This is a genomic window from Chryseobacterium shigense, from assembly GCF_014207845.1.
GTDB classification, from domain to species: domain Bacteria; phylum Bacteroidota; class Bacteroidia; order Flavobacteriales; family Weeksellaceae; genus Chryseobacterium; species Chryseobacterium shigense_A.
In genome coordinates, this window is the sequence record NZ_JACHLC010000002.1 from 230685 (window position 1) to 461370 (window position 230686).

The 230686-nt window shown below is 37.2% G+C and carries 203 protein-coding genes, 7 tRNA genes and 1 pseudogene (1 of these 211 running past the window's edge); 108 read left to right on the top strand and 103 right to left on the bottom strand.

Annotated elements, in window-relative coordinates:
• Positions 1–135: 135 nt before the first annotated feature.
• Positions 136–1848 carry a helix-turn-helix domain-containing protein gene (locus HNP36_RS10880; protein ID WP_184162969.1) on the bottom strand — a complete coding sequence of 571 codons (1713 nt, stop codon included), beginning with the start codon at positions 1846–1848 and terminating at the stop codon, positions 136–138.
• A 518-nt stretch (positions 1849–2366) separates the two neighbouring features.
• Here HNP36_RS10880 and HNP36_RS10885 point away from each other — a divergent pair.
• Positions 2367–8087, top strand: a complete 5721-nt coding sequence (locus tag HNP36_RS10885; protein ID WP_184162972.1) for a T9SS type A sorting domain-containing protein — start codon at positions 2367–2369, stop codon at positions 8085–8087.
• 303 nt (positions 8088–8390) lie between these two features.
• Positions 8391–8467 (top strand) — tRNA-Asn (locus HNP36_RS10890).
• Between the two features lie 137 nt (positions 8468–8604).
• On the opposite strand, the gene HNP36_RS10895 is transcribed toward HNP36_RS10890, so the two are convergent.
• Positions 8605–9174, bottom strand: coding sequence for a tyrosine-type recombinase/integrase (locus tag HNP36_RS10895; protein WP_184162975.1), 570 nt, complete (start codon positions 9172–9174; stop codon positions 8605–8607).
• 542 nt (positions 9175–9716) lie between these two features.
• On the opposite strand from HNP36_RS10895, the gene HNP36_RS10900 reads away from it, so the two are divergent.
• The 6 genes from HNP36_RS10900 (at position 9717) to HNP36_RS10925 (ending at position 25115) form a co-directional block, all read left to right on the top strand.
• The gene (locus HNP36_RS10900) at positions 9717–11099 is read left to right on the top strand and encodes a T9SS type A sorting domain-containing protein (protein ID WP_184162978.1); all 1383 of its coding nucleotides are present in this window, start codon (positions 9717–9719) and stop codon (positions 11097–11099) included.
• 10 nt (positions 11100–11109) lie between these two features.
• Entirely contained in the window at positions 11110–21423 is a 10314-nt protein-coding gene (locus tag HNP36_RS10905; RefSeq protein WP_184162981.1) for a T6SS effector amidase Tae4 family protein, read from the top strand.
• Entirely contained in the window at positions 21420–22025 is a 606-nt protein-coding gene (locus HNP36_RS10910; protein ID WP_184162984.1) for a hypothetical protein, read from the top strand. Before HNP36_RS10905 ends, HNP36_RS10910 begins: the two co-directional genes overlap by 4 nt.
• A gap of 262 nt (positions 22026–22287) precedes the next feature.
• The gene (locus tag HNP36_RS19305; protein WP_184162987.1) at positions 22288–22599 is read left to right on the top strand and encodes an outer membrane beta-barrel protein; all 312 of its coding nucleotides are present in this window, start codon (positions 22288–22290) and stop codon (positions 22597–22599) included.
• Between the two features lie 2 nt (positions 22600–22601).
• Positions 22602–22994: a porin family protein gene (locus HNP36_RS19310; protein WP_317168973.1), complete on the top strand. Its 393-nt coding sequence runs from the start codon at positions 22602–22604 to the stop codon at positions 22992–22994.
• Positions 22995–23675: 681 nt separating this feature from the next.
• On the top strand, positions 23676–25115 hold the full coding sequence (locus HNP36_RS10925) for a tetratricopeptide repeat protein (protein ID WP_184162993.1): 1440 nt from the start codon (positions 23676–23678) through the stop codon (positions 25113–25115).
• A gap of 143 nt (positions 25116–25258) precedes the next feature.
• Here HNP36_RS10925 and HNP36_RS10930 read toward each other — a convergent pair whose 3' ends face one another.
• From HNP36_RS10930 to HNP36_RS10945, 4 genes are all read right to left on the bottom strand, one after another.
• Positions 25259–25585, bottom strand: coding sequence for a helix-turn-helix domain-containing protein (locus tag HNP36_RS10930; RefSeq protein WP_184162996.1), 327 nt, complete (start codon positions 25583–25585; stop codon positions 25259–25261).
• A gap of 59 nt (positions 25586–25644) precedes the next feature.
• Positions 25645–26067 (bottom strand): transposase, encoded by a 423-nt coding sequence (locus HNP36_RS10935; RefSeq protein WP_184162999.1) that lies wholly within the window; start codon positions 26065–26067, stop codon positions 25645–25647.
• 961 nt (positions 26068–27028) lie between these two features.
• Positions 27029–27556 (bottom strand): hypothetical protein, encoded by a 528-nt coding sequence (locus HNP36_RS10940; protein WP_184163002.1) that lies wholly within the window; start codon positions 27554–27556, stop codon positions 27029–27031.
• Positions 27557–27847: 291 nt separating this feature from the next.
• The gene (locus tag HNP36_RS10945) at positions 27848–29233 is read right to left on the bottom strand and encodes a hypothetical protein (RefSeq protein WP_184163005.1); all 1386 of its coding nucleotides are present in this window, start codon (positions 29231–29233) and stop codon (positions 27848–27850) included.
• A gap of 1012 nt (positions 29234–30245) precedes the next feature.
• Between HNP36_RS10945 and HNP36_RS10950 the strand changes: the two genes are divergently transcribed.
• Positions 30246–32774 (top strand): DUF5686 family protein, encoded by a 2529-nt coding sequence (locus HNP36_RS10950; protein WP_228456348.1) that lies wholly within the window; start codon positions 30246–30248, stop codon positions 32772–32774.
• A 418-nt stretch (positions 32775–33192) separates the two neighbouring features.
• Here HNP36_RS10950 and rpmA read toward each other — a convergent pair whose 3' ends face one another.
• Both rpmA and rplU read right to left on the bottom strand, forming a co-directional pair.
• Complete coding sequence (gene rpmA, locus HNP36_RS10955; RefSeq protein ID WP_027383144.1) at positions 33193–33450, bottom strand: 50S ribosomal protein L27; 258 nt, start codon at positions 33448–33450, stop codon at positions 33193–33195.
• A gap of 12 nt (positions 33451–33462) precedes the next feature.
• Positions 33463–34041 (bottom strand): 50S ribosomal protein L21, encoded by a 579-nt coding sequence (gene rplU / locus HNP36_RS10960; RefSeq protein WP_184163009.1) that lies wholly within the window; start codon positions 34039–34041, stop codon positions 33463–33465.
• A 193-nt stretch (positions 34042–34234) separates the two neighbouring features.
• On the opposite strand from rplU, the gene HNP36_RS10965 reads away from it, so the two are divergent.
• The 8 genes from HNP36_RS10965 to HNP36_RS11000 all read left to right on the top strand — a co-directional run bounded on the left by HNP36_RS10965 (position 34235) and on the right by HNP36_RS11000 (position 44154).
• Positions 34235–35122 carry a metalloprotease gene (locus HNP36_RS10965; RefSeq protein WP_184163012.1) on the top strand — a complete coding sequence of 296 codons (888 nt, stop codon included), beginning with the start codon at positions 34235–34237 and terminating at the stop codon, positions 35120–35122.
• Positions 35123–35234: 112 nt separating this feature from the next.
• A complete protein-coding gene (locus HNP36_RS10970) occupies positions 35235–36323 on the top strand; it encodes an acyltransferase family protein (RefSeq protein WP_184163015.1) in 1089 nt (362 codons plus the stop codon).
• Positions 36324–36398: 75 nt separating this feature from the next.
• Positions 36399–36977, top strand: a complete 579-nt coding sequence (locus HNP36_RS10975; protein ID WP_184163018.1) for a tRNA-(ms[2]io[6]A)-hydroxylase — start codon at positions 36399–36401, stop codon at positions 36975–36977.
• Positions 36978–36999: 22 nt separating this feature from the next.
• Complete coding sequence (locus tag HNP36_RS10980) at positions 37000–37617, top strand: DUF502 domain-containing protein (RefSeq protein ID WP_184163021.1); 618 nt, start codon at positions 37000–37002, stop codon at positions 37615–37617.
• A 93-nt stretch (positions 37618–37710) separates the two neighbouring features.
• Entirely contained in the window at positions 37711–39087 is a 1377-nt protein-coding gene (locus tag HNP36_RS10985; RefSeq protein WP_184163024.1) for a tryptophanase, read from the top strand.
• Between the two features lie 233 nt (positions 39088–39320).
• Positions 39321–40400 carry an FAD-dependent oxidoreductase gene (locus HNP36_RS10990; RefSeq protein ID WP_184163027.1) on the top strand — a complete coding sequence of 360 codons (1080 nt, stop codon included), beginning with the start codon at positions 39321–39323 and terminating at the stop codon, positions 40398–40400.
• Positions 40401–40405: 5 nt separating this feature from the next.
• Complete coding sequence (locus HNP36_RS10995; protein WP_184163031.1) at positions 40406–41563, top strand: pyridoxal phosphate-dependent aminotransferase; 1158 nt, start codon at positions 40406–40408, stop codon at positions 41561–41563.
• A gap of 161 nt (positions 41564–41724) precedes the next feature.
• On the top strand, positions 41725–44154 hold the full coding sequence (locus HNP36_RS11000) for a TonB-dependent receptor plug domain-containing protein (protein ID WP_184163034.1): 2430 nt from the start codon (positions 41725–41727) through the stop codon (positions 44152–44154).
• A gap of 139 nt (positions 44155–44293) precedes the next feature.
• On the opposite strand, the gene HNP36_RS11005 is transcribed toward HNP36_RS11000, so the two are convergent.
• Positions 44294–45511 (bottom strand): PQQ-dependent sugar dehydrogenase, encoded by a 1218-nt coding sequence (locus tag HNP36_RS11005; RefSeq protein ID WP_184163038.1) that lies wholly within the window; start codon positions 45509–45511, stop codon positions 44294–44296.
• 228 nt (positions 45512–45739) lie between these two features.
• Here HNP36_RS11005 and uvrB point away from each other — a divergent pair, with 228 nt between their 5' ends.
• Positions 45740–47731 (top strand): excinuclease ABC subunit UvrB, encoded by a 1992-nt coding sequence (gene uvrB, locus HNP36_RS11010; RefSeq protein ID WP_184163041.1) that lies wholly within the window; start codon positions 45740–45742, stop codon positions 47729–47731.
• A gap of 80 nt (positions 47732–47811) precedes the next feature.
• On the opposite strand, the gene HNP36_RS11015 is transcribed toward uvrB, so the two are convergent.
• The 4 genes from HNP36_RS11015 to HNP36_RS11030 form a co-directional block, all read right to left on the bottom strand.
• Entirely contained in the window at positions 47812–48030 is a 219-nt protein-coding gene (locus HNP36_RS11015; RefSeq protein ID WP_184165177.1) for a DUF3820 family protein, read from the bottom strand.
• A gap of 11 nt (positions 48031–48041) precedes the next feature.
• Positions 48042–49130, bottom strand: a complete 1089-nt coding sequence (locus HNP36_RS11020; protein ID WP_184163044.1) for an AI-2E family transporter — start codon at positions 49128–49130, stop codon at positions 48042–48044.
• A 21-nt stretch (positions 49131–49151) separates the two neighbouring features.
• Positions 49152–49889: a beta-carotene 15,15'-monooxygenase gene (locus HNP36_RS11025; RefSeq protein ID WP_184163047.1), complete on the bottom strand. Its 738-nt coding sequence runs from the start codon at positions 49887–49889 to the stop codon at positions 49152–49154.
• A gap of 64 nt (positions 49890–49953) precedes the next feature.
• Positions 49954–50682, bottom strand: coding sequence for a hypothetical protein (locus HNP36_RS11030; RefSeq protein ID WP_184163050.1), 729 nt, complete (start codon positions 50680–50682; stop codon positions 49954–49956).
• A gap of 47 nt (positions 50683–50729) precedes the next feature.
• On the opposite strand from HNP36_RS11030, the gene HNP36_RS11035 reads away from it, so the two are divergent.
• Complete coding sequence (locus tag HNP36_RS11035) at positions 50730–51707, top strand: aminodeoxychorismate synthase component I (RefSeq protein WP_184163053.1); 978 nt, start codon at positions 50730–50732, stop codon at positions 51705–51707.
• Positions 51691–52317 (top strand): aminotransferase class IV, encoded by a 627-nt coding sequence (locus HNP36_RS11040; RefSeq protein WP_184163055.1) that lies wholly within the window; start codon positions 51691–51693, stop codon positions 52315–52317. Before HNP36_RS11035 ends, HNP36_RS11040 begins: the two co-directional genes overlap by 17 nt.
• Here HNP36_RS11040 and menD read toward each other — a convergent pair.
• Entirely contained in the window at positions 52314–53987 is a 1674-nt protein-coding gene (gene menD / locus HNP36_RS11045; protein ID WP_184163058.1) for a 2-succinyl-5-enolpyruvyl-6-hydroxy-3-cyclohexene-1-carboxylic-acid synthase, read from the bottom strand. The two genes, HNP36_RS11040 and menD, sit on opposite strands and share 4 nt — an antisense overlap.
• A gap of 83 nt (positions 53988–54070) precedes the next feature.
• On the opposite strand from menD, the gene HNP36_RS11050 reads away from it, so the two are divergent.
• On the top strand, positions 54071–55021 hold the full coding sequence (locus HNP36_RS11050; protein WP_184163062.1) for an isopenicillin N synthase family dioxygenase: 951 nt from the start codon (positions 54071–54073) through the stop codon (positions 55019–55021).
• A gap of 188 nt (positions 55022–55209) precedes the next feature.
• Positions 55210–55371 carry a bacteriocin-like protein gene (locus HNP36_RS11055; RefSeq protein WP_184163065.1) on the top strand — a complete coding sequence of 54 codons (162 nt, stop codon included), beginning with the start codon at positions 55210–55212 and terminating at the stop codon, positions 55369–55371.
• Positions 55372–55529: 158 nt separating this feature from the next.
• Here the strand turns inward: HNP36_RS11055 and HNP36_RS11060 are convergent, their stop codons facing one another.
• Positions 55530–56576, bottom strand: coding sequence for a PA0069 family radical SAM protein (locus HNP36_RS11060; RefSeq protein WP_184163068.1), 1047 nt, complete (start codon positions 56574–56576; stop codon positions 55530–55532).
• 120 nt (positions 56577–56696) lie between these two features.
• Positions 56697–56891: a hypothetical protein gene (locus tag HNP36_RS11065; protein WP_184163071.1), complete on the bottom strand. Its 195-nt coding sequence runs from the start codon at positions 56889–56891 to the stop codon at positions 56697–56699.
• Positions 56892–57064: 173 nt separating this feature from the next.
• Between HNP36_RS11065 and HNP36_RS11070 the strand changes: the two genes are divergently transcribed.
• Positions 57065–57415, top strand: coding sequence for a hypothetical protein (locus tag HNP36_RS11070; protein WP_184163074.1), 351 nt, complete (start codon positions 57065–57067; stop codon positions 57413–57415).
• 39 nt (positions 57416–57454) lie between these two features.
• On the opposite strand, the gene HNP36_RS11075 is transcribed toward HNP36_RS11070, so the two are convergent.
• Both HNP36_RS11075 and HNP36_RS11080 read right to left on the bottom strand, forming a co-directional pair.
• Positions 57455–60103 (bottom strand): hypothetical protein, encoded by a 2649-nt coding sequence (locus HNP36_RS11075; RefSeq protein WP_184163077.1) that lies wholly within the window; start codon positions 60101–60103, stop codon positions 57455–57457.
• A 36-nt stretch (positions 60104–60139) separates the two neighbouring features.
• Positions 60140–60937, bottom strand: coding sequence for a DUF2797 domain-containing protein (locus tag HNP36_RS11080; RefSeq protein ID WP_184163080.1), 798 nt, complete (start codon positions 60935–60937; stop codon positions 60140–60142).
• Between the two features lie 118 nt (positions 60938–61055).
• Between HNP36_RS11080 and HNP36_RS11085 the strand changes: the two genes are divergently transcribed.
• The 12 genes from HNP36_RS11085 (at position 61056) to HNP36_RS11140 (ending at position 75873) form a co-directional block, all read left to right on the top strand.
• Positions 61056–61856, top strand: a complete 801-nt coding sequence (locus tag HNP36_RS11085; RefSeq protein ID WP_184163084.1) for a T9SS type A sorting domain-containing protein — start codon at positions 61056–61058, stop codon at positions 61854–61856.
• A 72-nt stretch (positions 61857–61928) separates the two neighbouring features.
• Positions 61929–62951 (top strand): GDP-mannose 4,6-dehydratase, encoded by a 1023-nt coding sequence (locus HNP36_RS11090; RefSeq protein WP_184163087.1) that lies wholly within the window; start codon positions 61929–61931, stop codon positions 62949–62951.
• A 143-nt stretch (positions 62952–63094) separates the two neighbouring features.
• Positions 63095–63316, top strand: coding sequence for a DUF2795 domain-containing protein (locus HNP36_RS11095; protein ID WP_002662059.1), 222 nt, complete (start codon positions 63095–63097; stop codon positions 63314–63316).
• A 128-nt stretch (positions 63317–63444) separates the two neighbouring features.
• A complete protein-coding gene (gene secA / locus HNP36_RS11100) occupies positions 63445–66519 on the top strand; it encodes a preprotein translocase subunit SecA (RefSeq protein WP_184163090.1) in 3075 nt (1024 codons plus the stop codon).
• Between the two features lie 155 nt (positions 66520–66674).
• Positions 66675–68840 carry a TonB-dependent siderophore receptor gene (locus HNP36_RS11105; protein ID WP_184163093.1) on the top strand — a complete coding sequence of 722 codons (2166 nt, stop codon included), beginning with the start codon at positions 66675–66677 and terminating at the stop codon, positions 68838–68840.
• Positions 68841–68881: 41 nt separating this feature from the next.
• Positions 68882–70084, top strand: coding sequence for a PepSY-associated TM helix domain-containing protein (locus HNP36_RS11110; RefSeq protein WP_184163096.1), 1203 nt, complete (start codon positions 68882–68884; stop codon positions 70082–70084).
• Positions 70084–72201 (top strand): TonB-dependent receptor, encoded by a 2118-nt coding sequence (locus HNP36_RS11115; RefSeq protein WP_184163097.1) that lies wholly within the window; start codon positions 70084–70086, stop codon positions 72199–72201. The genes HNP36_RS11110 and HNP36_RS11115 overlap by 1 nt, the downstream gene beginning before the upstream one ends.
• Before the next feature lie 51 nt (positions 72202–72252).
• The gene (locus HNP36_RS11120; protein ID WP_184163100.1) at positions 72253–73464 is read left to right on the top strand and encodes a PepSY-associated TM helix domain-containing protein; all 1212 of its coding nucleotides are present in this window, start codon (positions 72253–72255) and stop codon (positions 73462–73464) included.
• Between the two features lie 77 nt (positions 73465–73541).
• On the top strand, positions 73542–74510 hold the full coding sequence (locus HNP36_RS11125; RefSeq protein ID WP_184163103.1) for an ROK family protein: 969 nt from the start codon (positions 73542–73544) through the stop codon (positions 74508–74510).
• A gap of 408 nt (positions 74511–74918) precedes the next feature.
• Positions 74919–75473, top strand: coding sequence for a peptide-methionine (S)-S-oxide reductase MsrA (gene msrA / locus HNP36_RS11130; protein WP_184163106.1), 555 nt, complete (start codon positions 74919–74921; stop codon positions 75471–75473).
• Between the two features lie 45 nt (positions 75474–75518).
• The gene (locus HNP36_RS11135; protein ID WP_184163109.1) at positions 75519–75680 is read left to right on the top strand and encodes a hypothetical protein; all 162 of its coding nucleotides are present in this window, start codon (positions 75519–75521) and stop codon (positions 75678–75680) included.
• 16 nt (positions 75681–75696) lie between these two features.
• Entirely contained in the window at positions 75697–75873 is a 177-nt protein-coding gene (locus HNP36_RS11140; protein WP_184163111.1) for a hypothetical protein, read from the top strand.
• A gap of 49 nt (positions 75874–75922) precedes the next feature.
• On the opposite strand, the gene HNP36_RS11145 is transcribed toward HNP36_RS11140, so the two are convergent.
• Entirely contained in the window at positions 75923–76747 is an 825-nt protein-coding gene (locus HNP36_RS11145) for a hypothetical protein (protein ID WP_184163114.1), read from the bottom strand.
• 381 nt (positions 76748–77128) lie between these two features.
• On the opposite strand from HNP36_RS11145, the gene HNP36_RS11150 reads away from it, so the two are divergent.
• The 6 genes from HNP36_RS11150 to HNP36_RS11175 all read left to right on the top strand — a co-directional run bounded on the left by HNP36_RS11150 (position 77129) and on the right by HNP36_RS11175 (position 80659).
• On the top strand, positions 77129–77314 hold the full coding sequence (locus HNP36_RS11150) for a hypothetical protein (RefSeq protein ID WP_184163117.1): 186 nt from the start codon (positions 77129–77131) through the stop codon (positions 77312–77314).
• Positions 77315–77544: 230 nt separating this feature from the next.
• A complete protein-coding gene (locus tag HNP36_RS11155) occupies positions 77545–79017 on the top strand; it encodes a tetratricopeptide repeat-containing sensor histidine kinase (RefSeq protein WP_184163120.1) in 1473 nt (490 codons plus the stop codon).
• Positions 79018–79030: 13 nt separating this feature from the next.
• Positions 79031–79696 (top strand): response regulator, encoded by a 666-nt coding sequence (locus tag HNP36_RS11160; RefSeq protein ID WP_184163122.1) that lies wholly within the window; start codon positions 79031–79033, stop codon positions 79694–79696.
• Between the two features lie 127 nt (positions 79697–79823).
• On the top strand, positions 79824–79994 hold the full coding sequence (locus HNP36_RS11165; RefSeq protein WP_184163125.1) for a hypothetical protein: 171 nt from the start codon (positions 79824–79826) through the stop codon (positions 79992–79994).
• 66 nt (positions 79995–80060) lie between these two features.
• On the top strand, positions 80061–80372 hold the full coding sequence (locus HNP36_RS11170; protein WP_184163128.1) for a hypothetical protein: 312 nt from the start codon (positions 80061–80063) through the stop codon (positions 80370–80372).
• 86 nt (positions 80373–80458) lie between these two features.
• Entirely contained in the window at positions 80459–80659 is a 201-nt protein-coding gene (locus HNP36_RS11175) for a hypothetical protein (RefSeq protein WP_184163130.1), read from the top strand.
• A gap of 41 nt (positions 80660–80700) precedes the next feature.
• On the opposite strand, the gene HNP36_RS11180 is transcribed toward HNP36_RS11175, so the two are convergent.
• The 3 genes from HNP36_RS11180 to HNP36_RS11190 form a co-directional block, all read right to left on the bottom strand.
• Complete coding sequence (locus HNP36_RS11180) at positions 80701–81150, bottom strand: GNAT family N-acetyltransferase (RefSeq protein ID WP_184163133.1); 450 nt, start codon at positions 81148–81150, stop codon at positions 80701–80703.
• Positions 81143–81766, bottom strand: coding sequence for a ribosome biogenesis GTP-binding protein YihA/YsxC (gene yihA / locus HNP36_RS11185; protein WP_184163136.1), 624 nt, complete (start codon positions 81764–81766; stop codon positions 81143–81145). The genes HNP36_RS11180 and yihA overlap by 8 nt, the downstream gene beginning before the upstream one ends.
• Positions 81767–81828: 62 nt before the next feature.
• A complete protein-coding gene (locus HNP36_RS11190) occupies positions 81829–82590 on the bottom strand; it encodes an alpha/beta fold hydrolase (protein WP_184163139.1) in 762 nt (253 codons plus the stop codon).
• A 272-nt stretch (positions 82591–82862) separates the two neighbouring features.
• Between HNP36_RS11190 and mraZ the strand changes: the two genes are divergently transcribed.
• The 17 genes from mraZ (at position 82863) to HNP36_RS11275 (ending at position 102778) form a co-directional block, all read left to right on the top strand.
• The gene (mraZ, locus tag HNP36_RS11195) at positions 82863–83321 is read left to right on the top strand and encodes a division/cell wall cluster transcriptional repressor MraZ (protein WP_184163142.1); all 459 of its coding nucleotides are present in this window, start codon (positions 82863–82865) and stop codon (positions 83319–83321) included.
• Between the two features lie 40 nt (positions 83322–83361).
• Positions 83362–84255, top strand: a complete 894-nt coding sequence (rsmH, locus tag HNP36_RS11200) for a 16S rRNA (cytosine(1402)-N(4))-methyltransferase RsmH (RefSeq protein WP_184163145.1) — start codon at positions 83362–83364, stop codon at positions 84253–84255.
• Between the two features lie 91 nt (positions 84256–84346).
• Positions 84347–84712 carry an FtsL-like putative cell division protein gene (locus HNP36_RS11205; RefSeq protein ID WP_184163148.1) on the top strand — a complete coding sequence of 122 codons (366 nt, stop codon included), beginning with the start codon at positions 84347–84349 and terminating at the stop codon, positions 84710–84712.
• Positions 84696–86687: a penicillin-binding transpeptidase domain-containing protein gene (locus HNP36_RS11210; RefSeq protein ID WP_184163151.1), complete on the top strand. Its 1992-nt coding sequence runs from the start codon at positions 84696–84698 to the stop codon at positions 86685–86687. The genes HNP36_RS11205 and HNP36_RS11210 overlap by 17 nt, the downstream gene beginning before the upstream one ends.
• 56 nt (positions 86688–86743) lie before the next feature.
• On the top strand, positions 86744–88204 hold the full coding sequence (locus HNP36_RS11215) for a UDP-N-acetylmuramoyl-L-alanyl-D-glutamate--2,6-diaminopimelate ligase (RefSeq protein ID WP_184163154.1): 1461 nt from the start codon (positions 86744–86746) through the stop codon (positions 88202–88204).
• Between the two features lie 21 nt (positions 88205–88225).
• Positions 88226–89467, top strand: a complete 1242-nt coding sequence (gene mraY / locus HNP36_RS11220) for a phospho-N-acetylmuramoyl-pentapeptide-transferase (protein ID WP_184163157.1) — start codon at positions 88226–88228, stop codon at positions 89465–89467.
• A 75-nt stretch (positions 89468–89542) separates the two neighbouring features.
• Positions 89543–90874, top strand: coding sequence for a UDP-N-acetylmuramoyl-L-alanine--D-glutamate ligase (gene murD / locus HNP36_RS11225; protein WP_184163161.1), 1332 nt, complete (start codon positions 89543–89545; stop codon positions 90872–90874).
• Between the two features lie 80 nt (positions 90875–90954).
• Positions 90955–92193, top strand: coding sequence for an FtsW/RodA/SpoVE family cell cycle protein (locus HNP36_RS11230; protein WP_184163163.1), 1239 nt, complete (start codon positions 90955–90957; stop codon positions 92191–92193).
• Between the two features lie 30 nt (positions 92194–92223).
• A complete protein-coding gene (murG, locus tag HNP36_RS11235) occupies positions 92224–93330 on the top strand; it encodes an undecaprenyldiphospho-muramoylpentapeptide beta-N-acetylglucosaminyltransferase (protein WP_184163166.1) in 1107 nt (368 codons plus the stop codon).
• A 33-nt stretch (positions 93331–93363) separates the two neighbouring features.
• Positions 93364–94719, top strand: a complete 1356-nt coding sequence (gene murC, locus HNP36_RS11240; RefSeq protein ID WP_184163169.1) for a UDP-N-acetylmuramate--L-alanine ligase — start codon at positions 93364–93366, stop codon at positions 94717–94719.
• A gap of 86 nt (positions 94720–94805) precedes the next feature.
• Positions 94806–95183: a GxxExxY protein gene (locus tag HNP36_RS11245; protein WP_184163171.1), complete on the top strand. Its 378-nt coding sequence runs from the start codon at positions 94806–94808 to the stop codon at positions 95181–95183.
• Positions 95184–95263: 80 nt separating this feature from the next.
• Positions 95264–96223, top strand: coding sequence for a cell division protein FtsQ/DivIB (locus tag HNP36_RS11250; protein ID WP_184163174.1), 960 nt, complete (start codon positions 95264–95266; stop codon positions 96221–96223).
• Positions 96224–96321: 98 nt separating this feature from the next.
• A complete protein-coding gene (gene ftsA / locus HNP36_RS11255; protein WP_184163177.1) occupies positions 96322–97704 on the top strand; it encodes a cell division protein FtsA in 1383 nt (460 codons plus the stop codon).
• 119 nt (positions 97705–97823) lie between these two features.
• Positions 97824–99749, top strand: coding sequence for a cell division protein FtsZ (gene ftsZ, locus HNP36_RS11260; protein WP_184163180.1), 1926 nt, complete (start codon positions 97824–97826; stop codon positions 99747–99749).
• Between the two features lie 90 nt (positions 99750–99839).
• Positions 99840–100286 carry a GatB/YqeY domain-containing protein gene (locus HNP36_RS11265; protein WP_184163182.1) on the top strand — a complete coding sequence of 149 codons (447 nt, stop codon included), beginning with the start codon at positions 99840–99842 and terminating at the stop codon, positions 100284–100286.
• 461 nt (positions 100287–100747) lie between these two features.
• Positions 100748–101158: a BrxA/BrxB family bacilliredoxin gene (locus tag HNP36_RS11270; RefSeq protein ID WP_040992866.1), complete on the top strand. Its 411-nt coding sequence runs from the start codon at positions 100748–100750 to the stop codon at positions 101156–101158.
• 105 nt (positions 101159–101263) lie between these two features.
• The gene (locus HNP36_RS11275) at positions 101264–102778 is read left to right on the top strand and encodes a GH3 auxin-responsive promoter family protein (protein WP_184163185.1); all 1515 of its coding nucleotides are present in this window, start codon (positions 101264–101266) and stop codon (positions 102776–102778) included.
• A 202-nt stretch (positions 102779–102980) separates the two neighbouring features.
• Here the strand turns inward: HNP36_RS11275 and HNP36_RS11280 are convergent, their stop codons facing one another.
• From HNP36_RS11280 to HNP36_RS11335, 12 genes are all read right to left on the bottom strand, one after another.
• Positions 102981–103394 (bottom strand): hypothetical protein, encoded by a 414-nt coding sequence (locus HNP36_RS11280; RefSeq protein WP_184163221.1) that lies wholly within the window; start codon positions 103392–103394, stop codon positions 102981–102983.
• Between the two features lie 31 nt (positions 103395–103425).
• Positions 103426–103788: a hypothetical protein gene (locus tag HNP36_RS11285; RefSeq protein ID WP_184163224.1), complete on the bottom strand. Its 363-nt coding sequence runs from the start codon at positions 103786–103788 to the stop codon at positions 103426–103428.
• 4 nt (positions 103789–103792) lie between these two features.
• Complete coding sequence (locus tag HNP36_RS11290) at positions 103793–104767, bottom strand: endonuclease/exonuclease/phosphatase family protein (RefSeq protein WP_184163227.1); 975 nt, start codon at positions 104765–104767, stop codon at positions 103793–103795.
• 79 nt (positions 104768–104846) lie between these two features.
• Positions 104847–105836: an endonuclease/exonuclease/phosphatase family protein gene (locus HNP36_RS11295; protein ID WP_184163230.1), complete on the bottom strand. Its 990-nt coding sequence runs from the start codon at positions 105834–105836 to the stop codon at positions 104847–104849.
• A 7-nt stretch (positions 105837–105843) separates the two neighbouring features.
• Complete coding sequence (locus HNP36_RS11300) at positions 105844–106572, bottom strand: rhomboid family intramembrane serine protease (protein WP_184163233.1); 729 nt, start codon at positions 106570–106572, stop codon at positions 105844–105846.
• A gap of 3 nt (positions 106573–106575) precedes the next feature.
• Positions 106576–108366, bottom strand: coding sequence for a DNA mismatch repair endonuclease MutL (gene mutL, locus HNP36_RS11305; protein WP_184163236.1), 1791 nt, complete (start codon positions 108364–108366; stop codon positions 106576–106578).
• A 479-nt stretch (positions 108367–108845) separates the two neighbouring features.
• Positions 108846–109673 (bottom strand): YoaK family protein, encoded by an 828-nt coding sequence (locus HNP36_RS11310; RefSeq protein WP_184163239.1) that lies wholly within the window; start codon positions 109671–109673, stop codon positions 108846–108848.
• 33 nt (positions 109674–109706) lie between these two features.
• Positions 109707–110201 (bottom strand): hypothetical protein, encoded by a 495-nt coding sequence (locus HNP36_RS11315; protein WP_184163242.1) that lies wholly within the window; start codon positions 110199–110201, stop codon positions 109707–109709.
• A gap of 220 nt (positions 110202–110421) precedes the next feature.
• Positions 110422–111825, bottom strand: coding sequence for a sensor histidine kinase (locus HNP36_RS11320; RefSeq protein ID WP_184163245.1), 1404 nt, complete (start codon positions 111823–111825; stop codon positions 110422–110424).
• A gap of 3 nt (positions 111826–111828) precedes the next feature.
• The gene (locus tag HNP36_RS11325) at positions 111829–112536 is read right to left on the bottom strand and encodes a response regulator transcription factor (protein WP_184163248.1); all 708 of its coding nucleotides are present in this window, start codon (positions 112534–112536) and stop codon (positions 111829–111831) included.
• Positions 112537–112732: 196 nt separating this feature from the next.
• On the bottom strand, positions 112733–114121 hold the full coding sequence (locus tag HNP36_RS11330) for a CotH kinase family protein (RefSeq protein ID WP_184163251.1): 1389 nt from the start codon (positions 114119–114121) through the stop codon (positions 112733–112735).
• Positions 114122–114471: 350 nt separating this feature from the next.
• Positions 114472–115722, bottom strand: a complete 1251-nt coding sequence (locus HNP36_RS11335; protein WP_184163254.1) for a histidine-type phosphatase — start codon at positions 115720–115722, stop codon at positions 114472–114474.
• A 511-nt stretch (positions 115723–116233) separates the two neighbouring features.
• Between HNP36_RS11335 and HNP36_RS11340 the strand changes: the two genes are divergently transcribed.
• The 5 genes from HNP36_RS11340 to HNP36_RS11360 all read left to right on the top strand — a co-directional run bounded on the left by HNP36_RS11340 (position 116234) and on the right by HNP36_RS11360 (position 123715).
• Positions 116234–116722 carry an RNA polymerase sigma factor gene (locus HNP36_RS11340; RefSeq protein WP_184163257.1) on the top strand — a complete coding sequence of 163 codons (489 nt, stop codon included), beginning with the start codon at positions 116234–116236 and terminating at the stop codon, positions 116720–116722.
• Positions 116723–116758: 36 nt separating this feature from the next.
• Complete coding sequence (locus HNP36_RS11345) at positions 116759–118117, top strand: histidine-type phosphatase (protein ID WP_184163260.1); 1359 nt, start codon at positions 116759–116761, stop codon at positions 118115–118117.
• 95 nt (positions 118118–118212) lie between these two features.
• The gene (locus HNP36_RS11350; RefSeq protein WP_184163263.1) at positions 118213–119031 is read left to right on the top strand and encodes a FecR family protein; all 819 of its coding nucleotides are present in this window, start codon (positions 118213–118215) and stop codon (positions 119029–119031) included.
• 81 nt (positions 119032–119112) lie between these two features.
• A complete protein-coding gene (locus HNP36_RS11355; RefSeq protein WP_184163266.1) occupies positions 119113–122094 on the top strand; it encodes a SusC/RagA family TonB-linked outer membrane protein in 2982 nt (993 codons plus the stop codon).
• A gap of 7 nt (positions 122095–122101) precedes the next feature.
• Positions 122102–123715, top strand: coding sequence for a RagB/SusD family nutrient uptake outer membrane protein (locus HNP36_RS11360; protein WP_184163270.1), 1614 nt, complete (start codon positions 122102–122104; stop codon positions 123713–123715).
• A 173-nt stretch (positions 123716–123888) separates the two neighbouring features.
• On the opposite strand, the gene HNP36_RS11365 is transcribed toward HNP36_RS11360, so the two are convergent.
• From HNP36_RS11365 to HNP36_RS11395, 7 genes are all read right to left on the bottom strand, one after another.
• Positions 123889–124362: a GNAT family N-acetyltransferase gene (locus HNP36_RS11365; protein ID WP_228456350.1), complete on the bottom strand. Its 474-nt coding sequence runs from the start codon at positions 124360–124362 to the stop codon at positions 123889–123891.
• 23 nt (positions 124363–124385) lie between these two features.
• Entirely contained in the window at positions 124386–125801 is a 1416-nt protein-coding gene (locus HNP36_RS11370) for a PLP-dependent aminotransferase family protein (RefSeq protein ID WP_184163276.1), read from the bottom strand.
• 40 nt (positions 125802–125841) lie between these two features.
• On the bottom strand, positions 125842–126210 hold the full coding sequence (locus tag HNP36_RS11375; protein ID WP_184163279.1) for a hypothetical protein: 369 nt from the start codon (positions 126208–126210) through the stop codon (positions 125842–125844).
• A 212-nt stretch (positions 126211–126422) separates the two neighbouring features.
• Positions 126423–126504 (bottom strand) — tRNA-Leu (locus HNP36_RS11380).
• A 173-nt stretch (positions 126505–126677) separates the two neighbouring features.
• Positions 126678–126761 (bottom strand) — tRNA-Leu (locus HNP36_RS11385).
• Positions 126762–126767: 6 nt separating this feature from the next.
• Positions 126768–126843, bottom strand: a tRNA-Gly gene (locus HNP36_RS11390).
• A 4-nt stretch (positions 126844–126847) separates the two neighbouring features.
• Positions 126848–126929 (bottom strand) — tRNA-Leu (locus tag HNP36_RS11395).
• Positions 126930–127104: 175 nt separating this feature from the next.
• Here HNP36_RS11395 and HNP36_RS11400 point away from each other — a divergent pair.
• The 3 genes from HNP36_RS11400 to HNP36_RS11410 are packed head-to-tail and all read left to right on the top strand — an operon-like array spanning position 127105 to position 129073.
• Positions 127105–127482 (top strand): DUF3127 domain-containing protein, encoded by a 378-nt coding sequence (locus HNP36_RS11400; RefSeq protein ID WP_184163281.1) that lies wholly within the window; start codon positions 127105–127107, stop codon positions 127480–127482.
• A gap of 60 nt (positions 127483–127542) precedes the next feature.
• Positions 127543–128196 carry a leucyl/phenylalanyl-tRNA--protein transferase gene (aat, locus tag HNP36_RS11405; protein ID WP_184163284.1) on the top strand — a complete coding sequence of 218 codons (654 nt, stop codon included), beginning with the start codon at positions 127543–127545 and terminating at the stop codon, positions 128194–128196.
• Positions 128183–129073, top strand: coding sequence for a DMT family transporter (locus tag HNP36_RS11410; RefSeq protein WP_184163287.1), 891 nt, complete (start codon positions 128183–128185; stop codon positions 129071–129073). Before aat ends, HNP36_RS11410 begins: the two co-directional genes overlap by 14 nt.
• A 174-nt stretch (positions 129074–129247) precedes the next feature.
• On the opposite strand, the gene HNP36_RS11415 is transcribed toward HNP36_RS11410, so the two are convergent.
• The 6 genes from HNP36_RS11415 to HNP36_RS11440 all read right to left on the bottom strand — a co-directional run bounded on the left by HNP36_RS11415 (position 129248) and on the right by HNP36_RS11440 (position 136944).
• A complete protein-coding gene (locus HNP36_RS11415) occupies positions 129248–130630 on the bottom strand; it encodes a tetratricopeptide repeat protein (protein ID WP_184163290.1) in 1383 nt (460 codons plus the stop codon).
• 284 nt (positions 130631–130914) lie between these two features.
• Positions 130915–132297, bottom strand: coding sequence for a phosphoglucosamine mutase (gene glmM / locus HNP36_RS11420; RefSeq protein ID WP_184163292.1), 1383 nt, complete (start codon positions 132295–132297; stop codon positions 130915–130917).
• A gap of 62 nt (positions 132298–132359) precedes the next feature.
• Entirely contained in the window at positions 132360–133388 is a 1029-nt protein-coding gene (locus tag HNP36_RS11425) for a DUF4421 family protein (RefSeq protein WP_184163295.1), read from the bottom strand.
• Between the two features lie 219 nt (positions 133389–133607).
• Positions 133608–135641, bottom strand: coding sequence for a ferrous iron transport protein B (gene feoB / locus HNP36_RS11430; RefSeq protein ID WP_184163298.1), 2034 nt, complete (start codon positions 135639–135641; stop codon positions 133608–133610).
• Positions 135641–135895, bottom strand: a complete 255-nt coding sequence (locus tag HNP36_RS11435; protein WP_184163301.1) for a ferrous iron transport protein A — start codon at positions 135893–135895, stop codon at positions 135641–135643. Before HNP36_RS11435 ends, feoB begins: the two co-directional genes overlap by 1 nt.
• 131 nt (positions 135896–136026) lie before the next feature.
• Positions 136027–136944: a GLPGLI family protein gene (locus tag HNP36_RS11440; protein ID WP_184163304.1), complete on the bottom strand. Its 918-nt coding sequence runs from the start codon at positions 136942–136944 to the stop codon at positions 136027–136029.
• 237 nt (positions 136945–137181) lie between these two features.
• On the opposite strand from HNP36_RS11440, the gene HNP36_RS11445 reads away from it, so the two are divergent.
• On the top strand, positions 137182–137679 hold the full coding sequence (locus HNP36_RS11445) for a DinB family protein (RefSeq protein ID WP_184163306.1): 498 nt from the start codon (positions 137182–137184) through the stop codon (positions 137677–137679).
• 50 nt (positions 137680–137729) lie between these two features.
• Here the strand turns inward: HNP36_RS11445 and HNP36_RS11450 are convergent, their stop codons facing one another.
• Positions 137730–140408 carry a carboxypeptidase-like regulatory domain-containing protein gene (locus HNP36_RS11450; RefSeq protein ID WP_184163309.1) on the bottom strand — a complete coding sequence of 893 codons (2679 nt, stop codon included), beginning with the start codon at positions 140406–140408 and terminating at the stop codon, positions 137730–137732.
• A 496-nt stretch (positions 140409–140904) separates the two neighbouring features.
• Here HNP36_RS11450 and HNP36_RS11455 point away from each other — a divergent pair, with 496 nt between their 5' ends.
• Positions 140905–141789, top strand: coding sequence for a cupin-like domain-containing protein (locus HNP36_RS11455; protein WP_184163312.1), 885 nt, complete (start codon positions 140905–140907; stop codon positions 141787–141789).
• Between the two features lie 35 nt (positions 141790–141824).
• Here the strand turns inward: HNP36_RS11455 and HNP36_RS11460 are convergent, their stop codons facing one another.
• The 16 genes from HNP36_RS11460 to HNP36_RS11535 all read right to left on the bottom strand — a co-directional run bounded on the left by HNP36_RS11460 (position 141825) and on the right by HNP36_RS11535 (position 154126).
• On the bottom strand, positions 141825–142205 hold the full coding sequence (locus HNP36_RS11460) for a hypothetical protein (RefSeq protein WP_184163315.1): 381 nt from the start codon (positions 142203–142205) through the stop codon (positions 141825–141827).
• A gap of 19 nt (positions 142206–142224) precedes the next feature.
• The gene (locus HNP36_RS11465; protein ID WP_184163318.1) at positions 142225–142506 is read right to left on the bottom strand and encodes a hypothetical protein; all 282 of its coding nucleotides are present in this window, start codon (positions 142504–142506) and stop codon (positions 142225–142227) included.
• Between the two features lie 142 nt (positions 142507–142648).
• On the bottom strand, positions 142649–144373 hold the full coding sequence (locus tag HNP36_RS11470) for a hypothetical protein (RefSeq protein WP_184163321.1): 1725 nt from the start codon (positions 144371–144373) through the stop codon (positions 142649–142651).
• 121 nt (positions 144374–144494) lie between these two features.
• Entirely contained in the window at positions 144495–145226 is a 732-nt protein-coding gene (locus HNP36_RS11475; RefSeq protein ID WP_184163324.1) for a metallophosphoesterase, read from the bottom strand.
• Between the two features lie 3 nt (positions 145227–145229).
• Entirely contained in the window at positions 145230–145772 is a 543-nt protein-coding gene (locus HNP36_RS11480) for an RNA 2'-phosphotransferase (RefSeq protein ID WP_184163327.1), read from the bottom strand.
• Between the two features lie 11 nt (positions 145773–145783).
• A complete protein-coding gene (locus HNP36_RS11485) occupies positions 145784–146749 on the bottom strand; it encodes an ADP-ribosylglycohydrolase family protein (protein WP_184163330.1) in 966 nt (321 codons plus the stop codon).
• Positions 146749–147435: an SIR2 family NAD-dependent protein deacylase gene (locus HNP36_RS11490; protein WP_184163334.1), complete on the bottom strand. Its 687-nt coding sequence runs from the start codon at positions 147433–147435 to the stop codon at positions 146749–146751. Before HNP36_RS11490 ends, HNP36_RS11485 begins: the two co-directional genes overlap by 1 nt.
• Before the next feature lie 12 nt (positions 147436–147447).
• Positions 147448–148428, bottom strand: a complete 981-nt coding sequence (locus HNP36_RS11495; RefSeq protein ID WP_184163337.1) for a DUF2971 domain-containing protein — start codon at positions 148426–148428, stop codon at positions 147448–147450.
• 29 nt (positions 148429–148457) lie between these two features.
• A complete protein-coding gene (locus tag HNP36_RS11500) occupies positions 148458–149273 on the bottom strand; it encodes a TIGR02452 family protein (protein ID WP_184163340.1) in 816 nt (271 codons plus the stop codon).
• Positions 149263–149682 carry an ADP-ribosylation/crystallin J1 gene (locus HNP36_RS11505; RefSeq protein WP_184163344.1) on the bottom strand — a complete coding sequence of 140 codons (420 nt, stop codon included), beginning with the start codon at positions 149680–149682 and terminating at the stop codon, positions 149263–149265. Before HNP36_RS11505 ends, HNP36_RS11500 begins: the two co-directional genes overlap by 11 nt.
• Positions 149683–149708: 26 nt before the next feature.
• The gene (locus HNP36_RS11510; protein ID WP_184163347.1) at positions 149709–150800 is read right to left on the bottom strand and encodes an adenylosuccinate synthetase; all 1092 of its coding nucleotides are present in this window, start codon (positions 150798–150800) and stop codon (positions 149709–149711) included.
• Between the two features lie 3 nt (positions 150801–150803).
• Positions 150804–151658: a hypothetical protein gene (locus HNP36_RS11515; RefSeq protein WP_184163350.1), complete on the bottom strand. Its 855-nt coding sequence runs from the start codon at positions 151656–151658 to the stop codon at positions 150804–150806.
• Positions 151659–151660: 2 nt separating this feature from the next.
• Entirely contained in the window at positions 151661–151996 is a 336-nt protein-coding gene (locus HNP36_RS11520) for a hypothetical protein (protein WP_184163353.1), read from the bottom strand.
• A 74-nt stretch (positions 151997–152070) separates the two neighbouring features.
• Positions 152071–152619 carry a prolyl hydroxylase family protein gene (locus HNP36_RS11525; RefSeq protein WP_184163356.1) on the bottom strand — a complete coding sequence of 183 codons (549 nt, stop codon included), beginning with the start codon at positions 152617–152619 and terminating at the stop codon, positions 152071–152073.
• 31 nt (positions 152620–152650) lie between these two features.
• Positions 152651–153193 (bottom strand): NADAR family protein, encoded by a 543-nt coding sequence (locus HNP36_RS11530; RefSeq protein WP_184163359.1) that lies wholly within the window; start codon positions 153191–153193, stop codon positions 152651–152653.
• A 255-nt stretch (positions 153194–153448) separates the two neighbouring features.
• The gene (locus HNP36_RS11535) at positions 153449–154126 is read right to left on the bottom strand and encodes an NUDIX hydrolase (RefSeq protein WP_184165180.1); all 678 of its coding nucleotides are present in this window, start codon (positions 154124–154126) and stop codon (positions 153449–153451) included.
• A gap of 141 nt (positions 154127–154267) precedes the next feature.
• Between HNP36_RS11535 and HNP36_RS11540 the strand changes: the two genes are divergently transcribed.
• Both HNP36_RS11540 and HNP36_RS11545 read left to right on the top strand, forming a co-directional pair.
• Positions 154268–154903: a DUF1579 domain-containing protein gene (locus HNP36_RS11540; RefSeq protein ID WP_184163362.1), complete on the top strand. Its 636-nt coding sequence runs from the start codon at positions 154268–154270 to the stop codon at positions 154901–154903.
• A gap of 97 nt (positions 154904–155000) precedes the next feature.
• On the top strand, positions 155001–155210 hold the full coding sequence (locus HNP36_RS11545; RefSeq protein WP_184163365.1) for a hypothetical protein: 210 nt from the start codon (positions 155001–155003) through the stop codon (positions 155208–155210).
• 38 nt (positions 155211–155248) lie between these two features.
• Here HNP36_RS11545 and lepA read toward each other — a convergent pair whose 3' ends face one another.
• From lepA to HNP36_RS11570, 5 genes are all read right to left on the bottom strand, one after another.
• Positions 155249–157045, bottom strand: a complete 1797-nt coding sequence (lepA, locus tag HNP36_RS11550; protein WP_184163368.1) for a translation elongation factor 4 — start codon at positions 157043–157045, stop codon at positions 155249–155251.
• A gap of 72 nt (positions 157046–157117) precedes the next feature.
• Positions 157118–158125, bottom strand: a complete 1008-nt coding sequence (locus HNP36_RS11555; protein ID WP_184163371.1) for a hypothetical protein — start codon at positions 158123–158125, stop codon at positions 157118–157120.
• A 97-nt stretch (positions 158126–158222) separates the two neighbouring features.
• Entirely contained in the window at positions 158223–158735 is a 513-nt protein-coding gene (locus HNP36_RS11560) for a hypothetical protein (RefSeq protein ID WP_184163374.1), read from the bottom strand.
• Positions 158736–158742: 7 nt separating this feature from the next.
• A complete protein-coding gene (locus HNP36_RS11565) occupies positions 158743–159276 on the bottom strand; it encodes a hypothetical protein (RefSeq protein WP_184163377.1) in 534 nt (177 codons plus the stop codon).
• An 18-nt stretch (positions 159277–159294) separates the two neighbouring features.
• Positions 159295–159846 carry an RNA polymerase sigma factor gene (locus HNP36_RS11570; RefSeq protein ID WP_184163379.1) on the bottom strand — a complete coding sequence of 184 codons (552 nt, stop codon included), beginning with the start codon at positions 159844–159846 and terminating at the stop codon, positions 159295–159297.
• Between the two features lie 189 nt (positions 159847–160035).
• On the opposite strand from HNP36_RS11570, the gene HNP36_RS11575 reads away from it, so the two are divergent.
• From HNP36_RS11575 to HNP36_RS11590, 4 genes are all read left to right on the top strand, one after another.
• Positions 160036–160785, top strand: coding sequence for a Rossmann-like and DUF2520 domain-containing protein (locus HNP36_RS11575; RefSeq protein ID WP_184163382.1), 750 nt, complete (start codon positions 160036–160038; stop codon positions 160783–160785).
• Entirely contained in the window at positions 160775–161293 is a 519-nt protein-coding gene (locus HNP36_RS11580; RefSeq protein WP_184163385.1) for a KdsC family phosphatase, read from the top strand. Before HNP36_RS11575 ends, HNP36_RS11580 begins: the two co-directional genes overlap by 11 nt.
• An 8-nt stretch (positions 161294–161301) precedes the next feature.
• On the top strand, positions 161302–161856 hold the full coding sequence (locus HNP36_RS11585; RefSeq protein WP_184163388.1) for a Maf family protein: 555 nt from the start codon (positions 161302–161304) through the stop codon (positions 161854–161856).
• 85 nt (positions 161857–161941) lie between these two features.
• The gene (locus HNP36_RS11590) at positions 161942–164515 is read left to right on the top strand and encodes a tetratricopeptide repeat protein (RefSeq protein ID WP_184163391.1); all 2574 of its coding nucleotides are present in this window, start codon (positions 161942–161944) and stop codon (positions 164513–164515) included.
• Positions 164516–164531: 16 nt separating this feature from the next.
• Here the strand turns inward: HNP36_RS11590 and tsaB are convergent, their stop codons facing one another.
• From tsaB to rpiB, 10 genes and pseudogenes are all read right to left on the bottom strand, one after another.
• Complete coding sequence (gene tsaB, locus HNP36_RS11595) at positions 164532–165212, bottom strand: tRNA (adenosine(37)-N6)-threonylcarbamoyltransferase complex dimerization subunit type 1 TsaB (RefSeq protein WP_184163393.1); 681 nt, start codon at positions 165210–165212, stop codon at positions 164532–164534.
• Positions 165213–165274: 62 nt separating this feature from the next.
• Positions 165275–165715, bottom strand: a complete 441-nt coding sequence (locus tag HNP36_RS11600; protein ID WP_184163397.1) for a nuclear transport factor 2 family protein — start codon at positions 165713–165715, stop codon at positions 165275–165277.
• A 1-nt stretch (position 165716) separates the two neighbouring features.
• Positions 165717–166466: an SDR family NAD(P)-dependent oxidoreductase gene (locus HNP36_RS11605; RefSeq protein ID WP_184163401.1), complete on the bottom strand. Its 750-nt coding sequence runs from the start codon at positions 166464–166466 to the stop codon at positions 165717–165719.
• Between the two features lie 86 nt (positions 166467–166552).
• Positions 166553–166924, bottom strand: a complete 372-nt coding sequence (locus tag HNP36_RS11610) for a YraN family protein (protein WP_184163405.1) — start codon at positions 166922–166924, stop codon at positions 166553–166555.
• 13 nt (positions 166925–166937) lie between these two features.
• Positions 166938–167288, bottom strand: coding sequence for a hypothetical protein (locus tag HNP36_RS11615; protein ID WP_184163408.1), 351 nt, complete (start codon positions 167286–167288; stop codon positions 166938–166940).
• 21 nt (positions 167289–167309) lie between these two features.
• Positions 167310–168239, bottom strand: coding sequence for an LD-carboxypeptidase (locus HNP36_RS11620; protein ID WP_184163411.1), 930 nt, complete (start codon positions 168237–168239; stop codon positions 167310–167312).
• On the bottom strand, positions 168236–168922 hold the full coding sequence (locus tag HNP36_RS11625; protein WP_184163414.1) for a LysE family translocator: 687 nt from the start codon (positions 168920–168922) through the stop codon (positions 168236–168238). Before HNP36_RS11625 ends, HNP36_RS11620 begins: the two co-directional genes overlap by 4 nt.
• Before the next feature lie 62 nt (positions 168923–168984).
• A complete protein-coding gene (gene rnr, locus HNP36_RS11630; protein WP_184163417.1) occupies positions 168985–171141 on the bottom strand; it encodes a ribonuclease R in 2157 nt (718 codons plus the stop codon).
• Between the two features lie 634 nt (positions 171142–171775).
• Positions 171776–172045 (bottom strand): annotated as a pseudogene (locus HNP36_RS11635) (thrombospondin type 3 repeat-containing protein); the annotation flags it as partial.
• A gap of 376 nt (positions 172046–172421) precedes the next feature.
• Positions 172422–172856: a ribose 5-phosphate isomerase B gene (rpiB, locus tag HNP36_RS11640; protein WP_184163420.1), complete on the bottom strand. Its 435-nt coding sequence runs from the start codon at positions 172854–172856 to the stop codon at positions 172422–172424.
• A gap of 555 nt (positions 172857–173411) precedes the next feature.
• Between rpiB and HNP36_RS11645 the strand changes: the two genes are divergently transcribed.
• Entirely contained in the window at positions 173412–174602 is a 1191-nt protein-coding gene (locus HNP36_RS11645; RefSeq protein ID WP_184163423.1) for a phosphoglycerate kinase, read from the top strand.
• A 553-nt stretch (positions 174603–175155) separates the two neighbouring features.
• Here the strand turns inward: HNP36_RS11645 and HNP36_RS11650 are convergent.
• The 6 genes from HNP36_RS11650 to HNP36_RS11675 all read right to left on the bottom strand — a co-directional run bounded on the left by HNP36_RS11650 (position 175156) and on the right by HNP36_RS11675 (position 183836).
• Entirely contained in the window at positions 175156–175977 is an 822-nt protein-coding gene (locus HNP36_RS11650; RefSeq protein ID WP_184163426.1) for a class I SAM-dependent methyltransferase, read from the bottom strand.
• A 113-nt stretch (positions 175978–176090) separates the two neighbouring features.
• On the bottom strand, positions 176091–177953 hold the full coding sequence (gene mnmG / locus HNP36_RS11655; protein WP_184163429.1) for a tRNA uridine-5-carboxymethylaminomethyl(34) synthesis enzyme MnmG: 1863 nt from the start codon (positions 177951–177953) through the stop codon (positions 176091–176093).
• Between the two features lie 150 nt (positions 177954–178103).
• Positions 178104–178523, bottom strand: coding sequence for an rRNA maturation RNase YbeY (gene ybeY / locus HNP36_RS11660; protein ID WP_184163432.1), 420 nt, complete (start codon positions 178521–178523; stop codon positions 178104–178106).
• Positions 178524–178527: 4 nt separating this feature from the next.
• A complete protein-coding gene (locus HNP36_RS11665; RefSeq protein WP_184163435.1) occupies positions 178528–180684 on the bottom strand; it encodes a patatin-like phospholipase family protein in 2157 nt (718 codons plus the stop codon).
• A 2-nt stretch (positions 180685–180686) separates the two neighbouring features.
• On the bottom strand, positions 180687–183134 hold the full coding sequence (locus tag HNP36_RS11670) for a bifunctional UDP-N-acetylmuramoyl-tripeptide:D-alanyl-D-alanine ligase/alanine racemase (protein WP_184163438.1): 2448 nt from the start codon (positions 183132–183134) through the stop codon (positions 180687–180689).
• Positions 183135–183245: 111 nt separating this feature from the next.
• Positions 183246–183836 (bottom strand): thymidine kinase, encoded by a 591-nt coding sequence (locus HNP36_RS11675; RefSeq protein ID WP_184163441.1) that lies wholly within the window; start codon positions 183834–183836, stop codon positions 183246–183248.
• Between the two features lie 124 nt (positions 183837–183960).
• Between HNP36_RS11675 and HNP36_RS11680 the strand changes: the two genes are divergently transcribed.
• From HNP36_RS11680 to fabG, 3 genes are all read left to right on the top strand, one after another.
• Positions 183961–185397, top strand: a complete 1437-nt coding sequence (locus HNP36_RS11680) for a hypothetical protein (RefSeq protein ID WP_228456352.1) — start codon at positions 183961–183963, stop codon at positions 185395–185397.
• Between the two features lie 2 nt (positions 185398–185399).
• Positions 185400–186074, top strand: a complete 675-nt coding sequence (rsmI, locus tag HNP36_RS11685) for a 16S rRNA (cytidine(1402)-2'-O)-methyltransferase (protein ID WP_184163447.1) — start codon at positions 185400–185402, stop codon at positions 186072–186074.
• 357 nt (positions 186075–186431) lie between these two features.
• Positions 186432–187175 carry a 3-oxoacyl-[acyl-carrier-protein] reductase gene (gene fabG / locus HNP36_RS11690; protein WP_184165193.1) on the top strand — a complete coding sequence of 248 codons (744 nt, stop codon included), beginning with the start codon at positions 186432–186434 and terminating at the stop codon, positions 187173–187175.
• Positions 187176–187301: 126 nt separating this feature from the next.
• On the opposite strand, the gene HNP36_RS11695 is transcribed toward fabG, so the two are convergent.
• The 3 genes from HNP36_RS11695 to surE all read right to left on the bottom strand — a co-directional run bounded on the left by HNP36_RS11695 (position 187302) and on the right by surE (position 189973).
• Entirely contained in the window at positions 187302–188342 is a 1041-nt protein-coding gene (locus tag HNP36_RS11695; protein WP_184163450.1) for a GMP reductase, read from the bottom strand.
• Between the two features lie 195 nt (positions 188343–188537).
• Complete coding sequence (locus HNP36_RS11700; RefSeq protein WP_184163454.1) at positions 188538–189203, bottom strand: GNAT family N-acetyltransferase; 666 nt, start codon at positions 189201–189203, stop codon at positions 188538–188540.
• On the bottom strand, positions 189203–189973 hold the full coding sequence (gene surE / locus HNP36_RS11705) for a 5'/3'-nucleotidase SurE (protein ID WP_184163458.1): 771 nt from the start codon (positions 189971–189973) through the stop codon (positions 189203–189205). Before surE ends, HNP36_RS11700 begins: the two co-directional genes overlap by 1 nt.
• Positions 189974–190309: 336 nt before the next feature.
• On the opposite strand from surE, the gene HNP36_RS11710 reads away from it, so the two are divergent.
• A complete protein-coding gene (locus tag HNP36_RS11710) occupies positions 190310–191134 on the top strand; it encodes a hypothetical protein (RefSeq protein ID WP_184163461.1) in 825 nt (274 codons plus the stop codon).
• 446 nt (positions 191135–191580) lie between these two features.
• Positions 191581–193710, top strand: a complete 2130-nt coding sequence (locus HNP36_RS11715; protein WP_184163464.1) for a carboxy terminal-processing peptidase — start codon at positions 191581–191583, stop codon at positions 193708–193710.
• Between the two features lie 52 nt (positions 193711–193762).
• Here the strand turns inward: HNP36_RS11715 and HNP36_RS11720 are convergent, their stop codons facing one another.
• On the bottom strand, positions 193763–194266 hold the full coding sequence (locus tag HNP36_RS11720; protein WP_184163467.1) for a superoxide dismutase family protein: 504 nt from the start codon (positions 194264–194266) through the stop codon (positions 193763–193765).
• Between the two features lie 222 nt (positions 194267–194488).
• Between HNP36_RS11720 and HNP36_RS11725 the strand changes: the two genes are divergently transcribed.
• The 10 genes from HNP36_RS11725 to HNP36_RS11770 all read left to right on the top strand — a co-directional run bounded on the left by HNP36_RS11725 (position 194489) and on the right by HNP36_RS11770 (position 203716).
• Positions 194489–196732, top strand: coding sequence for a TonB-dependent receptor (locus HNP36_RS11725; RefSeq protein WP_184163470.1), 2244 nt, complete (start codon positions 194489–194491; stop codon positions 196730–196732).
• A gap of 82 nt (positions 196733–196814) precedes the next feature.
• Positions 196815–197465, top strand: a complete 651-nt coding sequence (locus HNP36_RS11730) for a hypothetical protein (RefSeq protein ID WP_184163473.1) — start codon at positions 196815–196817, stop codon at positions 197463–197465.
• Positions 197466–197603: 138 nt separating this feature from the next.
• On the top strand, positions 197604–198932 hold the full coding sequence (locus HNP36_RS11735; RefSeq protein ID WP_184163476.1) for a 2TM domain-containing protein: 1329 nt from the start codon (positions 197604–197606) through the stop codon (positions 198930–198932).
• Positions 198919–199239 carry a 2TM domain-containing protein gene (locus tag HNP36_RS11740; protein WP_184163479.1) on the top strand — a complete coding sequence of 107 codons (321 nt, stop codon included), beginning with the start codon at positions 198919–198921 and terminating at the stop codon, positions 199237–199239. Before HNP36_RS11735 ends, HNP36_RS11740 begins: the two co-directional genes overlap by 14 nt.
• 120 nt (positions 199240–199359) lie before the next feature.
• On the top strand, positions 199360–199929 hold the full coding sequence (locus tag HNP36_RS11745; protein WP_184163482.1) for a methyltransferase family protein: 570 nt from the start codon (positions 199360–199362) through the stop codon (positions 199927–199929).
• A gap of 97 nt (positions 199930–200026) precedes the next feature.
• On the top strand, positions 200027–201646 hold the full coding sequence (locus HNP36_RS11750) for a hypothetical protein (protein WP_184163485.1): 1620 nt from the start codon (positions 200027–200029) through the stop codon (positions 201644–201646).
• Between the two features lie 16 nt (positions 201647–201662).
• Positions 201663–202166, top strand: a complete 504-nt coding sequence (locus HNP36_RS11755; RefSeq protein ID WP_184163488.1) for a hypothetical protein — start codon at positions 201663–201665, stop codon at positions 202164–202166.
• Between the two features lie 162 nt (positions 202167–202328).
• Entirely contained in the window at positions 202329–202625 is a 297-nt protein-coding gene (locus HNP36_RS11760) for a 2TM domain-containing protein (RefSeq protein ID WP_184163492.1), read from the top strand.
• A gap of 20 nt (positions 202626–202645) precedes the next feature.
• On the top strand, positions 202646–202921 hold the full coding sequence (locus HNP36_RS11765; RefSeq protein ID WP_184163495.1) for a 2TM domain-containing protein: 276 nt from the start codon (positions 202646–202648) through the stop codon (positions 202919–202921).
• A gap of 51 nt (positions 202922–202972) precedes the next feature.
• Complete coding sequence (locus HNP36_RS11770) at positions 202973–203716, top strand: LytR/AlgR family response regulator transcription factor (protein ID WP_184163498.1); 744 nt, start codon at positions 202973–202975, stop codon at positions 203714–203716.
• An 83-nt stretch (positions 203717–203799) separates the two neighbouring features.
• Here the strand turns inward: HNP36_RS11770 and HNP36_RS11775 are convergent, their stop codons facing one another.
• Positions 203800–204696, bottom strand: a complete 897-nt coding sequence (locus HNP36_RS11775; RefSeq protein ID WP_184163501.1) for a hypothetical protein — start codon at positions 204694–204696, stop codon at positions 203800–203802.
• Between the two features lie 96 nt (positions 204697–204792).
• Between HNP36_RS11775 and HNP36_RS11780 the strand changes: the two genes are divergently transcribed.
• The 7 genes from HNP36_RS11780 to HNP36_RS11810 are packed head-to-tail and all read left to right on the top strand — an operon-like array spanning position 204793 to position 210042.
• A complete protein-coding gene (locus HNP36_RS11780; protein WP_184163506.1) occupies positions 204793–205287 on the top strand; it encodes an STM3941 family protein in 495 nt (164 codons plus the stop codon).
• Positions 205288–205315: 28 nt separating this feature from the next.
• The gene (locus tag HNP36_RS11785; protein WP_184163509.1) at positions 205316–207166 is read left to right on the top strand and encodes an SPFH domain-containing protein; all 1851 of its coding nucleotides are present in this window, start codon (positions 205316–205318) and stop codon (positions 207164–207166) included.
• A 39-nt stretch (positions 207167–207205) separates the two neighbouring features.
• Positions 207206–207640 (top strand): hypothetical protein, encoded by a 435-nt coding sequence (locus HNP36_RS11790; RefSeq protein WP_184163512.1) that lies wholly within the window; start codon positions 207206–207208, stop codon positions 207638–207640.
• 30 nt (positions 207641–207670) lie between these two features.
• The gene (locus HNP36_RS11795) at positions 207671–208135 is read left to right on the top strand and encodes a hypothetical protein (RefSeq protein WP_184163515.1); all 465 of its coding nucleotides are present in this window, start codon (positions 207671–207673) and stop codon (positions 208133–208135) included.
• 11 nt (positions 208136–208146) lie between these two features.
• A complete protein-coding gene (locus HNP36_RS11800; protein WP_184163518.1) occupies positions 208147–208902 on the top strand; it encodes a glycine-rich domain-containing protein in 756 nt (251 codons plus the stop codon).
• Between the two features lie 11 nt (positions 208903–208913).
• The gene (locus tag HNP36_RS11805) at positions 208914–209270 is read left to right on the top strand and encodes a hypothetical protein (protein WP_184163522.1); all 357 of its coding nucleotides are present in this window, start codon (positions 208914–208916) and stop codon (positions 209268–209270) included.
• Complete coding sequence (locus HNP36_RS11810) at positions 209263–210042, top strand: hypothetical protein (RefSeq protein WP_184163525.1); 780 nt, start codon at positions 209263–209265, stop codon at positions 210040–210042. Before HNP36_RS11805 ends, HNP36_RS11810 begins: the two co-directional genes overlap by 8 nt.
• Positions 210043–210048: 6 nt before the next feature.
• On the opposite strand, the gene mnmA is transcribed toward HNP36_RS11810, so the two are convergent.
• The gene (gene mnmA / locus HNP36_RS11815; protein WP_184163528.1) at positions 210049–211236 is read right to left on the bottom strand and encodes a tRNA 2-thiouridine(34) synthase MnmA; all 1188 of its coding nucleotides are present in this window, start codon (positions 211234–211236) and stop codon (positions 210049–210051) included.
• A gap of 116 nt (positions 211237–211352) precedes the next feature.
• Here mnmA and HNP36_RS11820 point away from each other — a divergent pair, with 116 nt between their 5' ends.
• Positions 211353–211880, top strand: coding sequence for a hypothetical protein (locus tag HNP36_RS11820; RefSeq protein WP_184163531.1), 528 nt, complete (start codon positions 211353–211355; stop codon positions 211878–211880).
• Between the two features lie 332 nt (positions 211881–212212).
• Here HNP36_RS11820 and HNP36_RS11825 read toward each other — a convergent pair whose 3' ends face one another.
• Positions 212213–214747, bottom strand: a complete 2535-nt coding sequence (locus HNP36_RS11825) for an ATP-dependent Clp protease ATP-binding subunit (RefSeq protein ID WP_184165196.1) — start codon at positions 214745–214747, stop codon at positions 212213–212215.
• A 151-nt stretch (positions 214748–214898) separates the two neighbouring features.
• On the opposite strand from HNP36_RS11825, the gene HNP36_RS11830 reads away from it, so the two are divergent.
• Genes HNP36_RS11830 through HNP36_RS11845 form a run of 4 tightly spaced genes read left to right on the top strand, consistent with a single transcriptional unit; the run spans position 214899 to position 217659 of the window.
• Positions 214899–215123 (top strand): uroporphyrinogen decarboxylase, encoded by a 225-nt coding sequence (locus HNP36_RS11830; RefSeq protein ID WP_184163534.1) that lies wholly within the window; start codon positions 214899–214901, stop codon positions 215121–215123.
• A complete protein-coding gene (locus HNP36_RS11835; protein ID WP_184163537.1) occupies positions 215123–216217 on the top strand; it encodes a glycosyltransferase in 1095 nt (364 codons plus the stop codon). Before HNP36_RS11830 ends, HNP36_RS11835 begins: the two co-directional genes overlap by 1 nt.
• Positions 216218–216265: 48 nt before the next feature.
• The gene (locus HNP36_RS11840) at positions 216266–216685 is read left to right on the top strand and encodes a SufE family protein (RefSeq protein WP_040993040.1); all 420 of its coding nucleotides are present in this window, start codon (positions 216266–216268) and stop codon (positions 216683–216685) included.
• Positions 216686–216687: 2 nt separating this feature from the next.
• On the top strand, positions 216688–217659 hold the full coding sequence (locus HNP36_RS11845; protein WP_317168969.1) for a glycosyltransferase family 9 protein: 972 nt from the start codon (positions 216688–216690) through the stop codon (positions 217657–217659).
• Here HNP36_RS11845 and HNP36_RS11850 read toward each other — a convergent pair.
• From HNP36_RS11850 to HNP36_RS11865, 4 genes are all read right to left on the bottom strand, one after another.
• The gene (locus tag HNP36_RS11850) at positions 217649–218770 is read right to left on the bottom strand and encodes a hypothetical protein (protein WP_184163539.1); all 1122 of its coding nucleotides are present in this window, start codon (positions 218768–218770) and stop codon (positions 217649–217651) included. The two genes, HNP36_RS11845 and HNP36_RS11850, sit on opposite strands and share 11 nt — an antisense overlap.
• A 92-nt stretch (positions 218771–218862) precedes the next feature.
• Positions 218863–218937 (bottom strand) — tRNA-Val (locus HNP36_RS11855).
• Between the two features lie 33 nt (positions 218938–218970).
• Positions 218971–219045, bottom strand: a tRNA-Val gene (locus tag HNP36_RS11860).
• A 42-nt stretch (positions 219046–219087) separates the two neighbouring features.
• Complete coding sequence (locus HNP36_RS11865) at positions 219088–220332, bottom strand: bifunctional folylpolyglutamate synthase/dihydrofolate synthase (protein WP_184163540.1); 1245 nt, start codon at positions 220330–220332, stop codon at positions 219088–219090.
• A 98-nt stretch (positions 220333–220430) separates the two neighbouring features.
• On the opposite strand from HNP36_RS11865, the gene HNP36_RS11870 reads away from it, so the two are divergent.
• From HNP36_RS11870 to HNP36_RS11890, 5 genes are read left to right on the top strand one after another with little or no spacing between them, the layout of a single operon-like run.
• Positions 220431–221765, top strand: coding sequence for a TolC family protein (locus tag HNP36_RS11870; RefSeq protein ID WP_184163543.1), 1335 nt, complete (start codon positions 220431–220433; stop codon positions 221763–221765).
• Position 221766: 1 nt separating this feature from the next.
• Entirely contained in the window at positions 221767–222366 is a 600-nt protein-coding gene (locus HNP36_RS11875; RefSeq protein ID WP_184163546.1) for a SprT-like domain-containing protein, read from the top strand.
• Positions 222360–223442, top strand: coding sequence for a mannose-1-phosphate guanylyltransferase (locus HNP36_RS11880; protein ID WP_228456354.1), 1083 nt, complete (start codon positions 222360–222362; stop codon positions 223440–223442). The genes HNP36_RS11875 and HNP36_RS11880 overlap by 7 nt, the downstream gene beginning before the upstream one ends.
• A gap of 33 nt (positions 223443–223475) precedes the next feature.
• Positions 223476–224138, top strand: a complete 663-nt coding sequence (locus tag HNP36_RS11885) for a hypothetical protein (RefSeq protein WP_184163549.1) — start codon at positions 223476–223478, stop codon at positions 224136–224138.
• Positions 224107–224643 carry a GNAT family N-acetyltransferase gene (locus HNP36_RS11890; protein WP_184163552.1) on the top strand — a complete coding sequence of 179 codons (537 nt, stop codon included), beginning with the start codon at positions 224107–224109 and terminating at the stop codon, positions 224641–224643. The genes HNP36_RS11885 and HNP36_RS11890 overlap by 32 nt, the downstream gene beginning before the upstream one ends.
• Before the next feature lie 73 nt (positions 224644–224716).
• Here HNP36_RS11890 and HNP36_RS11895 read toward each other — a convergent pair whose 3' ends face one another.
• Both HNP36_RS11895 and bcp read right to left on the bottom strand, forming a co-directional pair.
• On the bottom strand, positions 224717–226636 hold the full coding sequence (locus HNP36_RS11895; protein WP_184163555.1) for a T9SS type A sorting domain-containing protein: 1920 nt from the start codon (positions 226634–226636) through the stop codon (positions 224717–224719).
• Positions 226637–226824: 188 nt separating this feature from the next.
• Positions 226825–227274, bottom strand: coding sequence for a thioredoxin-dependent thiol peroxidase (gene bcp / locus HNP36_RS11900; protein ID WP_184163558.1), 450 nt, complete (start codon positions 227272–227274; stop codon positions 226825–226827).
• Positions 227275–227307: 33 nt separating this feature from the next.
• On the opposite strand from bcp, the gene HNP36_RS11905 reads away from it, so the two are divergent.
• On the top strand, positions 227308–227928 hold the full coding sequence (locus HNP36_RS11905) for an endonuclease III domain-containing protein (RefSeq protein WP_184163563.1): 621 nt from the start codon (positions 227308–227310) through the stop codon (positions 227926–227928).
• 3 nt (positions 227929–227931) lie between these two features.
• Here the strand turns inward: HNP36_RS11905 and HNP36_RS11910 are convergent, their stop codons facing one another.
• The 5 genes from HNP36_RS11910 to HNP36_RS11930 form a co-directional block, all read right to left on the bottom strand.
• Entirely contained in the window at positions 227932–228294 is a 363-nt protein-coding gene (locus HNP36_RS11910; protein WP_184163566.1) for a hypothetical protein, read from the bottom strand.
• A gap of 3 nt (positions 228295–228297) precedes the next feature.
• A complete protein-coding gene (locus tag HNP36_RS11915) occupies positions 228298–228744 on the bottom strand; it encodes a DinB family protein (protein ID WP_184163569.1) in 447 nt (148 codons plus the stop codon).
• Between the two features lie 12 nt (positions 228745–228756).
• Positions 228757–229494, bottom strand: coding sequence for a hypothetical protein (locus tag HNP36_RS11920; RefSeq protein ID WP_184163572.1), 738 nt, complete (start codon positions 229492–229494; stop codon positions 228757–228759).
• Positions 229495–229610: 116 nt separating this feature from the next.
• Entirely contained in the window at positions 229611–230000 is a 390-nt protein-coding gene (locus tag HNP36_RS11925; protein WP_184163575.1) for a DUF1398 domain-containing protein, read from the bottom strand.
• A 69-nt stretch (positions 230001–230069) separates the two neighbouring features.
• On the bottom strand, positions 230070–230686 hold the 3' portion of the coding sequence (locus tag HNP36_RS11930) for a helix-turn-helix domain-containing protein (protein WP_184163578.1). It continues 148 nt past the right edge of the window; 617 of the gene's 765 nt are visible here — the last part of the coding sequence; its start codon lies beyond the right edge, outside the window — the gene reads right to left on this strand; it ends in the stop codon at positions 230070–230072.

The following is a 230686-nucleotide window of genomic DNA, read 5'->3' on the forward strand; positions in this document are numbered from 1 at the left end:
GGCGACTTTTTTCTTTTGAATGATATTTCAAATTTTTCATTATTAATATTTTTCTGAATTCCATTATGTTCCAGGCAGGTCTTGATTTAGGTGATCTTTTCGAGTTTCCGGAAAATAATGATTCCTTTGAAAATATTATCCCTCAAAGGAATTTTTTTCCAGCTGTCTGATATAATCGGAAGGAGTCATTCCCGTTCTTTCCTTAAATGCCTTAGTAAATGTTGTAGAGCTTTTATACCCTATCTCTTCAGATATTGTCTGGATGGTATACTTGCGGAGCTGCGGGTTCATTTCCAGCTCGTTCAGAATATAATTAATACGGAGGTTATTTACATATTCAGAAAACGACACCTCTTTATGCTGATTGATGATCTGGGACAGGTAGGCCGTGTTCGTATTCAGCTGTTTGGCTATATTTACGAGTTTAAAATTATTGGATAAAAATCTTTTTTTTGATTCCAGAGATTCCAGTTTTACAAGAATATTACTAATAAGCTCATCTTCTATTACCGGTACAGCGACAGATTTTTTGCCGGCTACCGGCAAGATATCCATATTTTTATCATTCTCCCGAATACCTAAAACACCCTTCTTTTTTCTGTTATAGCTATAGACAACATAGAAAATGATTCCCATGAACAACAAACATGCAATTATCAAGAAATTCTTTTTATTATTTCTTGTGAGCATTTCTTCAGAAATATTTTTTATTTCCTGCTGTTCATAGATTCCAAGGAAAACATTACCCGAATTTTTCTGGATGTTTTCTTTTTCTATTTCGGACAAACTTAGTTTTGCGTATTTATAAGCTTCTTTGCTGTTTCCAAGATTTTCATAATTGATGCTTAATAAATGATATACCTTCAGTTTTGTTTCATATGTACATTTTGCATCTTTTATAACATTGTCAAGCTTTTTCAGGTATTGAAAAGCGGAATCATTTTTTTTAAGAAATGTATACACCTCAGCTTTTCCCAGCCATACTGCTTCTCTTGAAAAATTTTTCTGCATCAGAACCGGATCTTTTTCACATTCATTAAAGAGAGACAGTGAGAGGGCATACTGCTTTTTCAGCAATGTTGTATTGGCCTTTCTGCATGTATGCAAAGCTCTGGAATATGCCGAAAAAGCCGGAGAATCTTTCATTAACTGATAAGCTTTTTCATAATTGTACTGGGCCGAATCCAGAAATTTTGTTTCCCCTGTATCTTTATACCATTTGATGAATGCATCACTTTTTGTATTATATGTTGTTGCAATTTCCTTTACCTTTAAAAACTTTGCATACAGGATATTGTCCGTATCATTGCGGATGTCATTCAGACGGGTATTCAGTAAATCAATTCCCTTTTTGTAGTTTCTCAGCTCTATGTATGCGACTGCAAAAAAGATTTCCTGCTTCTTTTTATAGACAGGGCTCATTCCTTTCGACAGATCATTCAGATACTTTAATCCCTGTGTAATATTTCCTTTCCTTTTTTCAACATAAAACAATCTGGTTATTGCAATATGCCTGAGAGCTTCATAATAGGAAAAATCCAAATTCTTCTTATTCTCCTGTATCAGCTCCAGGGAATGAAGAACAGACCTTTCCGCTTCTGCAAATTCTCCTTTCTGATACAATACAGATGCAGAATCAAGTTTAATTAATAAATCGTATTTTAAATTATACTTTGAAATCCTTTTGAAGTTTATATTTTCATTGCCTAATCTAAAATCTACAAGGTCCCATTGGTCTTTTTTTATTAAGCTGTCTATCTCCTGTGAAGCCTTCAGATCAGGGTTCTTTTGGGAATATACTTTTAAGGATACGAAAAAAAATACAATCAGTATATTTTTTAAAATCATGTGTGTTTATGTTTCCCAAATCTACTTAATAATCAAAAATGTTTGAAATAAAATCTGCACTTTTTATTTCAAAAAATGCTTTCATGAGGAAAACCAGTAAATACCTTCCAATAAATAAAATAACATTTTAAATATCAATAGATTACATTTTAACTGATTTCTGAAAATGAATTGAAAATTTATAAATCTGATGAACGTTTTATTTTATAATGACTGGGGTTTAAATAAGTTTGAGGTTAAAATTTAAAAAAACTAAGATGAAAAAAAACTCTTTTATCCTCAACATACCTTGAATTCACGGATTCACACAAAGTCTATTACCCAAGTTCTGTCTTGGTGTAAGTGTTTTCCCATTGAAATACAATGATTCCTTTGTTCTCGGTAAATACTCGGAAATCATTCATCCTTTTCAGTTAATACAGGAGATTCCTCATATCATACATTGAACCATTACAATTAAAAACACAGGAGTTAACGAAAATCCTTTAACAGAGTAGTATCAACTAACAAACTTCAAAATGAAAATTAAATTATTTTTGTTGTCATTATTGTTATTGTCCGGCTTTCTCCAGTCTCAAACAGTAACAATTGATTTAAGTACCGGAAAAAACAGTGACGGTACTTTAATGAATGCTCCACCACCGGACGTGACCGGCGGAACTTCTGAAGCAGATCCTGACTGGTCTGTAACTCGTCCCGGCGAAATAGCTCAGGTAGGGACCAAGACCAGGCATACTTACACAGGATGGTCATTTCCTGCTTTAGGAATAACAGCAAACGCCCTGCAAAGCCGTTGGATTACAGATAAAGATGGCTGGGCTAACGTTGGTGACGGTTACTACAATTATTACAGTAAAAGTTTTACCGTACCTAATGGATCAACTGATATAACGCTTAATATCAGATCATTAAGCTTTGTAAGAAACTGGACCTATCTTGTAAGAACGGATGTAGTCCCCAACACCGAAGAGTTAATTACCCAAACAACATGGATGAGTGACGGAGCCAAAGGCTGGCTGAACTCCAGAAGTCCGGAGGTCATCAATAAATCTATTACTCCCGGAACTTACATCATAAAAGTAAAATTATACACTAATAATGGTGGGGTAACAAACGCCTTAAATGTACATGGTTTAGTAAGCTATACACCACAAACATGTACAGCCCCTGCTCCATCGGTAAGCACCCCAGTTGTCTACTGTCAAAATGCTGCTGCATCTCAACTTTCAGCTACAGGAACAGGATTATTATGGTACACCGAAGCTACAGGAGGAACGGGAAGCTCTACTGCTCCAACGCCTTCAACAAACAATGCAGGCACTACTTCTTATTATGTCAGCCAAACCCTTAATGGATGTGAAGGGCCAAGAGAGAAAATAGATGTAACAGTAAATGCTGTCCCTGGCTCTCCGGGTGTAAATACTCCTGTTGTTTATTGCCAAAATACTACATCATCACCACTTTCTGCAACAGGAACAGGGTTATTGTGGTATACTGCAGCTACAGGAGGAACAGGAAATACAACCGCCCCCGTTCCTACTACAGGCAGTGCAGGTACAACTTCCTATTATGTAAGCCAAACTGTAAACGGCTGCGAAAGTACCCGTTCTTTAATTGATGTAATTGTAAATACACCTCCGGGCTTACCTGGTGTAACCTCTCCGGTTATTTACTGCCAGAATGATACCGCGTCTCCTCTGTCTGCAACAGGAACAGGATTATTATGGTATGCTACGGCTACAGGAGGAACAGGAAATACGGTTGCTCCAACACCAGATACTACCATAGCAGGAAGCACAGACTATTGGGTAAGCCAAACTGCAAATGGCTGTGAAGGTTCAAGGGCAAAAATAACCGTTACCGTTAATGCAGGCCCTGATGCTCCTACAGTTGGCGTTATTACTCAACCTTCATGCTCTGTATCCACAGGGTCAGTGGTATTAAGCGGACTACCCGCAGGAAACTGGACCATCACGGCCAATCCCGGAGGTGCTACTCTGACAGGAAACACATCAACAGCAACCTTCACTAATCTGGCTCCGGGAACCAGCTATTACTTTAATGTTAAAACCGGTACAGGATGTAACTCTGCATTGTCAGATGAAGTAGTAATCAGTTCTGTATCCGGCATTACCGGAAATGATAAGGTATGTAAAGGAAGCACTATCACACTGTCAGTTCCTTCCAACATACTGGGCGCAGGTACAAATCCGTGGAGTTTAAGTTCTGCTGTAAGCGGGGTAACTCTTACTAAAGACGCAACCAACCCCAATGTGGCGACTTTGGCAGCAAATACTTCCGTAACCGCTACTTCCGTAACGGTTAAGTTTACAACAAGTACAGGCTGTATACTCACAAAAACAGTCAGTATAGGAACCGTTGTAACTCCTACATTCAGTATATCTTCTTCTATCTGTTTTGGTCAGAATTATACACTTCCTGCCACTGCAAACAATACCGTTACAGTTAATGGAACAGCAACGCCTATCACAGGAACGTGGTCTCCGGCAATAGTAGATAATACGGTAAAAGGGATATATACTTTTACCCCTAATCAGCTTCCGGGATATTGCATTAATTCTACTTCTGTTACCATTAATATCAGCAACAGTTTAGAAAAATACAGTGGAGATGCTTATCAAACAGTAAATGCAGGTACAGCCATCCATAATATTTTTTACAGAATTATTGGCGGAACAACAGCTACTGTAACAGGTTTGCCAACTGGCGTTACTTCTACGGTTGTAACAGGAGGAGCCGGTCTTAAGGAAGTCCGAATTTCAGGAACCCCAACAACACCGGGAACATATAACTTTACCGTTACCGTACCAAATGCTTCCTGCCCGGCAACAGCAACAGGTAAAATTATTGTAAATCCTACAGGAACTGTGGACTGGACTCTCGCTCCTAACAGCTACATTTTTACAGGTAAAGATGATAACGACACTACAAAAGATGTGGATGGTATAAAAATTCCGGTAAAAAAAGCATTCTCTGTCTGGAAGGATGATCGCGACCCTGTTCTTTCATTCAATACACCAGTTCCTGCGGGAAGTCAGTTATCCGCTTATGTGTACTGGGAAGATGTTTCCGGGATCATAAAAAGCGATAGCTCTTATAAATTAATTTTAGACGGAAGCGGAGAAGATGCTAAAATTCTGGTTCCTGTAAATAAAACCAGAGGCGAAGGAAATGCCGTAATAGCATTGCATGCAGGAACCAATGGCAATAGTAGTGACCCGATATACTGGACATGGCATGTCTGGGTAACCGATGATCCACGTACCAATGGTTCAACCTATAATCAGGGATATGAAAAAGATAAGAAGGGGGTAAATGCATTTGCCAACTGGAAATGGATGGACAGAAACCTTGGTGCTACCAATGCCCAGTTTTTAGGAAACGACTGGAATAAATCTGCCGGTCTAATGTACCAATGGGGAAGAAAGGACGCAATTCCTCCAATGATCTATAAGGATGGTACTAAGTACGAAATACATGGAGAAATAGGAAAAGGAAGAAAATTCAATCCTTTTGCTCCGGTTGCATCCGATGACAAATTTGAGTTTGGCTGGAAGCTAAGACCTAATAATGCAGGCACTTTAAATGACCACAGCGAAGTGGTTAAGAATTTAAAATATGCTGCCACTCACCCGTTACAATTAATCACCTATACTAATTTCCTTGGCGAAACATGGTTCTCGGATCAGGAATACAGGGTAACAGGATTAATGGACGGCGCTTATTACAGTAACAGGATTTCGTGGGATCTGTGGTCTGACAACAGAGGAGGAATGTTCTCTCAATCAGGATCAAGCGATGCAGAAACTGATACTGACAGTAAGACTTATGAATTAAAATCTTCTTACGACCCTTGCCCTTGCGGATGGAGAATTCCGTCTCATTACGGAGGAAGTTTAGGCGGCGCAACGGGAAATAACAACACCAGCCCATGGGGAAGAGGTGGCGGAGGAAATGATGATGTATATAATAACTGGAAAACAGCATCCGTTTTAAACAATCTGGGTATTCCGAATTCAAATGGTTTTTACTTGGATACATATACCACTGATGGAGACCCTATAGTTAATGAAGGAAAATCTTTATCATATATCAGTTTAAAAACTACCAATTCAATGTTGCCTAACATTAAGGTTTATCCGTCCTTAGGTTTTGATTTTAGCGGACAGACAGATAGAAAGCTAGATTATTTCCCATTAACAGGAGGTTATGTATATTTCGGGCCACAAGAAAAAGTAGATTACTACCGTGCATCAGAAGGAGTTTCGTATGTTAACTGGCTGGCTACTGCCGGGTTTGCAACATCTACATATTCTCCGTGGAACGGAGTTCGCGGTATGGGTATTGTTGCAGATTATAAAACCACTCCGGACAAATTAAACCTCAGCTACAGTATTGCTCAGACTGCAAGGGTTAAAGGAGCGGGAACTGTAAGATGTATCAAAGATCCTAATGATATTTATATGCCTTCAGTATTCAAAACAGAGTATATATACCCTTCTGTAAGTCCTCAATATACTTTGGAAAACCTGAAAACCTGGGCTAAGGAGCCTAACAGTTATGTTATTTTGCCTGCCGCTACATCTAAAACATTCAGCATTAAGAAGGCTGTAGCAATGCACAAGCTTTATTTAACAGACAATGAAGCTTTCCCTGCAAATGTCAGCGTAAGTGTATATTGGACTACTAAAAAAAATAATGTAGATCCTATCAATGCTACTTATTCACCTGGCTCTAATTCTGAGGATGGCAGTATCACGATAGACCGTACAGCAGGGCAATATGGTAATGCTGTGGTAGCGCTTCACAATGGTCTTACCCAGTCTTCTCCGGTTATATGGAGCTGGCATATCTGGTTACCGGAAACAGAGCCTGTAGGTATTCAGGAGTATTTAACTGAAATTCCTTATGACATCACGGCAAACGGTGCTACAAGCGGGGTTTCACCTAGCGGACATGTTATTAACAATTCGTACAGTCTTGTATTGCCTCCTTTAAAGACTGTTTTTATGGACAGAAACCTGGGAGCCTTAATAGCTTTCCCAACAACTACAACACCTATAGACAGTGATGAGTATAAAAAAACAATGGGACTTCACTATCAGTTTGGTAGAAAAGATCCGTTACCAAGCTTTTTAGATGGAAATATATACAGAAACAGCCAGCTGATAGGGGCTGCTCAATATAACAGCACAGCAGGAGGATACATATCGAACTATTCTCAATATGCCAGTAATATTACCCCTGCAGACAAACGCGAAGCTGCTGTAAGAAAAGTATTGAAATATTCCTCTGAAAACCCTCTTACTTATCTGAACCAGGATATTACAAAAACCGGCACATTGGGAGGTGCTCCATATGAAAAGCCTAAAGACTGGATCAGTGAAGACCAAGGTATCGCTTTTGAGCGTTGGGGACACGCAGGTGAGAAATCTCCTTTCGACCCATGCCCTGAAGGATGGAGGGTTCCTGATACTTCCTACTCATTTGCAAGCAGCTATACCGGAGACGGAGTGAAAGGTAATTCTCCGTGGTATCTGGGCGGTAAAGCAGTTACAGATCCCGCTCCTAACAGTGTAAGCAAGATAGGGATAGGACAGACATATAGAGCATCCGCTGCAAACAATTATAAAGGAGTTCTGGTAAATTCTACTTCAGGAAATAATGCTGGATGGGTATTTAACGGAAACAACAATGGTAAACCTTATAATATAGGAAATTATCCTATTGCGGGAATCAGAAACGGAAGTTCTGTTACTACAAATGAAATTGGAGTATGGTCTGCATCTATGGACGACAATATGTTTGGAAATGCCCTTGGCCTGAATATAAAATCAGGATTAATGACCACAGGTATAGGAATGAACCCTTACGCCGCTATGTCCTGCCGTTGTGCAAAAGATGAACCAAGATATCTTGGAATTCCTGTAACCAATAATTCAGGAGCACAGGCGAAAACAGTACTGGCGTCTAAAGAAGTACAGGAAAAAGTAAAAGCAGAAAAGCTTGTTCTTTATCCGATTCCTGTAAGCAATACATTAAACATCAGTGCAACTGACAGCAAGGATTATTATTATGAAATTTATAATATGTCCGGCCAGCTGGTGAAGAAAGGCAAGTTTGAAAACAGGCAGACAGATGTTTCTTCTTTAGTTTCAGGAGCTTATCTGGTAAGAATCAATGATTCTGATACTATTGTTAAAATAATTAAAAAATAAAATAACTAAGCATTTTAACAAATAATATACACCATACTTTTATCCGGACCCCGGATGAAATATGAAATTTTAACCACGCTTTCGGGCGTGGTTTTTATTATTGCCAATAAGCTGGGAATTTTTTAGAATTTCACCCGTAATTTCCGGCATTTATCTGAAGATGATTGGAGCTAATGAAAAAGGTATAAAATATTTCTTACTGAAATTCAATATTTTTAATCAAAAATCAGCGTTAATTAGGGATAAAATTTGCCTGATATGAATATTCCTTTTATATTTGCAACACCTTAAACAAAGGAAAATTCCTCCTTAGCTCAGTTGGTTAGAGCATCTGACTGTTAATCAGAGGGTCGCTGGTTCGAGCCCAGCAGGAGGAGCCAGAAAACGAAACACTTACAACAATGTAAGTGTTTTTTTTATTCCTCTTGCAAGAACATTGCAAGGACTTTTTCAAAAACGACCTTTATTTTGTATGATGAAAAGTCACTTTTGGTTATCACTTTTATTTTTTAGTAATTTAAATCAAATGACTGTTGATTTCAAAAACAGTATCCAAATCCATTGAATCTAATGCTGAGTGGTTGGTATTGGAATGGGACAATATTTCAGATATTTTATCAATAGACACACCACTTCTTTTTAGAACTGAGGCATAAGAATCTCTTGCAGTCTTGAGTTTCAAAGGAACGGAAAGTTCTAATTTTTCTGATAATTCTGATAGTGAATAATTGATCTGTTTCCGAAGTTTCCGATTGTAATAATCAAAATTCTGTTCTGAATATCCTTCTTTTAGAATATCCAAAACAAACTTACTTTTTCTATCTCCCACTTTTTGCAACAACAACTCCAGTTTCCTATCAATTGGAACAACAACATCCTTTTTCAAATTTTTTTGTGTTTTTTCGGTTTTTTTCCTGAAAAACACAAAACATCTCCCATTTTGTTGTTCCCATCTTAATCTCAGCAAATCGACAAAATTAATTCCATTACAACGATATAGAAGTTCCCAAATATCTCTTGCAAATTCTTCTTCTGAACTTGCAAAATTTTTTAAATTTACAATTCTTTCTATTTCTTTATTTGACAACACATATTTTTTGGGAATATATTCTGTAATCTTATATCCTTCTATTGAAAAAGGATAAACATATTATTTTGGTACTATTTTCTTTTTATTGCAAAAGTAATTGATGACAGTTCTCAGATCTCGTAAATTAGAATTAATGGATGATATAGATGTACCCTTTCTGAGTCTCTCTTTCTCATTGGTTTAGGATTTGAAATTAAAACCACAAAATATTTTGTAAACGAATCTTTATCACCTTTCCAAGATAAAATTCAGCAAGTTCTTTTACAAGAATATCCCCAATACATCCTTTAGATTGATGTTAAATTCCTATCCTACACTATGTAAAATGCGATAAATAATCAATTTTTAACTTTTTTTATAAAATTTAATATTTTTTTAAGATTTATTGTTTTTTTTCATAAGTTTGTGAGTACCAAATAAAAACTTAAATCCAAAAAAACTCATAATATGAAGAACTTATTCCTCGAAATTCCATAGTTTTCTAAATTTTCGTGACTTCAAGTATCACTGAACCTTACTTAAAACTATACTATTTTCACATGATTTTCAAAAACACATACTGCAAGATTGCAGCAGGTATTGCTGTTTTCTGCTCTGCTCAATTCTATTCACAATTAGTTGGCTCAGATCCTCAGATCTGGGAAAAAGCAAACACCTCAATTAGAGAAGCTTCCAATGTAAAAGATGACCATTTACTTAATTTCCATGACGGAATAAAAAACCGTTTTCTCAAAAAGTATATAAGACATAGTCGTGATAAAAGCCATACGCTAAGTCTTGTCCATACTTCCAGAGAAGAAGAAAAAATATGGGAGAACGATTCTAAAAAGATTATTCTCAATAATAATGTTTTTGAGAAAGGAGATCAAACAAAGATCAAGCTTCGGAAAAAACCGAGTATTTTCACTTATGCAGGTGTGGGCGATTTAAAATCCGGTAAGCCGGACAGCATCAAAATTAAATTTGATGATCAGAATCTTTATGAGATGATATTCATTTCTAAGAAAGCAACAAAGACGGATATCAGTAAAATTCACAGTTATCTTTCCATCAAATACGGAATATCTCTTACCAAAGGAAAATATATTTCTTCTGACGGGACACTGATTTGGGATCCTGAAAAACACAAAGATTTTAAATACAGACCAACAGGGTTAGGTAGGGATGACGGCAATGAATTGTATCAGAAACAGTCTTCCAATCAGGAAGATCAATTTTTGACTATTGGGAAAGGAAATATTTTTAAAATGAATATTGAGAACCCAACCTTGTTCGATCAAAATAATTTCGTGATATGGTCGGATGACAATAAGGAAATGGGGTTCAGAAATGAAGAAAACTTAAGAGTTCTTGAAAGAAACTGGGAAATCAACTTTATAGGTTCTACTATTCCAAAGAAAGATTATCAGGTTCGTATTGATAAAAATAAAATGAATCCTGATTCGCTTCCTTTAGTATATTGGATGTTACTAAAAGACTCAGCAGGAGAAATTATAAAAATTCAGGGCGTAGAAAATGAAAACTTTATTTTTTTCAATAAAGTTGATTTTATAAATAATAAGAGCAATGACCTCTTTGAACGATTTACATTTGCAACGGGACCTATACCAAAAACCCGAGAGGATGAGACAAGTCAATCCCAATCCAATTCTCTAAACAATGAAGTAATTTCCTTGAACCTTGAAGATATTAAACTCTATCCAAACCCAGTTAAAAAAGGACAGGAGTTTACTGTAACTTTTCCTGCAATGGAAAGCCTGAGCATTTCTATTTATGATGGAGGCGGAAGATTGGTTAAGATGGAGAAGATTGATCATAAATCCAAATCATATCACGGAACACTTAATATTCAGAGTTCATACTTAGTGTCTTTAACACTCAATGGGAAAGTAATCAAAACCTTTAAATTAATCGTAGACTAAAAACCTGATCATGAAAATAAAATCTATAAAACTTCCTTTTACAAAGAAGTCAGCACTACTCGTGTGCTTCTTTGCATGTATGTTTATTTTTGCGTCTTTCACAAAAAAAGACATTCTCAAAATCAGGAAATGGAAGACAAGCTGGAATAAGGAAAAGAATCAAAAATCTGATAATTATTTGGATCAACCGATGTATTTCCCTTTATTGAATGGTTTATCCAATGGAAATTCTGCTTTAGTAACAAACCCGACAATTAATGATGGTTTAAATTTAAACCCGGAATTGGTTACTGATAAGAACTTTAATCTTAAGGAAAATGATGATAACAGCATAATTGACTTAGTAAATAATACAGGAGAAAACAGCAATTCTTTTTCAGCAATAGAAAAAGAGGGTACGATTGGAATTTTTTCTGATCGGGAAGAAGACCGTGCTAAAGATAATTTCTTTACGGTAAACCTTCCAAAGGTAAATGATGATTCCCGTGTATTTTTGATGTACGAACTATACGGGTTAGCTTCACATCAATCAGTATCACGATCAGTAAACCATCAGCCTTCCATGGGTGGTGAGATTATCATGTCGTCTGCGGTATGGAGTTTACAAAAAGAAGAACTGGGATCTTCAGTTCTAAAAGAAGGAGCAAATACAATCCTTTTCACCTCACCTTCTTCGGGAATAAAATATAAAGTCAGAAACTTAAAAATTGTTTTTGAAAAAAACAGAAAAGAAAACGATTTTAAAATCACCTCAATACTTTCCGGAGATTATCTTTATGTAAAAGGCATAAGTAAAGATAAAAATGTAAGAATTAATAATTCTGATACTGCGTGGAATAACGGAGAATTTGAAAAGATTATTAAATTATCTGCAGAAGAAAAAGCATCCGGTCATTTTTCAGTTTCACATAATGGCAATAATCAGCTTTTTAAATTACCTTCTGATGAAAAATCATTTAAAGTAATTGGAAACAACGTTTATAATTTCAAAACAATTGATATCATTAAAGATCAGGAAGCTGATATTAATTATGAGGATTTAAATCTAAAGGTTGAAAAAGATGCGACAGAATCAGCATCTACATCTATTGAAATCATAAAATTAAGAGAAAAAGACATCCCTTCAGTATCTGGTGGTCTTAAGAATATTACTTTGAACAATTCAGGGTACAGATTCTCTCTAAAATCAGGAAAACTTAATAAAAAAGTAAAAATTACGATTCCATATGATGATAAGAAGTTAGGTCTTTTCTCTCCAAAAAACATTAAAGTTTTTTCTTTTGACTATTCCATAAAACAGTGGAAGGTTGTTGGAGCGACCCATGTAGATGAGAAAAATAAAACCGTAACATTTGAAGGAGATAAGGACGGAGATTATATCAATGGTGTTATTTCCCTGCCGGAATCACCACAACTTAATTCTTTTACGCCTACAACAATCAGCGGATTAAAAGCGGCCAATCCTGTTAGCGCTCCTTTGATGCAGGCTCCAACGGCAACCCAGACGGGAGATGCCAATATCAATTATCCATTGATGTTACCGGCAGGCACCTCCGATATGCAGCCTTCATTATCTGTAACTTACAGTAGTGATAGTGGAAATGGCTGGATGGGAGAAGGCTGGAACATTGGAGGCTTATCTTCCATTTCTGTAGATACAAGATGGGGAACTCCTACTTTTACAGCGGGTCAGGAAACTGAACTCTATTCATTGGATGGCGAAATGCTGGTGTATCCTGATGGTTATTTGCCTCACAGACATAATAAAGTTAATGCCAATGGTACATTTGATACTTCTCGACAGCCGAGAAACGGATCTGGTGTCAAAACTTTTTATCTGAGAAAAAACCACGATTTCACTAAAATTGAGCGATACGGATCGGGTACAACGGATTACCGATGGGTTATAACCTCTACAAACGGTACAAAAGCATATTATGGAGGCGATCAGTCTACGTTTGTTCCTAATGCTGTCCTTAAAAATAATAATGGAAACATTATTCAGTGGGGAGTATGGAAAGTAGAAGATGTTCATGGAAATAATATGATTTACGAATACAAAAATCAATCCATCAATAGCTTTGCAGGAGATGATCAGAATCTTAATGCCGGCTGGGTATTCCATGTTGATAAAATTTTCTATTCCGGAAGGAATGGACAGAAAGGTCCTTATATTGTAACATTCTTCAATGATACTCCAAGACCTGATAAACAAATTAATGTTAAGGGTGTTCTCAAAAGAATTGAGCCTTACTTACTCACCAAAATAAATATTGATTTTAAGAACGGAAGCAATCAGCTCCAAAATATACGGTCTTATAATTTCACCTATACCTCAGGGATATTTCAAAAAAGTCTTCTGACCAAAATGAAAATGAAAGTACTTAATCCACGTACGGATGGTGCTGCTTTTGACTATAATTTTGAATACTATGATAATGGTACGGTCTTCGGAACCGCTACCAATATTGCAACGCCGGGTACTGATGCTTTTTCCGATGTGGTAAGTTCCATCACCTCTCCTTCCAAAATAAGTGCAGACAATAATTTTGAATGGGGATGGTCTTTAAGAACAGGAGGAGGTTTGGCATTATTCAGGCCTCAATTGGGAGGTGTAAAAAACTTTATGCTGTCTCTTTTTGGGGGAGCTTCTTATCCACGAATGAAAAGAGGGCAAGAGCTGGTAGACTTCAATGGTGACGGAATAGCAGATATTTTATACCGTAAGAGAAATGGAGACAATGGAATTAAGTTGATTCCTGGAAGTGTTGATAATAATGGACAGCTAGTATTCAATACCTCACAACAATCGGTAGGAAACCTGAACAGTAATTTTTCACATTCAAAGGGAACAACTTGGAATTTGGGTGGAAGCGTTGTATTTAATTGGTTCAAAATAGGATTTGATTTTTCATATATCAACTCCGAGAGTGAAAATGAAACACCTATTTATATGATGGATGCCAATTCTGACGGATTACCGGATGTTATCAAAGATGATAAAGTATGGTTTAACCGAAGAAACGGAAATATGCAGGAAATGGTGATCACCAGTGATTTAACTGAAAATATGGTTATAACGGATAATGATCCTCAACCTTACACTGAACCCGAAGATCCCGATGACATAGATCCTGTAAAGCCCAAAAATGATGTGGTGAAGGTTTGGATTGCTCCGAAAAACGGATTTATAGAAATTTCGGATCAAATAGGCATTGAGCCAGGTCAGGATAATCCTGCAAAAGCGGTCTATTCCATAGAGATTAAAAACCCGAATGATATTTCAAAAAATTGCCGATTATTTTTAACGGAACTTAACGGCACGGCAACCCAAAGTGTAGGAATCCGTCATTATAACGATTATTCCGGAACTCCACTTGGGGTCAACAGTTCTTCAAGGCTTTATGTAAAGTCAGGGGAGAAAGTATATTTCAGGCTGCACAAAAGGTCAGGTACCAATTTTATTGTGAATACCAATCCTTTGGTCATTTATACCGACCATACCGGAAGCCCGCTTCCTGATAAATTCGTTGAGGAACAGGATGGATATATGCCTAATCAAACCAATTATGACGACAAGTTCTTTTTGAATAACCTGACGAAGTCATTAAAAATTACGGAACCAGCTAATATACATATCACGATTCCTGAATTTACAATACCTGCGCTGTCTGACAGAGTAAAATATTCTATTGTCCTTATCAAGGAAGATACCAGTGTGGCACAGAATCAACAGACAAACGTCAACCTTATTTATGAAGAAGTTGTTGGTCCTTCTCCCGGACAGCCTGTAACGGTTTCACCAATAGATATTAACTATGCTGTTCCTGCTCTTAACGATCCTAGTGAATCATGGCATCTTAAGTTTTTAGTAGAAACAGACTCCCACATCAACAAAGAAATTGAGTGGAATAATATTCTGGTAGAAGGGTATCCAAATGCTTCCCACAGACATTATGCTGTGGCTCAGTATCCTTCTTACCATATCAGAGACTTTAAAAGTAAATTTGACATTTCGACACTGAATAATTTGCCTTCGGGTAATGATGATTATTCTATTTCTATCAATAAGAACTTTAGTTTCACGCCTTCTGTTCCTGGTAGATTTATGTACGTTATTAAGAAAAAGGGATTATTTCTTGATAAAAGAATTGTAGAAATATCCAACGGTACATTAAAAGAATATACCATAGATTATAATCTTATTAGTGGAAATGATCCGATTCTTTTCTATCATGGAGATCCTACAGCCGGTGTTATTGATGATGCGGAAAAACTCAATATTTTGATTTTCTGTGATACCAATAAAGACAGACTTGCATATGAAGCTCTTAAGTTACAGCTCAACAATAATATATTTAATATTTATAATCAGTCAGGCGGTTCTCTTTTGGATCATACCACTGAAACATCTATAAACACAGGTGAATACAACGGAGTAAGTGCCGTTTATCATAACTGGGGACAGTTCCTTTATAATGAAGCTCGAGATATTGTTCCAGCAGCAGGCAGTACAAATCAGCAGCCTCCATTGGTTCCCGGATGTGAGCCGCGTAAGGAAAACGACTGTATCATTATCCCATCAGGACCTAGTGGAAGCAATGCTCCGGCATATACTACCAATCCAAATACTCCGAAAGATCAATACGGTGCATTAATTAATGATGCAACTCTTGAAAACCCTTTCCAGTTTAATTTAAATTTTTCAGGCTGTGCAGGGATTACCAACTCCCAACAATATGGAGAATGTGTAGGAGATCAGCTTGCAAATGATTTTCAGAACAATTATGCCAACAATCAGGTATTTGGTGCCGCATCTCCTTTCACTCCGCTAAATCCTTATAAAACAGATAAAGTCAGAGAACATAAATGGATTAACCAGATGTTCCATGAGCAATATTCCAAAATAGGCAGTTTTAGAGATGATGAAACTCCAACTTCCCCTTTTGTAGATAGTGATACCGATGAAGATGATATTGAAGTGGCCAATAATCCTAATACAAGAATGTTTGCTATTTCCAAAAAACAGAAAAGCAAATCGAAAACAAAAAATGCAGGAATCGGGATTGGTCTTTCTTTCACGAACTCTACTTCCGAGCTGAGAAACATCGGCAACATTCAGACTCAGGACTTTTTTGATGTGAATGGTGATGGTTATCCGGACATGTTATATCGTACCCAATCTCAGCAAACCAGTATTCTGGGAGGTTTGAAGGGTGCACAGAGCGGTATTGAAGGAACAGACAAAGTGATCACAAGAACTGATGATTTCATGAATACCAAATCTATAGCATTTGGCCCTTCAGGAAGTAAATCAGTAGGAAGGCAAGCCAATAATAGCGATACAAACGCAACAGGAGATACTTCTGTTTCATGGTCTATGAGTGTAGGCACATCCAACTATCCGAACTCGTTCAATAAAACAACAGAATATTGGATGGATATCAATGGCGATGGTCTGGCTGATAAAATTGAAGGAAATTATTATAAACTCAACTTTGGAACCGGATTGGTGAATGGAAATATCGCAGGATCAACAGGAACTTTTGCAGGATTTGAAGGGCCGGTATCCAAACCCGTGTATTCTTCCTCTTTTGGAATCGGAGGAGGTATAAACTCTGTGATCGATGCCGTTCAGGGCGTTGAATTAGGCATCGCTATTTCCGGTGGTGTTGGTGGTGGATCATCTACGGCTACTTCAAAAAGATCATTCCTGGATGTGAATGGTGACGGCCTTGTAGATATTGTTCAGGTAGATGAAAATACCGGACAAACCAATGTAAAATACAACTTAGGGAACCGTTTTGCTAATCCGTTGAGTTTGAATGTCAGCATGGCTGAAGAAACAAAAACTCATAGCGGATATGCCAATTTAAATGGTGGATATTATATCAATATACCTTGTATCGTCATTTTTGGTATTCCTATTTTATACGTAAAACCTTTCGGTGCAGACCTTTCTGCCAATGTGGGATTATCTGTATCTGAAATCAATAAAGGTTTAAGAGATGTTAACGGTGATGGTCTTCCTGATCTGGTGGTTAATACCAATAACGGTTTAAGAATACATTATTCACAAATTGGTAAAACCAATAAGCTTAAAAAAGTTTCTTATGCTGAATCCTATGGTGGTGATGCTCCTAAAAATCTTGGTGCTGCATTTACCATTAATTATGGATTCTCTAAACCATCTTACAACGATCCTAAGGCAAAACTAGTGATGTCTGAGGTGGTTGTACCGAATCCTGATGCCTTTTCAGGAACATATACTTTGAGTACCAACGACAAAGATATGATTGCCAGATTTGAGTATGAAAATTCAAGATATGACAGAAGAGAGCGTGCGAAATATGGATTCGCAAAAGTGAAGACTTACGAAATGTCTAATAGCTCTACTATTTATCGTACTACCATACAAAATTATTATAATCAGAATTATTTTATCCGAGGTTTATTAAAATCTGAAGAAATGTATGGCGGAACAGGAACATCAAATCTTCTGTCTTCTACCGTAAACAGTTATAAACTGTATCAGTTTAATCAGACTGTTAGTGAATTGGTAGAATTGCCTGCTGCCCAGTTTGAAACGTATGACGTAGGAGGTACAGAAGGGAAAAAGATGGCACGTGTATTAATGTCTGGTACTACTAAAACCAATTATGAAAACGGAAACTCAATTTCTATCCAAAATCAGTTATTTTATAATAATAAAGGACTGCTTACCAAGTATCAGTATATAAGTCCGTCTGCAAGCTATAACAGTGTAATCTCTTATCATACGAATCTTTATAATAATATTCTGAATGTTCCGAGTATGATTACGGTTTATCCTGGTACAGGTGCTATGAATCCACTTCGTAAACGTGCTACAGAAATTACCAATTTCAACACCGGAGATATTTCCAAGTATAAAGTATGGCTTACTTCATCGGAAATAGCAGAAACAGATTTCACCTACGATATTTTTGGAAACATTAAAACCGTTACATCTCCTCCGAATGAATTTAATGAAAGATCAGAGTTAGAATATTTCTATGATCCGATGGGTAAATATGTAATCCAGGTACAAGATCTTATCTTTAATCTATCTTCTTATGCTACCTATGATCCTTTAAAAGACACTGTTTTACAAACTACAGATATTACAGGGAATAAAATGGATTTTGAACATGACGGGTATGGAAGACCACTTAGAATAGTGAGCCCTAACGACTGGCAGTCACAGGCAAATACCATCAATTATGATTACTTTAATACCCCGGTAACACTTAGTAATGGGAACAAATTATATCTGTTTACCGCAAGAACAGCGCATCTTGATCCTTATCATCCGGGGAACGATATTGAAACCATTTCTTTTGCTGATATTACGGGCCAGGTAATACAGGTGAAAAAAGATATTGAGATGGATAATGAAGAAAAAATGTCGGTTTCAGGAAGAGTAATCAATGACAATTTGGGAAGAGAAACAGTACAGTTCCATCCTGTTTTTGAAAATAAAGATGCTGCAATCAACAATAAGCTTACTCTCACTCTGTCTCAATACAATACTTCTGCAGGCTATGATTATAAAGACAGAAATGTATCTTCTACCGACGAGGTTGGAAATTCTGTGGATAACAAGTTCTTTATAGAAAATGGCAATTTTAAAACAGAAACAACCCAAATGCAGAACGCTTCGGAACAGCTGAGAACAGAAGTTTTTGCCAATGCCGAAGGAAAGACCGTGGAAACAAGAAACTTTTTGCCGGGACAGGTGTTAAATACCCGCTACTTATACAACTCAATAGGAGAAATCATGAATGTGATTGATCCAGAAGATTTGCAAACCAGCTTTAGCTATGATATGGGTGGCAGAAGAACTGCTCAGTGGCATCCTGACCGCGGTAAAACACTATACACCTATAGCAAAGTAGGGCAACTAACACATATTCTAACCAGCAATCTTAATGTTACTGGCAGTGAGCCAATTCATTATGTGTACTCCTATAACCGATTGACTAATATCAATTTGCCGGATATTCCATCCGGCCCAAATCCGGCCAATGTAGGCTACCTGTATGGTACTTCAGGAAACGGTGCCGGCAGAATCCTAAAAAAACTAGACGGTACTGGCGTAACCAATTATCAATATGGGAATATGGGAGAAGTGATCAATGAAAGCCGTTACATATATGGATTCTATATGCCTACTCTAAGCTTTAATACATCTTATGAGTATGATAACTGGAACAGAATCAGAACTATTGTATATCCTGATAATGAAATATTAAGATATCATTATGATCTGGGTGGAAATCTGAAATATCTTGCAAATGAAGATGGGTACGAATATGTAAAATCTATCCAATATGATCATTACGAACAGCGAACAAATATTGTTTTCGGTAACGACACTTCTTCTACTTTCACCTATGAGCCAGAGAAGAGAAGACTGCAAAACCACCTTTTAAAAGATGCGAACAGCAATGTCCTATTAAACGGAGATTATCGCTATGATTATGTGGACAACATAACAAGGATCCAAAATACAAGCCAAACGACCAATACAGGATTCGGAGGAAATTATGCAATGCGGTATGATTACGATGCACTTAACAGACTTATGAGTTCTTCAGGTAATGCAGAGCCTGACCGAAAAGACGGTTTGCCTCCTACACCGATTGCAGGAGCTATAACGTCTATGTATGAAACCACCTTACTCTATAACATGAGCAGTGGAATAGACACTAAGGTACAGCATCATGAGCAGGATGGGGTGGTAAATACGAATAATACTTATGAGAACAAGTATACTTATATTCCCAAAACCCACATGGTAGAAAAAATTACTGATGTTACTACCGGGAACGAAGAATATTTTAAGTATGATAGCAACGGAAATACAACCGGTCATAATACGATTCAAACAGGTCCTACAGATATCTACTGGGACGAACAGGACAGATTGAGAGCTATTCATACACCGGAAATAGGTTCATTCCAGTATTATGTATATGATGACAAAGGAGAGCGTACTATTAAAGCGAGTTTGAAAAATGATGCAGAACTTTATCAAAATGGAGAAATGGTAGATAATGGTTTGTTATTCGACAGCTATAAGGTCTATCCAAATCCTTATGCCGTATTTACTTCAGAAGGTATGTTTACCAAGCACTACTTTGCAGGATACCACCGTATTGCGAGTAGGATTGCAGACGTGGGCAATATTTTTGGCAAACAAGCAACACCTGTAAGAAGTAAAGAAGGTGATGATCCTAGCAAGCAACAAACGGCGGCCGATGATGGCTTTAAAAATTATCTTTCTAAAGCCGGCTTCAAAAGTTCGGAGATTGAAAAAGAATTTGCCAAAGCTCCGGCACCTACAGGAGGTATTTATTACCTGCACGGAGATCATTTAGGTACCGCAACGTATGTAACTAATGAGTATGCTGAACCTACACAGTTTTTCTTAAATTTACCGTTTGGAGAGACCATGGTAGAGCAGCAGGAACCAACAGCCTATGTCAACCCGTATAAGTTCAATGCAAAGGAATTAGATAGCGAAACCAGTCTTTATTACTATGGAGCCAGATATTACAATCCTAGGATAAGTATTTGGTATGGTGTCGATCCACTCGCTGTATACAATCCTGTAATGGAAACGGAATTCTATGGAGATGGACAACATAATGGAGGTGTATACTTTTGGGGAAATCTAAATCCTTATATTTATACCTATCAAAACCCGATACGATATATTGATCCAAATGGAAAGCAGGTGGAATGGGATTTACTATATAACAAGTGGCCTAAAACAGCAGATGATATGACTTGGAGAAATGGAGAAGTCTCCAATCTAGATGTATTTTCCTATGTATACGGTAAAAATTATGATAGAAATAGTGAGCAATTAAAACTGTCTGGTCAAAAACCAATCAATATGACTAATGCATGCGCAACACGAGGTTCTATAGCATATAATAAGATGGGGTTTGGAAAGTACTTAATATCGGACTTTAAAGGTTTGGAGGGCCAAATGAAAGGTTTGAGTATTACATCAACTGCGGGACAATTTAAAAAAGTGTTAGACAAAATTTATAAAGGGAACGAAAACAAAATTATAAAAGTAGAAAATCCAACTTCTGTGGAACAAGTCCAAAAGGCTTTTGGTGGTAAAAAGGGAACTTTTGTTATGATTGCAAAGAAGAACGCCGGCTTTACAGGACATGTTACAATATATAATGGGAAAAAAGTTATAGGTGGAAACGATCACATGTATTTGAGTGATGCCCAAACTGTTTACCTATATGTTGCAGATCAAAATAAGAAAAAAATTAAATGATGAAAAAAAGAGTTGCTGTTTTAGTTTTTTTGTTATGTAATATGGTAGTTTTTGCACAGACGACTAAGGAAAATACCCAATATCATAAATTACAAACATTTTTAAAAAAAGATAGTTTAGCATTTCAACAGTTTTTAATTGCTAAAAGGTGTTTTTGTAGAGAAAATTTCATGACCCTTGATCAACTTAGGTTAGAAAAAAAATCTAATAATTCTACTAAAGATTTAGATGAATTATTTCGATTGTTAAAAAAAAGGGGTTATCTATTTTTTGTAGCAATTGATGCTCAAAAATTAGCATCTTTTTTCAAGGATAAGTTGACTGATGAATATTCTTCAAGCAGAGGACGTATGAGTGATGATATTAATAGAGTTGACAATAAAAATATATTATGTGAAACGATTTCCTCACAAACTAAATATAATTACAGTCAATACGTTAGTTTCATTAATAATTTAGACAATTATATAATACCGATAAATAAAGGTACTTCCTTTCTTAAAGAGGAAAAATATTTGGATGAATTATACGAATATTATCCAGGCAAAAAAGAACAGTGGTATAATTTTAACGATGTTCATAAAGTAATGGAAGTTGAATAAAATAGATCTTATAGCTGTATACAAGCTGACGTTGCTATTTTTCAGACATGAACGTGAATTGATCATAAAAACTGATACATTAATTTGATTCTTAATTTTACCTTTGGGAAATTATGATAACAGAAAAAAGAGTTGCAAATTTTGTAGCTCTTTTTTTATTAAATATTCAACGTATTGGAGTCTAAGTCTCCCCAAAAACTGTACAAATTTCACCCACTAATTTATTAACATATAATAAAATTTTCGGGTTTAAATTTAAACTATGATCAAAAGAATCTCAATTTTAACAGTGGTTACATTAACCATGTTCTCAATCTCAAACTTGTCGGCACAGTCAAAACAATTGCAACAACACCAAAATTCAGCTGGAAGGATTAAGTCTCAAACTGAATTAGAAAAGAAGAATTCTAAAATTCGTTTTGGATTAAAGGCGGGAATCAATATTTCCAATATTTATGAAAATTCAACCGGATTTGAAAATAATTCAAAGTTGGGATTTATGATTGGTGGTCTGGTACAAATCCTGGTAAGTAAAAAATTATTTATTCAACCAGAATTACTTTATCAAACGTAACTATTCCTGAAGAAGAAACAAAATTAAAAATGAAAATGAGTTATTTAAACATTCCAATTATGTTTAAATACAATGTTTATAACAGACTTTTTGTTGAAGCGGGTCCTCAGATTGGGTTTTTGTTAAGTTCAAAAATTACAGCTGATTACCAAGATGAAGATGTTATCTTTGAAGATGGATTCACATTGGATGATAAAGAATTTAAAAATAATATAGATTTCAGTATTGGTGTTGGCGCATCTTATTACTTTACTAAAAACATTTTTGTGGGAGTTAGATACAATATTGGAGTTTCAAATGTTTACAAAAAGGGAACGGACATTATTGATGATGATGGCACGTACGGAACTTCAAGAAATGGTCTACTACTGGTGTCGGTTGGATATAAGTTTTAAAAATTGTTGCAAGATTTATTGCAAGGTTTTTTTAGTAAGTGGTCATAGAACTGATAAGATCATCAAAATAAAAATTTAACATATTTTTACAATTTATTGAAAATCAGTTTTTTAACATTTTTAAAACTCTGACTGTTAATCAGAGGGTCGCTGGTTCGAGCCCAGCAGGAGGAGCCAACAAATAATAAAAAAACCGTTCAATGATTGAACGGTTTTTTTTATTTGAAATAATTACACTTTTTATTTAAACAGTTATTGGATTCTTCCAAAATAGGTTTTTAAATTTTCTTATCCCCTGTGCTTCGGATTAACTTATTTTATCATCCTGATTTTAGGCCTAATGAAAATTGATTTGATAATTTCATGAAGCTACTCCTTAAGGAATTATACAGTCTGACCGGAATAATACTACAAAAGCAAAAAATAATTTGAAAAACAATAGATATAACACATACATAACACTTTATAACCATCTAATAATCAAAATTTCACAGTACATTTGTATTGTGTTTTAAACTGTAAAATTCATGGATGTTATATCTATGTTATATCTGCTTTAAAGCCAAATCATATTTTAATTTTTAATATTGCGCAAAATTTAATAGCCCTAGGTGTCATTTTTAACATCTTATAGATTAATAAAAATATGTAGTGAGTATGGTTAGAAAAAAATTCCTTTTTATGATGAAGATTATTTTTTTCATTCTGCCTATTTTGTTAACCGGGCAGCAAAAAATAACACCCCAGCATATTGATGCAGAATATAGCAAACTTGAGATTCTTTATGCTGAAGCCAAAACTGACCAAACTTTTAAAAAAAATATATTTTTACTGAATGAGTCCAAAAAAATCAATTATTCCAGAGGAATAGCAATGGGGTATTTATGGCTGTCTTTCTATTATTCAAACCTAAGGAATTATAAAAAAGGACTAGACTATTTGAAACTGGCAGAAGAAGAGGCAAAACATTCTAAAGATGACATTAAGCTACAAAGTGAGATTACAAAACAACTTGGAGGTAATTATTATAATGTCGGGCTCTATCAGGAAGCCATCAATGAATATAAAGAAAATATAAAGCTGGCAGATGATACTGATGACCACAATGCTAAAATATATATAAAATCTTTAGCTCTTTTTAAAATTGGTGTATCCTTTAAAAAAAGGAAACAGCCGGATTCATGCAAATGGTATCTGAAAAAGGGAATCAGTCTTTTACAAAAGGAAAAAAAACTTCCCCATATTTTAGAAATGAATAAAATATATTATTCTTTAATGCTGACAGAATATGATGTTGCTGAAAATAAAATTGATTTGGCAGAAAGAAATGTGAAAGCAGTGGAAGCCAGAGCAAAAAAAATATTGGCAAATAATAATTATCAACTGTATAAAGTAAAGGCCATGATCTATGCCGCAAAAAAAGAATATGATTCTGCCATTTCTAATTATCAAAAAGCAATTATCCTGGCCAAAAATAGCGGGAATAAGGAAAGGCTGAAGGTTTTGTATGGCGATATTTCCAAAACCTATGAGGAAGCTGGAGATAAAGAGTTTTCCAAACAATACCTTGAAAAATCCAACCACCTTAAAGACAGTCTTGACAATGCTAAACAACCCGCTATTGAAAACGCTGTAAAAGAGCTTATTGGGCGGAAAGAAACCAATGTAAAAACAAAAACCCGATTTCTGGTCTACATTATATGGGCAGGGATTTTAAGTGCAATTATTTCTGCATTCCTAATCATAAAAAGAATACGCAGGAAAAACAAAATTTTAAATGCAAAAGAGCAGGAAACACAGCTGCTCAATCAACAACTGAACCTGGCTTTTGAAGAAGTGATACAGTTAGCTAAAAGTAATAGTCCTGAATTTATTACAAGATTCCAGGAAGTATATCCGAATTTTTTCAAAAACTTACTGAAGGTAGAACCCCAGCTCGTCAACACTGAATTAAAATTTTGTGCTTTATTATTTCTCCATTTTTCTACCAAGGATATTGCTGCTTATACTTTTGTACAGCCACAGGCCATACAGATCAGAAAAAACAGGCTGAGAAAAAAATTAAGCATACCTTCGAATGAAGATATTTATACCTGGATGCAAAATATAAACCAGGCTTAAACCACATCAAACTATTTAAGGTATGTTGTGGTCTAAGCCTGATATTTATTACAGCAGAAGATTTTAACAGTTTCCCCGGCTTCTTCTGAAGGTAATTTCAAAGTGATTCTTTTTGATCATAACTTTCAGATTAAGCTATGAACTTACTTAAACATTTTTTTCCATTTTCCCACACTGTTACGGCTAAGCTTAAAATAATTGGCCAGCTGGGAATTATTCAGCTTGTTTTTCTTTTGATAATCCAATATTTCCAGGATATCCGATTCAGTGTAAGACCTGTGTTTTTGACTGGCTTTAACGGAATTTTCATTGTGTAACCCAAAAATCTTATTCTCCAATTGCAAAATGTCGATAAAAGTTAATTCTTTTTTCCCAAGCCAATCTTTATATCTATCTTTCTTGTCAGGAAATTTAATATTGATGATATCGGTATAGATCTGCCTGTAATTGGGTTTCTGTTGCTCGTGCATAATTATGTTATAAATAATAGATAATGATACGTTTGTTGAGTTTCTATTCAAGTATACGACTATATCGCATACTTACTGATCCATTTATACAATGTGGTTTTGGGAATTCCATATCTTTCTATCGCCTCGGGTTTAGTGATTTTTCCTGTGGCTATCTGCTCCAAAATGAAATCAATAATTTCTTTGGTGTAAATATTTTTCCTGAATTGAGGCAGTGTACTTTTCTCATTTTTTGAAACAGCAGTTTTTGCTGAAGATGGAGCAAATAGGATAAGATGCTGATTATAAACTCTAAAAAGGTCATATTTTAAAAGTTTTGACCATTTCAGCAGCAGATTGGCATCCAGGCTTTCAGATTCAATCATATTCTCAACATCCTGTTCTGAGCAGCCTAAAAAATTACAGATACGGGATCTCTCTATCCCGCTTTCCGTAATACATTGATGGATTAAGCTGCCAATATGTATTTCTTTAAAGTTCATTTAAATTTTTTGTTTTTAATACTGCCAGGCGAAAGCTTTGAATACTCAGCCTATTTACTTGGGGAAGCACTTTCTGTTCCGTTAACAATTCCTGCTATTGGATAAAAATTCAATAATCTTGTTTTGATAAAAAAGCTGTGCCCAGTTTTTTCACAATATCCTTTCGTGATTTTTAAGTACCCTTTACAGAGCTTCACTCCGTAAAGGGTACAGAAGGATTCATCATTTGTGTTAATAGAATCTCTTTATTTCGTTTCTTAGTATCTTCTACATAACCTCACACCATAGAATAATACCGGGTGCTAATCATTTGTGTTAATTAGAGTTTTTTTAGAGTTTTTTTAGATCTTCTAAGGATAGTTCTAGTAGCATTATCTGGCTGTCTTTGAAACCAAACATCGTATACTGTCTACTTTTGTTTCTTCCATCACCCGTTTCTATCATAATCCGCAGTGTATAACCCCATTTTTTTTTCTGGATGAGATAATCTTTTATGTAGCCTTTTGGCAATTCGACGGAAGGAGGGATCAATTCTTTTTCCCATGGGTGAAAAATCCGAATCGTCATAAATTCTTTGAAATATTCATACTGAAAACATCTTATCCGGAACAATATGAAACTCCCCAGACAAGTGAAAACCCCAGACAACCATAGCATAACCCATTCTTTTTGAACATTGAACGTAAAAAAAATGATAAAAAGAAAAAGTAGAAAACTACCAATAACAGCCGTTGTCAATGTCCATATATAGACATTTATTACTTTCTTATTATTCAGTATCATGATTGTTTTAAAAATTATAAACACTAAAAAAGAAAAGACAGAAAGTCATTGAATTTGAGTAGAATGGTTGAGGATTAATATAAATTCTCATCCCCATCTTGTCTTTTTATAATGTTTTTTCGATTGAAGTTTGGTCACACATTCGCATCTGGGCTATATCACCTTTCAAAAATTCTCACTAGTTTATGTAGCTTGAATTTAAACTCATTGACATCATAGCACAGGTCATTTCTGCTCCTGCTGTAGTACCGTTATTGTATGTTCTGGACATTCTCACCTCTATAGTATGGCTACCTTCCGTTAAAGCTTTAACAGTACTTAATGAAAACTGAGCCTGTGCTCCGTATGTTGGCTCTTGTGCTGTCAAAAATACATTTGTCGCAACACCATCAATATAAAGCTTTGCCGTATAATATCCGCCTCCACCACCTGGGGGATTTGAAATATAATCTATACCAAGCATAAAGTTTATAAATACAGCTCTTCCTCCAGCCGGAACGATCACTGTTTGGTTGGAATTTTTCACGGTTGTCCACCCAGTATCATTTACATCAAACTTATTTGAAGACTGTGCAGGACCGCTACCTCCAATGGATACTTCTTGTGTACTTACACTAGCAGTTGCAGCATTAGGAATTGTAATAACATTACCACTAGCGTCCACTCCTAATGTCTGTCCAGAGCTGGGTGCAGTTGATGAGTTCATGTTAGAAAATTTCAATCCGGAAACACCTGTAGTTCCAGATCTGATCTCTAATTTTGAAGATGGACTAGTCAGTCCAATCCCAACATTCCCGCCAGGAATTACTACAAAATCATTCAATTGCTCCGTGAGAGACGGTGTTCCAGAACTTGCGTTATCTTTTGAACTATCAACGTTAAATGCCCCTTGTGGGTTGGAAGTATTAATCCCGACTTGAGAATAGGCAAATAGAATTTGTGTCAAAGAAAATAAACTTAAAAATTTTTTTTTCATCGTTGTTTTTATGTTAAGTTTTTATAAGCTAAATTTTTCTACAAACAAAGTTACCGAAGATGCTACAGATGGTACAGATCCACTGGCTGCTATGTCTCCATTAACATTTGCTGTCACTCTATAAACATCTTTTGAGTTATGAAGAGTTATAATAGCATAGGCTATATCTCTGTTACTTGGGTTTATGTCTCTTGTTGCATTTCCAATCTCTCCTGTAAAACTATACCAAGTTCCTGCTACCGAGGCCTGTCTGCCCCATTCCTCTAAATTTGTACCTCCGTTTCCTCCTTTATGATACAATATTGTTACATGGTTGGATTGAGATACTTTATACTCTATATTGGCGGCACTGGAACTTGTACCGTTAAACCGGATACTTATATTCCCAATAGTTACCTCTGAATTTGCAGGAGTACTTGAATTAATAGGACTTGTCACACTTCTGGCATAATTAAGAGTTTGAGAACCAGGTTCGGTTATAGTGGGTACACCAGATATATAACCTAATACTCCATTTGTATCTGATACCAAAGTTCTGGTTGCTGTGAAAGTCTGGTTCTGGCTTGAAGACACACCTCCTACAGATGTTGTATTGATTGCATTAATTGCACCATTCAATGGCAATCCTTGCAGCCTTACATTACCATTGTTATGAAGTCTTTCAGTAGGTACTGAAGTATTAATTCCAAAATTACCTGTATTATGTGCAAAACGCGCCCATTCGGTAAAAGCTGTATCACTTATATATTTACCAAACGATATGTGCCCTTGGGTATTCGCACCTGATGTATAAATTCTCGTTCCTGGAGAGTTGCCTGTGCCTACCTGAGGACTTCCAACCTGGGTTAAACCATATTTTTGACCAGCAACAACAAAGGCTTTTCCCACTCCCCAATCAGAATCTTGTGAAAATTGTATATAGCCATTTACATTAAGCTTTGCGCGACTGTCTAATCCATCTATTCCTATTCTGCTGTCAATCGTATTTCCTACAAAATTGAGCGTTCTTCCATCCATATTTACTGTACGATTAGAGATGAGCGTACCATCGTTATTGTAAATATTGATACCAGTTGCTGAAACTCCTGTTTCTTTTAACTTCGTCCATACATTGGTCTCATCAAAATAATAATAACCTACGGCATCTATGTTTGTAGCAGTTCCCGTCTGTGTACCAGTGGTAACATCGTTTACATAGATCAGTGTAGAGTTAGTCACATTCACCATACTTTGTGCCCTTTGTCTGTCAACTCTTGGAACAAGAAGTCCATCTACATTGGCAGAAGTACCTGTTGCATTCTTTGCAGTAATATCCAATGTGGCCGCCGGCGAGGATGTATTAATTCCAATCTGCGAGAATGCAGCAATAGAGGCAAATAATGCCGGTAGAAATAATGTTTTTTTCATATTGTGTTATTTTTATTAAAATTGATTTGAAAATCCCGTGAGGTAATTGCTTAGGGAACCATACAATTTGATCCGACAATATTACAACAGCAAACAATACTCCTGCAAAATAGTGGATATAACACGTATATAACACTTTACAAAAAGCTAATAATCAAAACATTGCAAGTTGTTCGGGTCATTATTCCAGCATACTAAAATCCACAAATGTTATATCTTTGTTATATCTGTTTTAAAGCACAATCATATTCAGATAATCTAATATTGTGTAAAATTTAATAGTCCGGGATAATATTCTTTAGATCGATAAAATATTTATTCAGTACGGGTTAGATAAAATTCCTTTTATGATGGATATTATTTTTTTCATGCTGCCAGTTTTTTTACCGGAATAACAAAAAGCACTCTTTCAGCATAGCTTCAGCAATAAATTCAGGATCATGGTCTTTTTCCTTTATCATAACTACGCCCATAATTAACAGTTTTTCCACAAAACAATGAATATGTTAATAACAGCTGTTATTGAATAATTCAGTTAATGCATCAACTTTCTATTAAATATTTGTGGAAAAAGTATTACAAAATTGAATAATCAATTGAAAACAAAATAAATACAACTGTTAATAACCTGTGGAAAAAATATTAATAGCCTATTAGTACACTATGAGAAACATCTTTAAAAGCAGAATACAACACTGCATAACCTGTTAAAAACTTATGGAAAACCTATTAATAAAGCATTAAAAGTCATAAGTAAACTGTGGAAAAACTGTTAGTTATAAATAATCAATCATCTATTCTCCTTGGGTCTTTTTTATATAGATCCATTTTATTAACATTCCCTGCTTTACCTAAAAATCTATTATCACCAATCCACTAATTGCCATAATCTTTTACTGTTATTTTCATTACATTTGCAGTTTTGTGATTTTTTACGAAAAACGTAAAAAAATATGATCTTTTTTAAATAAACAGCACGCTTTTTGTTTGTGCTAATTGCTTGAAGAAACAAATGATGTTAAATAAAAACCCTAAATATTATAATCTCTTTTTTCTGTTCTTTATATCCTGCCTTACATATGCACAGAACACAGCGAACGGGAGAATTACAGATGCCAAAACCAATAAAGAAGTTTCCGGTGTAGATATCTTTATTAATGATAATACTGAACCTTTTTTGAAAACCACTTTGGGAAACTTCAGTGTTCAGTCCGACAGTATTATTTATAAACTAAAATTTTCGAAGAAGAATTATTCCACTGAAACCGTTACTGTTACTCCCGAAAACGCAGCCAATGTTTTCGTGCAGCTTTCACAGGAAAAAGTAAGCAGCATTGGCGAAATTGTTATCCACAACGAAAAACCCAAATACAAAAACAAAAAAGAAAATCCCGCCTATGCCATCATGCAGGAAGTGTGGAAAAGAAAACGGAACAACGGTTTAGAGAAATTCGACACCTATACCTATAAAGAATATGAGAAGATCCAGTTTGATGCCAACAACCTGGACAGTGCCTTTATGAGTAAAAAGATCTTTAATAAACTTGACTTTATTTTTGATTATGCAGACTCCACCGCCAGTGGAAAAATCGGTCTTCCTGTATTCCTGAATGAGTCTATCTATGAAAACTACGGGGAAAACAAACCGGGGAAAAAGACAAAAAGATTACTTGTTGCCCAAAAGACATCCGGGTTCCAGGATAACCAGGTAATTACCATTACAGCAAAAAACCTTTACAGGGATATCAATATTTACGATAACACATTAAATTACTTCGACATCGGATTTCCAAGCCCTGTAGGAACAAATGGTTTCAGTACATATGATTATAATTTAACAGATACCATTTCCATCCACGGCGAAAATGCTTATAAAATAAGATACCAGCCCAAAAGAAAAGATGTCTTGGCTTTCCAGGGCTATCTTTATATAGATACAGACAACTATGCTGTCTTAGGGGCTACTTTAAAATCTACACAGAAGATCAACGTTAATTTCATCAACAGCATTTCTACAGAACTGGAATATGATAATCCCGATGAAAACACCTTCCTACCTAAAAAATTCATTACAGAAATAGAACTTACTCCTTTTGCAAAAAAAAGGACCTCCAAAAGTATTATAGCCAAACGCTCGGTTGATTACTCGCAATACGAATTCAATAAACCTCTTGACGATAAAGTATTTACACGTAAACAGGAAGAATATGACGACAAATTTGTTGATAAAGATGATGCCTATTGGGTAAAAGCAAGACCCGATTCATTATCCAAATCCGAACAGGGCGTTTATGAAATGCTTGACAGACTTCAACAGACCCCAAAATTCAACCGTATCGTTAAAATTTACGAAACACTTGCTTCAGGATACTACAACGCTTTCAAAGGTATTGACATAGGCCCTATCTTCTCTATTTACGGTAAAAATGAAGTGGAAGGAGACAGAATAAGACTTGGAGCAAGAACTTATTTCGGGCAAAACGACCCGTGGAGAGTTCAGTTTTATACAGCGTATGGATTCAAGGATCAGCAGGTTAAATATGGAGCGGAAGCCCGTTACATGTTCAACAGGGTGAACAGATTCATGATCGGAGCCGGAACAAAAAGAGATATTGAGCAGCTGGGCGTACAGCTTACTACCGACGACGGAATTATGGCCCGTACCTTTGCTTCATCTACCCTTTTTGCAAGAGGTGAAAATGCTTCTTTAAGCTCCATCAACAAAACCAATATTTTCGCTTCTATCGAGCCGTGGAAAAATTTCCAGATAAGGGTAGACGGAACATTACAGAGTATAAAATCTGCCAATCCGGATAAATTCAGCTTAATGTATTACCAAAACGGCAATCTTAGAAAAACCCTGAACGACTCTCACGTTACCTTAAGTTTAATTGCAAGACCGGGAGCCAAATTCTCCCAGACAGGTGTTGACCGCTATGAACACGGAACATTGGCACCTACTATTATATTAAAGTATACCAGAGGAATTGAAGGTCTTTTTAACGGTGATTTCAATTACAACAGGCTTCAGTTTATGTTCTACAAGCCAATATTAATCGGAAGCTGGGGCAAGACCATCGTCAACTTTGAGGCAGGAAAAACATTTGACACTGTTCCGCTGGCTCTTCAGAACGTAGTTCCGGGAAACCAGTCGTACAGTCTTGCACAGAATACATTTGCACAGCTTAATTATTATGAATTTGTAGCAGACACCTATACAACACTACATCTCGAGCATCACTTCAACGGAAAAATACTTTCCTTCATCCCTTTAATCAAAAAACTGAAACTTAGGGAAATCGCCTTCATAAGAACTGCATACGGAACTTTAAGCGATGCTTCTAAAGCGATTAACGTGGAAGGATTCAAATATTCAGCGCCAAGCGAACAAATCTATTATGAATACGGATTCGGAATTGAGAACATCGGAATCGGAAACCTGAGAATATTCAGGGTAGATTTCAACTGGAGAGGAAATTATCTCGACAGGCCGGATATTTCAACATTCGGAATAAAAGCAGGATTCCAGGTAGGATTTTAAAACACAGGCTCTTTATCAAATGATAAGGAGCTTTTTTTAATCTAAAAATCCCCGGCTAATACCAGGGATCGTTTTCAATAACTTATCTATTTTTAACATCCGCACGGATCTGGGATCCATGACCATATCAGGACATTTAAATTCTGTTGTGCAGTCCATGAGCATCACTCATTCTCCACAAGCATTTGTTGAAGAAGGACATACAAAAGCACATTCATTGATACATTTTCAACCCTTTTTGCTTTAATTCATCACCGACTTCTATCTGCCGCTTACATGATATATAATCTGACAGTTGACAAATATATAAATATTTCACTACAACCAGAATATTAACGAAAATATTTTCCTCCCACATAACAAGCACAAAAAAACCTCAGCAATGCTGAGGTTTACATTTTATAAAACGCTAAATTAATTATGCGTTTGGCTCTACAGATACGAAAGATCTGTTGTTTGCTTTCTTTCTGAAAACTACTTTACCGTCTACTAGTGCAAACAAAGTATGGTCTTTACCAATACCCACATTTTCACCTGGGTGGTGTTGCGTACCTCTCTGTCTGATAATAATATTTCCGGCAATAGCATCTTGTCCTCCGAAAATCTTCACACCTAATCTTTTAGAGTGAGATTCTCTACCGTTCTTGGAACTACCGACTCCTTTCTTGTGTGCCATTTTATTACTGGATTATTTGTTAAGTGCTTTAAATTGATCGATGTTCTTGATGATAGCAGCATCTACTTCTTCATGAGTAAGAACATTCTTTTCTAATTCAACTTTAACTGCTTTACCTAAAGTAATTAAAGTCTCTCTGTTTTCTTTAGACTGAGACAAGTTGTTTTTCTTTAAGTGATAGTTCAGTTCATGATCTTCACCAAAGTTAACAGTTGCGTTGTCTGAAAGAACTTCAGCTTTCACAGTTTCTTTTTTAGCAGCAGCTTTCTTAGAACTTCCGTCAAAACCAGTGATACCAGTGATTTTAATTTGAGTTAAAGATTGTCTGTGACCATTTTTTACCTTGTAACCTTTTCTTCTTTTCTTTTTGAAAACGATTACTTTATCAGCTTTTACGTGGTCTAGGATCTCTGCATCTACAGTGATTCCGCTTACAGCTGGGGCGCCTACAGTGATTGAACCGTTTACAGTAAGAAGAATTTTATCAAAAGAAACTTTGTCTCCTTTTTCTCCTTTTAAACGGTTTACAAACAACTTCTGGTCTTGCTCAACTTTGTATTGAAGCCCTGCTATTTCTACAATTGCAAACATTGTTTATAAATTTTTAGTTATTTCGAGGTGCAAATATATGAATTAATTTCTAAATAGCTTACAATCAGTATCGTATTTTTTCAGTAAAAACACAATAAAAAATCATTTCACTATATTTTGAATAATTTTTAACATTAAAGTGCTCATAATTAAGAGATAATTTATATCTTCGCTATCACCAAAAAAATTTTATATGAAAAGAAACTTCAAATTCTGCTTATTGGCAGGAGCCATTGCCGCTTTTTCATTATCAGCGTGCCGTGATGACAAAATGGAAGAATCTGTTCTTCCTGAATCCCAGTCTGCAAACGCAAAGATCGAACAGCCGGGAGAGCTTGAAAAGACCTGTTCTTACGTAGATCAATACTGGAGCTCAACCTCAGTACTGAAAACCGGTCTTCAGAACACAGCAGACACCAATTTCATGAATACCCAGATGACCAAAATTGCAAGTCTTTGGGGAAGAAGCAATCCAACCCTGAGATTTGTAGATGACCCTTCCAATTTCAACTCTACTTACAACGCCATCTCCTACTCTACAGGAAAAATTTATTATGGCTATGCTATTTACGCTGATGCCAAAAATAAAGGAGGAGATATTGTAAATGCCATGATCCTTGCCCATGAATATGGCCACCAGTTACAGTACATTTTCGGGCTTCCTTCTGTAAGTGAATCTACAGCCAGACCAAATGAACTGGAAGCAGACGGCTTTGCCGGATATTACCTGAGAAGACCAAACGGATACAACAAGACCAATTTCTCAGAAATTGCCGCCGCTTATGAATTTGCACAAAGCATCGGAGATTACCAGACTACAAGCTCCAACCACCATGGAACACCTCCGCAGAGAAGATCCGCAGTACGTTTAGGATTCCTTCTTGGACAGTATGATCTTACAGCAGCCAACTTCGACTATAATTTCTTCTATTATTATCAGGGAGTATTAAACGGAACTTACAAAATGGGTAAAAATTCTGTTAATCCGGAGATTGATGCTTATATGAGCCAATATATGGATGAACTTAAAAAAATCCAGACCGGAGAAATTTCCGAAGAAGAATTTAAACAACTTCAGTAAACATTCATTTTAGCATATTTAACAAAGGAGGCAGGCAGCAATGTTCTGTCTCTTTTAGTTTATTTGATACATGTCCCAAAGTTTATTTACTTTTGAACCAGATCCTACGATAATGAACAGAGACCTTTACATTGATTTTGCCAAAGGAATGGCAACTCTTTCCATCATATTCATCCACACAGCATTTTGGTCAGGCCAGTTTTACATTCCGGCAGAAGTCAGGGTATTTTCTCTGGTATTTGATGTCGCCCTTTTTTATGCCCTAAGCGGAATCACCTCCGGATCCAATGTTGAAAAGACATTTTACAGGCTGTTAAAACTTCAGATCACCTATATGATCTTTGTAACATTCCTGTTCCTTCTTGATTATTTTTTCAAAGTTTTCGGATTAACGTTCTTCTCTGTGGAATGGCTTCAGAAATTTTATTCAACTTTCGGGTCAAAATATGCAGCCACAGGTGTTTCAGATATTCCACAATGGCAGAACCTGGGAAACTGGTATCTCCATCAATACACCAATGCAGACACTTTCCCTGTTGTAATGGGAAGCTTCTGGTACCTTAAAGTTTATTTCATCCTGGCTGTTTTCGGAGCCCTGATCCTGCGATTTTTCCCAAAGCACATCAACTGGTTCATAGGACTTTGCCTGGCTTTAACTTTAATATTCAATCTTTTTCCGGAATATTATCCGGGAGGACAGGTAGGTTATGTCGCTTTTTATCTTGCCGTTTTCCTAATTGCAAACAGAATGCGTGGTAAAAAAATACCTGCAAAAATTATTCCTGTACTTTACACAATAGTTGCAGCAGCTTTAATCTGGATGTTCTGGTATTACGGAAACGAGATCTTTTACAAAATCAATAAAAATAAATTCCCTCCAAAAATCCCTTATATCATTTGGTCCCTGTTTTCATTAACTACATTGTTTGTACTCTACAACAGGTTAAAAATCACAAAAGAAAATTTCGTTACCCACATTGGTAAGAACGCCATCTTTTTTTATTTTGCCCAGGGAATAAGCTCATCCCTTGTGTATTTCATTGTTGTTTCTTTACAGGAAAATATGCCGTGGTGGCTGCTTATGATCCTTATTTATATAATTAATATACTCTTAGCTTTCGCTATTGCAGCAGGATTAAAAAAAGTGGACGATCTTGGGTGGAAAATTTTGGAATTTTTAAGGAAAAAGACTGCTTCCTGATACTTTAGATACCAATTTGAAATAAAATAAGCTTTCTTATTGCAATTTATTTTAATTTTACAAAAAATTCAAAGCATGTTTAAGCTGAAACTTCCTACCGATCCAAGGTGGGCAAATATTGCTGAGGGAAACATTGAAGAAATTTTAACGGATCATGCATGGTGCGAGCAAAAAGCAGCAACAAATGCGATAGGTTTAATTACCATGCTTCCGGAATATCCTGAAATTGTTACAGAGCTTCTCGCCATTGCGCAGGAAGAGCTGGATCATTTTAACCAGGTTCATGAGATCATCAAAAAAAGAGGCTATGCTTTTGGCAGGCCAAGAAAGGATGATTACGTAAATGAACTGGCTAAATTTATTATCCAGGGAAGCAGGGAGGATCTAATTGTGGATAAAATGCTTTTCGCAGCCATGATTGAAGCCAGAAGTTGTGAAAGATTTAAAGTTCTTACCGAAAATATAAAAGATGAAGAACTTAAAGCATTCTACAAAGAGCTGATGATCTCCGAAGCCAACCATTACACCACATTTATAGGATTTGCAAGACAGCTTGGAGATCCCGAAAAAGTAAACAGCCGTTGGGATGCATGGCTGGAATACGAAGCAGGCATCATCAAATCATACGGAAATAAAGAAACCATTCACGGTTAAAATATAAAAGTAAAAATCCAAGTTGAAAAAACTAACCTTCGAAAATATTGCCAATTTTTTCCTGAAAAATTTCTTTCAGGGACTGGTTATTATTGGACCAATAGGGCTTACCATCTTTGTGATCTGGTATATTGTAAGCGCTATTGACAATATCATTCCTTCCGTTGCCAAAGAAATTCCCGGGCTGGTTTTTGTTTCAACCATACTTATCACTGCGGTTCTGGGATATCTTGGAAATAAATTTGTAGTGGGAAGATTCTTTTTTGATACGATGGACAGCCTTCTGGAAAGAACTCCGGGAGTAAAACATATTTATACCCCTACAAAAGACGTTATGTCCTCATTTGTGGGAGACAAAAAAAAATTCAACGATCCGGTCTGGGTAAAAACCAATGAAAATCCTGAGATATGGAGAATTGGTTTCCTGACCCAAAAAGAAATGTCGGACGTTGAGAAGCACAATTACGTTGCGGTATATCTGCCCCATTCCTATGCTATTTCAGGATGGGTAATTGTTACTGAAGAAAAAAACATCAAACCTGTAGTGGGAATGACTGCTGCTTCTGCCATGAAGTTTGCAGTAAGCGGTGGTGTCGCCGGCTTCCATTCGGATGACAATATATTTAAGGCTCCGGAATAAACCCTTCCGTTTCTTTAAATATACATTGATGGATTTGAAATTATTTTCAAACAAGATTTTCTTTACAAACAACCTGATAAAAAATTTTAACGCATGAAATTACCGTACGCGGAACCATTCCGTATCAAAATGGTGGAGGAAATCCGCCAGTCTACAAGAGAAGAAAGAGAACAGTGGCTTAAAGAAGCAAGTTATAATCTTTTTAACCTGAAATCATCACAGGTTTTCATTGACCTTCTTACCGACTCAGGTACAGGAGCCATGTCCGACAGGCAATGGGGCGCACTGATGACGGGAGATGAAAGCTATGCAGGTTCCCGTTCTTTTGAACAGCTACAGAATACCGTTGAAAAAATCACCGGATTTAAATATTTACTGCCTACACACCAGGGAAGAGCCGCAGAAAACGTTCTTTTCTCCGTTCTTGTTAAAGAAGGCAATGTAGTTCCCGGAAATTCACATTTCGATACTACCAAAGGCCACATCGAGTTCAGAAAAGCCCACGCAATTGACTGTACCATTGACGAAGCTTTTGACATTAATGACCTTCATCCTTTTAAAGGAAATATCGACCTGGAAAAATTAGAAGAGGTTTATAAAAGCCATCCTAAAGAGAATATCCCTTTTTGCCTGATCACCATTACCTGCAATTCTTCCGGAGGGCAGCCCGTTTCTCTGGAAAACATGCAAGCGGTAAAAGAACTTTCCGATAAATACGGAATTCCTGTTTTCTTTGATTCAGCCAGGTTTGCAGAAAATGCTTATTTCATCAAGAAAAGAGAACAGGGCCAGGAAAACAGAAGCATCAAGGAAATCTGTAAAGAAATTTTCTCTTACGGAGACGGAATGACGATGAGCTCCAAGAAAGACGGTCTGGTAAATATCGGAGGATTCATTGCTTTAAACAGCGAAGAAGTTTTCAGAAAAGCATCCAATTTTACCATTATCTACGAAGGATTTATTACTTACGGAGGAATGGCCGGAAGAGATATGGCCGCTTTGGCTGTAGGTTTAGATGAAGCTACTGAATTTGCCTACCTTGAAAGCAGAATTTCACAGGTTGAATATCTTGGAAACAAACTGATTGAATATGGTATTCCTGTTCAGAAACCAATTGGCGGGCATGCCGTTTTCATTGATTCCCTGAATTTCCTTCCAAAAGTGTCCAGAGCGGAATATCCGGCACAGACTTTAGGACTTGAGATCTACAAGGAAGCAGGCATCAGGACAGTAGAAATCGGGACATTACTGGCAGACAGAGATCCTGAAACCAGGGAAAACCGCTATCCTAAGCTGGAACTGGTACGTCTTGCCATTCCTAGAAGAACATATACCAATAATCATATGGATTATATTGCAGCAGCAATCAAAAACGTTTACGAAAGGCGTGATGAAATTTCCAAAGGATATAAAATTACCTGGGAACCTGACCTTTTAAGACACTTTACAGTACAGCTTGAAGAAGCATAAAAACAGAACCGGGATTTATTTCCCGGTTTTTTGATCTATCTGCTTTTGGGGAAAAAAATTAATTCCAGTTTTTTAAAAACCAACAAAGCATTATGCTTTTCATTTAATTTTAAATCATATTCAATTATTTTTTCCAATTAATGAGTGTTTTTAATTTACATTTGCACATGTCAAAACAATAGTTTACAGATTTGTAAACTAAAACACTAACTGAAAAAATCCATTATTCCGAAATGAACAAAATTGCTGTCGTGGGCGCCGGCATCTCCGGCTTAAGCATAGCGAATTATCTGGAAAAACACCAATTAGATTATCACATTTACGAAAGAAGAAAAAAAGATGATCTTACCGGTCATGGCTTTCTGCTTCCGAAAGAGGGAATAGAATATCTTTCGCAGATCGTTGAACCTTCCGTTCTTTTTAAGCAGGGTAATTTTTTAAAGAAATACATCCGGTATTCACATACAGGGAAAGTACTTGCTGAAAAGGATCTCCATGATGTTTTTGTTATTTCAAGAAGCTCTCTGATTGACATCCTCGCCCGGAATATTCCTGCAGAAAAGATCTCATATGAAGAAACAGTAACTCCGTGCAGCATTCAGAAAGGAAAACTGAAAAAGCAGGATGGGACTTATATAGATGCCAATCTAGCCATCGTTTCAGACGGTTCCAAAAGCCGCATCAGAAGGGTAATATTCAAAGGAGAAACCATGAAAAGCGTCCGGGAAAATGAAGTCGTCAACATCATCAGATGCAGAGATGTTGCAGCACGTTTGGAGGATAATTTTATGAAATATCATCATGAAGATGGTGGCCTGAGTTTCGGAATTCTTAAGCTTTCCGAAGATACGGTCCTGTGGTACTCTCAGTTCGACAACGAAAAATACAGGATCAATGAACAATGTTCTGCTGAAAGCCTGAAAAACTATATGTTTGAAATTTTTGACAACTGGGATCCGATGGTATCTTCTATTGTTAAAGGATCAAATTACGAAAATGTTCATCTGTGGAGAGTATATGAACTTGAAAAACTTAATCCTTTTTACAAAGACAATATTGTATTCATAGGAGACGCAGCCCATCCGCTCATTCCTTTTACAAGCCAGGGTGTAACTTCCGCACTAAAAGATTCGTTTACACTGACGAAATATTTAACTTCAGAAAAAAACACCTCTGAAGCTTTCAGAAAATACGAAGCTGAAAGAAAACCGGAAATAGAAATCCATATCAGGAACGGAAGAACCCTTCTGGATCAGTTTCTGAAACCTCTTGATCAGCAGACAGAAAATATTTTACCCATATCATACAAATAAAACCCATGTTTACCAACAACGATATTAACTTTGACGCTTTAAAGAGAAAAGCCTATAACGGACGATGGGCAGCCATAGAAGAAGGAATTATTCCACTCACAGCTGCTGATCCCGACTTCAGGACCGCCCCCGAAATCGAGCAGGGAATTATAGAATACATCAAAGACGGATATCTGAGCTATGGCCCGTTCTCCGGACTTCCCGAATTCAAAAAAAACGTTGCAGAACATTTCAACACAGAGAAACATGGCAGTTTTACCCCGGAAAATGTACTTGCCGTCAACAGTGCTGCCCAGGGAATGTTCCTTATTGCATCCTATGTTTTAAAACCCGGAGATGAAGCCGTTATTTTAGATCCGGTAGATTTTCTCTTTAAAAGATCCGTGGAAGCAGCAGGCGGAACTGTAAAATTATGCCCTGTAGATCACATAACAGGGGACATCAATTTTGAAAAACTGACAGAGCTCATCAATCCGAAAACAAAGTTGATCAGCATTTGCAACCCCCACAATCCGCTTGGAAAAGTATATTCTAAAGAAGTTTTGAAAAAATTCTCCGAAATAGCGTCTGCCCATGATCTTTGGATAATGAGTGACGAAATCTGGAGTGATATCGTTTACGACAACCGGGATTTTCACACCTATTCATCCGTTTCTGAGGAAGCAAAAAGAAAGAGTTTTACAGTTTATGGGTTTTCAAAATCATTTGGAATTGCAGGATTAAGGATTGGTGCTGTTTTATGTAATGACCAAGAAATCCTTGATGATTTTACAGAAAAATCCAATTTCAATTCTACGATAGAGGGCGTTTCCACACTTTCGCAGATTGCCGCCAGTGTAGCCCTGGAAAAAGCAAAACCCTGGTATAAAGAATTTTTGAGCCACCTGCAGCAGAACAGGGATCTCGCATTCAACATTCTTAGCCGTTCGGAAATCCTAAGCCCGAATTTGCCTGAAGCCACTTTCGTATTATTTCCGGAGATTAAAAACAATTTAACCAGCGATGAATTCACCCAACATGTACTGCACCACGGAAAAGTAGCCGTAGTTCCCGGTTCCGAAAGATGGTTTGGAAAGGGCGCTGAAGGTCATATCAGAATTTGCTTTTCCACTTCCCGGGAAATTCTGGAAGAGGGACTCGACCGAATAATCAGAAGCTTTTAACGTTAAAATTTTTCGCTATTTAAATGATATTGATTAATAATTTTCTTGATTTAATGAAAATTTAATTTGTTTTAAAAAATTCTTACACAATAGCATATTTTCATGTTGATTTGACAGTAAAATTCAATATTTTTGATACAATCACAACTTAAATACGAAATATGAGATTGAAGTACACAAGCGTTCTTTTTTTAGGGACCGTATCTATGCTGTATTCACAAAATACAAATGATACAATTTCCAAAGAATCAAAAATAGATGAGGTTTCCATCACCGGAAGCCGGAATAAGAAAAGGACGGTTATCAACACTCCGGTTCCTGTAGATGTAATTGATATCAAGCAGGTAAGCCAGTCAACCGGGCAAATAGAAGTAAACCAGCTTCTTCAGTTCAGCGCTCCTTCTTTTAACTCCAACAAACAATCCGGATCAGACGGGGCCGATGCAACAGACCCGGCAACACTTCGCGGACTTGGGCCGGATCAAACACTTCTCTTACTGAACGGAAAAAGATACCACCAGTCTTCACTGATCAATGTCTTCGGAACGAAAGGCAGAGGAAATACGGGATCGGATATGAATACCATTCCCATCGGGGCAATAAAAAGGATCGAGGTTCTCCGTGACGGAGCTTCCGCACAATACGGTTCTGATGCCATTGCCGGAGTGATCAATGTTATTCTTAATGACCGCAACCACGGTTTTGAAGGCAATGCTTTTTACGGAATGAATCTTTTTAAAAGCCCGGGAAATAATGATGTGGTTTCAGATCATAAAATAGACGGAACCACTTTTGATTTCAGTGGAAATTTAGGAACAAAAATAGGCAATAAAGGAGGCTTTGGTAACTTCACCGTAGAATTTATCAATAAGGACCGTACCATAAGAAACGCAAACCCGGAGAAATACACATCACCAAGAGAAAGGTTTGGAGATGCAAAGTCCCAGAATATTTATTTCTTCGGAAACATAGAATTACCTTTATCCGATGGACTGAAATTCTATTCCCGCCAGGGGTTTTCCTATCGTAAGACCAATGCTTACGCCTGGACAAGAACACCGGATGCAGACGGAAATATTCCTGAAATATATCCTAACGGGTTTAATCCTATAGAAGATACCAGCATTACGGATTTTACTTTTGACAACGGATTGAAATTTAAAGTTGCCGATTGGGATGTAGATTTCTACAATGCCTTCGGAAGCAATAGGTTTACTTATCAGATAGACAACACTATAAATGCGACACTGGGAGTAAATTCCCCTACAAGTTTCAATGCCGGCGGTCATGCTCTTTTACAAAATACAACAGGCTTTAATTCATCAAAGCAATTCAATGTTCTTAAAGGACTGAACGTTGCCTTCGGTTCTGAATTCAGGTATGAGCAGTTTGAGATCATTAAAGGAGAAGAAGCGTCTTATGCCATGTATGATATCAACGGAAATGTTGTAACGGCAAGCACTCCCGGAAGTTTACTGGTTATAAATCCGCTTTCAGGCGATGTGCGTCCTGGTGGTTCGCAGGGCTTTCCCGGATATTCACAGGAATTTAAGAAAAACAGGAACAATTTTGCCGCATATATTGATACTGAGCTTGATATTACCAAAAACTGGATGATCAGTGTGGCTGGAAGGTTTGAAAACTATAGTGATTTCGGAAGTACTTTGAACGGTAAATTTGCAACCCGTTATGCCATTACCCCTCAATTGGCATTCAGAGGCTCGGTTTCTACAGGATTCAGGGCTCCTTCTCTTGCACAGAAATTCTATAGTCTCCAGTTTACAAATTTTCAAGGAGGAAATCTGGTTACCATCCAACTTGCTGCTAATGATAGTGATTTAGCAAAACTTATAATTCCTCAATTAAAACAAGAGACATCTTTGAATGGTAGTGCCGGATTTACATTTAATACAGGGAAATTTACTGCAACAATAGACGGATACTACATTAAGGTAAAAGACAGAATTGTATTAACCGGAAACTTCACTCAGGATGATGATGCGATTGGTCAAATTCTAATTGATAACCATATTGATCAGGCTCAGTTTTTTTCTAATGCATTAGATACCAGAACTAAAGGTATTGATATTATTTTAAGTTATACTGAAAATCTTGGCTCCGGGAAACTTTCCGCCACGCTAGCAGGAAATTACAACGAAATGGAGATCACCAAAGTAAATACCTCAGAAAAGCTGAAAGGCAAAGAAGATACTTATCTGAGCGCAAGAGAAAGGGCATTTATTTTAGCTTCTGCTCCAAAAACAAAGGTCAACCTGAATTTAAACTATAAGATTAATAAGTTTAATGCCAATGTTCAGCTTGTAAGGTTCGACAAAGTAAAACTGATCGGTTATGGCGGAGCAGATGACTATCAGCTATATGGAGCAAAAGTAACCACAGATATTTCTTTCGGATATGAATTCTCCAAAAACTTCAACCTGACTATCGGAAGCAAAAACCTATTCAACCGCTACCCAACGCTTCAAACAGCACATGTAGACGGAAATACAGAATCAGGAGGAATCTTTGACCCTGTACAGATGGGTTTTGCAGGAAGACAGGCTTTTGCCAGACTTAATTTCAAGTTTTAAAATATTATTTTTTTATTAAGAAGGCTGTATCAAAGATGCTGTTAATTTTAACACAAAAATTACCTTTCGCCTATTCGAAAGAAACTAAAATGGAACCGAAAAGTTAATTTAACAAAGCATTCACACGGTGCAGTCTTTTTTATTTTTTAGAGATTTTATATAATTTTCCGCTGTCTGTTACGGCATACAGATTCCCATCCATCCCATTCAGGACGTCCCTGAAACGTTCTTTCTGATCAGCCAGAAGCCTTTCCTCTCCTACTACTTTATTATCCTTCAACACAATTCTGTTGATGTGCTCACCGCTCAGGCATCCGATAATAAGATTTCCTTTCCACTCCTCCATATTTCCGGTATAAAAGGTTATTCCGCTTGGAGAGATCACAGGATCCCAGTAATAAACCGGCTGCTCTGTTCCTTCTTTTTGGGTAATTCCGTCTCCGACCTTCGCTCCTGAATATTCAATTCCGTAGGTTACATCTCCCCAGCCATAATTTTTCCCCGGCTGTATCAGATTGATCTCATCACCCCCTCTGGGGCCCATTTCAACATCCCAGAGTGATTCGTTTGGATCAATAGCCATTCCCTGTGGATTTCTTACACCGTAAGCATAAATTTCAGGCTTATAACCCTGTTTTCCAATGAAAGGATTCCCCGGTGCAGGTTTACCGTCTTTGGTAATTTTCAGTATTTTGCCTAAATAATTATCAGTTTTCTGGGCATAAACCCTTGTCACTTTATCTGATCGTTCTCCCGTACTTACGAACAGGTTTCCATCTTTGTCAAATTCAAGCCGGCTTCCGTAATGCTTATCTCCGTCATACGAAGGTTCTGCACGGAAAATAACTTTAATTTCCGAAATATTTTTAAGATCTGCTGAAAGTTTTCCTTTCGCTACTGATGTCAGATTTCCTTTTCCAAACGGTTCTGAAAAGCTGAAATAAATAATATTATTCGTTTTAAAATCAGGGTCAAGAGCTACATCCAGCATTCCGCCCTGCCCTTTTGAATCTACTTTTGGAAAGCCTTCGATTTTAGAGACCTGCTTTCCATCTGTGGAAACAACATTCATATGACCATTTTTATCGGTAACAAGAAATTTTCCATCCGGCAGATTAATAATCCCCCAGGGCCGGCCCAGATCTTTGCTAAGGATTTCTACTTTATAAGCAGTTGCAGTTTTAACAGCCTTAATCCGGGTTTGACCTTTAAACGCAGGCTTATAGTCCGTATTCGGTTTTTCGGTTTCTACGCTTCCGTCGCTTCCTTTCTGCTGAGCATTCGCATTGTTCTTGTTGCATGAAGACAAAAACAGAAGAATACTGAATGCCGGTACATAAAATTGATTGAATTTCATAGTGTTGTGATTAGTGGTAAAAAGATAAATGGAAAAATAATGCCACAAAAATTTGAGGTATAAATTTTTATTCTGCATTTATAGAACTCGCACCGATTAGAATGAAAGATATTTCTATATGAAAAAAACCAAGTATAATTGATTAAAAAAGCGGTAAAAATATTCATACCAAATACTTGATAAAGGCTAAAAATTTCTTTCGTATTTTTGTTGTATACATCATCTCCTATGAAATTCAATCTTCAATCAGAATATAAACCTACCGGCGACCAGCCACAAGCTATTGAGAAACTTACCGAAGGCGTTGAGATCGGGGAAAAATACCAGACCCTTCTCGGGGTGACAGGTTCCGGGAAAACCTTTACCGTTGCTAATGTTGTACAGAACGTACAAAAGCCTACTCTGGTGCTTGCCCATAATAAAACCCTGGCGGCACAGCTATTCATGGAGTTTAAGGAGTTCTTTCCGGAAAATGCCGTTGAGTATTTTGTCAGCTATTACGACTACTACCAGCCGGAAGCGTATATTGCCACAACCGGAACCTATATAGAAAAAGACCTGAGCATTAATGAAGAAGTGGAAAAGCTCCGACTTTCCGCAACTGCCAGTCTGCTCTCCGGAAGAAGAGATGTACTGATTGTAGCTTCTGTTTCATGTATTTATGGTATCGGAAACCCTTCAGAATTTCACAAGTCCCTTATTACATTGGCTATAGGAGAAAAAGTAACACGAACCGCATTACTTCATTCTTTAGTTAATGCACTATATTCCAGAACATTGGGAGACTTCCAAAGAGGTACATTCAGGGTAAAAGGAGATGTTATTGATATTTTCCCCGCTTATGCTGACAATGCAGTGAGAATCCAGTTTTTTGGAGATGAAATTGAAAAGATACAAAGCTTTGACCCTGTAAGCGGAAATGTGGAAGCCAATTTTGACCAGATCCAGATTTATCCTGCCAATTTATTCGTGACCTCAAAGGAAACCTTAAACGGCGCTATCAGAAATATCCAGGATGATATGGTCAAGCAGGTAGATTTCTTCAATTCCATAGAAAAGCCCCTGGAAGCCAAAAGACTTCAGGAAAGAACTGAGCTGGATCTTGAAATGATTAAAGAACTGGGTTACTGTTCAGGGATTGAGAATTATTCAAGATACCTTGACGGAAGGCTTCCGGGCACAAGACCGTTCTGCCTGATCGATTATTTCCCGAAAGATTTCCTAATGGTGATTGATGAGAGCCACGTTACCGTTCCCCAGGTTCATGCCATGTACGGTGGTGACCGAAGCCGAAAAGAATCATTAGTAGAATACGGTTTCAGACTTCCGGCCGCCATGGACAACAGGCCCCTTAAATTTGAAGAGTTTGAAGCCATACAGAATCAGGTAATCTATGTTTCTGCAACACCTGCTGATTATGAGCTGGAGAAAACCGGTGGAGCTTATATTGAACAGATCATCCGTCCGACAGGTCTTCTTGACCCAATTATTGAAGTAAGACCAAGCTTGAACCAGATTGATGATTTAATGGAAGAAATCCAGAAAAGATCTGATGCAGACGAAAGAGTTCTGGTAACTACCCTGACTAAGAAAATGGCTGAGGAACTTACAAAGTATTTTACAAAGTTCGGAATCAGGACAAGATATATCCACTCAGACGTAGAAACCCTAGAACGTATCCAGATCATGCAGGATCTTCGTGTGGGCCTTTTTGATGTGCTCATTGGGGTCAATCTCCTAAGAGAAGGACTTGATCTTCCGGAAGTGTCTCTGGTAGCCATTCTGGATGCCGATAAAGAAGGAATGCTCAGAAGCCGAAGATCCATGATACAAACAGTAGGACGTGCCGCAAGAAATGTAAATGGAAAAGCCATTATGTATGCTGACAAGATCACAAAATCTATGCAGGCAGCCCTGGATGAAACAAAATACCGCCGCAATAAACAAATACAGCACAACGAATCGAACGGACTTGTACCTCAGGCTTTAAATAAAAAGATCTCGGAAAATCTTGTGGGAAGAAGCAAAGACTTCCCTGATCCAAAATATACCCAAAAGGAGATCCTTCAGAAAGCTGCAGAAACAAAAGCCAGCTATGGAGGTGAAGACATTGAGAAAATAATTGGCCAAAAACAGAAAGAAATGGAAGCAGCGGCCAAAAGCCTTGATTTCATAAAAGCTGCGAAACTCAGAGATGAGATTGCCGCCTTGAGAGAATAATTGATTGTAAAAACAGTTTCGGGCGGCATCTTCGATGCCGCCCGAAACTTATATTTTCAGTTGCTTGGAACTCCGGATTTTTATTTTACAGACGCCCTGATCGGGATCAGAAGGTCCATTAATCCATTCAGCTTAATCTCATAAACAGTTGAAAGCTGCATTCCCAGTTTACCTTTAGGCATCCCTTTTCTGTTAAACCATTCCAGATAGCTTATCGGAAGGTCTGCAAGTACTGTCCCTTCATATTTTCCGAACGGCATCTTTACGATACAGATCTCTTTTAATATTTCTGAATTTATCCCTTCCACTTTTATACAATTAGGTTAGTTGTCCCGCCTTCATCATTATTTTTATTGGATAATTGAAGTTCCGGTGGTGTATCTTCATCAGAAAATTCATTTCTATACACCTGGATCAGCAGCAGGGTAAATGAAATTAAGATCGGCCCGAAAATAAGTCCCATAAAACCAAATAAATTCATCCCCATAATAATTCCAAAAACAGTATTTAAAGGATGGATATTTTCCAGTTTCTTTAAAAGGGTAAAACGAAGCAAATTATCGGTAAGTCCTACAACAACAAGACAATAAATGGCAAGTCCCAGTCCCTGACCGGTATTTCCCTCTGCAATCATAAAGATACACACAGGAATATAAACAATAGCAGCACCTACGACCGGTATCATGGAAGCAGCAGCCGTTAAAGCAAAAAGAAGAACCGGACTTGGTGCTCCAAAAATGAAGTACCCTACAAGCCCTACAATTCCTTGCCCTAATGCCACAACAGGAATCCCGATGGCATTCGCCATAATCAGTTTTCGAAGCTTTTCGCCAATCAAAGAAATATTGGCTCTTTTTAAAGGAGCGGAAGAACTTAAAATTCGCTCAAACAATCTTGGGCTTGCCAGCATAAAATAAAGAATAAAATACATGGACATCACTACGGTAAGCGTATTAAATGTACCACTGAGCGCTGAAGTCGAAAATTTTCCGGCAGAGCTTTTTACTTTATCCATATTCTCTTTGCTGAGAATATCAAAATTTGTTTTTGAATAGATGTATGAATGAATCTTATCCAGAAATACATTGAATTTTGCCATATAAACCTGGGCGTTTCCAAGTTTATCAATCAGAAGATCTGCAATAAAATAAATCGGAAGAATAAGGATAATGAGACTTGCCAGCATCAGCACAAGCGATGAAAGCCAGGGTTTCCATTTTTTTTCTTCCTGCAGATAAAAATTATATCTTCTGCAGACAACATAAATAGTGATTGCCCCAAGTACAGATGGTATAAACAAAGACAGATTAAAACAGATCAATCCGGCCAGCACCAGAATGATGACCAGCAGAGCAACCTGTTTTATTGCAACATTGCTTATTTGTTTATCCTTATTCATTCTTTTTATTTCGTTGTTTACTTACTGTTTATATGCAATTTGTCTTGGTTTTCCTAAAAAAGCACAGTAAGCGGAATACATCACAACCATCATAAAAGGAGCCGTTAAAATAACTCCAATTCCGCAAAGGATAACCCCCGCAACAGAGATCAGTCCCCCAAGTACTGTTGTACCCAGAAACGTTCCGTAATTTTCTTTTGCAATATTGAAAGATTTGCCTAATGCTTCAGTAGCCGATGCATTTTCGAATAATAGGATGGGATATCCCAATAAAAGTAACGGATAAACAAAAATAATAGGAAAGAAGCACAGCATCATGGCCACACTTGAAATAATTCCTGAAAGAATACTGTAAATCAGAATATTCACAAAGTTCTGTTTGTAACCTATGAACAGATCAGCGAAATCGATCTGGCTTTTTGTGTTATATTTATTCACAATGTAGATTAAACCTACATATAATGGAGCGAGTAAAATACCCAAAAGACCGGATAGTGAAAGATAAAGCGAGAATCCCGGAGCATTCCAGTAGCTGAAATTTGAGTAATCTCCGCCTGCATCCCTCATTTCTTCCATCATAGATGCGGAATTGAATCCACTTACAGACTGGATTACAAAACCACCTATAAGGTAAATGATCATCGCTACGATCCCGTAAAGGAAAACACCTTTATACATTTCAAAAGCGTGGGAAATGATAGATCCTGTATCTCTGTTCGGAACGGACCCTTGTTGGTCAAATTCGTTAAATTCTGACATAGTTTAATATTTAATGATTTCACCAAAATTAACTTTTTTTGGCATAAAAACATATTAAACCTGCTTAAAATTTAACTTTTTCAAAGAAAATTGTTTTGTATAGAGAATAAATCATTGCATTCCAAAAAGGAAACGTAAATAAACCGCCTATAAAAAACAGCATAAAACCCATAAATTTAAAGAAAACCGCAACAATAACACATACCAGTATTTCCAAAAAATACTTTTTCAATGCCTGCAGGTTTAGTGAAACAGCTTCAAAAATCCTCTTATTGGTAAAAAACATAAGCGGAGCTACGAAAATGGTGGCAAATACCCAGACAACTGCCAGAATAATAGTCTGAAAGGTATAAAGATAAACAAATGACCAGAAAATATAATACCCGATATATTTGAAGAAATTAAACCCGTTATAGCCTACAAGAAGGTCTCCCATTTCTAATTTTTCATTCAGATCGATTTTCCTGTAAATCTGGTAAAACCCGATATTAAGTGGGTAAAGAAATATAGAAGTCCCTACAACAGCCCACGAAAAATACCGGAATCCCGGGTTGGCCTGTATTTTTAAAACCTGTGCAGAATATGCCTCCACACCATCTTTTGCATATTTTGCCGCTTCCGCATACTGATCCAGAATACCATACTTTCCGTCAAAGAAGAAAACTACTGTAAAAAAGATTCCAAAATAAAAGATTGAAAATATTAACTGAAAGAAAAGAGTCTTGTTCCAATAGAAAAAAGCCTGCTTCAATATAAAATCTATTCCCGGTTTCTGAGGATATTTGCCCTGCATTAAAAAAAATTTCTACAAAAGTAATCATCATTAATTATTTTTGCAGGATGTTTTCAGTGAATCATCAAAAATTTATGGAAATGGACGAACTTTCTCTTCAGAAGGTTCCGTATTTTTTCATGATCGACTTCCTTTCGGAAAATGTAGAAATATACAAAGAAAATGAAATTGAAAAATCAGGTTTATTAATTGATTTTCAATCGTTTTCGAATTCAGAACAAAAACACACCCTCAATAAAAAAATTGAATGGAAACCATTTCCGGAAACACTGGAAAGCTTTAAGAAAGGATTTGATAAAGTTCAGAAAAATATTCACCTCGGAAATTCTTACCTTACAAATTATACCAGAAAAACGGAAGTTCAGACGAATTTAAGCCTTGAGGAAATTTTTTTTCACTCAATTGCGAAGTACAAAGTATTTTATAAAGATTTTTTTGTATTTTTTTCTCCTGAAACTTTTGTAAAGATTATTAACAGCAAAATTTTAACTTACCCGATGAAAGGCACCATTGATGCCTCAGTGAAAAACGCCGCTGAAGTCTTGAAAAACGACAGAAAGGAGAAGGCTGAGCATTATACGGTGGTGGATCTTCTAAGGAACGATCTCAGTATGGTAGCAAATGATGTAAAGGTTGACCAGTTCCAGCATATAGACCTCATCCGGACACAGCAGAAAGACCTGTATGCCATGAGTTCTGAAATTTCAGGGATAGTAAAACCTGAATTTGCAGGAAAAATAGGCAGTCTGATGAAAAAACTGCTTCCCGCCGGATCAATCCTCGGGGCCCCAAAGCCTAAAACACTGGAAATAATCCTGGATGCAGAGGGATACGACAGAGGATATTATACCGGAGTGTGCGGCTGGTTTGACGGTGAAAACCTCGACAGCTGTGTGATGATCCGTTTTATTGAAAAAGAGGGCAACAAACTTTATTTCAAAAGCGGCGGTGGTATAACCCATATGAGCAGGTTAGAAGACGAATATCAGGAAATGAAAAATAAAATCTATGTCCCAATTCATTGAAAGCATAAAAATAGAAGACCAGGAGATATTTCTTTTGGAACTACATCAGAAACGCATTAACCAGACTTTTGCCCATTTCGGGAAAGAAGGCTCTATTGACGTGGCCAAAATTTTTAAAAACCTCGAGCATGATGAAGACGGCCTTTTCAAACTGAGGCTTTCCTATGACCTGGATAAAAGGGTACGGACCATGATGATTCCTTATGCCATCCCCGAAATACATAGCTTCCAGCTGGTTGAAAATAACAGCTTCGATTATTCTTTTAAATTCGAAGACCGTAAGGAGCTGGATAAAATGAAAATGAAATCAAAAGCTGAAGAGATTATCATTGTTAAAAATAATCATATCACAGATACCTCTTTTTCCAATATCCTTTTTCTGAAAGGTAAGGACTGGTTTACCCCTGCAACTTATCTCCTGAATGGAGTACAGAGACAGAACCTCCTGAAAAACAAAAAGATAAAAGAAACAGAAATCACCCTTCAGAACATTAAACAGTTTTCTCATTTCCAGCTGATTAATGCTATGAATGATTTTGATGATATGTTCATTTATCCTATTGACAGGATTACCAATTTACCCGGGAACGAGGAATATCTTGATCTTTAGCCTTTCATGAATTCAAAGTAAGCCTTCTGCACATCTGCGCTGTTCTTACCGTACGTATTCACTTCCAGTATTTTAGGCTGTAGATCCGGCTTGAAGAAATTTTCCAGCACACGGTCAAGCGTTGGTTCATCTTCCACTTTGATGTAGGAAAAGCCAAAATGTTTGGCCAGATGCTCGGCATGCTTGCGGTGTTTGGTGGCTATAAATTCATCTAAGGTATTCGGATTGGCGTTACCCGGTCCCGGAATGATTTTAAAGATATTACCTTCCCCGTTATTGAAAATAATGATTCTTACAAATGGTGGAATATATTGGTTCCAGAGGCCGTTAATATCATAGAAGAAGCTTAAATCCCCTGTAATAAGCAGGGTTGGATTCGTATTTTTAATAGCAAAGCCCATTGCGGTAGAGGTAGATCCGTCTATGCCGCTTGTTCCCCTGTTGCAGTACATTTTTCTTTTTCCAAAATCAAACAGCTGGGCATACCTGATAGCGGAAGAATTACTGAAATGGATATTGTAATTCTCCGGAATGGTTTGTGAAGCTTTATTAAAGAAATAAAAATCTGAAAATTCCACTTTATTCAGGAACTGTTCATGCCTGGCGTCCTTTTTATCTCTTAAAACATCCCACAAATTGAAATAAGGCCTCGGTTCAAGGTTGATGAATTTCAGAAGCTTTGAAAAGAAAACCTCAGGCTTTACCTCGATCTTTTCCGTAAGGGAAAAATACGTATCCGGCTGCCAGACTTCATCCAAATGCCAGTGCTGTTTCGGGCGCGCGCTTCTTAAGAACTGTTTCACTTTCTTGGAAACTACGTTCTGTCCTACCGTAATCAGGAGATCCGGAGCATAGGTTTTATAGTCCTGTTCGGTAAAATTGAAGATGTAACGGTCAATATGTCTGAAAAATTTCTCATGATACAGATTAGAGTTTGCTTCACTCAATACAACAACAGAATGGTTTTTCACCAGTTGTGTCAACTGGCTCTCCAGCTCCGGGCTGTAATCTTTAGTTCCCACTAAAATCATGATTCTTTGTGACGTATGCCAGTCTGCAACCAGATTGGAAGGGAGCTCATATTCTTTATGCCTGATCGTTTTTTCAACAGTCGGGAAGGACGGAAGTTCGGAAACCAGATCATATAATGGTTCTTCTAAAGGAATATTGATGTGTACCGGTCCCTGTTTCTCAAAACAAAGTTCAATTGCTTTTTTAATGATGTCAAAATTAACATCTTCTGCATTCTCTTTACTGTCTTCCAAAAGTTGGAAATCACCATAAGAATGCTGATGAAAAATATCCTTCTGCCTGATAGTCTGCCCGTCAAAAATATCTACATAGTCTGTAGGCCGGTCAGCGGTCAGGATCAAAAGCGGAACATTTTGGTAAAAAGCTTCGGTAACCGCCGGGTAATAGTTTGCCACAGCGGAACCGCTTGTACAGGTTACTGCCACAGGCTTTTTCTCACTTTTCGCCATTCCTATTCCCACAAAAGCTGCACTTCTTTCATCTACAATGCTGTAACAATTGAAGGCATCAATTTCAGAAAAATGAATCGCCAGGGGAGCATTTCTGGACCCCGGGGAGATAATAATATCTGAAATTCCGTACTGCTGAAGAAGGTGGGCAAGTATCTGAATACTTCTCTTGGAAGAATATTTTTTCATACAGCAAATTTAACTGATAAATAGTTATTTTAGAATCATTTCATTTAAAAAAATGTAATTTTGTAATTCGTAAATTTCTAAAAATGGATAAAATACCAAGTGTAGACCTGCGTGATTTCCTTTCGGACAACCCGGAACGCAAACAGAAATTTGTAAATGAAATCGGAAAAGCTTATGAAGAAATTGGTTTTGTTGCCTTAAAAGGCCATTTTCTTGATGACAAATTAGTAGATGAACTCTACGGAGAGGTTAAAAACTTTTTTGACCTGCCTGTAGAAACTAAGCAGAAGTATGAAATTCCAGGAATCGGTGGCCAGAGAGGTTACGTAGGATTCGGTAAAGAAACTGCAAAAGGTTTCAAAAAAGGTGATTTGAAAGAATTTTGGCATTTCGGGCAGTATGTACCTGATGATTCAAAATACAAATCCGAATATCCTGACAACGTAATCGTTGATGAGCTGCCACAGTTCAACGAAGTAGGTAAAGAAGCCTATCAGATGCTTGAAAAAACAGGCCAGTATGTATTAAGAGCTTTAGCTTTGTACCTTGGTCTGGATGAGTTTTATTTTGACAACAAGATTGCTGAAGGAAACTCTATTTTAAGACCGATTCACTATCCGCCAATCACTCAGGAACCAGATGATGCGGTAAGAGCTGCTGCCCACGGAGACATCAACCTTATTACTCTTTTGATGGGTTCTCAGGGAAAAGGTCTTCAGGTTCAGAACCACAACGGAGATTGGATCGATGCTATCGCAAAACCGGATGAATTAATGATCAATGTTGGAGACATGTTATCTAGACATACCAACAACAAGCTGAAATCTACAATTCACAGAGTGGTTAACCCACCAAGAGAATTATGGGGTACTTCAAGATACTCTATTCCTTTCTTTATGCACCCGGTGAGCGAAATGTCACTAAATGCCCTTGAAAACTGTATTGACGAAAACAATCCTAAGCTGTATGAAGATACTACTGCAGGAGAATTTTTACATGAAAGACTGATAGAATTAGGTCTTATCAAAAAGTAACATAAAAAAGTCAATAATTGATCTGTTTTATAATATCTGCATCTTGTGGTTATTTCAGATTAATTATTGACTTTCATTTTTTGGCTGATCAATACTTAAAATTTAATTTTCACTCCTATCAATTTTAGTTTTGATTAAAAATATTTTGATTATATTTATTTTACTATCAAATTTTTAATTAAAACAATATGAAAAATCTAAAAAAACTAAGCAGCAGCCAGTTAAAAAGCATCTCCGGAGCAGGAGGAATTAAACTTCCGGAACCAGAATTCTGTATGTATTACTGCAATGGCACCGTAGTTTGTGCAACCTGCAGCGATGATTTTAAATGTCCGGATGATACTATGTAAGGTTGAAAATCACTATGGCATAATAAAACCGCTTTCTTTTGGAAGCGGTTTTTTGTTTTTTAAATAGGTTTTGGCTAAAGCCTTTGGATTTTTTATTTGTTAAATGGGCTAAAGCCCATTTCTATTGAATTTTACAGAAGATTTTTAAAACTATCCTATTAATCAAACAGTCTTAATTGCTGGTCTTTCGTTCCGGTAAAATTTGCAGTGGAAAGTTTAGGAAATTCTCTTCCATCAAAATATTTTTTTCTTCCTATTTTAAAGGTATTATGAATCATTTCGGCAATATTTCCTTCACCTCTCTGCCTTTCAAAATATCTTTTATCTCCCAGCTTCCCGCCACGCATGGAGCGGATAAGGTTTAAAACCTTTTGTGCCCGGTCCGGAAAACTGGCCTCGATCCATTTGACAAAAACAGGTTCTACCGTATCATTCAACCTTACCATTGTGTACCCGAAACTTAAAGCTCCTGCATCTGAAATGGTTTTTAAAATAGTAAGCGGCTCATCACTATTCAAACCGGGAATAATGGGCGCTACCATGACATGCACAGGAATTTTGTTTTCTGTAAGAATTTCTATTGCTTTCAATTTATTCGGAGCCGAACTTGTCCGGGGTTCCATTTTACGTCTGAGATCTTCATTAATAGTAGGAATACTTAAGGATACGGAAACCAGATTCTGTTCTGCCATTGGTTTCAAAATGTCCAGATCTCTCAGAACAAGTGCATTTTTTGTCAGAACATTGACAGGATGTCTGTAATCCAGACACATCTGAAGCAGTTTTCTGGTAATTTCAAACTGTCTTTCTGCGGGCTGATAACAATCCGTATTTCCGGAGAGAAGAATGGGAGCAGGCTGATAGCCCCTTTTCTGAAAAAATTTCTCCAGTAATTCGGGAGCATTCTTCTTCACCATGATCTTTCTTTCAAAGTCAATCCCGGCACTGTAGCCCCAGTATTCATGGGTAGGCCTTGCAAAGCAGTAGGAACATCCATGTTCACAACCCTGATACGGATTCATGGAATATTCCATGGGAAGATCCTCACTTTTCACCTGATTTACAATGGTTTTCGGGAAAACTTCCGTAAAAGAGGTTTTTACAGTCTCGAAATCTTCATCTTCAGGCTCATAGGTATACCTGTCGAAACGATTGATTACGTTCCGCTGTGCCCCCTGTCCTTTTATGAAATCTTCGTTCTGCATTGTTATGTAAAATTAGAATGGTTTTCTTATAAAATAGTGAGTTTTAACACAAAGTTATCCACAAAAAATCCGGCCCCTTCAAAGGAGCCGGATTTAAACATGATTAAATATATTCTTTTACTACTTCATTGCATAAAACTCCACTCCATGGTATTCATCATCGTGATTTTTACCATCGAAGTGTCTGTGATAATCCGAATAGGTATCACTATATTTTTTATCTTTTTTAGTCAATATTTTTTTAATGCCAATAAAACTTAATACTGCCAAAAGACCAACTCCTCCTGCCAGTAAAACGCCGACTTCTTTTTTCATATTTTGTCCGATTTATTAACGTAGCTATTGCAAAAAGTATACCTATTTTATTTTTTGAAATTATAAATTTTGTTAACATTAGGCTTTATTTTAATGAATGATACAAATGCTTTTTTATTTAAATTTAGCAGATCAATGGTTTAATTATTGTAGTACTTTAAGAAAATAATATTATGGATAATTCAGAAAATATGGACCGGATGACAACTTTGAGCCAGGTTATGAATACCCTTTCGGAAAGAGGAATACAGAGAGAATTCAGGATGAATGAGGCTTGCGAAATGAAGCTTGAAAATTCAGACAAGGTATATCAGCCTTCCGAGCTGACTATTTTAAAGACATACCGCTTTGAAGGCGACAGTAATCCGGATGACAATGCCGTACTATATATTGTAAAGGACAATGCCGGAAACCGTGGAATGATCATTGATTCTTACGGAGCAGACAGCAACTATCCTGGTGAAAAATTTGATAAATTCTTAAGGGATATTCCCATTCAGGAAAGTGAAGAATTTAATTTTTAATATTCACAGATTAAGATAAAACTTCAGAAAGCCCCGGAACTATTCTGTTTCGGGGCTTTCTTTTTTCTTAAAGATATTTTTCAGGAAGCCTTTCTTTTTCTCTTTCTGAGGTTTAGGCTCTTCCTTATTGGCTTTGATGTCCTGTTTCAGCTCTTTTACCGTCTGTTTTACTTCTTTTACTGAAGAAACGGCACTTTTTACGGTTTTTTCAGTCTTATCAATATTCCTTCCTATCAGCGTTTTTTTCAATCCCTGTTCAATACCCTTCCAGAAAAGATTGAAAAACGATTTGGTAGGGTCCCTTTCAACATTTTCTACTGTAACAGCTTCAGGAAAACGTCCGGAATCGGTTCGGATAAAAAGATTGGCAACTGCGGTAAGCACTCCTTTTTTCTCATGGTTTTCCTTATTCAGGACAGCAATCTTAAGGTCTTTATGTTTCAGATTGAATGTTCCGTTCAGTCCTGCCGGATTTCCTTTAAAATTAAACAACATCTCCTGGATTGTCCCTGAAGTAGCCGTTACATGAAGATAAGGCCTGATAAACGGATTGATCCCACTTACAGGAAGATTGGCTGTTCTTCCGGAAATTGCAAACCGGTCATTCTGATCTGCTACGTCAAAATTCCAGTTTACGGAAAGCGGGGCTAGATTCATAAACGAGCAATCGATCTTGATATCAACTCTTGTAGGCTTTCCTTTTGCTTTGGCCGAATTCAGGTTTTTAACATTCATATTAAAATTACTGAAGGTCAGTTTTCCGGGTCCTGCACTTTCCGGGGTATCCTCTTCATAAACAAGGACTGAGTTCTTCAGGTCCAGATGATTAACCGTCAATGGGATTTTTATGGAGCGGAGCAGTTTTGAATATAACGGCTTTACTTTAGGATCATCTTTCGGAATCTTGCTTCTGAAAATATTGGCATCTGCAGCAAGAACCGTGACATTTGAAGCATTAACTGACTTTTTATCAGAAAAGAGATCCCAGCTTCCGTCTGCACTGATCTGGGAGACTTTAATATCATATAGATCCCGTTCAACAGGTATCATTTTGATAAATTGGGCTCTTGAAACGAGCGGCTTCATCGCAAAATTATTAACCTGGATTTTATTTTTATTTAATTTTAAAAGTCCGGCGGTCAGGTTATAGAATTGTGTTTTATAGGCAAAATTCCGGGTGGTCAGAAAATAGTCTTTGACTTTAAAAGAAAGTCCCTGATTGTTTGGCTTTGGTGCAATTTCAATATTATTTACCGTAGCATTCAGGTCATGAAAAGCCAGTGGCTGCATCCCTTTATCATAAACGACATCAGAGTCTTTAAGAGTCATCTTCCTAACTATAACAGACCCTATAATTCCCGGACCAGAATTCTTTTTTATTTTATTTTCAGCTGCTTTAACGGTTCCGTTAATATTCTCAACAAGTACGTCTTTCAGGTCCAGGTTAAGTTTTTTATTAATAAACTCAAATTTATTGATATTAAAAGCGATATGATTAGTTTTCAGATCCATTGAAACTTTTCCTGGAACAGAAGCCCCGGGCGTCAATATAAGATTTCTGATTTCTCCGCTTCCAGGATTTAATGCAAAGCTCTCCACTGTAAAGTTCTGATGGTTTGAGTACTGTATGTCTTTTCCTGAAAAGTGAAAATCTTTATACCCCACAGGAATTATCTCTTCAGCGGTCACCTTATCAAATTTAAGCTGGTTAACTCTTACATTCAGTGTTTTTGCGGCCAGCAGTTTATTTCCATCAGGTTTATTGACAATTACAGCTGCATTGTTGAGCCTGATATCTTCCAGATTAACTTCAAAATTCAGTTTTTTTTGTGTTTTTACAGGTTTTACTCCTGTATTATGGACGGTAAGAACAGGATTCTGAAAATCGGCATTGGCCAGTGAAATTTTATTTTTTTCTAAAACGATGTCTTTAAAATCCATTTTAGGAATAAAAAATTCAAAAAGCTTATCTTTTTTAGGATAATATCTTTTAAACTGGCTAAAACTCAAAAGCGGAACTAAGCGAAAGTTCCCAACTGACATCTGCCCATCTGTTGTACTGATGTTACTGATCGTAACAGCATACACGTTATCCGGACGGAAAAAGAAATTCTTTCCTTTAATGTCATACTTGTCAAAAACAACAGGAAGTTTATCTTCTACAGATTCTTCCGTCATCTGGAGGTTTTCTACAAAAAGATCAAGTTCCCGAACGGACAGAAATTTCTGTTTGGTATGTTTAAAGATATTGATCGTTCCTTTATTGATCCTTATGTTTTCAAATGAAACAGGATTCCGTTTCTTGCCTGTTTTATGGTCAACGGGCTTGGCAAGGCTTATATTTAAATTAGGTTTGGCAAGAAGAAGATCCGATGAACTTATTCTTTTATTGAAAATAGCATCATAAATTCCAAAACGGCTGATCTTTAGCGTATCAATTGTTCCCTGAAGCCCGATAACATCCGTATTCTGAGGATTTTTACTGTTTACCGTAATGCCTTCTGCGAAAATATTTCCGGAGCCAAGATCTACATCCAGAGTTTTGTAAGAAACCTTATAATCCGTATTTTTCTTTATATATTCAGGAAGCTGGGTTTTAAGCCATATATTCAGTCCAAAATTCGCTACCAAAAGAATGAACAAAAGAATTCCGATACTTATCAATAATTTTTTAACCCATCCTTTCATATATGTGATTTATTTTTTGCTATTTTAAATATAATATTAATTTTTTATATTCAAATCAATCACATAGCCTTCATGTCCTCTTACATTTATAAAATCACCGCCTTCAAAACTGAGATATTGTCCTTTAATCCCTATCAGTTTACCGGTATATTCAGGTTTTTTATCGAGTGTGAAAGAATTTATTTTTGCAGGTTTATCAAAAGGATAATCAAATTTCCAGAGATTTTCTCCTTCGCTGTAGAACTTTTGGAAATCCTCAGGAAAATACTGTTTGATCTTCTGCTGGAAATCGGCAAGATCCATTTCACCCTCAAAATCATCCTGAAGCATTTTCTTCCAGTTGGTTTTATCAGGAAGGTGCTCCTTTAAGGCAACCTCTATCATTCCCGCTTCATAACGGTTCTCCGTTCTGGCAATCGGAAGGGCAAAAGTAGCTCCCTGATCTATCCATCTTGTCGGGATCTGGGTATTTCTTGTTACCCCGACCTTTACGTCTCCGGTGTAGGCAAGATACACGGTATGAGGCTGCAGCTGTATTTGTTTTTCAACTTCCAGATCGCGTTCGGCAACTCCTAAGTGTGCTGTGGAAAGTTCGGGACGGATAATTGTATCGCTTGCATAAGGGCTTTCAAAGAAACAGCTTTTGCAGAATCCCATTCTGTAAATGGGCTTATTTTCACCACAGTTTACACACTGAAACCCGGTATGTTTTATCGTTAATTCCTTTCCGAACAGTTCATTCATGTGGATCAGATCCCCTGCAAGATTTAGATAATATTGGATGGGCTGATCGTTGAAACTTGTCATTTTTAAAATTTGTCCGGTAAAATACATGTTTGTCTTTTTTAATAATTTTCAGAATAAAGATATTCATTTTTTTAAAAACACTTTTTTCCTGGAACTTTGTTTTTTTTAATTTAAAAAAATACATTTGCTGGTTTAAATAAAAACAATGAAAAAACTTTATCTCGTACTGTCTCTAATGACAGCCATTCCTGCATTTGCGCAGACTACCATTTATTCTGAAAATTTTGGAAATCCATCCGCAACAACGGTGGTTTCTTCTTATACAGGATATGAAAATGCCTCTCCTATTACCTACACTGGCACGGCAGATGTAAGAACGTCTACCCCATCAACAGGATATACAGGAGCTAGTGGTAACGGATGCGTATTTATTGGAGCCATCGCACCAGACAGATCTATAATTATTTCAGGAATCAATACCCTGAATTACACCAATATCGCCCTTTCTTTCGGACAGTGGAAAAGTTTGGATGCCGCAAGTAATCAGATGACAGTAGAAGTAAGCGGGGATGGCTCTGCATGGACCCAGCTAACTTATTCAAGACCTTCCGGATCCGGAACTTCTATATGGACTCTTATTAATACTTCGGGAAGCATTCCTTCTGTATCAAATCTCAGAATAAAATTCACAAACGTTGTGGGCAATGCCGGATATAGGGTTGATGATGTAAAGCTAACAGGAACATTAAATAGTCTTTCCGTAAGTGATTCCGGTAAAAAAACAGCATTTACTATTTTCCCTACCCAGGTAAAAGATGGGATTATTCATATTTCTTCAGACAAAAACGCCTTTAAAAATATAAAAATTTACGATCAGTCTTCTAAGCTGATGATCAATACCAAAACACAGGACAATGTAAATGTATCTGACCTTTCAAAAGGTATTTACATTATTCAAGTAGAAGAAAACGGAAAAACCGAAACGCAGAAGTTTATGATAAACTGATTAATTAAAAAGAGCCTTTTTCAAGGTTCTTTTTTTATTTAATTCTTATCTTCGCAGCAGTAAAATGCACAAATGATTTATCTTGTAACAGGAGGCAGCGGATTCATCGGTTCTCATTTAATAGAACGATTATTAAAGAATGGACATTCTGTCATAAACATTGACAATTTTGATGATTTCTATAATTATCAGATAAAAATTAAAAATACATTAGAGTCTATTGACAAAAATCCGGATTTTGAGTTTTCGGACAAAGAGGCCGATATTAAGCGCCTAACCGTCATATCTCAGTCAGACAAATACCAGCTGTATTATCAGGATATCCGTGATAAAAAGGGACTTGAAACCATTTTTAAAAATCACAAAATAGATCTTGTCATTCATCTTGCAGCACTGGCAGGAGTGCGCCCTTCCATTGAAAGACCACTGGAATACGAAGAAGTGAATGTGCGCGGAACTATGAATCTTTGGGAGCTTTGTAAAGAATTCAATGTTAAAAAATTCGTATGCGCCTCTTCATCAAGCGTTTACGGAAATAATGAAAAAATTCCATTTTCAGAAACAGACAATGTCGACCGCCCTATTTCTCCTTATGCCGCTACAAAAAAGAGCAGTGAGGTTTTAGGACATGTTTACCATAATTTATATCATATAGACATCATCCAGCTCAGATTTTTTACCGTCTACGGCCCAAGACAGAGACCGGATCTTGCCATCCATAAGTTTACAAAACTGATCACTGAAGGCCAGGAAATACCATTTTATGGTGATGGAAATACAGCCAGGGACTATACTTATATTGATGATATCATTGATGGAATCACCAAATCAATCCTTTATCTGGAAGCTCATTCCGGGGTTTATGAGATTATCAACCTGGGAGAAAGCGAGGTTATTACCCTATCTCAAATGTTAGGTACTATAGAAACTACTCTGGGAATTTCTGCCATTAAAAAAAATCTGCCAATGCAACCGGGAGATGTCCAGAAAACCAATGCAGATATTACAAAAGCGAAGACATTAATTGGCTACAAACCAGACACAGACTTCCAAAATGGCATAAAAAAATTTGTGGAATGGTTTTTGAGAAAATGACATCATGTAAGTTGTTGACATAGCTGTAACGCAGTCTATAAAGAACAATGAACAAAAATTAATCAAAAAGAATTGAAAATCAAGTATAAAAAAGCATATAATATAAGCTAATTTTATACTTTTGCAAAAAAAATTAGAAAATTATGTACTGGACATTAGAATTAGCCTCATACCTAAGTGACGCACCTTGGCCAATGACAAAAGCAGAACTTATTGACTATGCAATCAGAACTGGTGCACCAATGGAAGTAGTTGAAAACCTTCAGGCAATTGAAGATGAAGGAGAGATCTATGAATCTATCGAAGAGGTTTGGAGTGATTATCCTACCGACGAGGATTTCCTTTGGAACGAAGACGAATATTAATGAAAGCAATAAGCTTTGAGCGTCATGCTTAGAGCTTTTTTGCCCTTTTTTATATATAACATTCACACGGTAAGTGTGTCAGTAAAACGCTTAAAACATTATTGGTTTAGGCATAAAGCAAAAAATTTATGAGTTTTTTAAACAAAGTTCTTAAAGGGTTTTTGGGAGACAAAAAAGCGCAGGACCTAAAAGAAGTAAAAAAAGTTGTAACAAAAATCAAAGCTGTAGAACCAACCGTTCAGCAATTGTCTGATGATGGTTTGAGAGAAAAAACTGCTGAGTTTAAAGAAAATATTAAATCTGCAACCAGCAAAATCACAGCGCAGATAGAACAGATACAAGAGCAGATAAAAAATTCGAAAAACGTTGACGAAAAAGAGGCTCTTTTCTCAAAAATCGAGACTCTGAAAAAAGAATCATACGAAATCGAAGAAAAAGTTCTTCTTCAGATTCTTCCTGAAGTATTTTCATTAGTAAAAGAAACAGCAAGAAGATGGGCACAGAATGGAGAAATCCGCATCACAGCAACCGACTGGGACAGACAGCTGGCAGCTGCAGGTAAGGATTTTGTAGAGATTCAGGGAGATCAGGCTGTTTGGAAAAACTCATGGGATGCTGCCGGAACACCGGTAAACTGGGATATGGTACATTACGATGTTCAGTTTATAGGTGGTGTTATTCTTCACAGTGGTAAAATTGCCGAAATGGCAACCGGTGAAGGTAAAACGCTGGTAGGTACACTTCCAATTTTCTTAAATGCGCTTCCGGGAAGAGGTGTTCACGTAGTAACCGTGAATGACTATCTTGCCAAAAGAGACTCGGCGTGGATGGGACCTCTTTACCAGTTTCACGGTATGTCTATTGACTGTATCGACAATCACCAGCCGAACTCGGACGGAAGAAGAAAAGCATACAACTCAGATATTACTTACGGAACGAATAACGAATTCGGTTTCGATTATCTGAGAGACAACATGGTAACTTCACCATCAGAACTGGTACAGAGAGAACTTAACTTTGCTATTGTAGACGAGGTTGACTCCGTATTGGTAGATGATGCAAGAACACCGTTAATTATTTCAGGTCCCGTTCCTCAGGGAGACAGACAGGAATTTGATGTTCTTAAGCCTTCTATCGACAGAATTGTTGAAGTTCAGAAAAAAACCGTTTCTGCGATCTTTAATGAAGCGAAAAAATTAATCGCTGCAGGAAATACAAAAGAAGGAGGATTCAAATTGCTTCAGGCATACAGAGGTCTTCCTAAAAACAGACAATTAATCAAATTCCTATCGGAAAGCGGAAACCGAGCATTGCTTCAGAAAGTTGAGGCTAATTATATGCAGGACAACAACCGTGATATGCCGATTGTAGATAAAGACCTTTACTTCGTAATCGAAGAAAAGAACAATCAGGTTGACCTTACAGACAAAGGCGTTGAATATATGTCTCAGGGGAATTCTGATGCAAACTTCTTCGTTCTTCCGGATATCGGAACTGAAATCGCTGAAGTTGAAGCCAGAAATTTAACGAAAGAAGAAGAATTTGAGGCTAAAGAAAAACTTTTCTCTGAATTCGCTGAAAAATCTGAGCGTGTACACACAATGAGCCAGCTGTTAAAAGCCTACACATTATTCGAAAAAGATGATGAGTATGTAGTCATTGACGGTGAAGTAAAAATTGTTGACGAGCAGACAGGCCGTATCATGGAAGGAAGACGTTATTCAGACGGTCTTCACCAGGCAATTGAAGCTAAAGAGAACGTAAAAATTGAAGCGGCTACACAAACCTTTGCTACCGTAACCCTTCAGAACTATTTCCGTATGTACAACAAGCTTGCGGGGATGACGGGTACTGCCGAAACCGAAGCAGGAGAACTTTGGGAAATCTACAAACTAGACGTTGTGGTAATTCCTACGAACCGTCCTATTTTAAGACATGACAGACAGGATTTAGTTTTCAAAACTAACCGAGAAAAATATAACGCTGTAATTGAGGAAATTGAAAAATTAACATCAGCACAGAGACCTGTACTTGTAGGTACCACTTCTGTTGAGATCTCTCAATTGCTTTCAAAGGCACTTCAATTAAGAAAAATCCCACACCAGGTATTGAACGCGAAGCTTCACAAAAAAGAAGCAGAAATCGTTGCCGGAGCCGGACAGCCGGGAGTTGTTACTATTGCAACGAACATGGCAGGTCGTGGTACGGATATCAAGCTTACCAAAGAAGTAAAAGAAGCCGGTGGTTTAGCCATTATCGGTACGGAAAGACACGATTCAAGACGTGTGGACAGACAGCTTAGAGGTAGAGCAGGACGTCAGGGAGACCCTGGTAGCTCTCAGTTCTATGTTTCTCTTGAAGACAACCTGATGCGTTTATTCGGTTCCGAGAGAATCGCTAAAATGATGGACAGAATGGGCCATAAGGAAGGTGAAGTAATTCAGCATTCTATGATCAGCAAATCCATCGAAAGAGCTCAGAAAAAAGTTGAGGAAAACAACTTCGGAATCAGAAAGAGACTTCTTGAATATGATGATGTAATGAACAAACAGCGTGATGTGATCTACAAGAGAAGAAAGAATGCTTTGTTCGGAGATCACCTGAAGTATGACATTGCCAACATGATCTTTGATGTTTCCAATTCAATTGTGGCAAAAGGAAAAGCCACAGGAAACTATAAAGATTTCGAATTCGATATCATTAAGTTCTTCACCATGGAATCTCCTGTTTCTGAAAGTGATTTCAAGAGCAAGCAGGTTGCGGAATTAACTGATATTCTATTCAAAGCAGCTCAGGAAGATTACAGAATGAAGCTTAACTTACTGAAAGAAAAATCATTCCCTATCATTGAGAATGTATACCAGAATCAGGGTTCTATGTTTAAAATGATTCAGGTTCCTTTCACAGACGGGCACAAAACAATGACTATTGTTGCTGATCTTAAAGAAGCATATGATACTCAATGTGAAAGCCTTATCAATGATTTTGAAAAGAACATTACTTTATCAATCATTGACGAAAACTGGAAACTTCACCTTCGTGAAATGGACGATTTGAGAAGATCTTCTCAGGGAGCCGTTTACGAACAGAAAGATCCGCTGGTGATCTACAAGCAGGAATCATTCCACTTATTCAGTGAAATGGTAGACAAAATGAACAAAGAAATTATTTCTTTCTTATACAAAGGAGAAATTCCAGCTTAAGAAATCAATAATAAAATCTCATAAAAACCCCGCTTCAGCAATGCCTGAAGCGGGGTTTTATTATTCATCACCTAATAAATTCATGATAAATATCAACTTTGTTATTTATTTAGAACAATTAAAAACAATATATTTGCAGAAAATTTGACTTATTCATGAAAAATGTACTGATCTGTGCCTCAATGTTAGGTTCTATATTGAGTTACGCTCAAGAAAAAGATACTACCAAATCTAATGATATCGAAGAAGTTGTTGTCAACGGAAGATATTATCAGAAATATAAACTTAATGAAGTTTCAGGTTCACTACGACTTCAGACACCTCTTATTGAGCTTCCACAGAATGTACAATCCATAAGCGGCCAGGTTTTGGCAGATCAGATCACCTTAAACATGTCTGAAGGTATTGTCCGTAACGTAAGTGGAGCAAGAAAGGTGGAACACTGGGATAATGTTTATTCCAACGTTTTTATGAGAGGGGCAAGTATAGCCACTTACATGAACGGAATGAATGTTTCTTCCACATGGGGACCTATCAATCCGGACGCCTCTATTATTGACAGAATAGAATTCGTAAAAGGGCCTGCGGGTTTCATGGGATCTATGGGAGATCCAGCCGGATTTTATAATGTGGTTACCAAAAAGCCAACTGGAAAATTTGCCAACAGTGTAAGATTCACAACAGGAAGCTACAACCTTTTCAGAGGTGAGGCAGACCTTGACGGTGTTATCGTTAAAAACGGTGTATTGGATTACCGTTTGAACTTAATGGGCAGTTCAAACAAATCATGGTCAGAAAATGATAAAACAAGCAAAATAATCATTGCACCATCTATTACTTTCAGACCTACAAAAACAACTACATTTACAGCACAGTACAACTATCAGTTTTTAAAATTCAACCAGCCGGGAGCTTACTTAATGTCTAAGGACGGTTATGCTTCACTAAATGTTCATACAAACTTCAATGATCCCAACTTCAAAAAAACAGAGGTAAAGGATCAGAGTTTATTCTTAAGCTTAGATCAGAAGCTATTCAAAGACTGGGTTTGGAGTACGCAATATGCGTATATGGATATGAATTATGACGGAGGCTCATGGTGGGGCGGTTACTATGGTTCAGATCCAAATATTCTCAGCAGATCTTTAAGCAACTGGCAGGCTCTGGGGAAAAACAATATATTCCAGACCTATGTCAGAGGAAGTTTACAAACAGGGAATATTACTCATAAAATCATTGCCGGATTCGATTACGGAAATAGAAAATACCAAGCTGATTTCTCTTATTTAGGAGATGGAGGGTCTATTGATGTTCATCATATTATTTACGGTGTAAATCCAGCTACACTACCTCCTGAAAGTGCTTATTATCTGAACAGAAATGCTGATTATTATAATGATCAGGGAGTAAAATATACTTCTTATTATGCTCAGGATCAGATAGAAATGCTTAATAATAAATTACGTATTACACTCGCTGGAAGATATACCAGTGGTACAACATTCTCGGGATATCCTAATTTAGATCCTATAAAAGCTGACCAGGCTGGAGAATTTACCCCAAGAGTTGGTGCCAGCTACTCTATTAAAGATGATTTTTCAGTGTATGGAGTTTTTGATAGAACATTTGTACCTCAATCAGTAGCAAACTATACCAATACTAGCATTCCTGCCCCGTTAAAAGGCCAAAATATTGAATTTGGACTGAAAAAAGACTGGTTCAATGGAAAATGGAACTCTACTTTTGCTGTTTATGAAATAAAAAGAAAAAATATAAGCGTAGAAGACAGAGAACATGGAGTATTAAATCCTGATGGTATCACCTATAATTTTCCATACAGGCTGGCAATTGGAGAACAAAGAGTAAGAGGGTTTGAGGCAGATATCAAAGGAGAGATTGTAAGAGGGCTAAACGTTGTGATCAACTACGCATATACCGATGCTGTAGTAACAGAAGACACAGATCTTTCAAGAATAGGATCGGCAGCGCCCGGAAATGCCAAAAATGTTCAGAACACCTGGTTAAGCTATAGATTTGAGCAGGGTAATTTAAAAGGTTTCGGTATTTCAGCCGGATACCAGTATCAGGGAGGAAGACAGTCCTGGTTCGGAACCAGTGCAAAACAGGATCAAAGCCTGGAAGATTACTTCGATACTAACTTAGGAATTTCTTACGCAGCTAAAAAATTTGATGTTAATCTATTGCTGAACAATGTTCTGAACAGAAAACTTTACAGCGGTTACAGACCTGATGACGGTTCATATACATGGATCTACAATGCTCCACGCAACTGGAGACTATCAATTGGATATAAATTTTAATATAATAAATAAAAGCTAATCACCTCGGTTAGCTTTTTACTATGAAAAAGAAGCACCACCATAAAAAGAAAGTTTCTTTTACAAAAAAATGGTCGGCCAAACTGCATTTGTGGTTTGGCTTATCCGTTGGTATCATTATTTTCATTGTTGCTTTTACAGGTACAATGTATGTGTTCAAAGATGAGATTCAAAACGTTCTCAGAAAAGATGCCATTTATGTAAAAGCGGGAACTGTTAAAGAAAATCCCCTTTCCATTGAGCTTCTTAAAGAAAAGGTTTCTCTGGAACTCAATGAGAAATATCCCATCAGTTCTGTTGAAATTCCTTTAGATAAGAACAAGTCTTACGAATTCTCTTATTATGAGAAAGATAAAAAGGCCTGGAATTATTTTGATGAAGTGCTTATCAATAAGCTGGTTTATGTAAATCAATACACTGGGGAAGTTGTAGGAATTTATAACGAAAAATATGATCTTTTCCCTATTTTAAAGGCTATTCACTGGAGCTTGCTGCTAAAATCGGATTGGGGGAAATATGTGGTGGGAATTCCTGCGGTTTTATTCATTTTCATGTTAATTACAGGAATCATTCTATGGTGGCCCAAGAATAAAAAAGCAAGGAAAGGACGCTTCTGGTTCAGCTGGGAAAATGTAAAAACATGGAAACGCAGAAATTATGACCTTCACAACGTATCAGGCTTTTATGCTTCCTTTCTGGCTTTGCTTATAAGTCTTACCGGGATCTATTTTGCCTATCCTTATGTAAAAAATGCCTTCAATTTTACATTGTCCGGTTCCCTTGAACTTCCGAAAGAAAAAGAAATTAAATCTCCTGATTCCCTGATGGCAAAAAACACTTCAGTTTTTGATATCACTGCAGGGCAAACCAGAAAACTATATCCTTCATCTTCAAGTTTCAGAATTCCGTTAAACGGAAAAAATAAAAAAGGAAAAGAACTGAAAAACATCCCCGTTACCATATACGGTGAAGAAGGGCGTTTCAGTGAAAGAAACACATTGGTATTTGATAAATACTCAGGAAAACTGCTGGCAGAAAAACCTCATCAGAAACTCAACAATGCTGAAAAATATGCCAATGCCAACTATGATATCCATACAGGGTCTTATTTCGGCCTTTTTGGAAAAATACTCTGGTTCATTACCGGGCTTATCTGTACTTCGCTTCCTGTCACAGGATTTTTGGTATGGTGGGGAAAACAAAAAAAACTAGGAAAGAAAATATAATGAAAAAAGCGCTTTTATCAGTCGCATGTTTAGGGTCGGCAACTATTTTTGCTCAGGTTAAAGACAGCCTGCAGACCAACAATGTAGATGAAGTTGTAATGACTGCTTCCAGAAAAAAAGAAAATATCAAAGAAATTCCAAGCTCGGTAACAGTTGTTTCAGAAAAGCAGATCCAGTCTCAGCTTACCGTTAATTCGGACATTACCAGCATACTTCAGTATACAGTTCCCAGTTTGGGTACCAATTCAGGACAGACTTCCAATACGGGGCAGACCCTGAGAGGCCGCCAGGTTCTTGTGCTTATTGATGGAATTCCCCAGTCTACACCGCTAAGGAATGGCGCAAGAGACATCAGAAGCATTGATCCTTCAGTTATTGAAAGAATTGAGGTAATCAAAGGAGCATCATCCATCTACGGAAATGGTGCAGATGGCGGGATTATTAACTATATCACCAGAAGAAACCAGACAGACAAAAAAATTTCCGGCCTTACTCAAGTAGGTTTTACAGGCCAGCCGTATGGCGGAACTCTAGGAGTAAGAGCAAGCCAGCTGCTATCCGGAAAAGTGAATAAATTCGATTATGTCTTTTCCCTTGCATATGAGAGAACTGGCTATATGAAAGATGCAGACGGCGTTTACCTTACCCCAACCTACAGCACCGCTAAAATGGATAACTACAACGGAATGCTGAAAATAGGTTATAACATCAATAACGACCAGAGAATAGAAGCATCTTACATAGGGTATTCATCCAGATCTGATCTTAATTTAGGCTTAAAAACCGGTAAATATGGCATAACATCAACGATCGGGGAAGGACAGGGAAAAGGCCTTGAAACCACTCCTCAGGGAACGCCCAGAAACCATAATTTCAGAATCAACTATGATAACCAGAACCTTTTCTGGGGAACTACATCACTGAACTTCAATGCATACATGCAGGATTTCAGAACAGTATACGGATATAGCGATACCTTTTTAGGAGGAGGCCAATCCAATGTAATTTCCAAAAAATACGGCGCCAGATTCAACTTTGACACAAAACTTTGGAATGCCGCCAATTCCCAGGGAGAAATCATGTACGGAATGGATATCCTTAACGACCAGACTGTTCAAAAATTGGAAGACGGCCGTTACTGGACACCTGACATGAATATGACCAACCTTGCCCCTTTTGTATTGGTTAAAATTGATTTACTGAAAAAATTAACCATCAAAGGCGGTCTCCGTTATGAAAACATGAGCGTTAAAGTTGGAGATTTCAATACCCTTTCTTCCATTAAAAATGACGGAACTTTTACAACAAGCATTTTCGTTACCGGCGGAAAACTAAAATACAATGCATTAGTAGCCAATTTAGGGGTGCGTTACAATATTGAGCCTTTCGTTAATTTATTCGGAAGCTTTTCACAATCCTACTCCATCAACGAATTGGGAAGAATCCTGAGAACATCTACCCAGGGAACCATTCAGAATCTTGAAACCAAGCCTATCATTGTTAACAACTATGAATTCGGTGCTACAGGACAGATCTCAAAATGGGTAAACTACGAGATCACATCCTATGTAAGTACTTCAAAGCTGGGAGCCTCATTTGTACAAAGTGCAGACAGAGCGTTAACCATACAGAGGTCTCCGGAAATTGTTTACGGTGTGGAAGGATTCCTGCATTTTACCCCTGCACGATGGATCAATTTTGGAGGAAGCTACAGCTGGATGGAAGGAATTACTTCAATCAAAGATGACGGGGATTATTCGGCAAAGATCAACAACAGCCGTATTTCTGCGCCAAAGGTACTTGCTTACGTTCAGGTAAAACCTTTCCATACTTTATCTCTGGGGCTGGATATGCTGCACGCTTTCCAACAGGACAGATTCGCGCCTAATGCCAAAACCGGACTGTTCGCATATGGTGAAGGCTATGTTCCTGAATACACCGTTTTTAATTTTAAATCAAATTACGAGATCAATAAAAACTGGAGAGTCTCGCTGGGAGTTGAAAATATATTCAATAAAATGTATCAGCCGGCTATTGCCTGGTGGTCAGCACGCGACAGTGAATTCGTAAATTCATTGGGCACAAGAGGGACTTTGATGCTTGAATATAAATTTTAATTAATCTAAATAAAAAGTTAACCCTATCTTTGCAAGACTTTGAACTGCGATATGAAGAAAAAACATCATCATAAAAAAAAGCCCGGTTTTTTTAAAAAATGGACTGCCAAACTGCACCTGTGGTTTGGTCTGGGGATTGGTTTTCTTATCTTTATCATTTCCATTACCGGGGCGCTGTATGTATTCAAGGATGAAATAGAAAACATCACCAGAAAAGATGTTATTTATCATAACGAGCAGAATATAGAACAGAAACAGGTTTTACCCATCAGAGTAATGGAAAAGGCTGTTGCGGAACAGGTAAAAGAAAAATATCCCGTCCATTGGGTCAATATCCCGATAGATAAAAAGATGTCCTATGTATTTTACTGGTATGAACATAATACGGATGCCTGGAATTATTTTGATGAGTTTCCTGTTTATAAAGCAGCCTACGTAAATCCTTATACCGGAAAAGTTCTCAGGATGTATGATGAAAAGAACGGCTTCTTCAATATTGTAAAGATGATCCACTGGAGCTTTTTACTGAAGCAGGACTGGGGAACGTATGTAGTGGGAATTCCTGTTATTATCTTCGTAATTATGCTCATTACCGGAATTGTTCTCTGGTGGCCTAAAAACAAAGCAGCCAAAAAACAGCGTTTCTCTTTCAGATGGAAAAACATAAAAAGCTGGAAAAGAAAAAATTACGATCTGCATAATGTTCTTGGTTTTTATGCTTCTATTTTCGCGTTGATTTTCTCGATCACTGGTTTATTCTATGCATTCTTCGTTGTTCAGGCCATGGTTTATGTAATATTTTCCGGTGGAGAAACGAAATACCCGGATTTTTCCCATATAAAGACCAAAGCCCCGATAGAAATGCGGAACGAAGGAACGCTGGACAAAGTCATTAAAACCGTAAATGAAAAATATCCAGACTCTTTCGGTTTTGCCATCGATCTTGGGCACGAACATATGGACGATCATGAACATCCCAATTTCGAAGTTTATGTGAAACATCTTTCTTATTCCTATCACAAAAGCAGCAGTCTTATCTTTGATGAAAATTCAGGAGAACTGCTTCACACCCACGATCCAAAGGATAAAAATTTTGGTGAGAAAACAGTAAGTGCCAATTATGACATCCATGTAGGAGCTATATTAGGGCTGCCTACAAAGATCATTGCATTCATTGTCAGTCTTATATGTGCTTCGTTGCCTGTAACCGGATTTATGATCTGGTGGGGAAGGAGAAAAAAGAAAACGGCTAAAACGGTTTAAAAGTTTTTTAAATAAAAGTTTTGTTAATAATTCATTAATACAATCTTTTTTATATTTTTAACCCTTTAAAAATAGAAATGTCATTAATAGATTTATCAAAACAAGTTGCCCTCGGAATTGATATAGGCGGAACGAATACAAAATTCGGAGTGGTAAACCACCGCGGTGAAGTTCTTGAAAAAGGAAGTCTGAGAACTGATGAATACAACAAAGTGGAAGATTTTATCGATGCTTTGTACGAGAAGGTTAAGCCCCTCATCGATAAGCATGGTGCAGAAAAAAACTTTGACGGAATCGGAGTAGGTGCTCCCAACGCCAACTACTATAAAGGAACCATAGAGCAGGCTCCCAATTTACCGTGGAAAGGATTAATTCCTTTCAGTGAAATGATGAAAGCCAAATTCAACCTGCCGTGTACCATCACCAATGATGCCAATGCAGCAGCTCTTGGAGAAATGCTTTTCGGTGCAGCACGCGGTATGAAGGATTTTATTATGATCACTTTGGGAACAGGTGTAGGCAGTGGAATTATTTCTAACGGAAGCCTTATTTACGGCCATGACGGTTTTGCCGGAGAACTGGGCCACACCATTGTAAAACCGGGCGGAAGAAAGCACTGGAGCACAGGATCCGAAGGAAGCCTGGAAGCTTATGCCTCCGCAACAGGAATAGCAATTACAGCAAAAAAAATGAGGGCCGAATTCCCTGAATCTTTACTGAACCAGTACCCTGAAGAGGAAATCAATTCTAAAACCGTTCATGAATGTGCATTGAAAGGCGACCCGATTTCTATTGAGGTTTTCAGGTATACGGGGCAAAAACTGGGTGAAGCATTAGCAAATTTCGTTATGTTTTCTTCTCCGGAAGCCATCCTTTTATTTGGTGGAGTAATCAAGGCCGGTGAATTTATTTTAAAGCCTGCCAAACTGCATATGGAAAGAAACCTTCTTCCGATTTTCAGAAATAAAGTAAAACTGGTTTTCAGTGAACTGGACGAAGCAGATGCTGCCATTCTTGGGGCAAGTGCTTTGGTTTGGGAAAAATAACAGAACATTACATCTAAGAAATATAGAAGCATCCTTTTTAGGGTGCTTTTTGTTTGAACAGGCTTTTCAATCTTAATTAAGCGATGTGAATTGTAATATACTACAGATGGCACGGATTTTCACAGATGTTGGTGTATTATTTCTATGCTTTATTATGAATATAATTCTAAAATTTCTTAATATAATGGTTCCTATGAATCCGGAAAGTCTGGGGAATAAAAATATTTTTCTTTTTAATTTACTCTTAAATATCTGCTTTTTCAGCAATTAAAAAACACAATATCAATTATGCTTTAAATCATTGGGCTTCTCTCACAAAATGAAAAAGTTTTTCATATTTTTGATTGGTTTTTAACTCACTTCTGTGTATTTGCGGGAAAAAACTATCAATAAAATAACTAACGAATAATGGATAATAACAATTTAGAGCAGGTTACTTTCGGAGGTGGATGCTTCTGGTGTGTGGAAAGCTGCTTCAATATGCTGAAAGGTGTAGAATCTGCCATTTCGGGGTATTCCGGAGGTCATAAAGACAACCCTACTTATGAAGAAGTGTGTACAGGTGAAACCAGTCATGCAGAAGTGGTACAGATCACTTTTGACCCTACAATCATTTCTTATGCACAGCTGATGGATGTATTTTTCTTCCTTCACGACCCTACCCAACTGAACAGGCAGGGCAACGATATCGGAACACAATACCGTTCTGTAATTTATTATAAAGACGATGCGGAGAAGGTAAAAGCTGAAGAGGCTCTTAAAAAATCTGAAGAATCAGGAAGATGGCCCGGAAAATATGTAACAGAAATTACCCCGTTTGAGAAGTTCTGGTCCGCAGAGCAGTATCACCAGGGTTACTACAACGAGAACCCAACACAGCCATATTGCAGTGCTGTAGTAGGTCCAAAAATCCAGAAGTTCAAAAAATATTTTGGGGAACTGGGAATGCTGAATGAGGCGTAAACGTTCTGAAATATTTGGAATTAACCATAATTTAAAAAAATAAACATGATTCAATTAATTTTATTGCTGTTTGGGTTGTCTTCTGCAGGCAATCTTAACAATACAACGGCAGACTATAGCAATCAAGCTCAAATTGCCGGAAGTGTACAACAAAACATGCAGGACACTGGCGGAGAAACCGGGCAAACTCCCCCACCACGTAAATAATGTCAAACAAAATACCATGATCAATTTTATCTTAGTGCTCATCGGATTTTTATCTTCCGGCAGCATGAACAAAGAACAAAATAATACCATTTCTCATAGGCCTCAAAATATAGTTGGTAGTTTTGAGAATAATGAGGGTGGACCGGTTGGAGGAAATTCAGGACAAACACCTCCTCCATTTACTCAGCCATAAAAAACGGGGACGATCAATGATCGTCCCCGTTTTTTATTACTCTTTAGCACTATTTGCCGGCATATTTGTCAATAATATAAGCTGTTGATGCCCGCAATTCTCTTCCATTATCAGGGTCTTCCCCATCCATTGTAAAAAATTCTACATTCCCGTAAAATTTTGAATACCAAGTGACTCCTAACGCATTATTAATAGTCAAAGTATCCTTTCTGTTAATCCTTTTGAAATGTTTCAGCAGTACCGAATCTACAGGTTTTAAATCATGATGTGGGTTTTTATCTGAACAGTCTGCAAGCTTATACTCGCTTTTATCCCAATACATACAGTTTTTCTCTATCAGCGGTTCTCCTCCTGTAAAAGATCCTAAATACTGAACATTGGCTTTATTTTTCTTATCAATTCCCATATAATGCCCAATAAAGACAGAACCAATAAGAAGTAATCCCAAGATTCCTATTCCGTTTTGTTTTACAAACTCTGGCATCTTGAAATTCTGCTCATTGGTAATATTGATGATCAGCTTTGAAAATTTATCTGTTATTGACTCTTCATCTTCATTCACGTTAATCTTCACGGTTGTTTTATTAACGGGTTCATCTTCCTTAATAAAGGTTCTGGAAAAGTCTTCAAAGTCTTCATACTCCAGATACTGGCTTAATTTATTGAGCACAAGAGTTTCTATGCCCGTTTCCTTACTTGTTTCTCCCACAAACGAATCATAGTACCTGGAAAGGGTTTTGGCAGATATGGTAAAATTCAGTTTTTTCTCAAGATCATCTGAAAGATCATCCGCCCATCCGCTTTTAGTATCTCTTGGAGATGTTCGTTTAATTTTTTCAAATACTTCACGAATTAGTAGTTTTTTCTTGGACATAATTAGTTTTTAAAGGCAATTACAAAATAGGTGATTTTCGACCATGTCGCATTACGGATTCCCATAACGAAATTCCTGTCCATACTCTGTCTATCGATGTCCATGCTTTGTCTAACACATGCGTCATCATTTGTCGCACCTTTGTTTCAGAAATCAGTGACAAACAAAACATTATAAAACAAATTTACAAAACTGATTTCAAAATCACCAGATAAAACGGAGGAAAACTCCGGGTTGGGAAGCAGATGTTTCTCCTCCGTTTTTGAAGGTTTACTTCCCAAAAATTTAAGAAGCGCTTCGAAATTTTTTATCCGTGTAACACTGCTTGTGATCTGTTTCGCAGGGAAGAGCACCAATGCCAATTTTTTAAATTTTTAAACAATGTTAGAATTAATATTGATGCTACTGGGATTAGCATTTCCAAATAACAACACGAATACAGCATCATGTAATAATAATCAGCCTCAGATAACGGTTCAGCTGACAAATCCGGGAGACGGAGACGGAAATGGCGGGCCAATTAGTGGAAACACAGGCCAGATACCTCCACCTTTCACTCAGCCATAATATTAAAGAAGAGCAGATTGTATAAATCTGCTCTTTTTATTATTTTGCAGAATAAAACCAATTCCATGCAAAAAATATTCTTCTTTTTATTAATATTCCTTTTATTATTTTCGTGTAGGAAAAAAAATTTAACTCTTGATAATACATTTTATAAAGAAGCAAGAAAGTTCAGAGATTCAAATATTACAGACTCAGCATTTTATTACTACAATTTAGCAAAAAGTGACTATTTGAAAGATCACGATTCAATAGGAGCTGCCAAATCACTCGTTAACATGGCAATATTACAATCCAAAAAAGGTGATTTTTACGGGAGTATTGAAACATCATTAGAGGCTAATAACCTCTTAAAAAATGAGAGAGATAGTACAATCAGAAGCACTCTTGTATCCAATTATAATAATATGGCAATTTCGTCTTCATTTCTGCAAAATTATGATGAATCAGCAAAATTTTATATTCAGGCATTGAAATATGCTAACATTGGTGAAAATAAATTCATTATTTACAATAATATAGGTGACGTATTAATACTTCAGGGAAAAACCAAACTTGCACAACAATATCTAAATAATGCACTCTTAGCAAAAGACAGTACTAATTATTCAAGAGCGTTAAACAATTTAGCAAAAGCTAAATTTTTAGAAGATAAAAATTATAATCCTTTACCCGAACTATATAAGGCGCTGGAAATAAGATCCAGATTGAAAGAAACTGTCGAACAAAATTCCAGTTTTGCAACTATATCAGATTATTTCGCAGACAAAAATCAAGAAAGGTCATTGTTTTTTGCCAATCAATTATTACTTACTGCAGAGAAAATTAAAAGTCCTGATGATAAGGTTCAAGCATTAAAACGGATAATTAATTTAGATCCTAAAAATTATTTAGAGAACTTTAAAAGATTTAATTTCATTAATGACAGCATACAAACGGCAAGAAGTAAAGCAAAAAATCAATTTGCAATCATCCGTTTTGATGTTGAAAAAATAAAAGCACAAAATGCAGAAAAAGAAATTCAGTTATTACAACGAAATATTGGATTAGGTACTTTATCCATAGTTTTAATAGGAGGTTTTTTCTGGAACAAAAGAAGAAAGAAAAGGCTTCAGCAGGAAAAAGAGCTTGAAGTAAAAAATACACAGCTCAAACTCTCCAAAAGAGTTCACGATGTAGTAGCCAACGGTATTTACCAGGTGATGACCAAAATAGAAAACCAGGAACATTTTGACAAAGAAGAGACCCTTGATGAGCTGGAATTCGTATATGAAAAATCCAGAGATATTTCTTATGAAAAGCCCGATCCTGAAAATGATAAAAAAGATTACAAAGAAAAAATCTCACGTCTTATCGCTTCCTTTAAGAATGAAAATACAGAAACTTACACCGTAGGAAACGAAAATGAAATCTGGAGCGGAATTTCTCAATCCGTCTTTGAAGACATTTACCAGATCATCAGGGAACTTTTGGTCAATATGAAAAAACACAGCTATGCTTCCCGGGTTATTTATAAATTTGAAAGAATTGACGATTCTATTAAAATTCAGTATTCAGACAACGGAATCGGTATTTCCGGAGATATTATTCATAAAAACGGATTGACAAATACGGGAACCCGTATTGCTGCTATTCGCGGAGAAATTATTTTTGACAATAAATCTGAAAAAGGACTGAAGATCAATATTTCATTTCCTGTTTCCTAAAAGCCCAAAAAGAATGTTCAAAAAAATTTTAATCGCCGAAGATCACGAAAGTATCAGCATTTCTATACAGAAAACATTGGAAGAACTCAACATCCTAAATGTTGATTATGTGTATTATTGTGACGATGCGCTGGCAAAAGTTCAAAAAGCCATCCGCGATGAAGCTCCTTATGACCTTCTGATTACAGACCTTTACTATGAAGAAGATCACCGGGAACAAAAGCTTAAAGACGGAAGAGATTTAATTCAAAAGGTCAAGGAATTACAGCCCTCCTTAAAAGTAATTGTTTTTTCTGCGGAACATAAATCAGGGATTATTGATTCTTTATTTAATAAATTCAAAATCAACGGGTATGTCCGTAAGGCAAGAAATGATTCCAAAGAATTAAAAAGGTCTATTGCTTCTGTTTTTATTAACGAAAATTATCTGTCGCTCGATTTAAAACGGGAAGTCAAAAAACTGAACAGTTATGAGTTTTCCAATTATGACATCACCTTGGTTTCTCTTCTTTCAAAAGGAATTTTACAAAAGAACATTCCCTTGCACCTTCAGGAAAAAGATATTAAGCCCAATAGCCTGAGCAGTGTAGAAAAAAAATTAAACAGCCTGAAGGAAGATCTTGAAGTTTCCAGCAATGAACAGCTTGTTGCTTTCTGTAAAGACCTGGGAATTATTTAAAATCTTTTTAAAATTCATACAAACCTTTCAAGTTTTTTGAAAGGTTTTTTCGTTTTACGGATTTCCGTAAGGAAGAGATTTTCAGGCTTCATACTTTTGAGATGTTAAACCAATAAAATTTTTTAACATGTCGAAAAAACCAATAGGTACAAAAGCAAAAACAGGAGAAGAATGTCCTGAATCAGGCGTCTGGAAAGTTGTGGGAACTCCATCCACAACAGCACCAATTGCCAAAGGTAATAGAATGCCCCCTTATGGCGGTAATTCTGTTACTTGGGAGCTAATTCAATACGCTTAGCTCTATTCCAACGATCATTTATTTGATCGTTGGAGTTTTTAAAAAATTTAATAAAAAATAATACTCATGAAAAAACTACTATTCACAACACTGCTGGCTGCTGGCTTGCTCCTTCCGGCTTACTATACTGGAATGGCCAACAATACCGTTTCCAAAACAGAATTATCTTCCAAAAATCAAAAGAAAAAAGCAAAGAAAAATAAAAACAGGAAAAGTTCAGCTTCCAACCGATCAGGATCCTATTACTATTCCCAAAGCGGAGGAGGGTGTACCTATGGCGGAAATAAACTCTATGTAGGTTCCAGAGGAGGATGCTATTACTATAGCGGCAGTACTAAACAATATGTAGACAGGTCATATTGTTCCGGCTGCAACTAATACAGCCCAAAACTAAAATCTTTCATCATAAAAGCAGAGAGATATCTTTGCTTTTTGTATTTTAGACCTTATTAATTCAAAATAATATGATACAATTTATTCTTATGCTGTTCGGCTTAATGTCTCCGGAAAAGGATACGAATGCATTTTACAGCAGTCAAAGTCAGATAACCACTCAGGTAAGCAGTCAGGAAATTGATCTTACTGATGGAAATGGTGGTGGAAATGGAAACGGCCACGGAAATGGCGGAAACACTGGTGGGAATACAGGCCAGACACCTCCTTAACATACTCACAACATAAAAAGCGAAGATTTCTCTTCGCTTTTTTATTTTCTAATCATTTCCGTATGCGGAATATCATCTTCCAGATATTTCTTTCCCGTATCTATAAACCCGAATTCAGAGTAGAATCTTAATAAATAATCCTGCGCTGAAATCTTTATTTCAGAAGTATGGAAACGGTTTTCTATAATTTCTACAGCGTATTTGATCAACTGCCGGCCAAGATTCTTTCCTCTCGCCTTTTCCGTTGTAAGAACTCTCCCCAAAGAAGTTTCATCATACTTGATTCCTTTATCAAACACACGGCAGTAAGCAAGGATTTCTCCATCCTCTTCAGCCCAGATATGAACAGCCTTCTGATCATAATTATCAAGGTCAGGATAAGGACAGTTCTGTTCAATCACAAAAACATCAATTCTTGCTTTCAGAATAGCATACAGTTCAGGAACCGTAAATTCATTGAAGATTTTAATCTTCCAGATTATACTACTCATCGAAACTGATGTTATTATTCTTTAAAAAATCATTGGTCTTCTGGATGAAAGCCAGGATTTCATCCCCTCCTGTTTTCTTTTCCGCAGAAGTTACGTACAGCTCCGGAAGGTCCTCCCAGGTTTTATGCAATTCATTCTTATAGTTTTCTACATTCTGAATGGCAACATTCGGCTTCAGCTTATCAACTTTTGTAAAAACAATTGAAAAAGGAATCCCGCTTTCTCCGCACCATTGGATAAACTCCAGGTCAATATTTTGTGGATTGTGACGGGAATCTACCAAAACAAAAAGGTTCACCAGGTTTTTCCTGTTTAAAATATAATTGGTAATCAGCTTCTCAAAATCCTTTCTTATAGATTTTGAAACTTTTGCATATCCATAACCCGGCAAATCCGTCAGATACCATTCCTCATTCACTAAAAAATGATTGATCAGCTGCGTTTTCCCCGGAGTTCCTGAAGTCTTTGCCAGATCCTTATGATTCATCATGGCATTGATCAGTGAGGATTTTCCAACATTGGACCTTCCAATAAAAGCATATTCCGGAATAACAGGTTCAGGGCATTCCTGCCATTTTCCACTGCTTTTTATAAAATTTGCGGTTTTAATAACCATCTTGAATATTTTTTAGAAAAACAAACCATTAAGAAAACTCTTAATGGCTTATTATTATTTGTTTAAACTTTGTCTTTTAACCAGCTGTAGAGAATTTCATTAAATTCATCAGGCTTTTCCATCATGGCGGCATGCCCGCACTTCTCGATCCAGAACAAATCTGAATTTGGAATGAACTTATGCATATCTTCGGCCACTTCAGGAGGTGTTACATTATCCTGTTTTCCCCAGATCAGACAGGTTGGCGTCAGAATCTTAGGAAGATCGTTCAGCATATTATGTTTGATAGCGCTTCTTGCAAGCATTACCGTCTTTATGCCCTTCATTCTGTCATTCACTACAGAAAACACTTCATCTACAAGGTCTTCTGTGGCAACAGCAGGATCATAAAAAACCTCTTCTGTTTTCTTTCTTATATAAGAACGGTCATTTTTCCTGGGGAAACTGTCTCCGAAAGTTCTTTCATACAGTCCCGAGCTCCCTGTTAATACAAGATTCTTTACCAGATCCGGTCTTGCCAAAGTCATAATAAGCCCCACATGTCCCCCCATAGAGTTTCCTACAATAGTGACAGGTTCGGAGATATGACTTTCTATAAATTTGATAATATATTTTGCAAGAGTGGTAAGATTAGTATTAAGTACGGGCAGATCGTAGATAGGTAACTGAGGTACATATACCTTGAATCCTTTTTCCGAAAAAAAATCTACCATCTTATCGAAATTACTCAAACCACCCATTAAACCGTGCAACAGCACCAATGGATGTCCTTCTCCCGCCTCTACAAAAGTATATTTCTTTTCTTTTTTTGTACTAAATATCATAAAATGCCTTAATAAAGCTCTGCAAAAATACAAATTAAACCTCAAAAAAATTTTGATTACCCTAATTTAAAGTAAAAATAATATAATATCACCCTTTTTCTTTACTTTTTTCAAAACCTCATTGCTATGGCTTAAATAAGACTTTTCACAACATTCAAAATATCAAACACTTACCCCGTTTAAATTGAATCTTTTATAAAACTTATTAACATTAAGTCAAAAAGTGGGAAAAAGTGGGAAATTTTGGAAATTATTATATAAATTTGTCCCAAATGAAAAATTTCATTGGAACATATGAGTGTAAAATTGACGACAAAGGCCGTTTAAAAGTTCCCTCCTCCCTGATCAAACAGATGGAAAACTTCGACGATAAGGCGTTTGTAGTCAAAAGGTCTGTGTTCCAACCTTGCCTCGAAGTCTATCCCATGAATGCCTGGGATAAGCTGATGGGCAAGATAAATAAATTGAATAGATTCATTAAAAAGAATGCTGATTTCATTCGAATGTTTACGGCAGGTGTAAAAACAGTGGAACTGGATAATGCAGGAAGACTTCAGATCTCAAAAGATCTGGTTCATTTTGCAAACCTTCAGAAAGACACTGTAATTACCAGTGCAGGAGAGCTTTTTGAAATTTGGGATAAAGATGCCTATGAAAAGGTAATTTCTACCAACGAAGCTGATTTTGCAAGCCTGGCCGAAGATGTGATGGGCTCTTTCGATGAAGAATAAACCGCACTTGCCGAAAAGCAAGGTAAAAACACAATTAAGTATGTACCACAACCCCGTTTTATTGAAGCAGAGCGTTGATGATTTGGTGACGAATCCTGACGGAATATACGTGGACTGCACTTTTGGAGGAGGAGGGCACTCAAGAGAAATCCTGAGCAGACTTTCAGAGAAAGGAAAACTTTTCAGTTTTGACCAGGATCTGGATGCCCTTAAAAATACAATTGATGACCCGAGATTCACGCTCGTTAATCAGAATTTCAGGTTTCTGGAAAACTCCCTGCTGATGTATGGTTTTTCCCAGATTGACGGCGTATTGGCAGACCTCGGTGTTTCATCCCATCAGTTCGATGAGGCGGAAAGAGGTTTTTCTACCAGAAACAATGCCCCTCTGGACATGAGAATGAACGTGATGCAGAGCCTTGATGCCAAGAGAGTCATTAATGAATATGAAGAAACTGAACTTGCCGATATCTTTTATCACTACGGTGAACTGAGAGAAGCAAGAAAGCTGGCAAGAGACATTGTTCATCACAGAAAAACAAAAGTCATAAACACGACCGAGGACCTGAAAAAGCTTTTTAGTTATATTCCGCCTCATAAGGTGAATAAATTCTATGCGCAGCTTTTCCAGGCGATAAGAATAGAAGTAAACCAGGAGCTTGAAGCATTAAAAGAAATGCTTGTTCAGGCTCTCAATATTTTAAGACCGGGAGGAAGACTTGTGGTGATCTCTTACCATTCATTAGAAGACCGTTTGGTAAAAAGATTCCTGAAAAACGGAATGTTTGAAGGAGAACAGGAAAGAGATATATACGGAAATTATAAAAAGGTATTTGAATTGCTTAAGAGTAAAGCGATCATCCCGGATGATAAAGAGATCGAAGAAAATTCAAGAGCAAGAAGTGCAAAAATGAGAACAGGAATTAAAGTATAAAGCTGAATGAGTGAACAGCCGATTGTGAATATTGAAACCGATTATTGACAAGCACAGTGAATTCACCATAAAGCAAATTGAGATAAAAATTTTGGCAAAAAGAACAACAAACCGCCCTCAGAAAAAGCTCACTTTTATAGACATTATAAAAGGAAACTTCCTGAACCGTGATGAGATCAAAACTCATTACAAATATTTTTTACTGTTGTTCGTCCTTATGATGGCAATGATTTACAGCAATCACCTTGTCAACAAGAAGATTAAAATTGTCAATGCACTAAAAGAAGAAACAGAAGAATATAAATCGAGAAACGCTTACGCCCAGAGTAAGCTGATCAAAGTAAAAATGGAATCGGAACTGGGGAAAGAAGTGGCAAAGGATTCATTGATGACCCTTGAAAACCATCCTCATAAACTCCTTATAAAACTAGACAGTACAGATGCAAAAACAAAATGAATACGATAACAAACGTAAAAAAACGTTAAGGTGGGGTTACCTCTTCGCAGTGGGAGCTCTATGCGTATTTGTGATGTTCCTCGCAAGAATAGTGATCCTGCAAAACACTAACGTTCAGGAAATTAAAGACGATTATATTAATAAAAATTACCGTGAAGCAACGCTAAAAGCTGCCCGCGGAAACCTCTTTGCTTCAGACGGATCAATTCTGGCCACAACCGTAATGCGCTACGACATCTATCTTGATTTCAAAACAATGAAAGATACGATCTACAGCAATAATATTGGTGCGCTGACAGATTCTTTAAGCAAAATGTTTGGAAAATCCAGAGGAGAATTCAGGCAAAAATTTGATGAGCAGAAGAAAAAGAAAAACCAGTACTATACTTTGGTAAAAGGTCTTGATTTTGACCAGTACGACAGAATCAGGAACTTCCCGATCTTTAAAAGAGGTAAAAATAAAGGCGGATTTATTGTAGACAGAAATTATAAGAGAGAGCTTGCCACGTCCGAAATCGGAGCCGGAACCATCGGAATGGACAATGGCGAAGTGAAGGCAGGGCTGGAAGGCGCTTTTTCAAAATATCTTACCGGAACCGATGGTAAAAGACTGGAGCAGAGAATCAACTCATCCCAATGGAAACCTATCGATTACTGGAAAGTAAAAGAACCGGTGGATGGAGAAGACGTTTATACAACCCTAGACCTTAGAATTCAGGACATTGCACACTCCGCATTAGAGAAGCAATTAATCACCTTTGAAGCCAAGCACGGAACAGTAATCGTGATGGAAACGGAAACCGGAAAAGTAAAAGCCTTGGTTAACCTGAGAAGAACAGATTCAGGAGAATATGAAGACTCATACAACTATGCGTTAAAAGACAATATCGAACCCGGCTCTACCTTTAAAACGATTTCTCTTTTGGCAGCAATGGATGATGGATTCATTGACGAAAACACAACCGTAAATGTAGGAGGAGGAGTCTGGACCTATGCCAAGCAAAGGATTTCAGACGGTCACGGCGGAGGAACCTATGATATAAGTGATGTTTTGGCAAAATCAAGTAACGTGGGAACTGCAAAACTTATTACAAAGTATTATGCAGACAAGCCACAAATATTCCTTGACCACCTGAAAAGATGGAAATTATTTGATAAAATGGATATCGAGCTTCCGGGAATTACAAAACCGAAAATCGTAACACCGCAAAATAAAAGATGGAACGCTGCAACACTCGCTTCTATTTCCTACGGATATTCATCAAATATTAACCTGTTACAGTTAACCACCTTTTATAACGGGGTTGCCAACGGCGGCAAAATGCTTAAACCTCTATTCATCGATAAAATCATGAAAGACGGAAAAGTAATGTACAGCGCTAAACCTGAAGTAATGGTGAATAAAATGGCCTCTGAAAAAGCCATTAAAATGATGACCAGTGCACTCACCAAAGCCGTAGAAAAAGGAACCGGACGAAGCATCTTTACTCCCAACCTGAAAATGGCAGGAAAAACAGGAACCGCAAGGTTTGAATACTGGCTGCCTGGCCCGATGAAGTACCGCGCCTCATTTGCCGGTTTTTATCCTGCCGATCATCCCAAATACACCTGTTATGTGATGATCAGCGAACCGAATACGGCAAAAGGATTTTACGGAGGTTCCGTTTCAGCGCCTGTATTTAAGGAAATTGCAGGAAAAACATTCCTGAAAACGCCTCAGAATATTGAAAAAGAAATGCTTGTAGACAGAAAGGTAAACCTAAGCAAAATGGTGGAGCCTAATGTGAAAATAGCAGTAAATAATAAACAAATGCCAAGCGTGGTTGGACTGATTGGAAAAAACATCATCCCACAGCTGGAAAATTTAGGTTATAGAGTTGACTATAAAGGAGTTGGAAGAATCAAAGAACAGTTCCCATTGGAAGGCACGGTAATCAGCAAGAACCAGAGAATTTATTTGTCTCTGCAGAATTAAAATTAAAGACAGTCTTAAGACAATTAAAATGACAGGAATTCCTGTCGAGTATAAAAATGATAATAACAGAATTATTAAAGAGGATTCCGGTTTTAGAAATTCATGGTGATGATTCCCGTGAGATTTCGGAATTGGTTTTCGACAGCAGGAAGGTTACGGAAAACTCACTCTATATTGCAGTGAGAGGAACCGTTGCAGACGGACATTCATACATTGCATCATCTGTTGAAAAAGGTGCAAAAGCAGTAGTATGTGAAGAATTCCCGGAAACATTGAATGAAAATGTAACCTATGTGAAGGTAAAAGATTCATCTAAAGCTTTAGGACATTTAGCATCCAATTTCTATGGAAATCCATCCCAGAAACTTAAACTAATCGGAGTTACCGGAACCAATGGAAAAACCTCTGTATCTACCCTTCTTTTTGATGTATTCAAAAATTTAGGCTATGATTCAGCATTGCTTTCTACTGTAGAGATCAGAATCGGTGAGAAAATTATTCCCGCCACCCATACCACTCCTGATGTTATTACCATTAATAAAATTTTAGCCCAGGCAGTTGAAGAAGGCTGTGAATTTGCTTTTATGGAAGTAAGTTCCCACGGAATCAACCAGAACAGAATTGAAGGTCTGCATTTTAAAGTGGCCGGTTTCACCAATCTTACCCATGACCACCTGGACTATCATAAAACCTTCGATGAATATCTGAAAACGAAGAAAAGATTCTTTGATGAACTGGAAAATACTGCCGTAGCCATCACCAATGTAGATGACAAAAACGGAATGGTAATGCTTCAGAACACAAAGGCAAACAAAAAGTCTTACGCTCTGAAAACTATGGCAGATTACCACGGAAAATCCTTAGAAATTGATTTCAACGGAATGCTGCTGAACTTCAACGGAAAAGAATTCTGGACCACACTGACAGGAAAATTCAATGTTTACAACCTTCTGTTGGTTTTCGGAATTGCTTCAGAGCTTGGTTTTGAGCAGGATGAAATTTTACAGGCCATCAGTAAACTGAAAAGAGTTTCCGGAAGATTCGAAACCTTCAAATCGGACGGAGGAATTTTCTTCATCGTAGATTATGCACATACGCCGGATGCTCTGGAAAATATTCTGGACAGCATTAATGATATCAGAACAAAAAACGAAAGACTGATCACCGTTTTCGGATGCGGAGGCGACAGGGATCACTCGAAAAGGCCTGAAATGGGAAATATTGCCACTAAAAAATCAACACTGGCAATCATCACCTCAGACAATCCGAGAACAGAAGATCCTGCACAGATCATCAAAGAAATTGAAGCAGGTGTTGAACCTCAGAACTTCAGCAAATACACTTCAATTCCGGACAGAAAAGAAGCTATAAAAATGGCAATTAAGTTTGCAGAACCTAGAGATATTGTTTTAGTCGCCGGAAAAGGCCATGAAAACTATCAGGAAATTAATGGTGTAAAACATCATTTTGATGACAAAGAAACCATCAACGAGCTTTGGAAGCTAATGAGCAAATAAAATTAGATTAAAAAAGGAAACATGTTATACTATCTATACGAATATCTAACAAGCCAGGGAATCCATATTCCGGGATTAGGAATGCTGAAATACATTTCTTTCCGTGCCGGTATTGCCGTGCTTTTTTCTCTGATTATTGCTCTTGTATACGGAAAAAGGATCATCAACTACCTGCGTGCAAGACAGATGGGTGAGCTGGTACGTGACCTTGGATTGGACGGGCAAAAGCAGAAAGAAGGAACCCCAACTATGGGAGGGCTTATCATCATTATTGCAACCATTATTCCGGTGCTGCTCTTTACAAGAATTACCAATGTATATATTGTTCTGCTTCTGGTTTCAATGTTATGGATGGGTTCTATAGGTTTCCTTGATGATTATTTAAAGAAAATAAAGAAAAATAAAGACGGACTGAGCGGAAAGTTTAAAATCGTAGGCCAGGTCGGATTAGGGCTGATTGTCGGAATTACAATGTATTTCCACCCGGATATCACGGTGAAAAGAAAATATGCAGATGCAAAAGTGGTGAACAGAAACAATGTTGAGCAAAACTTTATGCCGACAGAAAAAATCACTGTTTCTACTGTGCCGTTTGCCAAAAACAATGAATTCGATTACAGCGGAATCCTGTTCTGGATGAATGATAAAGATGCTCACGAATGGGCATGGATTGTCTTTATCCCGATTGTTATTTTCATCGTAACAGCTGTATCAAACGGAGCCAATATCACAGACGGAATCGACGGCCTTGCCGCAGGAACCAGTGTAGTGATACTGCTCACCCTTGCCCTGTTTGCCTACCTTTCCGGAAACATCATCTTTGCAGATTACCTCAATATCATGTTCCTGCCGAATATGGGAGAGACAACCATTTTTGCCGTTGCGATGGTAGGTGCCGTGATCGGCTTCTTCTGGTACAATACCTATCCGGCGCAGGTTTTTATGGGAGACACAGGAAGTTTGATGCTTGGAGGGGTGATTGCCGTATTAGCCATTATTTTAAGAAAAGAACTTTTGATTCCTGTTTTATGTGGAATCTTCCTGATTGAAAACATATCTGTCATGCTACAGGTGGTTGTTTTCAAATACAGAAAAAAGAAATACGGGTTGGAATATGCCCAGAATAACAGGTTTTTCAGAATGTCACCATTACACCACCATTATCAGAAGGGAGGCTTCCATGAAAGTAAGATCGTAAACAGAATGATCATCATCGGGGTAATGCTGGCTATTGTATGCCTGATCACATTAAAAATGAGATAACCAATCATTTAAATATTGAAGAATTTAAAAAATTTTGAATCATTAAATCCTTCAATCATTAAATTATAAATAAATATGAAAATAGTTGTTTTAGGAGGTGGAGAGAGCGGATGCGGAGCTGCTTATTTAGCGAAAAAACAAGGTCTGGAAGTTTTTCTTTCAGACAAAGGAGCTATTAAGGATAACTATAAGCAGTTTTTAACCGAAAATGAAATTGAATTTGAAGAAGGAAACCACAACGAAGAAAGAATTTTAAATGCCGACTGGATCGTAAAAAGCCCGGGAATTCCAAAAAAAGCAGAGATCATTCATAAAATTCATGACAAAGGAATCAGACTTTCCTCTGAAATTGAATTTGCTTCAGAATATACCGATGCCAAGATCATAGCCATTACAGGAAGCAACGGAAAAACAACAACAACTTCCCTGATCTACTACATCCTGAAAAATGACGGATTAAACGTAGGACTGGGAGGAAACATAGGATACAGTTTTGCCAGACAGGTTGCTGATGAAAACCATGAATATTATGTCCTGGAAGTAAGTTCATTCCAATTAGATGATATTCAGAACTTCAGACCTTATATTTCTCTGTTGCTGAACCTGTCTCAGGATCACCTGGACCAGTACAACTACAACTATGAGGAATATGCTTTAGCCAAGTTCAGAATTGCTGAAAATCAGGAAAACGACAATTTCTTCATCTACAACAAAGATGATGAAATGAGCAAAAACATTCTTGAAAAATTAGAAATTAAGGCAAAGATGATCCCTTTCTCTACGAAAGAGAAATTATCTGAAGGAGGTTTTATTGATGGTGATCAGATCGTGGTAAAAGTACAGGACGAATTCTCAATGAAAATTGATGAACTTTCTCTTCTTGGAAATCACAATGTTGCCAATAGTTTAGCCGCGTCTATAGCCGGTAAAATATTGAAAATCAACAACGAAAGCATCAGAAATTCCCTGATGACTTTCCAGGCGGTAGAACACAGGCTTGAATTCGTAACGGAAACCAACGGTGTAAAATACATCAACGATAGCAAGGCAACCAATGTAAATGCAACCTATTACGCCCTGGAAAGTATGAAAACCCCAACAGTCTGGATCGTAGGAGGATTGGATAAAGGAAATGATTATACAGAAATTGAAGAGCTCGTTAAAAGAAAAGTAAAAGCAATTGTCTGCTTAGGAATAGATAACACGAAGATCATAGACTTCTTTAAAGATAAAAAGGAATTCATCTATGATACTTCAAGTATGGAAGAAGCCGTGAAAATATCAAAATCACTGGCAAAAAGCGGAGATACCGTTTTACTTTCTCCATGCTGTGCAAGTTTTGACCTTTTCAAAAGCTACGAAGACAGGGGAAAACAGTTTAAAGAACAGGTATTAAAAGAAATGTAAAAAGGATGAATGTATTAATGATTAAAAGCTAATTGCAAAATCATAAATACATTGTACATCAATACATGAATACAAAAAATATGGACGAACAGAACACAGAAAACAGAATTGAATTTCTAAAGGGCGATAAAGTACTTTGGATGGTTATCCTTGTGATCTCCATTTTCTCTATCTTCCCTGTATATTCTGCAAGTTCAAATCTGGAATATATAGTGAATAACGGAACCACTACAGGTCACGTTATCAAACATATGTTCTTTGTGGTACTGGGTCTGGTGATCATGAGGGTTGTTGGAGTCATAAAGTATGAGTACATCGGAAAGCTCAGCAGCATTCTGCTTGGTTTAATGATTGTGCTACTCGTAGTCACTATGTTTACAGGACAGACCATTGATGGGGCCAGTGCTTCAAGATGGCTGAAAATCCCCGGAACACCCATCTCCTTCCAGCCGTCATCATTTGCATTTTTGATGCTGATCATTTATCTCTGCAGATATCTGACCAAAAAGATAACAAGAGAAAGACTTCCGATAGAAAATATCATGTATATCTTCGGACCCATTCTTCTGGTATTTGTGCTCGTTGCAAAAGACAACGGTTCCACCGCATTGATGATCCTGATGGTTTCTGTAGTTGTTCTCGTAATAGGGCAGCTCCACTGGAAATACATCGCAGGTTTCATTTCAGCATCATTTATAGCTATTGTCCTATTTCTGATTATTGCATTAAACACCAACCTCATCGGCGGAAACCGTGTTCATACATGGATGAGCCGTATCGAGACATTCACATCAAGTAAAGCAAAAACTGCTGATGTTGACGATGAAAGCGTAAAAGCAAAAAACTATCAGGTAATGCAGGCCAAAGCCGCTATCGTTCATGGTGGAATTACCGGAATGGGACCCGGAAAAAGTGCATTAAAGCAAATGCTTCCGCAGTCCGCCTCCGACTTTATTTTTGCCGTAATTGTAGAAGAATATGGATTGATTGGAGCAGCCTTCCTCATAAGTCTGTATCTCATTATGATGATCAGGATTGTGATGATCGCAAGTAAAATGCCTGCCTTTTTCGGATCGTTGCTCGTGCTCAGTCTCGGAGTGATGATCTTCATACAGCTTTCAGTAAATATTGCGGTAGCTGTAAACCTGATCCCGGTAACAGGACAGCCGCTGCCACTGATAAGTTACGGAGGAACCTCCATGCTGGTAACCTACCTCCAGCTCGGAATTATTTTAAATATAAGCTCAAGGATCCAGATATATGATGAAGAAGGAATGGGCAAAAAACAGAGTGTAGCAGAAATTAATGATATCGCTTAATTCAAAACTGATATCAGCAACAAAATAAAGATGAACAAAAAACTAAAAGTAGTATTATCCGGCGGCGGAACAGGAGGACACATCTTCCCTGCTATTGCCATTGCAGACGAAATCAGAAAAAGATTTCCTGATACGGAATTTTTGTTCATAGGAGCCAACGGGAAAATGGAAATGGAAAAAGTTCCCCAGGCTGGTTATAAAATTGAAGGAATTGATATTGCCGGAATCGACAGAGGGAATCTTTTATCCAATTTAGGACTGCCTTTCAAAATTCTGAAAAGCTTATCCAGATCAAAAAAGATCATTAAAAATTTTGCCCCGGACTTTGCCGTAGGAACAGGAGGTTTTGCAAGCGGACCCGCCTTATATGAAGCCAGCAAACTGGGAATCCCTATTTTTATTCAGGAGCAGAATGCCCATGCCGGTGTAACCAATAAAATCCTAAGCAAGAAAGCCAAAGCAGTTTTCACTGCTTATCCAAAAGTAGACGGTTTCCCTGCTGAAAAAATAAAGTTTCTGGGTAATCCTATCCGTTCAACTATTATTTCAGGAATGCAGGAAACAGCTGCAGCAAAAGAAAAAATGGGACTGAATAAAGATAAGCTTACCATACTTTCAGTAGGCGGTTCCTTAGGGTCCAGAACATTAAACAATGCATGGAAGGCTCATTTAAATGATTTAATCAGCAAAGATTACCAGCTGATCTGGCAGACAGGAAAGCTTGATTATAAAGATATTATAGAAGAAACAAAAGATATTGACAGCAGAAACATCCAGATTCTGGAATTCATCAAAGATATGGAGCTGGCTTACTCAGCTGCAGACATCATTGTTTCAAGAGCCGGAGCCATTGCCATTTCAGAGCTGGCAGTAGCTAAGAAGCCGGTTCTTCTGGTACCCTTCCCATTTGCAGCGGAAGACCATCAGACCAAAAATGCCATGAACCTCGTTGAAAAAAATGCAGCAAAAATGGTAAAAGACTCTGAAATGCAGGAAAAATTCTGGAATACACTACAGGAGATTTCCGGCAGTGAAAATGCAAGAAACGAAATGTCTCAGAGCCTGGAATATTTTGCCAAGCCAAACGCAGCGAAAGAGATTGTGGATGAGATATTTAAAACTGTAAAAAGTACATAAATACATTGTACATAATACATTAATACAAAAAGAATGAACATTTTAGAAACATATCAAAATTATTACTTCGTAGGAATCGGAGGTATCGGGATGAGTGCTTTGGCACGCTATTTCAATGCTTCCGGTAAGAAAGTGCTGGGTTATGATAAAACCAACACCAAGCTTACAGAACAACTGATGAAAGAAGGAATTGATATTGTTTTCGAAGATCTCATTGATGAAAGAATAACTTCGCTTCAAAAGGAAAATACATTAGTGATCTATACTCCTGCAATCAAAACGTTAGGAATTCTGGATTATTTTAATCAAAACCTGTTTGAAGTTCTGAAACGTGCAAAAGTTCTTGGTCTGATTACCGAAAACACAGAATGTATTGCCGTTGCAGGAACCCACGGAAAAACAACGACTTCCACATTGGTTTCACATCTGTGTAAAGAAGCCGATCTTCCGTTTTCATGCTTTTTAGGCGGTATTTCTGAGAATTTCAGATCCAACTTCCTTTACAACGGCACAAAATATTCCGTGGTAGAAGCAGATGAGTATGACAGAAGTTTCCTTAACCTTTCTCCGGACTGGGCTGTGGTAACTTCTACAGATGCAGACCATCTGGATATCTATGGTGATAAAAACCATATCGAAGAAGGCTTCAGACAGTTTGCCGCACTTGTCCCGGATGACAAACAGCTTTTTGTAAGAAAAGGACTGGAAATCGGCAGAAACCATAAAACCTATGCCGTAAACGAAGAAGCAGATTATTATTCAGATAATCTCCGTATGGATCATGACAAGATCTATTTTGACTTCCATACCCCATCTGAAACCGTAAAAGATTTTGTATGGGAAATCCCGGGAATTCATAATGTAGAAAATGCTACAGCAGCATTGGCTATCCTTCATAATTTAGGTGTGAATTTTGAAACCCTGAAGAAAGCGATTGCCAATTTTAAGGGAATTAAAAGAAGATATACCAAGCATATTTATTTAAACGGTAAAATTTATATCGATGATTATGCCCACCACCCAACGGAAATTAATGCGGTAGTGAGCTCCATCAGAACATTTTACCCTGACAAAAAGTTGTTGGTAGTCTTCCAGCCTCACCTTTTCAGCAGAACAAGAGATTTTGCCGATGGATTTGCAGAAAGTTTAAGCAAAGCTGATGAGCTCATCCTTCTCGACATCTATCCTGCAAGAGAACTTCAGGAAAACTTTAAAGGAATAACCTCTGACTGGCTGCTGGAAAAAGTGACTTTAGATAAAAAAGAAAAATCGGACCTGTCCGGTGCATTTGAAAAAATAAAAGAAAAAGATTTTGATATCCTCCTAACCGTAGGCGCAGGAAACATTGACACCCTGTATGACCCTATCACAGAATGGATAGCAAAATAATGAGTTTAACGCAGAGTACGCGAAAGAATTAAAGTTCCCAAATACTCGTTCGCAAAGGCGTTTCACTCAGCAAAAACACATAATGTATGATAGAAAATGAAATTTCAGGTATTGTTTTCGATGCCGGAATCAAAATACATCGTACGCTTGGAATTGGACTTTATGAGAATGTATATGAAGAATGTTTGATTTATGAATTAAAAAACAGAGGATTAAATGTAGAAAGTCAAAAAGACATTGCTATAGAATATGAAGATCTAAAGATCCACAGAGCGTTCAGAGTAGATTTATTAATCGAAAATAAAGTTATTATTGAAATAAAAGCTGTTCCCGAGATTAATGATTATCATTTTTTTCAGCTTTTAAATTATTTGAGAATAACAAATGTAAAACTTGGAATGATTTTAAACTTTCATTCAGTTTTGTTTAAAAATGGAGTAAAAAGAGTTGTAAATAAATTATAAAAGCCAAAGCCTCCGCTGAGTGAAACGCCTCTGCGGACTTAAAAAAACTTTGCGGCAATAGCGTTTATTGAAAATAAAATATGAAAAATAAATACAGAATATTAAAAATTGTTGTCACGGTAATCATCCTCGGGTTACTGCTGAGTTTCTCGTTGAAGAGATTCAGCGGCCAGAAGATTACGGACAATAAGATTTCTGTAAAGATGAATGAAAAAACACCCGTATACTTCATTGATGAAAAAGATATCCGGGAAATTGTAAAAAAAGAAAACCCTTCCGGAAAAGTCGGAAATCTGAACATTCCTGTACTTGAGAAGAAGATCAATGCTTTACCGGCTGTAGATAGTGCCAATGTCTATTTGAACCTGAACGGGAAACTGTATCTGGATATCAGACAGAGAGTGCCTGTTTTCAGGTTAAATAAAGACGGAAGAGATTTTTATGTAGACGGAAAAGGAATCGAATTCCCTATTTCAAAAACCTATTCACATCCGTGCATGCTCGTAACCGGAAATGTGAAACCGGCTGATTATCAGAAACTGGCCGAGCTGGTTGAGAAGATTGATAAAGATGATTTCAGTAAAAAATTCTTTATCGGAATTTCAAAAAGCAAAGACGATTATAACCTCCTGACGAGTGACGGAAATTATAAAGTGGAAATAGGAGATCTTGATAATATAGAATTTAAAGTAAAAGGCCTGAAAACCTTCGTAGAGAAATATCTCGTATTCCAGGATCCCCAAAAATACAGCATGGTTTCTGTAAAATACCAGAACCAGATTGTAACCACTTTGAATCCTTATTTCAAAGAAAATGACAGCATTCTGAAAGCAGGAAACAAAGAACTGGCAAAAACACCGGTTCTGGCAGCTGTAAAAAAACCGCAGGCTTTGCCTAAAACTGCTGAAAAAACAAAAACCCCTTCAGCAAAACCGAAGGAAAAGACAAAACCAAAAATAACAGCCAAGCCAAAGGAAACCAAAAAAGCAGATAAAAAACCTGCGGCAGCAAAGTCCAAGGCGAAAGTAAAAGTAGAGTAAAAAAGAGTCCTCACAGACGATTTAGCATAAAAACTGGATCATATCCAGCTTCAAAAAACAAAGGAAAAAAAGTAGAAAAAAAATCAAATCGACATACAATGGAAAATCAAGAGTATTCAGTAGGTCTGGACATCGGAACAACAAAGATTGTTGCGATTGTCGGAAGGAGGAATGCACACGGGAAAATAGAAGTTCTCGGGGTTGGAAAGGCCAAAAGTCTTGGAGTTCATAAAGGTATTGTGAACAATATTTCACAAACCATTAATTCAATCAAGGCAGCCGTTTCAGAAGCACAGTCCAGCGCAGGAGTTCCTATCCGAAAAGTTACGGTAGGTATTGCAGGAAAACATATCCGTTCCCTGCAGCATTCCGACTATATTATGCGTGAGCATCCGGACAAATTTATTACAGATGACGACATTGAAGCCCTTAAAGACCAGGTAAAAAAGCTGGTAATGCTTCCCGGAGAAGAAATTATCCATGTTCTTCCCCAGGAGTACAAGGTAGATTCCGAAGGAGAAATTCAGGAACCTGTAGGAATGCACGGAAAACGTCTGGAAGCTAACTTCCACGTGGTGGTAGGACAGATGGGAAGCATCAGAAACATCGCAAGATGTGTAAGAGAAGCCGGTCTTGAAATGGAAGCCCTTACCCTGGAACCTTTGGCGTCTTCAGAAGCTGTACTCACAAAAGAAGAAAAAGAAGCCGGTGTTGCCATAGTAGACATCGGGGGTGGTACCACAGATATTGCCATCTTCAAAGATAACATCATCCGTCATACCTGCGTAATTCCTTACGGAGGAGGTATTATTACGGAAGATATCAAAGAAGGCTGCTCCATTATAGAAAAACATGCAGAACAGCTGAAAGTAAAATTCGGTTCTGCAGTGCCGGAACTGGAAAAAGACAGTACATTTGTTACTATTCCAGGGCTTCACGGAAGACCGGATAAGGAAATTTCCCTTAAAACTCTGGCACAGATCATCAATGCCAGAGTTGAAGAAATCCTGGAAATGGTTAATACAGAATTAAAAGCTTACGGCGCATTCGAACAAAAGAAAAAGCTGATTGCGGGAATCGTTCTTACAGGAGGTGGGTCCAACCTGAAGCATCTTCGTCAGTTAGCCAACTATACAACAGGTTTTGACAGTAGAATCGGTTTTGCAAACGAATATATTGCCAACGATAAAAACCAGTACCTCAAAGGCCCGGAATTTGCTACATCAATCGGTTTGCTGATGGAGAGTTTAAAAATCCGCGACAAAAAACAGGGCGCTGAAACAGAAGAGGCCATCGAAGAGCAGCCAGCTAAAACAGAAACCGTTGCAGCACAGGCAGAAATAGCTCAGACCATTCAGCCGGCAGCAGCAGTTCAGGAGCAGACTATTGTAAACGAACAGCAGGAAAACAGAAGAGCGAAACTGACTTTCGGGCAGTCGCTTATGGAAAAAGTTAAAAAATTCTTTGAAGAAGTAGAGTAAAATATAAATGATAGAAGATCATTGATAATTGATAAATAAAAGCACGCAACTTATTGTCCAATGCCATTTATCACTCGTCAATTATCATTCATCACTCATCAATTATAAAAAACATAGTTATGGAAAACATAGGTACACAAGGATTTTCATTTGATTTGCCAAAAGGAAATTCATCCATCATAAAAGTAATCGGTGTAGGTGGCGGTGGAAATAATGCCCTGAAACACATGTACGAAAAAGGTATTTACGGAGTAGATTTTGTAGTCTGTAATACCGATGCCCAGACTTTAGATAATAACCCTGTTGCCAACAAGGTACAGCTTGGTACTACCATTACGGAAGGACTTGGTGCAGGAGCAGATCCTGAAGTTGGGGAAAAATCTGCTATCGAAAGCATTGAAGAGATCAAAGCAGCTATGGGACAGAATACCAAAATGGTGTTCATCACTGCCGGAATGGGTGGTGGTACAGGTACCGGAGCAGCTCCCGTTATTGCCAAAGTAGCTAAAGATATGGGAATTCTTACGGTAGGTATTGTTACCGTTCCTTTCAGTTTTGAAGGAAAAAGAAGACTTGATCAGGCAGAAAACGGTCTCGAAAAACTAAGAAATAATGTTGATTCACTTATTGTAATCAACAATGATAAACTAAGACAGCAGTTCGGAAACCTTGGATTCAAGCAGGGATTCTCAAAAGCCGATGAAGTGTTAACCAATGCCGCAAAAGGAATGGCAGAAGTTATTACCGGTTACTTTGATGTAAACATTGACTTTAGAGATGCTAAATCTGTACTTCAGAACTCCGGCACAGCCTTAATGTCTACAGGAGTTGCTTCGGGAGAAAACAAAGCCGAAGAAGCCGTTAAAAAAGCCCTGGATTCTCCGTTGTTGAATGACAACAAGATCACGGGTGCTAAAAACGTCCTTCTATTGATCAGAAGTGGTGCTGAAGAAGTTACCATGGATGAAATCGGGGTAATTATGGATCACATCCAGAAAGAAGCAGGAAATACCGCAGATATCATTTTCGGGGTAGGTGCTGATGAAGAACTGGGAGATTCTGTAAGCGTTCTTGTGATTGCTACAGGTTTTTCTAACGACAGCAAAAAATTTGCAGGTCCTACAGAAAAGATCAGAATCAGTCTTAATGACAGCCTTGAGGCTCCGAAAGCATCCCCTTTCAAAACAAGAGAAGAAAGAGAAACACCTTCTGAAACAACACATGATTTTGGAGGAAAGCATACTTTCAGATTAGATGACGAAGACAGCGATGCTCCACAGTTCGGGTTAAAATCTTCTGAAAAAAAAATGATTATTGAGGAAGAAGAAATCAAAACAGAAATAAAATTCTTTGACAAAGAGGGAGATACACAAAGCAGCCCTGTCAATAGCTGGAGAAATGAAGAAGAACAGCAGGAAGAAGAATCTTATAGCTTATTCTCTTACGATGAAGAAGGAGAAGACCCTAATGACCTGGAAATTGAGTCTTTTAAATTCGATTTTGATGCCAAAAAAGATGAGACTCCTTCTACACCGTCCACTCCTTCTTTCTCAGATGAAAAGCCTATTGAATTCAGTTTTTTTGTAAACAATCAGCCTTCATCCAATGAACCTAAAACAGATTTCGGACAGCCAAAGGCGGAGTTTACCGCTCCTGCCAGCGCAGTAACTGAAGTTCCGGTTCAGACTGCTGAAACCATCTTCCAGACAAGACAGGAAGAGCCAAAAGCTGAAACCAAGCCGGTTTTTGAAGAAAAAGTTGAAATTGAAACTCCGAAAACGGCAGAATCTGAATTCACCTTTGTGAATAAAGCCGTTGAACAGGAGAAAATTTCAGAAAGAAGAAATAAATTAAAAGAATTCAATTCCCGCTATCAAAGTTTTGACAGCTCAAGTGAATTTGAGTCTGTTCCTGCTTTCAAAAGAAAGAATATTACTATCGACGGAGCCAATGCATCAGATCAGAATATCAACACCTATCTGTCTGACAACAACGGATCCATGCAGGTGAGAGAAAACAGATTTTTAAACAAAGACGTTGACTAAATAATGTAACAATGTATCAATTTAACAGTGTAACAATGGCTTGTTCAAATTGGTACATTGATACACTTTTACATTGATAAATTATAGACCATGAGTTTAGAAAATACCATAAGTGAAGCTATTAAAACAGCTATGAGAGAGAAAGACAGAGTTGCTCTGGACTCTCTGAGAGCTGTGAAAGCTCAAATCCTACTTCTAAAAACTGAAGCCAGAGGTGCTGAAGTTTCCGCAGAGCAGGAAATTGCCATTCTTCAGAGAATGATCAAGCAGCGTAAAGATTCTTTCGAACAATTTTCAGCCCAGGGAAGAAATGATCTTGCCGAAGTGGAAGAAGCACAATCGAAAGTAATTGAACAATTCTTACCAAAACAGCTTTCTTCTGAAGAACTGGAAGCTGAAATAAAGAACATTATTTCAGAAACCGGAGCAGAATCTATAAAAGATCTGGGGAAAGTAATGGGAACTGCTTCAAAGACATTAGCAGGAAAGTCAGACGGGAAAAGCATTTCCGAGATGGCAAAGAAGCTGCTTTCATAAAAGCGGGATACACGGTTCGGGATCCGGGATTATTAAACCCCGGAACACGGAACACGATCTCCCAAAACAGGATATCCAACCTTTGCATATCGATTTGATTAAAGAATCCGGGAACGCTGGCGTTCCCGGATTCTGTTTTGGATATTCATAATTCATAATTCAGCTTATCATTTATTCAAAACTGAAAAGGCTTTTACTTAACCGCTGAAAATCAGGTTGTGTTAAATAATTTGAGCGCTTGAGGGAAAGCAGTAAATGTTTTTTTCATGGTCGGTTGTTTTCAGAATCATTTCAAATTTAATAAATATTTTTCATTATACGTGATTTTATTTCATGTTTTTTATAATATTATTAAAATATTAATATTATATTAATTTTATATGACTAAAGCATTGATAGTTTTTATATATTGAACAAACGCAAAGAATTGTTTAACTTTGTACCGATAAAAAACAAAATATATGTATCCAACAGATTTAGTAATGCCTATGAAGGCAGAACTTACAGATAAAGGTTTCGAAGATTTAACAACTCCTGCGCAGGTAGAAGAGGCTTTAAAGCAGTCGGGAACCACCCTATTGGTAATAAATTCAGTATGCGGATGTGCAGCAGGTGCAGCAAGACCCGGAGTTGTATATTCTTTGACAGGTGATAAGAAACCTGATCATTTAACAACTGTTTTTGCAGGATTTGATACAGAAGCTGTAGCAGAAGCAAGAAAACATCTGGCTCCATTCCCTCCAAGCTCTCCATGTGTAGCGCTTTTCAAGGATGGTGAACTGGTTCATATGCTGGAAAGACACCACATCGAAGGAAACCCTGCAGGTGCTATTGCAGCAAATCTTCAGGCTGCTTTTGATGAATATTGTTAAGAAACAACAAGTATAAATACCAAACCGTTACATAATTTGTAGCGGTTTTTTTATTTAATGCGATAAAAATTCTCTGAAAATCCAAATATTATTATATTTGTTGGAATGGCAACAAAGGCACTTTTCAATACTGTCGTTAACTGGTTTATCCGTCAGAGGATAGATCAGATTCAGAATTTCATGGACCATCCCATTGAAACTCAGAAAGGTATACTCTTTTCACAGCTTTTTCATGCTGAAGATACGGAATACGGCAAAGCATATGGCTTTAATTCGATTTCGAGCTATCAGGACTTTAAAAACAAGGTCCCGATTGTTACTTATGAAGATTTTGAACCTTTCATTGAAAGAGCAAGACAGGGACACAAGGATGTAACCTGGCCGGGTTATATCAAACATTTTGCAAAATCATCCGGAACAACGAATGCCAAAAGCAAGTTTATCCCTATTTCTTCTGAAAGCCTGGAATACTGCCACATGAAAGCAGGAAAGGACATGGTTTCCATCTATGCCAATAATCATCCGGAAAACCAGCTGTTCACCAACAAAAATCTGCGTTTAGGCGGAAGTTCTGAACTTCATGCGGATTTCAACACCAAGTTCGGTGATCTTTCTGCAATTTTGATTGACAATCTGCCTTTTTGGGTAGAGATCACCACCACACCCAGTAAAAAAGTTTCCCTGATGTCTGAATGGGAAAGCAAGCTTAAAGCCATTACCTCAGAAGTAAAAAACGAAGATGTAGGAAGTATTCTGGGGGTACCCAGCTGGATGATGGTTTTGCTTCAGAGAGTTTTAAAAGAGACAGGCAGCGGAAGTATTTCTGAGCTGTGGCCTAATCTGGAGGTGTTTTTTCACGGCGGAATCAGCTTTAAGCCATACAAGGACCAATACAGGCAGATCATCGGAAAAAAGATCAATTACTACGAAATTTACAATGCTTCCGAAGGCTTCTTCGGGATACAGGACAGATCAGACAGTGACGAAATGCTGCTGATGCTGGATTACGGTATTTTTTATGAATTCATTCCAATGGATCAGTTTCATTTCTCCAATCCGAAAGTAGTCAGCCTTGAAGATGTGGAAATAGGAAAAAATTATGCAATGGTAATTACCACTAACGGAGGGTTATGGAGATACCTCATCGGCGATACCGTTGTATTTACGTCAGTAAATCCTTTCAGAATAAAAATTACGGGAAGAACGAAGCATTACATCAACGCATTCGGAGAAGAGCTTATGATTACCAATGTAGAATCTGCTCTTTCAAAAGCCTGTGAAGTTACCGGGGCAAGCATTACCGATTTTACAGGAGCACCTGTTTTCATGAAAGAGAACGAAGGCGGTGCTCATGAATGGATCTTTGAATTCAGTCACCATCCGGATGACCTGGAGCGTTTTACCGATGCTTTTGACCATCATTTAAAAACAATCAATTCAGATTATGAAGCGAAAAGATATAATAACCTGACACTGAAAAGACCGATTGTTCATATTGCAAAACCGGATCTCTTCTACTGCTGGCTGGAATCCAAAGGAAAACTCGGAGGCCAGAATAAAGTTCCTAGGCTGAGTAATGACAGAGAATATATAGACCCTTTGCTGGAGCTTAATAAATAAGTTATCAGAAAGGAAGCGGGATGCAGGAAGATGGAAGTTATTGAAGCCGGAAAAACAATATTCAATATGTTTTGGAATGGTTTTCAGAAAACGATCAATGGGCTGTTAACGACAAATACAACCTCTTCCCATCTTCCATCAGAATAACAATAAAAAAACGCAATCAAAATTCTGATTGCGTTTTCTATATTTTGGAATCCTATTATTTCTTTAAATCTTCTTTTAATTTTTTCGCTCCTTCTTCTACTTTCGAAGCACCTTTTGCTGCGGCATCTTTTACATCTTTACTAACTTCCTGAGCGCCTTTTTTAATGTCACTGCCTACTTTATCAGCTCCGGCTTTGATATCATTTCCGGCTTTGTTAATGCCTTCTTTGGTTTTCTGAGCCGCATCATCTATTTTGTTTCCGGCTGCATCCACTTTGGCTTTTACATCTTCCTTCGCCTTATCTATCTTAGCGGTATCTACGGCAACAGACGGAGTTTCAGAAACTGTAGTTGTAGTGGTTGTTACCGTTCCGTCAGTATTTTCCACCTGTTCTGTTTTAGTAGTTGATTTTGTGCACGATACAGCAAATAATGCGATTGAAGCTACTGCTAAAATTTGTTTTTTCATATTGTATATTTTATATGTTTTTATTTCATTTTTATTCTGTTTTTGTTCCGGCAGCAGGTTGAGCATCAGAAGTTTTCTGTTTTTTTTCAGCTTCTGTCTTCTTTTTCTCCTCCTCTCCCTTCTTTTTATTTTCTTTTTCAAGCTCTTCTTTAAGCTTCTGTTCTTCCTTAAGACGTTTTTCGGCCTCTTTTATAGAGTCCTGGTACTTTTGTGAAGACATTCTGATCTGCCGAACAATATCCACCGATGTGGCACCTGCTGAAAATGAGTCAATTGCTGCGGTATCATAATGAACCTTTATTTCCTGTTCCGCTCCAAAACCCGGTGCTTCTTTTTTTGAACAGGCTATCAATACCAGTGATACAATAAAAACTGCAGACAATAAATTTTTCATGGAACTAATTTAGCAGAAATTCTGCAATTACAGGATAGTGATCCGATAATTTTACAGACTGGTCCACCTTATAGCTTAAAGGGATAATTGATTTTGAAGTAAAAATATAGTCAATCCTCAATGGAACTTTATAATCATGGAAGCTGGTAGAAGCCCCGTTTCCTACCGTAAGGAAAGCATCCTGAAGGTCTTTCCCCAGATTATAGTATTCATATGAATTGGGCACAGAATTGAAATCGCCTGCCAGGATTACCGGATAGGGCGAAAAATCAATTACTTTTCTGATCTTTTTAATCTGGTCTTCATGTGCCTTAAAAGTTGGGAGCATATGAGAAAGAAGAGTTGCTATTTTTCCTCCTTCTTTTGCAAAACCATCAAATTTAAGCATGGATTTATGCAGCCTGAACGGCTCAAGATATACCGTGACCACTCTTACTATTTTTCCGTTGATATCCACATCTGCATAGAAAGAATTTCCTCTTGCTTTATCTTCAATCAGGGCTTCCTGTCTTACGATCCTGTGCTTTGTTTTCAGGATTACCGAAGGGTATTTTATCATATCCTTTCTGATCGCCCTGTTTGTATCTTTTTCCTGAACAAGAATGATATCTGCGTTCTGATCTCTGATGTATTTTTTTACTTTATCCCAGCCGAAATCTCCGTATTTTACATTAAACGTCAAAACTTTAATATCCCTGATTGATTTTAAATTTTCTGTTTTTGGAGAAAAATTGACCCACCGTCTTACAGGATTGTAGAAAAGAAGGGTTCCCAGCGCAAAAGCTATCGCTATTTTCTTTCTTTTTAAAATCCAGATAAATGTTAGCAGAACATATACCGCAATCAGATAAGGGAATGCCAGGGAAAGCAGGTTAAGAGATCCCAGGAAATTAGGGGGAATCCATGCGTTTCCTAATGTGCACAGCAGCAACACGGCAACAATAATATGTACAAACAGCAGTAATTGGCTCAACTTCATGAAATAGCAGTCTAGGATACGCTATTCTTTTCATCAAAAACCCTACCAAGCGGAAAAATTTTAACTATTTTTATGATAATCAGTTGTCAATTGAAAATGTTCCAATCACAGGATAATGATCTGAAAGCTTTATCGAACGGTCAACTTTATAACTAACGGGATGTATGGTTTTGGATGTAAAAATATAATCGATCCTGATTGGAAATTTATAATCATGGAAGCTTGTTGCACTTCCTTTTCCTGCTTCTACAAAAGCATCCTGCAACCCTTCTGACAAATGATAGTATTCGTAAGAATTGGGAACGGAATTAAGGTCTCCCATAACAATTACAGGGTAAGGTGAATTGTTAATAGCTTCTTTAACAGTACTTACCTGATCCTGATGTTTTTTAAAAACAGGAATAAGCCTTTTAACAATATTTTTCAGTTTTCTTTCATCTTCTTCCTGGAAGCCCTCCATTTTTACCATGCCTTTCTCAAATTTGAACGGCTCGAGATAAACATTGATAAAGCGGTATATTTTTCCTCTGATTTCAATATCTGCCTGGGTAGCATAGGCATTATTGCTATCATAATTACTTTTGATGAGCTCTGTGGAATTTATAATTTTATGCTTAGAAATAACTTTGATAATTCCGTTTTTATCAACCACTTCCGTGTTTTTTAGGAAGATTTTTTTTCCGGTCTCCTGCAGCATTACCACATCAGCATTGGCATTATTGAGGTAATTCTCAATCTCAGAAACACCTAATGTGCCGGCTTTAATGTTGAAAGTAACAACTTTCAGGTTGGCTGTTTCTTTTTTCCCGGAAGAAAAATTCACCCATCTTTGTAGAGGATTCATAAAGATAAGTCCCGCCAGCATAAATGCAAAAGTCCTTTTTTTCCAGCTGAAAAGCCAGAAAAGTGTACATATTGCATACACAACAATAAGAACAGGAAAACCTAAGGAAAGCAAATTGAACCACGGAAATATTTTAGGCGGAACATATGCATTCATTAAAGTACCCAGCAGCAGGAAAAAGACGCCAACATGCAGGATCAATATGACAAGACGAAAAACTTTCACGGATTTTTTAATTGAATCTATACAAATGTTTTTTCCATATCCTTGCAAGAATCCAGCCAACCAATGCTCCCCCAACGTGAGCCAGATGGGCAATACCTCCTCCGTTTCCGGAAACTCCCAGGTATATGGAAACTATAATAACGATAGGCATCAGGTACTTTACCTTCATAGGAATCGGGATGAACATCATCATAATCTTAGCATCCGGGTAAAGAGTGGCAAAAGCCGCTACTACACCAAAAACAGCGCCCGATGCACCAAGCATTTTACCTGTCAGACCAATATATAAATTTAATATTTTTTCATTGTTTAAATAAGGCGTAGGATTGAAGTCAAATACAGAAAGATTGGCTTTTGCATAAACTTCCGAAACATTAACATTCATTCTTTCAAGCTCTGAAACGAGTTGTTGAATTTCTACAAAATTCCATATATTAAATAAAGCAAAAGCACCCAAACCGCTTGCAAAATAAAGTATCAGATATTTTCTTTCTCCCAGAACCTGTTCCAAAATAGGCCCGAAACTATAGAGCGTCAGCATATTAAAAATAATATGCATATATCCTCCATGCATAAACATATGAGTGATAATCTGCCATGATTTAAAATTGGGAGAAAGGGGATAATATGCAGAAAGAATATTGTATAATTGAGGTAAGAAGAAAAATGTCAAAATAAATACAACAATATTTACAATGATGATATTCCTCGTAATGGGCGGTATATTGTTAAACATTTTTTAAAATTTGTTTTTAAAGTCATTAAACGGAATTTCATAAAAGCATCTTTTGCCATCCGGTAAAAATTCCGGGAAGCCCAATGCGGTAAAATCTTTGATCATCTGTTCCGCATCTTTTTTATAGATGAAATCAAATCTTGATTTGGACTGCATTTTGTTCCACTGGCTGAGATAAAACTGCATAAATTCCTCTTCAGTTTTGTATTCCAGAATCTCAAAAAGATTCTCCAGGAACTTCATCGCCTGGGTTTCTTTGAGACCTTCCGGAAGAGCATCTATCCTCAGCACGCTTTCATGTGCAATTTTCATGTCAAACCCAAGTTCGGGAAGAAATTTTTTGAAAGAATTGTATTTATTCTTCTCAATTTCGTTCATATGGTATTCCAGGGAAAACAATAATGTGTGGCTGTTCGGGTTAACGTTGGCCTTCTTTGAAGTTTTATTATTTTCGGAAACAACCAGCCTGTGCATTCTTCCAAGGTCCAGCATCAGGGTAACATCGCCTTTATTGAACAGCCAGTAGCCATTGGGCAACCTCATCAGGTCTTCATCAAAATCTTCATCTTCAAACAAATTGATCTTTGACGGTTCTGCTGTAATATTCTGATGGTACATTTCCGCAAGATTCTGGATCTCCTCGGGACGTACATTTCTTTCTTCAATAAATGGATTGTAGTCCTTATCAACTATAATCTCAGGCATTTTGATCACTCCGCCACCGCTGTTTCCTTTGCTTGGAAAAGGCTTGTTCATCATGGCGTCCATTTCAGGATCTTTATCAAAATCCAGGCTTGGGGATACGTTATAAATTCCTAGAGATCTTTTAATGGTAGAGCGAAGCAATGCAAAAATCAGGTGCTCGTCTTCAAACTTTACCTCAGTTTTCTGAGGATGGATATTCACATCTATTTTTTCCGGGTCCAGTTCAAGATAAAGGAAAAATGTGGGAACATAACCGGGCTGCAGCAATCCTTCAAAGGCTTCCTGTACGGCTTTATTAAAATACGGACTTCTGAAGTATCTTCCGTTAACGAAAAGAAACTGTTCGCCCCTAGATTTTTTAGCACCTTCGGGTTTTGCAACAAATCCGTGAAGTTTACACCAGATGATATCTTCTTTTATGGGGATAAGCTGTGGCTGTAATTTTCTTCCGAAAACATCAACAATACGCTGCATCTGACTTCCTTTTCTCAGTCTGAAAACGGCTTCATCATCATGAAACAGGGAAAACTCCAGATTTTCATGGGCTAAGGCGACACGCTGGAATTCATCAATAACATGCCTGAATTCAACATTATTATTTTTAAGGAATTTTCTTCTGGCCGGAACATTGTAGAACAGGTTCTTTACCAGGAAATTGGAGCCGTCAGCGGTTTGTATCGGGTCCTGAAACTGGAATACACCGCCTTCAATATAGATATTGGTCCCTATTTTAGCATCATTCTGCTTTGTTCTCAGCTCAACTTGGGAAACAGCGGCAATAGAGGCCAGCGCCTCGCCCCGGAATCCTTTCGTAGCAATTTTGAAAATATCTTCTGTTCCTCTGATCTTGGACGTAGCATGCCTTTCGAATGCCAGGCGGGCATCGGTTTCAGACATTCCTTTGCCATCGTCTACCACCTGGATCAGGTTTTTCCCGGCATCCCTGATAATCAATTCTATCTTTGAAGCATCGGCATCAATAGCATTTTCCAAAAGTTCCTTCACAATGGACGCAGGTCTCTGCACCACTTCTCCTGCCGCAATTTGGTTGGCTACATGATCCGGTAAAAGCTGAATAATATCTGACATAAAACATATAATCAACTTACAAAAATAGTTAATGGAAACCGGAATTAAAACATTAAAACCGTGAATTAAAATTTAATTATCAACATTTTTGCCACAATTCTTTATTCTGTGTGCCTTTTAATACCTCTACAGAATTAGGAAATGAGAATATAAATTCTATAAATAGAGCTATTTTACCACGCAAAGATTTAAATACCGGAAGTCATATTTTAAGTTAAGCAAAGAAATGTGACTTCGTCACTGATTAAGCATGCTTTTCCGTCCGCTTAATCGGATCAATCAAAGATTGATTTCTTCTTTGTATTCCTGTAATTTGCAATATTAAAATTAAACTTTGCGTTAAAAAATTCTTTTTATGGTTTGTTGTCTTGACTTATCTCTAACAGTAAAAAAACACCCCTTTTCTACCATCGAAAAGGAGTGCTTCACAGCTAGTTTACACAAAAATAATATTGATATTTATTTTATTTCTTTCCGGCTTATTCATCAAAAACAAGCGTTCTTTTTTCTTTTCTTTTTGGGATACCATGAACTTTATCGTACAAATAAGCTAACAGGTTGGGCTTTTTATAAATCCTGCTGTAGCGGTATTTGGTGTTAAAGTGCCTGATATGAATTTTATAGGCATCATACCCAATCACGATCAAAAGGCATACACTGATCACATAAAACACTCTAAATTCGAGATAATAATAGGTAAGCCCTGAGAAAACGGCTCCTAAAACATAGGCTGCCATGATACTCATCAGCAATTTCGCTCTTCCAATCAGTTCACCGTTCTTTCTGTATTTTTTCTGGGTAAACATGGAAAGAAGGATTCCAAGGTCGGTGGTGGTCCCTGTAAGGTGGGTGGTTTTCACGGAGAAATTGGAAATACTTGCTGTAAGACCGTTCTGAAGGCCGGTTGCAAAAAGCATTAGTGCAACCAGGAATTCTGTTTCTTCCAGTGTTTTCTGGTAGTAGAACTGACCATATATTCCCACAAACAGTAAACATATGATTTCCAGCACAATTGGCATTGCATGTGCAAAATATTTACTTCTTTTATTGAAGTTGATGACAATGAAGTTGGATAAAAAGCTTCCGAAGAAGAACAGAAAGATCCACGCTCCAACCACCGCAACCTGCGTCCAGTTTCCTTTACTGATTTCCGCAGCCAGAATGGCATAATGTCCCGTTACATTTGACGTAAAGGAGAGAAATATTAACAGAGAGGCAATATTTATAGTACCTGCGGTAAATGCAGTCAGCGTCCCCAATCTGATATTGTCTCCCAACGTTCGGCTGTTACTATAATTTCTTAACATTTTTTTATTTTTTACTATTGTGTTTATTATTCTTTAGACCTCAACAAAGATCTCAGCCAGCCTTCCTCTTTCCGGAAGTCTTTCGGCAATTTCCACTTTAATTTCCTGAACTTTTAGTTCTTTGCATTTCCTGATGTAAGGAGTAATATCAAATTTGCCGTTTCCTTTACTCTTAATAGATGGAGAGTAATAAGCTTCTTCAATATTCTCTGCTTTCACATAATTATTGAATGTTCTCTGAAAGCTTCCTGTGAAAATATCGCAGATGATCTTATTGACCAGATGAGGATACTTATTTTTGATAATTCCATAGGCGTCACAAAATTCCTGCGGCCTGATTTTATTAAAAACGGTGCTTTTTGTATTGAAAAGAAGGTCTCTGATAGAATCTCCGGCATCATATCCTGAAACCAAAAGAATATTATACTGATTCTGATCTTCCGATGCATCTTTCTCTTTCAGTACTTTTTTTAATATGTTCATTGACTCCAAAGAGTAATCCGTAGCGATTAAAATTGTTTTAGTCATATCTTTTAGATTTAGGTTTGTGTTATCTTATTTTGATGATACAAAACTAAAGCGGCAAGATTAGAAGCCCTTTGGAATGGAATTAAAATGTGATTAAAGAGATTAAAATGAGATTAGAATTTCGAAATGAAGAGAATAATATATAGATTGCTCCCGCAAATTTGAGAGATTTAGCCGGTTTTTCCGGTTCGTTTGCTTTTGTAAGACCTGGTTTTAGCTATTAAACTCCTTCCGGCTTTGTACTATAAAAATTAGGAAAACGCATCTGTACCGTTGTTCCCTGGTTTTCATGAGAACTTACAATAAGTTCACCCTGATGCATTCTTACAATGTTTCTTGCCAGTGGAAGCCCGATTCCGTAACCCTCATAGTTTTTGGTATTGGAAGCTCTGAAGAACGGATCGTAGATTTTGTTCATCTCCACTTCCGGAATACCGATTCCGAAATCTTTTACAATAATATAAACATCCGTATCCGTAGCACCCAGCGAAACTTTTACCTGCTGGAAATTAGAATATTTACAGCCGTTATTAATGATATTGGCTACCGCAAGATGCAGAAGCTGCTCATTACCCTGTACTTTCAGTTTTTTAGGATTATCGGGGAGCATGCTGATATCGAGATAGATATTATTTCTGGAATCAATTTTTCTGAGGGTTTCAATTACGTCCCAAAGCAGCTGATCGATCCTTACTTTATCCATCTTCTGGATTTTTCCATCGAAACCGGTCTGGGCAATCATTAATAATGCTTTGATCTTTTTATCCAGTTTTTCCGCTTCATCAAGGATAATTTCCAGAGTTTCCTTGTATTCATCAGCTGTTCTGCCGATAGAAAGGGCTACATCTGCTTCCCCCATGATGGAAGTGAGGGGAGTTCTCAACTCATGGGATACATTTCCGATCAGGTGGTTTTGGGTTTCAAATGAAGTTTCTATACGGTTCAGCATCCCATTGAAAGTATCAACCAGCTCGTTCAGCTCTTTGTTGTCCGGTTGCGGTTCCAATCTGAGGTGAAGATTTTCGGAACTGATTTCTTTTACTTTACCTGTAATTTTTAAAATAGGTCTGAACAAGGTTTTAGACAGATAAAAGGAAAAAATCATACTGAAGAACAGGGAAAGTACGATACAGGTAATTAATGTTCTTTTTAGAAATCCGAGATAATAGATCACATAATGATTCTTGGCAGAGGCAATAGCGATGTAGTCTTTATCATCATACCTAAAGGTCTGCCCGATGTAGTAGAATTCTTTATCATTATAATTGGCCTCTCCTTTTTTAACAATGCTTTTGAAAAAATAATCGGGAATATGAACTTCCTGTGAAATTTTTCTGAAATTGGAATCCTTTGGAACGGCAAAAACATAATCCCTTTCCATAGGAAGTTCCTCATCATTCAGGCTGTTAAGGATATAGTTTTCGGGAAGATCGAGATGGTCTTTACTTTTTTCAATCTGAACAATAGTTGCGGTACGGATCTTCAGCAGTTCGTAAAACCTCTGATGCGAAAAGTTGACAATCGAAAAGTAAACCAATCCACTGAACAGCAAAATGATGGCAGTAAATACCAACATTAAAAGTACCATCGTTTTGGTTTGGTTTGTAACAACTTTTTTAGACATTCATCAATTTTTTTTGAGCACGTACCCCATTCCTATTACTGTATGAATCAACTTATTATCATCCTGGCTATCCAGTTTTTTCCTTAAATAATTCACGTAAACATCTACTACATTTGTTCCCAGTTCATAATTTACCCCCCAGACTGCATCCAGGATTTCGGCCCTTGAAATTACTTTTTCGGGATTATTCAGGAAATACAGCAATAATTTATATTCTGTAGAGGTTAAAGAAATTTCATCTCCGGCCCGGGTCACTCTTTTTGTGTAATCATTAACGATCAGATCTGAAAACTGGAATATATGTTCACTATCCGGCTCTGGCTCAGAAGTTTCCTGCGGACTGATCCCATGACTTCTTCTTAGCAGAGACTTCACACGGGCTACCAATTCAATAAATTTGAAGGGCTTTACCAGATAATCATCACCTCCGCTTTCCAGCCCCAGCACAATATTTTCGGAGGTTCCCAAAGCCGTCAGAAACAGAATAGGAACATGCTGATTGGTTTTTCTGATCTCTTTGCAGACATCAAGACCGTTCATTTCCGGAAGCATAATGTCCAGAATTACCATATCGAAATCGTTTGTCTGTACCAGCTGTACACCTGTACGTCCGTCAAAAGCTACGGAAACTTCGTACCCGTTTTCCTGAAGTCCTTTTTTTATAAAAGATACAACGCTGGTTTCGTCTTCGATGAGGATAATCTTTTTCATTGAAATAAGGAATTTCACAAAAATAGGAAAAAGAAAGGAAATGAGCTTTCATCTATAAACCAGACCCTTCAATGATGCATTACTATTCAATATCGTTATAAAAAAACCACGCCCGGAAGCGTGGTAAAAAAATGCCTTTTTCAAAATCCCCCTGAAAAGAAATCAAAACGGCATCAATCTAAATATATTAAAAATGTCAAATTGTGTCTGTTATGAAACGGAGTGGGTTTCCGCTTACCTCGAAAAAGTTGTTCGCTCCTCTTTGCAGAAGGCGGTAATTTTTATTATACGATGCACTCCACCAGGCTACACTGTCTTCAAATGCCGTTTGAGAGGCACTTCCCTGTTTTCCTATAACGCATCCGGCATCAGCATTGTGACAGCCAAAATGAATAGTTTCGTCCCAGATATAATCCTTAACCAAACGGTGCCAGCCTTCTATACGCGGAACACTGTTGTTGGCATGAAAAGGACCACTAACCAGGGCCATGAAAGCATCAATATAAAATCTCCTGAACTCCGGTATGCTAAGTAATTTATGAATCAGCGGATGATACTGACTTCCCCAATTGTACATATTCTGTCTTCCCGCATCTAATCCCCATCCGGTTCCTAATGTTGTATCAAAATCATTCGGGATGAAAAAGAATTTTCCATGGGTATTGAAGTAAAAATTGAAATTATTGGCATTAAACCAATAGTCATCCATATTACCACACACTACATTAATAATATATGTTTTCATCAGTAGAGGTACATCCATTATACTTTCAGCCCAGTTTTTAAGATCATTCCCTTCTTTGGTTGTTAAATCTGTAATAAATCTTACCAGTTGGGCATTAGCTGTTGCACGCTGGCCTGTATTTGTCCTCAGGTCATAAATATCCCTGTTGGGTACATCATGCGGATTATTCAAAGTTGCCGGGGCGTCTCCTTTCCAGAGAAAAGGTATATATGGCCCGGGTACATTATCATTAAATAATGCTTTACGGTCTTCAAGATAATCGTCTTCAATAAATTCTTTCAGTTTATAAAGCCCAAAATAAGCCGGCGGCGACTGTAAGCCTGAACTTTCCGCTATCACTTTGATATAGAATTTACATAAGCTCATTAAGGGTCCGGTATAAACTTCTGCCCGTTGGTATAGGTCAAAACAGTACAATTCCCTGATTCGGGTAGGATCTTCACGGGTAAATTTTAAATCGAGCCTGGATAGTCCCAGAAAAGTCTGGCCTGGTGGCGGATTAAACCTGGTGTGGCCAAAGTTAAGGGCAAAGCTGGCCTGGCGCCATACCGAATGCCCGGGCTTATGAGGTTCCCCCGGATTTCCCTCAGGTCTTGCACGGCTTGAATTTCCTCTTACCCTTAAGGAAACATTCTCAAGTCTTTGATTGGGTAAATTTTTACTTCCTTCAAAAAGGAATGTTCCGCGAACCCATGTATTGACAGTAGGATCATTATCGAATTCGAACAGAAGGTGGTTCCAGTCTGCTTCCTGTATCTCCAGAGTTACTGATGGTAAATCGTTGACATCAAATATTTTAGATAAATTGGGATTTGTAAATTGATTTTGAATTTCTTCCATGTTTTTAAATGTTTAATGGATTAAATAATTAGATTTTTGATTCTGTAAATATTACAGGTAGGGATTAATAGTTGTGATTACGTTTTTTCCATATACTTTAAATTTTTAGCGGGTTAAAAAAAATGATTTTATATAAAAATGATACAGGTAGGGATTAGATAAATTAAGTCAAAATGTCCCCATATCGAATTTTATCATATTCGATTTATAAAAATATTATCCGGGAAAGAAAGTGTGTAAACGTTTAATTTACAGACAAATAAATATCAATTTCAGTAAGAATTAATAAAGGTGAACTGTGTTTTTCTCATATGTTGATTTTGGATATTTGGTTTTTATTATAGTTTCATTTATTGCGGCAGTGGATGTGTACTCAAGAGAGAATTATAATATTCTTTTAAATCCTGCCAGCGATAGTATGGAAGTATCTCGCTTTCCACCGGAGGGATGAGAATCTCCTGTTCGTTATGCAAAAATTTAACAAGAACATCATGGGATATTTCATTCCTGAAAAATATAATCTGAATGTTAGCAGCCATAGGCGAAACTTTAAAATCATTCCAGGCATTATAAAATTCCGAAGGGTCTGAAATACTGTTATAAAAATCCTGAAGATGCAGGAGCATGGCCAGAGGAATGATATTTCCATCGTGCCCAAAACGGAATGATGCTCCAATATCTTTTGTTTCAATGATATGGTCGGCACTTTCAATGATATTCTTCAGAAGCGGCTTGGCATTTTCCATCATCATACCCTGATTTTCGGCTGCGTTGGCATACTGAACATACAGGCTGTAATTTTTACATTGCCAGAGATCGAAAAGCTCTTTCTTTTCAAAAAGATCATACAATGAAATGGAAATATCCATATTTTGTAGAATACCGGCTATGTTGTACAGATCCCAAATCAAAGAAACAGGATTTATACTTCCTTTTACATAATCTTCATCAGAAAATAGTGCCGTTATAAGCCTGTCCGGGTTGACGTGCTCTTTTTCAAACTCCTTATACTTTCCAATCCATGTATCGGGATTATACCTGAAACTTACTGCCTCTTTTGTATGATAATTCAGATAATCCATATGCCTAGGATCAGCATCTTCAGCAATATGCAGACCCGGACATAATTCTTTCAGTTTCCCGCAAAATATTTCCATACTGTAGATGCAGCGCTCTGATGTAGTGGAAACAGCCGTTACCTTTGCATTGGCTGTAAAAACTTCCGGATACTGCCTCTGCATACGTTCAGCAATCCCGGTGAGCTGACGAATTCCCAGTGGTGTCAGGTTTCCGCCATTGCCCCTGACTACTGACCATATGATCTTTAATCTCTCATACAAATCTCTTCCCAACGACGTTAAAGCATCACAGGAGTTTGCATGCCGGAATGTGTCCAGTACATGCTTATATTCATTATCATCAACCAGATAACGTGATCCGTGGCGTCCGAAATGACTGATATAAAACGGAATATATCCGTCAGGAAGCGGTGTAAGTTCTCTAATATTCTGTAATGGATAGGCATAGCTGATGCCACCTGACTGTTCGGGAGTATCAAATATATCCTGTATAAACATTTGTCCTGAATTACTATTTTCCATGCAATATTAACTTTATCAATATGACCACATAGTTTATCATTCAGCATAATATCAATAAATAAAATTTTATAAAAATGTAAACTCAACAATAATTGAGCACATTTATTTTTATTTATTCAATTTGCACGCAAGGTAATTAAAAAAATTTAACATCAAAATGTGAGAATTTTTCTAACTATTTGATAAAATAATTGAAAATATTATCAAGACTCAATAAAAACCATCATATATCATCAACTGGTGAAGAAAAAAATATTAATGATTTTTTCTAAACAGAACTTTTCAGTGCGATAAATTTTGGCGTTTTTTTTAAAAAAAGGAAATAAAACCAAGCATAGAACAACGAATTTTCCTTTATCCATAAGGCTTTTTGAACTATAATAAAATTTGCGGAAATATTGTAAACATATTGCAATGTTATAAATAGGATCTATATGATGTCTTTTTTTAATATATTTGAAGCCTTCCCAGGTATTAATTGCCAATATAGCAATCAAAATATTTATTTAGAGTGGAATCTTTATTTGAGGAATTATATTCGAAATACAAGCATCAGGTCTATTTTTTCGTGAAAAAATACATTCACGGACAGGAGGATATTGAGGATGTTGTACAGGATATTTTTGTTCATGTATGGAAACACAGAGACTCTTTAAGCAAAAATGCAGAGGCAATAGTCTTTAAAACAGCGAAACAGGAAATCGCCAATTTTTTTAGAAAAAACAGGCTTTCATTTGTTGATCTTAAAGAAAACGCCGTTCTGGATTTTGAAAAGGAAGACTATGATGAGGACGAGCAGTTGCTCCGTTCCGAAGAAATCAAAAACTTATTACACCTTATCCCGGAAAAAAGCAAAGACTATTTTCTGAAGCATAAAGTAGACGGGCTAAGCTATTCCCAGATTGCGAAAGAAAACAATATTTCCAAGAATGCCGTTGCCAAGCACGTTAATAAAGTATTGCAGCTTTTAAAGGCGCGTCTGAATATATTTTTCTTTTAGGTTGACGATTTCAGCATTTCTGCGTATTACTTAAGTATGAGAAAGACTGAAAGAATATTTACCCGAAAAGACAATAAAAAAATATCTTTGGAAGCTCCGAAAAACATTTTGTTTATGATCACCTTAAACTCACAATTAAGGCGGTTTCAGTCTCTTTTTTTATTTGCGGCTGTAATTCTTTGCAATGCCCAAACGTCTAAGGAAGAAATATTTTCAGATATCCGTAAAACAGGCGGAGTGTATTATGTTTATCCGAATCCCGCAAGTACCCCTCCCCCTCCTCCTGCAGGCTATCAACCCTTTTATATCAGTCATTATGGACGTCATGGATCCAGATGGCTCATCAATGACAAAGATTTTTCCGGAGCCCTTGAAATCCTGAAAAAAGCTTCTGAGAATAATGCATTAACGGAAACTGGCAAATCTGCCCTCCAACGGCTTCAGCATATCTGGGCACTGGCAGAAGGACACAACGGCGACCTTACCCAGGTTGGAGCAATGCAGCAGAAACAGATTTCACAAAGAATGGTCAAAAATAATCCACAGGTTTTTGAAGGAAATTCCATCGTTACAGCAAAATCTACCCTGGTTCCGAGATGCATTCTGAGCATGGCGTATTTCACCAATGAACTGGTCATCAAAAATCCCAAACTACAGCTGAATATGGAATCTTCCGATAAGTATATGAAATATCTTAACCATCACACGAAAGAATCTATAGATTTCCGTTCAAATGATAGCTTCTGGCAGGAGGAGAAAAGAAAATTCAAGCAGGAAACCCTTCAGTCTGACAGGTTTATCAAAAATATTTTCAACAATGAAGAATATGTTTACAAAAATATAAATCCGGAAAAACTGATAGAAGCATTTTACTGGATAGCCAGCGATATGCAGAACCTTGAAACAGATATTTCTTTTTATGACCTGTTCACAAAAGAGGAACTTTTCAATATTTACCAGGGCATAAATTATCAGACGTATGTAAATGACGGTCCTTCGCCTCTTAGCAAAGGGCTTGTAAAGAACAATGCCATTCCATTGGTAAAAAATATCCTGGAAGAAGCTGAAAATTATATTAAAAACAATACAAACGGTGCCTCATTGCGTTTCGGGCACGACGGAAATATCATTCCTTTACTTGCTTTTTTGAATGTAAATGGGATGAATAAAGAAGAAACAGACCCAAAAGAAGTTTATAAAATCTGGAATACTTTCCAGGCCGCTCCAATGGCCGCTAATTTTCAAATGATTTTTTACAGGAATAAGCAAAATGAAGTTCTGGTGAAATTTCTTCTCAATGAAAATGAAGTTAAGATCCCGGTTCAGACCAGCCGTTTTCCGTACTATCCCTGGCAGGATGTAAAAGCATATCTGAAAAAGCTCACCAATTCTTAATCAAATCTTTACTGTTAAAATCCTGATTATTCATAGAAATATTTTTTTTAAGGTTGACGATTTCAAATTTCTGCGTAATACTACATATGAACAGCATGGAAGAAGAACATTACAAGAAGAACTGGGAAGAAACTTACAGGGAAAACCAGACGATAGATCCGCAGACAGATGCCCGGATCAAAGCTGGTATCAACAGGAAAATAAAAGCCGGGAACAGGTCTAAAAAAATATACTGGGCTGCAGCAGCGGCTGTTTTCATAATTGCCGGTTTCATCTTTTACTCTTCTCCTTCGCATGTTTCATCAAAAATCACAGTACCTCAGCCCTATCTGAGCGTTGATTACACCAAACGGGTAGAGCTTCCCGACGGAAGCATCATTATTCTGGACCCGCACAGTACCCTCACATTGTCTCCTGATTTTGGTAAAACAGACAGGAAAATTAAATTTACGGGTAAAGCAACTTTCAGCATTGCAAAAGATAAATCCAGGCCATTCAGGTTAAATGCAGGAGATTTTACAGTACAGGTATTGGGAACAAAGTTTTTCCTGGACCAGACGAAGGGTAAACAAAAAGTAGAACTGCTGGAAGGAAAAGTAAAAATAAACCATAAAGGAAAGATCACATACCTCCTGCCTAATGAAGCGTGGAACCAGAACGAGGAAAATATTGTCCGCACATATTATGCCGCAGATGTAAAAAGAAACTTCTCTTTTGAGGATGAAAATTTTGAAAAGATCATAGCCGAACTGGAAGATGTTTATAACATCAGGATCACTTATCCTCAACAATACAGTAATAAAAAGATAAAAGGTACATTTTCCGGAAATCTGGATGAAGTATTATCTGCAATATGCTATCCGTTCAATCTTAATTCGCAAAAAAAATCAACCCATGAGATAGAATTAAAATAAAAAAGCACCGATAATAATCATTATCGATGCAAAATTAACTGTAGAACCCGCTAAAATTCATTAAAGTTAATAACCAAATTTATGAAAAAAACAATAATATCCGTAATATTATTGGTTATTGCCGGATTGCCTGTTGCCCAGGGACAAACCGTGCAGGCACCGCAAATGATTCAAAAAAAAGAGAATAAAGTATCTATCATAAAAGTTTTTGAAAAACTCAGTAAGGTCTCCAAAATTCCTTTTCTTTATTCCAGCACAGACTTCAAAGATGTTTTTGTGGATAAAAGCGAAATGAATTATTCCTCTCTGGAAAACTCACTTGATCTTCTTAAAAAGAACTACCCGATAGAATATGAAATAAAAAACAATACGGTAGTTCTCCGGAAAACCAAACCAAGACTATCCGAAGTTTCCATAGCATCAGATACCATTACAACGCCTATCCAGGAAAAAAAGATTGATGAAATTGTTGTTATAGGATACGGAAAAGTGAAAAAATCAGATGCTACAGGCTCCCTTACCACTGTAAAAATTGACAGCGAAAATGATGGAAGCCCTGTTTCTGCACAGGAAGCATTAACAGGAAAATCTGCCGGAGTCAACATTATTTCTCCCGGAGGAGCTCCCGGAGCTGGTTCTACCATCAGGATCAGAGGAGGCTCTTCACTTTCAGCCAGTAACGATCCCCTTATCGTAATCGACGGGATTGCCATAGACAATTCTTCTATTTCAGGCTCCGGCAATATCCTGGGAATGATCAACCCCAATGATATTGAAACCTATACCATTTTGAAAGATGCTTCCTCCACTGCAATTTACGGTTCAAGAGCATCTAACGGTGTCATCATTATTACCACCAAAAAAGGAAGTAAAAAAACCAGATATCAGTACTCTTCCACAACGAAGGTCAGCTACAATCCAAATATGCTTGATGTATTAAGTGGAGATGAGTACAGAAATTTCATTAAAAACAGTTATGCAGGAAATCCCGCCGTAATTAATGGATTAGGCACTTATTCTACCGATTGGCAGAAGCAAATCTACCGTACGGCTCTAAGTAATGATCAGAATTTCAGCATGACCGGGGCCATCAAAGAAATTCCATACCGTTTATCTTTAGGATATACCAACCAGGAAGGAATCATCCGGAAAAATGCCTATGAAAGAATGAACCTGAGCCTTAACCTGAATCCTTCTTTCTTCAACAAACACCTGAATATAAACCTGAACTATAAACCAAGCATTGAAAATAACGATTTTGTATCCAATCCTGCAGGCGGAGCAGCGTCTTTTGACCCTACCCGCCCTGTTTATGACAGCTCCAGTCAATACGGGTTGGGATATTTTATCTGGACCGATGCTTCCGGAAAACCCATTACCCTTGCCGGTGCAAATCCCGTTTCCATCCTCGATTTAAGAAAAGATGAATCCCAGGTAATCCGCCATATCGGAAATATACAGCTGGATTATAAAATTCATGGTTTTGAAGATCTGAAATTAAATGTAAATGCAGGTTTTGATGTATTAAAAAGTAACGGTGATATCTTCGTTCCGGATAATGCTCCGCTTGCCTGGACTTCCATAGGAAATGACGGACAGGGTCTTACAGAAAAATATGTCCAGAAGAAAAACAACCTGCAGTTTGATGCTTACGCCAATTACACCAAAACCTTAGCCAATCATAAAATCGATCTGATGGGAGGGTATTCATGGCAGAGATTCTGGAAAAGCTATGATGATAACCAGACGAATCTTACCGGAACTAAAATTTACAGGGATATCACTACCCAATCGGAATATTATCTTGTTTCATTTTATGGGCGTTTAAATTACAGCTACAAAGACCGTTACCTGTTTACTGCAACATTAAGAAATGACGGTTCTTCACGTTTTTCCAAAGAAAACCATTGGGGACTTTTCCCTTCTGCAGCTTTTGCATGGAAAATCAATGAAGAGGAATTTCTGAAAGGCAATAATTTCTTTTCCGATCTTAAACTAAGGCTGAGTTATGGTAAAACGGGCCAACAGGACATCGGAGGAGATTATGAATGGATGCAAACCTATACTTTCAGTCAGTCTAATGCATTATACCAGCTTGGGAACCAGTACTATCAAACCATCCGCCCGAACGGATATGATCCGAATCTTAAATGGGAAACCTCATCAACCTATAATGTAGGATTAGATTTCGGAATTTTAAAAAACAGAATTTCCGGAACACTGGAAGTTTATAAAAGAACTACCGATGACCTGCTGAATAAAATCTCTGTTGCAGCAGGCTCCAACCTTACGAACATGATCTTTACCAATATCGGCTCCATGGAAAACAGAGGTGTAGAACTTAGCCTTAATACAATTCCGGTTAAAAATGATAACTGGCAATGGAACCTGGATATGAATGTTACCTTTAACAAATCAGAAATTACCAAACTTACCCTTGTTGACAGCCCCAATTACGGTGTGAATATTGGAAATGTTTCAGGCTCAACTGCCGGAACTATCCAAATTCATTCCGTGGGGTATTCTCCTTATACATTCTATCTTTATCAGCAGGAATATGACGCCAACAACAATCCCATTGAAGGTAAATACAAAGGCGGACTGGTAAAAGATAAAAATCCTATGCCTAAATCTTACCTGGGAATTTCTTCAAAGCTAAGCTACAAAAACTGGTATTTTGGATTCAACGGGCATGCTAACTTCGGGAATTATGTTTATAATAACATAAAATCCAAAGATTACAAAACCAAAGTATATTCCGGAAACGGCACTTATTCCAATATCTTAAGCTATACGGCAGAGCAGGGGTTCAATGATTTGCAGCTCTATTCTGATTTTTTCCTGGAAAATGCTTCGTTCTTCCGTATGGATAATATCACACTGGGCCATCATTTCAAAAACATCAGCAGTAAATTTGACTTAGGGGTAAACCTTTCTGTTCAGAATGCTTTCGTTATTACCAATTACAGCGGCCTTGACCCGGAAGTATATCTGGGAATCGACAATAATATATATTCCAGACCGCGCTCTTTCCTGTTCGGACTTAATATTAATTTTAAATAACACCATTATGAAACGTCTATACATATTCCCTTTACTACTTTGGATCTTCACTATAACTTCCTGTGTTAATGATCTGGACACTGCGCCTATCGATCCGAATATTGTAACTACAGAACAGGTATATTCCAATCCGGATAACTATAAGGGAGTTCTTGCAAAATGTTATGCCTCATTATGTCTCAGCGGACAGGAAGGCCCAACCGGAGATCCGGATATGAGTAATTTTGATGAAGGGTACAGTTCATTTATCCGTCTGGCTTTTTATATTCAGATTCTCACAACCGATGAGGCTATAATGGGCTCTCAGACTAATGGATTGAGGCAGCTGGCAACTAATTCATGGGATTCAAACACAGCAATTCTCAACGGTTATTATGCAAGATTATATCAAATTATAGGCTACACCAACGAATTTTTAAGGCAGACAACCGATCAGAAATTACAGGAAAGAGGACATACAGATCCGAATTTCAAACAGCAGGTAAGTAATTTCAGAGCAGAAGCCCGCTTCTTAAGAGCATACTCCTATTGGGTATTGCTGGATACTTACGGAAAAGTACCTTTTGTAACGGATTCTGACAAACTTGATCCGCAATTTCTTCCCAAACAGATTTTACCTGCTGATTTATATGCCTATATAGAAAAAGAGTTAAAAGAAATTGAAGTACTTCTTCCGGATACCAATGAATATGGAAGAGTAGATAAAACGGCAGCCAATTTCCTTCTGTCAAGACTGTACCTGAACGCCCAGACCTATACAAAAACTGCCCAATGGAATAAAGCTTCAGAGTATGCAGAAAAAGTAATAGCCAGCCATTACAGCCTTTCTCCCAAATATCTCTATAATTTCCTTGCAGACAATAATACTTCCCCGGAAATCATCTGGTCACTGAACATGGATGGGATAAAATCCAAAACATACGGAGGAACCACTTTTTTTGTACTGGCTCAAACGGGAGGAACCATGCTTAATTACCTGAAAATGGGAATTGCAGGAGGCTGGGGAAATATTCGCGTGCGTCCGGAATTTGTAAATAAATTTCAGGCAGCAGACCAGAATTTTGATCCGGCAGATCCCAATGCATTTGCAAAAAATGACAGCAGGGCTTTATTCTTCAACATCGGACATAAAAAAACAATTGCAGCACTTCCCGGAACTTTCCAGGACGGATATGCATTTACGAAATGGAGAAATACAGATAAAAATGGTGTTGCAGGATCAGATGCAGCATATGTAGATACGGATTTTCCGATGTTCCGTCTATCTGAAGCCTATTTAACGGCTGCTGAAGCCTACTTTAGATCAGGAAATTCTTCCCAGGCACTTAATTATATAAATATCATCCGAAACAGGGCATACAACAATGGAACTGGCACCATTTCCCTTTCTGACCTTAATCTCGATTTTATTTTAGATGAAAGATCAAGAGAGCTTTCCTGGGAGCTTATGAGGAGAACTGACCTTATCCGTTTTAACAAATTTACTCCCGGAGATTATGTATGGAGCTGGAAAGGAAATACACAAACCGGAAAAGCAGTAGATGCAAAATTCAATATTTTCCCGCTTCCTTCTGCTGATATTACGGCAAATCCTAATTTAGTTCAGAATGAAGGCTATTAATATATAAATCTATTAAGAAATAACCTTTTCATTAAATTGAAAAATTACTAAAAAATATAACAAGACATGAAATAAATCGGAAAAGTAAAAGTGAAAATTTCCGGCACCAGTTGTAGTTATATAGTTTTGATATTAGAACCGGATGTATGTTCAAGTTCTAATATCTTTTTTATTTAATTGAATTTCAGCAGCATCTGTGTATCACAACGTTCATAGGCAGAACCTGATATCGGCATATGTTTAAAACCAAGCTTCTCATACAGCTTTATGGCAGGAACCAGAATGGAATTGGTTTCCAGGAAAATACTTTCTGCGTTTAAAGCTTTTGCCTTATCTACCAATGCCTGACCTACCAGATATCCTATTTTCTTTCCCTGTGCTTTGGGACTTACAGCCATCTTTGACAGTTCAAATCTGAGCGGCTCATCTTCCATTTTCACTAAAGCACATGTCCCTACAGGTTCATCATTCAGTAAAGCAAAAACAATATGCCCTCCTTTATTTATAATATGTTCTTCCGGATTGTCCAATAGTTTATAGTCTCCGGCCTCCATTGTGAAAAAAGTTTTGATCCATTCTTCATTCAATGTTTTGAAGGCTTCCTTATATTGGGGATCATAGGTTATAATTTTAACTTCATTATTCATATTGCACATTTATATCGTGTTTATTAAATTCTTTTTTTCACCATTTTTGCCAGCTTTTCAAGATCACTTTCTACCCTGTCCGTCCATTCCAGGGCATAATTAAGGCGCATACAGTTCTGGTACTGGTTGTATTGGGAAAACATCCTTCCCGGGGCAAAACTTATCTTATGGCTCATTGCTTCATCATACAAATCTTCCGTACATATCTTTTTATCCAGCTCCAGCCACAGCATAAAACCGCCTTTCGGTTCCGAAATCTTTGTATTGTCCGGAAAATACTGTGTCACAGACTTCTGAATCTGCAGATAATTGGCATACAGCTTATTTCTGAATGTTCTCAGATGATGATCATAACGGCCATGCTCCAGGAAATCCGCAATTACATCTGAATACAGGGACGGACTGCATACCGTCTGTACCAGCTTCTGCCGGATTACCTTTTCTTTAAACTTCCCGGGAGCCACCCATCCTACACGGTAACCGGGAGCCAGCGCCTTCGAAACAGAACCTATCCACATCACAAGTCCGGCCTCATCATAAAACTTACACGGTTTAGGCCTCTCTGCTCCAAAATACAGATTCCCGTAAATATCATCCTCTATCAATGGAACATTATATTCTGTAATTAGCCTTACAAGCTCCTTTTTATTCTCATCAGGCATCTGGAAACCAAGCGGGTTATTAAAATTTGTCACAAAACAGCACGCAGAAAGTGTAGGCAGAACTTTTTTCAAAGCTTCCAGATCTACTCCATAAATAGGATGGGTAGGAATTTCCACCACCTTCAATCCCAGTTGCTGAATTGCCTGAAGCACTCCAAAATAGACGGGACTTTCCACGGCAACAGAATCTCCGGGTTTTGTAACTGCCATCAGACAGGTATACACCGCATTCATTGCTCCCGAAGTGATGACCAGATCATCTTCTGTAATTTTTCCTTCCAGGACCAAAGCCCATTTTGCAGCTTCCCGGCGCAGGTATTCATTGCCCTGTACCGGCTCGTAATCTGTACCGCTGTCATTCTTTCTTTTGATCACATTGATCATACATTTCTTCAATTTCGCCAGAGGCAGGAAACTTTTCCCCGGAATACCCAAGGCAAACTGGGTAACATCTGTTCCGTCAATGGTTCCGAATACTTTATCGATAAGGTCTTCCGGTGTATTCTTCTTTTCAGCGATTTTCATCGGAGCAACGGATGGCAATGCAAGCTTTCTCTGTGATGTCTGGCTCACAAAATAGCCATATTTCGGGCGGGATTCCACTAAAGAAAGGCTTTCCAGCTCCATATAAGCCTGCTTCACAGTATTCAGGCTGACGTTATAAAGTTTCTGGGCACTTCTGAGTGACGGCAGCCGGTCTCCGAACTGAAGGGTATCACTTTTAATCTGCTCAGTGACCGATTTTGCTATTTTAAGGTAGAGAACGTCTTTTGACATAAGGATCCGGTTTTAGGTAAATGTACAAATTCCTGCAGGTTTATCCGGCGTTCAGCCAGCTTACCATTTTACTGATACTGCTTTTGAGCTGTTCTGTACTCCGGAAGTTTCCCGAATTATTCTGATTAAAATAACGCTCTGCACACAGGCTGAAATTCTTTTTTTCTGAATCTGAAAGATGGCTGTTCTCATATATTTTAAATGAGATTTTTCCACTTCCTTTGAGAATCAGGCTGGCGAATCCTAAAACGTCATTCCCTTTTTTAACCAAAAGAAAAGGAACCCCGAAATCCGGATTAAGTTTAGATGAATTCTGTGACTGCAGAAAAATATTTTTCAGAGACGGCATATCTGAAATATAGGCTTCAGCATACCGGATCTGACCTTGATTTCGAACGATTGTTTCCATAATACTCTGTTTAGTACAGCAAAATTATGAAGTATTCAATCAAGGATACAGATACAGAAGTTAATATTATTATGGGTACAGGAAGAATAAGGGTTTCATTGTATAAAAATTACTTCTCTTACTTTTTAAGTTCACACAGAGCCCTAAGAACAGTTTATCTAATAAAAACAAAACTCTCTACTGAAATTCAATAGAGAGCTTGTTATACTTTGTGCGGATGAAGGGACTCGAACCCCCACGCCTCACGGCACCAGATCCTAAGTCTGGCGTGGCTACCAATTACACCACATCCGCTGCTTGTTTATTCTTTTATATAAAGAATTGTTTCTTTTGGAGCGACAAATATAAAACTTTTTGTTTAAAATAAGAACTAAAAATCATAAATATCCACAAACGGGAGTAGATAGATTTTCTGCAAACCCTTTAAAACTAAAAAACTCTCCGTTGAGATCAACAGAGAGTTTTAGTACCCCGGGCGGGACTTGAACCCGCACGCCAAAAAAGGCACAGGATTTTAAGTCCTGCGTGTCTACCAGTTCCACCACCAGGGCATGGTGTGGAGCGAAAAACGGGATTCGAACCCGCGACCCCAACCTTGGCAAGGTTGTGCTCTACCAGCTGAGCTATTTTCGCATAGTGCGGATGAAGGGACTCGAACCCCCACGCCTCACGGCACCAGATCCTAAGTCTGGCGTGGCTACCAATTACACCACATCCGCTGGTTTGCTTTATTTATTTTAAAGAACTTGTTTCGTTTTTGTGAGTGCAAATATAGCGCTTTTTCCCTTCCTTCCAAACTTTTCAGGAAAAAAAATTAAAATTCACATATTTTTTTTCCGCCCGTCCTATTATTACATTTCATTTTCTTACTTTTACAACGTTAATAATTACAATATGGAATTACAAGGAACGGTAAAGAAACTTTTTGATGCTCAGACATTTGCAAGCGGCTTTCAAAAGAGAGAAATGGTTATTTTAACTCAGGAACAGTATCCACAGCCGATAAACATAGAATTTTTGTCTGATAAGATCAGTTTATTAGATAACCTTACGGAAGGCGAGACTGTAAAAGTGGGAATCAATATCAGAGGAAGAGAATGGGTTTCTCCTCAGGGTGAAACTAAATATTTCAACTCTATTACAGGATGGAGAGTAGAAAAGGTTACGGATAATGCTTCGGAGCCTACGCAAGCTTCCCCGTCACAATCTGCATCACCTGTTTCCAATGAAAATCCTTTCGCCGGAGATGATGATGATGATTTACCTTTTTAATTAAAAAATAAGATTCAATATAAATCCTGCTTTTCTTAAGTGGGATTTTTTTTCTAAAAAATGGTCCGATTAGACGAAAACGAGATTTCATTCCCTGATCCTGAGCTTTATGACGGGCATGATGGGTTAGTTGCTTTTGGAGGCGACCTGTCCATAGAGCGTATCTGGTTTGCCTATCAGCTGGGAATTTTTCCGTGGTACAATCCCGGAGAGGAGATATTATGGTGGTGCCCCGATCCAAGATTTGTGCTGTTTCCTGATGAAATTAAAGTTTCAAAATCGATGCGGAAAGTACTGGACAGAGAGGTTTTTACTTTTTCGGAGAACAGAAATTTCAGAGAGGTTATTCTAAACTGCCAGCAAGCGAGCAGAAAGGGACAGACGGGAACATGGCTTTCTGATGAACTGATGGAATCTTTTATCAAACTTCATGAATATGGTCTTGCCAAAAGCATTGAAGTATGGCAGGATGGGGAATTGGCAGGTGGTTTTTACGGTCTCCAGATCGGGAGTGTCTTCTGCGGGGAAAGTATGTTTGCCAAAGTAAGCAATGCCTCTAAAGCCGGCTTTATCCATTTTGTTGAAAGCAATAAGGAAACTATAGATCTTATTGACTGTCAGTCTCATACCGAACATTTAGAAAGCCTGGGTGCAAGAATGATTCCTAAAAAAGAATTTTTAAAAATTTTACACAAAAACAATGAACGCAAATAAGGAAAAATGGATTCTTCTGATTGTATTAACTATCATCTGGGGATCTTCTTTTATCTTGATTAAAAAATCCCTTGAGCATTTCAGTCCTTACCAGGTTGGCGCTCTGAGAGTCCTGATCGCTGGAATTATTTTAATGCCAATTGCAATTTCAAAATATAAATTGTTCCCCAAGAAGCATTTAAAGTGGCTTATCCTGGCTGCAATTACCGGAAATTTCATTCCAATGTTCCTGTTTCCTATCGCAGAAACGGAAGTGAGCAGCAGTATTGCGGGCATTATCAATTCTATGATGCCGATTTTCGTGATTATTGTGGGTGCACTGGTCTGGAAGTTTGAAACGACAAAGAAACAGATCGTGGGAACCTTAATAAGCTTTACAGGAGTATGTTTACTGGCTTTCGGCGGTGACGGAGAGGGAGGAAAATTTAAACTGATCCCGATATTATTGCTGTTACTGGCAACGTTATGTTACGCAATGAGCACCACAACGGTAAAATCTAAGCTTATGGAGGTTTCTTCTACGGTTTTATCGGCGTTTGTTTTCTCATTCGTCCTGTTTTTTCCGTCTCTTATTGCTTTAACATTCACAGGATTCTTTTCAACATTCAGTTTTAACGAAGATAATATGATGGGGCTGATGTTTGTAAGCCTGTTATCTATTTTTGGAACAGGGCTGGCTATGACCCTGAATTACAGGCTGCTGAAAGTATCAACACCATTATTTGCCTCAACGGTAACATTACTGATGCCGATTGTTGCTATTATCTGGGGCTTTTTAGACGGTGAAAAACTGAGTATCTTACAGTTTATAGGAGCTGGGGTTATCATTGGAGGGCTGATCTTTTTGAGAACTAAACCTAACGTTATAAAGAAATAAATACAGTATTTAATTGATATAAAAAAAATCCTGCAGCAGTGCAGGATTTTTTATTTGGTATCGCTGATTTTTAAACCATTAAGAATTTTAAGCTATGAAGAAGGGTTAAGGCAAATCTTTTGATTTTTAAGACTTTAATCAACTCCTGTCATCAGGCTTACTTCTTTCAGCTTACTAAGAATTCTTCTTTTTTACTTTAGCTTTGACTTTCTTTACCTCATCTTTGATGAAAGGATATTTTTTCTGCATATCCGTAGCAAGAGATGAATCAATGCTTAAAGCTTTCTGAAGAGACTCTGAGCCTTTTTCTGTATTTCTGAGGTTGAAATAACAGTTGCTGAGCTGATAATAAAGCTCCGCTCTGTCGTGCACCTTTATGGCTTTGCCCAAAATAGTTACTGCGTCTTCATATTCTCCAAGAAGCATCAATACTTCTGAATAGGCATACCAGTTGTAGAATCTTGAAGGTTCTGCATCTACCAGCTTTTTAAGGCAGGCAAGGCTTTCTTCAAATTTTCCGGAATCAATGAACAGAAATGCCAGTCTTTTCTGATAATCAAGGTTACTGTCATTGAGCATGGTTGCTTCTTTTGCAAAATGCAGGGCTTCTTTCATACCGCCCATTTCTTCATACAGATAAGACTGTTCCATCATTGCAAGGTAAAACTGCGGGTCTTCCCTTAATGATTTCTGAAAGGCATTAAGTGCCATTATGGACTGTTTCTGTGCTTTATAGCACAATCCTATCTTATAAAATGTAAATGCTTTGGTATATTCAAGCTCAAGCATTTCCTCGTAAACCTCCACTGCTTTCTGATATTGCCCTAAAGCTTCATAACAGGCTGCTTTGTTGGCATATACTCCTACAGAACCTGAATTGATGGCCAGCAGGTAATCATATCCTTTCATGGCTTCTTCATAATTCTTTCTGTTGAAGTAAAACTGCCCGTATTCAAACCAGGCGGTTTCAGAATAGGCAAATTCATCTAAATATTCATTAAGAAAGGCAATAGCCTCCTCGCTCTTGTTCAGATCGCTGAAACAGATCATACAGTTTTCAAGTGAATACTCGTCCATAGGATCTTCTTTCAATGCTTTTCTGTAGTGTTTAAGAGCGTTAAAGGGATCTCCCAAGTTTACATATTCGTCCGCAATAAAGTTATGAAGGAAGTTTTCTTCTTCTTTCAGTTCTAATGCTTTTTTGCAGATGTCAATGGCTTTTCTGGGGTTTCCCAGGTTCGAATAATACTTCGCATAGCAGACCATAAAGTCTGTATTTTCCATAGATGAACCTTTCAGTTCGTCAATAAGTTCTTTCGCGGTATTATAATCTTCCCATTCCAGAAGGATTTCAAGTCTTTTGATCTTGATATCCAATGAATTGGGATGAAGCTTAAGGCCATAGTTAACAGCATTGTCTGCGTAGTTAAAATCTCCCAGCTCCAGATAATAAACAATAATGTCTTCCAACTCTTCGGTATCGAAGTAGAATTCATCATTATTTTCCATCATTTCCTCGAACTTTTTTACAAGTTCATTTCCAAAATACTCTTCCAATAGTGTCTTCTCCGTCGGCCCGATGTCTGAATATACTTACAAACCCCGGCAAACTTTTTAATTAATAATAACTTCTGAAACTGAAATTCAAATGTTTATGCAAAGTTGCAACTTTTTTTTGAATTAATTTTTCATAAATTTCTATCTTAAAGATAGGAAAAAAAGAAAACAGATAAAAGGATTGTGGATAAAAAAACCAAATTGTGGTTAAATATTTATACTGGGTCTTTTCACTCTTTTCCTGCAAAAAAAGAACGGAGCATTTCTGTTCCGTTCCTGTTTATTTAAATTAGTGTCTTAATCTTGGCTATGATATCATCTCCGAGCTTATCTGCTTCTTCCTGTGAGTGAGCTTCCGTATAAATCCTGATGATTGGTTCCGTATTGGATTTTCTCAGGTGAACCCAGTTCTTTTCAAAATCAATCTTAACGCCATCCACGGTAGAAACTTCTTCATTCTCGTATTCTTTTTCCATTTTGGCTAAAATATCATCTACATTGATCTCCGGGGTAAGCTCTATTTTTTTCTTACCCATGAAGTATTCCGGATATCCGGCTCTCAGTTCGGAAACGGTTTTGTTTTCTTTTGCAAGATGGGTAAGGAATAATGCGGCACCCACTAAAGAATCTCTTCCGTAATGAAGATCAGGATAGATGATTCCTCCGTTTCCTTCTCCCCCGATTACTGCATTTTTCTCTTTCATCAGGTTTACTACATTCACTTCTCCTACGGCACTTGCAAAATATTCTGAATTGTGGCTTCCTGCAACATCCCTTAAAGCACGGCTTGAAGAAAGATTGGAGATAGCAGCTCCTTTTTTATGCTTTAATAAGTAATCTGCTACGGCTACCAAAGTATATTCTTCTCCAAACATCTCTCCTTTTTCATCAATTAAGGCTAATCTGTCTACATCCGGATCTACAACGATTCCTAAATCTGCATTTTCTTTTTTAACCAGTTCGCAGATATCTCCCAAATGCTCTTTCAGCGGTTCGGGATTATGTGGAAAATGTCCGTTTGGTTCGCAATATAGTTTAATGGTTTCGCAACCTAATTTATCAAGAAGCATTGGAATGGCGATTCCTCCTGTAGAGTTGACAGCGTCCAGAACTATTCTGAATTTTTTAGCTTTAATAGCTTCAACATCTACCATTGGTAAATCAAGGATCTGCTGGATATGAATATCGAATGCATCTTCTCTTTTTTCATATTTTCCAAGATCATCTACTTCTGCGTAGTTGAAGTCTTCATTTTCTGCTAGCGCCAATACTTCGGCTCCGTTTTCTCCGCTTATGAATTCTCCTTTTCCGTTTAATAGCTTAAGGGCATTCCATTGTTTCGGGTTATGGGAAGCGGTAAGGATAATTCCTCCGTCTGCTTTCAGTTCAGGAACCATTATTTCTACTGTTGGTGTTGTAGAAAGTCCAAGATCCACTACATTTATTCCTAATCCCTGCAGGGTTGCTGTTACCAGTGAAGAAACCATTTCTCCGGAAATTCTGGCATCTCTTCCTATAACCAGGGTTAAATTCTTTTTATTTTGTGTATTCTGAAGCCAGGTTCCGAATGCAGAAGCAAATTTCACTACATCCAGAGGCGTCAGGTTATCGTTCACTTTTCCGCCGATCGTTCCTCTGATTCCTGAAATAGATTTTATTAATGACATTCCTTTTTTGTTGTTTTAATTGGTTGTATTTTGGAGCAAAGATACTTAAAAGACCCAATAAGTTATAAGATGGGAATTTTTTTCTGTACCCTGTCGTAATTTCTTTTGATCACCTTTGGTGGCGGAAAGCGGTAACCTATGTAAAGAAGTCCGTATATATTATTATTCTGAACATTCTGGTTATCTTTTTCATTGTAGGCATATGCTGTGACATTGAATTTGCCCCCGAACAGAAAATGGTCTGTGTTATATCCTATATGAAGTCCTGCAGCAAACTTAAGGGTTAAATACTGTGTGTTCTGCTTGTTGGCTTTTGCTCCGTTATCAAGGATGTCCCAGCTGCTGGAAAACATTCCGCCCAGTCCTAAAGAAATATTGGGAGCAATATTTACTTTTTTTCCGGCTCCCGGAACCCAATTATAGAAGTAGCCCATACTTGCTCCGAAACTGTATTGGTTTTCTTTACTTTTCTTACCTTCTATAATATCCCTGAATACGGAAAGGTCATAATCTACAACAGGAACCCAGCTTCCGCGGCTTTCTTTCTGCCATTCGCCCTGGGTATAAATGCTTTTCAGGGAAAAGTTATCTTTCAGGACGTAGGCTGTAGATCCTCCAAAGCTTTGAACTCTCAGATCGGGAAACTGAAGATATGGATCCTTTCCTTCCCTCCAATCCGGGAAAAAGTCGCTCATATTTTCCATGTAAAAACCTTTTACGTTTTTGTAATAAACAGTCTGTATGAATTTTTTCGGGAAAAACCTGAATCTCAGGTCTGCGTAAGAGCTGCTGCCTTTAAGTTCATCATCATTATTCCCGGGAAGAAAGCCTGGTGTAAATGAAATGGTTGCACTTATAATCCTGTAATCTATAGAAAAAGAAGCTCTTGTTTTATTATTGATACTAAAGATGGTTTCTATGGGCTTATCCTCCGGTCCTTCTGTAAAAATATAGTTTTCAATATTGGTATCAAGGTTTACGCGGACCATTACCTGATCTGCATAGGACTTGATTTTGGCGGTATCGGTTTGTGCCTTCAGCAGAGAAGCTACAAGAGAACACAAAAATACAATGGCTGATTTCAGTCTCAAATCGAAATGGTTTTAGTTTCAGGAATGAAATTACTACAATTTTTTCAATTATGAGCCTGAGGCAGGATTATGAGCAACCGCAGTCCTTATCGCAGCTGGTTCTTTTGGAACTGAACTTTTTCGGTGCAAAGTTTTTCCTGAGCACTTTAAATAAGGAGTAGCAGGCAAATACAACGATCAGTACAATGATTACGTACTGAAAAATCAATGAGGTATCCATTATTTTAAAATCTGATATGCTATCAACGACACAAAATATGCCAAACCGGTCATCATCACTACCTGAAAGCCAGTCCATTTCCAGCTTTTGGTTTCTCTGTAGACTACTGCAAGTGTGGAAACACACTGCATTGCAAATGCGTAAAACAAGAGTACGGAAATTCCTGTTGCGAAGCTGAAAACTTTTTCACCGTTTGGCTTCACATCTCTTCTCATTTTATCTATTACTTTTACTTCGGGAGCATCGTCTTCCAGACTGTAGAGGGTAGACATGGTTCCTACGAAAACTTCTCTTGCCACAAAACTTGTCAGGATTCCCACTCCCATTTTCCAGTCGTAGCCAAGCGGTGCAATAAGAGGTTCTATTCCCTTACCCATTTTAGCAAGGTAAGAATGGTCCAGGTGAACGTCTGCGGCTACAAACTCGTCCGCTTTCTGTTTTGGTCCGAAATAACTCAAAAACCAAACGATAATACTTACAATAAAAATGATTTTTCCTGCTCCGGTAACGAAGTCCCAGACTTTTCCCAAAACCATTTTAAAATCGTATCCGAAAAGTGGCTTTTTATAGGTTGGAAGATCCATTACAAGGTAAGTCTTGTCTTTATTTTTGATAAACCTTCTGAGAACGGCTGCTGAAAACAGGGCTACAAGGAAGCCCAGAAGATACATTCCCATCAGCACGAGGGCTTTATATTTAATTCCGAGGAATGATCCGTCTGAAATGATAAGCCCGATAATGATACTATACACCGGAAGCCTTGCAGAACAGGTCATGAAAGGGGTAACCAGGATAGTCAGCAGTCTTTCTTTTACATTCTCAATGTTTCTCGTGGAGATTACCGCAGGAATAGCGCAGGCTGTTCCTGATACCAGCGGGACGATACTCTTTCCGTTGAGTCCGAAAGGGCGCAATAACCTGTCCATCAGGAATACAACTCTCGCCATGTATCCTGAGTCCTCCAATAAATATAGGAAATATAATAAAATACCGATCTGAGGGGCAAATACTACAATTCCTCCGATTCCCGGGATAATCCCGCTTGAAATCAGTGAATTGACGGGACCTTCCGGCAAATGTTCTCCTGCAAAAGCAGCTAACCATGAAAAGGAATCATCGATCCAGTTCATTGGATATTCTGCAAGGAAGAAAACGCTTTGAAAGATAATCAGAAGGATTAACAGAAAAACGACATAACCCCAGAATTTGTGGACGAGTACTTTATCTAACTTTTCTGTCAGAAGCTCTTTGAACTGGGCTTTTTTAGAAATTACATCTGCTAATATTTTATCTACATTCTGATATCTTCTTACGGTTTCCTGCACCTGAAGTCTTTTCGGAACCAGGCTTTTGGAATCCGGTTCGTTCAGCAGGTCTTTTATGGACTCTATTCTTCCCGGGTCAGAACCTAAAGAAAGGCTCATCCAGGCTTTATATTCGTTATCAAGCCCTTTATGGGCCGTTATTTTCTGAATAAAATCTTTATGCTCGTTCGGTGTTTCAAAGGAGATTTTGTCTGCTTTTTTAAACCCGTTATTTAATACGGCTTCTTTTATTTCATCAATTCCAATGTGTTCTTTGGCATTGGTCTGAATAATTTTAATGCCTAAAGCATCGGAAAATTTCTGAATATCAATAGTGATTCCTCTTCTTTTTGCCTGATCCATCTGGTTAACCACCAAAATCATAGGAATACCCAGATCCTGTATCTGCTGGAAAAGAAGCAATCCCCTTTTTAAGCTTAGCGCCTCAAGGATATAGATAACTCCTTCATAATTTTTCTGTTCATCAATAAGAAACTTGGAAAAAATAGCTTCATCTTCAGAGCTTGGATAAACGCTGTACGAACCGGGAAGATCAATTACCTCAACTTCCTCGTTTTTATAGGTATAATTTCCGGAATGACTAGCGACAGTAACACCTGCGTAGTTTCCGGTCTTCTGTTTCTTATTGCACAGTGCATTGAAAACAGTAGACTTTCCTACGTTAGGGTTCCCGACTAAAAGGACCTGTTTTTTCTTATTTTCCTGCATTAATTCAATTCTTCAACAATGATATAATCTCCTTCTTCTTCACGAAGAGCAATACGGCTTTTTTCTTCTCCAAATTCTACATACATGGGACCATTGAACGGGGCCTGGTACAATATCCTGAAAACGGTTTCCGGCAAAAGCCCCATTTCTATGATTTTGTTGGGCATTTTCAGGTGATCATTATCATAACCTAAAATCTTCCCCATTTTATTTTTAGGGAACCCGCTTAATTTATGCAAGTTAATCTCTTTCAAAGCCTGGTTTTTTGTAAGGGCAAATATACGCTATTTAAATTTAATCTAAATAAAGAGGCATAAAAGAAATCAACCCAAACACATTGCTGTATCCGGGTTGATTTTAAAAATATAATTAGTTGATATGAATGTTATTTTTTCTTCTTGTCCTGATCTGATGATGATATTTCTATCGGGTTATCATTGGCACTGTAGAAGTCTTTATACTGTTTTTCCTGTTTTTTTACCATATCACCAACTGTTCCATCCATTCCGGGAACTGTTTTAGACAGCATCTCCTGTGTCATCATAGGTCTGATGGATGCAAAAGGGTCTTTTTTGAAATCGTTGAATGTTTTTTCAAATTTCTCTCTCGTCAGTTCATTCACTTTCCCGCCTTTTGCCTGCATCAGGTTTTCAATATAAGAATATTCTGTATAATCTTTTACTTTTTTGTTTCCTTGTAAAACCCATGAGTAATTTTTCTGATCATCTTCAATTTTAACGATCAAACCGGGAAGTCCGAAGAATTTGTAAGGCCCATCCTGAAACGGTAAGTCTGTGCTGAACCATGCTGTCCATTTTCTTCCTCCAAATTCAGTGGTGGCTTTTTGAGCATTATACTCGCCTATTTTCTGTTTGTCATTAAGGATATTCCAGTTGAATTTTATGTCTTCGCTGTATCCTATGTTGCTTGGCGTAAATCCGTTGGCAATCTTATCTACATACTGAACTTTCATGCTTGGGTAGGACTTGTATACTCTGGCTGAAATTTTCGGACTTTTCAGGGTTTTTGAAAGGTCTTTCATCATTCCGGCTTTCTGCATGGCTTCTATTTCAACTTTCATAATAGAATCCTGTGCAATTACAGTATAATCCTGGTAAACTGATCTGTTTTTATCTGTAATATCCAGTATGGTCACCACTTTATCCGTCTTGGCAGAATCTTTCTTCGGCTTAAAAGTAAGCTCATAGAAGAAACGGTTTGCCGACTCTTTTGATTCTTTGGAATCCTGTGCCGATGCAAAAGCAAAAAGTGCAATAAAGAATACAGAAAATAGATTTTTCATTGTAATACATGTTTACTAATTAGTTATCGGTTCCTGAAATATGTTACAGTTTTTTTTCAACATTTCATCCGAGATATTATATAACACTGATGTTCAACAACATATATTACATCCCATATCATCCGGTATATTTCTCCAAACTGAATTATTATGTTAAGTTTTCAGATAAATTATGATTTCTTTAAAACATTTTCCTTCCCAAAAGCTATACCTTTAAGTACTAAAAAACAACATATTATGGATACTTTATCACAATTTAAAGATGAACTTGAAGCAGAGTACCAAACGACCAGAAAGTTTTTCGAGGTTTATCCTGAAGGAAAAAACGACTACGCCCCTCATGAGAAAAGCATGAAAATGATGCCTCTTGCCACCCACATCTCCGAAATTTTCGGATGGCCGGATACCATGCTGAAAACGTCTGACCTTGATTTTGCCAAAGGGGATTATCAGCCTAAGCAGCTTTCTACAAAGGAAGACCTTTTACAGGCATTGGAAGAAAATTACCATGCTGCACAGAAGGCTCTCGATAATGCTGAAGAGGAAAACCTCAATGATAGCTGGGCGTTAAAAAACAACGGCCAAGAACTGGCAAAATGGAGCAAATACGGCTCTATCCGCCACTCTTTAAACCAGATTACCCATCACAGAGCCCAATTGGGGGTTTATTACCGACTGAATGACATCCCTCTTCCGGGAAGCTATGGTCCTTCTGCAGACTATCAGGGTTTTTAGGACCCCTATTATAAGAAAAAAACCAATCTCGATGAGATTGGTTTTAATTTTTATTTGAAGTTGAATTTTACGGTAAACATAACCTGGCTTGGGCGGAGCTGGTATCTTGTAAAAGTAATATTGGTTGTATTGATATCATATGTTTCAAATACTTTTTTGTTTGCAATATTCATCCATTTAACTTCAAAATCAATTTTCTTTTTAGCCCAGGTAAACTGATATGAAACGTCATAAAACCCATTGCGGTATTTTTGGTCGGCTGCGTTTGTATTAACCTGGTCCCAGTTGAATCCGATCGTATGGTTTTCAACAGGATAGAAAAACACGCCAAGATTATGTGTAAATCCTGTTCTGACGGCATTGGAATTTATCTTTCCTGTACTTGTCTGCTTTGTTCTGGAAATACTTGCGTTATAATCTACACTCATCCAGCTAAAGTATGTGTTATTGAATTTAATGCCATAAGACTGACCGTTATTCTTATTGTTATAAGAATCATTATTCAGGAATGCATCGGATTTCGTTGTATTATTACTGTAAGTAAGGGAAGCATTTGTTTTAAACTTTGGAAAATACTTTCCTACTTCTGCTGAATATCCGTTACTGATAATATGGTTGTCCTGCTCTATATACTTCATTATGCTATACCCAGGCCCATTGATTGTAGGGTTGGAGATCAGGTTTCTTTTAGCATCAGAAAATCTATAGTTCACATTAAAGAAAAGGTTATTCAGCGGGTTTCTGTATTCTATTCTTGTTCCTGCAGATTTGTTATTATTCTGGGGAATCGGGTTGTCTATATCCATTGCATTAATTGCACTTGGTGAAGTCATCAAAAATCCTGAATAAGCCGTATTTATTTCTCCAAAATTATTATTGATGTTAGCATTTACCGAAGCTTTCCAGAAAGAGGCAAAAGTGTACTGTGCAAAGATACTTGGCTCAAAAGTAACTTTGTTTACTGTTTTTGCAACATTTCTTAACGGATCTTCCGCTTTAATATTATTAGAATTTACAGGGAAGTTGGCATACAACATCCATGATTCGCTCTTAAAGTTTACGCCTAGGCTTCCGTATGGTGTTGCCGTTGTATATTTCAGATCATTACTATAAGCTTCCGGAAGTACTCCTGTTGTGGTTATATTTGATAAATCTGAAACCAGATCTGTTGTTTTAAAATTAAATCCAACTTCCGGAGTAAATGTCCAGCCTTTTGTAGAAAAGCCAATATTTGCGGAATGGTTGGCTTCAAAAGTTTTGAGCCTTAAATTCTGGCGGACAAAACTGCTGCCTGATGACGGAGTAAATCCAGGAATATCCAAATAAGAAGATGGTGAAACTTCCAGATCCTGTTTATCTGTCTGATAGCTTAAATAAGATAAAACATTGACCATTTTTTCTTTCCATGGGATGATTGTACTCAATGAGTTTTGGAATGATGTGGTAGGTGATTCTGTGGCTTCATCTGCATGTCTCTGTTTACCGTCTTTAACATCTGTTCTGTCAACAATTCCTCTGTCTGCATTCCAGTATTGAGAGAAGCTTGTTGTATTTTTAAAGAATCCCTTTTTGGCATTTTTGGTAAATATCAATTCTCCTTTTGCCTTATCGGTATAGAAATTATTCAGAATGTTTGTATAGTTAGAGCTTCCTCCAAAGTAATCTGTCTGGCTGTAAGACTGTCTTTCAACAGCGTTATTGGTATAGTTGGCGTTGGCTTTAAGTTCCCATTCTTTCTTTTTGTCGATATTGGTAAGATAGTTGGCAGAAAGATAATGCACACTGTTCATCAGATATCTTTTTACCGGAAGGTTGGGTGTACTTGCATTTTCCACGTTCAGCCAGTCGTCCTGGGAGGCATTAATTCTTCTCCCCTCGAACCTGTTTCCGAAAGCCAGGATATTTCCTTCGTTTTCTACCTGTTCCCCCATATTATTGGTTTTATAATTAACTACCCATTGGCTTTTCTGTCCGAAAAACATTGGGGTAAGCTTAACATTCCATAGCCATGGATCTCCAAATCCCGTTCCCACTTCTCCTCTTCCGGTCATGGTAACGGAATTTTTTAACTTGATATTGATCGCAGCCTGGTCAGAAGGCACTTTATCCTGAAGAATCTTTACCGGCTGGTGATTTTCCAGTACTTCTACTTTTTGTACGGCATCTTTTGGAAGTGAATTGTTGATTGTTCCGTAACCTCCTTCCATCAGGTCTTTACCATTAACATAAAATTTATTGATTGCATTTCCCTGGTAGAGGATACTTCCGTCTTTATTAACTTCAATACCGGGGATTTTTCTCATCACATCGGCAAGTGTTCTGTCACTTTTACTGTCAAAAGCCTTAAGATCATAGGCGATGGTATCTCCTCTCGCGGTAATCATTTTGGTTTTTAACTGAACTTCTTTTATTTCTGTTGCTTCAGACTGCATTTTGAACGTTAGGGTCTGGTCGCTGTTACTGATCTGCTGTGTCAGAGGTTTTTGATTGAATGCCTTCACTTTCAGGTCCACATTGGGTTCTGCTGATGTGAATGTTACTTTATACTCCCCTTTGGAATTAGTGATCCCATATGCCAGAATAGCATCTTTGCCCGGTTCCTCTATGGTAACACTGGCACTGGGTATGCCGGATCCGTCTTCATCAGTGATTTTTCCTGACACTGTTTTCTGCGCAAATGTGAGCACCGTGAAAAAGAGCATCAGAAATAAAGAAATCTTTCTTTTCATAATTTATTATTTGTCTAATTAGTTTGTAGCCTGTGTTTTTTGTTACACTTTTTTATTAGAGATATCTTTTACAGGAAAAGGTTAAATTTTTAACACTATAAAAATAGTGATATTTTTCACATTTCAATCCGAAACTGGAATTTTTCAGAAATAAAGTCTGCAAAAAGAAATTATATGATTAAAATTCAAGGGTTAAAGTATGACAGGTAACAACATTGTGATTTTCATCCTGATAATCTGTTTGGTATATCGATTCTGTAAAATCAGGTCACAAAATTAAGATTGGTAAAAGTTATTTTTTTGTCCATTTCCAGATGCCTGAATCAAAAAATGTAATTCAGTAAGGAAAAATTAACGTGTTTTTAATTATGAATAATTTTCTTACTTTTTAATTTATTCTAAATAGTTAAAAATGATTTGAATCATAGATTAAAAAAAACTTAAACACTGATTCATATATATTTATTTAATAATTTTGTAACATAAAATTTATAGAATGGGAATTATTTTAAAGCCTATAGATGTTGTAGATGATATTACTCAGGAAGAGTTTACAGAAAAATATCTAAAGCCCAGAAGGCCCGTTGTCATTAAAAATATGGCAAGAAAATGGCCTGCTTACCAGAAGTGGACCATGGATTATGTAAAGGAAGCGGTAGGTGATGTGGAAGTTCCTCTTTATGATTCTAAAAAAGCAGATCCTGCAGCTCCCATCAATACACCGACTACAAAAATGATGTTCGCAGATTATATAGACCTCATCCAGAAGGAGCCTACCGATCTGAGAATCTTCTTTTTTGATCCTATAAAGCACGCCAAAAAATTACTGGAAGACTATATTTCTCCAAAAGAACTGATGGGCGGCTTCCTTGATAAATATCCTTCCATGTTTTTTGGTGGAAAGGGTTCTGTAACTTTTCTTCATTTTGATATTGATATGGCGCATATTTTCCATACGCATTTCAACGGAAGAAAGCATGTGAAGTTATTTGAATATAAATGGAAAGAAAGACTGTATCAGCTTCCTTATGCAACCTATGCACTGGAAGATTATGATATCGACAATCCTGATTTTGAAAAATATCCTGCCCTGGATGGCGTAGAGGGCATTGAATGTTTCCTTGAACATGGTGATACTCTTTTCATGCCTACAGGATGGTGGCACTGGATGAAGTACCTGGACGGAAGCTTCTCTATTTCTTTAAGAGCATGGGACAAATCCTGGGCAGTAAAGGCCCACTCTTTATGGAATCTTACCGTACAGCGTAAATTTGATGATATCATGAAGTCTAATTTCAAAAAGAAATATATGGACTGGAAAGAAAAAGTAGCCGTTAAAAGAGCTGAAATTGCTTTAAAAAGAGGTTTACCAAGAAGATAAAATAGAAAAGACGTTTCAATTTGAAGCGTCTTTTTTTATTGCTGATTACTTACAAGAAGCTCTTCCATGTTCCTTGTTACTTCATTGCAGGAAAAACAGGCTTCTTTGCCATCCTGGGAAAACCATCTGCACCGGGACCGGATCGGGCAAAACATAAGTTGCTTTTCTTTGTGAAGTTCCAGGTCCTGAACTTTGCGGGAAAGGGAGCATTTAGATCCTTCTTTATCCCACTGCGCACAGCCTTTTTCAACACATTTTCCGGTAAAACGGAACCTCTGTTCAAGACTGTTCTTATCTTTATTCTGATCCAGAAAATCTTCTGTAACGGTAAGAGGTGTAATAAACTGTACTTTGCCGTCTTTGCTGACCACTCCAAAAAGCTGTGCCCCAACTTTTCCTATATAACTGGGACACATCTTTTTTGAAGTATTGGAATTAGCCTCCATAGCTTTTTATTTGGGACTGGATGTCTTTCACCTGGCTCAGAATATCAATTCCCGGTTTGAAAATAACGATTCCCCACGGAAACCAGTCTTTTATTTTCAACGGTCTTACAAGCCCTTTGAAATCCCTGTGAGCTCCAAAAGCCTGTGTATTGTCGATTTTTGAAAGTTCGGAAAGAACTACATTCTGAATTCCTCTGTCGATATTCTTCAACTGTTCATCTGAAAGGTCTACGCCTTCCAGCGAAACGAAAAAATGCTTTTTAGTTGCCATAACTATAGTTTTTATTGGTTTTATAAAGCAAATTTCAGTTGAATGCAATCAGAAATCCACAGGAAAAACACCCTAATTGCGTCCGTGTAAAACCTGTAAATTAAACACTGATTATCAATATTTTAAATCAAATTTTATCTATTTATAAGATTCTGTAAATTGGATATTGCCTGAATGTTTTTTCTTCGAAGTAGGGAGAATTTCTGTAGATCCAGTCGAGCTGGGCCGTTCCGTCGTCTGCAAACTTTTTATCTGCAGATTTTTTTGCTTCAAATGCATCTTTCAGCTTTTTATCTGTCTTTAATAATTCGGAAGCGGTGTCTTCAAAAATATAGGCGGAATAATATTCTTTCTGTGCAAGGATTCCATCGAAGAAATTCCAGTTGAAAAACGAGTCTAATGCTTCAGGTTCAAGTGTTTCCACGATATATTTTACCCCTGGCTGATCTGTTGAAATTAAATAATCTCCAGCCGAAAAAACAAAATTTCCTTTTGTGACCTCCACACTTGTTTCATAGTGGAGATAATGTCCTTCATAAGGGTTTTTCACTGTTTTAAAATCTTTGATCTTATAAGACTCTACGTTTGCAGCGCTATCTTTTTTAAGCACTGTCATTTGAATTCTGTTTCTTTTCAATTCTTCAATCACGCGGTACTGCGACTGCGGAACAACATAATATTTCGGAATTGTAATATACCCTACAGGAACTGCTGTGGTAAAAAGTTTTATTTTCTTTGTAAAAGGTTTACTTCGGTCATAATAAAGTCTTGGTTTTCCGGAAATATCACTTGGTTTGTACTTTCCGCCATATCCTTTGAAATCCATTGTGGAAAATTTTGTAGAATCGATCTTCCAGCGGATTCCGTACTGCATTCCGGCTTTGTACTGTTTTAAGTTTTCAATGCGGAGCTGTTTTATTTTTTGGTAATCTTTATCTAAATTCTGAAGATTTACCAGCATATATTTATATGTTGCATCTACTCTTTTATCATAAGGTTTCAGCATATGGGTTTCAGGAACGGTTCCCAGTGAGTTAAACAATGAGGTATACCCTGTAGAATATCTCGGGGAGTCTTCAAAAGCAGCAAAGCCTTCATCCGGTATATCGCCGTGAATATTTACATAAGGTGTGCTTTCATAGCCCTGTTTCTTCATCTCTTCAAGGTTTTTAGCCTGGTAATCGTTGTAAAAATAATTTCCAAGTACATTTCCCAGCCGTTCCTTAAAGGTAGAAATATAGGTAAAAGTATACTGATAATCTGCACCGTTGCTTACATGGTTATCAATAAAAACATCCGGCTGCAACCACTGATAGATTTCCTGAAAACTTCTGGCATTTCTGGAATCTGCTTTAATAAAATCCCTGTTCAGGTCATAATTTCTTGCATTTCCTCTAAAACCGTACTGTTCCGGCCCGTTTTGATTAGCTCTTGAATAAGAACCCCTGTTCAGCATTCCACTTACATTATAAGCAGAAATAGCTGCTACGATGAAGTTTTGAGGCGTTTTTATCTTCTTCGCCGCCAGATCGCGCATAAGCATCATGGTTGCATCAATTCCGTCCGGTTCGCCCGGATGAATTCCATTGTTTACGAAAAGAATAGCTTTATTTTTTTTTAGCTTTTCGATATCTTTTTCGGGAAAAGGATTGTAAATGACGACATAAATGGGTTTCCCATTATCATCTTCTCCTTTTTTAAGATATTGAATCGTGCTAAAGCTTTTTGCAAGGTTCCGGTAATAGGCATTCATTTCTTCATAGGTAACTGTCTGGTTTCCGTTTCCTTTTTCAAAAGATGTCTGAAATGAATTCTGAGCAAAAAATAAAGATGAACTTAGGAAGATTAAGAGGTATTTCAGGTTCATTGACGTAAGATTTCAAGCTTTAAAATTACTTAAAGTTTTTTGGAACGGGAGTCCCTGAAATTTGTTTATTTTATCTTTCGCAGATTGCGCGGATTTTGCAGATGATTGTGACTATTTTGTTTTAGTTGTTTCTTCCCTTTTCATCAGGGTATAAAGCGGGAAGCGGATCGCTCTGCCAGAATTCTTTGGTATCAATATCCATGATTGACAATGAGCCTGTATATGCTGCTCCGGTGTCCATATTCCAGATATTAGCTTTGTTGACGGGATATTTAATGCCTATATCCAATGTCGGGGTATGGCCTATAAATATTTCATTGTACAAAAGCAGTCTTTTAGGATAAAGCTGTGAGTTTTTTGCTAATTTCTTATCCATGGCAACTGCGGTTTCCCACAAGGTCCTGTCCCAACGGTAATTGCTGGAATAGACTTCTTTTTCGGGGCCGTGCATGGATGAATAACCGGCATGAATAAACAGCCTGTTAGCCTCATCTACATGATAATTTTTCATCCTTTGAAAAAACTCAAGGTGAAGGTCCAGATCTTCCACTGAATAATCATTATAGCTTTCAACGGTACTCTTTCCGCCATTAAAAAGCCAGACATCCGAACCTTTTCCAAACGAAAGCCAGTCTTCACACCAGGCATCGTGATTTCCTTTGATAAAAATACATTCCTGCTTTCCGGAAAGCTGTGTCAGAAACTGTATAATTTGGGAAGATTCGCTCCATCCGTCCACATAATCTCCCAAGAAAATAAGTTGATCATTTTCTACAATTCCTGCTCTATCAAGAACCTGCTTCAGGGCCTTAAAACCTCCGTGAATATCTCCTATTACTAATGTCCTGCCCATTTTTTACTTTGAAATATATTTGGCATCCACAAAATCAGCCAGCCAGACTCCGTTTGCAGAAAGATAGAACGGTATTCCGTCTTCATGCATCTCTTTTGTCCTGATTGTCAGAATAAAAGGTCTTCCGTGGCGCATGCCTACTTTTGTGGCCGTTTCCTTATCTGCACTTAAGTGAACGTGCTGGCGGGCCCTTTTTTCAATTCCTTTTTCCAGGATGGAAGAAATATTGGATTCTGCTGTTCCGTGATACAGGAAATCGGGTGGCTGAATTGCTTTCAGAGCCAGATCTACATCAATGGAGTGTCCCTGACTTGCCCTGATCTTTGTTTTATCATCGTTAAAGGCAAAACGTTTTTTATTATTGGTTTCTACCACTTCTTCAAGGTCTTTGAAAGTAAAATGCATTCTGCCTTTTGCAGATTTTGCAATGAGTTCACTAACGTCTGCCCAGCCGTTTTCATCCAGTTTCAGCTGAATGATTTCGGGTTGATGTCTGAGAATAAGGCTTAGAAATTTGCTTATTCTTTTGTTTTCTATTTCATTCATAGTGTGTGTTTTTATTGTATTAGTTTTTTCTGAAGCTTTTCGCATAAAGCTTCAATATCATTTTTTCTTGCCAGTTCAGCAATCCATTCTTCCGGAATATTTTCAAAACCGTAATAGATTCCTGCAATTCCTCCGGTGATGGCTCCAGTGGTGTCTGTATCTTCTCCTAAATTTACAGCCTTCAGGACTGCTTCTGCATAGGTTTCAGAGTTCAGGAAGCACCATAGTGATGCTTCTAGGCTGTGGAGGACGTAACCGGAAGAATTTATTTGTTCTTCTTTCAAAGTATATAGCGGGTCCAAATCATATTCTCCTACTTTTAATTCTAAAATTCTATGGAATTTATCCATCTCATTTTGAGAACAGATAGGATTATGATTCAAAAATTCGCTAACTTTCTTCTGCATTGTTCTATATGCTTCCCATTTATCTTTTCCCGTCAGAATTTCTAAAGCCAATTCCAAATAAATAAAGCAAGCCAAAACAGATCGGATATGTCCATGTGTAATGGACGAAACATCTTTTGTAATATCAAAGCGTTTTTCAATAGGAAAATCCCTGATATAAAATAATAATGGCATGATCCGCATTAAAGAACCATTTCCATTATCAAACTCCGAATTTCCTCCGCATAAAGTAGGGGAGATACCCTTGCCTATTCTATGTATGGCTTGTGAAGTTGCAATTCCAATATCAAAAACCCTTCCATGAGGTGTCCAGATCTCTGCATTATACCACTGGAGAAACTTTAACGCAATATTTTCCAGATCATAACCATTGGAAAGATTATCTGCAAGGCATAATGTTAATGAAGTATCATCACTCCAAGTTCCTGCGGGTTGATGGTGAGTTCCCAACGCTCTCATTTTAGTAACCGGTGAGCGTTTAAGCTGATCTCTGCTTCTGAATTCCACCGGAACTCCCAACGCATCTCCAACGCATACTCCAAAAATTCCGGCTTTTACTATATTTTCCATCAGGCAAGGTCTACAAGTTTATCAAACAGAAGTTTCATTCCTTTTGTTGCAGATTCTTTCATCACTACGGCTCTTTTACCATATCCGAAACCTGTTTCATTAGGATTGATTACAACCAGTAAGCATTCATCTTTAATCTCATGAACTAATCCTGCGGCCGGGTATACCTGCAAAGAGGTTCCGATAACCACCAGAATGTCGGCATCTCTTACTTTTTCTCTTGCTGTCTGATATAATGGAACATCCTCGCCAAACCAAACGATAAAAGGTCTTAACTGAGCTCCGTCTTCTGCTTTATCTCCAATCCGGATATCTCCTTTCTGCTCATAGATAAGATTTTTGTTGTTACACGAACAAGATTTGAAGAGTTCTCCATGAATATGAAGAATATGGGTTGATCCGGCTCTTTCATGCAGGTCATCTATATTTTGAGTGATGATCTGAACCTCAAAATGTTTTTCCAATTCTGCTAATAACTGATGGGCTTCATTGGGTTGAACTTCATGAAGCTGTCTTCTCCTTTGATTATAAAATTCCAGAACCAGGGCTCTGTCTTTTCTCCACCCTTCCGGACTTGCAACGTCCGTTATATTATGATTCTCCCAGAGTCCGTCTCCGTCCCTGAATGTTTTTATTCCGCTTTCAGCACTGATTCCAGCTCCGCTTAATATGGTTAGTTTTTTCATTGGTTTTACTGTTCATTTATTATAAATAGTAGTTATAATCGAATTTTCATATTGAATATTTTGTTCAACTGTAAGAGGATACTTTTCTAATAGAGGTAAAACTTCTTTATTATTGAATATATATAAAGTACTTTCTTTAGTACAGTATTTCTCCTTAAAAGCCTCAATAAATTTTTCGATTTCCTGTTTATCTGTAGGATTTCCTTTATAATATATATCAAAAATTTGTTCCCATTGATTAGTTAGCGGAGGCCTAATTATTTCAAAATCAAACTTAGTAACGTCATATTTAAGTTTTCTTTTTGTTTCATTAATTAGCCTAAAATCTAATTTAAAATTCGAAGGAAATACTTCATAGAATTTTACATCTCTACTCTCAAAAAGTTTATAAAAAGATTCTTTTATTATATCCGGGGTTTTAATTCCAAAATACATTCCTGTAATTGCTGATGGATGGAACTTTTTCATACCATATTTGTCAAAAATCAAACGTATTTCTTTTTCATGTTGCCAAGCAGACTTTTTAGTGGCAAACATTTTTTGAATAAAATTATCTTTTAGATTGGTAATATCATCAATATCTAATGTTGGAATATTCTCTTTATAATTTATCTCGAATTGACATTGGAAATCAACATTTTGTCCTTTATCTACCAATTTATCCAAGTCATATTCTATACAATACCCAGCATAAGAACTAGCATAATAAGCCCATAGTTGTTCGTTTAAAAAATCACTACTCAAACAGTAAACACCAATTTTTTCTTTAAATTTCAAAACCTCTTTGAACTGATTTTCAAAATTATCTAACTCTTTGATAGGAAATAAAATTTTTAAAATATTTACTAACTGGGATATCTCTTCATCGAAATAAATATCAAAAGGATCATTCAAAATGCTATAATTTGATGAATAGAAAGAATTGTTTTCAATAGTTTTAAAATCTCTATCAAAAACATCCTTTTCTATTGACCGATATTTGTATCCTTTCATAATTTTCTACATATTTACTTGTTAAATCCTTATTCTATTTCTTGGAACAATTCGAGCATTTTTTCATTTTTAGTCAAGACTGCAAAAACCACTTTTTTAAATTTGTTCTTATATTTTCCGTACAAATGCTTTTTGAAAAGCTCTACAAGATCTTTAGGATCATTTCTGAAAACTCCGCATCCCCAAGCTCCTAGAATCAATATCTCATTTCCCTGACTCAAGGCAAGAGCAAACATTTTATCCATTCTTACATCCATTGCTTTAAAAATTTCATTTGCTCTTTCCGGTTCCTGTCTTCTTACAACTCCGGCATTTACCGCAGGAGACGTAATGAAATTACACAAAACAGGCTTTAATAACAGCTCTCCTTTGTCTTTTCTGAAAACAGGCACTTTCGGACTGTAAATCATCATATCTGTATAAAAACAAGATTCCATTGCGCGGTGAATTCTGTAATAATCCCATGCCTGAAGCTGTGTTTCATACAAGGCTGAAGTTCTTGCCAGGCTTTCTTCCTGAGCCTCAGCTCCATTGATAAAACCTCCTCCCGGATTTTTGGCTGATGCAAAATTTAGGCACATCAGTTTTTCCTGGTTTTCTTCTTCGGATAACTTTAAAATTGCTTTTAAAGAACTGCAATTCCAAGTTTCAAATTCGGTTTCAAAAGATGTTTCCGGAAGTTCATTTTTGATCATTGTGGAAAGTTCTTCGGATGAAAATAGAACGGTTTCTTTTTTACATACTTCCAATTGATTCTTTAAATCTATCTTCTCGTTTTCTTCGTTTATATAATATGTTCTAGCTAAGATTTCTAGTGTATCTTTTGCCATTCCTTTATTTGTCATGATTAATTTTTAATAATAAATTTTCTATCTCTCTATTTGCTGCTTCTTTAAAATTTTTTCCGATGAAAACTTTCATCACTTCAATATTCCCGATAATTGCATCATTGAAAATCTCCAACCCTTCAGCCGGAACCCACAATTCATTATGATTTTTTGCACCTACATTCTGCTCTGGATATTGGTTAACCACTTCTTCCTTTACCTTAAACCTTGTTACAAAACCCAGGTAATTTCCGGCCTCATCTCTTGTATTCCATTTTTCAGCAATTTCTGACGCATAGTTTTCATCCAGAACCGGATAAAAGATCGGCTGCCATTCCAGTCTTGGTGGGAATTTTTTATATCTGCTCTCAATAATTAAAGCCATTTCTTTTTCTCCTACTGGTCTGTATAATGTTTTTGCGTTCATCACTTTAATGTTTTATGGTTTAGTTCTTAAATATAAGTCATTATTCTGTTAAAAATTTGTTTAAAGTCTTTGGAATAAGGAGAATATGATCCATAAATTTTGTCAAATTTTATTTTCAAATTCTCGGTTTTAAACTCTTCATCAGTTTGATCCAGACATGTAATAACGAGATTTTTTTGGCATGTTTTTACATAAGCTCCATCTACAACAAGGGCATAATTCAAAAGATCATAATCCAGGTCTCCGAAACGAAGTTCTTTCTGATACTCGTTAAAAATACAGGTTTCCTCTTCATTATTTTCAAGTTTCAACTCCTTTTCATTGCTCATCCAGCCGTTTCCGTGACGCGTGGAATAAACCCTTGTCACATAATACATTTCAATATCCTCTATTTCCAATATTCTGCAGATCTCATAAGCATTTTTTGAGGTGGTATTTGCATAGGTTACATTTGGAAATACTCCATGATCCATATCGAGCAGAATTCCCTGGCTGCCTTCAAAAATGAGGTTTTCAAATGAATTCAGATAGGTATAATCTTCTATTTTCCAGTCGATCTGATCTATTGCATTCAGAAAATCCTGCAGTGCTTCCTGTACCTGATTCTCATCCATAAAGCCATAATAGTAAGCTATTCCTTTCAGCTTTTCAACCAGCATTCCTCTTGGAGCAATTAAATCGGCAGCAAATAGTTTGTAAGGGCTTTCATGTCTTTTCATTGTTGCACCAATCCCTTTTCCACAGGTTCCATGCTCAAGGTTTTTTGTACTTTTTCTGTTTTGCCATACATCAAACGGAGTGGTCACTTTAGCCAAAGGATGAATATGTAATGCAACATTTCCGCCTTTTTCTATTAACTCTTTTCTTTCATTCAACAGAAAAACAGGATGAATGGTACAGTGTTCTGTAAAATAAGAGGGTAATCCCCGAAGTGCTCCACTCCCAAAACTGGAATGAATGTGCTTCTTACCGTCAATCATTACCGTATGTGCAGCCTGCTGTCCTCCGGAAAACCGGATGATAACAGACTCAGGGTTTTGCTGTGCCAGAAAATCCGTAGTGATTCCTTTTCCTTCATCCCCAAAACCCAGGCCTATTACTATTTGTGCTTTTTTCATGACCTAAAACATTTGAATATTATCAAACCCTGCATTATCTGCTGATCCGAAAGTTTTATTTTTGAATGTATCACAGATAATTCTTTTAATAACGTTCGGGATTTCCCTGTGATCTGCTACGGATAAACAATTTTGTCCCAATAATTCTTTCCAGCCACTATCTGCACGCATTGCCTGTTCTGAGTGCAGAACATTGATATGGTATACTTCATAACGTTTTCTTGCTTCTTCCAGCAACTCAAACTGTGTATATGTTTGCTGGCCGGTTCCCATGATTTCCCTGATGGTAGAAGCGGGAAGCGTTTTTAAACAAGGTTCATCTCCTACTGTAAATAATATCCCTTTCTGGTTTCTCTTTTCGAAAGCGTCTGTTCTGGTATGGAAAGCGGCAAAATACCAGGCCAGCAGATAACTTTCTCCTGCATTTCCTCCTCCACCGGATTCAATATAGGTTCTGGTAAGCCACATATCCAGCTCTTCATCACCGGATTCAAACTGCCCGACCTGCAAAGGATAAGCATCGCATTCATGGTCTCCTATTCCAAGGAATAAAAGTGCAGGATCAGGAACTCCGCCCTGGATAATTCCGCCCATCAATTTAGGTAAGCCTTCTTTAATAAGTTCGTGTGGAATATGCCCCATACTGCCTGTTACGTCCAATCCTAAAATGACAGGAACTGAGTTGGGGTGTACATCTGAATCCCTGGATTCCCTGAACGAAATACCTTTTGGGTTCATAGATTCGTGTGCTCTTCTTTTTGCATTCTGGGTGAAAATTTCACCTGCGGACTTATATCCGTAACCTTCTTTTCTTGCTCTGTCGAAACGAGCGTCCATATCGTATCTTGTACTTCCCATAATTAAATTGTTTTACCGAATAAATATTCAAATCTTTTTACTGCAACCTCTAACTGAATATTCAAATTTCTGATTGTTAATGATAATTCTATATCTTTCTGAACAAATGCTTCCAGCTGAAAATCTGCAAACGTAAGACTGTTCCTGTCTAAAGGACTGATATCAATGAGCCCTTCCCGCTCACGTTCCAGTCTTTTTATTTTAAGCTCAATATCTTCTACCCTGCGCCTGTAGATCAGCTCGGAATCTGCTCCGATAGTTTTTGCCCGGTCTTCCCTGATCTGGTCATTATTTCTCTGTAATGACTCTATGAATTTTGGTTTCAGTTCGTTTTCCATCTTTTTAAATTCTATTTTGTGTTATTTATACGCTAATTAAAAATAGCATAGCAATGCCCATCCTGTAAAGATTATTATCTGTTGGAATACATTACATCAGTTCTCAAAACATATTTCAGGCCACTGATCAGAGTTTTTCCCTCATGTCTTAAAGGATGATAGAAAACCAATGCAGACCCTTTTTTTGGGGCTACAGTGAACAGATTTTCGAATTCTGTTTCTCCTCCTTCAAAATCATCATTCAGATAGATCAGAAAGGTATAAAAGCTTTTCTCGTTCTCGTTGCGGATATAGCTTCCGTCTCTGTGCATTTTAAACCTTTGCCCGGGAGAATACTTATAAATTCTGAACATTTCATTAAAATCCCGGAGCTTATAATTTTCATGGTTTTCAGGAAGAAAATCGGCTGCTTTTTCAAAAAGATCTTTAGCTAAAGTATTATCAAAAACCATTAATCTGTCATTATTCCTTATCCCTTTACTCATCATCTGTCTTCCGTTCATGTTGATTTTAGCTTCTTCAAAAACTTTTTCCTGCGCCATAGCAATGTAGTTGTCACAAGCATCGGAAGAAAGAAAATCTTCGATCAGGAATATCTGCGGGTGAAGTTCTGTTTTTTCCATAATTGATATTTTGTGTTTGATGGTTGTATTTCTATTTTTTCAATTCATCTCTGACTTCCATGAGAGCAAAACCCAGCAGGTTCTCTCCATTCCATAAAGCCGGGTCGGCTGCTCCGGAATCAGATTCCAGCATACCTATACCCCAGATTTTATCATAAGGGTTTGCTTCAACAAGGACTTTATCTGCTGTAGACAGAAGGAAATCCTTAAAATTCAGATTTTGAGAGAATTTCAGATGATTAGCTCTTTTTACAATCTCATACTTATTCTCATCCCAAAGCTTCGGATCAAAATTTTCTACTTTTCTTCCCAAACTTTTAGCCTGATTTGGAGTTTCAGAATTTAAAATTTTCTCTAATGCTTTCTGATCATTGAATAATTTTGCTTTTCCGGCCATCATATAATGTTCTGCGGTTTTATATACGGTTCCGTTTTCTTCAAACTGAATTGGAAACCATTGACTGAAGCATGATTTAGTAATCTCGTCTTTTACAGTATGTTCCCAGAAAAAAAGGAATTCAAGTTCTTCTTTTTTCTGAAATCTTTCAATGATATTTTGTAAGCTAAATTTCACGATTGTGTTATTTGTACACAAATGTAAAACAATATTATCTTATAAACAAAATTTACTTTGTGTTATTTTTACGCTAAATATTTAAGTTACTGATTATCAATTGAAATATTTTAATTCTTTAAACACAAATGTCACAAATGCTTTCACGAATGACACTAAAAATACAATTAAACTAAAACTTAAGTTTAATTTAAAGAGATAGGGAAAATCAAAATTTATTTCTGATTACAGGCTTAGGAGAATTTGATACAGGAATTATTTAATCTCGAAATAGAAGCCTTCTTTTTCGAGTTCTTCATACTTCTTCTGATTGAAGGTAAAGAGTTTTCCGGGCCTGCCGCTGCCTTCTTTTTTAACATTATTGGTTTCATTCAACAGGCCGTAGCTCATGATTTTTTTACGGAAATTTCTGCGGTCTATTTCGTGCCCGACAATAGTTTTGTAAAGATTTTCAAGGTCTGAGAAGGGGAATTCTTCATTCAGAAGATTAAAGCCAACCGGCTGATATTGAATTTTAGTACGAAGTCTGTTCAACGCCATATCGATAATAGATTTGTGATCGAAGGCGAGTGAAGGGAGCTTATTTACACTGAACCATTGGGCATCTTCTGCATCCGAGTCTGCAAAGAGTTCATGATAGGAAGGGTTTACAAGGCCCAGATAAGCCACAGAAACCACTCTATTTCTAGGGTCCCGGCCCACATTACCAAAACTGTAAAGCTGTTCCAGAAAATCGGGCTTTATGCCGGCTTCTTCATACAGTTCTCTTTTTACAGCATCATCCAGGTTTTCATCATCCATAACAAGACCGCCGGGAAGCGCCCAGCCTCCTTTGTACGGATCAATCTTTCTTTTGATTAATAGAAGCTGAAGGTCCTGCTTATCGAAATAACCGAAAATAACGGCATCAACGGCAACTTTTATATCCTGAATTTTTTTTGAAGACCCCATAATTTTAGTTTGCGTTATGAATACACAAAGGTATGGTTTATAAATGAAATCAAAAAAAGAATTGCCCGAATAATGAAATTGATTAACTTTATTTTACAATAACATACTTAAAACTAAACAATTATGAGAAATTTACTATCACTGTTATCCATTGTCTTTCTAATGACGGCCTGTGAGAAGGGTAAACCTGCCACAGAAAAAGATTCAGCTAAAGCAGATTCTGCAACGGCGTGGAAGCCTGTAGACTCTGCAACCGCCACGAAGGCATGGATGGAATATGCAACTCCGGGTGAAATGCACAAAACACTGGCTCTTTACGATGGGAACTGGACAGGAGTAACCACTACATGGATGGAAAATGGCGGCCAGCCCATTACAAGTCAATCTGAATGTACAAATAAAATGATATTCGGAGGAAGATACCAGCACAGCACATATAAGGGAAATTTTATGGGGATGCCATTTGAAGGAATGAGTATTATGGGTTACGACAATTCTAAGAAAAAGTTTATAAGCACCTGGATTGATAATATGGGTACAGGAATTATGCATGCTGAAGGAGACTGGAACCCGACTAAAAAATCCATTGAATTCAAAGGTAAAATGACTGATCCTGCAAGACCCGGAGAAGACTGTGATTTCAGAGAGGTTTACACTTTCACCGATGCTAATAATCATATTATGGAAATGTACGGTCCTGATGCCAAAACAGGAAAGGAATATAAAACTATGGAAATAAAATTCACAAAAAAGAAATAAAAAGGAGAAAAGCACTATAATGAAACAGTGGTTTTCCTTACTGATTTCCTGACAGATATGCTCAACTTTGGTATAAGAAATAAAAATTTATACCATCATGAAAACATTATTAAGAGCCTTTATCGTGGTCATTATCATCATAGGAGGAGTACTGATCATTGTTGTGGGGAAAAAGCCTTTCCCGGAACCTGAATGTCTCGTATGCGGGATCAATCTTATAAGAACACTGGGAATTGCTGAAGTAATTCTCGGTCTCGGAGCCCTTGTAATACAGGCGAATCTGATTGAGAAACAGCGAAATTTCTGAAAAATAAAAGACCGGTAAAATTTACCGGTCTTTTTATATTAATCGTTTAGTTTTAATACTGCCATGAATGCAGACTGGGGCACTTCAACCCTTCCGATCTGTTTCATTTTCTTTTTACCTTCTTTCTGCTTTTCAAGAAGTTTACGTTTTCTGGAAATATCTCCTCCGTAACATTTTGCGGTAACGTCTTTTCTTAATGCCTTTATGGTTTCCCTGGCAATAACCTTCGTTCCCAGTGCTGCCTGAACAGCAATATCAAACTGCTGCCTCGGGATCAGCTCACGAAGCTTTTCACACATTTTTTTACCAATATGATATGCATTACTGTCGTGGATCAGTGAAGAAAGGGCATCAACCATATCTCCATTGATCAGGATATCCATTTTTACAAGTTTGGAAGCCCTGAATCCTATCGGGTGATAATCAAATGACGCATATCCTTTAGAAATGGATTTTAACCTGTCGTAGAAATCGAATACAACTTCTGCCAAAGGCATATTGAAGACCAGCTCTACTCTTTCAGAAGTTAAATAGCTCTGGTTTACGATCTCTCCTCTTTTTTCAATACATAAAGTCATTACGGCACCAACGAAATCGGATTTCGTGATGATGGAAGCTTTGATAAACGGTTCTTCCACTCTGTCCATAATCGAAGGATCCATCATTTCTGAAGGGTTATTGATCAGGATCGGAGTTTCAGGATCTTTTTTGGAATATCCGAAATAAGATACGTTCGGTACTGTGGTGATTACGTTCATATTGAACTCTCTGTCCAGACGTTCCTGAACAATCTCCATGTGAAGCATTCCCAGGAATCCGCAACGGAAACCGAATCCTAAAGCGGCAGAACTTTCCGGTTCAAAAACCAGAGAAGCATCATTCAGCCTTAATTTTTCAAGAGAGAATCTCAGTTCTTCAAAATCTTCTGAATCAATAGGATAAATACCGGCAAATACCATTGGCTTTACTTCTTCGAAACCTTCAATAGGTCCTGAGGCCGGTTTTTCAAAAGAAGTAATGGTATCTCCCACTTTTACTTCTCTTGCATCTTTAATTCCGGAAACCAGATATCCTACATCTCCACAACCGATTGTCTTTTTTGGAACCTGCTTTAATTTAAGTGTTCCTACTTCGTCTGCTCCATATTCTTTTCCGGTAGCAAAGAATTTGATCTTTTCATTTTTGGAAATACTTCCATTCACTACTTTGAAATAAGCTTCAATTCCTCTGAAAGGGTTATACACCGAATCAAAAACAAGTGCCTGAAGCGGTGCGTCAGGATCTCCTACTGGTGCAGGAATTCTCTCCACAATCTTTTCAAGGAGGTCATGAACACCTTCTCCTGTTTTTCCGGAAACTCTTAAAACGTCATCATATTCGCATCCAATCAGATTCATGATCTCATCGGTTACTTCTTCAGGATTGGCTGAAGGGAGGTCAATTTTATTAAGAATCGGGATGATCGTTAAATCATTTTCCAGTGCCAGGTAAAGGTTACTGATGGTTTGTGCCTGAATACTCTGAGCTGCATCTACAATAAGAAGCGCTCCTTCACAGGCTGCAATGGAACGGGAAACTTCGTAGGAAAAATCCACGTGTCCCGGTGTATCAATAAGGTTTAAGATATATTTTTCTCCTTTATACTCATAATCCATCTGGATGGCGTGAGATTTTATGGTAATCCCACGTTCCTTTTCCAAATCCATATCATCCAGGGTCTGAGACTGCAATTCTCTTTGAGTAACTGTATTGGTGTACTCCAAAAGACGGTCTGCCAAAGTACTTTTACCGTGGTCAATATGAGCGATTATGCAAAAATTTCGTATGTTTTTCATTTAAGAACGTTGTAATTTGCAAAGATAAAAAAAAGCAGGCAGATTATCTGTGCTTAATTTTCAGTGTACAATTTATTTTTCAAAGATATAGGCTCCGGTTAAGGAATCTATATAAACGTTTGATAAATTAGCATTATTATTTCTTCTGCCTGTTTGTGATCCGGAATCAATTGCTGCACCAATAAGCCCCCCGATAAGTCCTCCTGCCATTACTCCAACCATAGCTCCTGTATTGCTGTTTCTTGGATACAGCTCTAATCTTGAAGAAACAATATAATATCCTTTATCGTCTTTCTCAATCTCTAAAAAACCCACAGGTGTAAGTTTATAAGCTTTACCATCCTCAATATATCCAAATATTTCCTCACTTGAGACAAGAAGGTCGTTTTCATTTTTCACTCCAATTATATTCCCTTTTTTATTTTTATCTACATAATATCCTTTTTGTGGTTTTTGCTCGGAAAAAGACTTAAAATCTTTATAAACTCCATTTACAAGATCTGAAGAGTTAATATATTTCATATTCTTCTCCAGTATTTCCCCATAATTATTGAGCTCAGCTTCCAGAATAGGCGTACTTAAAACAAGATGGGAATAAGACTCAATAATAAAAGAGGATAATATATCCGAAATAGCTGAAGAAACTGCACTCGGAATATTAGGTGTGATCTTAGAGTTAAAATCTAATGTATTATAGTACCTGTTGATAAAAAAATATTTGCCGCTTCTGTTGATGAAGCTGCTTACTTTAATTTTTACTTTTGCGAGACCTGTATTTTCAAAATTACTGATCTTTACATCTTCTAAAAGAATTACAATATCGTTATTTCCCCTTACTTTATTATCATCGGCAAACCAGGCTTCAAAATGATTTTTTAAATCTTCATTGCTGAATTTCATCTGAACAGTTTCCCCTTTGTAATCCAGGGTTCCTAAGTCTTTATCTCCCCTGTTATCAGTTAACCGTAGAGATTTTGTTCGTGAATTTTTATCCTTAATATTTTTATTAAGTTTAATGATTTCTGTTTTTTGTGCTGACAATATAACTGAAAACAGAAAAAACAACAGTATTTTTTTCATAATAGAATTTGCCGCAAAACTAAGAATTCATTTTAAAAATTAAACGGCTCTCACAAAAAAATTTGTAAGAGCCGTCCAACATTAAAAAAATAAACTATTATGGGTTCTGTTTGGGTCTTGCCATATTATTGTACCCGGAATGAGGCTTTCTTTCATTCATTTTATCTCTCATCATTCCTTCAGACTGGAATAGTTTTAATACTTTCTGGCAAGGAATCACCTGCTGCATTTTATCAGCATATTTTTTTCTGTTATCCAGAAGCTTCTGCCCTACATCAAAACTCTGCTGAAGCTTGGCTTTCGCTTCTTCATCAGATAATGTTTCCGGGTTGAAATTAGGATCAAACTGGCTTTTTATCTGTTTCTGGTTATCCAGGTATTCGTTATAAAGCTGAGTGAATTCTGTTTTATCACTGGGGTCAATTTCAAGATTTTCCAGCACCATATTATTTCTGAACTTTTTAAGAAGTTCTTTTCTCTCTTCGGGAGAAAGATTGTTTATTACCTCTTTTCTTTTTTTAGGGTCCATTTTTTTCCAGTCGTAATCTGCATTCTGGGCATTCAGACCAAAACCATAAATAATAAAAAGTATAAATAATATCTTTTTCATCTTTCTTTTAATTATATAAATCTAAATAAACATCCTGAGTTGAATTGCTTGCCAGCTCTGATATTTCAGAGTTTGAAAACGAATCCAGATATTCATTCATTTTAGTTTCCTCTTGTTTGGCAACAGCTTTTACGGGCTGTGAGCTTGTTTTATTATCAACTCTGTTTTCAGGGTTGCTTGCAATAGTTTTATTTCCCTGATTTACAACTGTTTGATTATTATTTTCAACAGAAGTTAAATCCGCTTCCAGGGTCTCGTAAGCACGTTCGCTTTCCGTTTTAGGTTCCTGGTTATTAACTGCATATGTTTTTGAATTCGAAACATCTTTTGAAGGGTCACTATCAGAATTAAAAACATATGTTGCTCCGAATATCAAAGCCAGTGATGCCGCAGCGGCATACATCCAATTCAGTTTGAAAATTGGTGCTTTTTTACCCGTTTTTACTTCGTTCATTACATGATTCTGGATATTTTCAAATAAATGATCCGGAACTTTGTAAATGTTCTTTCGTTCTAGTTTTTCTATGTCGAACTCTTTCATCTTGCTTTGGTCAAAAAATTATCTTTCGTAATTTTCTTTTATATATTCTTCTATTTTCTGTTTGGCATAATGATAATTCGTTTTTAAGGTCCCTACAGACATATCTACAATTTTAGATATCTCTTCGTAAGGAAGATCATCATAATACCGCATCATAAATACCAGTTTCTGCTTTTCGGGCAGGCTTTGTATTGCATTCTGGAGCAGCAGCTGTATCTCTTCCGCATCTCCTTCTGTATTGTCAGACACCAGGTTCTGCATGTAATATTCAGGATCTTCATCGGTTTTCTGCATTTTCTTCATCTTGTTTACCTGCTGTAATGCTTCATTGGTGGCAATCCTGTAAAGCCAGGTATACAGTTGGCTGTCATTTTTAAACTGGTGAAAATTCTGATAGGCTTTAATAAAAGTCTCCTGCAGTGTATCCTGAGCAAGATCCCCATCTACAATAATTCTTCTGATATGCCAGTACAATCTGCTCTGATAAGCATCCATCAAGGCCCGTACCCCTTTTTCCTGGGTCCGTGGGTTTTGCATCAACGAAATAATTTCCGCGTCCTTAATCTTCATAAGATGCTTTCACTGTTTTGGATTACAAAAATAGCCGAAAGTTAAATTACTTATTCAATTTTCAGTCCAAATATTTAAAATAATATCAGATTGTTATGATGTGAGCTTCAGGTAACAGGCTATAAAGGTATTTGCCATAAACTTCCGGTGTTCTTCTTTCATCTTCCTTTAAAATCTTATCTTTGTTAGATGCAAATTGTAATTATAGGATCCGGAAATGTGGCTTACCATCTGGCAAAAGCTTTTAGCCTGAACAATATTCCATTAATGCAGATTTTTGGAAGGAATACCGAAGAACTGAAGAAAATTTCCGAAGAACTGAATATTCCCTATTCTACGGAAAATCTTCAGGATGCAGATCTGTATATCATTTGTGTAAGTGATAATTCTGTAGAAAATGTTTCCCGGCTTATTACCAAAAAAGACTGTCTGGTTGCCCATACTTCAGGGTCTCTTCCCAAAGAAATTCTGAAAGGGGAGTACAGAAAATCAAGCTTTTATCCATTGCAGACCTTTTCAAAATCAAAAGAACTGGATTATGAGAAAATTCCGTTTTTCATTGAAACTGAAAATGAACAGGACAAAAAGCTTCTTTTTGAAACTGCCTCCAGAATTTCCAGCAATGTGATGGAGAGCACTTATGAAAAAAGAAAATACATTCATCTGACAGCCGTTTTTGCCTGTAATTTTGTGAATCATCTATTCGCCAGAGCTAAGGAAATTTCAGACTCACAGGAAATTCCATTTGATTATTTTCTGCCGCTTATTGATGAAACGGTACAAAAGATCCATGAGATTGAGCCTAGATCAGCGCAAACGGGGCCAGCAGTACGAAATGATATGCGGGTGCTGGAATTACATGAGCAGTTATTAAAAGACGAAAGTCTTGAGATTTATAAAACAATGAATCATTCTATTCAGAAAATGTATGAGCTATAAAGAGAAATTAAAGGATATTAAAGCATTTGTATTTGATGTGGACGGAGTTTTTACAGATGGAAGCGTTTATCTTCTTCCGGGCGGAAATATGTGCAGGGTGATGAATGTCCTGGATGGATATGCTGTGGTTAAAGCATTAAAAAACAATTATTTAATTGGTGTTATCACAGGCGGAAACGATGAAATGGTGAAGCACAGAATCAATTACCTGGGAATACAGGATTATTATCCGAAATCACACAATAAGATGGCTGATTTTGAAGATTTTAAAAAGAAATACAATCTTAAAAACGAAGAGATTCTAACGATGGGAGATGATCTTCCCGATATTCATATCATGGAAAACTCTGCTATTGCTGCATGTCCTGAAAATGCCGTTCCTGAGGTAAAAGGAATATCCGATTATATTTCTGAAAAAAAGGGAGGCAGCGGGGCAGTACGTGATGTGATAGAGCAGGTAATGAAGGTTCAGGGAAACTGGCATGATGATAATACCCAATCTGTATAAAACAGCTTATGAAATTACTTTTAGCATCCCAGTCTCCGAGAAGGAAGGAACTTCTTTCAAGTTTAGGCTTCGATTTCGAGGTTGTAAAAATTGATTGTGAAGAAATTCTTCCTGAGAATATTGAAATAGGAGAGGCTGCAGCTTATCTGTCAGAATTAAAAGCAAAAACATTCCGGGAATTGACTGCCGGTGAAGTACTGTTAACTGCTGATACGGTTGTTGCAACAGATAACCAGATCCTTGGAAAACCGAAGGATGAAAAGGAAGCACGGCAAATGCTACGCTTTCTTTCCGGAAAAACTCACCAGGTTTATACCGGAATTACTATAAAATCTGCTGATAAAACTTTTACAGAAACTGATGTGGCAGACGTAGAATTTGATGAAATTACGGATGATGAAATAGAATATTACATTCAGAATTACAAACCTTTCGACAAGGCGGGTAGCTATGGTATCCAGGAATGGCTGGGTATGGCAAAGATCAGGAAGCTGAACGGAAGCTTTTATACGATCATGGGGCTTCCCACCCATCTGGTTTATAAAATTCTGAAAGAAATATAAATATTATTCATTACAAAATTTTGTTATTTTTACAAAATTATCAACTGCTGATAATAAAAAGCAGATTAGATTGTTATATTGAATAATGAAAAAGAATATATTATTCCTCTTAATCATGTGTATCGTTGCTTCCTGTGCTACCAAAACCAAAAAGCCGGAACAGCGATCAAAATTTTTAAAAGGATTCCACACATATTACAACACCCTTTTTAATGCAAAAGATGCGTTAAACAGTGAGTTCACGAGTAGAGATAAAGGACATAAAGATAATTTTTATGCTCCTTATATTCCTATACTTACATTTGAAGATCAGCCTTTGGGAAGTGATCTGGGACAGTCTGAGGCCTTCGCGGAAAATTCCATGAAAATGGGTGAAGTGAACCGGACTTCTGAAAGGGGGGCCCCTGGAATGCCTCCCGGAATGCCTGGAGCTCAGGGAAATGGTGTTCCCAATATGCCTGACGAGCTTCAAAATAAAGGAGCAAGCACTTTGGAAATTGCGGAAGCAAAAGCTCAAAAAGCGATCAATAAATACTCCGTTATCCGAAACGGTGAGGAAAAGAATAAAAAGATCTTTGATGCCTATATGATCCTTGTACAGTCGAGGATTTACCAGAATAAGGCAGTGCAGGCTTTAGATGCTTTAAATTATGTTTTTTCACACATGAAAGAGGATAAGAGGCTTCCTTTGGCCAGAATTTACCAGGGAGTAGCCTATGCACAGATCAAAGACTATCATAAAGCCAATGAAACTTTTGCCAAACTGAAAGGGGAGGACATTAATAAAAGCTATGCAAAACTTTTGAGCATTTATTCTTCCGAAGCACTTCTTGATGCAGGAAAACTGGAAGAAGCCGGCGCTGAACTGGACAGGGCTTTTGAGCTGAATTCTGATAGAAAGCTGAAAAGCAGGATAGCTTATCTGAGAGGACAGGTTTCTGAAAATCTGGGCCAAAATGATAAAGCACGCGAAAGCTATACTCAGGCGTATAAATATGCCAATGATTTCGAATTCGAGGTGAAATCCCAAATTGCAATTGCTAAAACCTTCAATGGAAAAGGTGATTATAATGGGGCTAAAAGTTACCTTGAAGGCATCAGTAAAAAGGGAACTTATGTTTCAAGAAAAAATGAATTTTATTACGCTCTGGGTTTAATGGCCAACAAGGCCGGGAAAAAAGAGGAAGCCCAGGAATTTTTCAGAAAGTCTCTGTTCGAAAAGGTATCTGACCCTCAGATAAGAGGGCTTACCTATTACGAAATAGGAAAAAGCTATCTTGAAAAAAATGATTATATCGGTGCGGGAACTTACTATGATTCTGCTCTTACGGTAATGACTTATGAGCCTTCCAAAATCCTTTTGAAAGACCAGTCCGAATATATCAAGAAGATCTCCAAAAACTACTACCTGATCAAAAAGAACGACAGTATTCTTTCTTTAGCAAAGATGAACGATGCACAGAGAAATGACTTTTTCTCCAAGTATATTGCCAAACTGAAAACTAAGGAAGAAAAAGAAGAGCAGGAGAGAAGACGCGCAGAAAGAAACAAAGGTTTTGACACGGGAGATTACAATGCCAATTCAATATTTGCCAATAACACCAATTCTTTTGAGGATTTTGGGGTAACTACCAAAGGTTTTTATTTTAGCAATACAGGGACGATAAGTAAAGGAGCTTCTTCGTTTAAACAAATCTGGGGGGAAAGGGCTTTGGCTGATAACTGGCGCTATTCCAAAAAAATGGCGACCATTGAAGATATGAAGAATGAAGCTCTTGGCGTTACTTCAGCACCTAACCCAAGACGTTTTGAGCCTACTTACTATATTGAACAAATCCCTACAGACCAGGAAAAACTGGGCCAGCTGAAGAAAGACAGGGACACCGCTTCCTTAGGTTTGGGAGTAATGTACCAAAATTATTTCACGAATACCCCTTTAGCCACCAAGACATTGTATGACCTTGTAGACGTAAAACCGGAAGAAAAAGTAATGCTTCAGGCGCTTTATGAAATATTTGCAATGAATTACCAAAAGAATCCGCAGGTTGCAGAAAGAGCAAAACAGATCCTTTTGACCGATTATCCTTACAGTTCTTATGCTGAATTTGCAAGAAACCCTAAAAACAATTCATTTGTAAAATCTTCGGCAGATGTTGAAAATGAATACAAAAAAGCCTATGCCCTCTATGAATCTGAAAAGTTTGGAGAAAGCAAGGATGTTATAGACCAGACGGTACAGAAGTATCCCAAAGATGCCCTTATTCCGAAATTTCACCTGTTAAATGCTTTCAACACAGGAAAAACAAGTGGAAAGGAGGTGATGATCCTACAGCTTGAGCAGATTGCACTGAATTATGCCAAAACTCCGGAAGGTATAAAAGCCAAAGAGATGCTGAATTACCTGAAAAGTGATCTTTCTTTCCAGGCTACCGATAACAAAGGAAATTCCGTTCCGCAACAGCCGGCAGGAGTTCCAACACAACCGGCGGGACAGGACATGAACGGCATTCCTTCAAACCCTGGAGGAAATGACAAAAACAGCCAGCTTCAGCAGCTATTGCAGGATGCTGATGCTGATCCTAAAAAAACAAAACAGAAACTGAAAAAGGATAAGAACAAGGAAAAAGATCCTGACTTTATTCCTGAAATGCCCAAATAAATAAAAAAGCGAAGATTTATTCTTCGCTTTTCTTTTTCTTTACTCCGTGAAAGTCTTTGAGGTAGAAAGGTTCAAAATAGGCAATATCTTCAAAATCTTTTTGACTAATCTTTTCCATAGTCTTTCTGATCAGATATTGTGAAGAAGGATAAATATCATCCTTAAAATCTGCATCCGGAAGGTTCAGAATCTCTTTAGCCTTCTTTGCACCATCTCCCACAAAAACCACTTTTTTATCTTTAAATTCTCCAAAAGAAGTTTCATCTAAAATTTTAGCTTCGGTTGCTGAAAGTTCTTTGCCCGTATTACCGTCGTAAACGGCCGTATAAACCTCCATTCTCCTCGCATCGATCAATGGCACTATATAATCATAGTTTTTGCTTATAAAAGGCTCTATCATGCTTTCCAGAGAATTTACTGCAACCAGCGGAATCTTAAGACCATAGCAGAAACCTTTTGCAGAAGCCGCCCCGATTCTTAACCCGGTATAAGAACCCGGTCCTTTTCCCAAGGAAACAGCTTCAATATCTTTCATGGTAAGCCCCGCTCCTTCCAAAGCCCATTCTACAAAGGTATGGAGGCTTTCAGACTGTTTATAGTTTTCAGAAACTTCTTCACACAGACATAGGAGCTTTTCATTATCTGAAATAGCTACAGAACAGTTTTTGGAAGAGGTTTCGAGGTATAATACTTTCATTTTCTTATGTTAAGCTGATTTGTAAAATCACGAAGACAAAATTGCTTCAGATTCATGCAAATTTATGGCTTTATTTCGATACTCTGCCGGCTCCAGAGTTTCCATACGGCATTCTTTTTTATCCAGATCTCCAGCAAAGCCAGTTTCATTTCAAAATCCTGGTTTTTGTAAATTCCGGAAACCTTTATTTTTCTTCTGATACTTGCCATATTTTTATATCGTTTGATCTCTGAAAGCTCGGTTTGCTGAATGTCTTTATAGATTACTTTCTTTGATGAAAAATCTTTCCTGAAATCTTCAAAGTTCTGTACCCATCCGTTAGAATGGCCAAATGATACGTCCGGATTTAAAATTTCAAGAATTCTTTCATCATTATTCTGTAAATAGGTATCCAGAAGTCTGATATTTTCTGTTAGCTTTTCATCTTTTTGGGAGACACTCACGTTTTGGGCGTTCCAAAAAGAAAACGAAAGAAGCAGTATAAAAAGTAGTGTTCTTCCCACCCTATTTTCTGTAAATAGTTCTCGGCTCACTTTGCGCACTAGGGTAGATGGTCATATCTGAAACCATAACATGCTTCGGAGCGTTGACACAATAAGCAATGGCATCAGCAATATCTTCAGCTTTTAGAGCGTCATAACCTGCATATACGGTAGCAGCTCTCTCACTGTCTCCTTTGAATCTTACAAGAGAGAAATCTGTTTCTACAGCACCCGGCTGAATGTTGGTCACTTTGATTCCAAATTCTGTAAGCTCAAGACGCATACCATCGGAAATTACATCAACTGCTTTTTTAGTTGAACAGTAAACGGTTCCATTGGCATAGGTCTGCCTTGCTGCTACTGAACTAATGTTTACAATATGCCCTGAATTACGGTCTTTCATAGATGGAATAACCATTTTGGAAACATACAGCAGTCCTTTTACATTCCCGTCTATCATAGAATCCCAATCATCTGTATTTCCGGCAGAAAGAGGTTCCAAACCATGTGCATTCCCAGCGTTATTGATAAGAACATCAATATTTTTCCATTCTTCCGGCAGGGAATTTATTGCCTGCTCAACTTCAGCAAGATTTCTTACATCAAATTTTAAACTAAATATTTCGGTATATTGAGAAAGTTCGGTATTTAATGAGTCTAAAACTTCATTTCTCCTGCCACAGATAATAATTCTGTTTCCTTGTTTTGCAAGAAGCTCAGCTGTGGATTTTCCTATTCCGGAAGTGGCTCCGGTGATGAGTATTGTTTTCATAAAACTTGTAAATTTTTAATATAGCAATCTAAAAATATAACAGGCAACAACTTATAAGCTGCTATATTTTCAGGATTAACATTGTATCAGCCGGCATCAAATGCTTCAAAAGCATCAGTTATATGATCGATAACCAAGTTCTTTTTTTCGTCCGGAAGCACAGAGATAATATCAAATCTTACTTCACTGTTCTTGTTAAATTCTTCAAGATAATGATTGGCTGCAGCAACGATGGATTTAATCTTTGATTTGGTAACAGCTTCCTGGGGCAGCATAAAAGCATCTGTGGAACGGGCCTTTACCTCTACAATGATAATTAAATCATCTTTTTCAGCAATAATATCAATCTCAGCTTTCTGAAACCGGAAGTTTCGGACGAGTATTTTATAGCCTTTTTTCAAAAGAAAACCAGCGGCAAGATCTTCTGCCTTTTTCCCGAAATCGTTGTGATCTGCCATTAATAAGAGTCTTTTAGAATGATAAAAATTCGTCTTTGGTCAGTAGAACTTTTCTGTTCTTACAGTCCCAGTAAAATCTTGATTTCTTAGGTTTTTCGACTGAGGAACTGTCGTCAGCATATCTTATATTGTAGATTCTGATACCTTTTATCTTATTTTTCACATTGTTATTCTGATCAACAATACTGAAGGCATATTTGGTAGTAGTCGTTCTTTTGGATCCGCTTCTATACTCATACTGCAATATGCTTAAATTTTTATTGCAGATGCATTTTTCCTTATAGATTAATTTTGAATTAAAATCCGGGTTAAAACCTACATAAATAACAAAAACCAGAAGTCCTGTTGTTACTATGTATCCCATGATTTTAAAAAAATCCTTCATTTAAAATTCAATCTTAACCTTAGTACTAACCTGTAATTTCACGTTTCCACCAATAATCAATGGTCTGTTGTCTTTGATATGTCCGTTCGGAAATCCGAAAACAGCAGGAAATTTATATTTTGAAATTCTGTCTGAAATCAGCTTGTAGGCAAATTCATCGAAGCTTTCTTCATAGCTTTTGTTTTCTTTTTCATCACCCATATTGGTCATTCCACCAACGATAAGGCCTTTTATTTTATTGAAAACCCCGGCTAATTCCAGACTCATGATCATTCTGTCTAAAGCATAGAAATTTTCACCGATATCTTCGATAAATAAAATCTTATCTCTGAAATCAAAAGAGTATTTGGTTCCCAAAAGAGCATAAATCAGGGCTAAATTACCTCCAACCAATTCTCCTTCAATATTTCCCTGCTTATTAAATCCGTGAGATTTAAGAGCATATTTAGGGCTTTTTCCTTTTAAAATATCAAAGATCAGATCGTAGCTTTCATCAGTAACTCCAAAGCTGGATGTTTTGATGGTCTGCCCGTGAATAGATGCAAATCCTTTGTTCAGTAAATAACTTTGGATAACGGTATTATCTGAATAACCTATATACCATTTCGGGTTTTCGGTAAAGTTTTTCAGCTTCAGCCTTTGGATCAGGTGCTGGCATCCGTACCCGCCTCTGGAAGCCCAGACTGCAGAGATTTCATTATCGTTTAAGGCCCAGTTGATATCTTTCAGCCTTTCTTCTTCAGTGCCGGCATAGTTATAGCCGTTTGAAAATTTAGTGTAAAGATGTTGACCAAGAACAGGTTCAAATCCTCTGTTTTTAATCATTTCTATCCCTTTTTCAAGCTGAGTGGTATCTACAGCTCCGGCAGGGGAAATAACGGCTATTTTAGCTCCTTTTTTAAAGGGTTTTGGAAATATTATTTTTTTCATTTTGTTTTTTGATACTTGATTTCTTTTTTCTCAGCTTCTTCCAGGCGTTTATCGAACTGATTGAATTTTTTAAAGCTCTGCAGGAATATAAAGAAACTGAAAACAATCAGAATCCCGCCAACAACTCTTCTGATCTGGTTGGCAAGCTTCTGGGTAAGTTTATCGTGAAATTGTTTGGCAAGGAATATTTTAGCCAGATCAATACATAAATAGGTACCGATAACGATGCTTATGTATAAGATGAAACTGCTGGTATCAGGATACTGGTTTCTTACGGAAATTACCGTAACCAGCCAGAAAAGAATAACCCCTACATTTAAAAGATTAAAGAAAAAACCATTGAAGAACGTTTTAAAATAGTTCTGTCCAATGATTCTTTCTTCGCCGGGCATGTGCATTTTGGTCTTGGTGACCATCATAACGATCCCGTATACAAAAATAAGAATAGAGGTGATCCTGTAAAATCCGGGATGTTTATCTATTAAAGTAACAATGTCCGCACTTGCATAATAGGCAGCAACAATGCATAACAAATCTGCTGTAATTACTCCGAGATCCAATGCCAGAGCATGTCTTGGCCCTCTGGAGAAGCTGGTTTCAATTAAAAGGAAAAAAATAGGTCCTATAAAAACCAGGCTCAGCATAAATCCTAAGACAATGGCAGAAAGTACAAGTTCAAACATTCAATAGTATTTTAAATGAAAAAATTCATCCCATTTATACAAAGTTAGACTTTATGATTTAATTAATCAACAATCTTAAAGTCCAACTGTTTTTGAATAAGGTTTGCTTTTACCACTTTGATCATCACTTCATCACCCAGCTGGTATTTTTTACCGGTTCTGTTGCCGTAAACGGCATGGGTCTTGCCATCGTATGAATAGGAATCATCCACAAGGTCTCTTAATTTGATGAGGCCTTCTGCACCGTTTTCCGGTATTTCAACCCAGAATCCAAATTCTGCAACCCCTGAAATAACTCCTCTGAATATTTCTCCAAGATGTTTTTCCATAAATTTAACCTGCATAAACTTGATGGAATCTCTTTCTGCATCGGCAGCAAGTCTTTCCATAGAACTGCAGTGTTTTGCTTTTTCTTCAAGTTCCTGCTTGCTCGGAGATTTTCCTCCGTCAAGATAATGCTGTAAAAGACGGTGGGCAAGAAGGTCAGGATAACGTCTGATAGGAGAGGTGAAGTGGCTGTAATACTCAAAACCAAGACCGTAATGGCCGATAGGTTCTGTAGAATATACTGCTTTACTCATACTTCGCATAGCCAGTGTTTCAATCATGTTTTCTTCGCCTTTTCCTTTAACGTCATGAAGTAGATTATTCAGGGATTCTGCTACTTTTTTGGTATTGTCAAGGTTCATTTTATACCCGAAAGTGGATACAAAATCTCTCAAAGCTTCCAGTTTTGCCGGATCCGGATCATCATGGACTCTGTAGATGAAGGTATTGTTTGTTACACCGCCTTTGTTTGTTAATGATACAAACTCGGACACCTTCTTATTAGCCAGAAGCATGAATTCTTCGATCAGGTGATTGGAATCTTTGCTTATTTTAAAGTAAACTCCCACCGGTTCATTATTTTCATCCAGGTTGAATCTTACTTCACTTCTGTCAAATGTAATGGCCCCGTTTTTCACACGCTGGTCACGCATGATTTTAGCCAGTTTATCTAGTGTATTGATTTCTTCTGCAAGATCTCCCTGTCCCGTTTCTATACGTTCCTGAGCTTCTTCATAGGTAAATCTTCTGTCTGAATGTATTACTGTTCTTCCGAACCATTGTTTCTGAATTTCTGCTTTATCATTCAGCTGGAAAACTGCGGAGAAAGTATATTTATCTTCATTAGGGCGAAGTGAGCATACATCGTTACTCAAAACTTCGGGAAGCATTGGAACCACACGGTCTACAAGATATACGGAAGTTGCTCTTTTGTAAGCTTCATCATCCAGAATTGTTCCGGGAACAACGTAATGGGAAACGTCTGCAATGTGAACTCCGATCTCCCAGTTTCCGTTTTCCAGTTTTCGGATGGAAAGGGCATCATCAAAATCTTTTGCATCTTTAGGGTCAATGGTGAAAGTACAGATATCACGCATATCCCAACGTTTTGCAGCTTCTTCATCTGTGATCCTTCTGTCTATTTTATCTGCATCAAGCTCAACTTCCTGTGGAAATTCATAAGGAAGTCCGTATTCGGCAAGGATAGAGTGAATTTCTGTTTCATGCTCACCCGGAGCACCCAATACCTGGATGATTTCTCCTTCAGGGTTTTTATCACCCGGTCTCCATTCTGTCATTTTTACAATGACTTTATCACCGTTTTCAGCACCTCCGAATTTCGTTTTCGGGATAAAAATATCTGTATTGATCGTTTTTTTATCACAAACTACAAACCCAAAATCTTTGTGGGTAACCAGCTGGAATGTTCCTACAAACTCGGTTCTGTTTCTCTCAAGAACTTCAAGTACGGATCCTTCCAGTTTCTTTCCTTTGAAATGATAGGTTATAATCAGAACTTTATCGCCCTGTAATGCATCCTTCACGTTTTTGGAATGAATAAAGATATCGTCTTCCACTCCTTCCACACTAACGTAGGCATTACCGGACTGGTTGAAATCAATGATTCCTGTTAAAGTTCCTGCAATTTTAAGGTTTACAATGTATTTACCTTTTTCCACTTCTTTGATCTTTTCAGATCCCTGAAGTTTATGGAGAGCCTGGATTACCTGCTCTCTCTGTCTTGGATTTTTATAATCTATTCCGTCTGCAATCTGCTTATAATTATAGATTTTTGACGAATCGGCATTCATAAAACGCAGGATATGTCTTCCGATATCCATGAGTTTCTGCTCGTTTTTATGACTTATATATTTACCTTTTTTTCTTGGCATTTTAATTTTCTTTTTTTGTTTCAATAGTTGTCCATTGGTTATTAACGTATTGATATATTATTATATACTTTTCGCCGTATTTATTATCAGCATTTGTATACAATACCATTACCTTAATTTTATTTTCAAAATCATTCTTTAAAATTTTGATAAACAGACTATTGTATTTATTAATTTTTATTTGACTGTTCTTAAGCTTTGGATATAATACTGCTTCTTTTTCGATCTTATTTTTATCCAAAATCTTTACAGGTTTACTAACTTCATTCAAAATAAGATCTTTCTCATATTGTAAACCGCTTCCTTCACCTTCCCTATTTATTCCAAAAATTATATTTTTTGGCAGTGCATCATATATTTTCGTGACTGCTTTATCATTCCAAAAATCTTCTGTGGAATAAACCGGAGTTTCACGATCATAATAAGAAGGACAATAATAATTCTTTCCTGTTGTTGTTCCACAAGTAACCATTTGATTTTTGAAAAAAATAACAACATTATCTTCTTTGAGTAATTTTAAATTAATGTCGTTAATAATTTTATCCTGTAGTTTATCGTAGTCTGCAAACTTCGATTCTTCCTGAAATTTCTTTAGTATGATCTGTGCTTCTTCATATAATTTTTTACAATCCTCTTTCATGCAGCCATTTTTATAAGGATCATCTGAAGCATAACCAAAATCTGCAGGACAGGCATCATCTTTATCCAATACACCATCTCCGTCATAATCATACCAGGGACAGCCATTGTTTTCTATTTCTCCTATCAAATCGGGGCAAAGATCATCTTTATCTCTAACGCCATCACCGTCTTTGTCAGGCCATGGACACCCATTATTTTCGGCAGAACCAGCAGTTTCGGGACACTGATCCAAGTAAAACAAAGTGCCATCTGCATCCTTATCAGAGAGACATATCTTTTTACTGTTTTCCTTTCCGCATTTCTTAAAAGCATCTTTATCCGTTATTTCCTGGGCATGGAAACAACTTATTACAAAAAATAATACAGCAGATACTTTTATCTTCATTCAGTCTTTACATTTTTTTTTATTAAATCAACACAATCAATTTTCCTTCCAATTTACTTATAATGGAAACTTTAGTTTGTATAAAATTACTACAAATATGGAGAAGAGGGGAGAAAAACCTTTGATTAAATATCTTTTAAATATTTCAGGTCCGGTATGGAAATAATAGACTGGTAATTTCTATTAACTGCTGCAAATGTACAAAATAAAAAATAAATAAGGCCTGTAATTTGATTTACAGGCCTTTATATATTTAGCAGACAGCTATTTTATCTACTCTGTTCTGGTGTCTTCCACCTTCAAAATCTGTGGAAAGGAATTTTTCAGCAATTTCTACAGCTAATTCTTTAGAAATGAATCTTGCCGGCATAGAGATCATATTGGCATCATTATGCTGTCTTGCCAGTACAGCAATCTCCGGCATCCAGCAAAGTGCGCATCTTATTTTCTGATGTTTGTTGGCTGTAATCTGAACTCCGTTTCCACTTCCGCAGATTAAAATCCCCAGTTCGTTCTCTCCGTTTTCTACAGATGTTGCTGCAGGATGAACAAAGTCCGGATAATCCACACTGTCTGTGGAAAACGTGCCAAAATCCTGAACATCAAACTTTTCCGAAAGATAGTTTTTAACAATCTCCTTGTATTCATAGCCTGCATGGTCTGCAGCAATAGCTATTTTTCTTTTCATAATACTCTTATTAGGTCTTTTTAGATTTTATTTCATGACAAAGGTAAGAATAATAACAAGGTGAGTGAATTGTTCGGGAGTAAATTGTGAAAAGCAATGTGAATAACTGTGGAAAAGTTTTTTCAACTTTCTGTTTTTAGAGATGAATTTATTTCGTAATGGGAAATTTATTTGAAAATTTTAATCACAATTTCAAAAATGTTTTCTCCACTTAATCCGAAGTTTTTCCATAATAAAATAACTAATAATGGTTTTTAAGGGAAGTTATTCACATTTGTGAATAAGTCTATGAATAGACAGGTTTTCAAGATATTATAATGTGAATTAAATATGAATTGAATAAAAATTATTTGTTACCTATTATTCAGTTAAAACTTATCCCCGAAACTAACAATACTCAACAACAACTACATTATTTCTTTTTTTTAAGAGAAAAAAAATTGTTGATTAATGGGTGAATGGGGATGGGGAAAGTTTTCCAAAACTTTTGTTTTAATGGTTCCGTTCAAAATGTTTAAAAGCTTACATTTGTGAAACGAAAATTCAAAGATACTTATGAAAACAATCAATGATTTCAATTTTAAAGACAAGAAGGCTCTGGTAAGAGTGGATTTTAATGTTCCGCAGGACGATCAGCTTAAGGTGACTGACAATACAAGAATTGTAACTGTAAAACCTACGGTTGAAAAAATTCTTAATGATGGAGGTGCTGTGATCTTAATGACACACCTTGGAAGGCCGAAAGGAGAGGTGAAAGATGAATTTTCTCTTAAGCACATCGTAAATGAGGTATCTGCTGTTCTTGGAAAAGAAGTTAAGTTTGTGGATGAATGTATCGGGGAAAAGGCTGAAAAGGTGGCTTCTGAGCTTCAGCCGGGAGAGATCTTACTGTTGGAGAACCTGCGTTTTCATAATGAAGAAGAAAAAGGAGATGAAGGATTTGCACAGCAGCTTGCCAAACTTGGCGATGCTTATGTAAATGATGCTTTCGGTACAGCACACAGGGCACATGCTTCTACAGCTGTTATTGCTCAATATTTCGAATCAACTAAATTTTTCGGTTTATTGATGGCTAAAGAGCTTCAGGCGATCGATAAAGTTTTAAGAAAAGGAGAAAAGCCTGTAACTGCGATACTTGGTGGTTCGAAAGTTTCAACTAAAATTACCATTATAGAAAATATACTTCCTGCAATTGACAATCTGATCATCGGAGGCGGTATGGCATTCACTTTCATTAAAGCCTTAGGCGGAAAAATAGGAAACTCTCTGGTAGAAGAGGATAAACTTCCATTGGCTCTTGAAATTCTTGGAAAAGCGAAAGAGAATAATGTAAAAGTATATCTTCCTTCAGATACTATTATTGCTGAAGCTTTCAACAATGATGCAGAAAGAAAAGAAGCAGATATTTACGCTATTCCTGAAGGATGGATGGGACTTGATGCCGGCCCCAAATCAAGGGATCAGTTCAATGATGTACTTTTAAATTCCAGAACAATACTTTGGAACGGACCAATCGGTGTTTTTGAAATGTCCAACTTTGCAGCAGGAACAGTTGCTTTAGGAGACAGTATTTCTGAAGCAACGAAACTGGGAGCTTTCTCTTTAGTAGGAGGAGGGGACAGTGTTGCTTTTGTGAAGCAGTTTGGTTATGATGACAAAGTGAGTTATGTTTCTACAGGAGGAGGTGCGATGCTTGAAAGCCTTGAAGGTTTGGAACTTCCCGGAGTTGCTGCGATCAACAAATAGATTTTAAATTTTTATATATAGGAGACCGTCATTACTGGCGGTCTTTTTATTTTTCAGTTATTTTAAATTTTGAATGAAATTTATAGATTTTTAAAATTCAGTACTGAGTTTTAGATTTTGTTAAAAGAATGTGGATATCTGTAGTTTCTATTAAGTTGTGTTAGGGAAGCGAGATTCTATTAAAACTCAAATTTAAAGATGTGATTTTTGAATTTGACATTTTAATGAATTTTAAAAATTATTGTTATAAAAGATAGAAATTATTTAACCAAAGATTATACAGATGGTATGTTTAAGAATTTGCAAGACTAAAAAAGTCTATCGTTATGAAATTGACATAAGCATCTGTGAAATCTGTACCATTTGTGATTATAAAAAAAATAACTAAGATTGAATGCTCTAATTACTTTTTTTGGAAAGAGTAGGGAAGGAGAATTTTTTTCTTGCTATTTTAAATTAAGAAAAGTAAAACCCGGAAAATTCTCCGGGTTTTTATTTTTTAGGTTGAAATGGACGAAAATTGACCTTCAGAAATGTGCCAAAAATCGATTTTCTATCTTTTTTCGATAATGTATATCAAACTTGAAAATTCGTTGGAAAAAAGTGCTTTTACGTTAGAAATCGTTCCATGGATGACCGCTTTTAGCCAAAATAGGGGTGATTTTTTATATTTTTCGCTTAACATTGAGATGTAAAAGGAGTCAAGTACCAAAGGTTTGATTTTTCTCATTTTCCAATCCGGCTTCTTGGAAATTAAATTTTCCATGCCGTTTTTGGAGAAATGATAAATATGTCTCGGCACATCATAAGCAGCCCAATATTCCTTGTAATGTTTTGCATCATAGGAAGTAGGGTTGGGAACAGCAATAATGAGAAGACCTTTATCTTTTAATTTCGTGTGAAATATTTCCAGCATTTCATCCTGATTTTCTATATGTTCAAATACGTGCCATAATGTAATGCCATCTAAACTGTTGTCAGGTATAGCCTGTATATTATCAAGTACAGTTGCTTTTGATATTTTATTCAGTGCAGCTTTCCTGGCATCTGCATCAGGTTCAAATCCAAAAGTTTCAAAATCATTTTCTATATATTTTACAAATTCTCCGGCGCCGCATCCGTAATCCAGAACTTTTGATCCTTTTTTAATCCTGTCTGCAAGAATATTTTTTTTGTATTTCAGATTAAAAGACTGCAGGAACTTATAAAGTTTTTCTTTTAAGCTTCCGGAATCCTGGTGGTGGGAAATGTAATCTTCACTTTCATAATATCTGGAAATGTTAGATGGAATAGGGGAGGTTTTGAAAACTCCCTGTGTTTCCGTTTCTTTAATTTCAAATATTTCCTGCGAAAGAAAATGATCCTTTATTTTCATGAAATTGTATCTTGATAATTAAAATTAAGGTATTTCAACAGTTTATTTAATGCTTAGAAACACCTTAATTTTTGCTTTAATTTATATATGTTTCACGTGAAACATTTTTTATTTTAACGCCCTAAATAGACCAGTAAAACATTGATATCGGCTGGAGAAACACCACTGATCCTGCCTGCCTGTGCAATAGTTTTTGGTCTTACATTAGACATTTTCTGTTTTGCTTCTGCAGAAAGGCTGGAAAGGCTTTTATAGTCGAAATCATCCGGAATTTTAATGTTTTCCAGACGGTTAAGTTTAGCTACATTTTCTTTTTCCTTTTCAATATAGCCTTTGTATTTAATGTTGATTTCTGCCTGTTCTCTTATTTCATCATTATATTGCGACGAAAATTCTTTAATGGAATCAATTTCATCCAGTTTTTCTAATGTGATATTAGGTCTGGTAAGGAATTGCGCAGCTTTATAAGCCTGATCTACAGGATTGCTTTCTGATTTTTCAAGAATAGGATTAATCATGCCGGGTTTTAAAGAAGTTTCTCTTAAAAACTCTTCAAGTTCCTGACTTTTAGATACTTTGGTTTCAACTTTTCTTAATCTTTCTTCTTTCGCAAGCCCTAAATCGAATGCTTTTCTTGTAAGCCTGATATCAGCATTGTCCTGTCTTAATAAAAGCCTGTATTCTGCACGTGAGGTGAACATTCTGTAAGGCTCTTCTGTTCCTTTTGTAATCAGATCATCGATCAGTACGCCGATATAAGCTTCATCTCTGTTCAGTATAAAATCTCCTTTTTCGTGTACTTTATTATGAGCATTGATACCGGCAATTAAACCTTGTCCTGCTGCTTCTTCATATCCTGTGGTACCGTTAATCTGGCCTGCAAAATATAAGTTATCGATCAATTTTGTTTCTAAAGTATGCTTTAATTGGGTAGGAGGGAAGTAATCATACTCAATAGCATAACCTGGACGGAATACCTTTACATTTTCAAAGCCGGGAATTTGCTTCATAGCTTTAATCTGTACATCTTCAGGAAGCGAAGAACTGAAGCCGTTAACGTATATTTCCACAGTTTTCCATCCTTCCGGTTCTACGAAAAGCTGATGTCTTGTTCTTTCTGCAAAACGATTGATCTTATCTTCTATACTTGGACAATATCTCGGGCCCAAGCTCTGGATTGTTCCGTTGAACATAGGACTCCTGTCGAAACCTTCACGTAAAATATCATGAACTGTTTCGTTGGTATATACAATATGACAGCTTAATTGTTTTGTAAGTTTCGGAGTATCCGTATAACTGAACTTTTGGGGATTTTCGTCTCCTTTCTGTTCTTCCATTTTGGAGTAATCGAGACTTCTTCCATCTACGCGGGGAGGGGTTCCTGTCTTCATTCTTCCTGCTTCGAAACCTAAACTTACAAGCTGTTCTGTAATTCCGAATGCTCTTGGTTCACCCATTCTTCCTCCGCCTAATTGTTTGTCTCCAACATGAATTAATCCATTCAGAAATGTACCATTGGTAAGAACTACGGATTTCCCTTTTATTTCAATTCCTAAAGAAGTAATAACTCCGGTTACCTTATTATTTTCTACAATAAGCTGTTTCACCATATCCTGAAAAAAATCAAGATTTGGAGTATTTTCCAGTGCCAGTCTCCATTCTTCTGCAAAAAGCATTCTGTCGTTTTGGGTTCTTGGAGACCACATGGCGGGACCTTTGGAAAGATTCAGCATTTTGAACTGGATCGCGGATTTATCTGCTACAATTCCGGAGTATCCTCCCATAGCATCAATTTCTCTTACGATCTGTCCTTTTGCGATTCCTCCCATTGCCGGGTTGCAGCTCATCTGTCCGATGGTCTGCATATTCATTGTAACAAGCAGTGTCTTTGAACCGAGGTTCGCGGCTGCAGCTGCAGCTTCACAACCTGCATGTCCGGCACCTACTACAATTACGTCATATATATCTGAAATCATTTTTATTTTGCTTATTTAAAGCCTTTAATTTTAATCTTTTCTATAAATGTTTCACGTGAAACATTTTTAGAGAATGCGCTCCAGATGAGCCTTTATTGTAGCTAAAATTGAATGCTTTACGGATTACTCTTTAAGTGATTCTTCAATTTATCAAGGATTTAATTCCTTAAATTTAGCCAGATATAAATCTTCCATTCTCCGCATCTCTTTCTCTTCTTCTTCCGTCTTATCCTTGTATCCCGCGAGGTGAAGGATGCCATGAGCAAGGACTCTTTTTAGTTCTTCCTCATAATCTCTGGATAGGGTAGAAGCGTTGTCTGAAATTCGCTGCAAAGATACGAAAATCTCTCCGCTTATTGTTTTACCTTTTACATAATCGAAAGTGATGATATCTGTATAATAATCATGCTGCAAATAATCCTGGTTGATCTTTAGCAGATATTCGTCATCACAGAAAATATAATTGATTTCACCCGTTTTTTTTCCTTCTGAAAGAATAATATCTTCCAGCCATTTTTGATAATCTGTATTCACAGATTCCTGTAAGTTTTCGTAAAAGAATTGTATCATTGTATTAAAACCAGTGCCCTAAAATAACACTGAATATGCCTTTTTGATTGTTTTTAAGTGAATGGCTAAAGTTGATTTTGATCTGCCCGAATGGAGATTTATATCCTGCTGTAAGTCCTACGGAGCTAAAGTTTACTTTAACTGCATCTTCGAAATTAATATCATCCGAAAGATTGGCAAAGCTGAAATTACCGCTCAGGAAATAGTTTTTATTGAATTTAAACTGGAGATCATTGGAAACAAGAATCACATTATCGGTGTTTAACTGTGCAAAATAGAAGCCTCCGAAGCTTTTGAAGTTGATCATATTCTGTTCGAAAATTCCTCCCAGCCTGTATTGGTAAAATTCCGGAAGATCATCACCAATTGTAATACCGCCATAAAGATTAAGGCGGTAGGAAAACTGCTTTGAAATGGGAACATTAATCCTGATATCAGCTTTTACCTGTATGATTCTTTTTTCAACCTCAGATTTCAGTAGATCTACTACTTTCCCTTCGGCATTGATATAAATACCTCTTGAAGGAAAATCTTTGTCGTTCTGCGTATCACTTTTCAGAAATACATAAGGATTTAGGAAACGCATATATCTTTCATGCTCTCCGTTTATTTCTGCACCGAAATAATCATGACTGATTCCGCCGCCAATAGCGAATTTATCCTTCCATATAGACTGTATAAAGGCCTCATTACGGAACCATTCCCATTTATCTACAATATTATTATCTACATTTTTAAGATCAAAGCTCATTCCGGAAGAATAAATACCAAATCCCGGAATATAACCGTTATCAATGAAATAATTCAGGTAATATCTGGGCTTGTCACCTACCACTACATCCAGAGACAGATTTGAATTTTTGAATAAAAGACGTTTTCCTGAATAATTCAGAAGAAGTCCTGTCTTGAAAACTTCATCATAATGCAATCCTACTTTTAAAAAGTGCCGGGCTTCATCTTCGGTGACGTAAAGCTTAAGGTAATTGGCATTATTTTCAGGAATGATATCATAATTAATAAATCGGTAATTATTGGTGGCAACCAGTTTATCTATTTTCTTATTGATAGAGCCATAAGTCTGCATTGAAGGCAAACGGAGTCCCATTTTTCCTAAGACGTAGTTTTTACCGTAAATACGGCCTCCATCCAATGAAATACTGTCAATCTTATACACATTGGAATATATGGGATTTACGCGCTCCCTGAGGCGGTCAAAAGGCCGTTTTGGAAGCTGGTCCAATATGGCTGTATATTTTTTTCCTTCCGCATAGCCACTGTCCAGAATTTTTTTCTTCTCATCATAGCTTGTTGCGGTCATCCCTTTTAGATTGGGTTTGATATTAATATCTGTGTATTTGTACTGTTTTCTGGTATCTCTCTTAATTCCGAAATCAATTACCTGGTTCAGAATTGATATGATATTACTTAAATCTTCTCTTTTCGACAAATCCTGGTTAAGATCCACACCTATCACGATATCGATACCTTTGTCCTTTAACGGCTTTGAAGGATAATTGACCGTCATGGCTCCGTCTATGTAAATGCTGTCGCCAATTTTTACAGGATCCATAAGAGAAGGGAAGGCAGAACTGGCCATAATAGACTGTACAAGATCTCCTTTCTCAAAAATTTCCATATTACCGCTTTCAAGATTGGTGGCTACACACATGAATGGAATCGGCAGTTTGGAAAAATCGTCAATATTGGAAACGTTTTTGAAAAGTTCTTTCAGGAGATAAACATTTCTCTGCCCTGAACTGATAGAAGAGGGAAGGGAGATTTTCCCATTTTTTAAAGGGATGGATAAAAGATATTTATCTACAGATTTATTAAAGAAAGAAGATTCCTGTCTGGATTTGGGATCCATAATCAGAGAATAGAAATCGGTATCCATTACAATCTTCTCTATTTCTTTTCCGGAATAGCCTGAAGCATACAATCCTCCGACAATAGCTCCCATGCTGGTTCCGGAGATATAATCGACTTTCACTCCCAATGAATCCAGAACTTTCAGCACTCCCACATGTGAAAAACCTTTGGCACCGCCACCGGCAAGTGAAAGGCCGATTCTCGGATTTTTCGGTATGACGAGATCCTTTTTCACTTGGGAATGGATCATCATAAGCTGGAATACGAAGAGAAGGATCAGGAGTTTTCTCATAACTAGTCTTTTATATAAATCCGTTTCACCCGGGGCGAAATGGAGGTTAACACTTCATAGGTTATTGTTTTGCAGTAGCCTGCGAATTCTTTTAAACTTGGTTTTGCATTAAATACGGTAACAGTATCACCTTCTTTTACATTGGGTATCTGGTCTACATTAATCATCATCATATCCATACAGATATTTCCAACAATGGGAGCCAGTATTTTGTTAATGCCCACATTTCCAACCTGGTTTCCTATCAGTCTCGGGATTCCGTCTGCATATCCTACAGGAATGGTAGCGATCTTTGCTGCATGATCCGGTTTGTATTTTCTGCTGTAGCCAACAGATTCTCCGGTGTCTACTGTTGATATCTGTGAAATTACGGTTTTAAAACTTACGACTGACTGAAGCTGTTTTTGTATTTCACTGTTTGGTGATTCTCCGATCATTCCAATCCCGATCCTTACCATGTCATACTGATGTGCTGTATAACTTGTTATTCCGGAAGAATTCAGGATATGACGGATAGGAGCGTAGCCCAGTTTTTCAATCAGATAAGAGGAATTTTTTTCAAAAACTTCAAGCTGTTTGAATGTAAATTCCTTTTCTTCAGGCATATCAGAAGAAGATAAATGACTGAATAAGCTCTGAACCTTTACATTTTTACTATTTAAAGTTTCACTGAGCTGGTCCAGTTCAAAATCTTTAAAACCAAGACGGTGCATCCCTGTCTCCAGTTTAATGTGGATAGGGTATTTTTTATCATAGCCGGATTTCTGTACGGCTTCATAGAACAGTTCCAAAACCCTGAAACTGTAAATTTCCGGTTCGAGGTTATATTCAATAATGGTTTCGTAGCTGTGCTGTTCAGGATTCATAACCACAATAGGAGTGGTGATCCCTTTTTTACGTAGTTCTACCCCTTCATCAGCGTAAGCAACCCCCAGATAATCAATATGATGGTGCTGCAGGAATTCAGAAATTTCATAACTCCCTAGTCCATAGGCATTGGCTTTTACCATAGCCATCATTTTTGTTCCCGGTTTCAGCAGTGATTTATGATAGTTGATGTTATGAAGGATGGCATTCAGATTGATTTCAAGTACGGTATCGTGTTTTCTGAGTTCAAGGATATCTTTAAGTTTTTCAATCTCAAATTTTCTTGCTCCTTTAAGCAGGATGATCTGGTTTTCAATTTCTGTAAGCTTTTTACTTTCAATGAGTTCCTGGGTGTTGACGAAAGTAGAAGTTTCAGCTTTAAATAGTTCACTAAACTTTGATATTTCATCACCGATCAGGAATACAGAATCAAAATTCTGATCATTCACCAGTTCTGAAACTTCCTCATAGAGTGCTTTGGAATTTGAATTTACACCTACAATATCTGTTAAAACCAACGATTTTTCAGGCTTATTATATTCATTCAGGAATTGAAGGGCAGTTTTCAGGGAATCCAGATCCAGGTTAAAGGAATCATTGATTACGATATTATTCTTAATTCCTTCAATAGCTTCAAGACGCATTTCTACGGCCTTCAGAGAATTAATTTTTTCAATGATCTTTTGAGTATCAATATTCAGTTCCTTTAAAACTGTGATCAAAGCCAGAGCATTCGTTAATGTGGCTTCATCTCTTTGATTAACAGGGAAAGAAAATTCTTCATCAAAATAAACTACTGTGATCTTTTCATCTTTGGAAGCACCTTCTTTGATGAAAACCTGGTTATCCTGCTTAAGCCCGTAAGAAATTAATTTCTTACTTGAATATAATTCTTTTATTTTATTGTTAACCAATGAATTGTCACCATTGTAAATAATAACTTCAGAGTCTTTGAAGAGCTTTATTTTTTCACTGATCAATTCATCTTCAGATTTAAAATTGGCAGCGTGGGCAGTTCCGATATGAGTAAGCAGTCCGATCTGAGGATGGAATATATTTTCCAGTTTTTCCATCTCGTGAGGCTTTGAAATTCCCACTTCAAAAATTCCAAGCTCGTAAGAACTGTTAATCTGAAGAAGGGAAAGGGGAAGGCCGATCTGGGAATTGAAACTCTTCGGGCTTTTAACGGTGGGGAATTCGTTCCAAAGACATTGGTAAAGCCATTCCTTTAAAATGGTTTTTCCGTTGCTTCCGGTAATTCCGATAGATTTCAGATGGGAGTTTTCGAAATGATATTTGGCAAGTTTCTGAAGAAAATCTACCGAATTTTCAACAATGATCCATGTTATGTTTTCAAACTGCGGGTACTGATGTTCAGAAATAATCACACCGATACCGCGGTCCACAGCAGATTCAATAAATTTTTCCCCGGAGTTTTTATGCGTATTAATTGCAATAAAAGCCGTATTTTTTGTTGAATAAATAATCCTGCTGTCAAACGCTATATTTCTGATCACTAAATCTTTATCCCCAATGATCTGTGCGTTGGTGATTGCTGCAATTTGTTTTACTGTATAGTTCATTGATACCTCCTTCTCTTTATTTCTGAATAAAACGGTTATTTAGCGAAAGCGGGAACGGATTTTATACAATATCCTTTTGCAGTTCCGCCTTTTTACGTTTTACAAATCTTATTATTTTTTCTTCTTTAAAAGTACTTCGTCTATAAAAACCCGGCGGCTCACCGCTTCATAGCTTTCTGTTTCGCCTAGCTCTACCAGGTTATTTCCCTGGGAAGTTCTCATAGAATAATTGGCCAGATTTCCTGTTCTCTTGCAAATGGCATGCACTTTCGTAACATACTCTGCGGTGGCCATCAGGTTGGGCATAGGTCCGAAAGGACGCCCCAGGAAATCCATATCAAGCCCTGCCACAACCACTCTTATTCCGCTGTTAGCAAGCTGGTTGGCGATGTCAACAATGCTTTCATCAAAAAACTGTGCTTCATCTATCCCTACTACATCGCAATTGGAAGCAAGCAGAAGAATTTCATTGGGATTATCTACTGCCGTGCTGCGGATTTTGTTCTGATTATGGGAAACAACATCTTCTTCAGAATATCGTGTATCCAGTCTCGGTTTAAAAATTTCCACGTTCTGTCCTGCCATTTCTGCTCTGCGTAATCTCCGGATCAGCTCTTCGGTTTTTCCCGAGAACATAGAGCCACAAATAACTTCCATCCAACCGCTTTGTTTGGAATGATTAATTGTATTTTCTAAAAACATTTGTTAAATTAGCCGTATATTTTTAAGATCAAAAGTAAGCAATTTTAATAAGATTCTTATTATGCAGAACATCCAAGATTTAAAGGAAAAAATTTTTTTTGAATCCAAAAATATCATTGATATTTTGGAAAAAATAAACAATGTGGACGAATTACTTTCCAAGCAGGATCTTGTAGATGAGCTTGCGAACAGGATCTCATTTTTGAGGCTTCTGGAAAAAAATATTGACTATTTTATTACGGATTCACAACAGAATTCAGATAATCAGTATGTTTCTTCAAGCCAGGATGATGGGCATGAATCCCACAATGAAGTGACGGAAGAGGAGGCAATTTTCAATAATGAATTTAATGAGATTGATGAAAACGAAGGTGAAAACTATTCAGTTGCATCACAGGATGAAGAGGAAAAATTTAATCATCAGCTTGATGAGATCGTAGAAAATGAATTCCATGAAAATATAATCAGTTTTGCAGAAGAAAATTACAGCAATGATTCTTCTGAAATGCTTCGGGAAAAAGCTTCTCACAACGAAGTTACGGAAGAAGAAGCTGTTTTCAACAATCAGCTGAACGAAATTGATGAAAATGAAACATTCAATACCCAGGAAAAAGTCTTCAGTTTTGTTGACGAAGAAAGAATCCTTGCCGGAGCCGAGCCGGATAATGATGAAGATCTGAATGAAGATTTATTCATTAATGAAATTACAGAAGAAGAGGCTGTTTTTAATAATCAACTCAATGAAATTGACGAAGATGAAGGGAACGTTTCACATGAAACAATTACTTCTGATGACCTTCAGGAAGAAACAAATTATACGTCAGTTACAGATAAAAACGGAGAGCAGGCAGAAAGAATTCCAAGCATCTTTGATAACGAAATGCTGGAAGATGAAATACTGATTGAGGAAAATGAAGAACAGTTCGTAGTATCTAATGTTACCATAGAACAGGGAGAAATGCTTACGGAAACTTCCAATGTGGAAAGTATTCTTAACGAAATAAAAAATGATCCTCCTGCAGAAGAAAAGCAGGAAACGATCCTTGCAGAAGTATATGACAGAAGAAAAATTGTTGAAATAGACAAGCCCCTTCCGGAAACTGAAAAAGAAAAACCTGCTTCTGATGAAAGTTTTGAGGATCTGGATGCTTACCAGCGAGAGAAAAAAATAAAACTGGCCAACATCAAGGGATTAAAAGCTGTGCAAACCCTTTTCGATGATGATCCCCTGGAAAGGGAAACTCCTCAGGAAAAACCAGTTCCTGAAGTGAAAGAAGAGCAGGGAAGCATTCTGAAAACAAATATTCCGACCAATTTCATGGAAGCGGATAAGGTAAAACCTGAGTTCAGGCTGGACCTGAATGACAGGATTGCTTTTTCAAAAATGCTCTTTGACGGAAGCCAGTCGGATCTGAATGAAACAGTAACCCGTCTGAACGGATTCAGAAATCTGGAAGAAGCAAAAGAATATCTCAGCGATCTTTATTATGAAAGGAAGTGGAATAAAGTAGATGAATATGCCCAGAGACTCTGGGTATTGGTAGAAAATAAATTCTTATAATTTTGAGCGGAATCTTATATTTTGTTCCCACACCGGTCGGGAACTTAGAAGATATGACTTTCAGGGCAGTAAAGGTCCTTAAGGAAGTTGATTATATTTTATGTGAAGATACAAGAACTTCAGGGATACTTTTAAAGCATTTTGAAATCTCAAAACCTTTGAAATCCTACCATCTCCATAACGAACACCAGGCTACGGAAAAAGTGATTGCCGACCTTAAAAGCGGCCAGAATATCGCTATTATTACCGATGCAGGAACTCCCGGAATTTCAGATCCGGGTTATCTTTTGGCAAAAGCAGGATCAGATAATGATATTGAAATGATTTGCCTTCCCGGAGCAACAGCCTTAATTCCCGCACTTGTAGTGTCCGGGCTTCCGAATAATGAATTCTTATTTGCCGGATTCCTGCCTCAGAAAAAAGGAAGGCAGACAAAACTGAAACAGTTGGCAGAAGAGAAGAAAACCATTGTTTTATATGAAAGCCCGCATAAGATCAATACAACGCTGGAGCAGATTAAAGAATTCTTTGGTGAAGAGACCAAAGCAAGTCTGAGCCGTGAAATTTCCAAAAAATTTGAAGAAACCAAAAGAGGAACGATCAATGAATTAATTGAATTTTCCAAAAGTAAAACTTTAAAAGGAGAGATTGTTCTTATCGTAAATAATTCTCTTTGAATTCATTTGGGAATTTAGTTTTCGCACCCAGGCCAATCAGCATTCCAAAATACTTTTATCAAAAAAAGATAAATAAAGTTCTATGCTTATTCTGAAGCATGGTGAACGGTTTATGATTCAAGTGTTATTGAAGAAGATATGAATTCTTATTTCACAAAATTTAAAAATCTGGGCAAGCGTTTTTAGGATATGATAAAAAACAGAGAAAAATTTTCACTAATTTGATGATTTGAAATGCATTGAATAACAAATTATAATATCTTTGCGCACTAATTAATTTGTATAAAATTAAATATGCTAAATTGCCGTTTTTAAAGACGCAAATATTTACCACGAATATAATTATCAAGAGATATGATGAAACTATTAGAAGGAAAAGTAGCACTAATTACCGGAGCTACAAGAGGAATCGGGAAGAAAATTGCTGAAATGTACGCTCAACAGGGTGCAAAAGTAGCATTTACCTATGCCGGCTCTGTAGAAAAAGCTAAGGAATTGGAAGCAGCTTTAAGTTCTGTAACCCAGATCAAAGGATATCAGTCTGACGCATCAGATTATGATGCAGCCCAGAAGCTAATTGATGATGTAATGGAAGAGTTCGGAAAAATTGATATTCTGATCAACAATGCAGGAATTACCAGAGACAACCTGCTGTTGAGAATGTCCAGGGAAGACTGGGATCAGGTAATGAGAATCAATCTGGATTCTGTATTTAACCTTACAAAAGCGGTAATCAAGCCGATGATGAAAGCTAAATCAGGATCTATTGTCAATATGACTTCTGTAGTTGGAATCAGCGGAAACGCAGGACAGTCCAACTATGCAGCTTCTAAAGCCGGAGTAATCGGGTTTACTAAATCTATTGCATTGGAATTAGGATCAAGAAATATCAGATGTAATGCAATTGCTCCGGGATTCACAGAAACTGAAATGACAGCGGATCTGGATGAAAAAACGCTTCAGGCATGGAGAGAAAGAATCCCTATGAAAAGAGCAGGACAGACAAGCGATGTTGCCAATGCCTGTATATTCTTAGGAAGTGAAATGTCCTCTTACATTACAGGACAAACCCTGAACGTAGACGGCGGAATGCTGACTTAAAAATAAATCTGTTTACACTTAAAAACCGGCTGCACATCATTTGTACAGCCGGTTTTTATTTATATAAGAATCAAAAAATCTGCTCGATCTGCAAAATCAGAGAGAACTTATCTTCCAATACATCCATTAATCTTTAAATATCTGGTTTTCCTGCTCCTGAACCCTGATAAAAGTAGTCCTTTTTGAAAGCTCCTTAAGCTTTGAAGCCCCTACATAAGTACATGTGGAACGTACACCACCCAAAATATCCTTTACCGTCTCCGAAACAGGGCCTTTATAAGCAGCTTTCACTGTTTTTCCTTCCGAAGCACGGTATTCTGCCACACCTCCGGAATGTTTATCCATCGCAGTTTTAGAACTCATGCCATAAAATAAACGAAACTTTTTGCCGTTTTCTTCAATAATTTCACCACCGCTTTCATCATGTCCTGCGAACATCCCGCCCAGCATAACAAAATCTGCACCTCCTCCGAAAGCTTTGGCCACATCACCCGGAACTTTACAGCCTCCGTCAGCAATAATATGTCCGCCTAAACCATGTGCAGCATCAGAACATTCAATAATAGCTGAAAGCTGAGGATAACCGACACCGGTTTTTACTCTGGTTGTACACACCGAACCTGGCCCTATGCCTACTTTGATGATGTCTGCACCTACCAAAAGGAGCTCTTCCACCATTTCTCCGGTTACCACATTTCCTGCCATAATGATCTTATCAGGAAAATTAGCCCTTGCTTTCTTCACAAATCCAACAAAATGTTCTGAATAACCGTTGGCTACATCTATGCAGAGAAATTCAATTTTTGGGTGCTTTTCGAGGATCAGGCGGAGTTTTTCCTCATCAGCCTTTCCTGTACCTGTACTTAATGCGATATACTGATAGATGCTTTCAGGCTGACTGTCCAGAAACTGGCTCCATTCTTCAGGGGTGTAATGCTTGTGAATGGCTGTAATAATTTTATCTTTCGCCAATTCTACTGCCATTTCAAAAGTTCCTACGGTATCCATATTGGCAGCGATCAGGGGAACGCCTCTCCATTTCTTTTTGGTGTGCCTGAAAGTGAATTCCCTTTCAAGGTCAACTTCCGAACGGGATTTTAATGTAGAACGTTTGGGGCGGAACATTACATCTTTGAACCCGAGCTTTATATCATATTCTATTCTCATAATCTGGAAAATTAATAAGAATAAATTTAGGGAAAAGTTTTAAGGAAAAATGGAAAAGAAAGGGTTTTATAAGTTTTTTAACCTGAATATGGATTAGGCTGGAAGAAAGAAGCTGGGAGAAGGAATTTTCTGAAAATATGTAGGCAAATCAGGGGTTAAATACCGGGTCTATTAAGATAAGAAAAAGGCGCAAAATTATCTTTTCATGCCCCATAAGTTTATTTTTCCTCTGTGCATAAAGCCCAGCTTTTCATACAATACTTTAGCTCCCGTATTACTTTCCGCAACATGCAGAAAAGGAGTTTTTCCGTCTTCAAAGATCTTTCCTGAAACAAAAGTTACCAGCTGTTTAGCCAGGCCTTTTCCCAGATGGTTCGTATCTGTAATTACGGCACTTACTTCCGTCATATCATTCATCTGCATTCTTTCACCTGTGACAGCCACTAATTTTCTGTCCTTAAAAATCCCGAAATAGCGCCCCAATTCCGGAGTCCTGGGTTTAAAATAGTGAGGATAGAACTTCATAACAAATTCCAGAAGCTCATCCTGATTTTCGTCTTTCAGTTCAATAATTTCTTCTGTAAGATCCATTTGAACTGGATTTTCCAGAATATACTGATCACATACAAGTAATGACAGATCAGTTTTTAGATTTCCCGGATCAGGTTTAGCCCCGAAAATCAGAAAATCATTACAGATTTCTGCATAATCAGTGATGTCTTTTTCTTTTGAAACTATAGCTGCACCACCGAAAGAAGCTACTTCAGGGTTATAGAATTTCGTGTCCCCAAAATTAAAGCAGAACTTTTCATGATATTCATTAAGTGAATGGTAAACAGGATTGTCTAGCTTTTCGTACATCAGTCGAAATTCATTACTTCTTCAAGCGTTTTCATATATTCATAAGCTGTAAGATCGAATTTTACAGGGACAATTGAAATATATCCGTTAGCGAGAGCCGTTTCATCAGCATCTTCAGAATCATCCATATTGTTGAAATACCCGGTCAGCCAGTAATATTTTTTTCCGTGGGGATTTACTCTTTCATCAAAGCTTTCTTCCCATTTTGCGTTGGCCTGTTTGCATACTTTTACGCCTTTGATTTCTCCTGTGGTTAGCTTAGGAATATTAACATTCAATACGATTCCTTTTGGCATTGGGTTTTCAAGAGTTCTTCTTACAATATTCTGTATATGTTGTTTTGCCTGGGTAAAATCGGCTTCCCAGCTGAAATCAAGAAGAGAAAATCCGATGGCAGGAATTCCTTCCACACCTGCTTCTACAGCTGCCGACATAGTCCCTGAATAAATCACGTTAATTGAAGAATTAGCCCCATGATTAATCCCCGAAACTACAATGTCCGGTCTTCTTGTAAGAATCTTGTCAAGAGCCATTTTCACACAGTCTACAGGGGTGCCGCTGCATGAAAAGTCAGTTTGCGGACCGTCAAGAGTTACTTCTTCGTAGCTTAATGTGGAATTGATTGTAATAGCGTGGCCTTTTCCACTTTGAGGAGAGTTGGGTGCAACAACTATAACTTCTCCTATTTCGTTCATGAATTGTATAAGGTTTCTGATACCAGGTGCGGTGATTCCATCGTCATTAGTTACCAGAATAAGTGGTCTTTCCATAAAATATTTTAATTTTTACAAATATACAATGTCAATTGTTCATATTGTAATTTTATCTTTTTTAAAAAACCTTTCTAAAAAAATAATTTCTCTTTTTAACACGACGAGTTCTGTCGTTTTCTTAATGGATATTTGCCCTAGAAAAAAAAACAGAAAATGCAAAATGATATTAAAAAGTAGAGTGGATATCCATTAGATAAGACACCATCTTAAAAAATAAAGCTAAATCTTCGAAAGGAGTATACTAAAAATAAACTTTTCAAAAATCTAAACAAACTGCTGAAGGTGAGAAGTGATAATCAAGCCTGCAGCATACAATTAAACAAATTTACGAAAATGAAATCAAAAGACGAATTAAAACAATTATTTGAAAACGGAGACAAACCCATACAAGAAAATTTTTGGGATTGGCAAGATTCCTATTGGCATAAAGAAGAAAAATTACCCTTAGAACAGGTCAATTATGATTTTTCACAAAAGGCGGATCTGGTAGACGGAAAAGTTCCTGCTTCCCAGCTTCCAGGTTATGTTGATGATATATTGGAATTTACAAATTTAGCAACTTTTCCAATTACAGGTGAGCAAGGAAAATTATATATGGCTTTAGATACGAATAAGTTATATAGATGGAGTGGTTCAATTTATGTAGATGTTACTCAACTGTCTAATTTGCAAAATGTTATGAATAATGGAAGCCATGCTACTTTACAAAATTCTAATTATTTATCTCAATCAGATTTTGACTCTTCCGGTATTCAATTTTTTGCCAACAGAACCAATGGAGTTTATGAATGGGGACAAATAACAGCTTCTGCAGGTAACGTTGTCTTAATGACAGGAGACAATAATTCAGGAAGTGGATTTGGGTATGGGGTATATGCAACAAATACTGATGGTTTACTCATATTTCCTAAAGAATTAAAAGCAGACTCATCTTTTACAAAAATATTAGTATCCAAACCTGATGGAACCATTGGACTAACAGATATTTCAAATACACAGGATAGTTTACAAACTGTTGTGGATAAAGGAAATACATCTAATAAAGATATTGAGATTTCATCTTCAACAAAAGGTCTTATTTTACACTCACCAAATGGAAGCAGATATAAAATATCAGTAAACAATTCAGGAGACTTAATAACAACTTTAATCCCTTAATTTGGGGTTGCTCCCTTTGTTGCGGTAAAATTCTTATACTCTTTATTTTTAAGAATATGAAAAGATCAGAAAAAAATTAAAGCTTAGTGTTTAAGGTTCAGGCAGTATATTTAAGTGGGCAGCGAGGCAATGTATCTTCGCTAGCTCAGGAATTGGGGATCTGCAGAGAAAGTCTGGTCAATTTGATAAAACTTCACAAAGAAAAAGAATACGCGAGTGAGTTTCTTGTCTAATTGTGAAATAACGATATTTTTTGCATCATTATTCCATGTGTAGACGCTATTTACAAAAATGAATCACTATTCCATTGTATTTCTTTTAACAAAAAAACTCAAAACTGTCCGATAATTATAAATAAGGTATTAAATTTGATAGTTTGTAACAGCGAATTAATTGCTGCTACTAATTATAGTACATTTTTAAAAATTAATAAATAAAGACCGTTTATGTGGAAAAATTTCAAACTGAATAAATTTTTACTCCTGATTCCATTAACAAGTCTAATGTTTTGTTTCAACTCGCCAAAAAATGACGATGAAAAGATGCAGACGATTATGGTGAGCGTAAAGAATACACTCTCTTATTTACATTACAGCCCGAAACCCATCAATGATGCCTATTCCAAGGACGTTTATAAACATTATTTCGAGTTGGTAGACCCTGCAAAAAGATATTTTCTGCAATCTGATATGGATGAATTCAGCAAGCATGAAACAAAGCTTGACGACTATATCAGCCAGGGCGATCTCACATTCTATAAACTTACCATCGACAGGCTGTACCAGAGAGTAGATGAAATAGACAAGATCACTCAGGATATCTTCAGCAAGCCCATCAACCTTCAGGAAGATGAAACATTAACTCTCGAGCCTAAGCTTAAAAAAGTACCGGCAAACAAGCAGGAACAGTATAACGAATGGAGAAAGTATATTAAATACAATATTCTTCAGGAAGTTGAATCTATGAACAGCAAAGAAGAAGCTCAGAAAGAGAAAAAAGACTCTGTTCAGAAATATAAGCTGAAAGATACCATTAAATATCAGCCGCTTAGCCAGGACCAGAAAATCAAAAAAGCAACAGACGAGGTAAAAGACCTTGTAAAAGATACCTTCACAAGATTCAAGAAGAGAAAGAAAATGGATTGGTTTACCGTGTATATGAATGCATATACCGAAGTATTCGATCCGCATACCAACTACTATTCTCCAAAAGACAAAGAAGATTTTGATACCCAGTTTACCGGAAAAGTAATAGGCATCGGGGCCCTTATCCAGGAGAAAAAAGGAAATCTTTTCCTGGGAGCTTTAACGATTGGTGCACCTGCGTGGAAATCTAAGCAGCTTTCAGAAGGCGACAAGATTCTAAAAGTAAAATCTAAACCGAAAGAAGATGCTGTAAACGTAGTGGGAATGCTTTCAGATGAAGCCGTAAGACTCATCAGAGGAGAAAAAGGAACACCGGTAACCCTTACAGTTCAGAAAAAAGACGGAACTATCAAAGACGTAACCATGATCCGTGAAGAAGTAGCTATTGAAGACACATTCGCAAGAAGTATTGTAGTGAACTCTCCAAACGGGAAAAAATACGGATTCATCAACCTTCCGAGCTTTAATGCTGATTTTGAGGATTCTAAAGGAAGAAATGCTTCTGATGACATCAAAAACGAAATCATTAAGCTTAAAGGACAAAATATTGAAGGAATCGTTCTTGACCTTAGAAATAACGGAGGAGGATCGTTAACTGAAGTAGGTGATATCATGGGACTTTTCATGGATGCAGGCCCTTATGTACAGGTGAAAGACGGAAACGGAAAGATCCAGACTTTAAAGAACAAAAATGAAACCCCGATCTGGACAGGCCCGCTGGTAATTATGCAGAACGAACTTTCAGCTTCAGCTTCAGAGATTCTGGCCGGTGTAATGCAGGATTATGGAAGAGCCATGATTATCGGTTCTCCACAGTCTTTCGGAAAAGGAACCGTGCAGACATTTGTAGATCTGAACAGATTCTTAAATACCGAAGACGATTTCGGATCTTTAAAGCTGACGATTCAGAAATTCTACAGAATCACAGGAGAATCTACCCAGAGAAAAGGAATTGTTTCTGACATTCAGATGAAAGACTTCTTTACCTACGCTGAAGTAGGAGAGAGATATGATGATTATGCCTTAGCCTGGGATAAAATTCCTGGGACTAATTTCCAGAAACTGAACTATTTCAATATCCAGGCCCTTGAAAAAGCAAGCGCAGACAGAATGGCTAAAAACAGCAACTATCAGCTACTGCTTGAATCTGCCCAATGGAGAGAAAAACTGGATAAAGAAGAAAATATAACGCTTAACGTCAATAAATTCAATGAACTGATGAAACAGAGAAAAGCTCAGATCGAGAAATTCAAAGCATTAACCAAATTTGAAAACGGGCTGAAGTTTATGATGTATCCGGGTGAAATTGAAAGAGAGAAAAAAGACGAAGCTTTCAAGAAAAAATCTGAAATGTGGATCAAAAACCTTAAAAAAGATCCATACTTACAGGAAGCAATGAACATCGTTTCCGATATGGGAGCTAAATCATAAAATAAAAAAACCGCTGATCTCGATCAGCGGTTTTTTTTATTACAATAAGGAATTATTTAATTTCTACACAACCCACTCTTCCTCCGGCATTTCCGGTTGGCTGCGTATGGAAATCATCCGCAGAAGCATGTACAATAAGCCCTTTCCCGATGATGTTTTTCGATTCATCTGTACACCCTAAGCACCATTTATTCGTTTTGAAAGTAAGTACAGCCTTTCCGGATGCATCAGCAGTCAGGTTTCCTATATCTCCCATGTGGAAATGCTCCGCACCCCATTTTCCGTGGTCGTCTTTAGCCGGATTCCAGTGCCCGCCGGTAGAAGTTCCATCAGCTGCAGAACAGTCTCCTTTTTCGTGGATATGTACCGCATGGATGCCGGGAGTAAGATTCGTAACTTCAAGTTTCATGGTTACTTCTTCTCCTTTCTGGGTAAACTTTGCCGTTCCGCCCGTCTGTGTTCCGCTCTTAGCGTTAACCGTGTACGTTTTTGTTGTGCAGCATGAAGCCGCTAAAAATGCACACCCCGCCAGTAATGCTAATGTTTGTCCTTTCATTTTTAAATGATTTAAAGTGATTTTAACGATAAATTTATAAAACATTTTCCAAAGCAGTTTATGATTTCAATCCTTTTTTCAGAACAGGTGTGTATGACAAGAGAAATATAACAGATATTTACTGCATTAATTTTCCATTCAGAAGCCGAAGTATACCTTTCAGTAAAATTTATTGTAAAAAAAGGCATATTCCGTATTATTTTTGAACCGAAAATTAAATCCATGAAAACACAGGGACAAAAACTTTTACTGCTGATTGCTTTTCTAGCCTTTATCGCCGGATATTCACAGGTGAAAATCTCAGGAAAAGTTACTTTTAAAGGTAAAGGCATTAATGAAATAAATGTCACATTAAAAGATACTTATGACGGTGCCACTACAGATGTTCAGGGAAATTTCTCCTTTGAAACCTCAGAAAAGGGAAACCATATCCTGACATTTACCCACCCGAAATACCAGGATGTAGAAAAGCCTGTTATTATTGAAAATCAGGATGTTTCAGTCAATGCAGAACTTAAAGAACAGATCAGTGAGATTGATGCCGTGGTGGTTTCCGCAGGTTCCATAGAAGCAAGTGATAAAAAAAGAGCTACAGCCCTTTTAACACCCATTGATATTTACACGACAGCGGGAGCAGACGGACAGATCTCTTCTGCTTTAAATTACCTTCCCGGCGTCCAGAAAGTAGGAGAAACAGAAGGCCTTTTCATTCGCGGAGGTACAGGAACAGAATCCAAAATATTCATGGACGGAAGCCTGATCAACAATTATTTCTCCAATTCAGTTCCGGGAATTGCAGGAAGAGACCGTTTTAATACATCACTTTTTAAAGGAAATATTTTTTCAAGCGGTGGATATTCTGCATTATACGGCCAGGCTCTTTCAGGAGCGCTGATGCTGGAAAGTGTGGATCTTCCGGACCAGAGCTCATATGATTTTGGGATTTCACCCATCTTTTTAAGCGCAGGGTTTCAAAAACTGGGAGCAGATAAAAATCATTCTTACGGAGCTACTTTAGGCTATTCATTATTAAGCCTGATGCAGAAAGTTTTTAATTTTAATACTGATTTTATCGATGCTCCACAGGGTTTGAACGGTGATTTTAACTTCAGAATCAAAACAAAATCCGGAGGGTTCATTAAATATTACGGAATGTATGATTCCAACAAAATGGGAGTGAAAACAGAAAGCCTGGAACCGGAATATGATTTTGCGCTGGTAAGGCTAAAAGGAAGAAATACCTATCATAACCTTTCTTTTAAACAGAAATTCGGGAAATATCTCCTGAATGCCGGAACTTCTTATTCCTACAACAGATCCGATCTTAATTTTTCTACAGAAACCAATAATACAGAATCCGGCAGTTCAGAACTTTTAACAGACGGAAACTATATCAATTTTAAAGCTGTCCTTGAACGGAAAATCAATAAAATCAGTGCAGTAAGAGCCGGTTTTGAGCTGAATAATACGAGTGAAAAGCTGAATTTCGGAAACGTACAGAAAAACTATAAAGATCTTATATCCGCAGCTTTTGCAGAAACAGACCTGGGATTCAGCAATGCGCTGTCTGCAAAAATAGGAGTAAGGGCAGAAACCTCTTCTTATTTAGGAAAAAGCAATATTGCGCCACGCTTTGCATTGGCTTACCGTCTGGCGAAAGACTGGACCACCTCCTTTGCCTACGGACTGTTTTACCAGAATCCGGAAAGTAAATACATCAATTGGCCTGCGGACCTTGATTTCCAGAAATCACAACACTATATTTTCCAGGTTCAGAGGGCATCAGATGGAAGAAGCCTCCGTTTTGAAGCATTTTACAAGAAATATGACCAATTAATTAAGACATTTAACATCACACCGGATAAAGAACAGAACCAGCAGGTACAGACCGCTTTGAATAATGACGGCTATGGCTATGCAAAAGGGCTTGAGCTGTTCTGGAGAGATAAGAAAACTTTTGAAAATATAGATTACTGGATCAGCTACTCATTCCTGGATTCAAAAAGAGATTTTATCAATTATCCTGTGAGCCTCAAACCTAATTTTGCTTCCGCACACACCCTTTCTGCTGTGGCGAAAAGATTTATCCCCGAGTGGAAATTAGGAGTTAATTTATCTTACACTTACTCGAAAGGACGGCCTTATTATGATATTGCAACGAAAACTGAGAACAGCAATGCAGTTAATTATATCAGAAATGAAGGAAGGCTGAAAGATTACAATGCACTTAATATCAGCTTTAATTACCTTCCGAACCTGGGGAAAAAAGATGCCAGAGCTTTTACCGTTCTTGTATTGAGTGTTTCCAATGTTTTAGGGTCCAAAAATGTTTACGGATATAATTTTTCTCTTGACGGATCAAGAAGTTCGTCAGTTGTTCCACCGGTAAACACTTTTGTTTTCATAGGCGCTTTCATTAGCTTTGGAGTAGATAAAACACAGGATGCCATCAATAATAATTTGTAAAAATAACGACAACAGATATCACAATCATTACAAAATACATAACTTCGGAAATACAATTAATTAACTTTAAAAAATTGACATAATGAAAAAATACCTATTAAGTTTCGCTTTAGCCTTTATGAGTTTAACGGCTTTTGCACAGGCAGATTACGAAAAAGTAATGGCTGAAAAAATCGCTAAAACGGAAACCTGCAAAACACCTGAAGAGTTCCAGACCCTGGCGAATGATTTCCAGAGAATCGGAAGTAAAGAAAGCTCAAAATGGCTTCCTCCATACTATGCGGCATTCTCTCAGATTCAGAAAGGAAGACTGATGATGAGAAACGGAAATATGCAGGGATTGGATGAAACGGCAGCCCAGGCAGATAAATATCTGGCCTCTGCGCAGAACCTTGCAGGAGCAGACAATGCAGAAATTCATCTGCTAAAAAAGATGGCTGCATCTTTAAGAATGATGGTGAACCCGGCTCAGCGTTATATGACAGACGGCGCAAAAGCAATGGAAGAAATGGGTATTGCGGAAAAACTTGATCCTTCAAATCCCAGAATAGCCCTTATTAAAGCAGAAGATACTTATTTCACTCCGGAACAATACGGAGGAAGCAAATCTAAAGGATTGGAAATGTTCAAAGAAGCCATTACGAAATTCAATGCTTATAAGCCCAAAACAGCTTTAGACCCGAACTGGGGTAGAGCAGAGGCAGAATATTTCATCAGCATGCCAACAAAATAGCGCAGATACCAACGAAATTTAAACCTTCCTTACCCGGAAGGTTTTTTTATTCCATTCGGGAAACAAAATCTGCCCTTCGGTAAAAAATAATTTTCGATACCTTTAATAAAAACTAATTTTGAGCCAAGAAAACGGATCATGAAGCGTAAATATTTTATTTCATTACTTTGGATATCCTTGGGAACCACTCTTTTTTTCTTTTTGTTTTTTAACGAGAAGACCTTGGAGAACTTTACTATGACGTTGCTCCTTTCAACCATGTATTCCTTTGTGCTTGGCGTAGGAAACGGCCTGATAAATGACTTTCTCAACAAAAAGTTTCCCTGGTCCGAAACCACAAAAACAAGAGCTGCTTTAAGTATCATTTCCATTATAATAGGAAATTTTATCCTGGTATACTTCTGCAATTACATGAACTATGTGGTGATCCAGAAAGTAGCAACAACAGAAGTTTTTTTCTCTAAAAAATATGGAGTTACCAATTGGTTCATGATCAATATTGCCCTTCTGATTTCTGCATTTCTTCATGCAAAAAGCTTTATGGAAGAGCTGAAGAAAACATCAAGGAAAGAAGTGGTAGAACAGAAGCTTATCGCCACATCTGCCAATGCACAGTTTGAAAGTCTTAAAAACCAGCTGGATCCGCATTTTCTTTTCAATTCTTTAAATGTATTGAGTTCTCTTATTGATGAGAATCCTCAACAGGCTCAGAAGTTTACAGCCTCAATGTCAAAGATTTACCGTTATGTACTTGAACAGAAAGATAAAGAATTGGTAACGGTAGAAGATGAGATAGAATTTGCCAAAACTTACTGTGAACTTTTAAAAACAAGATTCGAAGACAGTGTAGATTTTATTTTTGATGTTGAAAAAGAAGATTACAGGCGGTATGTAGTACCCCTCTCATTACAGCTTTTACTGGAAAACTGTATCAAACATAATTTTGCAACCTCTTCAAAACCTCTGGTCATTAAAATATTTTCTGATAATGATATGCTCTGCATTGAAAATAATCTTCAGGCAAGAGAACAGATGAAGGAAAGCGCCGGAATTGGCTTAGCTAATATTGTTCAGCGTTATGCATTGCTTACAAAGAAAAATGTTTTTATTGAAAAATCAGAAGATTATTTTAAAGTAAAAGTTCCGATACTTGTTAATAAGCCCAATAATATCAGTACACAGGCTGAAGACGAAAACGGGTCTTATGAGAAGGCGAAAAAGCGTGTAAAAGAGTTAAAAAGCTTCTACGGAAATTTAATTTCCTATTGCACCGTGATCCCGTTTTTAGTGATTATCAATCTTATAACTTCACCCAAAAATCTTTGGTTCTATTTCCCGATGCTAGGATGGGGGATTGGCCTCGTTTCTCATGCCTTTAAAGTATTTGGGGTAGGAGAATCCTGGAAAGAAAGGAAGATACGGGAAATTATGGATAAACAAAAATACAGAGATAATGGAAACCTATGATGAAAATGATATCCGGTATCAGCAGGCCAAAAGGAAGGTTGAGCGGTTAAGCGGATTCTACAGGCATTTATTCATATATATTGCCGTAAATGCTGTAATTGTTCTTTATAATTATAAACATCTGGAACCCGGAGAAAGCTATTTCCAGTTCAAAAATTTCTTTACCGCTACATTTTGGGGGATTGGGCTGGCGGCTCATGCAATAGTTGTTTTTATAGCCAATATAGGCTTTGTTAAAAACTGGGAAGAAAAGAAGATCCGAAAACTGATGAAGGAAAAAGATAATCACCGGAGCCAAAAGAGCTGAGCTGCTTAAAACATAATATCAGAATCGCTGACTATTGTTAAGAAAAAAACACCTTAATTGCACAGCATAGACCTTGTAAGAGTATATTAAAACCTTTTCCCGAAATAAAAATATAGAATAATGAGCCCTTTACACATCCTTTTTTCAGCCTCAATGGTTGCCTGGTTTCTTTCAGAAATCCTTTATAAAAACATGCTGAAATCCGGCAAGGAAGACAGCAAAGATAAAGATAGGTCTACCCTGAATATTTTGTGGATGGCAATTCCGTTTTCCATAGCCGCTTCAGTAGCCGTTTCTTATATGACTGCATTTCCTATTGCCAAAGGCGCCTGGATTCTGTACACAGGTGAGGCCTTTATTCTTACAGGCATTGTTCTGAGATTTTTCATCATCAGATCTTTAGGAAAATATTTTACAGTAGATGTTACCATAAAAAAAGATCATCAGATCAAAAAAGAAGGTTTCTATAAGTATTTAAGGCACCCTTCATATGCATTTTCCCTGTTAACATCTTTAGGATTAGGGCTTTATCTTAATAACTGGATTTCATTGATTCTTGCATTTCTGCCTCCTTTTCTGGCTTTTATTTACCGGATTAAAATAGAAGAACAGGCGCTTGTAGAGCAATTCGGGGAAGAATATATCCAATACCGGAAAACCACTAAAAAACTGATTCCTTTCATTTATTAAAAAAGGTATTCATTGAATATATTATTTTGAAATATTAGTAAAAAAAGCAGGTTGGGATTTGTCAAATAGTTAGTTTTGTAAAAATAAATTGTTGCTTATGAATTTTTACAAGATTATTTCACTTCTGTCTGTGTGTGCTTTTATGCCCGCTCAGGCACAGTCTCCCGGTGGAGTTAATACCGGATTAATCATCTGGATGAAAGCAGAAACGGGATGGACAGCAGCCAACTGGACGAACCAGGCACCCTCACCGTTATTTACAAGTATTCCTGCACTGAATATAGGAGGTACCGTGGTACCTGCAAAGATTAATAATGCGGGGTTTAATTTTAATGATGCTATACAGTTTACCGCAGGGGCAGGTAATACAACAGGAATAGCATACAATACCGGAAATAATTATACAACAGCAAATTTCTATGGAGGCACTACTTCAGCTAACAGGAATATAACCTATTTTGGTGTTTCCAATAACGGAAGCTTTGACCTGCTTTCAAATTTCTGGGCCAATACCACGTCAGCACCTTGTACTTCAAACAGATGTAATTCCGGTTTCAGAACTAATTCGGTTCAGTTTGGAAATGTAAGTATGACAGTTGCCTATCCATCTTCCAGAAATAATATTGGAGCCGCAAGAAGAGTAAGCAGCTCAGGAAGAAGCAGCTTTATAAACGGAGTTGAAACCAGCCTTGCTACCGCAGACAGCTTTGCAGATTCCGGAAGTTATTCTTTCAGTATAGGATACTGGCCTACTTTCTTTGCCGGTTATGCGGTTCCTGAAGTTTTGTGGTATAACAGAAACTTATCTAATGCAGAAGTAAACAGGGTAAATTCTTATCTGGCATTAAAATACGGAACCACCCTTACACAGACTACGGCTCAGAATTATACGGCGGGCGATGGCTCTACCGTATATTGGAGTAACGCCAATGCCTCTGCAGGCGGACCTTTTAATTATAATATTTTTGGTATAGGAAGGGATGACGCTTCCGGCTTGCAGCAAAGAATTTCAAATTCTGCAAATAATTCAGGAACAACCACTATATCAGGGTCTTATCTTACCATTTCAACCAATAATAACTTTACATCAGCTAACACATCAGCCAATCATCCGGATATTTCAGCCAATAACAATTTCCTGATGATTTCAGATAACGGGGATCTTTTAAATACCTATTCTGCCACCATTAGCGGAATTCCGAACATAAAAAGAAGCAACAGGATCTGGCAGGCTCAGAAAACAGGAAATGCCATAGGCTGCGTTTATTATCAGTTTAACTCTATTACCAATCCTACAGCCAATCAGAGATATTACCTGATAGCAGCTGATGACACAGCTTTTACAACAAATGTTTCCATTAAGGAAATTACCGTTTCAGGAGGAACGTCTACCGTACAGGTAAATCAGAATACAGGATCTGCAAACTATTTTACCATTGGATTGTGGGATAATACCGCCATACCTGACGTTGCAGATACCCCTTTCGGAATTGATGTTACAAAAACGGCAAACTGGAAACCCACTTCCAAAAACGGCTATATACAGATTAACTCCGTTGGAAAGCCTGTAATATTGTCCAGGGTATCTTCTACCTCGGCCATTACAACACCCGTGGAAGGAATGATGATCTTTGACAACTCGGATAATACCACCAAAGTATATAACGGAACCGTATGGAGAGCTTTAGGGGTAAACTTTAACAGATATTGTAACTAAATAAATCCTGAAGAAAATGAAAAAATACATCATTATATTAAATTTAGCCCTGTTCATTTCTTTTTTTAGTCATATGAATGCACAGGTGGCTATAGGGAAAACAAGCGTTAACGGATCTGGTATCCTTGATTTTGGAACAAGCGTATCAACAATAAGAACCATTGTAATGAATCCTATAAACCTGCCGACATGTAATGCCACTGTAAAAGGAGCTATAGCAAGCAATGCAGCTACAGGACAGCTTGCAACCTGCAACGGAACAGCATGGACGAATAATGGCTCTACATCTTCTTCTGTAACAGTAAGCGGAACAGATGCCGGAAACGGGGTTATTCTGGGAAATCCGGCTACAACTGCATCAGGAGCTTTAATACTTGAATCAACAGATAAGGCCCTTATACTTCCAAAATATGCTTACCCTGACCTTCAGGTGAAGATTCCTACAAGAGGAGCTTTGGTGTATGACACCACACGTAAGGCAGTTGTTTATTACAACGGAACCGCCTGGCAGATTTTTTAAAATTAAATAACATTTTATAAAATCCCGATTTCATTTGAGTCGGGATTTTTGCTGTTCAGGAGTAATTTTCTACGGTTCGGTGATATAAAATTGATTTGAAGTTGTTTTCTGTCATAAATTTGACTCAACAAAATCAAACAAATTAATTTAAAAACAAATATTATGGAAACAATAGGATATACAAAAGAAACGCTGGCTTACGAAAAAGCAGCAAAAAGAGTAAAAGAATTAAAAGGATTTTATGGAAACCTTACCTCTTACTGTCTGGTTATCCCGTTCCTGCTTGCACTTAACCTTCTTACATCTCCCCAACATTTATGGTTTTACTGGCCGATGCTGGGCTGGGGAATAGGAATTGTGGCTCATGCTGTCAATGTTTTCGGAATAGGGAAAGAATGGGAAGAAAGAAAAATCCAGGAATTGATGAACCAGGAAAAAAGAAATATAAAAACATTATAATAACCAGAAAACTTACAATCATGGATTACAACAGCGCATACGAAAGAGTCAGCCAACTGAAAAAATTTTACAAAAGCCTCCTTTGGTTCGGAATAGTAGCAGGAATCATTTTCTTCGATGATATCTTTGAAAACGGAAGAATCAATCTCTCCTTATTTAACGGATCTGTCATCCTTATCATATGGGGAATCATCTTAACTGTTAAAGCTGTAAAGCTATTTATTTTAGATGCAGAATGGGAAAATGATCTCATAGAAAAAGAGATGAAAAAGGGCAAAAAGAAGATAGATTTTTAATCTTTCCGTTTTTTATCTAATTTTATTCCCGATTTAAACTAAACTGTAACAATGATCAAAACTGTCATTATTGAAGACGAAAAACCTGCTTCAAGGAAACTGGAAAGAATGCTGGGTAATTTCCCTGAAATAGAAGTAGTTGCCAAAATAGAATCGGTAGAAGAAGGAATAGCCTGGTTTTCAGAAAATGAACATCCTCAGCTGATCTTTTCCGACATCGTTCTGGGAGATGGCCTGTCTTTCGATATTTTTGAAAAAATACCTACCAAAGGATTCATCATTTACACAACAGCTTTTGATCAATATACTTTAAAAGCATTTAAGCTGAACAGTATAGATTACCTTTTAAAACCAATCCTTGAAGAAGATCTTTCAGGGGCAGTAGAAAAGTTTAAATCCTTTATTCCGGCGAGTAATACAACCGGTTCTGAAGATATCAAGCAGCTGATCAGAAAAGAGAAATCTACACTTTCCAGGGTTCTGGTAAAAATAGGATACAACCTTAAAATTGTTCAGGCCCATGAAATAAGCTGTTTTTTCAGTGAAAACAAGATTGTATATCTTCAGACCGCAGAGCGTGTTTATCCCTCAGATTTTACGCTGGATGAGCTGGAAGAGATCCTGGAAGAGAAAAAGTTTTTCCGTGTGAACAGGCAGTTTATCATCAATTCGGATTATATAAAAAATATCCATACCTCACCCTATTACAAAGTGGATATAGAATTTCAGCCGCAGGAAGAAATCACAGTAAGCCGCGACAGGGTAAAAGACTTTAAAGAGTGGCTGGTGGGATAATATTACTATATTTCAAACCAGGCAATCATAATGATATGATACCTTCTAACCCGGATCACGAACCCCGCAACCCGTAACCCCATCTACCTGTAATCTATCCTGTTAGACTCAGTATCTTCAAGCTGTTTTACAATAGAATGAGGAATCTCATCGCTGTCAATAGGAAAGCTGATAGAATCTGAAATAAAACTTTTTCTGTCCGCCTTCTGGAATATTTCAAACAGGGCAATAGGTTCCTGATTAAAACTGATACACGTACTTATAAAATGCAACTCATGGAGCTTATATTCTGGATTTTTGAGCTTTTCCTTGATATCTTTTATCCTTGAGATAAAATGCCTCTGGCGTATAAATGTATTGCTGTTCATAATGATGAATACGTAGTCGGAATAAGCCGTTACCTTCCCAAAATACTTATGGTGGTCCCCACCGCTTCTTTCAATATAATATTCTCCGGAAGTCTCTGATTTGTAGATTTCCATCGCAGAACGCCAGATCCGGTCGTCTTTGACCTCTGAAGGATTATCCGGCAGATTCCTGTTATAAGAATACCAGTAACCCACCAAACGGTCCAGAAGGGCAGTATTTTGTTTCGCATTATCCATATCAATCCTCAGGTCGCTGAAATTGAATGCTCCCGTATGGGAATTGATGAAATCAATATAATTTGAGTATCCCAACACTTTAACGATAAGACTTAATTTCGCCAGATTCGGTTTGCTTAAAGCCGAATTTTCATTTTGATGATATTTCTTTAATTTATTGATTATCAGGTGTTCGTAGAGATAGTTTGAGCCTAAGATATCCGCTTTCTTTTTAATGTTCTTTTCCTCATTATCAGTGATGATGAGGTCATTAATTTCTGTCACAATATAAGACCACTCGGTTTTCGTGACATCTTCCCAGTGATTCTTTTTTAAAAAATGCAGACTCAGGAAATTCATCAGTTTTTCAAGGTGCAGGATATCTTCTTTTTTCATAAGACTAATTTAAGATTTTTTTGAAACTAAAAAAGACTGTTGCAAGACTTTTATATTTTAAAATCAGGACATATTTGAAAAGGAAAAACAAAAACTATGAAGCTTTTAAATGGCAAAACAATAATTTATAAAGATGATCCGGCAACAGGATCAAAAAATTTTGGGATAATCTGTTTCTCTCTTCTTTTCATCATTACAACAATCTGGATCATTGGCCTTTTTTCCGAAAGTTTCTGGGACAGTGAAGATGACATTATTTTCTGTTTAGTTCTTTTTGTTTTGGATGTCATATTTTTTAGGATTCTTCTCAGATTCATTAGGAGTGCAACTGAAACTAATAATGAAAATCCTCTTGTAATCATAGAAAAATCCGGAATTACAATCTATGATACACCATTTAACTGGAAGGATATTGAAAAAATTACACTCTGTAATGATATAGGCAATGAGTGTAAATATATTCTTATTGATAAAAAAAATAAACACAAACAGAACTTTAACCTGAACAGTATGGAAGTCTCTGAATTTATGAACCTGTCTAAATTTCAGAGGATTATAAAGCCATTCTTTGAAAACATAGAAATTCAATAATAAAAAAATAACTATTAAAACAACTATCATGGAAATAGAAAACATTTTACATTCAGCCTGGTTCGTACCGGGAACCATTATCATCACGTGTCTCATATTCTACAAATTTATTTTACGTGTATTCTTTGGGCTGGTTATTATCCCCGAAGACAAAATCGGACTTGTCACTAAAAAATTTGTATTGCTTGGAAAACAGGAATTACCCGAAGGTAGAATCATCGCTACAAATGGCGAAGCAGGATTCCAGGCACAGACTCTCGCTCCGGGAATATACTTCTGGAAATGGATCTGGCAGTATTCCATCCATTTTCAGCCCTTTACTATCATTCCCACCGGAAAAATAGGGTTGATACTGGCAAAAGACGGGCGTGAGCTTGAAACGGGAAGAATATTAGCCAGAAAAGTGGAATGCGATTCCTTTCAGGACGCAGAAGCTTTTTTAAAAAACGGCGGGAGAAAAGGAAGACAGACCGGAGTAATTGCCCCCGGATCATACAGAATCAATACCCTGTTATTTGAAATTTCTTTAACAGATATGACCCAGATTCCGGACAATGCAGTAGGAATTATTACCACACTGGAAGGAAAACCTTTGGAAGAAGGCCAGATTGCAGGAAAAATAGTGGAGGAACACAACAAATTTCAGGATGTTGATGCCTTTTTGAATAACGGTGGTTACAAAGGCTTACAGGAGCAGGTGATTTTAGCCGGCTCTTATTTTTTAAACCCCTGGTTTGTTCTTCTGGAAATGGTAAAGATGACTGAAATTCCGATTGGCTCCGTAGGTGTGGTCATCAGCTACGTAGGAAATGAAGGAAAAGATTTAAGCGGAGCAGAATTCAAACATGGAAATATTGTTGAGAGAGGCTGCAAAGGAGTCTGGGCAGAAGCGCTAGGGCCCGGTAAATATCCTATCAACCCATACATTATGAAGACAGAGCTGGTACCCACTACCAACCTTGTATTGAACTGGGCATCAGCAAGAAGCGAATCCCATCAGCTGGATAAGAACCTTTCAACCATTACAGTGCGGAGTAAAGATGGTTTCCCTTTTAATCTGGATGTTTCCCAGATCATTCACATTCCCTCCAACGAAGCCCCGAAAGTGATTGCCCGCTTCGGGAATATGATGAATCTGGTAGGGCAGGTTCTGGAACCAACCATTGGAAATTACTTCAGGAATTCCGCCCAGGACAGTGATGTGATTGCTTTCCTCGGAACCCGTAAAGAACGCCAGCAATCAGCAAGGGAACATATCAGCAATGTACTGGAACAATACAATGTTTCTGCGGTGGATACGCTTATCGGGGACATTGTTCCCCCGGATACGCTGATGAAAACATTGACAGACAGGAAGATAGCTGAAGAACAGAAAACAACATTCGAAGTGCAGAAGCTGGCCCAGGAAACCCGCCAGAGCCTTGAAAAAGAAACCGCAGTCGCAGATATCCAGAAAGAGATCGTAACAGCAGATCAGGGAGTACTGATTGCGGAAAGAGTAGCCGCAGCTGCTGTTAAAAAAGCCAACGGGGAAGCTGAGAAAACAAGATTACTTGCCAAAGCCAACGCAGAACAGATCTCTTTAATGGGTAATGCAGAAGCGGAAAAAATCCTGGCTATCGGAAGATCCAATGCGGAAGCCTATAAACTTTCAGTTGAGGCAATGGGAGATGATAATTTCACCCAGCTTAAAGTAATGGAATCTATTGCCAGCCAGAATGTTAAGATAATGCCCGATATACTCATCGGAGGAAGCGGGGATAGTGCAAACGGAGGAATAAGCGGACTTCTTGGACTAAAGCTTTTAGAGCAATTGGATGCAAAAAAGCCGGTTAAAAGAACCGAAAAGAGAAATTTTGATGATACTTCCCAGGATTAAACAGTCTCTGTAAATAAAGATAATTTAAACTTAAAAACCATGTATAAACAAATAGTAAAAGACACCAATCCAAAGAAAATTATCATTGAAAAATATATGAAGGAAGCCGGTTTCTTGGGGCTGGGATATTTTTTCGGAGACTATAAACTTCAGGTAACCCTTACGCTTGATTTTGAAAAGAAAAAAATCACAGAAGTGCATAAAAAGAAAACCACTGAACTATTTTTTAAAGAAATCACTTCAATATGGGTATATAAAGCCCGGTTTATAGAAGGGGACAGTTTGGATTACCGGGTAGCGGTATTTCTTGATAAAGGAACTTTCTTCGGCCTGTATGTTTTTGAAGAACCTCATTTCGGCAGAGCTTTTTTTGAAATGCTTGAACTTCAGATAACCGGAACCAATGAACCTTTCAGAATTCACTCTTTTCAGGAGGTTGATCAGCGAATGAAAAAGCCTTCAGGAAGAAAATAATTTAAACACCAACCAATAAAATATTAAAAAATGGCAACCATTCAATTCTACAGACCTGTAGGTCATCCACGTGATAACAGCAGATCTTACATCATTAAAATAAACGGGATAAAAAAAGCAGAACTTTTTAACGGCGATACCCGGTCCTTCGAAATTAAAGAAGGCATCCATGAAATTAAGGCAAAAGTAGCTATGGATACGGCCGGAAGTAAACCTTTAAAGATCAACGTTCAAAAAGATCAGGTATTGAAATTTGAAGTTATACAAAATGAAAGTAGTGTGAACCTTTTATCTTTTTTCAGTATTGCCATATTTGCAATCGGAGGCCTGTACAGTCTTTTTGGCGGAATATTTTTTTTACTCCTGGCAATTCCTTTAATTCTCTTCGGCATTCCCATGCTCATTGCAAAAAACGGCAATTACTTATTATTTAAACAGATTCAGCAGATAAATGAAGATAAAATCGTGAAAAACAATAGTATGGATAATCATTAAACCAATCAGAAATGAACACCAAAACACTGATAACAGATCATGAACTGTGGCAAAGAATCTCAGATTTTTCCATAGACCAACCGGGAGCTGTGTTTCCGTTTTCGAGGAAGCTGGCCAGAGAAGAAGGGTGGACATCAGACTTTACTGAAAGAGCCATTGAAGAATATAAAAAATTTGTTTATCTCTGCTGTATTCTGCCCAACGGGGCTTCACCCAGCGAAACAGTGGATAAAGTGTGGCATATGCACCTTATGTATACCCAAAATTACTGGGAAGAATTCTGTCCCGGTATTTTGAGAAGAAAACTCCATCATCATCCGTCCAACGGTGGAATTTCCGAAAAAAACAGACATCAGAACTGGCTGCAGGATACATTAGAAAAATATAAAGAGGTTTTTCAGCAGGATGCGCCCGGTGAAATATGGCATAACAAAAATAAAGGACCAAAACCTGAAAAGAGAAACATATGGATCAAAAGCATCAGTGTTTTTTCTTTACTATCCCTGTTACTTCTGATGGCCTCCTGTTCAGACAACAGTGATCCATTTTTCCCGGTCCTTTTTATACTTATTATGGCATTCATTTTCTTTATTACACTCGTTTCATGGTCCTCGGGTATAAATAATTTCCAGGATGGAGATCAGTATAAAAATAAGGGTAAAGATGACGGAAGCAGTGGAGGGGGTGGAGGCTCGGGCTGCGGAAGTAGCTGTGGCGGAGGCTGCGGAGGTGGTTGTGGGGGTTGTGGGGGTTGCGGAGGCGGTTAAAAATAAAAATTATGAAAACAATATTATTTCACTCAGCATCAGTTGTGATAAGTATGGTATGGCTTATTACAGAGTATCAGACCTGGAATCCGGTTTCTTTAAGAGGTCCCCGGTTTTTGAAATTTTATCTGATTCTTTTGGTTCTCTTCTATACTTCCTTTTTTATTCTGAAGAAGCTTAAAGAACAGACATCAAAGGCAACACTTTTCTTTATGATCTTCATTTTTCTTACGGGAATCATTAAACTGATCAGGGGCATTACTTTAGGAAAACCGGTTGGATTCCTGCTGATGATTCTGCTCGCAGAGATTATTGTGACTTGTTTATACATTTTCATCAACAGGAAATACGGATCATATTATGGTTAGAAAATTTAGCGGAACAGAGAAGGATATCCTTTACAAAGGAGCTCCTTTACATGTGAAGAAAAACGGATGTGGCGGAATTTTCCTTTTCGTGATTGTGTGTCTTGCACTATTTTTTCTGGAAATGTATATGTTGCTTTCGGGGATTGATCAGGAACAGAAAGACTCTGTATTTACAGATTTGATAATTGTTTTTTTGCTGATTGTGGGATGGACGGTTCAGCCTGTTCTGCTATTCTTTTTTTTCAGGAATCAGTTTGTGTATGCCAAATACGGAGAATATGCTGTGGAAAATACATTTACAATCGAAAGAATTCATATCACCGGAAGTAAAAGCAAACATGATTTTATTATTCAGTTATGGAATGATCAGGGAAATAAAATAGAAATAAAGACAGACATCAGACTGACTGCAGATTCACTTGACAAAAGTATGATTATGGCCGAACTTGAAAAGTACAGGATACCCGGCTTCAATACAATCAATATGACTCTTGAAGAAATTGAAGGAGTGAAAAACAGATATGGCACTTCCTATATCCAATCCTGGATAGAAAACTTTTCCACTCCTGCAGCATTTGATTTTACCAGTAATGTATCCAAGTACAATGAATTGCTGAAAACAGAATACGGACTCATTTACAGTGAGAAAACTAAAGAACTTCTCTTTATTGATCTACACAAGGGCAAAAAACACAATTTTCAGAACGGTTTTATGATAAATAATGTCGAAAAAGAGATAGAGTATATGTCCCATGAACCCTATGAGATGTAAATTAAATTATCCGATCACTCCGCTTCCGATCAGTTCCTCACCAATATACCATGCTGCAAACTGTCCTTCTGCAATCGCAGATTGGGCTTCCTCAAATTCAATATAAAAAACATCTTCAAACTGGTAAAGCGTCGCTTTCTGTAAAGGCTGTCTGTACCTGATCTTTGCCGTTACTTCCATAGATTCACCGTTTTTCATCCTTAAATCTTCCCGTACCCAATGCAGTTCAGAATTATCAATTTTCAGCGCTTTTTTATGCAATCCCGGAAACTGATGTCCTTCTCCTACGAAAAGAATATTATTTTCCATATCTCTGGAGATGATAAAACAGCTTTCTTTATGTCCGCCTATCCCAAGCCCTTTACTTTGTCCGATCGTGAAAAATTGAGCTCCCTGATGTTTGCCAATTATTTTTCCATCGGTTTTTTTATAATCGATTTTCTGGGACAGGAATTCAAGTTCTTTCTCTTTTGAAGAAAATTCAGGTTTTTCTGCTGAAAATAATGGCGAATCTTTGAAAATTTCTACAATTTCGCCCTCTTTTGGTACCAATTGCTGCTGCAGAAACTGAGGAAGACTTACCTTTCCGATAAAGCATAACCCCTGAGAATCTTTTTTATCAGCAGTTACAAGCCCAATCTCTTTGGCAATTTCCCTCACCCGAGGCTTTGTCAGTTCCCCGATAGGAAATAGAGCTTTAGACAGTTGATCCTGACTCAGCTGACACAGAAAGTAAGACTGGTCCTTATTATCATCTTTCCCAGCCAGTAAATGGAAAGTTTCTTTACCATTCTCATCAAAAGTAGAGTTAACCTGTGCATAATGCCCTGTAGCCACCTTATCAGCACCTAAAGACAATGCAGTTTTCATAAAAACATCAAATTTTACCTCCCTGTTGCACAGGACATCCGGGTTCGGGGTTCTTCCTTTTTCATATTCAGCGAACATATAATCAACGATACGTTCTTTATAAAGATCACTCATATCGATCACCTGAAAAGGAATTCCAAGCTTCTGGGCTACCATCAGGGCATCATTGCTGTCCTCAATCCACGGACATTCATCCTCAAGCGTTACGGAAGCATCATTCCAGTTTCTCATGAACAAAGCCACTACTTCATGGCCCTGCTGTTGCAGCAAATATGCCGTAACACTGGAGTCTACACCTCCGGATAATCCTACTACTACTTTCATCTTATTTCAATTTTACGAAACTCTTAACGGGAGTTCTTAGTTGACGGGGCAAAAATACAACTAAATAAATTCGTAAAAAAACCATAATTTTAAACATTGATAAAAACGATATTAATATGAAAAAGTTTATTATTCCTTTGATGCTGATGTTTTCAGGATCAGTATTTTCCCAGATTTCAGTCGGCACACAGGCGCAGGAAAATAACAGATGGACCTTTGGTGGTGGAATCGGCCTAGGATTCGGAAGCAACAGTGCATTTTATCTGCAGGCCTCACCAAGAGTAGGATACAAAATTACCGAAGATCTTGAAGGAGGCGTTATAGGAAGTATTTCATGGCAGACTTCCAATTATTATAAATCCACGATGTTTGGTGTGGGGCCTTTTGCCAATTATTATATTGCAAGATCTTTCTATGTAGGGGCGAACCTTCAGCAATATTTCATCAATTATAAGGACAAATTCTACGATTATAAAGTGAATGAACAGGAAACGGCTTTATATCTTGGCGGGGGTTATATGCAAAGGATAGGGACTAATTCTTTTATGCAGCTGGGCATCATGTATAATGTGCTTTGGAAGGAAAATTCAAGTGTGTTTTCAAGCGGGCTTGTACCCAATATAGGTTTTGTTGTGGGGCTTTAGTCTTCCAGATATTCCGGAGATTAATTGATGCTACAAATTTTTTTACCACGGATTTCACAGATTTACACAGATGATTATGGATAATAGATCGTATATTATTAAAAGAATAATTTAATGATCAATGAAAAAAATATTTTCACAAATAAAGCGCAAACATCCGTGTAAATCTGTGAAATCCGTGGTTAAAATAAGAAAGTATTATTATATATGAATAGAAACGGGCTTTAGCCCGCTTAATTTTCACACATCTGAAATGGCTTTAGCCAAAACCTACCTAAAAACAAAAAGCACCGGGAAATTCCCGGTGCTTTTCTATATTAAATTATTTATTCTTAAGATTGAGAAGACTTCTCAGTCGTTTTTTTTGTTTTCGGAGCTTTTCCAACTAATGCATCTTTTGCATCATTAAGATCCAAAATCACGGTTTCTCCTTCAGATAACTGCTTGTTTACGAGCATTTCTGCCAATAAGTCTTCAATATATTTCTGGATAGCACGTTTTAATGGTCTTGCACCGAAATCTTTATCCCATCCTTTTTCAGAAATAAAGTCTTTTGCCTCATCTGTTAGCTCTACTTTATAGCCTAATTTTTCAAGTCTGCCATAAAGTTTGTTCAGTTCAATATCAATAATTTTCTTGATATCATCCTGTACAAGAGAGTTGAAGATCACAATATCATCAATTCTGTTTAAGAACTCAGGAGCAAATGCTTTCTTAAGAGCGTTCTCAATAGTGCTTCTTGCTCTTGTGTCTGAAGTTGTTTTCTTTGCAGAAGTTCCAAATCCTACACCGTCTCCGAAATCCTTAAGATCTCTTGTTCCGATGTTTGAAGTAAGGATGATAATTGTATTTCTGAAATCAATTTTTCTTCCTAAACTGTCTGTAACGTGTCCTTCATCCAGGATCTGTAACAGGATATTGAATACATCAGGGTGAGCTTTTTCAATCTCATCCAGAAGAACCACAGCATAAGGCTTTCTTCTTACCGCTTCAGTTAACTGTCCGCCTTCTTCATATCCAACGTATCCCGGAGGCGCTCCAACTAATCTGGAAACTGCGAATTTCTCCATGTATTCACTCATGTCAATTCGGATCAGGGATTCATCGGACTCGAAAAGCTCTCTAGCCATTACTTTCGCAAGCTCGGTTTTACCAACTCCGGTTGTTCCTAAGAAAATGAATGTACCGATTGGGCGGTTCGGATCTTTAAGACCAGCTCTGTTTCTTTGAATTGCCTTAACAACTTTTTTCACAGCATCTTCCTGGCCGATTACTTTTCCGTTCAGCTTTTCGTCCATCTGAGCTAATTTATCAAGCTCATTTTTGCCGACTTTCGTTACCGGAACACCACTCATCATAGAAACCACTTCCGCTACATTTTCTTCCGTTACGGTTTCTTTCTTCTCTTTTACGTCTTTGTCCCACTTTTCCTGAGCTACATTCAGTTCCATTTGAAGACGTTCTTCTTCATCTTTAAGCTTTCTGGCTTCAAGGTAATCCTGAGCTTTTACAGCTTTCTGCTTCATTTCTTTGATATCCTCGATTTTTTTCTCAAAATCAATGATTTCGGTTGGAACTTTCATGTTTTTAATATAAACACGGGAACCTGCCTCGTCCATGGCATCAATAGCCTTATCCGGTAAGAAACGGTCCGTAATGTATCTCGATGTCAAATTGACACACGCCAGGATAGCTTCCGGAGTATACACTACATTATGATGCTCTTCGTACTTATCTTTAATCTGGTTCAGGATCTGGATCGTTTCATCAATGGAAGTAGGTTCCACCATTACTTTCTGGAATCTTCTTTCCAAAGCTCCGTCTTTCTCAATATACTGACGGTATTCATCCAGGGTAGTAGCCCCGATGCATTGAATTTCACCTCTTGCCAAAGCTGGTTTGAACATATTGGAAGCATCTAAACTTCCTGTAGAACTTCCTGCCCCTACAATGGTATGAAGCTCATCTATGAACAGGATTACATCTCTGTTTTTCTCCAGCTCGGTCATGATCGCTTTCATTCTTTCTTCAAACTGGCCACGGTATTTAGTTCCGGCAACTAAACTTGCCAGATCCAGCGTGATCACTCGTTTTCCGTAAAGAACCCTTGAAACTTTCTTCTGCTGAATTCTTAAAGCCAGTCCTTCTGCAATGGCAGATTTACCAACTCCGGGTTCACCGATAAGAAGTGGGTTGTTTTTCTTTCTTCTTGATAAAATCTGAGAAACTCTCTCAATTTCTTTCTCACGCCCGATTACAGGGTCTAATTTTCCATCCCTTGCCAAAGAAGTCAAATCTCTGCCGAAGTTATCCAGGGTAGGAGTTTTGCTTTTTGCAGAGCCTAAATTTCCTGTAGGCTTTCTCATCTGCTCGAATTCCTCTCTTTCATCGTCATCATCATAAGCACTCATCTGTGGTGACTGCCCGGAATTTTTAAGCATGGTCTGGTACTCTTTTGAAACTCCTTCATAATCTATGTCGTAAGCTCCCAGAATATTTGAAGTAGGGTCCTCATATTTGTATAGAATGCCTAAAAGCAGGTGAACGGTATTAATTTCATTGCTTTTGTATTGTCTGCATTCCAGTTCAGCACGTTTGATTGCATGATCTGCCATCTTGGTGAAAGAAATATTAGTAACCTCCTCAGAAATAGGATTAAGACTTGCTGTATTTAGAGTTTCAATTTTTCTTCTGATTTGTGTTAAATCCGCATTAAGGTTTTGAAGGATTTCTTTTGCAGAGTTTTCTGTTTTTATAATACCTAAAAGTAGATGTTCTGTATTAAGAAATTCACTTTTGAGCCTTTTAGCTTCGCTTTTGCTTTGTTTGAACACCTGGCTCAAACCTTGTGAAAACTTATAATCCATAATATATCTCATTAGAATAACGGCGGTGGTGCCATTATCCATTATCTAAATTACAAATATTTTACCAAAAATCAATTAATGACTTTATGGCAGAAAAAATTTTATTATCTTATTGAAAATGATTAAGTTTGTGATCCCTTAAAATTTCCCCATGAATCCCGAAATTACTACCTATATCGGTTATTCCGCATCAATATTTATAGTCCTCAGCTTTATACTGAAAGATATAAGAAAAATTAGAATAGTCAATATGATAGGCTGTATCTGCTTTGTCATTTATGGTATTTTTAATGGAATGCTCTGGCCTGTGATTATTCCAAACGGGTTAATTTGCTTTATTCAGGTTTATCATTTACTGGCTGGAAACAAAAAGTAATGAAGAAAAAAATAATTACATCTGCTTTCAGTAACCTGTATACAGACCAGCGTATCGAAAAGGTCTGCAGAACCTTACATGAGGCGGGATACCAGGTGGAACTTATTGGGAACGACTGGAAAGGAGCAGAACATATGGAGCGTCCTTATCCTTTTTCCAGGATACATTTATCTTCCGGGAATTTAAAAACAGGATATTTCGAATTTAACTGGAAATTATACCATCAGCTAAAGGAAAAAGCAGATCAGAATACCATTCTTCATGCCAATGATGTTGATGCTTTGCTGCCCAATTACCTTATTGCCAAGAAATTAAATATTCCTTTGGTTTTCGACAGTCATGAAATTTTTTCAGAAATGCCTGCAATTCAGGGCAAAATGTCACAAAAAATTTGGAGATACCTGGAAAAGAAGGTAATTCCCAATCTTAAATTCATGATTACGGCGAGCGGAAGCTATGCAAAATGGTTTCAGAAAAAATACGGAATTGACCCTGTTGTTATTCAGAATGCGCCAAAAAAACAAGATTTTACTATGGAAATCCCGGAGAACAATCCTAAAATATTTTTGTATCAGGGATCAATTAATCCTTTCCGGGGGATTGACAAGGCTATTCTGGCAATGCATCATCTGGATGGGGTAGTTTTTAAAATTGCAGGGGACGGACCAAGAAAAGATGAATATGAAGATCTTGTTAAAAAAGAAAAACTTGGCCATAAAGTACAGTTTCTTGGAAAATTAAAACCGGACGATCTAAGGAAGATAACGGTAACGGCAGATGTGGGAATGAGTATCGAAGAAAACGGTGGAGAAAGCTACTTCTACTCACTTCCGAACAAGGTTTTAGATTGTATCCAGTCCCGCGTACCTTTGATACTGGCGAATCTTCCTGAGATGCAGAACATCATGAACCAGTTTGATGTAGGGGAGATTGTTAAAGATCATCAGCCTGAAAATATTGCTGCTGCCGTGAAAAATGTTCTTGAAAAAGGAAGAAAAAACTACCAGCATGAACTTGAAAAGGCATCCGGTGCTTTCTGCTGGGAAAATGAAGAAATAAAACTATTGAAAGTTTTTGAAAAGGCATCAGAATAAATAATCTTTATAAAAATGATATCTTTGCATTAAAAATTTGTTAACAAAATGACCATTAAACAAAAACAGCAGGAAATAATCGACGAGTTTGCATTTCTGGATGACTGGGAACAAAAATATGAGTATATTATTGATCTTGGAAAAGAACTGAAAGGACTTCCCGAAGACCGCAAAACCGATGATAATTTAATCAAAGGCTGTCAGAGTAAGGTATGGATTGATGCCGAATTCAAAGATGGTAAACTTTTTTTTAATGCAGATTCTGACGGGATTCTTCCTAAAGGAATCGTTTCTCTTTTAGTGAGCATTTACAGTGGTCACTCTACCCAGGAAATCTTAGATTCTGATTTTGAATTTATTTCAGAGATCGGACTTCAGGAGTTTCTTTCACCATCCAGGGCAAATGGCTTGATGGCGATGACAAAACAAATTAAATTTTACGCAGTTGCCTATCAGCTAAAATCGTAGCCGTGACCAGAATTCTAGCATATCGTTTTTCTGCTTTTGGCGATGTCGCGATGACGGCGCCTGTTTTTAGGGAATTTCTGGAACAGAATCCGGATGTGGAAATCGTTATGGTTTCCAGAAAGAATTTTGAGGGTTTATTTGCTGATATTCCGAATGTTACATTTAAAGGAATCAACCTTGATGATTATAAAGGTGTCTTTGGATTGAGAAGGCTTGCCAATGAACTGGCCAAAGAATTTAATCCTGATCTTGTAGCTAATCTTCATGATGTAATCAGAACCAAAATCCTGGACAGAATTTTGAGAAGGAAAGGATTTAAAGTTTTTAAAATCAACAAAGGTAAAGAAGAAAAAGAAGAACTTACAGATGTCTGGAACCTGAATAAAGTTCAGCTAAAAAAAACCGTTGAGCGTTATGCAGATGTTTTCCGTGCCATGGGGTTTCAAGTAGAGCTTTCTCATAGGCTCAGACCGGTTCCGGGAGTGAAATCAGGAATAGGACTGGCTCCTTTTGCACAGCATAAAGGAAAAATGCTTCCCCTGGAAAAATCCTACGAACTGGCAAAAATCCTGGCTCAGAATCACACTGTATATTTCTTTGGAGGAGGTAAAAAAGAAACGGAGACCCTTGAAAAATGGGAAAATGAGATTCCTAATACGAAAAGCCTTTCAGGAAAATTAAACCTTTCAGAAGAACTTCAGAAGATCTCCGGACTGGAGCTTATGATCTCTATGGATTCTGCCAATATGCACCTCGCAAGTCTTATGGGAACCAGGTGTATATCCGTTTGGGGTGCAACTCATCCTTATGCGGGATTTCTGGGCTTCGGGCAGAGTGAAAGTGATGTTATACAGGTGAAGGATCTTACCTGCAGACCTTGCTCTGTTTTTGGGGATAAAGAATGCTATCGTGGCGATTGGGCCTGTCTTGAGGAACTTAATGTTCAGAAAATAGTGAAAGCTGTTAATTCCTGAAAATAATTTTACTTATTTCCTCCGCGTTGGCATTATCTGAATAATTTTTTTCTAAAACTTCTTTTCTGGTTTCGTATTCATTATAATCCTGTGATGCAGTTTCATTGATCAGCTGGCGGATTTCATTCGATGTTGTTCCAAAATGGCATAAACCCATCAGCGTTTTGTCGTCAGTAATATTCTGATTTACAATTATATATCTGCTATTGTATAATGCGTTGAACAGCTTTACCTTCGTGCCTGAATTCTGGTAGGAGAGAAGGATATTGGCATGGGCGTTTTCAAAGAGTTTATTAAGATTTTCACTTGTTTCAATGGGAACGATACTTATATTTTCAATGCTTTTGATTTTCTTTTTTAAATCTTCACCAGCACGGTCAGAGGCCACTACAAGTTTATGCCGGGGAAGAGTTTTGAAGATATTGATCGTTTCCTCCAATGCTCTTTTATTGTCTGAAATACTTAAATCACCATGAAAAAGAAAATAATTCCCTTTTTTATCCAAATGTTTCACAGATTTATTACCATGGAAAATATGGATAAGATGCGCATTTTTTGAATAAGATTCCACATCATGGAATTCTTTTTCAGAAAGGCAGAATACACCTTCAAATTCTTTTAAAATTCTTTTCTGGTAACCGGAAAATTTTAAAGACTCTATTTTGTAGATAATCTTTTTGAAAATATTTTTTTCTGAGGAAGAAAGCCCTTTATAGTATTCAAATTCATTATTATGATACCGGAGATAAAGCTTTTGGTCTTTATTTTTTAATCTGCTGATAATCTGGGTTGTTTGCAGTCCTTCAAACAATATCGGAGCTTTTATAGTCTTCAAGTTTTCAAAAAGATCATCGGAAGTTCTTATGGCTGCAGCAAAAGGAACAGAGGAAAAATAATAGAAAGGATTCTTCTTTTTTTTGTAAAAGAAAACGTTTTCTGTAATACTTTCAATTTCCTGATCAATAGTTTCCGGAATATGGTCTACAAAACAGTGAAGATGGATTTTTATACCGATGTCTGCTAATGCCCTGATTTTATAATAAACATCAATAATACCGCCGTAAGAGGGAGGATAAGGATAATTGAATGATATAAGATGAAGTTCCTTCAAAAATGGAGTATTTAAGGCTGTGAAAATACAAAGATAAGAATATCACGATGGTTTAAATAAAAAAGATCTCTCAATTTCCTGAGAGATCTTTGTGGGTCCTGAGGGATTCGAACCCCCGACCCTCTGGGTGTAAACCAGATGCTCTGAACCAACTGAGCTAAGAACCCGAATTTTTTTGAAAGGTTTCGTTTCCTTTTCTGTGGGTCCTGAGGGATTCGAACCCCCGACCCTCTGGGTGTAAACCAGATGCTCTGAACCAACTGAGCTAAGAACCCTCTATACTTGTATTCTCGTTTAGAGTGGTGCAAATATACGACTTATTCGGAAATCTCCAAATTTTTTTCTAAAAATTCTCCCACGACAAAATTACTTCCGCCGATAAAAATCATTTCTTCTTTTGTACATTGCTCTTTTGCAGAAAGATACGCTTCCTGTACCGAATTGAAAATTTTATAAGAAATTTTTGCCTCCTGTAAAAGATTTTCATAGTCTTTGGGATGCCTTCCCCGGTTAATGGACGGCTTTGCAAAATAAAACTCTGAATTTTCAGGAAGGAGAGTCATTACTTCATCTATTTTTTTATCATTCACAAACCCCAAAATAACATGTTTATGTTTGTCAATGGAATTCAGCTGGGAAAATACATACTCCAATCCTGCCTGGTTGTGGCCGGTATCACAGATGGTAAGAGGATCTTTTGAAAATTCAAACCATCGTCCGATAAATCCGGTGTTCCGGTGTACATATAATAACCCCTGTTTAATATTTTCTTCAGAAATATCAACATTCAGTTTTTTTAATTCTTCTGCCAGGGCAAGCACAACACGGATATTTTTTGTCTGATAATTTCCTTTGAGATCGGAGCCCAGATCAGATTTTACCATTGTGGAATCAATGAAAGGAGCTTTTTCTTTTTCAGCTTTCTGCCGGATGATATTTTTAACAGCTTCATTCTCATCTCCTGAAATAATGGGAATTCCATTTTTAACAATTCCTGCTTTTTCTGCAGCAATTTCTTCAATCGTATCACCTAAAATATTCTGGTGGTCTAGCTGTACATTCGTGATGGCAGCAACCAGAGGTTTAATGATATTTGTTGAATCCAGCCTTCCGCCAAGTCCTACCTCAATAATAGCGAAATCTACCTTCTGCTGGTAGAAATATTCAAAAGCCATGATAGTTGTAAATTCAAAAAAAGAAGGGAGGATATCTTCAGGTAACGTTTTCAGCTGCTGGATAAAATTATAAACAAACTCTTTACTGCAGTTTTTACCGTTTACTTTGATACGTTCCGTAAAATCTATAAGATGGGGAGAGTTGTACAGGCCTACTTTATATCCTGCTTCCTGAAGAACAGAGGCCAGCATATTGCTTGAAGATCCTTTTCCGTTCGTACCCCCGATATGGATACATTTTATCTTCTCCTGTGGGTTTCCGAAGAAAGCACATAGCCTGGTGATGTTATCCAATCCCGGTTTATAGGCTTTAATGCCATCAATTTGATAATTGGGAGCCTGTACGAAAAGCCAGTCGACAGATTCCTGATATTGTTCGGTTGTCATGACACAAAATTCTCAAAAGTTTTATTAAAATGAAACAATAATTTTTTTAAACTGTAACTTTTTTATATTTGACTCGTCTAATTGGGAAAATTATTAATATGAAAAAAGTTTGGATTATCGTTTTTGGATTAAGTTGTCTGGGACTAAGCGCTCAGAAAAAATGGTCCTTAAGAGAATGTGTAGACTATGCTGTAGAGCATAATCTTCAGGTTATCCAAAATCAATATTCTAAACAAATTCAGGACTCTAACCTTAAAATGGCTAAGAAAGAATACCTGCCGTCCGTATCTGCAGGAATGTCTAATTCTGTAAGTTTTGGACAGCTTTCTCTGGGAACCGGAAGTATCAGGAATGATAGATTCAGCAACAGTGCTAATGTGGGAGCAGATATCCTGGTTTATAACAACGGCAGATTAGAAAAAAATATCAGAAAAATACAATTTGATGTAGAAGCCAGTCAATATGACATAGAAACCATTAAGAATGATATTTCCCTCCAGATTGCACAGCAATATCTTACAGTTCTTCTGAACAAAGAAATCGTTAAGATCTCCCAGAGCGCGGTAGAAAATGCACAAAAACAATATGACAGGGCAAAAATAACCACTCAGGTAGGAACTACTGCACAGACCATTCTTGCTGAAGCGGAGGCTGCTCTTGCAAGAGAAAAGCAAAACCTGAAAACAGCAGAAATTAATGTGGGAAGAGCTTTATTTGCTATTGCCCAGCTTCTTCAGCTTTCGGATTACAAAGGATTTGATGTGGAAGATGTAACTGTTTCTGAGACATTACCTGCCCAATTAAAATCGGTTGATGATGTGCTTACCACAGCTTATGAGAACCAGCCACAAATAAAGGCCGCAGAAAGCAGAATAAAATCAGCAGAAGCTCAGACGGAAGTTACCAAAACCGGATTTTGGCCGACATTAACTGCCAACGCCGGTCTTTCTTCCTTCTACAATAATCTGTTGAATAGCCGGGGTAATGGGACTTCCAGTACAGATCAAATCGGGTTTTTCCAGCAGTATAAAGATAATTTCGGACAGAATGTAGGACTTTCCCTGAATATTCCAATTTTTAACAAAGGAATTACCAGGCTGCAGGTAGAACAGTCCGTAATTAACCAAAGTGTTGCAAAAAATACACTCGAACAGCAGAAAAATGCAGTGAGACAAAATGTACAGAAAGCCCAGTTTGATGTGGATGCCAATTATGAAACTTTCCTTTCGGCAGTAGAGACGGAGAAAAGTACTAGGCTGGCTCTGGAATTTGCAGATAAAAGCTATGCAGCAGGAAGATCCACAATTTATGATGTGAATGTAGCAAGGAATAACTACGCCAACGCACAGGGATCGGTTGCGCAGGCAAAATACAATTATCTTTTCAGTCTTAAACTGCTGAATTTCTATTCAGGAATTCCATTAACTTTGTAAAATGTCTATTCAGTCATTAGAAAAATATTTACCTCAAAATACCCATAAATACTTAAGGATCTGGTTTGCGGATCACTTTATTCATATTAAAGTTACCCGCGGAAGAAATTCTAAACTTGGGGATTACAGAAAACTTCCTGATAATTCCCATGAAATAACCGTCAATTCTACATTGACGCCGCCACTTTTTTTCTTTGTCCTTACCCATGAACTGGCCCATCTGATTGCTTTTGAAAGATATGGACGGAGAATATCACCACACGGAAATGAGTGGAAGGAAACATTCAGAAATATGCTTCTTGAAAGTCTTGAAGTATATGATGAGGATCTGAGGCCCATTATTGTAAGGTTTTCGAAATCTCCGAAAGCCAATTTCATGGCCAGTCCGGACCTTGTAAGATATTTTCATACTGAGAAACAGGATGATAGTCTGAATTTTATTGAAGAGCTTCAGAAAGGAGAATTTTTTATGTACCGGAATGAAAAGTATTTGTTAGAAGGACTGATTAAAAAAAACTATCTTTGTAAGAATCTGGCTACAGGAAGAAAGTATTCTTTCAAGCCTCTGGCTAGGGTTGAAAAATGTAGGCAAGAATGTTAAAATCAGATAGATACTGTGTCATCATGGCGGGAGGAATCGGGAGCCGGTTCTGGCCTATGAGTACACAGAAATTTCCAAAACAGTTTCAGGATATTTTAGGAACAGGGCGTACCATGATTCAGCAGACTTATGACAGAATCAGCCGCATCATTCCTAAAGAGCAGATATTCGTAATCACGAATAAAGAATACGTTGCGCTTTCCCATCAGCAGCTTCCGGAAGTTCCTGAAGAGAATATTGTGGGCGAGCCTCTTATGAAAAATACGGCAGCCTGTAACCTGTATATGGCGAACAAGATTGCTGAAATTAACCCGGATGCAACAATGATTGTTCTTCCGGCAGATCATTTGATTTTAAAAGAAGATGTATTCCTGGAGAAAGTGGAACTGGCTTTTGACCTTGCTGCAAAACATGAATATCTGGTAACTTTGGGAATTACCCCTACAAGACCTGATACAGGCTACGGATACATTCAGTTCGTAGAAAAGAAAGGTTCAGATTATTTTAAAGTAAAAACCTTTACGGAAAAACCTATTCTTGAAATTGCACAAAGCTTTTTGGAAAGTGGGGATTTCCTCTGGAATGCAGGAATATTTATCTGGAATGTAAAAAGTATTCACCATGCATTTGAAATGTACCTTCCCGAAATGATGCAGCACTTCATGGCCTGCGAATATAATTCTGCGAAGGAAAACAGCTGCATTGAAACCATTTATCCGAAAGTCCAGAAAATTTCTATCGATAACGGAATTCTGGAAAAAGCAAAGAATGTTTATGTAATTCCGTCAGATTTAGGCTGGAGCGATTTGGGAACATGGACTTCGGTGTATGAGAACACGGAAAAGGATAAAGATGGAAATGCCGTAAATCTGAAATATTTCCTGAACTATAATTCCAAAGGAAATATTATACGTTTAAAAAATAACAATAAAGCCGTGATCATTGACGGGCTTGAAGATTTTATTGTTGTAGACACAGATAAAGCATTGTTGATTTGCCCGAGAGAGAACAATCAGCTCATCAAAGACTATGTTCTTGATCTGAAAAGTTTTAAGAAAGGAGATAAATTCATGTAAAATATGGGTATATTTCTATTGATTTTTTGAATTATGATAAAAACCTCAATACGATTAACAGTCCTTGTATTTCTGCTTTTGGGATTCTTCGGACATTCCCAGAACAAGAAGAATTTTTCCGGAATCCCGAATATTTTACAGCGAATTATCCCGAATGACAGGATTGATTCCTGGGTGTTGGTTTACAATACCTACGGAAAAGACCAGGAAATTAAAATCTCAGGTGGAAAAACGGATTATACACCCCAGTTTTCCGGTTTTGATTTATTCCCCGATGAAGACAGCTTTTACTATATTGCTTATGAATCTGCCGGAAAAACGAATTACATAACGGACCTTGAAGGGTTGAAAAAATTCGTCGGGAAAATTGATAATGCTGAAGAAGCAGCCATTGCCCTGACTGTTGACGGCTATATGGTAGATGAAGAATTTAAAGATGTTGCAGGGAACTATTATGAAGATTCTGCCAATTATTATCTGGATATTGGGAAACTTACCTCAAAAGAATGCCCTTACCAGAAAACACATTATACTGTAACGGTAAACAAATCTTCCGGAGCTGTATCCAAAGTAAAGGAAAACGGAACTTATATTGAGCTTTACAATAAGAAATGCGCAAATAATCCAAGACTTTTAAAAATCCCGAAAAAAGAAGAACCAAAAGATGAGCCTAAAAAATCAACCAAACGGAAATAATAACGTTTACGAAACGGAAAGACTGATCTTGAGACCAATGTCTGTGGATGACAGGGAGTTTATTTTTGAACTTTACAACAGCCCCAGTTTTATCAAATATATCGGGGACCGTAATATTAAAACCCTTTCTGATGCTGAAAATTATATCAGAAACAGGTTCATGCCGCAATTTGAAAAATTAGGTTTTGGAAATTACCTGATGCTTACCAAAGATAAGGGCGAGAAAATAGGAGGCGTGGGAATCTTTGAAAGAGAAGGGCTGGATGTGGTAGACATAGGATTTTCCCTGCTGGAAAGGTTTGAAGGGAAAGGTTATGCATATGAAGCCGCTCAAAAGGTTAAATCTATAGGAATGGACGAATTCGGATTGAAGAAGATTTCTGCCATTACTTCCAAAGATAATTTTTCTTCCCAGAAGCTGATCAAAAAATTAGGGCTTGAATTCAAAAAATACGTTACAATTCCTGATGATGATGAAGAGCTAATGTATTATGAAACAGAGTAATATTAAATATATTTCTGATAGTGTAAAAATAAATCCGGCGGCCATTCGGCCGCCGGATTTTTAGTAAAAACAATTACTTTTTAAGTATTTTAAGAGCTTTTGTGGAGCCGTTTTCAAACTGGAAGGAAATAATATATAATCCGGTTTTCAAATCCCTTAAATCAAGTTCAGCAGCAGGAATAAGTGTTTTAAGGCTTCTTCCTGAAACATCATTAATTTGAATTGATTTAATTCCTTTTACATCTGATATTTTCACGACATCAGTGAAAGGATTCGGATAAACAGACATTTTAATTTTATCTGAATTCACATCTGATACCGCAAGAGCAGTAGCTGTAAACTCGTATGCCCCCATATCAGGTACTGCGCCTCTCGCTGTTCCGCTGAAATCTACCGTTACTTCAGGTAAGGTCATGCCTTTATTATCAAGTCCGGGATTTGAGCTTGGGTTTAAGTGAAGGTCCGTAGCGCTCACAAAAACAGGAGCTACGCTTAGTGAGTTGGCATTACCTCCAAAACCAGACTGGATATCTGCAAGTGTTGTTTTGTTGGCTCCTCCTATATAGCCTAATGCTGTTCCGGTGCTATAATAATCATTATAATTAATATTTCCGAATACCGAACTGGCTGCTGTAGAGTAAATTGCAAATCTGCTTCCACTTGTTCTGGTGTTGGCAAAAATATTATTTCTGATATCCAGGGCTCCTGCAGCAGTTATATTGGTTCCGTACACATACATGGCTGAAGAGACCCCCGTTTCAGAATTAACGGTATTAATGTTTATGGTATTGTTATAAATTTTATATCCTGCTCCCGAGAAAGCATATATTCCCTGAACCTGAGCTGTACCACTTCCCAGAATGTCGGAAATAACATTATTGTAGACAATACTGTTAGCAGCTGTAGAGGAAGAGCCCAAAAGAATTCCCTGCATCGGTGTTCCTGTTGTATTGTTGTTTTTAAGGCCGGATATCTTATTGGAATATATATTTACATTGGGAGTGGCACCGCCAAGATATATTCCGTTACTGTTAATATAAGTAAGTATCCCGCTGACTTCAGTAATGGTGTTGTTGTAAACTTTAGTCAGAACATTTGTTGCTCCGGGAGAAATATAAATTGCTGACGCATAGCTGACTCCGGTGGCTGATGTGGATGTGTTTTTAACACTGATTGTATTTCCTGAAACGGAAGCATTATTTGTTCCTGTACTAAGGCTGATTCCAACAGAAGCAACGGGTGAAGCAGAAGTTCCTGCATTTGTACGTACCACAGCTATTGTATTGTTGGTAACATTAGAAGATCCGCCAACTCCGGAAAGCAAAATACCATTCTGAACAATATTAGTGTTCACGGTATTGCCTGTAACTAATAAGTTATTTCCGTTTCCGGCAGTGGCTGCATCTGCAAGAATGAAAATACCGTTATATCCTGTATTGATCTCGTTATTCTGTACAGTAATATTATTAAAATACCCTGCAGCTGTTGTTCCGTTGGCAACTACGAAATTGGTTGAGCCATTGCTTCCATTAATAAAGATCGCGTTTTTAACTGTTACATTAGCGATTGGGGCTGAACTGGTAGCTGATCCCATAAACAATACAGACGGTGATGTGGTAGCTGTATTACTGAATGTAAGATTTCTTGTGGTTCCTCCGGCAGTAGTAGAGCCGTCAATAGTAACATTTGAGCCTAAGATACGCACTACAGGATTCGAAGCAATAGAACCGGTGATAGTAGCGGTAACTGTTGGCTTAATCACAACAGAAGAATAGGTTGTAACGGCATTTAAAACCGCCGTAGCTGTTTCTGTAGTGTTTGCAGTAATACTCAGATTGATGCTTCCTTGGTGGGTTCCTGCGTTGATCGCATCAAATGCATCCTTTAAAGTAGTATAGGTTGCGGTTGATGTTCCGGCGCTAGCTGTCAGATTAATCTGTGCATTCGCACATAGCCCAAGAAGTACCAGGCTAGAAAATAGTATTCTTTTCATATTGATTATTATATATAATGTTTTTACCAAATATATAACAATCAATTAAATGTTTTGTTATTTATTTTAAAAAATACAGTTTTAGTGGTATTATTAATAAGTTTTATTACAAGAGACCAGTAATTCTGTGAACAAAGAAATAAAAGATTGCTTCTGTTTTATCAGCCTGCCCCTTTCCCTATTTAAGATTATTTCTCTAAAATCTGCTCTGCTGCTGTTTTTGATGTCACTTTCTCTATTACTCTGGTACAAACTCCGTTTTCATCAAAAATAAAGGTTGTTCTTACAATTCCCATATAAGTTTTTCCAAATGTCTTTTTCTCCTGCCAAACACCGAATTTATTAATAACATCATGGTTTTCATCAGCAATAAGATCATAGGGGAATGAAAATTTGCTGTGGAAATTCTTCTGTTTCTTTACAGTATCTCCGCTTATACCAAGTAATTGAAATCCAGCATTTTTAAGCTTTGAGTAATTGTCGCTCAGGTTACATGCCTCTACTGTACACGTGGGGGTATTGGCTTGAGGATAAAAGAAAATGATTAATTTCTTTCCGGCTAATTTCGATGAGGTTATTGTTTTTCCATCCTGATTTATTCCTTCAAATTCAGGTAATTTATCTCCAACTTTCAGCATAATGAATTAATTTTGTTCAAATTTAATGGTTACATGACAAAAAAGCAAAGAGCCGGGCTTGTTCAGCAGGAATTGGACAAATTATATCCCACAACACCTATTCCGTTAGATCACACAGATCCTTATACCTTGATGGTTGCTGTAGCGCTTTCTGCACAGACCACAGATAAAAAAGTGAATCAGGTAACTCCTGATCTTTTCAAGGTGGCCGGAACCCCTCAAAGGATGGCAAGGCTGGAAGAGTTTGAAATTAAAGAACTTATCAAAGAAATAGGACTGTCCAATACAAAAGCCAAAAACCTGAAAAGAATGGCCGAACTTTTACTGGAAAGGCACAATGGTATAGTTCCGCAGACTTATGAAGAATTGGAGGCACTTCCGGGTGTGGGGCATAAAACAGCATCTGTAGTTATGAGCCAGGCATTCGGGCTTCCTGCTTTTCCTGTCGATACGCATATTCACAGGCTGATGACACAGTGGAAGCTTACTTCAGGCAAAAACGTGGTAGAAACAGAAAGAGATGCCAAAAGTCTCTGGAAGGAAGAGGTGTGGAATAAGCTTCATCTCCAGATTATTTATTACGGCAGGGAATATTCGCCGGCCAGGGGAAAAGGGGAGAAAGATTTTATTACTAAAATGCTGTTTGACAAGTAGAATTTATTTCTTCTGTAAACTTTTTTGTATAAAATCCCGGTTTTTAATTTGTGTAGACAGCTCTCTGTAGAGCACAGAAGCCAGATCAATGCTGATATCTGTAAACGGATCTTCATACACCATAGAAAGAGATCCGGTGTCATTTACTGAAATAATAACATGGCAGAGATCATCTTGTATAAAACTATCTACTTCAATGTTGAATTCTTTACAAAGATTAATGAGTCCAGTATAGATATCCGCGTTCTTAATACCCTGATCAATGATATTGACAACCAGCGTGCTGTTTCCTTCGTTTCCTTGTTTTTTTAAAATCAGCTCTTCAAAGCTGGAGATATTGATTACAGGGGTAAATGCTTTTTTCATATTTTACATATCAAGCAATCTTCTGTGATAGTTAATCTGCCCCAGATGATAATCCAGGTGTGCAACCAGATGGATCAGAAAATATCCTGTTGTCATTTTATCTTCAAAAACCACAAGTGGATACTCTTTTTCAAGGTCTTCGGGAGCTAATTGGCTGAGGGTATGATCAACCATTATGATAGTTGCTTCTACCTTTTCAATAAGCTCTTTTCCTGGAACGTCTTTTAATGAAAATTCCAGTTCTCTGTTTCTGATATAGCCGGTCTTTCCAAGTTCTGCACCTATAAAATGGTTAAGGTTTCCAACCAGATGCAGACAGAGGTTTCCTGCAGAATTGGAAATGTTTTTATCAATTTTCCAAAGATTTTCTTCGTTTTGATAGGCTTCTATTTCTGTTTTTAATTTATTTAAATCTCTGGTATAGAGAGATTTCAGGCTTTCCAGGATCATATTTTGCTTGAATTAGTTATAGTTTCCATTTTTTGAATCTGTCAACTTCCAGAGATTATCAACGTACCTGTAAGTTTGTATATAATTTTTTGCAGGATTATTTTCAAAAACAAAATTAATGTGTATTTCTTTAGAATTTGAGTGCTGCACAAATGTCTGTACAGTATCCGTATCCAGAAATATATTAGATGTTGAAATTTTTGTAATAATTAAAGGTTTTGCATTCTTCCTGTAGGGGAAATAGTAGAAAGTTCTGCCTTTGCGTGCAAGTTCTGAACCGTCATTTATTTGCCAGCTTACTTTCTGCAGCCCTTTTTTAAAGTCCTTATTTTTGAACTGATGGTAAAAACCGTCTTCTTCCGTATAAAAATTTAGGCTGGAAATAGGGATAATATTTTTTTTTGCTTTTTCACGTAAAGTCAGAATTTGATCAGCAGTCCACAGTTTTTCCTCATTAAAATGATACGCGGTATCTTTAAATACCGGACATGGATTTTTTGGAACACCAGCAGGGCAGTATTCTGTAACATTGCTTACATATAAAACAATATTTTTTTCTGTAAACCTACTCATATCAAGGTTTTCAAGAATCGTTTTACCCAAACCGGAATAATCTACACTTGCATTATTCCCAAAGTTTTTTTCAAAATTTTCTTGAGCTTCAGTATAGAGTTTTTCACAATCAATGTCCTGTCCAAAAATTTGAAGTGATAATAAAAGAGGTATGGAGAACAGGAATTTTCTGATCATGAGCGGATAATTTTTTGTTAAAAATAAAAAAATTGAAGTAACCGTTCAGAAAAAAGATACCCGAATATAAAAAGGCTAAACAAAAAAGCCACAAATTGCTTTGTGACTTCTATAGCTTAATGAGGAATTTCCTCTACTAAAATTTCATTTCCTGTTTTATCATAATAGGTACAGGTAAACTCATCAAGGCAGACAAACCATTTTTCAATTCCTGTTTCAGCACAGTGCTGGCAGAAAGTCATATAATCTGTTTCTCCTTTCTGATGGCTTTTAAGATATTGAACGAATTTTTCTTTATCAGATTGATCTTCAATAGTTAAATCCGGATATTTTGGTTGAGACTTCGTGTTGAAATCATTGTCTCCGAAATATTCAGTGTGGCTGTCCTTTACCCATGTTTCAAAAGACTTTACCCCTAATTTTTTAATTTCCTGAATATAATCTGGAAAATCTGCTCCTGATTTTACTTTGCTGTGAGCTTTTTCAATTTGTTCTACTGTAAACATTTTTTCTGGGTTTTTATTACAGTGCAAAGATGGGATATTCAAAAATCTTTTGATTGTAAAAAATCGTTTTTATAAAAATCGTTTAAAATTTTCCGGCGTATCTCCTGTGTATTGCTTGAAATCTTTAATGAAATGAGCCTGATCGAAAAAGTTATTGTCAAAACAGATCTCTGCCAAGGATTTCCTGTCATTCAGATCATCTATAACAGAATTGAACCGGATAATTGAAGCAAATTTTTTGGGAGAAGTCCCTACATATTTTCTGAAACGTTTTTCAAGCGGGCTCTGACTTATAAAAAGCTTTTCCGAGAGCTCTCTAATCCTGATGTTTCCTTTTGCATGATAAATCATAGTTAAAGCTTCCATAATGAGCTTATCCGTCTGAATATTTTTGAGCTGCGACAATAAAAAATACTCAACAATGGAAATTCTCTGGCGGTCTGTTTTTGCAAAGAATAACTTCTCTTCTGTCTCGGAAACTTTGCTTTTATCAAAAATATTTTCAAGTGAAATACTCTGATTAAAAAGCTCATTGGCGGGATTAGCAGCAAACTGTGAAAAACCTAATTCTGTAAAATATACCAGAACCGTTCCTGTATCGCGGGAGTTCCTGAAAATCTTATAACTGTCTGTAATACCTGTAATTCCGGCAGAAGAAAGTGCTGTTTCCCCCAGATCCTGTATGG

Bases quoted from the DNA above. Each gene is read 5' to 3' on its own strand.
- HNP36_RS10880 (WP_184162969.1), bottom strand. From the start codon at position 1,848: ATGATTTTAAAAAATATACTGATTGTATTTTTTTTCGTATCCTTAAAA.
- HNP36_RS10885 (WP_184162972.1), top strand. From the start codon at position 2,367: ATGAAAATTAAATTATTTTTGTTGTCATTATTGTTATTGTCCGGCTTT.
- HNP36_RS10900 (WP_184162978.1), top strand. From the start codon at position 9,717: ATGATTTTCAAAAACACATACTGCAAGATTGCAGCAGGTATTGCTGTT.
- HNP36_RS10905 (WP_184162981.1), top strand. From the start codon at position 11,110: ATGAAAATAAAATCTATAAAACTTCCTTTTACAAAGAAGTCAGCACTA.
- HNP36_RS10910 (WP_184162984.1), top strand. From the start codon at position 21,420: ATGATGAAAAAAAGAGTTGCTGTTTTAGTTTTTTTGTTATGTAATATG.
- HNP36_RS19305 (WP_184162987.1), top strand. From the start codon at position 22,288: ATGATCAAAAGAATCTCAATTTTAACAGTGGTTACATTAACCATGTTC.
- HNP36_RS10925 (WP_184162993.1), top strand. From the start codon at position 23,676: ATGATGAAGATTATTTTTTTCATTCTGCCTATTTTGTTAACCGGGCAG.
- HNP36_RS10930 (WP_184162996.1), bottom strand. From the start codon at position 25,585: ATGCACGAGCAACAGAAACCCAATTACAGGCAGATCTATACCGATATC.
- HNP36_RS10935 (WP_184162999.1), bottom strand. From the start codon at position 26,067: ATGAACTTTAAAGAAATACATATTGGCAGCTTAATCCATCAATGTATT.
- HNP36_RS10940 (WP_184163002.1), bottom strand. From the start codon at position 27,556: ATGAACTCATCAACTGCACCCAGCTCTGGACAGACATTAGGAGTGGAC.
- HNP36_RS10945 (WP_184163005.1), bottom strand. From the start codon at position 29,233: ATGAAAAAAACATTATTTCTACCGGCATTATTTGCCTCTATTGCTGCA.
- HNP36_RS10950 (WP_228456348.1), top strand. From the start codon at position 30,246: ATGATGTTAAATAAAAACCCTAAATATTATAATCTCTTTTTTCTGTTC.
- rpmA (WP_027383144.1), bottom strand. From the start codon at position 33,450: ATGGCACACAAGAAAGGAGTCGGTAGTTCCAAGAACGGTAGAGAATCT.
- rplU (WP_184163009.1), bottom strand. From the start codon at position 34,041: ATGTTTGCAATTGTAGAAATAGCAGGGCTTCAATACAAAGTTGAGCAA.
- HNP36_RS10965 (WP_184163012.1), top strand. From the start codon at position 34,235: ATGAAAAGAAACTTCAAATTCTGCTTATTGGCAGGAGCCATTGCCGCT.
- HNP36_RS10970 (WP_184163015.1), top strand. From the start codon at position 35,235: ATGAACAGAGACCTTTACATTGATTTTGCCAAAGGAATGGCAACTCTT.
- HNP36_RS10975 (WP_184163018.1), top strand. From the start codon at position 36,399: ATGTTTAAGCTGAAACTTCCTACCGATCCAAGGTGGGCAAATATTGCT.
- HNP36_RS10985 (WP_184163024.1), top strand. From the start codon at position 37,711: ATGAAATTACCGTACGCGGAACCATTCCGTATCAAAATGGTGGAGGAA.
- HNP36_RS10990 (WP_184163027.1), top strand. From the start codon at position 39,321: ATGAACAAAATTGCTGTCGTGGGCGCCGGCATCTCCGGCTTAAGCATA.
- HNP36_RS10995 (WP_184163031.1), top strand. From the start codon at position 40,406: ATGTTTACCAACAACGATATTAACTTTGACGCTTTAAAGAGAAAAGCC.
- HNP36_RS11000 (WP_184163034.1), top strand. From the start codon at position 41,725: ATGAGATTGAAGTACACAAGCGTTCTTTTTTTAGGGACCGTATCTATG.
- HNP36_RS11005 (WP_184163038.1), bottom strand. From the start codon at position 45,511: ATGAAATTCAATCAATTTTATGTACCGGCATTCAGTATTCTTCTGTTT.
- uvrB (WP_184163041.1), top strand. From the start codon at position 45,740: ATGAAATTCAATCTTCAATCAGAATATAAACCTACCGGCGACCAGCCA.
- HNP36_RS11020 (WP_184163044.1), bottom strand. From the start codon at position 49,130: ATGAATAAGGATAAACAAATAAGCAATGTTGCAATAAAACAGGTTGCT.
- HNP36_RS11025 (WP_184163047.1), bottom strand. From the start codon at position 49,889: ATGTCAGAATTTAACGAATTTGACCAACAAGGGTCCGTTCCGAACAGA.
- HNP36_RS11030 (WP_184163050.1), bottom strand. From the start codon at position 50,682: ATGCAGGGCAAATATCCTCAGAAACCGGGAATAGATTTTATATTGAAG.
- HNP36_RS11035 (WP_184163053.1), top strand. From the start codon at position 50,730: ATGTTTTCAGTGAATCATCAAAAATTTATGGAAATGGACGAACTTTCT.
- HNP36_RS11040 (WP_184163055.1), top strand. From the start codon at position 51,691: ATGTCCCAATTCATTGAAAGCATAAAAATAGAAGACCAGGAGATATTT.
- menD (WP_184163058.1), bottom strand. From the start codon at position 53,987: ATGAAAAAATATTCTTCCAAGAGAAGTATTCAGATACTTGCCCACCTT.
- HNP36_RS11050 (WP_184163062.1), top strand. From the start codon at position 54,071: ATGGATAAAATACCAAGTGTAGACCTGCGTGATTTCCTTTCGGACAAC.
- HNP36_RS11055 (WP_184163065.1), top strand. From the start codon at position 55,210: ATGAAAAATCTAAAAAAACTAAGCAGCAGCCAGTTAAAAAGCATCTCC.
- HNP36_RS11060 (WP_184163068.1), bottom strand. From the start codon at position 56,576: ATGCAGAACGAAGATTTCATAAAAGGACAGGGGGCACAGCGGAACGTA.
- HNP36_RS11065 (WP_184163071.1), bottom strand. From the start codon at position 56,891: ATGAAAAAAGAAGTCGGCGTTTTACTGGCAGGAGGAGTTGGTCTTTTG.
- HNP36_RS11070 (WP_184163074.1), top strand. From the start codon at position 57,065: ATGGATAATTCAGAAAATATGGACCGGATGACAACTTTGAGCCAGGTT.
- HNP36_RS11075 (WP_184163077.1), bottom strand. From the start codon at position 60,103: ATGAAAGGATGGGTTAAAAAATTATTGATAAGTATCGGAATTCTTTTG.
- HNP36_RS11080 (WP_184163080.1), bottom strand. From the start codon at position 60,937: ATGTATTTTACCGGACAAATTTTAAAAATGACAAGTTTCAACGATCAG.
- HNP36_RS11085 (WP_184163084.1), top strand. From the start codon at position 61,056: ATGAAAAAACTTTATCTCGTACTGTCTCTAATGACAGCCATTCCTGCA.
- HNP36_RS11090 (WP_184163087.1), top strand. From the start codon at position 61,929: ATGATTTATCTTGTAACAGGAGGCAGCGGATTCATCGGTTCTCATTTA.
- HNP36_RS11095 (WP_002662059.1), top strand. From the start codon at position 63,095: ATGTACTGGACATTAGAATTAGCCTCATACCTAAGTGACGCACCTTGG.
- secA (WP_184163090.1), top strand. From the start codon at position 63,445: ATGAGTTTTTTAAACAAAGTTCTTAAAGGGTTTTTGGGAGACAAAAAA.
- HNP36_RS11105 (WP_184163093.1), top strand. From the start codon at position 66,675: ATGAAAAATGTACTGATCTGTGCCTCAATGTTAGGTTCTATATTGAGT.
- HNP36_RS11110 (WP_184163096.1), top strand. From the start codon at position 68,882: ATGAAAAAGAAGCACCACCATAAAAAGAAAGTTTCTTTTACAAAAAAA.
- HNP36_RS11115 (WP_184163097.1), top strand. From the start codon at position 70,084: ATGAAAAAAGCGCTTTTATCAGTCGCATGTTTAGGGTCGGCAACTATT.
- HNP36_RS11120 (WP_184163100.1), top strand. From the start codon at position 72,253: ATGAAGAAAAAACATCATCATAAAAAAAAGCCCGGTTTTTTTAAAAAA.
- HNP36_RS11125 (WP_184163103.1), top strand. From the start codon at position 73,542: ATGTCATTAATAGATTTATCAAAACAAGTTGCCCTCGGAATTGATATA.
- msrA (WP_184163106.1), top strand. From the start codon at position 74,919: ATGGATAATAACAATTTAGAGCAGGTTACTTTCGGAGGTGGATGCTTC.
- HNP36_RS11135 (WP_184163109.1), top strand. From the start codon at position 75,519: ATGATTCAATTAATTTTATTGCTGTTTGGGTTGTCTTCTGCAGGCAAT.
- HNP36_RS11140 (WP_184163111.1), top strand. From the start codon at position 75,697: ATGATCAATTTTATCTTAGTGCTCATCGGATTTTTATCTTCCGGCAGC.
- HNP36_RS11145 (WP_184163114.1), bottom strand. From the start codon at position 76,747: ATGTCCAAGAAAAAACTACTAATTCGTGAAGTATTTGAAAAAATTAAA.
- HNP36_RS11150 (WP_184163117.1), top strand. From the start codon at position 77,129: ATGTTAGAATTAATATTGATGCTACTGGGATTAGCATTTCCAAATAAC.
- HNP36_RS11160 (WP_184163122.1), top strand. From the start codon at position 79,031: ATGTTCAAAAAAATTTTAATCGCCGAAGATCACGAAAGTATCAGCATT.
- HNP36_RS11165 (WP_184163125.1), top strand. From the start codon at position 79,824: ATGTCGAAAAAACCAATAGGTACAAAAGCAAAAACAGGAGAAGAATGT.
- HNP36_RS11170 (WP_184163128.1), top strand. From the start codon at position 80,061: ATGAAAAAACTACTATTCACAACACTGCTGGCTGCTGGCTTGCTCCTT.
- HNP36_RS11175 (WP_184163130.1), top strand. From the start codon at position 80,459: ATGATACAATTTATTCTTATGCTGTTCGGCTTAATGTCTCCGGAAAAG.
- HNP36_RS11180 (WP_184163133.1), bottom strand. From the start codon at position 81,150: ATGAGTAGTATAATCTGGAAGATTAAAATCTTCAATGAATTTACGGTT.
- yihA (WP_184163136.1), bottom strand. From the start codon at position 81,766: ATGGTTATTAAAACCGCAAATTTTATAAAAAGCAGTGGAAAATGGCAG.
- HNP36_RS11190 (WP_184163139.1), bottom strand. From the start codon at position 82,590: ATGATATTTAGTACAAAAAAAGAAAAGAAATATACTTTTGTAGAGGCG.
- mraZ (WP_184163142.1), top strand. From the start codon at position 82,863: ATGAAAAATTTCATTGGAACATATGAGTGTAAAATTGACGACAAAGGC.
- rsmH (WP_184163145.1), top strand. From the start codon at position 83,362: ATGTACCACAACCCCGTTTTATTGAAGCAGAGCGTTGATGATTTGGTG.
- HNP36_RS11210 (WP_184163151.1), top strand. From the start codon at position 84,696: ATGCAAAAACAAAATGAATACGATAACAAACGTAAAAAAACGTTAAGG.
- HNP36_RS11215 (WP_184163154.1), top strand. From the start codon at position 86,744: ATGATAATAACAGAATTATTAAAGAGGATTCCGGTTTTAGAAATTCAT.
- mraY (WP_184163157.1), top strand. From the start codon at position 88,226: ATGTTATACTATCTATACGAATATCTAACAAGCCAGGGAATCCATATT.
- murD (WP_184163161.1), top strand. From the start codon at position 89,543: ATGAAAATAGTTGTTTTAGGAGGTGGAGAGAGCGGATGCGGAGCTGCT.
- HNP36_RS11230 (WP_184163163.1), top strand. From the start codon at position 90,955: ATGGACGAACAGAACACAGAAAACAGAATTGAATTTCTAAAGGGCGAT.
- murG (WP_184163166.1), top strand. From the start codon at position 92,224: ATGAACAAAAAACTAAAAGTAGTATTATCCGGCGGCGGAACAGGAGGA.
- murC (WP_184163169.1), top strand. From the start codon at position 93,364: ATGAACATTTTAGAAACATATCAAAATTATTACTTCGTAGGAATCGGA.
- HNP36_RS11245 (WP_184163171.1), top strand. From the start codon at position 94,806: ATGATAGAAAATGAAATTTCAGGTATTGTTTTCGATGCCGGAATCAAA.
- HNP36_RS11250 (WP_184163174.1), top strand. From the start codon at position 95,264: ATGAAAAATAAATACAGAATATTAAAAATTGTTGTCACGGTAATCATC.
- ftsA (WP_184163177.1), top strand. From the start codon at position 96,322: ATGGAAAATCAAGAGTATTCAGTAGGTCTGGACATCGGAACAACAAAG.
- ftsZ (WP_184163180.1), top strand. From the start codon at position 97,824: ATGGAAAACATAGGTACACAAGGATTTTCATTTGATTTGCCAAAAGGA.
- HNP36_RS11265 (WP_184163182.1), top strand. From the start codon at position 99,840: ATGAGTTTAGAAAATACCATAAGTGAAGCTATTAAAACAGCTATGAGA.
- HNP36_RS11270 (WP_040992866.1), top strand. From the start codon at position 100,748: ATGTATCCAACAGATTTAGTAATGCCTATGAAGGCAGAACTTACAGAT.
- HNP36_RS11275 (WP_184163185.1), top strand. From the start codon at position 101,264: ATGGCAACAAAGGCACTTTTCAATACTGTCGTTAACTGGTTTATCCGT.
- HNP36_RS11280 (WP_184163221.1), bottom strand. From the start codon at position 103,394: ATGAAAAAACAAATTTTAGCAGTAGCTTCAATCGCATTATTTGCTGTA.
- HNP36_RS11285 (WP_184163224.1), bottom strand. From the start codon at position 103,788: ATGAAAAATTTATTGTCTGCAGTTTTTATTGTATCACTGGTATTGATA.
- HNP36_RS11290 (WP_184163227.1), bottom strand. From the start codon at position 104,767: ATGAAGTTGAGCCAATTACTGCTGTTTGTACATATTATTGTTGCCGTG.
- HNP36_RS11300 (WP_184163233.1), bottom strand. From the start codon at position 106,572: ATGTTTAACAATATACCGCCCATTACGAGGAATATCATCATTGTAAAT.
- mutL (WP_184163236.1), bottom strand. From the start codon at position 108,366: ATGTCAGATATTATTCAGCTTTTACCGGATCATGTAGCCAACCAAATT.
- HNP36_RS11310 (WP_184163239.1), bottom strand. From the start codon at position 109,673: ATGTTAAGAAATTATAGTAACAGCCGAACGTTGGGAGACAATATCAGA.
- HNP36_RS11315 (WP_184163242.1), bottom strand. From the start codon at position 110,201: ATGACTAAAACAATTTTAATCGCTACGGATTACTCTTTGGAGTCAATG.
- HNP36_RS11320 (WP_184163245.1), bottom strand. From the start codon at position 111,825: ATGTCTAAAAAAGTTGTTACAAACCAAACCAAAACGATGGTACTTTTA.
- HNP36_RS11325 (WP_184163248.1), bottom strand. From the start codon at position 112,536: ATGAAAAAGATTATCCTCATCGAAGACGAAACCAGCGTTGTATCTTTT.
- HNP36_RS11330 (WP_184163251.1), bottom strand. From the start codon at position 114,121: ATGGAAGAAATTCAAAATCAATTTACAAATCCCAATTTATCTAAAATA.
- HNP36_RS11335 (WP_184163254.1), bottom strand. From the start codon at position 115,722: ATGGAAAATAGTAATTCAGGACAAATGTTTATACAGGATATATTTGAT.
- HNP36_RS11345 (WP_184163260.1), top strand. From the start codon at position 116,759: ATGAGAAAGACTGAAAGAATATTTACCCGAAAAGACAATAAAAAAATA.
- HNP36_RS11350 (WP_184163263.1), top strand. From the start codon at position 118,213: ATGGAAGAAGAACATTACAAGAAGAACTGGGAAGAAACTTACAGGGAA.
- HNP36_RS11355 (WP_184163266.1), top strand. From the start codon at position 119,113: ATGAAAAAAACAATAATATCCGTAATATTATTGGTTATTGCCGGATTG.
- HNP36_RS11360 (WP_184163270.1), top strand. From the start codon at position 122,102: ATGAAACGTCTATACATATTCCCTTTACTACTTTGGATCTTCACTATA.
- HNP36_RS11365 (WP_228456350.1), bottom strand. From the start codon at position 124,362: ATGAATAATGAAGTTAAAATTATAACCTATGATCCCCAATATAAGGAA.
- HNP36_RS11370 (WP_184163276.1), bottom strand. From the start codon at position 125,801: ATGTCAAAAGACGTTCTCTACCTTAAAATAGCAAAATCGGTCACTGAG.
- HNP36_RS11375 (WP_184163279.1), bottom strand. From the start codon at position 126,210: ATGGAAACAATCGTTCGAAATCAAGGTCAGATCCGGTATGCTGAAGCC.
- HNP36_RS11400 (WP_184163281.1), top strand. From the start codon at position 127,105: ATGGAATTACAAGGAACGGTAAAGAAACTTTTTGATGCTCAGACATTT.
- aat (WP_184163284.1), top strand. From the start codon at position 127,543: ATGGTCCGATTAGACGAAAACGAGATTTCATTCCCTGATCCTGAGCTT.
- HNP36_RS11410 (WP_184163287.1), top strand. From the start codon at position 128,183: ATGAACGCAAATAAGGAAAAATGGATTCTTCTGATTGTATTAACTATC.
- glmM (WP_184163292.1), bottom strand. From the start codon at position 132,297: ATGTCATTAATAAAATCTATTTCAGGAATCAGAGGAACGATCGGCGGA.
- feoB (WP_184163298.1), bottom strand. From the start codon at position 135,641: ATGCAGGAAAATAAGAAAAAACAGGTCCTTTTAGTCGGGAACCCTAAC.
- HNP36_RS11440 (WP_184163304.1), bottom strand. From the start codon at position 136,944: ATGAAAAATCTATTTTCTGTATTCTTTATTGCACTTTTTGCTTTTGCA.
- HNP36_RS11445 (WP_184163306.1), top strand. From the start codon at position 137,182: ATGGATACTTTATCACAATTTAAAGATGAACTTGAAGCAGAGTACCAA.
- HNP36_RS11450 (WP_184163309.1), bottom strand. From the start codon at position 140,408: ATGAAAAGAAAGATTTCTTTATTTCTGATGCTCTTTTTCACGGTGCTC.
- HNP36_RS11455 (WP_184163312.1), top strand. From the start codon at position 140,905: ATGGGAATTATTTTAAAGCCTATAGATGTTGTAGATGATATTACTCAG.
- HNP36_RS11460 (WP_184163315.1), bottom strand. From the start codon at position 142,205: ATGTGTCCCAGTTATATAGGAAAAGTTGGGGCACAGCTTTTTGGAGTG.
- HNP36_RS11465 (WP_184163318.1), bottom strand. From the start codon at position 142,506: ATGGCAACTAAAAAGCATTTTTTCGTTTCGCTGGAAGGCGTAGACCTT.
- HNP36_RS11470 (WP_184163321.1), bottom strand. From the start codon at position 144,373: ATGAACCTGAAATACCTCTTAATCTTCCTAAGTTCATCTTTATTTTTT.
- HNP36_RS11475 (WP_184163324.1), bottom strand. From the start codon at position 145,226: ATGGGCAGGACATTAGTAATAGGAGATATTCACGGAGGTTTTAAGGCC.
- HNP36_RS11480 (WP_184163327.1), bottom strand. From the start codon at position 145,772: ATGAATGAAATAGAAAACAAAAGAATAAGCAAATTTCTAAGCCTTATT.
- HNP36_RS11485 (WP_184163330.1), bottom strand. From the start codon at position 146,749: ATGGAAAATATAGTAAAAGCCGGAATTTTTGGAGTATGCGTTGGAGAT.
- HNP36_RS11490 (WP_184163334.1), bottom strand. From the start codon at position 147,435: ATGAAAAAACTAACCATATTAAGCGGAGCTGGAATCAGTGCTGAAAGC.
- HNP36_RS11495 (WP_184163337.1), bottom strand. From the start codon at position 148,428: ATGAAAGGATACAAATATCGGTCAATAGAAAAGGATGTTTTTGATAGA.
- HNP36_RS11500 (WP_184163340.1), bottom strand. From the start codon at position 149,273: ATGACAAATAAAGGAATGGCAAAAGATACACTAGAAATCTTAGCTAGA.
- HNP36_RS11505 (WP_184163344.1), bottom strand. From the start codon at position 149,682: ATGAACGCAAAAACATTATACAGACCAGTAGGAGAAAAAGAAATGGCT.
- HNP36_RS11510 (WP_184163347.1), bottom strand. From the start codon at position 150,800: ATGAAAAAAGCACAAATAGTAATAGGCCTGGGTTTTGGGGATGAAGGA.
- HNP36_RS11515 (WP_184163350.1), bottom strand. From the start codon at position 151,658: ATGGGAAGTACAAGATACGATATGGACGCTCGTTTCGACAGAGCAAGA.
- HNP36_RS11520 (WP_184163353.1), bottom strand. From the start codon at position 151,996: ATGGAAAACGAACTGAAACCAAAATTCATAGAGTCATTACAGAGAAAT.
- HNP36_RS11525 (WP_184163356.1), bottom strand. From the start codon at position 152,619: ATGGAAAAAACAGAACTTCACCCGCAGATATTCCTGATCGAAGATTTT.
- HNP36_RS11540 (WP_184163362.1), top strand. From the start codon at position 154,268: ATGAGAAATTTACTATCACTGTTATCCATTGTCTTTCTAATGACGGCC.
- HNP36_RS11545 (WP_184163365.1), top strand. From the start codon at position 155,001: ATGAAAACATTATTAAGAGCCTTTATCGTGGTCATTATCATCATAGGA.
- lepA (WP_184163368.1), bottom strand. From the start codon at position 157,045: ATGAAAAACATACGAAATTTTTGCATAATCGCTCATATTGACCACGGT.
- HNP36_RS11555 (WP_184163371.1), bottom strand. From the start codon at position 158,125: ATGAAAAAAATACTGTTGTTTTTTCTGTTTTCAGTTATATTGTCAGCA.
- HNP36_RS11560 (WP_184163374.1), bottom strand. From the start codon at position 158,735: ATGAAAAAGATATTATTTATACTTTTTATTATTTATGGTTTTGGTCTG.
- HNP36_RS11565 (WP_184163377.1), bottom strand. From the start codon at position 159,276: ATGAAAGAGTTCGACATAGAAAAACTAGAACGAAAGAACATTTACAAA.
- HNP36_RS11570 (WP_184163379.1), bottom strand. From the start codon at position 159,846: ATGAAGATTAAGGACGCGGAAATTATTTCGTTGATGCAAAACCCACGG.
- HNP36_RS11575 (WP_184163382.1), top strand. From the start codon at position 160,036: ATGCAAATTGTAATTATAGGATCCGGAAATGTGGCTTACCATCTGGCA.
- HNP36_RS11580 (WP_184163385.1), top strand. From the start codon at position 160,775: ATGAGCTATAAAGAGAAATTAAAGGATATTAAAGCATTTGTATTTGAT.
- HNP36_RS11585 (WP_184163388.1), top strand. From the start codon at position 161,302: ATGAAATTACTTTTAGCATCCCAGTCTCCGAGAAGGAAGGAACTTCTT.
- HNP36_RS11590 (WP_184163391.1), top strand. From the start codon at position 161,942: ATGAAAAAGAATATATTATTCCTCTTAATCATGTGTATCGTTGCTTCC.
- tsaB (WP_184163393.1), bottom strand. From the start codon at position 165,212: ATGAAAGTATTATACCTCGAAACCTCTTCCAAAAACTGTTCTGTAGCT.
- HNP36_RS11605 (WP_184163401.1), bottom strand. From the start codon at position 166,466: ATGAAAACAATACTCATCACCGGAGCCACTTCCGGAATAGGAAAATCC.
- HNP36_RS11610 (WP_184163405.1), bottom strand. From the start codon at position 166,924: ATGGCAGATCACAACGATTTCGGGAAAAAGGCAGAAGATCTTGCCGCT.
- HNP36_RS11615 (WP_184163408.1), bottom strand. From the start codon at position 167,288: ATGGGATACATAGTAACAACAGGACTTCTGGTTTTTGTTATTTATGTA.
- HNP36_RS11620 (WP_184163411.1), bottom strand. From the start codon at position 168,239: ATGAAAAAAATAATATTTCCAAAACCCTTTAAAAAAGGAGCTAAAATA.
- HNP36_RS11625 (WP_184163414.1), bottom strand. From the start codon at position 168,922: ATGTTTGAACTTGTACTTTCTGCCATTGTCTTAGGATTTATGCTGAGC.
- rnr (WP_184163417.1), bottom strand. From the start codon at position 171,141: ATGCCAAGAAAAAAAGGTAAATATATAAGTCATAAAAACGAGCAGAAA.
- rpiB (WP_184163420.1), bottom strand. From the start codon at position 172,856: ATGAAAAGAAAAATAGCTATTGCTGCAGACCATGCAGGCTATGAATAC.
- HNP36_RS11645 (WP_184163423.1), top strand. From the start codon at position 173,412: ATGAAAACAATCAATGATTTCAATTTTAAAGACAAGAAGGCTCTGGTA.
- HNP36_RS11650 (WP_184163426.1), bottom strand. From the start codon at position 175,977: ATGAAAATAAAGGATCATTTTCTTTCGCAGGAAATATTTGAAATTAAA.
- mnmG (WP_184163429.1), bottom strand. From the start codon at position 177,953: ATGATTTCAGATATATATGACGTAATTGTAGTAGGTGCCGGACATGCA.
- ybeY (WP_184163432.1), bottom strand. From the start codon at position 178,523: ATGATACAATTCTTTTACGAAAACTTACAGGAATCTGTGAATACAGAT.
- HNP36_RS11665 (WP_184163435.1), bottom strand. From the start codon at position 180,684: ATGAGAAAACTCCTGATCCTTCTCTTCGTATTCCAGCTTATGATGATC.
- HNP36_RS11670 (WP_184163438.1), bottom strand. From the start codon at position 183,134: ATGAACTATACAGTAAAACAAATTGCAGCAATCACCAACGCACAGATC.
- HNP36_RS11675 (WP_184163441.1), bottom strand. From the start codon at position 183,836: ATGTTTTTAGAAAATACAATTAATCATTCCAAACAAAGCGGTTGGATG.
- fabG (WP_184165193.1), top strand. From the start codon at position 186,432: ATGAAACTATTAGAAGGAAAAGTAGCACTAATTACCGGAGCTACAAGA.
- HNP36_RS11695 (WP_184163450.1), bottom strand. From the start codon at position 188,342: ATGAGAATAGAATATGATATAAAGCTCGGGTTCAAAGATGTAATGTTC.
- HNP36_RS11700 (WP_184163454.1), bottom strand. From the start codon at position 189,203: ATGTACGAAAAGCTAGACAATCCTGTTTACCATTCACTTAATGAATAT.
- surE (WP_184163458.1), bottom strand. From the start codon at position 189,973: ATGGAAAGACCACTTATTCTGGTAACTAATGACGATGGAATCACCGCA.
- HNP36_RS11710 (WP_184163461.1), top strand. From the start codon at position 190,310: ATGAAATCAAAAGACGAATTAAAACAATTATTTGAAAACGGAGACAAA.
- HNP36_RS11715 (WP_184163464.1), top strand. From the start codon at position 191,581: ATGTGGAAAAATTTCAAACTGAATAAATTTTTACTCCTGATTCCATTA.
- HNP36_RS11720 (WP_184163467.1), bottom strand. From the start codon at position 194,266: ATGAAAGGACAAACATTAGCATTACTGGCGGGGTGTGCATTTTTAGCG.
- HNP36_RS11725 (WP_184163470.1), top strand. From the start codon at position 194,489: ATGAAAACACAGGGACAAAAACTTTTACTGCTGATTGCTTTTCTAGCC.
- HNP36_RS11730 (WP_184163473.1), top strand. From the start codon at position 196,815: ATGAAAAAATACCTATTAAGTTTCGCTTTAGCCTTTATGAGTTTAACG.
- HNP36_RS11735 (WP_184163476.1), top strand. From the start codon at position 197,604: ATGAAGCGTAAATATTTTATTTCATTACTTTGGATATCCTTGGGAACC.
- HNP36_RS11740 (WP_184163479.1), top strand. From the start codon at position 198,919: ATGGAAACCTATGATGAAAATGATATCCGGTATCAGCAGGCCAAAAGG.
- HNP36_RS11745 (WP_184163482.1), top strand. From the start codon at position 199,360: ATGAGCCCTTTACACATCCTTTTTTCAGCCTCAATGGTTGCCTGGTTT.
- HNP36_RS11750 (WP_184163485.1), top strand. From the start codon at position 200,027: ATGAATTTTTACAAGATTATTTCACTTCTGTCTGTGTGTGCTTTTATG.
- HNP36_RS11755 (WP_184163488.1), top strand. From the start codon at position 201,663: ATGAAAAAATACATCATTATATTAAATTTAGCCCTGTTCATTTCTTTT.
- HNP36_RS11760 (WP_184163492.1), top strand. From the start codon at position 202,329: ATGGAAACAATAGGATATACAAAAGAAACGCTGGCTTACGAAAAAGCA.
- HNP36_RS11765 (WP_184163495.1), top strand. From the start codon at position 202,646: ATGGATTACAACAGCGCATACGAAAGAGTCAGCCAACTGAAAAAATTT.
- HNP36_RS11770 (WP_184163498.1), top strand. From the start codon at position 202,973: ATGATCAAAACTGTCATTATTGAAGACGAAAAACCTGCTTCAAGGAAA.
- HNP36_RS11775 (WP_184163501.1), bottom strand. From the start codon at position 204,696: ATGAAAAAAGAAGATATCCTGCACCTTGAAAAACTGATGAATTTCCTG.
- HNP36_RS11780 (WP_184163506.1), top strand. From the start codon at position 204,793: ATGAAGCTTTTAAATGGCAAAACAATAATTTATAAAGATGATCCGGCA.
- HNP36_RS11785 (WP_184163509.1), top strand. From the start codon at position 205,316: ATGGAAATAGAAAACATTTTACATTCAGCCTGGTTCGTACCGGGAACC.
- HNP36_RS11790 (WP_184163512.1), top strand. From the start codon at position 207,206: ATGTATAAACAAATAGTAAAAGACACCAATCCAAAGAAAATTATCATT.
- HNP36_RS11795 (WP_184163515.1), top strand. From the start codon at position 207,671: ATGGCAACCATTCAATTCTACAGACCTGTAGGTCATCCACGTGATAAC.
- HNP36_RS11800 (WP_184163518.1), top strand. From the start codon at position 208,147: ATGAACACCAAAACACTGATAACAGATCATGAACTGTGGCAAAGAATC.
- HNP36_RS11805 (WP_184163522.1), top strand. From the start codon at position 208,914: ATGAAAACAATATTATTTCACTCAGCATCAGTTGTGATAAGTATGGTA.
- HNP36_RS11810 (WP_184163525.1), top strand. From the start codon at position 209,263: ATGGTTAGAAAATTTAGCGGAACAGAGAAGGATATCCTTTACAAAGGA.
- mnmA (WP_184163528.1), bottom strand. From the start codon at position 211,236: ATGAAAGTAGTAGTAGGATTATCCGGAGGTGTAGACTCCAGTGTTACG.
- HNP36_RS11820 (WP_184163531.1), top strand. From the start codon at position 211,353: ATGAAAAAGTTTATTATTCCTTTGATGCTGATGTTTTCAGGATCAGTA.
- HNP36_RS11825 (WP_184165196.1), bottom strand. From the start codon at position 214,747: ATGGATTATAAGTTTTCACAAGGTTTGAGCCAGGTGTTCAAACAAAGC.
- HNP36_RS11830 (WP_184163534.1), top strand. From the start codon at position 214,899: ATGAATCCCGAAATTACTACCTATATCGGTTATTCCGCATCAATATTT.
- HNP36_RS11835 (WP_184163537.1), top strand. From the start codon at position 215,123: ATGAAGAAAAAAATAATTACATCTGCTTTCAGTAACCTGTATACAGAC.
- HNP36_RS11840 (WP_040993040.1), top strand. From the start codon at position 216,266: ATGACCATTAAACAAAAACAGCAGGAAATAATCGACGAGTTTGCATTT.
- HNP36_RS11865 (WP_184163540.1), bottom strand. From the start codon at position 220,332: ATGACAACCGAACAATATCAGGAATCTGTCGACTGGCTTTTCGTACAG.
- HNP36_RS11870 (WP_184163543.1), top strand. From the start codon at position 220,431: ATGAAAAAAGTTTGGATTATCGTTTTTGGATTAAGTTGTCTGGGACTA.
- HNP36_RS11875 (WP_184163546.1), top strand. From the start codon at position 221,767: ATGTCTATTCAGTCATTAGAAAAATATTTACCTCAAAATACCCATAAA.
- HNP36_RS11880 (WP_228456354.1), top strand. From the start codon at position 222,360: ATGTTAAAATCAGATAGATACTGTGTCATCATGGCGGGAGGAATCGGG.
- HNP36_RS11885 (WP_184163549.1), top strand. From the start codon at position 223,476: ATGATAAAAACCTCAATACGATTAACAGTCCTTGTATTTCTGCTTTTG.
- HNP36_RS11890 (WP_184163552.1), top strand. From the start codon at position 224,107: ATGAGCCTAAAAAATCAACCAAACGGAAATAATAACGTTTACGAAACG.
- HNP36_RS11895 (WP_184163555.1), bottom strand. From the start codon at position 226,636: ATGAAAAGAATACTATTTTCTAGCCTGGTACTTCTTGGGCTATGTGCG.
- bcp (WP_184163558.1), bottom strand. From the start codon at position 227,274: ATGCTGAAAGTTGGAGATAAATTACCTGAATTTGAAGGAATAAATCAG.
- HNP36_RS11905 (WP_184163563.1), top strand. From the start codon at position 227,308: ATGACAAAAAAGCAAAGAGCCGGGCTTGTTCAGCAGGAATTGGACAAA.
- HNP36_RS11910 (WP_184163566.1), bottom strand. From the start codon at position 228,294: ATGAAAAAAGCATTTACCCCTGTAATCAATATCTCCAGCTTTGAAGAG.
- HNP36_RS11915 (WP_184163569.1), bottom strand. From the start codon at position 228,744: ATGATCCTGGAAAGCCTGAAATCTCTCTATACCAGAGATTTAAATAAA.
- HNP36_RS11920 (WP_184163572.1), bottom strand. From the start codon at position 229,494: ATGATCAGAAAATTCCTGTTCTCCATACCTCTTTTATTATCACTTCAA.
- HNP36_RS11925 (WP_184163575.1), bottom strand. From the start codon at position 230,000: ATGTTTACAGTAGAACAAATTGAAAAAGCTCACAGCAAAGTAAAATCA.